Origin of the sequence: Nocardiopsis lambiniae, from assembly GCF_031845465.1 — a bacterium.
Taxonomy (GTDB): Bacteria; Actinomycetota; Actinomycetes; order Streptosporangiales; family Streptosporangiaceae; genus Nocardiopsis; species Nocardiopsis lambiniae.
The window spans coordinates 56,613-287,298 of sequence record NZ_JAVREP010000002.1 but is presented as its reverse complement, the minus strand read 5'-3'; the positions used below and the strand labels follow the sequence as shown (position 1 = coordinate 287,298).

Here is a 230,686-nt window from a genome sequence, read left to right as displayed (position 1 = left end):
ACTCCGCACTCCTCGAACAGGCCCGCGGACACCTCACCGAAGCCCTGCCCGAGCACATCGACCCGGACGCCCCACAGGTCCGCGCGCTCGCGGCCACCCTGCCCGAGTACGTCGACGCCGCCCTCGCCGAGCATGTCCACCGCCAACGCAGGCGCCCCTCCCGCACCGACTCCGAGCGCCTCACCCGCGCGTTCCGGGCCCTGGACGAGTCGGGGATCCTCGCCCGCGAGGAGTTCTCCTGCTGTAACTCCTGCGCCCGCGTCGAACTCGACGCGGCGGCCGGCGACACCGCCAGTCGCGGTTACGCCTACTACCACTGGCAGGACACGCTCCTGGCCGCCGACGGCGCCTCGCTCATGATCGGCTTCGAGTCCACCCACCCCGTCCGCCACGCCGCCGTCGGCACGGAGGTCACCGAGGCGCTGCGCACGCACGGCCTCACCGTCCACTGGGACGGTGACCCCGCCCGCAAGATCGAGGTGGACATGGACTGGAGTCGGCGCCGTCATGACCGTCTGGCCGCCTTCCCCGGACCCGAGGCGCCGGGCGAACCGCACGTGGAGGTCGGGTTCACCAAGGTCCACCCCCACCCCCTGCCCACGTGGATCACCCGCCATCAGGGCCGGGTGAGCGTGCGTGAACTCGCCCGTCTGGTGCTGCCCTGGCTGCCCGGCGGGGTACGGGCCACCGTCACCGGCGAGGGCGGACGTACCGCCGTCCTCGAACGCGACTTCGACCTGCTGCGCGTGGAGAACGGGCCCGCCCTCTCCCGGGAGCGCGTCGAGGAGACCCTCGCCCGCTGGGCGGTGGGCGCCGGCTGGCCCACCGAGGACGCCCGCTCCACCCACCTGGGCCTGCTCGACGTCACCTACGCCGACTCCACCGTCGGCGGCCTCGGCTTCGTCGACCACCCCGAACCCCTGAGCACGGCGGCAGCCCGCGACCTCGTCTACCGGCTCACCCCGGCCGACGGCGTGTTCGGGGTGTTCGCCTGCCGCTCCGGGGACGTCGTGCAGATGATGTGGCAGACCGGGCCCCGGCTGTGGCTGGAGAGCCCCTCACCCGGGGAACGCCTGGCCCGGGGACGCCACGTCACCCTTCCCGAGGCCGAGGAGATGGTCCGTGTCCTGGCCGACGAGGGCCGGATCGCCCTCGACGACCTCGGCGCGCTCCAGGTCTCCCACTGGTGAGGACGCGGGGCGCGTGACCGCGCCCCGGCTGCTCACTCGAAGGCCGCGCCCAATCGGAAGAACGCCCGCGCCTTGGGCGGGATCAGCAGGAAACCGCCCACCATCAGGTTGAACAGCAGCATCGCCAGGTAGAACGGCAGCATCTCGGGCGTGTAGATGAGCACGGTGAACATGCTGAGGATCAGCCCGACCGATGCCACGAGCTGCATCAACACCACGAGCCCGTACACCAGCCGTGACCGTAGCAACAGCCCGATCACCGCGAGCCCCGAGCACACCCCCCACACACCGAACACGGCGGTGACGCCCGATCCGGTGTCGCCGTCCCCGGCGGCCATCGCCGTGAGGACCAGCAGGACGAGGGCGTTGACCACGAGCATCGCGCACACCACGAGCACCGACGCCGGCGGAGACGGACGTCGGGCGGCGGGGGCGGTACCGAGATGCCCCGTCCCGGGCCCGAACCCGTGTGCCGCCGTGGTCCCGTCGATCCGGGCGTGCGGTCCCGTGCGCGAGGGCGTCGCGGGGGTGATCGGCGGCAGGGGGGCCTCGGCCCGCCGGCCGGGCGGCAGCGGCCCGGCCGGTCCGGGGCGGACGCCGAACGCGGTGTTCGCCGCGGTACGCGGGTCGTTCGGCCCCATGTACGCGGCGTTCCCGCCGGATCCCGTGCCCGGCCCGCCGAACCCCGTGTTCCCGCCGGGGTAGGGGCCGTTCGGTCCGGGGTGTCCCGGGCCACCCCCGACCCCCGGGCCGTGGACCGTCGGGTTCCCGCCCGTGTGCGGCCCGGTCGGGTGTCCGCGGGGGGCGGCGAACGCGGGGTTCCCGCCCGTCCCGGGTAGCGGCCGGGGGCCGGACACCGCGCCCGGACCCGGACCCGTGTTCCCTCCGGTCCCGGGGCCGGGGCCGGGGTTCCCACCGGTGCCGCCGGGTGGCCCGGCCGGTCCGGGTACGGGCCCGACGACCTCGGCGGTGCCGCCGTCGCGCCCCCGCTCCTCCTTCGCCCGGTCCAAGAGGGCGATGGCCTCCGCGGCCGAAGGCCGGGCCGACACGTCGCGGTTCAACAGGGCCTCGATCAGCGTCCGCAACGGCGCGCTCTCGGGGTCCGTCCCCAGGACCGGGCCGCCGCCGTTCACCACCGACGGACGTGGTGGCATCGGCGCTGTCAGGACCGCGCTGATGATCCCGGTGATGCTCTCCCGCTTGAACGGGGAGCGACCCTCCAGCAGCGCGTACAGGGTGACGCCCAGACTCCACAGGTCCGACGCGGGCAGCGCCCGCTCACCCTCGAACCGCTCGGGGGCCATGTACTCGGGCGAGCCGATGTACACCCCGGTCTGGGTGAGAGCGGTATTGCCGTCGACGTTGGCGATGCCGAAGTCGGTCAGCACCGTCCGATCGTCCTCGGTGAGCATGATGTTCGCGGGCTTGACGTCCCGGTGGGTGACCCCGACCGCGTGCGCCGCCTTCAGCCCGCTGAGCAGCGAGCGGGCCGCCTCCTCCACCCGTGCCACCGGCAGGGGGCCGCTCTGGTCCAGGTGGTGCTGGAGCGAGTCCCCGCTGAGCAGCTCCATGACGATCCACGGACTGCCCTCGTGTTCGAGGACGTCGTGGACGGTCACCACGGCGTTGTCCTTGATCCGCGCGGTCGCCCGGGCCTCCCGGAGGGTCCGGGTCCGGGCCTCGTCGCGGTCCTCAGGGCTCATGCCCTCGGGAAGGATGACCTCCTTGACCGCGACGTCGCGTTCGAGGGCGGGGTCCCAGGCGTGCCACACCGTGCCCATCCCGCCGGCGCCGAGCCGTTCGCGCAACTCGTAACGGCCGACGGAGGAGCGACCGGATGGGGACATGGGGGCGCATCCCTTCTGAACCGGGGGACGATGCGCAGGCCAATCTATCCGAGAAAAGCCCCATCACCGACGTTCGCGGTGGCCATCGATGTTTTCCGAAGCATTCTCACTGTAATCCGGACCATCGCGTCCGTATCCGGGGGCAACGGGAGGTGACCGATAACGGTCATCCCGGACCGGTGGCCCATGGAATCATCGCTCTACCTCATGAAGAGGCATCACCGCTGTTCACGAACCATTCATGACCGGGGTCGGACGGAACCGCGTCCCGCCTTTCCTGAACACCGTTCCCGGACCCCGTGGGCACGCCCCGGCCCCCTTTCCCCACGGGACGACACGTCCCCGGACCCTCGTCACCCCTCCCCGGGAAGCTCCGGGCACGCCGGACGGTCCGGGTCTGCCAGGACGTCGACGGCGATGCCCCGTCCCGCCGTCACCGTGAACCCCATGACGGCCAACGGCCGCCCGCCCGCGACGACCAGCACGCCCTCCGCACCGTTGACCAGTACCGGACGTACGAACGGCGCGAAGCGCCCGAACACGACCGCCTGCTCCGCCACGGTGCGCGCGCCCTCCCAACGCCTCGTGTGGCGCCCGCGCGCCGCCCCGCCGTCGGAGCGCGGCACCACATCCGGGTGCGGCACCGCCGCAGGGCGAGGCTCCCGCCCCGCCCCGAAGACCTGCGCCACGTGACCGCCGAGCTGCGCACCGGTCAGGGCATCGACTCCGCCGTCGAGGGTGTCGGGACGGTCCCGCCCCTGGCCGGTGGCCCGAAGGGCGACGACACCGCCATCCGGAACCCGGTGGCCGCAGCCGAGCGGGCGCGGGTGGAACATCCTCTCCTCATCTCGCTCATCGGCGCTGACCGGCTTCCGATCGGCTCCTTTCCGTGCGGAGGCGGAGTCGGAGCGGGCGCTGAGGGACGCCTCGGTGCCGTTGCGGATCCCCGGCGCGGTCGGAGCGGGGGATCGGACGAGGGGAGCGGGAAGGTGGGTCGCCGCCCACCGGGACGCGACCATTCGACGGGACGCGGGGTGTGGGCCCGCCCGTCCCGGCGATGCAGTCGGGGCCGGGGCGGGTGGTGCCGGTGGGAGCCGCCGGTGTGCCGAGACGGGAGGGGCGGGCGGGAAAACCGTTCCGAGGATCGTATGAGCCGAGACCGGGGAGTCAACGCGGACAGGCCCTGGGGCGGGGTGTGCCTCTTTTCGGTGGGATGTCCGGATGGGCGGATGTGTCGACCTGACCAGAGAAGTTCTTTTCGGTCCTACGACAAACCACACTGCGGTTTCCACCGAAGGTGCGTCCGGCACTCCGTACCAGTCCGGTTGGCCGTCGAGTGTCCACTTTTGGCCGGCGGTACGGATGTGACGCCGCTCATAGAAGGGGGCAGAAGGGGTAATTGCGGTTGGTCGCTTTTCGGTGCTTCTGGAAGTCCGTTGATGTCCACTACCTGCGAAAACGTTGATATGTGAACCTTTTGTCACCCCCAGTCTGGGTGTGGTCGGATCGAGAACCGGAAAACTCATCGCGTTGCGCCCGTACGAGAACTCTGTGATGGAGCACCATAGAGGATGGGGTAAAGACATCCGGGGGCCTTGTGGTCGCGCACGGCCTCGCGCGGGCGTGCGCATCCACACGCCCGGACGGGAGGATGGCGTGCGGCGGCCGGGTGAGAACCGGGCCTCACGGTGTCCGCCATCGACCCCTGGGCACCGAACGACGACGCAGGAGCCAGCAGATGACGGATCAGCACGTCCGACGGCGGGGATGGCGACGCCTCCTGATGACGTTCCTTCTGCTGGCCGGCTTCCTGGTGCTGCCGCTCAGCGGGGCCCAGGCCAACCCTTTGTGCCCTGGGGAACCCGCACCGCTGCCCGAATCCGCGGGGAGCGGATCGGACGGGCTGCTGGTGCCGCCCCAGTCCCAATCGGCCATCGAGGGCGCCCCCGACGGGCTGCCGCCCGACGCCAGCATGTACGGCCAGTACGGGACCGCCGGACAGCAGTGGCACATGATCACCGAATCGTGCGTCGACGGGATCAGCAACGGGCCGCAGGCCACCCTCGCCAATACCGCCTGGGACCTGTCCAAGACCATCAACCAGTCGACCATCACCGTCTACCAGGCGGCGACATCCGACGGGCTGCTCTCCAGTTTCAACGAACTGGTGGAGAGCGTCGTGGTGACGCTGCGGGAGGGGATCTGGCGGCCGCTCATCCCCACGGTCGTCATCCTGGGTGCCCTGTGGCTGGGGTGGTACGGGCTCATCCGGAAGCGGATGACGCTGACCATCGAGTCGACGGTGTGGATGGTCGGCGCGACGGCGCTGGGGCTGTGGATCATGGTCAACCCGGCACAGGTCATGGGGTTGGCGAGCAGCCTGGTCAACTCGGGCAGCCAGTTGGTGACCAGCACGGTGGGGCAGATTCCCTACGGCGGGGGATCGGGGACGTGCCCTTCCGGGGCTGAGCCTCCTGAAAAAGCCGATTGGGAATCCGAGTCAGACTTCCAGGTGCGGCGCAACGCGGACATGTTGTGGTCGAGTCTGGTGTGCCAGCCGTGGGTGGCGGGGCAGTTCGGCAATGGGGACATCGCCGAATCCGCATCCCATGTTCATGGGGTCGATCTCATCGAGGCGCAGGCCATCAGCCGCATCGAACAGCAGCAGATCTTGGACGACGAGGTGGACGCGAACGAACTCGTCACTGCGAAACAGGAGTCCTACGAGACCATCGCCGCCGATGTCCAGGAGTACTATCCCAGCGTCTACCCACTCTTCTCGGGTCAGGATCAGGGAAGCAGGTTGGGCGTCGCCACGCTCGCCCTGTTCGCGTCGATCTTCGCGGGTGGTCTGATCCTCGCCGGATCCGTGGCGCTCATCGTCCTCAAGATCGCGTTCCTGGTCCTGTTCCTGCTGTCCCCCGTCTTCCTGCTCATCGGTATCCACCCCGGATACGGGCGGATGGTGCTGTTGCGCTGGGTCGAGTTGATGGTGGGGTTCCTGCTCAAGCAGATCTTCGTGGTGCTCCTGATCTCGCTGTTGGTCATGTGCTACGGCATGGTCATGTCCACCAGCTTGGGCTGGGGTCTCCAGATGATCCTGCTCGCCCTGTTCACGGTGGCGCTCTTCGTCTACCGCAAGCCCTTCGCCTACCTGTTCTCCTCGGTCAACGCGAACTCCTTCAGCTCGCGGGTCGTCAGCGACGCCGCCAACAGCCAGGTCCTCGCGAAGAGCTCGATGGTCCTGCCGCCCGCGGCCTACCTCAAGGCCCAGAACTGGGGCCGCCGCAACGGTGCCGCGATCGCCGCGACGGCGGCCGGGATCCCGGCCGGGGGTGCCGGTGCTCCGGGCGGTGACGTCAACGTCAGGGGCCAGGAAGAGGCCGTGGGCGAGGCCACCGAAGCGCCTCGGGTACGAGGCGTCGGCGGCTACGGCCGGGTCCGGGGCAACGGGGCAGCGCCACCGCTCAACGTCAGCCGCCAAGACGGTGGGAGCCGTCCTGCCGGCGGCAGGCGCACGGCCGACGAGGCACCGAGTCTGAGTGGACGCACAGGCGCCATCCCCCCACGTCCCAGCGGCGGCTACACCGGCACCGGTGACACCGGTTGGGCATCGGTGTTCGGCACCGCCTCCGGTGGACGTTCCGAGCGGCGTGATGACGCCGGAGGCTCTTCCTCCGCCGCCGGGATCGGTCGTGCCGCGAGTGCGGAACGGCCCGATCCCAGCACAGGGCGGGGCATCTTCGGTGCCCGTGAGGACACTCCGCCGAGGGGGAACCCCGACGGCAGGGGCTCCCGATGGGGTGTGCCGCGCGAGAGGCGCGAACGTACCGCCCCGCAGCGGCCGGGCCGTCCGGCACCGGCTCCGGAGAGTCGGCGTGGAGACGGTGAGGGCGGCTGGTTGAGTGGATCCGGTAAGAGCAAGGACAATGCCCCCATCACCCCCTTCTGGGGAGAAGGTTCCAACAGCCCCCGCAGGGACCGGAAGCGCGATGTGCCCTTCTGGCTGAACGACGACTGACCCGCCCCCGAACGACGACAAAAGGCCCCGAGCTATGCCCAACCCTCTCCCCGAGCGTGCCCAGAGGTTCGTGTTCATCGGTCTCATCGTCGTGCTGGTCGGAGCCGGGGTGTACTTCAGCGTCGGCGGTTTCGGCGATGGGGCGACGGAGGAGGCTCCGGTCGACCCCGGCGTTTCCCAAGGGGGGAACGGGGGCAGCGCCGAGGCACCCGATGCGCTGTCCGGCGTCGAGCCCAGCCCGTTGCCGACCACCGCCGTCGATGACGTGGACGTGCTGGGATGGTTCCCCTTCCCCGAAGAGGAGCTTCGAGCGGCCGGGGCGACCGCTCTGACCTTCGCCGAGGCCTACGGGACGATCGACTACAGCGGATCCCCCGAGGCCTACTACGACTCGATGCGGACGTTGGCGACCGCCGAGTACGCCGAGGTGCTGACGGAGTCCTCGCGGGCCGGAGCCTTCTGGGAGGAGATGGCGGAGGCCGAAGCGGTCGCCCAGGGGCGGGCCGAGGTGGAGTTCATCCGAACCTTCGGGGACGACTCGATCACCTTCGTGGTGACGGCACAGTCCATCACCGAGACGGCGAACCGGGAATTCGACGAGGAACTCGGGGAGTTCGCGATCACCGTGGTCCAGGAAGGTCGGACGTGGCGGGTCTTCGACTTCCAGCCCGCCGACGCGGGACAGTTCGGGGAGGAGTGACCCGGTGTTCTCGTTTTTCGGTGCTCCAGATGATCGGGGTTCGACGAGGTTGTGGTTCGGCGGCCTGGTGGCCGCCGTAGTGGCGTTGACGATCATGGTGGCGATGTTCGTGATCCCCATCGTCACCAACACCGGGCAGCAGATCGCCGGCCTTATGGCGAACGGCCTGGTCTGTGCGCCCAACGCCGATGCCGAACAGCCGGGGGCGAGCGGTTATGCGATGGACTCGATCCCCGAGAACTATCTGAAGCTGTACCAGGAGGCGGGGGAGGACCGCGGGATCCCGTGGAACATCCTCGCCGGGGTCGGCCAGGTGGAGTCCCATCACGGGCGGTGGGAGGGGCCAGGGATCACGGAGGGCCACAACGACTGGGGCGCCGCCGGACCGATGCAGTTCGGTTCGCTCGACGGATCGGCGGCTGGCAACAGTTGGGGCGGCGAGCCGATTCAGCCGGTGGAGGACCGGCCGGAGAACGGATACGGGGTCGACGGTAACGGCGACGGCATCGTCAACGTCTACGACCCAGGCGACGCCATCCCCGCAGCCGCCGACTACCTCATCGCCCACGGCATCCAGGATGACGTGCGCAAGGCGATCTACGGCTACAACCACGCCTGGTGGTACGTGGACGACGTGCTGGAGTGGGCGGAGAGGTACGCGGACGGAGACTTCAACACCTCCGATCCGATCCGGACCGCGGTGCTGTGCGAGTTGGACGAGGACGGGGCTCCGATCGGTCGGGCCCCCGACGAGTTGACGCAGGCCGTGATCGACTGGGCGTTGGATCAGCGGGGGAAGCCCTACATCTGGGGCGGGACCGGGCCGCACGGATACGACTGCTCGGGGCTCACGATGAAGGCGTACGAGAGCATCGGGGTCACGATCCCACGGGTCTCACAGGATCAATGGAAATTCGGTCCCGAGATCCCCATTGGTGAGGAACAGCCTGGCGACCTGGTGTTCTTTGATGTGACGCGGGCGGGAGAACCTCCGGGGCCCGGTCATATGGCCATGGTGATCGGAGACGGCCTCATGGTGGAGGCCTGGTGCACCAACTGTGGACCGATCGCGGTGCGAGAGTACGATGACCCCAATCGGTCGGACATCGTGGGTTTCACCCGTCCGCTCGAACACCCCGATGTGAAGGCCCAGTTGGAGGCGCAGGATAACCGTGGTTGACGAGAAGGCACCACCCAGGAAACAGGGGTTGCACGGGTGGAAGGCCGCACTCGCGGTTTTCGGATGCGGGACGTTGGCGGCTTTCGGAGTCTTCGGCATCGTTCTTGTGATCTTCGGTTCATTTCTCTCTGCCCTTTCCTCTGGGGTGGGGGTTGGATCCCAAGATGTTGGCGGGCCAGGAGTTTTTGGTGCGCAACCTACGGCGCCTCGGGAAGATTTCAAGTCGGATGCCTTTGAGCTTTGTGGCATCATTGATTCGATCTCGTCTATTCAATTGAGTTTGGTGGGAGAGATCGAAGGGCCTTCGGATGAATCGATCTCCGGGGGCCCCCCTGAGGATGACGATCTGGTCAGATCTGGATCATGTCGAGCCCGGGTGACTCCGAATGGAGCACCCTATCCTAGTGGGTCGTGGAGTGCCGAAATCTCTTATTGGGCTGTCATCTATTCGCCGGAAGATGGCAGGGATGATTTGGCTGGTGGATACTTGGAGGAGGTCGCTTCCGAAGTCGGTGGCGGGGGGGTGTCGATCGAGGAGAGTGGATCTTACGATTTTCTCGACGAGGCGCAGTATTTTTATGGAACTCCGGAGTCCGGATCGGGAACCTTCTATTCTGTGGTCGCCAGAAAGCGTAGTGGGGTCATAGTCATTCGGTTGGATTCAGATGATCAAGTTGATGCTTCGGCGTTCTCCAGTGAGGTGCAAAAACTTCATAGGAGATTGGATAACGATATGAGAGATCTCATTCCGAGATAGCTCGTTAAGGTCGGGTATTTTGGAGCTGGGATTGAGTGCGGCGGAGGAGTTCGTGGGGAATGCGGGCTGTCCACAGGTTGAGATGACCGCATCGTGTATCCCTTGTCTGCTCCTTAAAGTAAGAACAAGGGGGTGCTGAGGTTCCGCCGACTTCACCCTGCCCAGCCACTCTCCGTCCGTTCAGTGGCCAGCTGGGCCGGGCACCGTGACGATCGGTATCCGTGGTGAACATGCTGCCTGCCGGCAGGAACGTGGAAGAGCAGGCCTCGGCCGTGAGGCTGATCGAAGCGGGCGCGCCTGCGACGTTCGGTTAAGCCTCAGCCGATCTCGTGGCCTCCCGTCGCCGGAACCGACAGGGTGTCCGCTCCGTTTCGGGCCGTGCGTCCGCCAAGGCACTGTGCCGTGGCCGCTGAAGGCGGCGCTGATAAGGCCGGGGCCGTATCCGTTCAGTCGGCCTTTCGCGTACCGCCCCCGACCGTTGACGTGTGCCACGCCGAGCCGGTCGCCGCGGGTGCGCTCATCCTTCGGGCGCCGATCGACCGGAAGGCGGGACGAGGCCGGTTCCGATCAGGCGATGCCCGCCATGAAGTGGTGCCGGCACAGGGTCGCATAGGACTCGTTGCCGCCGATGTGCACCTGTGCGCCCTCGTACACCATCACGCCGTCGACCACGCGCGCGTTGTGCGTGGCGCGACCGCCGCACCAGCAGCGCGCGGACACCGGCAGGACCTCGATCTTGTCGGCCAACTCCACCAGCCGTTGTGATCCCGGGAAGAGCCGCCCCTGGAAGTCGGTGAGGATCCCGTAGCAGTACACGTCGATCCCCATGCCGTCCACGACCCCCGCCAACTGCCCCACCTGCTTCGGGGACAGGAACTGGGACTCGTCGCAGATCACGTACGGCGCCTTGCGGTCGGCGACGTCGTCGTACAGGTCCAGCTCGTCGGTGACCTCGACGGCGGGGGACTCCAGCCCCAGCCGGGAAGAGATGATGCCCGCGCCGGCTCGGTCCTGGCGGGTGTACAGCACGCCTTCACGACCACGGGAGTGATGTTCCTGGAGGGCCATGGTGCTCTTGCCCGAGTTCATCGCTCCGGTGAAGTACTTCAGCTCCGCCATGGCCTTCTTTCCTCGGTCGTGGGCGGCCCGGTGCCGGCGGCGCCCATGACCCCTGTCCGGCGGGGCCCGGCGGCCAGCAGCGAAGATACCAGTGCGTCCCGCGCTTCCAGGAACCCCTGCGGGTGGCCCGGCATCCCACTCTCCGAAAGGTCCCCTTCCCCGTCGACTCCAGAGTTCCCATCCGAACGCGTGTTTCCGGTCTGGTTTGTGAGGGTTCGTGTTCCGGCCGGAAAGGCCGATGTGGTGTGTTGCACGTGGAAAACTCACCGCCCGTCACCCTTCCGTTATCGTTCGGACGGCGCCGAACGGCATCGGGGATCGGATGAGCGCTCCCGTCGAGGTGGGAGGCGGGTCGAGAGGTACGGGCGTGGAGGGTGACCTGCGTCATCACGAAGGCGGCGGGATTCTCGGCGTTGAGTGACGCGCCGAAGAGCGTTTCGAGTTGCTTTGATATATGTGGGGGGCCACTGTCCGAATCGGGAGTGGAATTCTGGAGGGGACAGGACATTGCGGAGAGACCGGGTCACCCGTCTGGTGGAGAGCGCGTGGTTCTCCAATGCGGTGCTGGGGATCATCATCGTCAACGCGGTGATTTTGGGATGGGCGACTTATGGTGATTCCGCCCTTCCTTATCTTCTCGTCGCCGAGCGGGTCTTCATCGGCGTCTTCGTCATCGAGATGACGCTCAAGCTCTACGCCTGGCGGGGGCGGTTCTTCCGTGATCCGTGGAACTGGTTCGACTTCCTCGTCGTGCTCATCTCACTGATCCCGGCGACGGGCCCCTTCGCGGTGTTGCGGATCCTGCGCGTGCTGCGCGTCTTCCGGGTCATCACGGCCGTCCCGCAGATGCGGCTGATCATCACCGCCCTCTTCAAGTCGGTGCCGGGCATGGGCACCGTCATCGGGCTGCTGCTGGTGGCCGTCTACGCCTCGGCGATCATCGCGCAGCAGCTCTTCGGTGAGGACGTGCCGGAGTTCTTCGGAGACCTCGGGGCGTCGCTGTACACGATGTTCCTGCTGCTCACCACGGAGAACTGGCCGGACGTGTCCGAGGCGGTCCTGGAGGACCACCCCATGGGCTGGGTGTTCTTCGTGACCTACATCGTGCTCACCGCGTTCATCATGCTGAACCTGGTCATCGGCGTCATCGTCACGACCATGGAGCGGGAGTTCAACGCGGAGCGCTGGGTGGAGGACCAGGCGCTGGAGGCAGTGCAGCATGAGGCGGTCATGGCGCGCCTGGAGCAGTTGGGGGCACAGGTGGAGCGGCTCGACCGGATGCTGCGCGAACAGCGCGGCGACGGCGGAACGGGGCCGCTCTCGACGGACACCGACCCGGGATCGGGCTCGGGGCCGGAAGCGGGTTCTGAGGCGGGTCCGGTGGGCGGTGCCCCGATCGAGGCGGGGTCCGAGGCGGTGGGGAACGGGCACCGGCCACAGGGGTAGCCGAAGTCCGGAAGACGGGTCTCGCGGGAGGGTCGCGGGGCCCGTCGCCGTGTCCGAGGACCGCCCGGGATTCGGTGGTGATGAACGGCCGGCGCGCAAGGGTGCCGTCCCTTCGTCTCCGAATGGAGATGTCGAGGTCTTTCGTAGAGAAAACCCTCCGAGGCGCCCCGGACTTTGGAAACGCCGCTCCGTGAAATTCCTTCGCGGTTACTCGGCCGTACGTTTCCCTTCAGGCCTCGCGACCGGTTCCCCGTTTCCGGTCCTCCCCGCGACGTCAACCGACCGCGGTGGCTCCGTCGGTCCCGGTCGACCGGTCGGGGAGGCCCGCCGCCGCCCGCAACCGGGAGTACTCCTCGGCCAGCATCGCGGGTGTCCAATGGGCGTTGCGCCCGCTCGGATTCGGCAGCAGCCACACCCGGGTCCCACCGAGCGTCTCCTCCTGCGGACCGACCCGCGCCCCGCGCGCTCCGAAAGCCGCCCGGTACGCCGTCACCCCCAGTATCGCCAGCCAGTCCGGCTCCCATTTCAGGGCCTTCTCGCGCAGCACCTCCACACCGCGCGCGTACTCCTCCGCGGTCAACTCCTCGATGCCGCGGGTCGGCCGCGCCACCAGGTTCGTCAGCCCCAGGCCCAGACCGGGCAGCTCGCCCTGTCGATCCGGCGGCAGCACCTCCGGGGTGAACCCGGACCGGGCCAACGCCGGCCAGAACCGGTTGCCGGGACCGGCGAAGTGGTGACCGCGCACGGCGGTGGTCAGTCCCGGGTTCACCCCGCAGAACACCACCCTCAGCCCGTCGGCGAGCACGTCCGGCAACAGCCGGTCGCGCGCCGCGTCCAGTTCCTCCCGGCTCAACCCGCCGACCCCGCGCAGCGGTCTTCCTCCGCGTCCCCTCTCGCCGCCGCCTTCGCCACCGCTCATCGTGCCCCCTCGCCAGGCCTTCGCCGGCTGGAAGCCTACCCACCGCTCCCGGTCCGTCCCTTCGGGAACACCGGTCCTTTCTCCTCCTCACCGCTCCGGTCTTCCCCGCCGGCCCTCGGTCCCCACCTCGACCACGTCCTTCCTGGGCCGTCCCCGGCTCCGAGCCTGCCCGTGCCCCGGTCTTCCCGCGCCTCGGCCGGGGGGAGCCGACCGCTCTGCGATGACGCGGACCGTGGCCGTGGAACGGTGGGACGGCGCGGGCGTCGTCACCGTCAGACGGAATATGAGAATTTCAAGCCTCGGATGCGGCTTTTGTCGCGGCGTTTACGATCGGGCGCATGGTCGATGGAGCCCTCCCCCGGTGGACCCGTGTCGCACTTCTGCTGACCGCGCTCGGTGTTTACGCGGTCTCGATCCTTTTCGTGCTGATCGGAGCCGATGGGCGGATCAGGACCAGCGCCGACTCACAGGAGACCGAGCACATCTGGCGGACCTGGCTGCCCGTCCTGGCCGGGACGTCGGTGGTGCTGCTCCTGCCGCGACGGGTGACCGGTGACGATGTCCGGCGGCCGGAGACCACGCCGAAGGCGGTGTGGGCCCTCGGTGCCCAGGCGTCGGTGCTCGTGGTGTGCGCCCTCGCCTTCGTGGTGCTGCTGCTCGCGTCGGGGCCCGCCGAACCCGTGTACACGGTCGGCAAACTCCTCCTGCTCCTGGTGCTGCCGTTGGCGCTGTGGAGGTTCACCGGGTTCGGGAGGGAGGCCGGTGCCCGGGCGGCGTTGCGGGCCCTGGAACGTCCCCGCGTACGGGTCGCGCCGCTGGTCGCGGTGGCGGTGTGGACGGTGGCGACGTTGGCCATCGCCTTCACGGACCACGGGTTCGGCTATCCGGCGGAGTTCGACCCGGTGACGCTCGTGGTCGTCATCGTCATCGGATTCCTCATCAACGCCGTCCTGGAGGAGGTCTTCTACCGGCGGTGGGCGCAGACCCGGTTCGAGCTGTTGGTGGGGCCGGTGGGGGCGATCCTGTGGGCTTCGATCCTGTGGGCCCTCTGGCATGTCGCGATCCAGGGGACCGGGGACCCGCTCACCGACATCGCCCGGGTGGTCGCGAACCAGGGTGTGACGGGGATCTTCCTGGGGCTCTTGTGGTGGAGGTACCGGGCGATGTGGCCGCTGCTCGTGGTGCACGGTCTCGTCAACGCGGTGCCGCTGTTCCATATCGGCTGAGTCCGGCGCGCGGGTGCCGGGCCGTGCGTCGCCCAGGCCCGGCCGGGTGTCCGTTCCGTCCGACCCGAGGCCGACATCGGGGAGTCGCGCTCCTCGCGGTCCTCGCCGCCCGGTCGTCCCGAGGCGAACACCCCGGTGAGGGAGCGGTGTGACACCACGGCGGTCGCCCCCGTCCGCGCCACCGGTACGCGCGGGAAGCGGGCGGGGCGCCCGAGGGGACCTCAGGGGCGGGTGGCCTTGCCGTCGAGCCAGAGGGTGGCGGACTCGTCCCGGTGCGACCCCGTGGTGCCGACGTGCCCGGCGTTGATCTCGGGGCCCTTCTTGATGACGTGCACCAGGGCCATGCCGTGGCCGCGCCCGAGGCCGTACTCCTCCTTGAGCCAGGCCAGGATGGCCCCGGCTTTGGTGTCGGGGGTGTCGAGGCCGCGCTCCCCTGCGAGCGAGACGAACTCACGGGGGGTCAGTCCGGTCTTGTCCTCGATGGTGTCGAGGTACGCCTGGAACGACATGTTCTCTCCTTCCGCCGGACGCGCTCCGCGTGCTCGCGGACGCGTCGCCGGGTCATGGGGGAAGCCTGTCGCGGTGCTCGGACATTTCGTGGGAACGGGTCGCCGGGTGGTCCGAGAACGGTGCGCACCGCGAAAGCGCAACCCGGGGGTTGCGCATTGGGGATCAAAGTGCAACCCTGGGGTTGCGCTCAAAGGAGAGGATCGCCATGATCGACGACATCGACCGCATCGAACGCGCCATCGACATCGACGCCTCCGTCACCCGGGTGTGGGCCCTGATCACCCGCCCGGGCTGGTTCATCAACGACGGGGCGATCATCGACCACGCCATCGAACGCGACGGCGACATCGACATCGTCCGGGATCCCGTGCACGGGGACTTCCGCATCCGCACGGAGAAGCTCGACCCGCACCGCTACGCCGCCTTCCGGTGGCTGGACGACGACACCGACGCCTCCACCCTGGTCGAGTTCCACCTGGACGAACTCCCCGCCGGCGGGGTCCGGCTGCGGGTCGTCGAGAGCGGCTTCGCCACCCTGGGCGGCACCGAGGCCTACCGGCGGCGCCGGTTCGAGCAGAACGCCCAGGGCTGGGAGATCGAACTGGCTGCCGCCCGCGACCACCTGGACCCGCTCGCCGTGCGCCGGGCCGTACACGTCGATGCCACGCCCGAACGCCTGTGGGAGACCATCACGGAACCCGCGCGCTTCGTCGGCTGGTACGCCTTCGACGGCGCCGACTTCGTCGCCGAACCCGGCGCGCCCATGGAACTGCGCTGGGACGAGCACGGCACCTTCCGGGGCCGGGTGGTCGAGGCCGTCGCGCCCCGCCGGTTCGCCTACCGCATCGCCGCCGAGACCGACACCGATCCCGGCGACGACTCCACCCTGGTCGTCCTGGAGGTGCGGGCCTCGGGGGAGGGTTCGCTGCTCACCGTCACCCAGACCGGGTTCACCGATCCCGAGGAGGCCGCCGCCGAGACCGACGGCTGGGAGGGCGGTTTCGCCGGCCTCGCGGAGCACCTGGCGGGAGCACGGGGATGAGCGGGACCGAGGTCGCCACCGCGTTCGCCGCCCTGGGCGACGAGACGCGGTGGAACATCCTGGTCCGCCTGGGCCGCGAACCCGCCTCGGCGTCCGCGCTCGCCGCGGACCTGCCCATCACCCGGCAGGCGGTGGGCAAGCACCTGGAGGTGCTGCGGGCCGTCGGCCTGGTGGAGTCGCGGCGGCAGGGGCGCGAGGTCGTGCACCGGGCGGTGGGCGGGCGACTCAGCGCGTTGGGCCGTGACCTGCAAAGGGTCGGCGAGACATGGGAACGCAGGCTCGCCTCGCTCAAGGAACTCGCCGAACGCGACGACCGACCGTGAGGACGCGCGGTGGCCTCTCCGACGGGTACGACCCGCCGACCGACACCGACGGGTCATCCTCGCCGGACCCGGCGGGCCGCTCGGGGAGGCCACCGCACGCCACCGGATCGACCTTCGCGGCTCCGCCGGTGGTGCCCGCCCCCGCGCCGACGCCTGCGTGCGGCCGTCCCGATCTCCGCCGACCCCGCGTCCCGCCCCGGCGCCCTCTGGCGTTCAACGCCAGGAACGGGAGCTGATCCCCCCGGCGAGGACCTCGCGCTCTCCCGGGGACTCCGGGCGCAGGTGGTGGATCGTGGAGGTCGGATCGGCCGGGGTGCCGGTGTCCGGCACCAGGCCCACGATCGAGCCGTCGTCCAGGTGGACGCGCAGCTCGCTGGGGTATCCGTCGGAGTGGTGGACGATGAGGGTGCCGTCGAGGTCGCGACACCACACCCCGGGGTACTCGCAGCCGGAGGCGATGCCCTCGGCGACCGCCGCGTCGTTCCAGGTGACGACGTATAACGGCGACCCGTCGGCGCCGTGGTAGGTCAACCGCAGCCCCTGGTGCGTCCGGTGGGCCGCGGCCAGGGTCCAGTCGGGGTGGTCCAGCACGGCGATCGGTCGCCCGTACTCCAGGAGCAGGTCGCGGGAGCCCTCGGCGGCGGTGTACCGGCGCAGTTCCTCGGAGAGGAGCGGCAGGATCGCCAACAGGGCGCAGATGAGCACCAGGGCGGGCAGCGCTCCGGGTCTGTGCCTTCCCGGTAGCCACGCGGTGACCATCGCGGCGCCCAGACCCAGGGTGGTGATCGCGCCCGTCAGGAAGGCGATGTTGACCGTGACGCCGCCGGACAGCGGTGTGGCCTCCGGGGCGAGGAAGGCCACCACGACGGGGACGGTCATCGCGGTGCCCGTCACCAGGACCGCGCAGGTCAGGGCGTGATCGACGCCGAACCCCTCCAGCCAGCGGGTGGCCAGCCACACCATGAGCAGGATGACCCCGGTGACCACGGGTGTGAGCAGGAACATCTCCAGACCCGCGTCGCTCATCGTCAGGGCGCGGGAGACGTCCCACACGCCCAACGGGAACAGCGACATGAGGGGGGCGCCGACCAGGCACAGGATGAGGATCGCACCGACCGCGGCGAGTCGTGGTCGGCCCGTGGGAGCACGGGGAAGCACACCGTCCATCAGGCCTGATCATCCTCCTGGCGGGGAGGCAACGTTACGCCTGTCGAGGCTTGAGCGCCAGATGTGCAACGTGGGATTCGGACTTGACCTCACGGCCGACCAGGGAGGGACCATGTCCGCGCCGGGTCGGTCGAGGGTCAACGGCAGGTGAAGGGGACGCGTCTCACCCCTGGAGGAAACGGCGGTACGGGCGCAGGGCGGCGGCGAACACCGCCCGGTCCGGGTCCAGCCTGCTGCTCAGTTTGAGATCCCCCTCGGACCAGCTCTTGAGCTCCTCCTCGAACGGGGCCAGCGCGTCCGACTCCGGGTCGAGGTAGTACATCAGGTCCCTGCGACCCGACAGCGTGCTCCGCAGGAACAGCGCGCCGTTGTCGTCGAGCAGCCGGGCCAGGCGGGACTCCAGTTCCTGGAGGGCGACCGCGGAGGCGCCGTCGGGCTGCCCGTCGGAACCCTTGTCGGTGTAGGGCACGAGCACCTGCACGGCGAGCGTGAACGCCGGGAAGTCACGCCGGGTCACCGGGTGCCGGGCGGAGAGCACCAGCTGGTCCTGGCGCAGGTTGGTGGCCTTGAGGGTCACCCAGCCGTCGTTGCCGCCGCCGAGCATGTCGATCATCTGCCGGACCGCCGCCGGGATCGAGGTGGGCGGCAGCGGGTCCAGGGGGGACTCCTCCAGCGGGACCACCGTGCCGACGCGGCGCACCGACTCGTCCTCTCCCAGGGCGAGCAGCACCACGTGGTCGGCCAGGGCGCGGCGCACGTCCTCGGACAGGAACATGTTGTCGGGGTGGTAGACGCCCACCTCGATCCGCCCGGTGGCGTGGTCGACCCGCATCGACACCGACACGTGGGTCAGGTCGAGCTCGTGGTCGTCCCAGCTCACGGTCCCGGTCAGGCTCTCGTGGTCGGCGGGGCGGGCCGGCAGGAACGCCCAGGCGTCGTCGTCCGGGGCCGAACGCGTCCAGCGCTCGGACTGGATGCGGGCGTCGTCGGAGGGGCCCGGTCGCAGGGTGAGGGCGTGCGCGGGGCCCTTGCCGAAGGCGGCGGGGTCGTCGAGCGCGGCCAACCGCTCCAGGAGTTCGTCGGGGTCGACGTCCATCGAGAGGTCGAGGTCCTCCAGGCCCGGTTCCGGGGTGCTCGGAGCGGGGCCGGCCTCCCAGTCCAGGTCCGGATGGACCGCCTTGACCAGGGCGGTGACCCGCTCGGCGACCTCGTCGGGTGCCGGGCGGTCCGCCGCGACGGCCTCGGCCAGCGGTGCGCGCAGGGTCGGCCAGGCATCCCAGAACGCGGAGATGGCGGCGGTCGAATCGGTGGTGTCGTTGGAGCGGCGACGACGGAACAGAGCCATGGGTCGATTTTCGCAGAAGCGGACGACCACACCCGCCCCGCACACCCCCGCGGGGCGCATAGGCTGGAACCACTATGACTTTGCGTGTACTGGCCGCCATGTCGGGCGGGGTCGATTCCGCGGTCGCCGCGGCCCGTGTGGCCGAGGCCGGCCACGACGTCACCGGTGTCCACCTGGCGCTCTCCAAGAATCCTCAGTCCTACCGCACGGGCGCCCGCGGGTGCTGCACGGTCGAGGACTCCCACGACGCCCGCCGGGCCGCCGACGTCATCGGCATCCCGTTCTACGTGTGGGACATGTCGGAGGAGTTCGACCGGGAGGTCGTGCAGGACTTCGTCGCCGAGTACGAGTCCGGCAACACCCCCAACCCGTGCCTGCGCTGCAACGAGAAGATCAAGTTCGAGGCGGTGCTGGACCGGGCGATCGCGCTGGGCTTCGACGCGGTGGCCACCGGGCACCACGTCCGCAAGGTCGACGGGCGCCTGGTGCGCAGCGTCGACGAGGCCAAGGACCAGTCGTACGTGCTGGGCGTGCTCGACGCCGAACAGGTGGCGCACGCCATGTTCCCGCTGGGCGACTGCACCAAGGACGAGGTGCGGGCCGAGGCCGAGCGCCGGGGGCTGGCGGTCGCCGACAAGCCCGACAGCCACGACATCTGTTTCATCGCCGACGGTGACACCGCCGGCTTCCTCAACCGCCGGTTGGGGGAGCGGCCGGGCGACATCCTCGACGAGGACGGCAACGTGCTGGGCACCCACAGGGGCTCGCACGCCTTCACGGTGGGCCAGCGCAAGGGGCTGGGGCTGGGCGGGGCTCCCGACCCCCGGTACGTGCTGTCCATCGAGCCGGTGAACAACACGGTGACGGTGGGGCCGCGCACGTCGCTGCGGGTCAACGAGATCACGGGCGTGCGGCCGGTGTGGAGCGGCTCGGAGCCGCTCACCGAGCCCACGGCCTGCCACGTGCAGTTGCGCGCCCACGGCGAGGTGTACGCGGCGACGGCGCACCAGCGCGAGGGGGAGTCCGGCCCGGAGCTGGTGGTCCGGCTCGCGGAGCCCGCCACCGGGGTGGCCACCGGTCAGGCCGTGGTGGTCTACGACGGTGGGAAGGGCGACACGGTGCTGGGTTCGGCGACCATCGCGGTCACCGCCCGCGTCTCCGCCTCCGCCTGACGGTGTCCCGGGATCCGGTGGAGGAGCCGCAGGACAAACCGGGCAAAGCAGGACAGGTTTTCGGTCACTTTCCGCCCTTTGCCTCTTGCCGGGGTTAGGTAAGGCAATGCAAAGTGATGGGGTCAAGGTTGGGAGACCCGTCCATGCCCCAGTTCGCTTTCCTCGAAGGTCAACCCTTCTGGGTCGTCTACTTCACGCTGCTCGTCGTCATCCTGTTGCGCGCGCCCGCGACGTACTGGATCGGCCGCGGGCTGGGCGCCGGGGTGAACCGCAGCCGTATGGGGACCCGGCTCGGTCCGCGCCTGGACCGGGCCAAGAACCTCGTCGACCGCTACGGGGCGCCCGTGGTCACCCTGAGCTTCTTCACCGTGGGCATGCAGACCGCCATCAACCTGGCCGCGGGCGTCGTGCGCATGCGCTTCCCGCGCTACTTCGCCGCCGTCTTCGTCGGCGGACTGGCCTGGGCGGGCCTGTGGGGCATGGTCATCGCCGGGATCGTCGGCACCTGGCTCACGCTGTTCCTGGACTCCCCGTGGACCGCGATCGGGGTCGTGGCCGTGGCCGCGGTCCTGGTCACCGTCATGGTGCTCCTCCGTCGCCGTGGAGCGTCCCGCGCGGCCGACGACCCGCGGGCCCCCGACCCCGGCGTCGAACCGGTCGTGGAGGCCGAGACGGCCGAGCCGAGCGGGACCGGGCGGGCCGACGAGGACTCCCCCTCCTCCTCCGAACGCGCCACCACCTGACCCGGCGCGGCCGTGCCGCGCCGTACCCCGGGTCATCCTTGCCCTAACCTTGGGCGATGTGAGCGAACAGCACCCCTACCCCTGGCCCACCGCCTCCTCCACCGGGGTCGGGTCGTGGCCTGGAGAGGACCCCGACGAGGCCGTCCGCACCGTCCTGGGCGAACTCCCCGACCTTCCCCACCTGCCCGAACTGCCCGGACGCGGTGTCGGCGCCGACATGATCGGCCGCACCGCCGGACTGCTCGTGGAGTTCCCCGTCGAGGTGCAGCCCACCGGGTGGCGCGTCGCCGACACCCCCGGCCGCGACCTGTACCGCGCCCACGGGTTCCTCTCCCGCGACCTGGACGTCCTCACCGAGCACGCCCACGCCTACGAGGGCGCGCTCAAGATCCAGGTGGCCGGTCCGTGGACGATGGCGGCCTCCACCGAACTGCGCAACGGCCAGCGCGTGATCGCCGACCCCGGCGCGTACCGCGATCTCTGCGCCTCCCACCTCGAAGGCGTACGCGCCCACCTCGCCGACGTCCGCACACGGGTGCCCGGCGCCCGCCTCCTCGTGCAGATCGACGAACCCTCCCTGCCGGCCGTCCTGCTCGGCGCCCTGCCCACCGCCAGCGGCTACGGCCGACTGCGCGCCGTGGACCGGATCCGTGTCGAGGAGACGCTGCGCACCCTGTTCACGACGATCACCGACGCCGGGGCCGTCCCCGTCGTCCACTGCTGCGCCGGCAACGCGCCCCTGGACCTGTTGCGCCGCAGCGGCGCGCGAGCGCTGAGCCTGGACGCCGGACTGCTCGACCGTCGTCACGACGACATGGTCGGCACCGCCGTCGAGGCCGGTGTCGGGCTGTTGCTCGGCGTCGTTCCGGCGGTCGATCCCACCCCCTCCGAGCAGGCCCGAATGTCCGACCCCGCCGCTAACGTCGATGTCGTACGCGAGTTGTGGAACCGGCTGGGCTTCAGCCCCGACCTGCTCTCACGGACGGTGGTCACGACCCCCGCCTGCGGGCTGGCCGGCGCCTCCCCCCACCACGCCCGGGCGGCCCTGCGGGCCGCGCGGGACGGGGCCCGGGTCCTGCGTGACGAGCCCCGCAGGTCGTAGACGAGCACGAGACGGAAAGGCGGCCACGTGGCGCCCGAGAACACCAGCGAGACCCCCGACGAGGCGCGCACCCGCCACGAGGAGTTGTCCAGGGACCTGGACGATCACAGCTACCGCTACTACCTGGGCAACCCGATCGTCTCCGACGCCGAGTACGACGCCCTCATGGGCGAGCTGCGCGCCATCGAGGAGAGGTACCCGCAGCTCATCTCCCAGGACTCGCCCACCCAGAAGGTCGGCGCCCCCATCAGCGTCGACTTCGCGGCGGTCGAGCACCTGGTGCGGATGGAGAGCCTGGGCAACGCCTTCGACTTCGACGAGCTGAACGCCTGGGCGGACCGCGCCTCGGCCGAGGTACCCGTCGACGCCTACCTGTGCGAGCTGAAGATCGACGGTCTGGCCGTGGACCTGGTCTACGAGAAGGGCCGCCTGGTGCGGGCCGCCACCCGCGGCGACGGCCGGGTGGGCGAGGACATCACCCTCAACATCCGCACCATCGACGTCGTACCCGAGCGGCTGGACGAGAGCGTGCGCCCCGCGCCGGAGCTGTTGGAGGTGCGCGGCGAGGTGTTCCTGCCGGTCGAGGCGTTCGAGGCGCTCAACCGGCGCATCACCGAGACCGGCGAGCACACCCCCTTCGCCAACCCGCGCAACGCCGCCGCCGGATCGCTGCGGCAGAAGGACCCGCGGGTCACCGCCACCCGGCCGTTGTCGATGATCGTGCACGGCGTGGGCGCCTACGTTCCCGCCGGAGGCGGCGAGAACGGTCGTCCGGGCTCGGAGGACGTCGCCTTCACGAGCCAGTCGCAGGCCTACGCCCTGCTCGGGGAGTGGGGACTGCCGCTCAGCGACCGCTACAGGGTCGTGTCCTCCATGGACGAGGTGCGCGCCTACGTCTCCCACTACCAGGAGCACCGGCACGAGCCCGACTACGAGATCGACGGCATCGTCATCAAGGTGGACGCCTTCTCGCTTCAGCGGCGGCTGGGATCCACCAGCCGCGCCCCGCGCTGGGCGATCGCCTACAAGTACCCGCCCGAAGAGGTCACCACCAGGTTGGTGGACATCAAGGTGGGTGTGGGCCGTACCGGTCGGGTCACCCCCTACGGCGTCATGGAGCCGGTCACGGTGGCCGGGTCCGAGGTCGAGTTCGCCACCCTGCACAACGCGCAGGAGGTCCAGCGCAAGGGTGTGCTCATCGGTGACACGGTGGTGCTGCGCAAGGCGGGCGACGTCATCCCCGAGATCGTCGGCCCGGTGCTGGAGAAACGCGACGGTACCGAGCGGCCCTTCGTGATGCCCGAGGTCTGCCCCGAGTGCGGCACCCCGCTGGGTCAGCAGAAGGAGGGCGACGTCGACCTGCGCTGCCCCAACGCCCGCTCCTGCCCCGGCCAGCTGCGCGAACGCCTGTTCTTCGTGGCCGGCCGCAAGGCGCTGGACATCGAGGCGCTCGGCTACGTGGCGGCCACCGCGTTGACGCAGCCGCTGGAGCCGACCGAGGCGCCGCTCGCGAACGAGGGCGACCTGTTCGACCTCACCGTCGAGCAGTTGTTGCCGATCCGCACCTACGTGCTCGACCCCGACACCTCCGAGCCCAAGACCGACCCCAAGACGGGCGAGGCCAAGGTCGTCTCCTTCTTCGTCAATCTCAAGGGCGAGCCCAAGAAGACCGTGGAGAAGCTGTTCGAGCAGTTGGAGATCGCCAAGACGCGGCCGTTGTGGCGGGTCCTGGTGTCGCTGTCCATCCGGCACGTGGGCCCGCGCGCCGCCGAGGACCTGGCCCGCCACTTCCGGTCGATGGACGCCATCCGGGCGGCCTCGGAGGAGGAACTGGCGGCCGTCGACGGCGTCGGCCCGACCATCGCCCGCTCCATCAAGGAGTGGTTCGAGGTCGACTGGCACCGGGAGATCGTCGCCAAGTGGGCGGCGGCCGGCGTGCGCATGGAGGACGAGGCGCCTGATTATGAGTCGGACATCCTCGACAACTCCACAGTTGTAGTGACCGGTGGTCTGCAAGAGTTCACACGCGATAGTGCGAAGGAAGCCATCACCGGGCGCGGGGGCCGTGCCACATCGTCGGTGTCTAAGAAAACCGGATTCGTGGTGGTGGGCGACAGCCCCGGCTCCAAGTACGACAAGGCCGTCAAGCTGGGTGTGCCGATCCTGGACGAGCAGGGCTTCAAAGTGCTGTTGGAGCGTGGCCCGCAAGAGGCATTGAAGATGGCTATCAACCTGCCAACGATGGCTGAGGCAATGACAGAACAGATGAAGTCAGATCCCGAATAGTGAGGCGTGAAGGTGGCCGCGCGGCGGTCCGGAAGCCATCCGACACGCACGTCCGTTCGATGGTCCGTGGGTCGGAATCCGTTCCGGACCGCCGTTTCTTTTCCCGGTTCGCGCCACAATCGACCCACGTCTTGGTTAACTGATAGTTCCTGGCGGACGACACTTGGTGACGAAGCGGCGTAAGGTGGACAGTGTGCTCCGCGAAGCGGACACCACCGAACCCGGGATTCGGTCATGGAGGGGTGACCGCGCCCGAGGGCCGAACCATCAGGAGCGGCGGCACGGCCGATGCCGTCGATCTCCGCGTCCCCCTCACGAGGACACAACGGATGAGAGACCCCATCAGTACCCGGGACATCGGCCCGCGGATCGGGACGCCGCTGTGGCTGTACATGGCCGGCACCGTCGCCGCCGGAACGCTCCTGCTCGCCGCCGCCCTGCTGTGGGCCGGGCCCGACCTGCTCCCGTACGCGGTCGAACCGCTCACGTGGGTCCTGCTCGGCATGGTCCTCTTCGGTGAACTGCGCCCCATCTCCATCCCCGGGCGGTCCCCCGGCAGCGGCGCGCCCACCTCGCTGCCGTTCTCCCTGGCCCTGATCCTCTTCCAAGGCCTGCCCCTGGCCGGACTCGTCCAGGTCGTCGCCACTGTCGTCGCCGGGTTCGCCCGCGGCCACGCCGCCCACCGCATCGCCTTCAACGCCGCCCAGTACACCCTGTCCCTCGGTGCCGCCGACGCCGTCCTGCGCCTGGTCCTGGCGCCCCTGCGCGGCACCGCCACGGGGGTGCCCGCCGGGCAGGCGCTCCTCGCCATCGGGCTGGCCGGAATCACCTACTTCCTGGTCAACCGGATCCTGGTGATCTGCGCCGTCGCCATGCACGAACGCGTTCCCCTGGGACAGGCCATGGCCAAGGGCCTCGGCCGCCAGATCCAGATCAACGCCGTCCTCGTCGGCATGGCCCCCCTCGTCGCCGTCGCCATGACCCACTCGGTGCTGTACGTGCCGCTCTTCGCCCTGCCCCTGGGCGCCCTCTACACCAGTGCCCTGTTGTCGGTGAAGCGCGATCACCAGGCCAACCACGACGAACTCACCGGCCTGGCCAACCGCAAACTCCTCACCCTGCGTGCCCACCAGGAGATCGACGCCGCCCGCCGCCGCGGCGGCCGGGTCGGCCTGCTCCTGCTCGACCTCGACCGGTTCAAAGAGGTCAACGACACCCTGGGGCACCCCACCGGGGACCGGCTCCTCCAGATCGTCGCCGGCCGACTCACCCACAGCGTCCGCCCCGGCGACCTCGTCGCCCGGCTCGGCGGCGACGAGTTCGCGGTGCTGCTGCCCCAGATCCGCGACATCGAGGCGGCCGCGGAGGTCGCCGCCCGCCTGCGCGGCGCCCTCACCGAACCCGTCCGCCTCGACGGCATGGACCTCGACCTGGAGGCCAGTATCGGCATCGCCCTCCACCCCGAGGACGCCGTCGACTTCGAACACCTCATGCAGCGCGCCGACGTGGCCATGTACGTCGCCAAGTCCGCCCGCTCCGGGGTGGAGTCCTACGACCCCGGCAAGGACCGCAACTCCACCGCACGGCTCAGCCTGTTCAGCGAACTCCGTCGAGGCCTCACCGAAGGCGCCCTCGAAATGCACTACCAGCCCAAGGTGCGCCTCGACGACGGACACCCCGTCGGGGTGGAGGCCCTCGCCCGCTGGCGTCACCCCACGCGCGGGCTGCTCGGACCCGAGGAGTTCATGCCGGTCGTGGAGGAGTCCCACCTGTTCCGTGCCTTCACCGGGCAGGTCCTCGACATCACCCTGGCCCACCTGGCGCGATGGCGGGAACAGGGGATGCGCCTGCCCGTCTCCGTCAACCTGGGCGTGCGCGAACTCCTCGACCCCTCCCTGCCCGAAACCGTCGCCTCCGCGCTGGCCGAGCACGGGATCCCGCCCGAACGCCTGGTGCTGGAGATCGGTGAACACGCCCTCATCACCGACGTCGAAGCGGCCACGGCGGCCGTCCACCGACTCCGCGAACTCGGCGTGGGCCTGGCATTGGACGACTTCGGCACCGGCCACTTCACCCTGGTCCAGCTCGCCGGGCTGCCGCTCGACGAGGTCAAGATCCACGAGTCGTTCACCGCCCGCCTCACCGACGGCACCGGCAACGGTCCGACGGTGGTCCACGCCGCCATCGCGCTGGTCAACGCGCTCGGCATGCGCGCCACCGCCGAAGGCGTGCAGACCCGGGAGTTCGCCGAGGCCGCCCGGGGCACCGGCTGCCACGCCGCCCAGGGGCACCACTTCGCCGCGCCGATGCCCGCCGACGAGGCCCTCACCTGGCTGACCGCCCACCGAGGGTTGTCCACAGGGGCCCCGACCTCGGGGTGATCCGGATCGCGGCCCCGGCCGACCGGCACCGGCAACGACGACGGAGCCATAGGATTGACGGGACAGTCCGTCCGCCGAAGAAACGGTTAAGTCACTCATGACCGCCATCACCCGCGATGAGGTCGCGCACCTCGCCCGGTTGTCGCGGCTGGCGCTCGACGAGAGCGAGCTCGACACGCTCGCCGCCCAGCTCGGTGACATCCTCACCGCCGTGGCCAAGGTGCAGGAGGTCGCCCAGGGCGACATCCCGCCGAGCTCGCACGCCCTGCCGCTGACCAACGTCTTCCGTCCCGACGAGGCCCGGCCCTGCCTCACTCCGGAGCAGGCCCTGTCCGGCGCCCCGGCCGTGGAGGACCAGCGGTTCCGGGTTCCGCGCATCCTCGGGGAGGAGGAGTAGACATGAGCGACATCGTGAGCCTGAGCGCCGCCGACCTCGGCACGGCGATCAAGACGGGCGAGGTCTCCGCGGAGGAGGCCGCCACCGCCTACCTGGACCGGATCGAGGCCGTGGACGGCGAGATCGACGCCTTCCTCCACGTGCGCCGTGAGACCGCCCTCGACCAGGCCCGCGCGGTGGACGCCCGCCGCGCCGCCGGTGAGGAACTGGGCCCGCTCGCCGGCGTCCCGGTCGCCCACAAGGACGTGTTCACCACCAAGGACATGCCCACCACCGCCGCCTCCAAGATCCTGGAGGGCTGGCACCCGCCCTACGACGCCACCGTCACCGCGCGTCTGCGCGAGGCCGGGCTGGTCATCCTGGGCAAGACCAACATGGACGAGTTCGCGATGGGCTCCTCCACCGAGAACTCCGCCTACCAGGTCACCCGCAACCCGTGGGACACCTCCCGCATCCCCGGCGGCTCCTCCGGCGGGTCGTCGGCGGCCGTCGCGGCGTTCCAGGCCCCGCTGGCCACCGGCACCGACACCGGTGGTTCCATCCGCCAGCCCGCCGCCGTGTGCGGCCTGGTCGGTGCCAAGCCCACCTACGGCGGTTCCTCCCGCTACGGCATGATCGCGTTCGCGTCCTCCCTGGACACCCCCGGCCCGTTCGCGCGCAACGTGCTCGACGCCGCCCTGCTCCAGGAGGCGTTCTCCGGGCACGACCCGCTCGACTCCACCTCCATCGACGCCCCCGTGCCGCCGATCGTCGAGGCCGCCCGCAACGGCGAGATCGACGGCCTGCGCATCGGCGTGGTGAGGGAACTCGACAGCGACGGCTTCCAGGCCGGTGTGCGTCAGCGCTTCCACGAGAGCCTGGAGCTGCTGGAGTCCCTGGGCGCCAAGATCGTCGAGGTGTCCTGCCCCAGCTTCGACGCCGCCCTGTCGGCGTACTACCTCATCGCGCCCAGCGAGTGCTCGTCGAACCTGGCCCGGTTCGACGCCATGCGCTACGGCCTGCGCGTCGGCGACGACGGCACCCGCAGCGCCGAAGAGGTCATGTCGCTGACCCGCGCCCAGGGCTTCGGCCCGGAGGTGAAGCGGCGCATCATGCTGGGGACGTACGCGCTGTCCAGCGGTTACTACGACGCCTACTACGGCAGCGCCCAACAGGTCCGCACGCTCATCAAGCGCGACTTCGACGCCGCCTTCGAGAACGTGGACGTGCTGGTCTCGCCGACCACGCCGACCACCGCGTTCCCGATCGGCGAGCGCGCCGAGGACCCGATGGCGATGTACCTGGCCGACCTGTGCACCATCCCGTCCAACCTGGCGGGCAACGCGGCGCTGTCGGTGCCGTGCGGCCTGGCGCCGGAGGACGGGCTGCCGGTGGGCCTCCAGATCATGGCCCCGCCGCTGGCCGACGACCGCGCCTACCGGGTGGCGGCGGCGGTCGAGCGCGCCCTGACCGATCGGGACGGCGCCCTGATCGCCCGCAGCCCGTACGCGGTCAACGCTTAGGCGTCCGCGCGAAGCGCCCGCCGGCCCTCGGGGCGGGCGGGCGCTTCCGTGTCCGCGGAAGGGGAACGGGGCCCGGGCCGTGGGGGGTACGGTCCGGACCCCGGGCTCAGGGGGTCGGGGTCCGACCGTCGGCGGCCCTCCTGCGGCGGCTCAGCACGACGAACGCGCCGCCGCCCAGGAGCAGTGCCAGGCCGCCGACGACGAGGGCGGCGATCGCCCCGCCGGTCAGCGCAAGGCGGCTCTCCTCGCCGGCCGCGGCCACCGGGCTCGCCGACGGGTCCGCGATCGGCGGCGGGGTGCCGCCCGCCTCGTCCCAGACCACCGACACCGTTCGGGAGACGGTGATCTCACCGTCGGCGGCGGCGATCAGTGTCTGGGTGGGTTCGTCCTCGTCCTCGCCCTTGAAGAGCCGGCCGGTGAGCACGGCGGCCTCCGCGGCGAGGGTGAGTTCGGCCTCGCCCGCCCCGGCGTCGGCGGGGACGGCGAACCCGATCCGGTCTCCGTCGGAGACGGACTCCACCGTCGCCCCGCCGTCGAGGTCGACGATCTCCACGCCGTCGGGCGCGTCCAGCTCCAGCGGCACCGCGTCGGCGCTGGTCTCCACGGTGAAGGCGCCGACCGTCCCGCCGGCCAGTCCCGATCCCAGGTCGGGGGAGACGGACAGGGCGGACGGGGGCTCGTCGGATGGTTCCTCGGCGTTCTCGACCAGGTGGTCGTAGAGCCGGATCACCTCCTCCTCGCTCACCGGTGCCGTGATGTCCGGGTTCTGCTCCACCTCGGCCAGGTCGAGGCCGTTGCTGAAGTGCCAGATCGCCGCCTGGGTGGCGGTGAGGGCCTCCGCCTTCGACAGGCCCGGGGTGTCGATCGCCTCGCGCAGATCGGGGATGTCCACCACCGGGTAGGAGTTCATGAGGATCCAGTGGACCTTGCCGGGTTCGCCGAAGTCGCCCTCACCGGGGTAGTTCGCCCACTCGTCCTCCCGGTACCAGGCGTCGCCGACGATGCCGGTCCGGAAGTCGATGCAGTAGGTGGTGAGCGTCCGATCCCCCAGGTCCACCCTGAACGTGCCCGTGGTGGTGAACTCCTCGCCCCGCATGATGATCCCGTGACCGTGTTCGTCGACACCGGTGTACCGACCGCGCACGGACTCCGCCATGGCGGGAAGGGCCAAGGGGCCCAGCACCAGGGCGGTGGCCGCGAACGCGGCGGGGATCACACGGGAGAGCGGCACGTTCACATATCACTTTCCGGTGGGGCGCGGAGTGGGGGAGCGGAGGACGGCGGGGAGGGCGGAACCTGTTCCGTTCGGGGATACGGGGCCGATGGTAGCGATTCATCTCTCGGCGGCCAACCCTCGGTAGTGACGCAAGTGCACTGTGTCCAAACTTGAGTCTTTTGTCCGTTCACTGAACGACAAAGGCCCCTTCCCGGAGGGGAAGGGGCCCGATGACGCAGGCGGTGCCTACTCCTGGGTGGAGGCGGCCTTGCGCTTGCGGCTCAGGTAGATCGCACCGCCACCGGCGCCGAGGGCGGCGATGCCGGCCGCGACGAGGCCGGCCAGGGCGCCACCGGTGACGGGCAGGCTCGGGCGGTCATCGGCCGGGGGGGTCGGCTTCGGGGACTCCGGGACGGAGGGGGACTCCGACGGGGCCGGGGACTCGGGGGCGCTGGGCTCCTCGGTCGGCTCGCTGGGCTCCTCGGTGGGCTCGCTGGGCTCGTCGGTCGGGGGGACCTCGGGCTTGGCGGTCCAGGAGGCGGACGCCGAAGCGGACACCGTGACCTTCTCGGTCTTGGCGGTGATCAGGGTCTGGGTCGGCTTGTCGCTCTCGCCCTTGAAGAGACGTCCGGCGGAGACGTCGGCGGTGGTCTCCAGGGAGAAGGAGGCGTTGCCGGCGGCGGCGTCGGCCGGGACGTCGAAGGCGACCTCGTCGCCGTTCTCGACGGCGGTGACCGGCTCGCCGGTCTCCAGGTCGACCAGGGTGACGCCCTCGGGGGCGTCGAGGACGACCGGAACGGAGGCGGCGCTGGTCTCGATGACGAACGCGCCGACCTTGGAGCCGGCCTCACCCTCGGCGGTACCCGGGGTGACGCTCAGCGCCGGTCCCGGCTCCTGGGGCAGTTCCACGGCGCTCTCGACCAGGTGGTCGTAGACCTTCCTGACGCCCGCCGGGTCGTTCGCGGTGACCTCGGCGCCGTTGGTGAAGTGCCAGATCGCGGCCTGGGTGGCGGCGATGGCGTGTTCCTCCTTGAAACGGGAGTTGGTCAGGCCGGCGTTCTCGGCCAACTGCGCGGCCGAGATCGTCGGGTAGCTGTTCTGGAGGATCCAGTGGACCTTGCCCGGTGAGGCGAACGCGCCCTCGCCCGGGTAGTTCGCCCAGTCGTCCTCGCGGTACCAGGCGTCACCGCGGATGCCGGTCTCCAGGTCGATGCAGTACGTGGTGAACGTGCCACCGTCCTCCAGCTTCAGGGTGAAGAGCGTGGTGCTCTCGTTGGCGCCATTGATGCGAACGTCGGCGCCCTTCTGAGCCGGACCCGTGTACTGGGCCCGAACGGCGCCCTCGTAGGTGTCGGGGTCCGCGGCGGCCGGGGCGGCCAGACCGAGGGCGAGAAGGGCTGCCGCGCCCGCGGCGACGGTCGTACGCCCGAGGGCAAGGGGGAGGGACACGTTCGTCACGTCTGTTCCTTGGGTTCTACGGCTCCGACCGCGGGCCGGGTCAAGGGCGCCCGTACGGCCTGGGAGCACGTGAGGAGTGTGAGCGGGGGAGACCGGTCGGGCATGACCGCCCGAGCGATGTCGGTGATGCGGGACGTCCCCACCGAACCGATGAGGCGTGGTCGCGCCGCGCCTCCTGTGCGCGGGCATGGGACCTCCGAGAAGAAGACGCGCGGCCGGGGCGGATGGTGTACACGAAAGGGCCCCCTCTTCCGTCGGAAGAGGGGGCCTCGCCTGGGACGCGGTGCCTACTCCTGGGTGGAGGCGGCCTTGCGCTTGCGGCTCAGGTAGATCGCACCGCCACCGGCGCCGAGGGCGGCGATGCCGGCCGCGACGAGGCCGGCCAGGGCGCCACCGGTGACGGGCAGGCTCGGGCGGTCATCGGCCGGGGGGGTCGGCTTCGGGGACTCCGGGACGGAGGGGGACTCCGACGGGGCCGGGGACTCGGGGGCGCTGGGCTCCTCGGTCGGCTCGCTGGGCTCCTCGGTGGGCTCGCTGGGCTCGTCGGTCGGGGGGACCTCGGGCTTGGCGGTCCAGGAGGCGGACGCCGAAGCGGAGACCTTGGTCTCGCCGCCCTTGGCGGTGATCAGGGTCTGGGTCGGCTTGTCCGGGTTCTCCCCCTTGAACAGGCGGCCCGTGGCGACCTCGGCGGTGGTCTCCAGGGAGAAGGAGGCGTTGCCGGCGGCGGCGTCGGCCGGGACGTCGAAGGCGACCTCGTCGCCGTTCTCGACGGCGGTGACCGGCTCGCCGGTCTCCAGGTCGACCAGGGTGACGCCCTCGGGGGCGTCGAGGACGACCGGAACGGAGGCGGCGCTGGTCTCGATGACGAACGCGCCGACCTTGGAACCGGCCTCACCCTCGGCGGTACCCGGGGTGATGCTCAGGGTCGCGTCGGGCTCGGAGGTCTGCGGCAGGTCCTCGGCGTTGCCGACCAGGTACTCGTAGACCTTCTTGACGGCGGCGCTGTTGCCGCTGTTCTTGAGGTTCATGCCGTTGCTGAAGTGCCAGATGGCGGCCTGGGTGCCGCCCAGGGCGTCCGCCTTGCTCAGACCCTCGACCCCGGCGGCAGCGCCCAGCTCCTCGGCGCTCACGTTCGGGTAGGAGTTCTGGAGGATCCAGTGCACCTTGGCGGGCTCGGCGAAGTCGCCCTTGCCCGGGTAGTTGTCCCACTTGTCCTCGACGTACTTCGCCTTGTTCACGATGTTCGTGCGGAAGTCGATGCAGTACGTCGTCAGGACCGTGCCGTCTTCCAGCTCCAGTTTGAAGAGGCTGGTCGGGGCGTTGCCACCGTCGAGGTGGACCTTCGGGCCGTTCTCGGCGTTGCCGATGTAGGTGCCGGTGACGGCGCCCTCGTACGGGGCCGGCTCGGCGGCCGCGGGAGCGGCCATGCCGAAGGCGAGGAAGGCCGCGGCGGTGGCCGCCAGGCCCGCGCGCCCGGCGGTGCGGGGGAGGGAGATCTGAGTCAAGTCGTGTCCCGGTGTCGTCTAGGGGTGACCGGTCTAGGGGTAACCGGATGATGTCGGACCATGCCGGAGCGGGGAGCCGCGGCGGTGTCCGGGTGCGAAAGGCCGTACGGAGGCGGTGCGAGGCCGCCACTCGTGCGTCCGGGTCGGGTGGACCACGTCTCGGGGTCAGGGGGCGTGGTGCCCTGGGAGCGAAGATTGGGCGCGGCGCGCCCGGGCCCGGATTCGCCGTCTCGCGGGGGCGGGCCGTCGGGATGCCGCACAAGGCCGATCGCCCGCCCGATACTAGCGATACGGTTCGCCACTTCCAACCCGGTTCGCGAAAAATGTGACCCGATACGGCCCAGAAAAAAATCCACCTGCGCAAAGCCGCATTATGGCCAAATGTTATGCAACGAAGTGGGGGTCACTCGCGTCGCTTACGCCCCAGAATAAGGATGATCAGGCCCGATACCACCAGGGCACCCGCGATGACCAGCAACCCGGACAACCAGGTGCCGGTCCTCGGGAGGTCGTCGCCCACGATTCGGTCATCCTCGGTGGCCACGGACTCTTCGCTCGGTTCGGCCTCGGCGAGCGGTTCCCGCGGGGTCGGCTCCTGGGTTTCGGTCGTGGGTTCCGGCGTCGGAGACGCCGGTTCGGTCGAAGGTGTCGGAGCGTGCCACGTCAGCGTGGCCGTCGCCGTGGTCGTCGCCGTACCGGCCTCGGCGGTGACCAGTGGAAGGGTGCGCACACCGTCGCGCCCGGTGAACAGCCCGCCCTCGGCGAGGGGGATGTCCTCGCCGTGCACGTGGAGCGACACCACTCCGGCGGGCATCGACGGTTCCACTCGCAGGTACAGCTCGTCGCCGTCCACGGCGTGGGTGACCTGTCGGCCCTCCGCGTCCACCAGCCACGAGGCGGGCGCCCCGCCCAACGACACCGGCATCGGCTCCTCACCGGTGCTCGACACGGTCAGGGGTCCCAGCGGTTCCTCGGGTGCCACCGCGTCCACGTGCTCGGGGGACACGCTGAGGGACGGTGCCACCGGACTCTCCGTCGGTGCGAGCGCGCCCACCATGAGGTGGTCGTACAGCGCCAGCACGGTCGGGTCGTTGGCCTCGCGGTCCGGTTCGGTGTCGGACAGCACCCGCCACAGGGCCGCCTGAGTGCCCGCGATCGCCTGGTCCTCGCGCACCGGGGGCAGCCCCGCGTCGATGCTCAGGGAGACCAGGTCCCGAGCGGGGTAGGAGTGGGTGACGATCCAGTGCGCCCGGTCGGCCGGGGCCGCCTCGGTCGCGCCGCCCGTCCATGCGGGAACGCCGGACCAGTCCGACTCCACGTAGGCGGCACGTCGACGGACCTCACCGTCGGGTGAGGTCGTGTAGGCGCGCACGGAGTCGTCGTTCCCGATGCGCAGGCTGTACAGCGCCGTGGCCACGGGTCCACCGCCGACCGGGGTCAGTTCGACCCCGGCCACCGGTTCGCGGTCCACACGGGAGAAATCGTCGGCGATCGCGGCCGGGGTACCGGCCAGGACCGTGACGAGGACGAGCGATGAGAGCAATGCGGCGCACCGACGCGGGATGTCCATGTGCAGCTCCTGTGCGGAGGGCGGACGGACCATCGGGTCGACCGGCGAAATCGTCTTCTCGGAGCACTCAGACTAACGGTCCGGCACCGTCGGTGACGGTCTGACACCTCTACAGTGGCCTGATCGTGCACATGACGTGACATGCGTCGTTCCCGCGCGGGGCCGAGGGCGGGCGCTCCACCCCCGCGCGCTCGGTAGGCTGACCTGGAAGGTACGTCCTCTACGGAAACGGGTTTGCGGCGATGGCCCACGCGGTAACTCCTGGCACTGCCACGAACGGTGACCCCTCTCCGGTGGCCTACGAGCAGGCGCTGACCAGGTACGAGCCCGTGCTCGGCCTGGAGACCCACATCGAACTGGGCACCGCCTCGAAGATGTTCTGCTCCTGCCCCACCGCGTTCGGGGCCGACCCCAACACCCAGGTGTGCCCGGTCTGCCTCGCGCTGCCCGGCTCCCTGCCGGTGGTCAACGAGAAGGCCGTCGAGGGGGCCATCCGACTGGGGCTCGCGCTGAACTGCTCCATCGCCCCGTGGGGCCGGTTCGCGCGGAAGAACTACTTCTACCCGGACATGCCGAAGAACTACCAGATCTCCCAGTACGACGAGCCGATCTGCGTCGACGGGTACCTGAACGTGACGGTGGACACCCCCGAGGGTCCCCGCGAGTTCCGTGTGGAGATCGAGCGGGTCCACATGGAGGAGGACACCGGCAAGACCTCCCACGTGGGCGGGGCCACCGGTCGTATCCACGGCGCCGAGTACTCCATCGTCGACTACAACCGCGCCGGCATCCCGCTGCTGGAGATCGTGACGAAGCCGATCACCGGCACCGGTGGCCTGGCCCCGCTGGTCGCCCGCGCCTACGCCGCCGAGCTGCGCGACCTGGTCCGTTCGCTGGGCATCTCCGACGTGCGCATGGAGGAGGGCTCCATGCGCTGCGACGTCAACGTCTCCATCAACGCGCGGGGCGCCTCCGAGTGGGGAACCCGCAGCGAGACCAAGAACGTCAACTCCCTGCGCTCGGTCGAGCGCGCCGTCCGCTCGGAGATCGAGCGGCAGGCCGGTGTCCTCGACGCCGGGCTGAGGGTCGTGCAGGAGACCCGCCACTTCCAGGAGCACACCGGGGCCAGCGTGTCCGGTCGCAGCAAGGAGGAGGCGCAGGACTACCGGTACTTCCCGGACCCCGACCTGGTCCCGGTCGCCCCGTCCGCGGAGTGGATCGAGGAGCTGCGCGCCACCCTGCCGGAGCTGCCCGCCGCCAAGCGGGCCCGGATCCGCGCCGAGTGGGACCTCACCGACACCGAGCTGCGCGACCTGGTCAACGCCGACGCGGTCGAACTCGTCGAGGCGACCGTCGCGGCCGGCGCCCCCTCCGCGGAGGCGCGCAAGCTGTGGCTCAACGAGCTGTCGCGCCGCGCCACCGAGCAGGAGGTGGAGCTGTCGGCCCTGCCGATCACCCCCGCCCAGGTGGCACGGATCATCGCCCTGGTCGCCGAGGGCGCACTCACCAACAAGCTGGCCCGTCAGGTCGTCGAGGGCGTCCTGGCCGGTGAGGGCGGGCCCGACACGGTCGTGGAGGCCCGAGGGCTGAAGGTCGTCAGTGACGACGGCGCGCTGGGCGCGGCCGTCGACGCCGCCATCGCCGCCGACCCCGACGCCGCCGACAAGGTGCGCGGCGGCAAGGTCGCCGCGGCCGGAGCGCTGGTGGGCGCGGTGATGAAGGCCACCCGCGGGCAGGCCGACGCCGGTCGCGCCCGGCAACTGATCCTGGAGAAGCTGGGCGTCGCGTGACGTTGTGCCCGGTGCCACGCCGTGGATCGACCGGGCCCCCTCACGGATCCCCTAGGGTGCTGGTGTGCCGCGACTTCGGAGGGAGATCGCGGCACACCGCGTGAGCATCGCGGCGTCCGCGTCACCGTAATGTCGATCACGGTCCGTGATGACTCCGTCGTCATCTCTCGTCCGACCCTCAATCGCCATGTGACCTTGGTTGCGTAGGGTTGCGACGCACGGTGGCGGTGGTCGACGGCGATCGCCCGCCACCGGTCGGTCCCGGTCCCGCGAGATCGGCGGTCCGCGCGCCGGACGCCCCGAGCGCGCCAGGAATCGTCACGACGCGAGGTGGGTGCTCCATGTCCGAGGAGAGAGCGTGTCCGCGGCGAGCCGCCGCGGACGGCGTCACGCGCCCGCTGGGAGGTCGGTAATGGGAACCCGGACACGTCGCCTGTCGGTGATCGGGCTCGTCGTCCTGTTCCTCGTCTATCTCGTCGCGACCCGGATCCCGATGGGAACGGACACGGTCGCGACGTTCCTCGGTGAGTGGCCCTCATCCCTGGTCGCGGGTATCGCAGGGGCCTCCCTGCTGTACGCGTCCCGCCGGTGGGCGACCACCGGCGCCGACCGCGAGGCCCACGTCGACGGCGCGGACGGGCCGGCGGCGTTGCGCAACCTCGGCTTCGCGGCCCTGGCCTGGTGCGCGGGCGGGGTCACCCACGGCATCACGGGGGCGCTCAGTTCCAATTCGGTGCTGTCCCTGACGCTGGGCGATCTGTTCGCGCTGGCGGCGCTGCCGCTGTTCGTGGTGGGCTTCACCCGGTTCGCCCCCTGGCCGGGGGGCGTGCGCACCGCGCTGCGGCACATCACCGACAGCTACGTGTGCGCCGCCGCCGTGTTCTCCGTCGTGTGGCTGCTCGTCTTCTCACCGTTGTACGGGGAGCTGGGCGAGGGCTCGGGGGTGCTGGGCTTCGCCCTGGTGTACCCGGTGGCCGACATCGCCGTCCTGTGCCTGCTCGTCCCGTTGGTGTTCATGTCGCCGCACAGCACCCGGCGCGCGGTGCTGCTCGCGATCGCCGCGCTCATCGTCATCGCCACCTCGGACATGATCGGGGCGATCACCCGTCTGTCCGGGCCGTCCGTGGCCGGCGGCATCGAGCACCCGGTCCGCTTCCTCGGGTTCGCCCTGATGGGGGCGCTGCCGTGGCTCGTGGAGCATCGACCGGGCGCCGAACCGCGCCGTATCACCGGTCGTGGCCTGTACCGGTTCGCGCCCGAGCTGGCCGCGATCGGCGCAGTCGCGATCGCGGCGGTGGTGCTCACCGTCGGCGGGCTGCGCCTGACGGGGGTGGCCCCGGTGCTGCCGGTGGCCGCCGGGACCGCCGTGGTGGTGCTGCTGGTGCGGATCCTGGGGATGCTGGAGGAGAACGCCACCCTCACCCGCATGGTGCGCAACCGTGAGGGGCACTTCCACGAGTTGGCGCGCAACAGCGGCGACGTCATCCTGGTGCTGGACCGCGACGGCGGGGTGTCCTATGTCAGCCCGGGAACGGCCGAGGCCTTCGGATATCGGCTCGAAGACGTGCTGGCCGCACCCGTGACCACGCTCATCCACCCCGAGGACATGGAGCGGACCGAGGCGGTCACCGCCCTGTTCGACGAGCGGGGAAGCCAGGGCGTGCACCTGCGGTTGCGGGTGCGCGCGGCGGACGGGACCTGGCGGCACACCGAGTCGACGGTGTCGTTGTACGAGCAGCCCGGCGAACCCGACCGGCTCCTGGTGACCACCCGCGACATCAGCGCCCAGGTGGCGTTGCAGGACGAGGTGGAGCACCTCACCTTCCACGACGGTGTCACGGGCCTGCCCAACCGCTCCTACCTGGAGGAGCGGGCCAGCGACGTGCTGGCCCACCGGGCGATCAGCGACGAGCCGATCGGGGACATCGCGGTGCTGTTCCTGGACCTGGACGGGTTCACGGCGGTCAACGACTCGGCCGGGCACGTGCGCGGCGATCACCTGCTGGCCCAGGCGGCCCGCAGGATGCGCGGCGAACTGGAGCCCGGAGCCACCCTGACGCGCTGGGGCGGAGACGAGTTCGCGGTGCTCATCGAGGGCGTACCCCGGGCACAGCGGGTGGTGGACCTGGCCGAACGTCTGGGACGGGTCATCGCCTCGGAGCCGTTCCAGGTGGCCGACCGGGAACTGGTGCTGACCGCCAGCATCGGTGTGGCCTTCGCCGAACCCGACACCGACAGCGGTGACCTGCTGCGCAACGCCGACGTGGCGCTGACCCGGGCCAAGGAGCGCGGGGCGGGCAACGTCGAGGTGTACGCCGCGCACATGCACGACACCGTGGTGTCCCGCCTGGAGTTGCAGATCCGGCTGCGTCGGGCGTTGGCCGAAGGGGAGTTCTTCCTGGAGTACCAGCCCATCGTGGACCTGGGCACGTCCCGGGTCACGTCGGTGGAGGCCCTGGTGCGGTGGGACCGCGACGGTGAGGTGGTGGGACCGGACGGTTTTCTCGGTGCCGCCGAGGAGTCGGGGCTGATCGTGCCCCTGGGGGAGTGGATCCTGCGCGAGGCCTGCGAGAAGGTCGCGGTGTGGCGGGTGTCGGACTGGGACATCGGCCTGTCGGTGAACCTGTCCATCAAGCAGGTGCTCTCGCCGCGCTTCGTGGAGACGGTGGAGGCCGTGCTGGCCGACTCGGGTCTGTCCGCGGAGGTGCTGACCCTGGAGGTCGACGAGGACGTCCTGCTCGACGGCGGCGGCGAGGCCGTACAGCGGCTCGCGGAACTGCGGGAGCTGGGTGTGCAGTTGGCCGTCGACGACTACGGGATGGGGTACGCCTCGCTGGCGCACCTGCGCAGGCTGAGCGTGGACGCGATCAAGATCGACCCGTCGTTCATCGCCGACCTGGGCCGCGACGACACGGTCACGCTGCTCACCCACACGATCATCCAGCTGGGTCGGGACCTGGGCGTACAGGTGGTCGCCGAGGGCATCGAACGCCCCGAGCAGTTGGAGCAGCTGCGGGCCATGGGCTGCGATCGCGGTCAGGGGTTCCTGGTGGCCCGTCCGATGGCCGCCCCCGGCGTGGAGTCGCTGGTCGGCGGCGAGGCCGGCGCCAACCTCTAGGACGAATCTGCGCTAATACGGATATAGCGGCGTTCACCTGCGAAGACGCCGACGTGACCGCTAATTTTCCGTCATGCCCTCTCATCAGCACGAGTTCCCCCTTGACCTGATCCGCTGCGATCCGGGTTCCGCGGTCGAACTCCTCCGAGAACTCACCGGCGAACCGCTGCCGGAGTTCACCCGCGTCCGCTGCGACGCGGCCGAGGCCACCAGCACGGCTCTGACCCATCTGACCTCGGACTCGGTGGTGGTCTGTGAACGGCCGCCCCACCCCCATGAGGAACGGGACGACCCGGTCCCGGTCCTGGCGGTCATCGTCGAGCCCCAGAACAGGCGTGACGACCGCAAGTCCTACCGCTGGCCGGCCTATGTGGCCAACACCCGCATGCGCCTGGAGTGCCCGGTGGCGCTCCTGGTGCTCACCCCCACGTCGTCACTGGCCCGTCGCTACGCCGAACCCATCGACCTGGGGTGCGGGGAGATCCGCCCCCTGGTCCTGGCCCTGGACACCCTCAGGCCGATCAGCGACCCGAAGGCCGCCGCGGCCCGACCGGTGCTCGCCGTGCTGGCCATGGCCAACAACCCGACCGAGGACGAAGCGGCGCTGGACGCGCTGCTCGCGGCGCTGAAAAGCCTCGATGGCTCGTCCTCCTCGCTGTACTCTGATTACGTGCTCGCGGCCCTGTCCGCCACGGCCCTCGGATCCCTGGAGAAGCTCATGAAGCTGAAGGACTACGAGTTCAAGACCGAGTTGATCGGGCGCCCCTTTCGCGAGGGCAAAGCCTTGGGGCAGATCAAGGGGATCTTCGCAGTCCTGAAGAGCAAGGGGATCGAGGTCTCCGAGGAGACGCGGAAGCGTATCGATGGCACGACCGACCTGGAACTCCTGGACGTGTGGCTGAACCGGGCCGTCGGCGCCGAGCGGGTCGAGGACCTCTTCGAGGAGCGTTCCGAGAAGGGCCGTTAAGACGGCCTAACGATCTGAACCCAGGTCCCCTGTTACGTGTTCTCCGTTACACGTAACAGGGTACTTTTCTGTGTCCGTCCTGTTCAGTGCGGTTCTCCGGATGATGGTCGTGCCGCATCGTGACATCTGTGTCTCATTATTTGAGACAATATGAAGTTCTGGTTGACGTGCGGACGCTTCTTCGGCCAAGGTTGGGAGCGTGAAGAGCAACTCCCTGATTCTCGTACTTGGTCGGCGCGCAGCCCACTGAGTCACTCGTGCTGCGCGCCACCCCTCGACCGCCACCGGGCGGTGGGGGTTTTTTTATTGCCGCACCAGGCCACGAAGAGTCAGACCCACCACAAGCCAGAGCCCCCGTGCCGTTCTGGACCCTCGCGAAGGATCTTGAGATGACCGAGCAGATGACCGGAGCACAATCGCTGATCAGGTCGTTGGAGCAGGTCGGTGTCGACACCGTCTTCGGGATTCCCGGGGGTGCCATCCTCCCCGCCTACGACCCCCTCTACGACTCCGCGAAGGTGCGCCACATCCTCATGCGGCACGAGCAGGGCGCCGGGCACGCCGCCGAGGGCTACGCCTACGCCACCGGCCGCCCCGGGGTCTGTATGGCCACCAGCGGACCCGGTGCCACGAACCTGGTCACCCCGCTGGCCGACGCCTACATGGACTCCGTGCCCATGGTCGCCATCACCGGCCAGGTCGCCGCACCGATGATCGGCACCGACGCCTTCCAGGAGGCGGACATCTGCGGCATCACGATGCCGATCACCAAGCACAACTTCTTGGTCAAGGACGTGCGCGACATCCCCCGCACGGTCGCCGAGGCCTTCCACATCGCCGCGACCGGCCGCCCCGGCCCGGTCCTGGTCGACATCTCCAAGGACGCCCTCCAGGCCGCCTCCGACTTCGTCTGGCCCGACCGACTGGACCTGCCCGGCTACCGCCCGGTCACCAAGCCGCACGGCAAGCAGGTCCGCGAGGCCGCCCGGATGATCCTCGACGCCAAGCGCCCCGTCCTGTACGTCGGCGGCGGCGTCCTGCGCGCCGGCGCCTCCGCCGAACTGCGGGTCCTGGCCGAGCTGACCGGTGTCCCCGTGGTCACCACCCTGATGGCCCGGGGTGTCTTCCCCGCGAGCCACCCCCAGTACGTCGGCATGCCGGGCATGCACGGTGACGTCTCCGCGGTCGGCGCCCTCCAGAAGGCCGACCTCATCGTCGCCCTGGGCGCCCGCTTCGACGACCGGGTCACCGGCAGGCTCGACAGCTTCGCCCCCGACGCCAAGATCGTCCACGCCGACATCGACCCGGCCGAGATCTCCAAGAACCGCCACGCGGACGTCCCCATCGTCGGCGACTGCCGCGAGGTGCTGGCCGATCTGGTCGTCGCGGTCCGCGCCGACCAGGAGAAGGGCCGCGCCGGCGACTACACGGCCTGGTGGCAGCAGTTGAACCGCCTCCGGGAGACCTACTCCAAGGGTTACGAGGTCCCCGACGACGGCAGCCTGGCACCCCAGATGGTCATCCAGCGGTTGGGCGAGATCGCCGGCCCCGAGGCCACCTACGTCGCGGGCGTCGGTCAGCACCAGATGTGGGCCGCCCAGTTCATCGACTACGAGCGCTCCGGCGCGTTCGTCAACTCCGGCGGGCTCGGCACGATGGGCTTCTCCGTGCCCGCCGCCCTGGGCGCCAAGGTCGGCGACCCCGGCCGGGTGATCTGGTCGATCGACGGCGACGGCTGCTTCCAGATGACCAACCAGGAACTGGCCACCTGCGCGATCGAGGGCATCCCCATCAAGGTCGCCGTGGTCAACAACGGCAACCTGGGCATGGTCCGGCAGTGGCAGACCCTGTTCTACGAGGGTCGCTACTCCAACACCGACCTCCAGACCTCGCCCCGGGACGAGAAGGTCCGCATTCCGGACTTCGTCAAGCTCTCGGAGGCGTACGGTTGTGTCGGCCTGCGGTGCGAGCGCGCCGAGGACATCGACGCCACCATCGAGAAGGCCATGGCCATCGACGACGCCCCCGTGGTCGTCGACTTCACGGTCAACCACGACGCGATGGTCTGGCCGATGGTCGGCCCCGGCGTCAGCAACGACAACATCCAGTACGCGCGCGACATGGCGCCGAGCTGGGACACCGAGGACTAAGAGGAGCAGGTCGACCACCATGAGCCGTCACACGCTTTCCGTTCTGGTGGAGGACACCCCGGGTATCCTGGCCCGCGCCTCCGCCCTCTTCTCCCGTCGTGGTTTCAACATCGACTCGCTCAGTGTCAGCACCACCGAGTATCCGGGCCTGTCCAGGATGACGATCGTGGTCAACTGCGACCTCCACCCCTTGGAGCAGGTGACCAAACAGCTCAACAAGCTGATCAACGTCGTCAAGATCGTGGAGATGGACACCACCGCGTCGGTCCAGCGCGAGCTGTTGCTCGTCAAGGTCAAGGCCGACGCGTCGAGCCGCACCCATGTGCTTCAGACGGCCGAGCTGTTCCGCGCGCACGTCGTGGACGTCAGCCCGGACGTCGTCGTCATCGAGGCCACCGGCGACCCCGAGAAGCTCGATGCCCTGGTCAAGAACCTGGAGCCGTTCGGTATCCGGGAACTGGTCAAGTCAGGGCTGGTCGCCCTGGGACGCGGGCCGCGCTCCATCACCGACCGTTCCCTCCGCGCGGTCGACCGCACCGCCTGAGGAACCCGGCACCCGGAGCGGTGCACCCGCGTACCCCAACGAATGTGAAGAACAAGGAGCAACCCCAAGTGGCAGCACAGATGTACTACGACGACTCCGCGGACCTCGGGCTCATCCAGAGCAAGAAGGTCGCCGTGATCGGTTACGGCAGCCAGGGCCACGCGCACGCGTTGTCGCTGCGGGACTCGGGCGTCGACGTGCGGATCGGCCTGGCCGAGGGCTCCAAGAGCCGCGCCAAGGCCGAGGAGGAGGGCCTGCGCGTCCTCACCCCGGCGGAGGCCACCCGCGAGGCCGACGTCATCATGATCCTGGTCCCGGACCACATCCACCGCGACCTGTACGCCGCGGAGATCGAGCCCAACCTGGAGCCGGGCAACGCCCTGTTCTTCGGCCACGGCTTCAGCATCCGCTACGGCTTCATCACCCCGCCCGAGGGCGTCGACGTCGCCATGGTCGCCCCCAAGGGTCCCGGGCACCTGGTCCGCCGCCAGTTCGAGGCCGGGCGCGGCGTGCCCTGCCTGGTCGCGGTCGAGAAGGACGCCAGCGGGCAGGCCTGGGACCTGGCGCTGTCGTGGGCCAAGGGCATCGGCGGCACCAAGGCCGGCGTCATCAAGACCACCTTCAAGGAGGAGACCGAGACCGACCTCTTCGGTGAGCAGGCCGTGCTGTGCGGCGGCGCCGAGGAACTGGTCAAGGCCGGTTTCGCCACCCTGGTCGAGGCGGGCTACCAGCCCGAGATCGCCTACTTCGAGTGCCTGCACGAGCTGAAGCTCATCGTCGACCTCATGTACGAGGGCGGCATCTCGAAGATGAACTGGTCGGTGTCGGACAACGCCGAGTACGGCGGCTACACCCGCGGCCCGCGCGTCGTCACCGAGCAGACCCGCGAGGAGATGCGCAAGATCCTGCGCGAGATCCAGGACGGCTCCTACGCCAAGGAGCTGATGGACGAGTTCGACGCCGGTCAGCCGACCTTCACCAAGCGCCGTGAGGCCGAGCAGGGCGAGCAGATCGAGAAGGTGGGCGCCGAACTGCGTCCGCTGATGAGCTGGCTCAAGGGCTGAGACGAGTCCTCGTGAGACGGGGGTGGGTGGCAACGACCACCCGCCCCCTTCGGGCTTCCCTACCCCCGCAGTAGACTTTGTTCCGGCCGTCCTCCCCGATCTCGGTAGGGCTTGACCTGCGTGGATCGGGACGCACCACCCGAAAAGGAACCCCTGTGTCGAAACCCGCCGTACTCGTAGCGGAAGAACTCTCGCCCGCCGGAATCGCGCTGCTCGAAGAGGACTTCGAGGTGCGCCGCGTCGACGGCTCCGACCGCTCCCTGCTCCTGCCGGCCCTGGCGGACGTGGACGCCATCATCGTGCGCAGCGCCACCAAGGTCGACGCCGAGGCGATCGCCGCGGCCCCCCGCCTCCAGGTGGTCGCCCGGGCCGGCGTCGGCCTGGACAACGTGGACGTGGAGGCCGCCACCAAGGCGGGCGTGCTGGTGGTCAACGCCCCCACCTCCAACATCGTCAGCGCCGCCGAGCAGGCCGTGAACCTGCTGCTGGCCAGCGCGCGCAACACCGCTCCCGCGCACAACGCCCTGGTCAACGGCGAGTGGAAGCGGTCCAAGTACACCGGTGTCGAGCTGTACGAGAAGACCGTCGGCATCGTGGGTCTGGGCCGTATCGGCGCCCTGGTCGCCCAGCGGCTGCTGGCCTTCGGCACCAAGGTCATCGCCTACGACCCCTTCGTGCAGCCGGCCCGCGCCGCCCAGATGGGCGTGGAGATGACCACGCTCGACGACCTGCTGGGGCGCGCCGACTTCATCACCATCCACCTGCCCAAGACCAAGGACACCCTGGGTCTGATCGGCGACGAGGCCCTGCACAAGGTCAAGCCGAGCGTGCGGATCATCAACGCCGCGCGCGGCGGCATCCTCGACGAGGACGCGCTGTACCGGGCGATCAAGGACGGTCGGGTCGCGGGGGCGGGCATCGACGTGTTCGCCAAGGAGCCGTGCACCGACAGCCCGCTGTTCGAGTTCGAGAACGTGGTCGTCGCCCCGCACCTGGGCGCCAGCACCCACGAGGCCCAGGAGAAGGCCGGCACGCAGGTCGCCCGTTCGGTCAAGCTCGCCCTCTCGGGCGAGTTCGTGCCCGACGCGGTCAACGTGCAGGGCACCGGCGTGGCCGAGGAGATCAAGCCGGGTCTGCCGCTCACCGAGAAGCTGGGCCGGGTCTTCACCGCCCTGGCCGGCACCATCGCCAGCCGCATCGACGTGGAGGTGCGCGGTGAGATCGCGGCACACGACGTCAAGGTGCTGGAGCTGGCCGCCCTCAAGGGCGTGTTCGCGGACGTGGTCGAGGACACGGTCACGTTCGTCAACGCCCCGCTGCTCGCCAAGGAGCGCGGTGTCGAGGTCAACCTCGTCACCAGCGACGAGAGCGGCGACTGGCGCAACCTCATCTCGGTGCGCGGTGTGCTGACCGACGGCACCCGGGTGTCGGTGTCGGGGACGCTCACCGGCCCCCGCCAGCTGGAGAAGCTGGTGGAGGTCAACAACTACGCCCTGGAGATCGGCCTGGCCGAGCACATGGTGTTCCTGTCCTACGAGGACCGTCCCGGCATCGTCGGCAAGGTGGGCGCCCTGCTGGGCGACGCCGACGTCAACATCGCCGGCATGCAGGTGATCCGGGACAAGGAGGGCGGTAAGGCGCTCATCGCGCTGACCGTCGACTCCGCGGTCCCGGACGCCATCCTGGCGTCGATCTCCGAGGAGATCGACGCCGAGGTCACCCGTCAGGTGGACCTGGAGGACTGATCGGGGTGCCCTGAGGGCGCGCCCCCCGGGGTCCGAAGACCTGCGGAGCGGACGTCGCCGATCGGTGGCCCTCGGCCGGGGCCGTCCCCGGAGGGTCTTCCGGGAGCGGGCGGGGAGGTTCGCGCGGTGGCCGCCGCGCCTCCTTCGGTCCGTTCCCGTTCCCCGGGTGCCCGAGAACGGTCCGGGGGGCCGAAGGGAGCACCGGGGCTCGGAGGGGGTCGCACCACGCGGTGCGACCCCCTCACCCGTGTGTCGGTCGTGTTCCACGGGTGTTCCGTGGCGGAATGGGCGGTTCGCGACCAGGGAAGACACGCGCCCGTCTCACATGGTGAGAATTTCTGGCCACATAGTTGGACATCCGATATTCTGGCGTCCTAGGGGTCAGCGGCGTCCGTCTCCACCGATCGACGCCGCCGTCCGCCGCCCCGCCCGCCCCAACCGGGCCCGCGGGGTGGATCCGGCGCGACCTCGCCGGGGCAGGTGCTCCTTCTCTTCCACATCTCTCTCGCGGTCACCGTCGATCGCCGCACCCGCGCAGCGCACGCCCATCCGGCCCACCGCACGCGGCCGTGATCACGCACCGCAATCGGAGTCCCACATGATGTACGACATGGTCGAGTACCCGTCCACCTCCGACGTCGACGAAGAGATCTCCCGCGCCCTCCAGGACGCCCTCGACCGGCGCGACTGAACGTTCGGGGCGGTGGGCGCCTCCGGTCTCGTGGGCCGGTATGGTTGTCTCATTCAGTGTTCATTCTGATCTCACCATGTGAGAAATCCCCGGTGGGATCGCGATCGGATCAGAGGCAGGCCGTATGGCAGCGCGCACGGTGAAACTGGCCGTCATCCCCGGCGACGGGATCGGCCCCGAGGTCATCGCCGAGGGTCTCAAGGTCCTGGAGGCCGCCACCGCCCCGCACGACCTGGCCATCGAGACCACCGAGTACGAACTCGGCGCCCGGCTCTGGCACCGCACCGGCGAGACCCTCCCGGACTCGGTCGCCGCCGAGCTGGCCGCGCACGAGGCCCTCTTCCTGGGCGCCGTCGGCGACCCGACGGTCCCCAGCGGGGTCCTCGAACGGGGTCTGCTGCTCCGCCTGCGCTTCGACTTCGATCACTACGTCAACCTGCGTCCCGTGCGCCTGTACCCCGGCGTGGAGAGCCCGCTGGCCGGCGTGACCCCCGAGGACATCGACATGCTCGTGGTCCGCGAGGGCACCGAGGGACCCTACGCCGGGGCCGGTGGAGTCCTGCGCAAGGGGACCCCGCACGAGATCGCCACGCAGGACAGCGTCAACACCCGCTTCGGTGTCGAGCGCGTCGTCCGCTACGCCTTCGGCAAGGCGGCCGGGCGCCCGCGCAAGAAGCTCACCCTGGTCCACAAGGACAACGTCCTGACCTTCGCCGGCGAACTGTGGCAGCGCGTGGTCCGCGAGGTCGGCGCCGAGTACCCGCAGGTCTCCGTCGACTACTGCCACGTCGACGCCGCGTCGATGTTCTTCGTCAACCAGCCGGCCCGGTTCGACGTGGTCGTCACCGACAACCTGTTCGGCGACATCATCACCGACATCGGCGCCGCCATCACCGGTGGCATCGGGTTGGCCGCCAGCGGCAACATCAACCCCGACAACACCTTCCCCAGCATGTTCGAACCGGTCCACGGCTCCGCGCCGGACATCGCCGGGCAGGGCAAGGCCGACCCCACCGCCACGGTGCTCTCGGCCGCCGCCATGCTGGACCACCTCGGCGTCCCCGAGGCGTCCCGCCGCATCGAGGCCGCCGTCGCCGCCGACCTCAAGACCCGTGCCCAGGGCGGCGAGCCCCGCTCCACCTCCCGCATCGGCGACGACCTCGCCGCGCGAGTAGCCGAGCAGGGCTGATCCCTCGCGTCGGCCCTGCCCCGGATGGATCAGGGCGCGGCCGACCGGCACGGTCACATCGCGAACACGCCGACAGGGCGCGCCCGGACATCCCCGGGCGCGCCCTGTCCGTGTTACGGGTGCATTGCTCCCGCTCTGGCACAGGGTGCGCTCTTCCGACAGACTAGATCCCAGGTCGGCGGCGCTGCCGACCTGATGCACCCGAGAGGACCGACGACGACATGACCAACGACAACACCACCACGAGCGGGTTGGCGTTCGACATCCAGATCTCCGACCGGCGGAAGACCCCGCAGGAGCGAGAGGCGCTGCTGGAGAGTCCCGGGTTCGGCCAGGTGTTCACCGACCACATGGTGAGCATCCGCTACACCGAGGGGAAGGGGTGGCACGACGCGAAGCTGGAGCCCTACGGCCCGCTGAGCCTGGACCCCGCCACCTCCGCCCTCCACTACGCCCAGGAGATCTTCGAAGGGCTCAAGGCCTACCGCCACCCGGACGGTTCGCTGGCGTCCTTCCGGCCCGACGCCAACGCGGCCCGGTTCAACCGGAGCGCCGCCCGCATGGCCATGCCGGCCCTGCCCGAGGAGCTCTTCCTCAAGTCCATCCGGCTCCTGCTGGAACACGACGGCGCCTGGGTTCCGAGCAAGCCCGACTTCAGCCTCTACCTGCGCCCGTTCATGATCTCCACGGACGTCGGCCTCGGGGTCAACCACCCGTCGCGCAGCTACGTCTACCTGCTGATCGCCTCCCCGGTCGGTTCCTACTTCTCCGGCGGCATCAAGCCGGTCACCGTGTGGCTGTCCAAGGACTACACCCGTGCCGCGCCCGGCGGCACCGGTGCGGCCAAGTTCGCCGGCAACTACGCGGCCAGCTTCCTGGCCCAGGCCCAGGCCGTCGAGAAGGGCTGCGACCAGGTGGTCTGGCTCGACGCCCGCGAGCACCGCTGGGTCGAGGAGATGGGCGGCATGAACCTGTGGTTCGTGTTCGGCTCGGGTGAGAACGCGCGCCTGCGCACGCCTCCGCTGACCGGCACGCTGCTGCCCGGCATCACCCGCGAGTCGCTGCTGACCCTCGCCCCCGACCTGGGCATCCCGGCGGAGGAGAAGCCGATCTCGATCGAGGAGTGGCGCGAGGCCGCCGAGTCGGGCGAGCTGACCGAGGTCTTCGCCTGCGGCACGGCGGCGGTCATCACCCCGGTCGGATTCGTCAAGAGCGACGATGGCGAGTTCACCGTGGGTGACGGCACCCCGGGTCCGGTGACCATGCGCCTGCGCGAGGAACTGGTGGGATTGCAGACCGGTCACCGCACCGACAAGTACGACTGGGTCACCCGCTTCTAGGGTTCCGGCCCAGGGCGAACGGCCCTGCCGACGAGGCCGTCCGGGGGAACCCCGGACGGCCTCTCTGTTGTCCGCTTTGTCCGGTGGGAGAAATCACTGTTCCACATACTGGGACAATCGGCCTCGGAGCACCGACAACACCGGCTCCGTGTGGCACACTGACGTCATGCCGTCTCAGGTGATCATTATCGTGAGGCGCGTCGGCTGACAACGGACCTTGCCGGCGCGCAGACCTCTCATGTCCATGGGGGGTCTTTTTTGTTGGCCTGGTCCGGGTCGGTCCACCACAGCATCCACCTTCGGGAGTTCCACCCATGAGGGACGACGGTTTCCACGTTTTCGACACCACGCTGCGCGACGGGGCCCAGCGCGAGGGGATCAACCTTCGGGTCTCCGACAAGCTGGCCATCGCGAAGCTGCTGGACGACTTCGGGGTGGGGTTCATCGAGGGAGGGTGGCCGGGGGCGAACCCCAAGGACACCGAGTTCTTTCAGCGGGCTTCACAAGAGCTGACGCTGAAGCACGCGCGACTCACCGCGTTCGGCGCGACCCGCCGGGCCGGTGTGAAGGCCGCCGACGATCCCATGGTGGCCGCGCTGCGCGACAGCGGCGCGTCGGTCGTCACCCTTGTCGCCAAGAGTGACGACCGGCACGTCGAGCGCGCACTGCGCACGACCCTCGACGAGAACCTCGCGATGATCGCCGACACGGTGTCCTACCTCCACGAACACGGGCAACGCGTGTTCGTGGACTGTGAGCACTTCTTCGACGGGTACCGTCACAACCCGTCCTACGCGCTCGACGTCGTGCGCACCGCGGCCGAGGCCGGCGCCGACGTCGTGGTCCTGTGCGACACCAACGGCGGCATGCTCCCCGACGACGTCTTCCGCACCGTCACCGAGGTGCGCGAGGCGACCGGGGCCCGGCTGGGCATGCACGCCCAGGACGATACGGGCTGCGCCGTCGCCAACACCCTGGCCGCCGTCGACGCCGGCGCCACCCACGTGCAGTGCACCGCCAACGGCTACGGCGAACGGGTGGGCAACGCCGACCTGTTCTCGGTGGTGGGCGCGCTCACCCTCAAACGCGGCATGGACGTGCTGCCCGAGGGCTGCCTGGAGGAGATGACCCGGGTCGCGCACGCCGTCGCCGAGATCGTCAACCTGGCCCCCGACACGCACCGGCCCTACGTGGGCGTGTCGGCGTTCGCCCACAAGGCCGGGCTGCACGCCTCGGCCATCAAGGTCGACCCCGACCTGTACCAGCACACCGACCCCGCCCTGGTCGGCAACACCATGCGCATGCTCGTCTCCGACATGGCCGGGCGCGCCTCGATCGAGCTCAAGGCCGTGGAACTCGGTCTGGACCTGGCCGGCGACCGTTCCCTGTCGGGTCGGGTCGTGGAGCGGGTCAAGGGACTGGAGCTGTCCGGGTACAGCTTCGAGGCCGCCGACGCCTCCTTGGAACTGCTGCTGCGCGAGGAGATGGGCGAGCCCGTCCGGTACTTCGAGACCGAGTCCTGGCGGGTCCTCACCGAGCGTCGCCCCCGTGACGGGGCCGCGCTGTTCGGCGAGTACGAGAGCCTGACCGAGGCCACCGTGAAGCTGCGGGTCAAGGGTGAGCGCGTCATCGCCACCGCTGAGGGCAACGGTCCGGTCAACGCCCTGGACCGGGCGCTGCGCTCCTCCATGGAGGGGGTGTACGCGGCACTGGCGGGCCTGGAGCTGGTGGACTACAAGGTCCGCATCCTGGAGGGCAGCTCCGGCACCAACGCCATCACCCGCACGCTCGTCACGTTCAGCGACGGCACGGCCGAATGGACGACGGTGGGCGTGGGTCCGAACGTGGTGGACGCCTCCTGGGTGGCCTTGGAGCAGGCGTTCAACTACGGGCTGCTCCGCCACGGGTATCCCCGGGACAGTGCTTTGTGACGGTCCGGTCATCTTCCGCCACGGCGGACGGTGACCACCGGGGCCCTTCGTGCGGTGGAAACCGGACGAGGGGCCCCTTCGTCGTCATGACCCGTGGTCACCCGGCTGCATATTACTTACGGGTAAGGGATGCCTGGCCCGTAGGTCATAGCCACTGTGTCCTGAGTCACTCGATACTGCGAACTTCTGATGAACCAGCACGTTACGAGTGGTGATCGATGTCGGACATAACCACCCAGCGTCCACCCGTTGGCGCGCCGTTCTCCCCACGGCGAAGCGCAGGTCACCCGCCCCGAGCAGACTGCGGGACGTGTCCTCACCAACAACCCTCACCGGAGGGGGAGGAGGCGTGACCACCACCGAGACGGCCGCCGCACCCCCATCCCCCGGAACCCGATCGCCCCGCCGCACCCAGGGCGGGGAGGCCGCACTGGCCTGGGCGTTCCTGACGCCCTCCATCGTGGTCTTCGCGCTCTTCCTCGCCTATCCCCTCGGCCGCACCGTCTACCTGTCGATGCACGGCAACGACATCATCGGCCGCCCCAACCGATTCGTCGGGTTCAGCCACTTCGCCGAGATGGCATCGCCCGAGTTCGTCAAGGTCCTCACCACCACGCTGCTGTTCACGATCGGCACGGTCGTCCCCGGCGTGGTCGGCGCGCTCGCCATCGTCCTGCTGCTGGAGGGCGTCATCCGCGGGCAGCGCTTCCTGCGCGGCGCCTTCGCCCTGCCGTTCGCCTTCTCCGTGGCCAGCGCCTCGGTGATCTTCGTGGTCTTCTACAGCCCGGGGAACAGCGTCCTCAACGGCATCCTCTACCGGCTCGGCCTCGACCAGGTCCCCTGGCTCACCTCACAGGACATGGCCCTGTGGTCGGTGTGCATCACCACCGTCTGGATGAACCTCGGCTACGGGGTGCTCGTCCTGGCCGCCGGCATCGGCTCCATCCCCAAGGAGATCAACGAGGCCGCCCGCATCGACGGGGCCACCGGTGTCCGACTGGCCCGTGACGTGACCGTCCCCATGCTCGGACCCCAGCTGTTCTTCCTCATCGTGATCTCCACGATCAACGCCCTCCAGAGCTTCGGCCAGATCCACATCCTCACCCGGGGCGGACCCAGCGGTTCCACGACCACCCTGGTCTACTCGATCTTCGAGGACGCCTTCGCCTACAGCACCAGCGACTTCGGCCGGGCCAGCGCCCAGGCGCTGGTGCTGCTCCTGGTGGTCCTGGTGTGCACCGCTGTCCAGTTCGGCGTCATCGAGCGGAAGGTGCACTACGCATGACCGCGACCCCTCTCACCGCACCCGAACGGACCGGCGGGAAGACGCCGGCCCCCGCGCCTCGCGGCCGACGCCGGCGCGACCCCCGACACCTGCTCGGGCGAGGTCTGCTCCACCTGCTGCTGGCCGTGTTCCTGATCCCCGTCCTGTTCCCCGTGTACTACGTGTTCGCCGGCGCGCTCATGGAGCCCCGCGAACTGGCGAGCTTCCCGCCGCGGTTGCTCCCCACCGGGGTACACCTCGACAGCGTCACGGCCGCCCTCGACGCCGTGCCGTTCCTGCGCATGTACGGGAACTCGCTGCTCATGGCCGGGGTCATCACGATCGCCCAGTTGGCGACCTCGGCGCTGGCCGCCTACGCCTTCGTGTTCCTGCGCTTCCGCGGCTCCGCGGTGGTCTTCGCGTTGTTCCTGGCGACGCTGATGGTCCCCGGCGAGGCCACCTTCATCCCCAACTACCTCACCATCGCCTCGTGGGGTCTCATCGACACCCACCTCGGCCTGGTCCTGCCGTTCCTGGCCTACGCCTTCGGCACGTTCCTCCTGCGCCAGAGCTTCAAACAGTTCCCCCGGGAGCTGTACGACGCGGCGCGCATGGACGGAATGGGACACCTGCGGTTCCTGTGGACGATCCTCGTCCCGCTCAGCCGCCCCGCCCTCAGCGCCGTCGGCGTCTACGTGTTCATCACCAGCTGGAACATGTACTTCTGGCCGCTGATCGTCACCCGCAGCACCGAGATGCAGACCCTCCAGATCGGCCTCAACAGCCTCAAGACCGGCGAGGCGTCCGACCCGGGCCTCCTCTTGGCCGGCGCCGCGCTCTCCGTCCTGCCCACACTCGCCCTCGTGCTCTTCGGACAGCGTTTCATCGTCCGCGGACTCACGGCCGGCGCGGTCAAGTAGCCGGACCCCGTTCGACCGTCCTCCGAGAACCCGGGGGCGGTTCCCCTCCCAACCAGAGGAAGCGACGCAGCATGACACTCTCCCCCCGGCCACGCACCCTGCGGGCCGCCGCCCTGATCACCGGCCTCGGTCTGGCCCTGAGCGCCTGCTCCGGCGGTGGTGACGGCGGCGACAGCACCCTCACCGCACCCGGCCCGGAGGTCCTGGAGGGCCTGGACGAGGCCGTCCAGGTGGAGTTCTGGCACAGCATGGACGCCACCAACGGGCAGGTCCTCGACGGACTCATCGAGGATTTCAACGCCCAGAACGAGGGGCGTATCGAGGTCACCGGTTCCTTCCAGGGCGACTACGACACCGCGCTGGCCAACCACCGCGCGGCCATCCAGCAGGGCGACACCGCCGAACTCATCATGATCTTCGACCTGGGCACCCAGTTCATGATCGACTCCGGGCAGACCGTGCCCGCGCAGTCCTTCGTCGACGCGGACGGCTACGACACCGGGTCCATCGAGGGCGCCCTGCTCAACTACTTCACGGTGGACGGCGAACTGCGCTCCTTCCCGTTCAACAACTCCACCCCGCTCATGTACATCAACCGGGACGCCTTCGAGGAGGCCGGTCTCGACCCCGACTCCCCGCCCACCGACCTGGCGGAGATCCGGGAGGCCGCCGAGGAGCTGACCGTCCGCGACGATGACGGCACCGTCGTGCAGTACGGGTTCGGCGCCGCCACCTACGGCTGGTTCGTCGAGCAGTTCATGGCCCGGGCCGGCGTCCCCTACTGCGACAACGCCAACGGGCGCAGCGGTCGGGCCACCGAGGTCCTCTTCGACGACCCCAAGGTCGTGGAGACGGTCGAGTGGTGGGAGGAGATGATCGACGACGAGCTCGCCGTCCAGATCGGCCGTAACACCGACGACGCCCAGGCCGCGTTCACCTCCGGACGGGCCGCGATGACCCTGGAGTCCACCGGCTCGCTGGGCGGCTTCATCGAGCGGTCCGACTTCGAGGTGGGCGCCGGTTACTTCCCCCTGGTCGCCGAGGGCGACCCCGGCGGCTCGATCATCGGCGGCGCCTCCCTGTGGATCAACGGTGAGGGCCACAGCGAGCAGGAGGTCCGCGCCTCCTGGGAGTTCGTCCAGTACCTGCTGACCCCCGAGTCCCAGTCGATCTGGCACGCCGGTACCGGCTACCTGTCCGTCAACACCGAGGGCTACGACGGCCCGGAGGCGCAGGCGCGGGCCGAGGAGTTCCCGCAGTTCTCCGTGGCTGCCGCGCAGCTCGCCGACTCCGAGATCAACGAGAACACCGCCGGTTGCATGATGGGCGTCATGTCGGAGGCGCGCGCCACCGCCGAGGAGGGCTGGGAGACCGCCCTGACCAGTGACACCCCGGCCGCGGACGCCATGTCCGACGCCGCGGACCGGTTGGACACCCCGATCGAGGAGTACAACGCCTCCGTGGAGGAGTGACCCCTCCTGAACGGGAGCGGATCGTGGGCCGGGGGCCGTCCCCCGGCCCACGGCCGTACCCGGGGCCGTCAGCCGGCGCGACGCACCCGTGCGCCGGGGCCGGCCTTCGCGGTGCGCGGGAGCACGTCACCGTCCTCGGCGCGCAGCGGCCAGTGGCCGCCGTCGGGTTCGCCGGACCGTCAGCCGACCACCAGTCCGCCGTCCTCGGTGACGGTGACCGGGTACTCCTCCAGCGGTTCGGTGGCGGGCCCCTCGGTCGGGGCGCCGTCGGCGATGGAGAAGAGGCTGCCGTGGCACGGGCACCGAATGCTCCCGTCCACGACGGAGTCCACGGGGCACCCCTCGTGGGTGCAGGTCGTGGAGAACGCCCGGAAGCCGCCCTCCTCGGGCTGGGTGAGGACCACGGCGGCGCCCGCCACGACGATCCCCCCTCCCACCGGGACCTCGTCCACGGTGGCCACCGCCTCCTCCGGCGTGGTCGTCGGCTCCGTGTCCGGAGCGGAGTACCCGGGGGACCCGGTGTCCTCCGGGGAACCCGCGCAGGCGGCGACGCTCCCGGCGACGACGCCGGCGGCGGCGACGCCCATGGCGGCCCGTCTGGTCACCGGGGCGGGAACGATAACGGGATCACGGCGGTCGCACACGGGCGGTCTCTCTCCTGGTCGTCGCGGTGTCAGTCGTCGGGATCGTTGTCCGGGTGCACCCACCCGTTGGGCTCGCACCCCTGGAGGTCCAGGGTCTGCTGCTGCATCACCGGGGCGGCCTCGCCCTCCCCCGGGCAGAACACGTGCCCGTGCCCCAGGGTGTGCCCGACCTCGTGGTTGATCAGGTAGATCCGGTAGGTCTCCAGGTCGCCCTCGAAGTGGGGGACGCCGGACACCCAGCGGTTCTGGTTGATGATGGCCCGGTTCCCGTTGGCGCACGAGACGTAGCCGTTGGTGCGCAGCGGGGCGCACATGCGGTCCACGGTGTCGGGGGCGGCCAGCATGACCCGGATGTCGGCGTCGTCGCCGTCCACCCGCTGCATGGACCGGTCGCCGTCGTCGCCCCAGCTGCGCGGGTCGCCCAGGATCAGCTCCACGGCCTCCGTGAAGTCCTCGGCCTCGCCGGGCAGGCCCTTCTCGACCTCCACGGCGAACGTCGTCAGCGGGCCGTCGCCCATGACGTCGCCCTCGCCCTTCATCACGGAGAACTCGCCGTCGGCGCTGTCGACCTCCTTCACGACCGAGCGCAGCAGCACCGGCTTCTCCCTCTCCCCCTCCTCTTCCCTCTCCGAGGGGGAGGCGGACGGGTCGGGCGAGGCCTCCTCGCTCCGCCCGCTCGCACTGGCCACCGGACCGTTCGCGTTCTCACGCCGATCGTCCGGGACCCCGTCGCCGACCGGCGCGGACGTGCCGGCCGGTGTGCCCGAATCGTCGATCGGCGGCGGCACGCTGACCATCAGCACGGTGGAGGCCCCGGCGACCAGGCACAGGCCGAGCGCGAGCCCCGCCGGGTATCGGCGTGTTCGACGCCGACCGCTGCGGCGGCCTCCCGAGGACGGAGCGGACGTGGACACGGGGCACCTCTCAGTGACGGATGACGGACCCAGCATGCCACGAGTCCGACCCTCCGGCGGGGCAGGACGGGCGGACCGGGTCCATCGCCGGGCGGGGGCCCGCCGATCACCGGGGGAACGGACCGGTCACCGTCGCACCGTCGGGGGCGGGCGCGGATAATCTGCAAGCGCAAACGTGTCGAGCTGGGAGGACAACAGGTGCGCATCGCACGGTTCGCGGTCGGTGACGAAGTCGGCTTCGGTCTTGTCGAGACCGATACCGACAGTGGCGAGGACCACATCGCCAGACTCAACGGGCATCCACTGCTCGGTGACATCAAGTTGACCGGTGAGCGGGCCAAACTCACCGACGTTCGCCTCCTGTCGCCGGTCCTGCCCACGAAGGTGGTCTGCATCGGCAAGAACTACGCCGACCACGTCGAGGAGATGAAGGACGTCACCGGGGAGACCACGGAGGAGCCCGTGGTCTTCCTCAAACCCTCCACGGCCGTCGCGGGCCCCACGGACCCGATCTTCCACCCGGCCGTCTCCGAGCGCGTCGACTTCGAGGGCGAACTGGCCATCGTCATCTCCCGGCCCTGCCGCGAGGTGCCCCGGGAGCGGGCCGCCGACGTCATCTTCGGTTACACCGTCGCCAACGACGTCACCGCCCGCGACCTTCAGAAGACGGACAAACAGTGGACCCGGGCCAAGGGGTTCGACTCCTTCTGCCCGATCGGTCCGTGGATCACCACCGGGCTCACCATCGAAGAGGCCCAGGACCTGGCGATCACCACGACCGTCGACGGCGAGATCCGGCAGGCCGGACGAACGTCACAGTTCATCCACGACATCCCGGGCATGATCTCCTATGTCACCTCTTTCATGACGCTGCTCCCCGGCGACGTCCTCCTCACCGGCACACCCGCCGGTGTCGGCCCGGTACGGGTCGGCCAGGAGGTCTCGGTGACGGTGGAGCGTCTGGGCACGATCGCCAACCGGGTCGTCTCCCGGGACTGAGTGCGCCACGGCCCGACCCCGCCGGGGTCGGGCCGGAACCCGTGACGGTGGCCCACCGTCCGACGCCCGAACTCGAAGGATCCTGATGTTCGTCTCCCCCTCCAGGCGCACCGGCACCCTGATCCTGTCCGGTCTCCTCGCCGTGACCCTGGTCATCGCGGGTGCCCATCTGTGGGTGACACATGACCACGACCGTGGAACCGACCCTAGAGCGGAGGCCGAAGCACCCGTGAACGGATCACTGCGCGTCATGCCCGCCGGAGACTCCATGACCCAGGGCGCCAACGGTGATCGCACCTGGCGCTATCACCTGTGGAACCACCTGGAACCCCTCGTGGAAGGGGTGGACTTCGTCGGCCCCTACACCGACCCGGCGACCACCGACATGATCGTTCCGGTGCCCACCGAGCAGGACGACCTCCCCGCCACCGAGGGGGACGGGGGGACCGAACCCGCCTCCACCGACGGCGGGGACGCCGAGGCCCTCGCCGAACTCGCGGAACACACCTGGCCCGGCGCCGGCGGAGAGCCGGGCACGGTCGAATACCGCGATCCCGACTTCGACCAGGACCACAACTCGGTGTGGGGCCGGACCCTGCGCGACGCCGCGGCCAGCATCGAGGAGGAGGTCCGTGTCCACGAACCGGACGTACTGTGCGTCCTCATCGGCGTCAACGACCTGCTGTGGCCGGTGGAGATGGAGGAGATGGAGGACCGGCTGCGCCGCTACGTCGAGGGAGCCCGCAAGGGCAACCCGGACGTGCGCATCGTCCTCTCCGAGGCGCTGCCCATCGCCTACGCCGACAACGACCCCGGGTTCGCGCTGCGCCTGTACGCCTACAACATGCTGGTGCGGGAGGTCGCCGACGACATGTCCACCGACCGCTCCCCGGTGATCAGCCTGGACATCGCCGACCGCGAGGACTGGGACGTGGAGGCCGACACCTACGACGGCACCCACCCCAACGCGCACGGGGAGATCAAGATCGCCGCCGCCTTCGCCGACGTCCTCGCCGAGGCCTACGGCGTGGGGGAGCCCTACACCCGTCCCCTTCCCGAGCCCTCCTGACCCGGGTCGGATGAGGGGACCCGTGGGATCGGGGCGAAGGGGGCGCGTCGACATCCCCGCCCGCCGGCCCACCGCCGTCCCCGTACCCCGCCTTCCCCGGCCTTCGGGACACCGCGGGCGTCCTCCGGGCGGCGGGTCGGGGCCGCCGGGGTCGGTTCGGCCATACCCTGGAAGGCGTGACCGAGACTTCGATTCGTACCCGCTTCGCCCCGTCCCCTACGGGCATGTTCCACGTCGGCGGCGCCCGATCCGCGCTCTTCAACTGGGCTCTGGCACAGCAGCGGCCCGAGGGGCGCATGGTGCTGCGCATCGAGGACACCGACGCCGCCCGGAACCGCCCGGAGTGGACCGAGGGCATCATCCGCGCCCTGGCCTGGCTGGGCATCGGCGAGGAGGACCCCCACTTCGAGGGTCCCTACTTCCAGTCCGCCTACGCCGACAAGCACCGCGAGACCGCGCAGGAGTTGTACAAGAACGGCCGCGCCTACCACTGCGACTGCACCCGCGAGCAGTTGGAGGCCCGCCGGGACAACCCCAACCTGGGTTATGACGGCTTCTGCCGGGACCGCGGTCTGGAGGCCGGGCCCGGTCGGGCGCTGCGTTTCCGCGTGCCCGACGGCGGCCCCACCGTCGTCGACGACAAGATCCGGGGCCGGGTGGAGTTCGACCACTCGGCCATCGAGGACTTCGTCATCGCCCGCGCCGACGGCTCCCCCCTGTTCGTCCTGGCCAACGTGGTCGACGACGTCGAGATGGGCATCACCGAGGTCGTCCGGGGCGAGGAGCACCTGTCCAACACCCCCAAGCAGCAGCTCCTGTGGGAGGCGCTGGGCCACACGCCGCCGGTGTGGGCGCACCTGCCCGTCATCGTCAACGAGCAGCGCAAGAAGCTGTCCAAGCGCCGTGACAAGGTCGCCCTGGAGTCCTACCAGGAGGAGGGCTACCTCGCGGAGGCGATGGTCAACTACCTGATGCTGCTGGGCTGGGCGCCGGGCGACGACCGCGAGATCATGCCGTGGTCGGAGATGACGCCGTTGTTCCGCGTCGAGAACGTCAACGCCTCCAGCGCCTTCTTCGACGAGAAGAAGCTGCGCGCCTTCAACGGCGAGTACATCCGGGCGCTGGGCGTCGAGGAGTTCATCGAGCGCTGCGCGCCGTGGATCACCGGTGAGAACACCCCCTGGGACACCGACGACTACGATCCCGAGGTGTTCCGGGCGGTCGCGCCGCTGGCCCAGAGCCGGGTGGCGGTGCTGTCGGAGATCGTGCCCAACGTCGACTTCCTGTTCCTGCGCGAGCCGGTGGAGGACGAGAAGAGCTGGGCCAAGGCCATGAAGCCCGGGGTTGGCGAGGAGATGCTCGCCGCCGCCTTGGAGCGCTACTCCGACCCCGGCCTGGAGTGGGCGGCCGAGTCGCTCAAGACCGCCACCGAGGAGACCGGCGCGACGCTGGGCCTCAAACTCGGCAAGGCCCAGGCCCCGGTCCGGGTCGCGGTCACCGGCCGCACGGTCGGTCTGCCGTTGTTCGAATCGCTGGAACTGCTGGGCCGCGAGCGCGTCCTGGAGCGGGTCTCGGCGGCCTTGGAGAAGCTGCGCTCCCAGGGGGAGTGAGGTCTCCGTAAAGGAGTGGAATCCCTGCTCACAGGGGTCGCGAAGCGGGGTGGTCGGGGTCACGGATCCCCCACCCCGTTTTCGGTTCGCGAGCACTCTGAAACTCCGCTAGAGTTATCCACGTCGCCGAGGGGGACAGGGAAGCGGAAAGCCGAACAGTCCTCCCAGAGCACTGGGGTATGGTGTAATCGGCAGCACGACTGATTCTGGTTCAGTTAGTCTAGGTTCGAGTCCTGGTACCCCAGCGCGGTCCGCGTGCAAGCGCGGGCTTTCGGGTCCGGAAGGACCCGGCACAGGCCCCCGTCGTCTAGTGGCCTAGGACGCCGCCCTCTCAAGGCGGTAACGGCGGTTCGAATCCGCTCGGGGGTACCACGGAAAGCCGCTCTCACATCGTGAGGGCCTTCTTTCTGGCCGATGCATGCCATCGGTGTCCGGTTAGACCGGATATGGTGGGAATCAGCGATCACGCCGATGAACACCGAGGATGTAGATAGGCCCCCGTCGTCTAGTGGCCTAGGACGCCGCCCTCTCAAGGCGGTAACGGCGGTTCGAATCCGCTCGGGGGTACCACCGCGAAAGGCCCCACCCGCCAGGGTGGGGCCTTTCGCCGTTCCGGAGGCGGGACCCCGCGGCCCTCGGGTCCGACCCGGTCCGCGCGGCCCCGGCCCCGGCCGTGGGCGTCCGGTTCAGACCGAGGGGTCCGCGTGCGCGACCAGGGCGCGCAACTCCTCCTCCGGAGCCCCGGAGGCGAGCAGCATCGCGACCAGCTGGCCCAACAGCCAGTCGGCCAGCTCCTCGGCGGTGCGGCCCCGTTCCTGCAACCACAGCATGACGGCGGTCTCCACCGCGGAGATCCAGCAGCGCAGGGCCAGAACGATGAGCGGGGACGGGGACCGCGCCCCGATGCGGTCCAGGATCAGCTCCAGCACCCCGGACCGGACCCGGTCGATCTCCGCCTCCGTCTCCTCGGTCGCGATGACCGAACCGCCGCGCAACAGCGCGACGTAGGCGGGGGAGTAGGAGTCGGCGAAGGCGACGAACCGGACCAGCGAGGACCGCAACTGCTCCAGCGGAGGCAGGTCCTTCGGCGGGACGAGTTCGCGCAGCAGCTCCGACGTGGCCTGCTCCAGCGCCTCCCGGCGCAGCTCGGCCATGTTGGGGAAGTAGCGGTAGACCAGGGCCCGGGACACGTCCGCCGCCTCGGCGATCTCCTCCGGGGTGACCTCGCCGGGAGGCCGTCGCGCGAACACGCGCAGCGCCGTCCTGATCAGGTCGTCGCGACGTTCGTGCGGCGCCATGCGGCGGGGCCGTCGCCCCTCCCCCGACGGTTGCGTCGAGGGCTCCGACGTCGCCACCCGCGCCCGGTGACGGTCGGTCCTGTGGGACACCACCGTGGTGACGACCTCCCGAGGAGTCTTCATGGGCGCCGTGCGCCCCTGGTCCTCTCCGAACCTACCGTCGGTCGCCGACGCGGCGACCGACGGGCGTTCTCACAGGTCGACCACGATGTGCGCGCCCTCGGCCGCCCGGGAGACGCACAGGGCGAACTCCTCGCCGCGCGGAGAGCCGCCGGTGGGCCGGTCCCGGTGTTCGGGGTCCCCCCGGAGCAGCCCCACCCGACAGGCCCCGCAGAACCCCTGACGACAGGAGTAGGGCGTCCGCGGGCGCACCCGTCGGATCACGTCCAGGGCGGTCTCGTCGGCGGGCACGGTCACGACCGGTCCGTCCTCGCCGAGCCGGATCTCGAACTCCCGGCCGTCCACGACGGGGGCCGGGGAGAAGCGTTCGGAGAACACCGGGTTCTCCGGGCCCACCCGGGCGCGCACCGCGGCGATGAGCGGCGGCGGGCCGCACACGTACACCGCCGTGCCCGGGGCCGGGTCCCGCACGATCACGTCGGCGTCGGGTGTTCCGTACTCGTCGTCCGGGTGGACGGTCACGTCGGCGCCCTCGGGAAGTTCGTCCAGGAAGGGCATGCTCGCTCGCGAACGGCCCGTGTAGACCACGCGGAACGGGACGCCCGCGCGGTGGGCGTGCGCCACCATCGGCAGGATCGGGGTGATGCCGATCCCGCCCGCCACGAACAGGTACCGCTTCGCGCGGGCGAACGGGAACGCGTTGCGCGGCCCCCGCAGCCCGATCACGTCACCGGGTTCCAGTGCGTGGAGGCGGGAGGAGCCGACGCCGTCCGGGATGCGCCGTACCGCGATCCGGTAGCGGGAGCGGTCCCCGGGATCGCCGCAGAGCGAGTACTGGCGGACGGTGTCGGGGTCCAGGACCACGTCCACGTGGTGCCCCGGCTGCCAGGCCGGCAACGGTCCCTCCGGGCGCTCGGGGACCAGGACGATCTCGGCGACGTCCGGCGCCGGGCGCGTCACCCGCTCCACCCGCACCCGGAGCCCGGGGGGCGGCGGCAGGGGCGGATGCCCAGGGCCCAGCCCGCCCAGTAGCGGGACGAGTCGGTTCGCGAGCGCGCCGAGACCGTACATGTAGCGGTCCGGCCCCTTTCCTCCGAACAGGGAGATCGGGGGACGCGGGCGCGCGTAGTACTCGGCGCTGTGCTTGACCCCGGACGGGAGGTCCGCGTCGTCGGGGCGGAGCGGATCCGTCACGGCGCCGCCTTCCGCGTCGCGGCCCGCTCCGCCGACTCGGCGGCCCGTGCGGCGGGGGAGAGCGCCAGGTAGGCCACCGCCTGGGCGGTGGAGCCGTGGTGGGACGGGTGGTAGCCGCGGCGCAGGTACTCGGGCACGGCCCGGGCCAGTCGGCCCACGCGCGGGATCAGCCCGCGACGGCCGTCGCGCAGTGCCCAGGACGCCTTGGGGCGGCGCCCGTCGATCCTCCCCTTGAGGTAGGGGTCGTTGGCGATGAGGAAGCGCACGCCCCGCACCCACAGGGTGGCCAGGGCGCCGGCGGCGACGGCCATGGCCACGGCCCGGCGCGTGCGGCCCCCGTCGACGTGCGTGTACAGGTCGTGGGCCACGGACCGGTGCTCCACCTCCTCGGCCCCGTGCCAGCGCAGCAGGTCCAGCATGGTCTCGTCGGCCCCCGCCGCGTCGAGCCCCTTCGCGTCCAGCACCCACTGCCCCAGGACGGCGGTGTAGTGCTCGATGCCCGCGATGATCGCCAGGCGCGTGGACAGCCACGACTCCGCGCGCCCCGGCGGCAGGTCGCGGTCGCCCAGCACGATCCGGAACAGCCAGGCGATCTGTTCCACGTACGGTGTCGGGTCCAGTCCGTGGGCGTCCATGTGGTCGAGCACCCCCGCGTGCGCCTCCGCGTGCACCGCCTCCTGGCCGATGAACCCGAGGACGTCCTCGCGCAGCCGGTCGTCGGTGATGTGGGGGACGGCCTGCTTGAAGACCTCCACGAACCAGCGTTCGCCCTCGGGCAGCAGCAGGTGCAGCACGTTGATGACGTGTGTGGCGAAGGGTTCGTTCGGGATCCAGTGCAGGTCCGACCGGCTCCAGTCGAAGTGCACGTCACGGGCGTGCAGGACGAGTCGGTCCGGTTCGTCCAAGGGGGAGTGGGTCGCGTCGGCTGTCAACTGCGCCTCCAGTACCGCGAGGTCTCGGAAAGGGATGGGGGAGGGGCCGGCGGAAGGCCGGGGCGCGGGCTCAGACGGGGAGACCGGCCTTGGCCAGGGCACGGACCGCGCCCGGGGCGAACCGGGACAGGTACAGGCCCAGGTGCGCCTCGGCGGCGACGGGGAGGATCTCGGGGGAGTCGGCGATGGCGTCCGCGATGCGCCGGGCGGCCCTCTCCGGGGTGTGACCGCGCCTCCGGTACAGCCGGGACAGCCGCTCCTTGGCGGCTTCCGGCGCGTCCGTCCCGGACAGGCGGGCGGAGCGGACGATCCCGGTGTCGATGAGGCCGGGACAGACGGCGGTGACGCGCCGATGCCGGCCGAGGCGAGTTCGCCGCGCAGGGAGCGGCTGAGGGCCAGCACGGCCGCCTTGGTCGTGGCGTAGGCGCCGTACACGCGCGAGGGCAGGTAGGCGGCGGCCGAGGCGGTGTTGACGATGCGGCCGCCGCCCCCGGCCTCGACCATCATCGGCGCGAAGGCGCGGCACCCGTGGATCACACCCCACAGGTTGACGTCCACGACCCGCTCCCAGTCCTCGATCGGGGTCTCCAGGAGGGGGCCGGCGACACCGATGCCGGCGTTGTTGACCACCAGGTCGGGTGCGCCGTACCCGTCGCGCACCCAGGAGGCCGCGCTCTCCACGGCGGCGGCGTCGGTGACGTCCACGCGTCGGCCCACGGCTCCGGGAGTGAGCACGGCGCACCGCTCGGCCGTGTGCTCGGCCGCCGCGCCGTCGATGTCCAGGGCGATGACGCGGGCCCCGCGTTCGGCCAGTTCCAGGGAGAGGGCGCGCCCGATGCCGTTGCCCGCGCCGGTGATCACGGCGACCTGGCCGGCGAAGGTGCCGTCGTGTCGCCGGGCGGTCCGACCGGCGAGGGCGCGGACGGGCCGGGGGACGCCCGACTCGATCTCCTCGACGAAGGCGCGCAGGCGCGCGGCGACGACCCGCGGACGCGACCGCAACGACCAGTGCCCGCCCTGGAAGCGGTGCAGGCGCAGATCCCGCGCCCAGCGGCCGGCGTTGGACTGGAGCCGCTCGATCATGAAGGCGTCATGGGTGGGGACGAGCACCTGCACGGGGACCGAGGTGGGGCGTTCGGCCGGCCGGGTGAGCCGGGGCACCATGTTCGCCCGGTACAGGGACAGGCCGTTGACGTAGTCGCGGGTGGCACGCCGGGCGGGGCGCACGGGGCCGCCGCCCGTCCGTTCCATCCCGGCCAGGGCCGACCCGCCCACCCCGGTCAGCCAGAGGAGTTCGGGAATCACCGGAAGGTGGAAGAAACCGATGTAGCCGGAGCGCACGGCCTGGCGCAGCACGTCGCGCGGGCCGTCGGGGGCCGACCGGAACCAGTGACCGGCGTGGTCCAGGTCCGGGCCGGAGATCGAGGTGTAGGACGCGAACCGGTGCGCGTGGCGCGGCTCGGTGACGGCGTGCCAGCTCTGGATGGACCCCCAGTCGTGGCCGACCAGGTGCACGGGCCGGTCGGGGCTGACGGCGTCGGCGACGGCGACGAGGTCCTCGGCGAGCCGGTCCAGCAGGTAACCGGAGCGCCGATCCGGGGCGGTGGACCGGCCGGCGCCCCGTACGTCGTAGGCGACGATCCGGTACTCGCCGGCCAGTTCCTCGGTGAGGGCGTCCCAGACGGTCGCGTTGTCCGGGTAACCGTGGACGAGCAGCAGGGTGGGACGCTCGGGGGAGCCGAGCACCTTGACGGCCAGGCGTTGGCCGTCGGAGGTGGCGACGTACCGGTGGTCGGTGTCCCCGGTCACATTCTTGTGAGACATGCCGTCATGTTAGACAACATGTCAATAAGCGTCCATGACCGGGGGTGGATCTCCGGAACGCGGCGACGCCCCGGGAACGCGGAGCGCCCCGACCGACCGGAGGGTCGAGCGGGGCGCCGCGTACCTGGGGACGTGAAGGGGGTCAGTGGGCCTCGACGCTGTGCAGGGACTCGCTGATCTTCTCCGCGGCCGACAGCACGGCCTGGGAGTGCATGCGACCCGGGGAGCGGGTCAGTCGCTCGATGGGGCCCGACACCGACACCGCGGCGATCACGCGCCCGCCGGGGCCGGAGACGGGGGCCGAGACCGAGGCCACGCCCTGCTCGCGTTCGGCCACGCTCTGGGCCCAGCGGCGTCGGCGGACCTGCGCCAGGCTGGCGGCGGTGAACCGCGCGCCCACCAGGGAGCGGCGGATGCGGTCGGGGTCCTCCCAGGCCAGCAGCACCTGCGCCGCCGACCCGGCGTTCATGGGCAGCTCGCTGCCGACCGGCACGGTGTCCCGCAGGCCGCTGGTGCGTTCGGAGGCGGCCACGCACACGCGCACGTCGCCCTGGCGGCGGTACAGCTGGGCGCTCTCCCCTGTGAGGTCGCGCAACTGGACCAGGACCGGCGCGGCCACGGCCAGCAGACGGTCCTCCCCGGTGGCGATCGACAGCTCACCCAGGCGCGGACCCAGCACGAAACGACCCTGGCTGTCCCGGGAGACCATCCGATGCCGCTCCAGGGCCACGGCCAGGCGGTGGGCGGTGGGTCGGGCCAGGCCGGTGATCTGGACCAGCTGGGCCAGTGAGGCCGGTCCGGATTCCAGGGCGTCGAGGACGGACATCGTCTTATCGAGTACGCCAACGCCGCTGGATGAGCTAGAGTTGTCCATGACTTGATATTGCCGTCTCGAAATGTGGAATGCAAGTCAGGTCGACAGTCCGCGCAACGGCCCCTGAACGAGAGAGGCGATCGCCCATGGCACGCACGATGGCCGAGAAGGTCTGGGAGGAGCACGTCGTCCGACGTGCCGACGGCGAGCCGGATCTGCTCTACATCGACCTCCACCTCGTGCACGAGGTCACCAGCCCCCAGGCCTTCGAGGGCCTGCGGTTGGCCGGTCGATCCGTGCGCCGTCCGGACCTCACCATCGCCACCGAGGACCACAACGTCCCCACCCAGAACCTGCTGGCCCCCATCGCCGACCCCGTCTCCCGCAAACAGGTCGAGACGCTGCGCAAGAACTGCTCCGACTTCGGCGTCCGCCTGCACCCCATGGGCGACATCGAACAGGGCGTCGTGCACGTGGTCGGCCCCCAGCTCGGTCTGACCCAGCCCGGCATGACCATCGTCTGCGGTGACAGCCACACCAGCACCCACGGCGCGTTCGGCGCGCTCGCCTTCGGCATCGGCACCAGCCAGGTCGAGCACGTGCTGGCCACCCAGACCCTGCCCATGGCCCCGTTCAAGACCATGGCCGTCACCGTCGACGGCACGCTCCGGCCGGGCGTCTCCGCCAAGGACATCATCCTGGCGGTCATCGCCAAGATCGGGACCGGCGGTGGTCAGGGCTACGTCATCGAGTACCGGGGCGAGGCCATCGAGTCCCTCTCGATGGAGGCCCGCATGACGGTGTGCAACATGTCCATCGAGGCGGGCGCCCGGGCCGGCATGATCGCCCCCGACCAGACCACCTTCGACTACATCGAGGGTCGCCCGCACGCCCCGCAGGGCGCCGGGTTCGAAGCGGCCGTCGAGCACTGGAAGAGCCTGCGCACCGACGAGGGCGCCGTCTTCGACGCCGAGGTCGTGCTGAACGCCGACGAGCTCAGCCCGTTCGTCACCTGGGGCACCAACCCCGGCCAGGGCGTGCCCCTGCACGCCGAGGTGCCCGACCCCGCCTCCTTCGAGGACCCCTCCGCGCGCGCCTCCGCCGAGAAGGCCCTGACCTACATGGGCCTGACGGCCGGCACCCCGATGCGCGAGGTGAAGGTGGACACCGTCTTCCTCGGCTCGTGCACCAACGGCCGCATCGAGGACCTGCGCACCGCCGCGGAGATCATCAAGGGCCGCAAGGTCGCCGACGGCGTCCGGATGCTCGTGGTCCCCGGCTCCATGCGGGTCAAGGAGCAGGCCAACGCCGAGGGGCTGGGGCGGATCTTCGAGGAGGCCGGCGCCGAGTGGCGCGAGGCCGGCTGCTCGATGTGCCTGGGCATGAACCCCGACCAGCTCAAGCCGGGCGAGCGCAGCGCCTCCACCTCCAACCGCAACTTCGAGGGACGCCAGGGCAAGGGCGGTCGCACCCACCTGGTGTCGCCGCAGGTCGCCGCCGCCACCGCGGTGCGCGGCACCCTGTCCTCGCCGGCCGACCTGGCCGCCCTGTAGTCGCGCCCGACCACGTCAGGAGGAGACCTGCCATGGAGAAGTTCACCGTTCACACCGGTCGGGCCGTGCCGCTGCGCGCGAGCAACGTCGACACCGACCAGATCATCCCCGCCGTCTACCTCAAGCGGGTCAGCCGCACCGGGTTCGAGGACGGCCTGTTCGCCGAGTGGCGCGAGGACCCGGAGTTCGTCCTCAACCGCCCCGAGTACGCGGACGCGTCCGTGTTGGTGGCCGGACCCGACTTCGGTACCGGCTCGTCCCGTGAGCACGCCGTGTGGGCCTTGCAGGACTACGGCTTCAAGACCGTGCTGTCCTCGCGCTTCGCCGACATCTTCCGCGGCAACTCCCTCAAGGGCGGGCTGCTGACGGTTCTGCTGCCGCAGGAGGTCGTCGAGCGGCTCTGGAAGGCCATCGAGGCGGACCCGGCCACCGAGATCACCGTCGACCTCGTCGAGCGGGAGGTGCGCGCGCCCGGGGCGGGTGTCCACGAGGCGTTCGAGTTGGACGACTACACCCGCTGGCGGCTGTTGGAGGGTCTCGACGACATCGGTCTGACTCTGCGTCACACCGACGCGATCACGGAGTTCGAGAAGACCCGCAAGCCGTGGTCCCCGGTGACCCTCTGAGGGATCGGAACCCCTTTGCGGACGGGGGTCGGCGGGGCTGTGTGACACAGCGCACCCGCCGGCCCCCAAATATTTTACCTTTACTTGGCGTGACCAAACGGACGCGGTCCTCGTATCCGTGAGGGTGGTCCACGGCCCGTCCGGAATCCGGTTATACATAGGCATTTGAGGATCACAGAGGGGGGCAAAAGGGACCCGGTGCGATGCCTCTCCCACTCCTGTGAACCCGTCCCGGAGAGTGACCGTGCAGGTCGGGCCGGCCCCGACACGCCCTAACCGCAGGCGTTTGTATTTGTGCAAGGGCCTCTGTGTCCCCTAATTTCGTGCGAGCAAGGGGGAACCGGAGGAACCTTATGAACAAGCGTGACCTGATCGACGCGATCTCCGACCGACTCGGAGACAAGAAGACCGCGACCGAAGCGGTCAACGCTGTGCTTGAGACCATTCAGGCCACCGTGGCGTCGGGCGACAAGGTCGCCATCACCGGCTTCGGTGTTTTCGAGAAGTCCGAGCGGGCCGCGCGCACCGCTCGCAACCCCGCCACCGGCGCCACCATCGACGTTCCGGCGAGCTTCGTTCCGAAGTTCCGCGCCGGTGCCGACTTCAAGGCGCTCGTCAACGGGGACAAGAAGTAGGCGCGGTCCAGAACCGACCGTGACCGGCCTCCGCCCGGGTCCCCCGATGGGACCCGGGCGGAGGTGTGTCCGGAAGGGGCGGGGCACCCGGAGGGTCACGGGGTCCGCTCCTCCAGGACCGCGACCGCCAGGCGCAGGGTGCGGGGACCCGCCCCCAGGGCCAGCGCGGCCGTCAGATCGTCGAGGGTGTCCACGTCCCGGCGCACCGACTCCACGTCCGCCAAGAGCAGTTCCCGTGCCCCCGAGGCCAGATGACGCTCGCGTGAGGCCCCCTCGAAGGCGGGCGCGAACCGACTTCCGGGGGTCGCCGCGTACAGCGTCGTTCCCACACCGGGCGAGTCCGCCAGGAACGACCGTCCGTGCCCGGCCGCGGCGGCCAGCACCCGGGCCAGTTCCGACGACCGCAGCGCCGGCAGATCCGCCGACAGCGCGCACACGCCGGCCTCCGGCGACACCCACCGAGCCGCCCGGGCCCCGTGCGCCAGCGCCGGGTTGAGCCCGGTCCCCGGTTCCCCGGTCACCACCACCGCGCCCAGCGCCGCCAACTCCGCGCCCGCCCGGGGGTCCTCGGTGACCGCGAACACCCCCGCCACGGCCGGGCAGGCCAGCGCCGCCGCCACCGTGTCGCAGGCGATCGCCAGGGCCAGCCCCTCCCGGTGCGGGCCCAGTGCCGGGGCCAGGCGCGACTTGGCGCGCCCGAGATGCTTCACTGGGACGACCAGGGACCAGCGCATCCCGAGGTCCACGGCCCCTTCCCGCTCTCCGACGCCGGTCACACTCTCCCCCCGGGACGTTCGTACGGCCACGACAGTGACGAGGGTAGGTCCTCGGGGTCGGCGCGGCGCGGGCGCCCTGGGATGTGTTCCGCGGGGGCGTCCGTCGCGAGCGGTGTCGGGGCCCGGTCGGCGCGAGGCCGGAGAAGGAGCCCGGAAGAGGGGTCCGCGGCCGTGGGCCGTCCGCCGGGAGCCGTGGCGGGCGTCCGTGCCCGTCGTGCCCCGGAGCAGGGCGAGCGCCTGTCGAACACGTCCTAAACTGAACCGATTGTGCTTCGTGGTCCGGTAGGGACCCGGGAGCGATGGAATGAGGAGTCCCGTGACCAAGCAACGAGAATCGCGATGGGTGAAGGCGGTCGTCTCCCGGATCGTCCGATTCGTGCTGTGGTTCATCACCAAGCCGGAGTGGAAGGGCACCGAGAACGTTCCGGCCCAGGGCGGCGTCATCATCGCCACCAACCACCTGTCGCTGACCGACCCGCTGACGGTGGCGCACTTCCTCTACATCGGGGCCCGCCGCTGGCCGACCTTCACCATGAAGGACGGGGTCATGAAGATCCCCGTGGTCCGGTCGGTCGCCAAGAGCACCGGTCAGATCCCGGTCAAGCGCGGCACCACCGACGCGGTCAAGGCTCTCCGGGAGGCCGAGCTGGCGCTCACCCGCGACGGCTGCTCGGTGATCTTCTACCCCGAGGGCACCTGCACCCGCGACCCGGAACTGTGGCCCATGAGCGCCAAGACCGGGGTCGCCCGGCTGGCCCTCACCACCGGCGTCCCGGTGGTCCCGGTGGCGCACTGGGGCGAGCAGCACCTCCTGCCCTACGGCGCGAAGAAGCCCAGCCTGTTCCCGCGCAAGCGCCTCCAGTTCCTGGCCGGTCCCCCGGTGGACCTGGACCGGTTCAAGGGCGAGCCGCTGACGGCGAGCGTCCTGAAGGAGGCCACCGACGTGATCATGGACGACATCACCGCCCTCCAGGCGAAGATCCGCGGAGAGGAGCCGCCCGCCGTGCGCTACGACCTCAAGCGCGCGCGGCTGGAGGCGGCCGAGGCCGAGAGGAAGCGGGCGGGGGCGGCCGACGAGGCCTCCGACGGCGACAACGCCACGAAGGGTGCGGGAGAGTGACGGTGGCGGGCAACGACAACGTACGGGTCGCCGTCCTGGGCGCCGGTTCGTGGGGCACCGTGTTCGCGAACGTCGTCGCGGACGCCGCCGTCCAGACCCTGGCGCAGAACCCCGACGGTCCCGACGTCGAGGTCGTCCTGTGGGGGCGGCGGGCCGCGGTGGTCGACGCCGTCAACCGGACCTCGGAGAACCCCGACTACCTGCCGGGGTTGACGCTCAACCCGCGACTGAGCGCCACCACCGACGCCGTCAAGGCGCTCACCGACGCCGACGTCGTGGTCCTGGCGGTGCCCACCCAGTCGCTGCGGGCCAACCTCGCCGAGTGGCGCGGGCACCTGCGTGAGGACGCCGTCGTCGTCAGCCTCATGAAGGGCGTCGAACTCGGCACCCACCTGACCGCCTCCCAGATCATCGCCGAGGCGCTGGAACTGCCCGCCGAGCGCATCGCCGTGGTGTCCGGCCCCAACCTGGCCCGGGAGATCGCCGAGCGCCAGCCCGCGACCGCCGTGGTGGCCTGTCCGCACGAGGAGACGGCCGTCCGCCTCCAGGGGTTGTTCAAGGCCCCCTACTTCCGCCCCTACACGAGCACCGACCTGGTGGGCGTGGAGATCGGCGGCGCCATGAAGAACGTCATCGCGCTGGCCGTCGGCGTGGCCGAGGGCATGGGCTTCGGCGACAACACCAAGGCGTCCCTCATCACCCGGGGTCTGGCCGAGACCACCCGCCTGGCGGTGACCCTGGGCGCCGACGAGCACACCCTGTCCGGCCTGGCCGGTATGGGAGACCTCGTCGCGACATGCTCCTCTCCGCTGTCGCGGAACCGGACCTTCGGTGAGAAACTGGGCAAGGGTAAGACCCTTGAGCAGGTCGTCGCCGAGACCCGGCAGACGGCCGAGGGGGTCAAGTCCTCCGAGTCGGTCCTCGAACTCGGCTGGGCCCACGGGGTCGACCTGCCGATCACCGAGGCCGTCGTCAAGATGATGCACCACGACCTGAGCCCCGCCGAGGCACTCATCGCGTTCATGTCGCGCAGTGCCAAACCCGAGCGGTACGGGGTCTGAGAGCGAGCAGCGATGTCGTACACACCCGCTGACGGGGGTGAGCACACCCGTGCGGTCTCCCTTCCGCATGCCGCCGTGCCCGCCGAACGTCCCCTGCGGATGCCGGTCCACCGGGCCACCACCTACGCCTTCGACACCTCCCAGGACTACGCGGACGTCCTGGCCGGCACCCTTCCCGGCTACTCCTACGCCCGCATCGACAGCCCCACCGTGGACGCCTTCGCCGAGGCCGTCGCGGCGCTGGAGGGCGTCGGGCTGCCCGATCGGGTGCGCGGCCAGGCGTTCTCCTCCGGCATGGGCGCGCTGAGCACAGTGTTCCTGGCGCTCACCGAGGCGGGCGCCCACGTGGTGGCGGCGCGCTCCATCTACGGCAACACCTACTCGCTGCTCGACCGCCTGCTGCGCCGGTTCGGGGTGCGGACCGACTTCGTGGACGTCACCGACCTGGAGGCGGTGCGCGCCGCCGTGCGCCCCGAAACCCGGGTGCTGTTCACCGAGACCCTGTCCAACCCCACCATGACCGTCTCCGACCTGCCCGGGCTCGCGCGGATCGCCCGGGAGGCCGGGGCCGCCCTCGTGGTGGACTCCACCTTCGCCTCCCCGGCGGTGTGCCGTCCTCTGGAGCACGGCGCCGACGTCGTCGTGCACTCGGCCACCAAGTACATCGGCGGACACAGCGACACCACCGGGGGCGTGGCCGTGGCCGCGCCCTCCCTCATCGACCGGATCCGTTCGGCGCGCGTGGACCTGGGGCCCTGCCTGGCCCCCGACGAGGCCTACCTGCTCCACCGGGGGCTGGAGACGCTCCCGCTGCGGGTCCAGCGCCAGTGCGAGACCGCGGCGACCTTCGCCGCCGCGCTGGAGGGGCACCCGCTCGTGGAGCGGGTCGACCACCCGTCCCTGGACTCGCACCCGCAGGCCCGGCTCGCCGCCAAGCTGTTCGACCCCGGACGCCACGGGGCGGTCGTCACGGTCCACCCGCGCGGCGGCTGGGAGGCGGGCATGGCCTTCGCCGACCGGTTGCGGGTCGCGACCATCGCCGCCTCCCTGGGCGGGACCCACACCCTGGCCGGTCACGTCGCCTCCACGTCGCACCGGAACATGAACGACGTCGAACTGGCGGCCGCCGGCATCTCACCGGGTGCGGTGCGGTTCTCCATCGGCCTGGAGGATCCCCGGGACCTCGTCGAGGACGCCCTGGCGGCCCTCGGCGGGGACAACTGACACACACGGCAGGGGAGAACCCCCGGCCGATCCGGTAACGAGCAAGAGGGTCACCACCATGTCGTCCGAGCAGCGAAGGATTCGGGTCGCCGTCGTCTTCGGCGGTCGCAGTTCCGAGCACGAGATCTCCTGCGTCACCGCGGGCAGCGTCCTGTCGGTGATCGACCACGACCGCTACGAGGTCGTGCCGGTCGGCATCACCAAGACCGGCAACTGGGTGCTGACCTCCGGTGACCCCGAACACCTGCGCATCGAGGAGGGCACCAAGGCCCTGCCCGAGGTGCCCGAGGACGGCAAGGGGTTGGCCCTGCCGTTCGACTCCGCCGGACAGCTGATGATCGTCGACCCGGGGGAGGGGCCCGCCCGCCTGTCCGAGGTCGACGTGGTGCTGCCCCTGCTGCACGGTCCGTTCGGTGAGGACGGCACCATCCAGGGGCTGTTCGAGATGATGGGCGTGCGTTACGCGGGCGCCGGCGTGTTCTCCAGCGCCGCCGCCATGGACAAGGTCTTCATGAAGGCCATCCTCACCGGCAACGGCATTCCGACCAGTGACTACGTCGCCGTCACCGATCGGGCCTGGCGCACCGAGCGCAAGAAGGTGCTGGACGACATCGCCGAACTCGGGGAGACGGTGTTCGTCAAGCCCGCCCGGGCCGGCAGCAGCGTGGGCATCAGCAAGGTGCGCGACTCCTCCGACACCGACGCGGTGATCGCCGCCGTCGAGGCGGCCCGCGAACACGACCCGAAGGTGCTGGTCGAGGCCCAGGTCATCGGCCGCGAGATCGAGTGCGGCGTGCTGGAGGCCGAGGACGGCGGGATCCCCGACGTGTCCTTCCCGGCCGAGGTGCACGTGGCGGAGGGTTTCGACTTCTACGACTTCGAGGCCAAGTACCTGTCCACCAGCGGCCTCACCATCCCCGCGGAGATCCCCGAGGAGGTCACGGCCCGTCTGCGCGCCCTGGCCGCCGAGGTGTTCGAGGCGATGGGCTGCGAAGGGCTGGCCCGGGTGGACTTCTTCTACACCGAGGACGGCGGGATCCTCGTCAACGAGCTCAACACCATGCCCGGGTTCACCCCGGCGTCGGCCTTCCCACAGATGTGGGCCGCCACGGATGTGGACTACGCGACGCTCGTGGAGCGGATGATCACCACGGCCCTGCGCCGCTCGCCCGGCCTGCGCTGACCCTCGCACGAGGGGCGGACGACCATGGTGTCGCCCGCCCCTCGCGCGTGTTCAGGCGCCCTGGGGCGGTGCCGGGGGCGGAGGGATCCGCGGGTTCTCGGGGGCCCCTCGGACGCCCTCGGGGGCCTCGGGTACCCCGAGCAGCTCACGGGCCAGGATGGTGCCGCCGGCCGCGGCAGCCGGGAACACCACCACGGCCACGAACGGGATCGCCAACAGCAGGTAGGTGGGCACGGTGAACCCCAGCACCCGCAGTCGCCTGGTGCCCATCCACCGGCGGCGCTCCTTGATGGTGATGAGGCGGCGGCGGTCGAACGCGCCCGCCACCAGCTCGATCCCCAGCAGCCAGCCGCCCAGCAGGGCGGCCAGCACCGGGCCGATGACCTGACCGGCCAGCGGGACGAGGCCGATGAAGAACACCAGGATCGTCACCAGCAGGGAGGCGATGATGATGACCAGCGACTGCCGGATCGACCGCCCCAGCGACGACCAGAACGACTCGTCGGACTCGGCGGGGGCGTTGCCGAGCTCCTCCTCGACCAGCTCGGTGATCTTGTCGTAGATCGGGGCGCCCAACGCCAGCGTGATCGTGGTGAAGGACACCACCATCACCAGGACCGTGCCCGCCAGGACGCCGACGGCCACCGCGCCGCGGATCAGGTTCCGCCAGATGGTGTCCCAGTCGGCGGCGAACGGGGTCGCCCACTCGGCCAGGTCGGTCAGGTTGATCACCAGGACCACGAACAACGCCAGGAACAGCAGTGACGTGATCAGCGCGGGGAGCGCGCCCAGGACGAACAGGCGCGGTCTGCGCAACAGCAGAACGAAGCCGCGCGCCAGCGCGCCGGCTCCGCCGAGGACTTCGCCGAACCCCTGGAGGACGCCCTGTCTCTCTCGTCGGGGAGGAACCTGGGACGGCCCACCCGCACTTCTCTGATTCGCCTTACTCACGCCTCTCCTCGGTGTGAATCCTTCGCATACGGACGGCGTACAAGGTCGCGGTGGCGCACCGCAGGCTTCCAGTGAGGTGGGGAAGTCGGGAACGGGATCGGCCACGCTGGAACATTAGGGCAACCCCCGCCCGCCCTGCCGGCCCGCCCCCGCTTTCCCCGAACCGCTCCCATCGGGACCGCCACCGCCGTGGTCCGGCACGCCGCGGGGACGGGGACCTGTGACCGTTCACCCTCGTGTGGCCGGTTTCTCCTCCGGGGCGCGCAACGGCTCGGTCGGCGACGATGCCGACGTGTCGTCCTCCCATTGTCCTCCCACCCCGACGGCCACGACCACGGCGAGGTGGCCGGGGCCGTGCGGGGCGGGAGCGTGCGGCTCCCGAGCCGCTCGCGGTGGACGTGGCGGCGGAGGGGCCGCTCAGCCGAGGTCGGGGTGGACGTCCCGGTACCAGCCCTCGCGGGCCAGCAGTTCGGTGTGCGTGCCCGACTGGATCACCCGTCCGTCACGGACCACGTGGATGCGGTCCACCCGGTCCAGGCCGGTGAGGTCGTGGGTGATGAGCAGCGTCGAGTACCCCTCGGTCGCCGACAGCAGGTCGTCCACCACCGCGTCCCGGGTGTCCGGGTCCAGGTGGGCGGTGGGCTCGTCCAGCACCAGCACCCGGGGCGCGGCCAGCAGGGCGCGGGCCAGCGCCAGCCGCTGCACCATCCCGCCGCTGAGTCCCAGCCCGTGGGTGCCCACCCGGGTGTCCAGCCCGTCGGGCGTCGCCGCCACCTCGTCGGCCAGGCGGGCCCGGCGCAGCGCCGCCCACAGGTCGTCCTCGGTGGAGTCCGGCCGGGCCAGCCTGAGGTTCTCGCGCAGGGTGGACGCGAACACGTGGGGGTCCTGGGGCACCCCCGACACGACCGCGCGCACCTCGTCGGCCGGGTACTCCGTGATGTCGGTCCCGCCGATCTCCACCCGGCCCCCGTCGGGGTCGCGGAAGCGCAACAGGACGGACGCGAGCGTGCTCTTGCCCGCCCCACTGGGTCCCACCACCGCGATCGTCTCCCCTGCGGGGATGTCCAGGTCGACACCGTCCAACGCCCACGGTTCGTCCGGCCCGTAGCGCACCCGCAGGTCGCGGACGCGGACGGTGGAGTCCCCCTCGGGGTCCAGCCCCGTGCGGGTGGCCGGGGCGACCGACTCCGGGGTGTCCAGCACCCCGAACAGCCGGATCCCGCTCTCGCGGATCGCCCCCAGCCTGGCGGCGACGGCGGGCAGCGGGGCGACGATCTCGAACGCCGCGAGGGTGACCAGCACCAGGACCGCCAGGGAGACCGCGTCCAGGTCGCCGCCCTCGACGGCCACCACTCCCAGGAAGAGCGCGCCCCACACGGTCGCCCCCGTGATCAGGGCGGTGGCGCCCGCACCCAGACCGAGGATCGCCGCGTCGCGCCGGGCCATCCGGGTGAGTTCGTCGTCGGCCTCGTACACGCGGGCGACCTGTCGGTCCATCGCCCCGTAGGCGATCAGGTCCGGCGCTCCGTGCAGGGTGTCGACCAGGGACGTCGACAGCCGCCCGCGCGCCACCGCCTGACGGCGCCCCGGCGCCCGGCCCAGAGCGGCGGACGCCACCGGCACCGCGAGCCCCGCCAGCAGGAGGCCCAGGGCGAGGAGGAGCCCGCCGGGCGCGTACACGGCCGTGATGATGAGGACGGTCGCGCCACCGGTGACCAGGGAGATCAGTGGTGGGGTCAGCCCGCGCACCAGCAGGTCGAGTGTCGCCTCGGTGTCGTTGACCACCCGGGAGAGCAGGTCGCCGGAGCGGAACCGGCCGAAGGGTTCGGTGGCGGCGAGCCTGCCGTACACCCGCACCCGCACCTCGGCCAGGGTACGGAACGCCGCGTCGTGGGTCACCAACCGTTCCAGGTACCGGCTCACCCCCTTGCCCACGCCCAGCGCCCGGGTGGCGACCACCGAGATCCCCAGGGCGGTCAACGGCGGGTGCGAGGCCGCGGTGGCCAGCATCCACGCGGCCACACCCAGGAGGGTCACCCCGGAGCCGGTGGCGAAGGCGCCGAGCAGCACCCCCAGAGCGAACCGTCCGGTCCTGGGCCTGGCCAGGGCGATCATCCGCAGGAGGGGACCGCGGCGGTGCTCGGTCTCGATCGTGTTCATCCGGTGATGACCCCTTCACGGCCGTGCAGCGGCAGTTCCACGACCCGGGCGCCGAGAACGGCCCGGGCCCAGCCCGTGTCATGGGCGACGATGATCGCGGTGCGCCCCTCCAGGAGGCGCCCGACGGCGGTGCGCACCGCCGCGGCGTTCTCCGGGTCCAGGTGGGCGGTGGGTTCGTCGAGCAGCACCAGGGGCGCGTCCCGGCAGAACGCCCGGGCCAGCGCGATCCGTTGGCGCTGTCCGGCGGAGAGCCGGGTGCCGCGTTCGCCGAGCCGGGTGTCGTACCCGTCGGGCAACGCGGACACGAACCCGTCGGCCTCGGCGAGCCGGGCCGCCTCCCGGACCCGTTCCAGGGGGGTGTCGGGGGCGCCCAACCGGATGTTGTCGGCCACCGAGACGTCGAACAGGTAGGGGTGCTGGGGCACCCAGGCGATGCCCAACCGCCAGTCGTCGGCGGGGACCGCCGCCAGATCCTCCCAGGCGCCGTCCGGGGCACGGACCTCGATCCGCCCCTCGGTGGGGGCGTTCATCCGCAGCAGCAACGACAACAGGGTGGTCTTGCCCGAACCGCTGGGCCCGGTGAGCAGCACCCGCTCCCCGGAGTCCACCCGCAGGTCGACTCCGGACAGGGCCGGCAGGTCCCGCCCCGGGTAGCGCATCCCCACACCGGTCAGGCGCAGATCACCGCCGCTCGCGGGGGCGCGCAGGCCGGTCGGCGCGGGGTCCTTCCCGCCCTCCCCTTCGCGGCGCTCCAGTTCGGTGAACACCTGGTCCGCGGCGGCCACGCCCTCCATGCTGGCGTGGAACCGGGCGCCGACCTCGCGCAGCGGCAGGTAGGCCTCCGGCGCCAGGATCAGCACCAGCAGCGCGGTCTGGTAGTCCATGTGCCCGCCCAGCAGCCGCAGACCGACCTCGACCGCGACCAGCGCCACCGCCAGCGTGGCCAGCAACTCCAGGGCGAACGCCGACAGGAACGCGATCCGCAGCGTCCCCATGGTCGCCTTGCGGTGCTCCTCGCCGACCCGGCGGATGAGCTCGGCCTGCGCCTTGGCCCGCCGGAACACCGCCAGGGTCGGCAGCCCCTCGACCACGTCGAGGAAGTGTCCGCCGAGCCGGCTCAGCAGCCGCCACTGCCGTTCGGTCCGGCTCTGGGTGTGCATGCCGATGAGCGCCATGAAGACCGGGATCAGCGGCACCGTCACCAGGATGACGATCCCGGAGATCCAGTCGGCCCAGAAGACCACGACCAGGACGGCCACCGGCACGATCGCCGACAGCACCAGTTGGGGCAGGTAGCGGGCGAAGTAGTCGTCGAGGGCGTCCAGTCCCCGGGTGGCGAGGGTGACCAGCTCCCCGGCCTTGGGGGAGTCGCCGCCGTCCGCGCCGCGTTCGGCCGTCCACACCGTTCCCCTGCCGGTGACGTGGGCGATCAGCCTCCGCCGCAGGATCGACTTGGTGCGCGCGGCGCTGTGCAGCGCCGACGTCTCGGCCAGGTACGCCAGCAGGGCGCGCGCGACGGCGATCCCGCCGACGGCGGTGATCGCCCAGGCCAGGGCGTCGAAGCCGGTGCCCGCGAAGGCCCCGGTGATGACGTGGGCGAGCAGCCATGCCTGGACCAGGATCAGGCCGGTGATCACCACCCCGCTGAGCACGGAGACGGCCAGGTGGACGCGGACCGCGCCGGCGGTGCGCACCAGGCGCGGATCGAGCGGTTTCATGGGACCTCGGGTCGTTGGGAGGGAGCGGGTGCGGGCGCACGCCCAGTCTGGCCGATGGGGCCCGGGAACGGCACGACCCCCGCCCCGGGCGGTGGGGGAGGGGGTCGTGCCCGTCGGTGTGCCCGGGATCAGGTGTCGACGGTGTCCTCGGTGGCGGTCCTCCTCGTGCCGGTGGTGCCCTCGGCGGTGGTCACCTCCGGGATGACGATGTCCCCCCTGGCGGCCGTCTCCGTGCCGACGGTGTCCCCGGTGACGGTCGCGCCCGTGACGGTGGCGCCGGTGACGCGCTTGCGGAACACCCAGTAGCTCCACCCCTGGTAGACGAGCACCAAGGGCAGGAACACCACCGCGACCCACGTCATGACGGTGAGCGTGTAGTCCGCGGAGGAGGCGTTCTCGACGGTGAGGCTGAACGCGGGGTCGGTGACGGAGGGCAGCACGTTCGGGAACAACGACCCGAACAGGGTCACGACCGCGGACACGATGGTCGCGACCATGAGCCCGAACGCGAGTCCCTCGCGCCGGGCATGGACCGCCGCGACCCCGCCCACCAGGGTCGCCGCGGCGATGAGGACGAGCGGCCAGGTCCACGCCTTGCCGTGGGCGAGCTGCGTCCACATCAGGAAGGCGGCACCGGCGGGCACCGCGACGTAGGCGGTGCGCAGCGCGGCCGTGCGGGCACGGACCCGGACCGGCCCGTCGGTCTTCAGGCTCAGGAACACCGCGCCGTGCAGCGTGAACAGGGACAGCGTGGTGAGACCGCCCAGCAGCGCGTACGGGTTGAGCAGGTCGACGAGCGAGGCGGTGACGATGTGGTCGGAGTCCATGGCCACGCCCTGGACGATGTTGGCGAACGCGACGCCCCACAGCAGGGCGGGGGCGGCGCTGCCGAAGAAGATGGCCCGGTCCCACCACAGTCGCCAGGTGGAGTCGTCGCGCTTGCCCCGGTACTCGAAGGCCACCCCGCGCAGGATCAGCGCGATGAGGATGAGGAACAGCGGGATGTAGAACCCGCTGAACAGCGACGCGTACCAGGCCGGGAAGGCGGCGAACATGGCGCCGCCCGCGGTGAGCAGCCACACCTCGTTGGCGTCCCACACCGGACCGATCGAGTTGATGGTCACGCGGCGGTCGACGGAGTCCCGCCTGCCCATGAACGGCAGCAGGGTGCCGACCCCGAAGTCGAATCCCTCCAGGACGAAGTACCCGATCCACAGGACCGAGATGGCGATGAACCAGATGACGGCCAGATCCATGGTCCTGGGCTCCTAGTAGCTGAAGTGGGGGATCTGCGCTTCGTCGCCGTCCTCTTCGAGGTCGGGGACGAGGTGGGACGGGCCGGCCTTGATGTACTTGACCAACAGCCCGACCTCGACGACGGCGAGGACGCCGTAGATGAGGGTGAACAGCGACAGGCTCATCGCGACCGTCCCCAGGCTCACCCCGGGTGAGACGCTGGCGGCGGTGAGCAGGTAGCCGTGCACGGTCCAGGGCTGGCGGCCCATCTCCGTGAGCACCCAGCCGAAGATGTTGGCGGCCAGCGCGGCGGGCAGGGCGAACATCGCGAGCGGGTAGAACCACCGGGTCAGCGGACCGTCGACCGAGGGTGTCCGGTCCCGGCCCCGCGTGAGCCACAGGCCGATGGCGGCGATGCCGACGCCGGCCAGGCCCAGACCCATCATGAGGCGGAACGACCAGTAGGTCACGAAGACGTTGGGGATGTAGTCCCCCTCGCCGTACTCCTCCTCGTAGGCCTCCTGGAGGTTGTTCATCCCGTGGACCTCGCCGTCGAACTCGCCGGTGGCGAGGAAGCTGAGGATGTTCGGAACGGTGATGTCGATGGGGTTGTAGCGGGCCTCGGTGTCGCCGACCGCGAAGGCGGAGAAGGCGGCGCCCTCCTCGGTCTCCCAGAGCGCCTCGGCGGCGGCGAGCTTCATGGGCTCGTACTGGGCGGCGAGTTTGGCCTGGTGATCGCCGGAGAACACGACGATGACCCCGGCCATGAGCGTGAAGACCAGGCCGACCTTGAGCGTGCCGCGGAACAGGGCGAAGTCCCGTGCGGGCGGCGCCTCCCCGCGAACGCCGGTGTCGTTGTGCTTCTGGTTGCGCCACAGCTTGTAGGCGCTGACGCAGACGACGAACAGTCCCGCGGTGATGAACGCCGCCGAGACGGTGTGCAGGTAGGTGGACCAGGCCTGGTCGTTGCCGAGGACGGCCCAGATGTCGGTGAGTTCGGCGCGCCCGTTCTCCGGGTTGACCTCGAAACCGACGGGGCGGCGCATCCAGGCGTTGGCGGCGAGGATGAAGTAGGCCGACAGGTTGGTGCCGATCGCCACCATCCAGATGCAGGCCAGGTGGACGCCGCGGGGCAGCCGGTGCCAGCCGAAGATCCACAGGCCGATGAAGGTGGACTCCAGGAAGAAGGCGAGCAGGGCCTCCATCGCCAGCGGGGCGCCGAAGACGTCGCCGACGAACCGGGAGTACTCGCTCCAGTTCATGCCGAACTGGAACTCCTGGACGATGCCGGTGACCACGCCCATGGCGAAGTTGATGAGGAAGAGCTTCCCGAAGAACTGGGTCGCCTGGAGGTACTCGTGTCTGCCGGTGCGGTACCAGACCGTCTGGAGGACGGCCACGATGAACGACAGGCCGATGGTCAACGGCACGAACAGGAAGTGGTAGATCGTGGTGACACCGAACTGCCACCGCGCGAGTTCAAGGGCTTCCATATACGCCTCTCAAGTACCGACCTCCGGTAGTACTACACATCGTAGTTCTACAGCCTGTCGTAGATGCCCCAGGGGGTGAGCGCGGGGGCCTTTCCGGCGTCTCCGGGGGGCGATTCCGAGGGTGCGGTCGGGTCCGGAGAGTGAGAGTCGAGTCACGAACACCGCTCTCACCTGCGAATACGTGAACAGTTCGGGAGGGGGTGGGGTGTGCTTGTGGACTCCGACACATGTGCGAGCGGGTGCCGGGAACGCCGACGGCGGCCCACCCCCGCCGGGTGCGCCGCCGTACGTCCTTCCCGGGCTCAGCCGGCCCGGTCCTCCAACATGCCCTCCATCAGCTCGACCTCGGTCGTCTGGGCGTTGATCATGCCCTGTGCGAAGCCGACGACCATCTCCTCGCGGCCCAGCTCCACCTCGACCTCGGCCATCTCGATCCCGCCCAGGTGGTGGGCGATCATCAACTCCAGGAAGAGGACCTCGGCCTCCACCCCCTCGGCCTCCTCCAGGTCGACGATCTGCTCGGAGGTCGCCAGCCCCGGCATCGTCTCGGGCGCCTCGCCCTCTCCACCGTGCTCGTGTCCCGAGCCCGCCATCCAGGACATCGGCGCCTCCGGCCCGCGTATGGGCAGATCCCAGGCGCGCAGCCACCCCTGCATCATCCCGACCTGGGCCTGCTGGGTGCGGGCCATGTCCGTGGCGATCACCCGCAACTCGGCGTCGTCGGTCTTGTCGAGGACGATCATCGACATGTCCACGGCCTGGTTGTGATGGACGCTCATGTCGCGCAGGAAGCCCGCGTCGGCGCCGGTGTCCAAGGGGTACGAAGGGCGTCCCAGCAGGTAGCCGAGCCCGAGCGCCACTGCGACCAGGATCACCGTCAACCAGATCGGTGTCGAGCGGAGGGACGCGACCCGCGGCTCCGCCTCCTCCGTGAACCCCGCGCGGAGGTCCTCTTCCCGTTCGGCGTCCGGGAGGTCGTCGACCCCGTCGACATCGTCGGCGGCCTCGTGGCCGGTGCCGCTCTTGTGTTCCATGGGGACCACCCTGGTCAAATCGCATGACTGTGATGTCAAAGTAGAGGATAGGTAAGTCTCAGGCCCCACCACCCACCTCAGGAGACCCAGTGGCCAAGAAGAAGACGGCGGAGGAGCGCCGCCAACGGGCGGCCGCCCTCAAGGCGGAGCGGCTGCGCAAGGAGAGACGGCGCAAGATCCTCGGCATCACCGGTGTCATCACCGCGATCGTTGTGGTCGTCGGCCTCATCGGGTTCCTGTTCTACATGGACTATCGCAGCCGCCAGATCCCGGGGCTGGCCGAGTACGAGGTCGCTTCCTACGTGCACGTCGACACGGGGGAGAAGGTCGACTACGAGCAGAGCCCGCCGGTCGGCGGCGACCACTGGAGCGCCTGGCAGAACTGCGGTGTCTATCCCGCCCCGGTGACCTCGGAGTTCGCGGTGCACTCGCTGGAACACGGTGCGGTGTGGATCGCCTACGACCCGGAACTGCCGGCCGAGCAGGTCGCTCAGCTCGACCAGCTGTACACCCAGGGGTCCTACCTGCTGGTCAGCCCGTACGAGGGTGAGATGGACACGCCCATCGTCGCCTCCGCGTGGGGACGCCAGCTCGCGGTCGAGAGCCCCGAGGACGAGAACCTCCAGCGCTTCGTCCGCGCCTTCGAGCAGAGCACGGACGTGCCCGAGCCGGGTGCCGCCTGCTCCCAGGGCGTCAGCGAGACCGCCGAGGAGGTCGAGGCCCTGGTCTCGTCGGGCGAGGAGGACATCGCCCAGGAGATGGACGGACCCGCCGAGGGCGACGAGGAGGGTGACGCTCCGGAGAGCGACGCCCCGCAGGACGAGGAGTCCCCGGAGGACACCGAGTAACGTCCCTCGGGACGCGTGACAGGAGAGGGGGCGGGGTGACCGACACGGTCGCCCCGCCCCCTCCGCCGTTGCGGAACGCCCCGGAAGCGGAGGCGCGAGGATCCGGCGGGGCGTCGCTCAGAGCGCTCCGTCGGGCAGGGGTGTCAGGTGCTCGGACACGAGGTCGCCGATGGTGGTGAGCGCCGGGGCGGGGGGACCGTAGGAGGGCGGGAGCAGCAGTTCGACGTAGGCCTCGTGGCCGACCGCGGTGAAGACCGTGGGGGCGTCGGCCGGCTCGGACAGCCAGGGGACCCCGTTGACCTCGGTGAGGTGGGAGTCCGGGGCCAGAGAGGTGGGGCGGGCCACACCACAGCGCAGGCCGATCGCCGGTTCGCCCCAGGCGGCGGTCAACTCCGACTCGGGCCGGACCCCGACGCGGTCGGCGTCCATGAGGGTCCGCGGCAGGTCGGCGACCAGGGCGGCGCACCGTTCCTCGACGGCGGCGTCCGGCAGCGGGGGCTCCATGCGCACGGTCTGCGCGCCGCATCCCGTCGCGGCGGCCAGGGCGAGGAGGACCGGGGCCCACCGTGCGGGTACGCGCACCACACTCTCCGAGGAATCGGGTCAGATGTTGACGATGGGACAGGTGAGGGTCCGGGCGATCCCCTCCAGACGCTGGATCCGGGCCACCACGAGGGTGCCCAGCGCATTCACGTCATCGGCCTCGGCCTGGACGATCACATCGTAGGGGCCGGTCACGTCGTGGGCCTCCGCGACCCCCTCGATCCCCCGGATGCGCTCGGCGACCTCGGCGGCACGGCCGACCTCGGTCTGGATCAGGATGTATGCCTGCACCATGTGTGCTCCTTCGTGCGAGTCGGGTACGGGCGCACCCGACGGTGAGGCCGATGACGAACGTGTGACGAACGTGGGTCTAGACCACCGAGCCGGAGCGTCACCGTACCCTGTTCCCTGTGCAGAAGACCATTGGGGGTCTGGGTGAGTTCGCTCTGATCAGACGCGTGACGAGCCAATTCCCCAGGACGGACGATGTAATCCTCGGTCCCGGCGACGATGCCGCGATCGTCGCCTCACCCGACGGGCGGACCGTGGCCACCACGGATCTCCTCGTGGAGGGGCGCCATTTCCGACGCGAGTGGTCGAGTGCCCGAGACGTCGGTCACCGGGCCGTGGCCCAGAACTTCGCCGACGTCGTCGCCATGGGGGCCCGCCCCACCGGCCTGCTCATCGGTTTCGCCGCCCCCGCCGACCTGCCCCTGGCCTGGGCGGAGGAGTTCACCCTCGGTGTGCGCGACGAGTGCGCCATCGCGGGCGGCGCCGTCGTGGGCGGGGACATGGCCGGCTCCGACACCCTCACCATCGCCATCACCGCCCTGGGCGACCTCCAGGGTCGGGCGCCGGTCCGCCGCGACGGTGCCCGGCCCGGCGATGTCGTCGCCTACACCGGTCACCTGGGACTGTCCGCCGCCGGACTGGCCCTGCTCACGGAGGGCGTCGACGGTCCGGCCGCCTGCCTCGACGAACACCGCCGGCCCTCACCGCCCTACGCGAGCGGACCCGAGGCGGCCCATCTGGGCGCCACCGCCATGCTCGACGTCAGCGACGGCCTGGCCCAGGACCTGGGGCACGTGTGCCGGGGGTCCGAGGTGGGCATCGACCTCGACCCCGCGCTCCTGGCGCCCGAGCCGGCGTTGACCGAGGCCGTGCGGATCCTCGGCGGGGGCGCACCTCGGGCCCTGGCCTTCATGGTCTCGGGCGGAGAGGACCACGCCCTGGCCGCTACCTTCCCCGCCGACACCGTTCTGCCCGACCACTGGCACCGGATCGGGGTCGTCCGGGCGGCCGACCCCGACGATCGGTACGTCACCGTCGCGGGGAAGGCCCCCGAGCAGACCGGATGGGATCATTTCCGCCAGGGATGAGCGCGTTTGGATTTGTCTGGTTTGGCTGTCGCGCTAGGCTTGCGGCCGAGAATCGCCCGGTCCCGTGGAGGCGCGCGTCGGTCACCGGGAACAAGGTGTCCGGGGCACCGGTGGAAGGCGATCGGTGATCCGGTCTCGGTGAAAGGCGGTCCATGGGGCGGCACGGCCAGCGGCAGGGCGGCATCCGTCGCGGTGCGCACCGCAGCGAGCCCGAGAACGTGGGCGCGCTGCGCCGTTTCGGCGGCCTCATCGAGAGCACCGTTCCCAAACGCGTCGAACCGCCCCGGCTGCTCAACGTGCTCGTCGTCTCCGGTGTGATCCTGGGCCTGCTCCTGTTCGGCTACAGCACCACCCAGATCTACCTCCAGTTCGGTGGCACGCCCGGCGGCACCACCCAGGGCCCCCAGGACGGGGCCGGCCCCAGCGGCGACATCAGTCCCAGCCCCGAGACCGCCTCCCAGGCGCCCCAGACCCAGGCCGGCGCCGAACCCACCACCGTCGCCTACCGCATCGTGGAGTCCACCGATGCGGGTTTCACCGGGCACGTCACCGTCACCAACACCTCCCGCAGCAGGCTCGACGCCTGGGAACTGGCGCTGGCCTTCGAGGACGCCGAGGTCACCGACGTCCGGGACGCCGACTGGGAGACCATCGAGGACGGCATCCTGGCCCGCCAGCCCGGCGGGGGCGACGGCCTCGAACCGGGGGAGTCGGCCACCCTGACCTTCCAGGCGCTGGGGGTGCCGCAGAGCCCCGTCCGATGCTCCCTCAACGGGCACATCTGCCGACTCTGAGAGGGGACGGCGCACGCGAAGAGGCCCCCCGATCGGAATCGGAGGGCCTCGAAGACCTATCAGGGGCGGTGCTCCCTAGCGGGTCACCTTGCCGGCCTTGATGCACGAGGTGCAGGCGTTCACGCGCTTGGGCGTGCCACCCACCCGGGTGCGAACGGTCTGGATGTTGGGGTTCCAGCGGCGGCGGGTGCGACGGTGCGAGTGGGAAACACTGTTACCGAACCCTGGTCCCTTGCCGCAGACGTCGCAGACGGAAGCCACGGTAACTCCATTCAAGCGTTCGGGATCGCGCGCGTCGCCGCACGCGAAGGTTCAACCGACCGAAGAGGCCGGGCGGACAGGCCGGCGCGGACGCCAACCGTGGAAGAGTACACGAGGGAAGGTGAAAACGCCCCCTGCGTGCGGCCGGCGGAATGTGGTGCCACCGGTAGGACCATCGAAAGGCCACCACGCGGGCATGGCGGAAACACGATGAACTCACACGAGTATAGCCCCGCCGGCGACGGCGACGGACAACCGTGCCCGGACCCGCCCCGGGAGAACGCCCACCCGGACACCGACACCGCCACCGAGCGTCGCAACGAAGGTCTAGCGTGGTCGACGACCGGCGATCCTGAAGAGGAAGACCATGAGCACCTGGGACGAACCGCTGGGCAAGGGACCGCTCCGAGGCAAGACGGCCAAAGCCCTGGAGGAGAGACTCGACCTCCACACCCTCGGCGACCTCCTGCGCTACTACCCGCGTCGCTACGACCGGCGCGGTGACCTCACCGACCTGGCCCTGCTGCGCGAGGGTGAGCAGGCCACCGTGCAGGCCCGCGTCCTGGACGCCAAGCGGCGCACGGTGCCGCCGCGCCAGGGCCGTCGCCGGATGGACCTGCTGGAGGTCGTCGTGACCGACGGCACCGGACGGCTGCACCTGACCTTCTTCAACCAGGGCGCCTACCACCAGACCCGGTTGACCTCCGGACGGCTGGCCATGTTCTCCGGTCGGGTCGGCACGTTCAAGGGCCGTCGCCAACTGGACCATCCCCAGTACGAACTCCTCGACGAGGACGGCTCCGAGGTCGACCGCGCCCGCGCCTACGCGGACGAGATCATCCCGATCTACCCGGCGGTCAAGGGCATGGACTCCGCCACCGTCGGCCGCGCCGTCGAGGTCGCCTTGGGCGTCGTCGACGACCTGCCCGACCCGCTTCCGCCCTCGGTGCGCGGCGGCCTCGGCATCGCCGAGGCCCTGCGCGGGATCCACCGCCCCGAGACGGACAAGGACATCGGGGCCGCCCGCCGCAGGCTCAAGTGGGACGAGGCCTTCGTCCTGCAACTGGCCCTGGCCCGTCGTCGCCGGGCCGCCGCCGAACTGCCCGCCGTGCCCCGGCCCGGCGCCGACGGCGGGATCCTCGACGCCTTCGACGAACGACTCCCGTTCACCCTGACCGACGGTCAGCGCGAGGTCGGCGACCTCCTCGCCCGACGCCTCGACTCCGCCCACCCCATGCACTGCCTGCTCCAAGGCGACGTGGGCGCGGGCAAGACCCTGGTGGCGTTGCGCGCCATGCTCCGCGTCGTGGACTCCGGCGGTCAGGCCGTCCTGCTGGCCCCCACCGAGGTGCTCGCCCAGCAGCACCACCGCTCCATCGGGGCCATGCTCGGTGCGCTGGGCCGCGCCGGTCAGATCGACGGAGCCGAGCACTCGACCCGGATCGCCCTGCTCACCGGCTCCATGGGCGCGCCCGCCCGCCGCGAGGCCCTGCTGGACGCCGCCTCCGGCGCGGCCGGGCTCGTCGTGGGCACCCACGCCCTGCTCCAGGAGCACGTGTCCTTCGCCGACCTGGGCCTGGTCGTGGTCGACGAGCAGCACCGCTTCGGCGTGGAACAGCGTGACGCCCTGCGCGCCAAGGCCGTCGACGGCCGCCCCCACGTCCTCGTCATGACCGCCACCCCCATCCCGCGCACCGTGGCCATGACCGTCTACGGCGACCTCGACGTGGTCGCCCTCACCCAGCTCCCGGCCGGGCGGGCGCCCGTCGCCACCCACGTGGTCCCCGCCAAGGACAAGCCCCACTTCCTCACCCGCGCCTGGGAACGCATCCGCGAGGAGGTGGGCGCGGGGCACCAGGCGTTCGTGGTCTGCCCGCGCATCGGCGACGGCGACTCCGCCGAGGACGTGGTGGAGGACGGAGAGGACGCCCCGTTGTCGGTGCTGGAGGTGGCCGCCCGCCTGTCGGAGGGGCCGCTGTCGGACCTGAGGGTGGAGGTCCTGCACGGGCGGATGACGCCCGACGACAAGGACGCGGTGATGCGCCGCTTCTCCGAGGGGACCACCCACGTGGTGGTGTCCACCACCGTCATCGAGGTCGGCGTCGACGTGCCCAACGCCACGGTGATGGTCATCATGGACGCCGACCGGTTCGGGGTGTCCCAGCTGCACCAGCTGCGCGGCCGGATCGGCCGGGGGAACCTGCCGGGACTGTGCCTCCTGGTCACCGAGGCCGAGGAGAACTCGCCGGCCCGGGAACGCCTCGACGTGGTCGCCTCCACGACCGACGGGTTCGCGCTCTCCCAGGAGGACCTGCGGATGCGCCGTGAGGGGGACGTGCTGGGCGACGCCCAGTCGGGCCGCTCCAGTCTGCGCCTGCTCACCCTGCTCAAGGACGAGAAGCTCATCGAGGAGGCGCGGGAACGGGCCGGCGCCCACCTGGAGGAGGACCCGGAGCTGACGGCGTACCCGCCGCTGGCCGCCGCACTGGAGGAACTCCTCCCCGAAGAGCGCGCCGAGTACCTCGATAAGGCGTGACCGGACCCGTTCCCCCGCGAGGGGCCACGGGGTCACCGGGTCCGGCGGAGCGGACGTCTTCGGAGAGGGCCCGCGGCCACGGGCCGCCCGAGAGACGGTGGGGAGGGGAGGGGCGGCGACCGCCGCCCCTCCCCTCCCCACCGGACGGTCGGTCGCGGGGACACCGCCGGCCGAAGCCGAACGGGCCCGAAACGGATCAGGGGGTGCGGTGGGCGTACCAGAGGGCGGCCTCGCCGTAGACGCGGCTGCGGTCGAGGACCAGCCCCGCGGGCCAGTCGGGTTCGGCGGCGCGTTTGGACCGCTCCACCACCACCAGCGCGTCGTCGGCGAGCCAGCCGTGGGCGACCAGGTCGGCGAGCACCGTCGCGACCTCGGTGTCGGTGACCGCGTACGGAGGATCCGCCACCACCAGCTCGTACGGTTCGCCGGGGTTGGCCCGGGCGACGATCCGCTCCACCCGGTCGGTGGCCAGACGGGCGCCCGCCAACCCCAGCACGTCGATGTTGTTCCGCGCGCTCCGTGCGGCCTTGCGGTCGGCCTCCACCAGGAGCGCGTGGGCGGCCCCCCGGGACAGGGCCTCCAGACCGATCGCCCCCGATCCCGCGTACAGGTCCATCACCCGCAGGCCGGTCAGCGACCCGAGGTCGGACTGGACGGAGGAGAACAGGGCCTCACGGGCCCTGTCGCTGGTCGGTCGGGTGGTGCGGCCGTCGGGCACGGAGAGGCGGCGCCCCCCGGCCGTCCCGGCGATGATGCGGGTCATGGCACCACCGTAGCCAAGCCCGGCGGACTCGGCGCGCCTCCCCGTCCGACGTGACCGATGGGGGAAAGTGGCCACTAAGTGGGAGTTGCCCTGATCCGTGCCCGGGGCGCCCCCTACGATCTCGGTACCCGAACGTCGTACTCGAAAGGGGCGATCCATCGTGCGTCGTGCCGTCTGCCCGGGTTCCTTCGACCCGGTGACCTACGGTCACATCGACATCATCGGCCGGGCGGCCAAGCAGTACGACGAGGTCGTCGCCGCGGTGCTCAACAACGTGAACAAGAGGGGCCTGTTCACCGTTCCGGAGAAACTCGACATGCTCCGGCACGGTTCCGAGGACCTCGCCAACGTGCGGGTCGCCGAGTTCGACGGCCTCCTCGTGGACTTCTGCCGCGCCAACGGCATCGACACCATCGTGCGCAGCCTCCGCTCGGTCAGCGACTTCGACTACGAGCTCCAGATCGCCCAGATGAACTACCGCCTGTCCGGGGTGGAGACCGTGTTCATGACGGCCAACCCGCAGTACTCGTTCCTCTCCTCCAGCCTGGTCCGCGAGATCGCCCAGTACCACGGCGACGTCTCCAACCTCGTCACCCCCTACGTCCGGGATCGGCTGCGCGAGAAGTACACCGCGGAGCGCTGATCCACGGGCTTTTCCGGGGCTGATTTGGGTGGTCGGGGGCACGATGGGTAGAATCGAGGTTCGACCATGTGCGCCGCCGTCTTCGGCGTGCGCTCAGGCCGACCCCGGCCGCTTCCCGGTGGGCGGGTGACCCGGCTCCCGGACTTCTCGTGAAAGCTCGATGACCCTGTCTCGTCTCAATCCTCGTGACCCGTTCGTGGTCGACACCCAGGCGCTCGGACGCCAACCGGGGTCGATGCGCACGGTCGATCGCATCGTGACCCTCCCCGAGGAGTTCGCGAACGCGATGGCCTCCGTGTCCGCGGGCCGTGAGCTGGAACTGGACCTGCGGTTGGAAGCGGTGATGGAGGGAGTCCTCGTCACCGGGGCCGCCCGCGGCCAGATCAGCGCGGAGTGCTCGCGTTGCCTCGACCCCCTCGCGGAGGACTTCGAGGCGGGTTTCCAGGAGATGTACCGGTACCCCGCCGACGAGGACGTCTTCCAGGAGGAGGACGGGGATACGGACGACGATGATGAGGACTACTATCTAGAGGGCGACATGCTCGACCTCGAACCGGTGGTCCGAGACGCCGTCGTGCTCGCTCTCCCGCTCTCGCCGTTGTGCGACCCGGACTGTCCGGGCCTGTGCGCCGAGTGCGGTGCCCGGCTCGCCGACGCGGAACCCGACCACGGTCACGACGACCGGGTCGATCCTCGTTGGGAGGCGCTCCGCGGAATCGTGGAGAAGTCCGGCGAGTGACACAGCCCTTCCCCGTGGAACACGGGGATGATCCCGGCCTCGCCGGGAGCCCCGTGGATACGGAGCACACCCCGCCGTGCGCGGGGCCGACCAGATAAGCGACCTCCCGCGACCCGCGCGGGGGTGACCCAGGAGGATTGAAGTGGCCGTCCCGAAGCGGAAGATGTCGCGGAGCAACACCCGGACCCGCCGTTCCCAGTGGAAGGCGTCGCGCCCGGTGCTGGTCAACTGCCCGCGTTGCCGTGACCCCAAGCAGCCCCACATCGCCTGCCCGACCTGCGGCACGTACAACAACCGCCAGGTCGTCAGCCCGGCCTAACGACGTATGACAGGCTTCGGGTCCGGATACCCGATCCCCGATGCGTACCGGGGCGGTCCCCTGTGATGGGACCGCCCCGATGTGCTGTCCGGCACGTCATCACGTTTCTGAGGGGGAGACGCGGACGGACGAGGATTTGTAGAGTGTCGTTAGGGCGGCCACGGGCCGCACCCGACGCACCTTCGCCCACGCGATGACCTCCGGACCGTACCCGGTTCCCGAGTTCGTGGTGGCCGCCGGGGGAGCGGGCGCACCGGAGGACCCCGGTGCCCGGCTCCCGCGACGTTCACCTCGTTTTCGAGCACCCTGGTCGGGCCGCGGATCCGCGTCCGTACCGCGCGCCGTTCCGGCGTGCCCGAGCAGGGAAGTGAACCGAGTGGCCACCCAACTCTCCGCCGCCGAGGCCAAGGCGTTCCACGAGGCCATCAAGGTCGAGGTCGACCCCAAGATCCTGGTCCGCGCGTTGACCCACCGTTCCTACGCCTACGAGAAGGGCGGTCTGCCCACCAACGAGCGGCTGGAGTTCCTCGGTGACTCCGTGCTCGGCCTGGTGGTCACCGACACCCTGTTCCGCAAGCACCCCGACCTGCCCGAGGGGCAGCTGGCGAAGCTGCGCGCCGCCGTGGTGAACATGCGCGCCCTGGCCGACGTGGCCCGAAGCCTGGGCATCGGGGCCTACATCCGGTTGGGTCGCGGCGAGGAGGGCACCGGCGGGCGGGACAAGTCCTCGATCCTCGCCGACACCCTGGAGGCCATCATCGGCGCGGTCTACCTGGACCGCGGCCTGGGCACCGCCTCGGAGTTCGTGCACCGGCTGTTCGACCCGCTCATCGCCACCGCCTCGGGGCTGGGCGCGGGCCTGGACTGGAAGACCTCCCTCCAAGAGCTCACCGCCGCCCAGATGCTGGGCGTGCCCGAGTACCACGTGGACGAGTCCGGCCCCGATCACCAGAAGACCTTCCGGGCCACGGTCCGGGTGGCGGGGCAGAGCTACGGCCTGGGCGAGGGGCGCAGCAAGAAGGAGGCCGAGCAGCAGGCCGCCGAATCCGCGTGGAAGGCCATCAAGGCCCGTGCCGAGGCCGCTGACGGCGCCTCAGGAAAGAAGTAGGTGTCCCATGCCCGAGTTGCCCGAGGTCGAGGTCGTCCGCCGGGGGTTGGCGGCCCACACCGTGGGCCGCGCCGTCTCCGGGGTGGAGGTCCTGCACCCCCGCGCGGTGCGCCGGCACGCGCCCGGAGCGGCCGACTTCGCGGCCCGACTGGAGGGACGCACGCCCACCGCCGTGCTGCGTCGTGGCAAGTACCTGTGGCTGGCGCTGGACGGCGGCGACATGCTCCTGGCCCACCTGGGGATGAGCGGTCAGATGCTGATCCAGCCCCAGGGCAAACCGGACGAGAAGCACCTGCGGGTGCGGTTGCCGCTGTCGGACGGCAACGAGCTCCGGTTCGTCGACCAGCGCACCTTCGGTCACCTGATGGTGGACGTGCCCGGGGTGCGGGCGGACGTGCCCGCGTCGGTGGACCACATCGCCCTGGACCCGTTGGACGCCGGGTTCGTCCCCGAGACGTTCGTGCGGGCGCTGCGCGCCAAGGACACCGAGGTCAAGCGGGCCCTGTTGGACCAGTCGCTGATCAGCGGGGTGGGCAACATCTACGCGGACGAGGCGCTGTGGCGGTCCCGGCTGCACGGCCGGCGCAACACCCGGACGTTGACCCGGGCCCAGGGGGAGGAGCTCCTGGGCCACGTGAGCGGGGTCATGACCGAGGCGCTGGAGGTGGGCGGGACCACCTTTGACGGGCTGTACGTCAACGTCAACGGGGAGAGCGGCTACTTCGCGCGGGGGCTCAACGCCTACGGGCGCGAGGACCGGCCGTGCCGCCGGTGCGACGCCCCGATCGTGCGGGAGGCGTTCATGAACCGTTCCTCGTACAGCTGCCCCACCTGCCAGAGGCCCCCGCGGCGGACCCGTACGGCCTGAGCCCGCGCGTTCGGAACGGAGCGTTGGGACGGGTGGGGCCGGTGGGATTTCACGTCCCCGAACGGACATGCGACCACTCAGTGAGGAAAGTGTCTCCCCAAGGTAAGGAAGAGGAACGGTCATGAGTGACGGCGTCGAGGTCGTCCGGTTGACCGCGTGGGTGCGCGGGAAGGTCCAGGGAGTGGGTTTCCGCTGGTGGACACGGGCTCGGGCGCTCGAATCGGAACTCGTGGGCGCAGCCACCAACCTTTCCGACGGTCGCGTCGAAGTCGTCGCGGAGGGCTCCAGAGCGGGCTGCGAGAGGCTTCTTGAACACCTCAAGGGCGGCGGAACACCCGGCCGTGTGGACTCTGTGGTCGAACGTTGGGGTCCGAGTAGGGGGACGTTCACCGGTTTCATCGAACGGTGAGTATCCTGAAGGGGTAACGCGATTCGAGCACACCCCGCGACCGCGGCGGTCTATCGAAGGCTCGTGGCAGGGTCTCGTGAGGTGTGTCGTGGCCATCGTCGTGCGTTTCAGCGCGTCACCGGCTCGGCCGGGGTGGTCCTTTTCGCATCGTGTTGTCACCGCCTGCCCGGGTGTTCTCGCTCCGGGTCGCGGTGGTTAACGACTGTTTGTAATCCAATCTTGACCAGTAGCGCGCCTAGTGAGACTCTGGAAGGCATACCGCGCACCTTCCACCCGCGTGGAAGAAACATCGATGACGTGAAGTACGCACGTCATACGAAAGGAAATCCCGCGGGGTGTCGCATGCGCGAAATCACAACTGGTCACTCAGTGTGGAGGACCCATATCATGGCGAAGGCTCTGTTCGGCCACGTCGGCGGCTCCGACCCTCGTATGGTCCAGGAGATGCGACGGCTTCAGAAGCGGGTACGCGACCTGGAGGACGAGATCAGCCGGCTCCAGGCGCGCAACGACCAGCTCAGCATGGCGGTCAGCGACGTCACCGGTGCCACCGACCGCGAGCCCGCGCTCGCCTGATCCGCACGTTCGCGCGCACGGTCCCGACCGACCCGCGCGCATATGACGAACAACATCCGACGGCGGGGGCGCCGAGCGCACCATCCAGGCGTCCCTAACGGAACCCGTCGACGGATATCACTGAGTCCGAATGTCCCTGAGCCGCATTCTTTCCTTTTCCATTGCGGCCTCTTTCCCTTTGTACCCGGCGGACCCCGTCGCAACCCTCCGTGTCCGCCGGTGATCCCCCCTCCTTTCCCCCTCCCTTCGTGAAGTGTCGGGAGGGACCCGCGAAGGAACCGCGCCCGGGGCGGACACGCCTCCGCCCGGCGGCGCGTTCCCGCCGGACATCACACCGATCCCCGCACCCTGGTCACCGCTTCGTGGCACCCTTGTACGGGGCGACCCGCCTCCTGTCGAGGGGACGCGGTGGGAACGCCCGGTGACCATCGCGGGAGGTGTGGGTGTATCTGAAGAATCTGACGCTGCGAGGCTTCAAGTCGTTCGCGTCGGCCACGACCCTGCGCTTCGAACCGGGCATCACCTGTGTGGTGGGCCCCAACGGCTCGGGCAAGTCCAACGTCGTCGACGCCCTGTCCTGGGTGATGGGCGAACAGGGCGCCAAGTCCCTGCGCGGCGGCAAGATGGAGGACGTCATCTTCGCGGGCACCTCCACCCGCCCCGCGCTGGGCCGCGCCGAGGTCAGCCTCACCATCGACAACTCCGACGGTGCCCTGCCCATCGACTACACCGAGGTCACCATCAAGCGGACCATGTTCCGCAACGGCGGCTCGGAGTACGCCATCAACGGGGACACCTGCCGGCTCCTCGACATCCAGGACCTGCTCAGCGACTCCGGCATCGGCCGTGAGATGCACGTCATCGTCGGCCAGGGCCAGCTCGACACCGTCCTGCACGCCGGCCCCGAGGAACGCCGCTCCCTGGTGGAGGAGGCCGCCGGCATCCTCAAGCACCGCAAGCGCAAAGAGAAGGCGATCCGCAAGCTCAACGCGATGCAGGGCAACCTGGACCGGGTCACCGACCTCACCGCCGAGCTGCGCCGTCAGCTCAAACCGCTCGGCCGCCAGGCGGAACTGGCGCGCAAGGCCGCCGTCATCCAGGCCGACCTGCGCGACGCCCGCCTGCGCCTGCTCGCCGACGACATCGTCATCCTCACCGAGCAGCTCGCCAAGGAGGAGGCCGACGAGAAGGAGGTCCTGCTCCGTCGGACCGCCGTGGAGGCCTCCCTCGCCCAGGCCCAGGAGCGCGAGGCCGTACTGGAGGCCCAGAGCGCCGAGGCCGCCCCCGTCCTGACCCGGACCACCGAGACCTACCACGCCCTGTCCCGGCTCACCGAACGCCTGGACGCGGTGCGCGGGCTGGCCGCCGAACGCTTCCGCAACCTCGCGTCCGTCGGTGACGAACCCGTCCACCGGCGCGACCCCGAGGAACTGGAGAGGGAGGCCGAGGAGGCCGCCGCCCAGGAGGAGGAGCTGCTCACCCGGCTGGACGAGGCCCGGGAGGTCCTGGAGACCGCCGTCGCCGAACGCACCTCCGTCGAGGACGCCCTCCACCGCGAGGAGAAGCGGCTGGAGGCCGCCGGTCGGGCCGCGGCCGAACGCCGCGAGCAGTTGGTGCGCCTGTCCGCGAACGTGGAGGGCCTGCGCGGCCGACTGTCCTCCGGCGAGGCCGAGATCACCCGGTTGGAGGAGGCCGCCGCCCAGGCCGCCGAACGCGCCGAACAGGCCCAGGCCGAGTACGAGATGGCGGCCGAGGAGGCCGCCGGTCTCGACGAGGGCGACGCCGAACTCGACGCGGCCCAGGAGGAGGCCGCCGCCGCGCTCGCCCGGGTCGAGACCGACCTCAACCGGCTGCGCGACGCCGAACGCACCGCCGAGGGCGAGCGGGCCGCCCTGGCCGCCCGCAAGGAGGCCCTCGAACCGGGTCTGGCCGGCAAGGACGGCGCTGCCGCTCTCCTCGGTTCGGACCTGACCGGTCTGCTCGGCGCGCTGGCCTCCCTGATCCAGGTGGAGCCCGGACGCGAGGCGGCCGTCGCCGCGGCCCTGGGTGCGGCCGCCGGCGCCGTCGCGGTCGACGACCCCGCCGCCGCCGTCGCCGCCCTCGAACTGCTGCGCGCCGAGGACGCGGGCCGGGCCGGGATCGTCATCGCCGGCGCGGTGCCCGCACCGCCCCGCGCGGACTGGCCGCGTCCGCCCGTCGGCATCCGCTACGCCGTGGACGCGGTCACCGCCCCCGAACACCTCGCCGGTCCCCTCACCACGTTGCTCGACCGCGTCGTGCTCGCCCCCGACCTGGCCACCGCTCGCGATCTGGCCGGCAAACTGCCGGGCGTGCGCGCCGTCACCCCTGACGGGGACGTCATCGGCGCCGCCCTGGCCCACGGCGGCTCCGCCGGCGCGCCCAGCCTGCTGGAGGTCCAGGCCGCCGTCGACGAGGCCGCCGCGAAACTGGAGGTCGCCACCGAGGCCGCGGCCACCGCCGCCGAGGAACTCGACGTCAAGAAGGCCGAGCGCACCGAACTCACCGAACGGGTGCGGGAACTCACCGTCCGCCGCCGTCAAGGCGACCGCAAGCGCAACGAGACCGCCCAGCGCCTGGGCAAGCTCGGCGGTCAGGCCCGCTCCGCCGAGGCCGAGTCCGGGCGGTACGCCACGGCCGCGTCCAAGGCCACCGCCGCCCGCGCCGAGGACGTCGGGAAACTCGCGCGCCTGGAGGAGCGGCTCGCCGAGGCCGAGGAGATGGCGGCCTCCCTGGAGGAGGAGGCGCCCGACCCCGAGGTGCGCGACGGACTCGCCGCCCAGGCCTCTCTGGCCCGCGCCGCCGAGATGGAACGCCGCCTGGCGGTGCGCACCGCCGAGGAGCGCGCCCGCGCCGTCGCCGGCCTGGCCGAACGGCTCTCGGCACAGGCCGCCGAGGAGCGCAGGGCCCTCGAACGGGCCGAACAGCGCCGTGCCCTGCGCGCCGCCCAGGCCACCATCGCCGAGGCGGTCGCCGAGAGCGCCCGCCTGGCCCTGGAGCGCATCGCCGCCTCGCTGACCGCCGCGGAGGCCGAACGGGTCACCGCCGAGACCGACAAGGAGGCCCGCGACGCCGAACTGCGCACGGTGCGCGCCCGGGTCCGCGAGCTGTCGGTGGACCTGGAGAAGCTCACCGGTTCGGCGCACAGCGGCGAGATGGCCCGCGCCGAACGCCGGCTGCGCCTGGAGCAGTTGGAGACCAAGGCGATGGAGGAGATGGGCGTGGACGTGCCCACGCTCATCGCCGAGTACGGTCCGCGCGTGCCCGTGCCGCCGCCCGCCGACGCCGACGAGGACGCCGTCCCCGTGCCCTACGTGCGCGAGGTGCAGCTCAAGCGGGCCAAGACGGCCGAACGCCAGCTCAACCAGCTCGGCAAGATCAACCCCTTGGCCCTGGAGGAGTTCGCGGCGCTGGAGGAACGGCACTCCTTCCTCAACGCCCAACTGGAGGACCTCAAGAAGACCCGGCGCGACCTGATGGACATCGTCCAGGAGGTGGACGCGCGGGTGCAGGAGGTGTTCGCCTCCGCCTACCTCGACGTGGAGCGGGAGTTCTCGGCGATCTTCGGCCGGCTCTTCCCGGGCGGCGAGGGCCGTCTGCTGCTCACGAACCCCGACGACATGCTCACCACCGGCATCGAGGTGGAGGCCCGCCCGCCCGGTAAGAAGGTCAAACGGTTGTCCCTGCTCTCGGGCGGTGAGCGCTCGTTGACGGCGGTGGCGTTCCTGGCCGCGATCTTCAAGGCCCGGCCGTCGCCGTTCTACGTGATGGACGAGGTCGAGGCGGCGCTGGACGACACCAACCTCCAGCGGCTCCTGGTGATCTTCGAGGAGCTGCGGTCCGCCTCGCAACTCATCGTCATCACCCACCAGAAGCGCACCATGGAGGCGGCCGACGCCCTGTACGGCGTCACCATGCAGGGCGACGGCATCTCCCAGGTCATCAGCCAGAAGCTCGAACGTCCCGCCTGACGTCCGCTTCCGGCGTCCCGGACAAGAGGGGGCCGCCCTCCCCGGGGGAGAGGGCGGCCCGTGACCGGGGCGGAGGGGTCGTCAGCCCCGGTCGATCGTGATGACCGGGGAGGTCCAGGTCTCCCAGTGGTCGGGGTTCGACTCGTCACCGAGCGCCTTCAGGGCGCGCAGTTCGAGTCGGTAGTCGCCGTTCTTGACGTCCTTCACCCTGCCGTGGGAGTCCACGTAGGTGCCGTCCCACACGTAGCTGTGGAACGCGGTGGGCGTGGCGTTGCGGCCGACGTGGTCCACCGAGGCGGCGATGTTGTTGCGCGGGTGGACCGGGCGGCCGGTGCGCGCGTTGATGATCACCAGGTCCAGTCGGGTGACGTGGTGGTCGAAGTGCGCGATGACGTAGGGCACGTCGGGCAGGCCGTCGACCCACTCCAGGCTGTAGGCGTGGCCCTCGGGACGGTTCTCGAACGAACCGCCCGCGGCGCACTCCAACCCGGCGAACGCGTCGCAGTCGGTGATCGAGGTCAGCCACGGCAGCCCGTACTCGGTGGGAGCGAGGGCCGGGATCTCCTGGTAGTCCCCGTTGTAGGCGGCGTAGGGGACCCGGTAGGTCTCGCCGTCCACCTGGGAGACCACCACGTAGCCGCCGTAGATCATCTGGCTGTGGTCACGGGCGGGCGGGGTCACGGTGAGCTGTACCTCGACCGAGGCGCCCGGGGCGACGGTGACCTCGTCGGTGCCGAACGCCACGTCCGCGAAGCCGTCGTTGAAGCTCGGCGCGAAGGTGTTGCCGTGGGTCCCGAGCGCGCCCTCGTGGGACAGCTCGTAGACGGCCTCGGTGTCACCGTCGTTGGTGATGGTGACGGTCTCCGTGGCCGGGCCCTCGGTGGCGCCCAGCGACAGCTTGCCCGGGGTGACCGTGGTGGTGGCCAGGACCGAGCCGGGGATGTCCATCATCCCGGCGCCCTGACGGTGGACGTTGTCCGAGAATCCGAGACCGGGGTTGCCCCACCAGGCCTTGGGGTCGGCGCTGTTCTGGAGAACGGTGCGGACCTCGTGCGCGCCCAGGTCGGGGCGGGCCTGGAGGAGCAGCGCCACACCGCCGGCCACGTGCGGCGACGACATCGAGGTTCCGCTGACGGTGGCGTAGCTCCCCTTGGCGACCGGGTAGGTGGAGTTGATCAGACCCCCGGGGGCGCCGATGTCCGGCTTGACCGTGAGGTCGGCGGCCAGACCGTAGGAGCTGAAGGAGCTGATCAGTCCGCCGGTCGGGTTGGGAACGGTGATGACCTCGTCGCTCCAGCCCAGCGTGACGGGCTCGTCGCCCTCCAGCAGTTCGAGCAGGTGCAGGCCGGACGAGTTGGCGATGCCGACGGAGAAGGCGCCGCGGTCCACGATGCCGCCGCCCGCGAAGAGGCCGGCCACGTTGTTGTAGACGACGACTCCGGTGGCTCCCGCGTCGACGGCCGCGTTGTACTTCTCGGCGAAGGTGCAGTCACCGCGGATGATGAGCGCGGTCTTGCCGGTCAGGTCGCCGACGGTGTCGCCCAAGGACGTGCAGGCCCGTCCGGCCGATGCGAGCGGGTCGGTCTCACCGGAGGTGGGGGGTTCGGCGGCGCCGCCCATGTTCATGTAGGCGACGGCCTCACCGCTGGGGTTGGCCACCGCCGAGACGCTCTCCACGTGGGTGTTGTCGAAGGAGGCCACGCCGATGACGTGCTCGCCGAGGCCGGGTGCGCCCGCGGAGTACAGGCCGCTGGCGCCCTCGTTGCCGATCGAGGCGACGACGACCATGCCCTCGTCGACCAGGTTGTCGGAGGCGACGGCGGTCGGGTACTGCGGCCAGGAGTGCGAGGAGCCGATGCTCATGTTGAGCACGTCCATGTCGTCGGCCAGCGCCTGCTCCATGGCCGCGATCATGATGTCTGAGGTGGTGGAACCGGCGCAGCCGAACACCTTGTAGGCGCCGAACACCACGTCGGGGGCCACACCGGTGACCTCGCCCTCGGCGCCGACGATGCCCGCCACGTGGGTCCCGTGACCGTTGCAGTCCTGGGGATCGTCATCGGGGGCCGGGACGGCGTTCGGGTCCTGGGCGTTGAAGTCGTCTCCGACGAAGTCGTGGCCGGCGACCACGCGGTCGTTGGGGAATCCGCCGCCGCCCAGGTCGGGGTGGGTGTAGTCGACGCCGGTGTCCATGATGGCGACCCGGACGCCCTCACCGCTCAGACCGAGTTCGTTCTGGGCGATGTCGGCGCCGGTCATCGGCAGCGCGGTGTCGAGGTCGGGAACGCTCTCCTCCGCCTCGGGGATCCCGTACGTCACGACGGGGTAGATGGCCCGGACCCCGGGGATCGACCGCGCGGTGCCCACCTGGGCGTCGTCCATCTCCACGGACAGACCGTTCCACAGGTCGCCGAAGGAGTGGCGCTCGTCGTACTCCAGGCCGTACTCCTCGGCCTCGGCGCGGAACTCCTTCTGCTCCTTGTCGACCTTCGAAGCGGAGGTGCCCTGGGTGGTGGGGGGACTCTCCAGCTCGATGAACCACAGGCCGTTGGCCTGATGGACCAGTTCTCCGTCCTCGGGGGTGGGAACGGGGTGCAGGGGGGCGAGTTCCGAGATCTCGTCGGCTCCCGCGGGTGTCGCGGAGACCAAACCCGCCAACAGGGTCAATCCGGCGAGTGACGCCAGACGTTTACGGTGGGGTGCCACCTTGTCAACACATCCCTTCTGTGTGCGCGCCTCGGGAGGCCGGGGGGATGGTGGCGGGACAGCCCGTGGGGGTACGGGAGTACACGGTTGGGGCTATACACCGCGTCAAGTCCTTACTCGGTTAAATGGCGCGCATAGCAACGAGATCATTGCTGTGTGCCACCTCCGTGTCAATGTTCGCGAAGACTCAATCTGGCCACACGGCGTAGGAAAACGCTCCCAAGTGACCCGTGTTTCGCCAGGGGAGAAACTAGACAAAAATCCCTTTTGGTATGAATACCTAGCGAACCGAATTCTGGTACCGGGTCCCTTTTTCGAGGGTCACGGCCGGGAAAACCCAGATGAGCGCGGTGTGCGCCCGACACGAGGGGCGCAAGGACCGGCCGGTACAGTGGTGAGGCCGACGCGGCCCGTACACGAGGCCGATCGGTCGGCGTCGACGAAGCGAAGTCCGGTACCGCGGCCGAAACCCGCCGCCCAACCCGGCGCTGTCCCGCAACTGTGGAGCCCCGCCCCGGCGGGGACGAGCCAGGTCGCCTTCCCGACGCCGCACGCCCCCGTCCTCGTGGGAAGGACAGGCCGTTCTCCGCCGAGGCCGCTCCCCTTCCCCCCGTTCCACCAAGGAGCACCGTGCGGATCGCACACCGACTTCCCGTGGCCCTGCTGGGCGCGACGCTCGCACTCACCGCCTGCGGCGACACGGGCGACGACCCCGAGCCCACCGGGACCCCGGAGCCGGGCACCGACACCGCCGCCGCGGTCTGCGCCCCGCCCGAGGCCGATCCGAACCGCCCCACCGTCGGTGACGGCACCTTCCCGGTCACCCTGACCGACGCCGTCGGCGAGGTCACCGTGGAGGGGGCGCCCGAGCGGATCGTCTCCCTGTCCCCGAGCCACACCGAGATGCTCTTCGCGATCGGGGCCGGCGAGCGGGTCGAGGCCGCCGACGAGTACTCGAACTTCCCGGCCGAGGCCCCCACCACCGACCTGAGCGGGTTCACGCCCAGCGTCGAGGCGATCGTCGAGTACGACCCCGACCTGGTCGTCATGTCCGACAGCGCCCAGGAGACCGCCGCGCAGTTGGCCGACGTGGACATCCCCACCCTGGTCATGCCCGCCGCCGCGGACCTGGAGGACACCTACGCCCAGATCCGCCTGCTCGGCGACGCCACCGGTCACACCGAGGACGCCGACGCCGAGGCCACCCGGATCGAGACCGAGTTCACCAAGGTCGTCGAGGAGGTGTGCGCCGAAGCGGGCGATGCCGGGCTGAGCTTCTACCAGGAACTCGACGAGACCCCCTTCTCCGCCACCTCCGAGACCTTCGTCGGTCAGATCTACTCCTCGTTCGGCCTGGTCAACATCGCCGACGCGGCCGACGACGGCACCGCCGGGGGCTACCCCCAGCTCTCGCAGGAGTACATCGTCGAGGAGAACCCCGACCTGATCTTCCTGTCCTACGGTGACGAGGCCGCCGTCGAGGCGGTCGCCGAGCGCCCCGCGTTCGACACCGTCACCGCCGTGCGGAACGACGCCGTGTACCTGCTCGACGCCGACGTCGCCTCCCGTTGGGGACCGCGCGTCGTCGACTTCGCACGCCTCGTCGGCGACACGGTCCTCGACAACACGGCGAACTAGTGACCAGGGGCGTTGTCGGTGTCCCCCTCGGATGGTCCGCAGGAAGTCTGGTCGCGCTCGCCGTGGCCGTCGTCTTCGGGATCTCCGCGGGCGCGGCCTCGCTCTCCGCGACCGACATCGTCCTGCACCTGCTGAGCCTCCTGCCGTTCGGAACGGAGACACCGCTCACCGAGCGGCAGGCGGCCCTGCTCGTCGAACTGCGGTTGCCCCGCGTGATCATGGGCGCCGTCGTCGGCGCCCTGCTGGCCACCGCGGGCGCGGCCTACCAGGGCGTCTTTCGCAATCCGTTGGCCGACCCCTACCTCCTCGGGGCCGCCTCGGGCGCGGGTCTGGGCGCGACGGCGATCATCGTCTTCGGCTCCGAGTTCAGCGACTCCCCACGGGCGCTGGTGCCGGTCGCGGCCTTCGCCGGCGCCCTGGTGGGGGTCGCCGCCGCCTACCTGCTCGGTACCACCGCCGGCGGGGGAGGGACGTCCTCGCTCGTGCTGGCCGGGGTGGCCGTCTCCTCGTTCCTGGCGGCGGCCCAGACCTTCGTCCAGCAGATGGGCACCGACCAGTTGCAGCGCATCTACGCCTGGCTGCTGGGCGGCCTGGGCCGGGGCGGATGGGACGACGTGCGCCTCATCGCCCCCTACACCGTGCTCGGTCTGCTGATCCTGCTCGTCTGCGGCTACCTGCTGGACATGCTCGCCCTGGGCGACGACAAGGCGGTCAGCCTCGGTCTGAACCCGGCGATCGTGCGGATCGTCGTGATCTCCGCCGCGTCGTTGGCCACCGCCGCCGCGGTGTCGGTGAGCGGGCTCATCGGATTCGTCGGCATCGTCGTTCCCCATATCGTGCGCCGCCTGGTGGGATCGAGCTATCGGGCGATCCTGCCGGTGACGATGATCGTCGGGGCCGCCTTCCTGGTCGTCGTCGACATCGTCGCGCGCACCGTGGTGTCCCCGGCCGAACTGCCCATCGGCGTGGTCACCGCCTTCCTGGGCGCGCCGTTCTTCGTGCTGATCCTGCGCACGACCCGCCACCACGCCACCTGAACCCGGGCGGGCCCCGCCGCCGACGGGTCACCGGTTCGTTCCCGGCACGCCACCCGGGCGTGATGCGAACGCGTCGGACACTCTGGGAGACTGGGCGGGCTATGGAAATCTACTTGCTCGCAGGTCTTGCCATCGTCGTCGTGCTCTTGGCCGTCGGCGGATTCTTCCTGGTCAGGACCCGGCGTCCGGTCGCGCCGGGTGAGGAGGAGACCGCACCCGAGGTCACCGGAGAGCCGAAGTCGGCCGCCCCGGAGGACCGAGAGCGGGACGGAGGGGTCGATCTCCTCCCGCCGGCCCAGGCGCCCCCGGTGGGCGCGTCCGTACCCGAGGCCCGGGTCGCCCCCGCCGAACCGGAGCCGGAGACGCCTCCTCCCTCCGCCGGGCGCATGGTCCGCTTGCGCGCCCGGTTGGCCCGGTCGCAGAGCTCCTTCGGCCAAGGGCTGCTCAACCTGCTCTCCTCCTCGTCGCTGGACGAGGACGCCTGGGAGGAGATCGAGGACACCCTCATCACCGCCGACATCGGGGTCACCTCCGCCGCGCAGATCGTGGAGAACCTCCGCACCAAGGTGAAGGTGCTGGGCACCCGCGACCACGACGAGGTCCGGACCCTGTTGCGGGACGAGCTGCTCGCACAGATCCGCACCGACGCCGACCGCGCGGTGCGCACCGGACCGCACGGCGACCGGCCCGGGGTGATCATGGTCGTCGGCGTCAACGGCACCGGTAAGACCACCACCACGGGCAAGCTGGCCCGGGTGCTGGTGGGCGACGGTCGCACGGTCGTCCTGGGCGCCGCCGACACCTTCCGCGCCGCCGCCAGCGAGCAGCTCCAGACCTGGGGCTCGCGGGTGGGCGCGCCGGTCGTGCGCAAGGAGGAGGGCGCCGATCCCGCGAGCGTCGCCTTCGACGCCGTGACCCGGGGCATCGAGGACGGTGCCGACACCGTCATCATCGACACGGCCGGCCGATTGCACACCAAGACGGGCCTCATGGACGAGCTCGGCAAGGTCAAGCGGGTGGTGGAGAAGAAGTCCCAGGTGGACGAGGTCCTGCTGGTCCTGGACGCCACGACCGGGCAGAACGGCCTGCGTCAGGCCCGGGTGTTCGCCGAGGTCGTCAACGTGACCGGGATCGCGCTGACCAAACTGGACGGCACCGCCAAGGGCGGCATCATCGTGCAGGTCCAGCGTGAACTGGGCGTTCCGGTCAAGCTGGTCGGTCTGGGCGAGGGGCCCGACGACCTGGCGCCGTTCGACCCCGAGGTCTTCGTGGACGCGATCCTCGGCTGAGGGCCGTCCCTCACGCCACGGCCGGGCATCCCAGCGGGGATGCCCGGCCGTGGCCGTTCACCGGGTCCGAACACGCCGTTCGTCGCACCCGGACGCCCACTGTGATCCACGTCATGCGATTGAAATGCCGGTGTTACACGCTGTGGTGACTTCCTGGCAATGACTCCGTTATCACTGTGAGATCTTACCCTCCGTGTCGGATGTATCGCTCATGGTCGAGGTGGGGGCGCGCTGTCTGCGTCGATGCACGTGCATTGGTCGTCATCGGGGGGTCGGTTCACCTGTCGTTAACACGACTGGCTGTCCTTTTACCCCCGCGCAACATGTCGGGCTCCACAGAGAAACACCCCGATCGGAGAGTTGCCCGTGTGGTGATCTGCATCGGGCCCGATGATGCGCTCGCTGACTGCCGCCCTCACAGACAATCCCCCGTCCGTCCTATGGAGGCGACGTAATGATTGACACCGGCACGACAGCGTGGCTGCTGACCAGCGCCGCGCTCGTGATGCTCATGACACCGGGCCTGGCCTTCTTCTACGGAGGCATGTCGCGAGCCAAGAGCGTGCTCAACATGATGCTGATGAGCTTCGCCAGCATCGCGGTCGTCAGTGTGCTCTGGGTCCTGGTCGGCCACTCCCTGTCCTACTCCGAGGGCTTCGGCGCCCTCGACATGTTCATCGGCGGATTCGACTACGTGGGGCTCACCTCACTGATCGGTGAGGTCGACGCCGAGGGCGGCTACCCGCTCCTGGTCGACGCCGGCTTCCAGATGATGTTCGCGGTCATCACCGTCGCCCTGATCAGCGGCGCCATCGCGGACCGCGCCAAGTTCGGCGCCTGGCTGCTGTTCGCCCCGATCTGGGCCCTGGTGGCCTACTTCCCCGTCGCCCACTGGGTCTGGGGCAGCGGCTGGATCGGCGCCCTGGAGATCGGCGGCTACGAGGTCATCGACTTCGCCGGCGGTACCGCGGTCCACATCAACGCCGGTGCCGCGGCGCTGGCCCTGACCTTCGTGCTGGGTCGCCGTAAGGGCTTCGGCTCCGAGTCGATGCGTCCGCACAACCTGCCGTTCGTCCTGCTGGGCGCCGCCCTGCTGTGGTTCGGCTGGTTCGGCTTCAACGCCGGCTCCGCCTACGCCGCCGACGCCACCGCCGCCCTGGCCCTGGTCAACACCCAGGTCGCCACCGCCGCCGCCACCGCCGCCTGGATGCTCGTCGAGCGCATCCGCTACGGCAAGGTCAGTGCCCTCGGCTTCGCCTCCGGCGCCATCGCCGGTCTGGTCGCGATCACCCCGGCCGCCGCGAACGTCACGCCGGTCGGCGCGATCATCCTCGGCCTCCTGTCCGGTGCCGTCTGCGCCTACGCCATCAGCTGGAAGTTCAAGTTCAAGTACGACGACGCCCTCGACGTGGTCGGCATCCACATGGTCGGCGGCATCATCGGCTGCCTCGCCCTGGGCTTCCTGGCCGCCGAGGCCACGGGCGGCTCCGCCGGTCTCTTCTACGGCGGTGGCATCGGCCTCCTCGCCGTCCAGGCCATCTCGGTCGTCGGCGTCATGATCTACTCCTTCGTCGTCACCTTCATCATCGGCAAGGTCATCGATCTCATCATCGGGTTCCGCATCCCCGAGGAGGTCGAGACCAACGGGCTCGACCACGAGCTCCACGCGGAGTCGGCCTACGCCTTCGACGAACTCGACGAGATGGAGGCCGAAGCGGTCTCCTCGCCGACGCCTCCGGGCGAGGGGACGGCCTCACCGCAGGTCAAGGCCTAGTCTTCAATGTCGAGGTCGAGGGTCTTGCGCCGCTGACGCGGTGAGGTGACCCAGGGGCCGGTGGGGAGTGATCCCCGCCGGCCCCGCTGTCGTGTCCGATCACGTATTTCGTGTCATATGTGGCCATTCATGGAGCGTTATTGGCCGTGTGCCGGGTCTCGGTTCGATACCCTTGCCACGCGGTGCGGGTGGTACGGCGGAGGAACCGAACGCCGTCACGGCCGATCGCGCGGCCGACCACGGAACCGCCGACGCGTCCGACCGGAACCCGGGGGCGCACGGGCGCATCCCAAGGGACGCGCGGGTCGGGGCGCTCACCCCGCCCGACTCCCGGAAGAACCCACGCTGATTCGTACGTGCCCCGTGGATACGGGGTCAGGAGGCAAGATGGCGCCGGTCAATCACAACGGACTTCGCAGAGGCGGGCACGTCGTGCTCGCCGCGGCGAGCGCCACGGTCGTGCTCGGCCTGGCCGGGTGCTCCATCGATCTGAGCAACCTGCGCCCCGGTGGCGGGGAGCCCGAGCCCAGCCCCGAAACGGCCGAGCCCGTCGCCGCCGCGCCCTTGGTGGATCAGGCCCTGAGCGACCTCTCCGATTACCAGGGCCTCGTCGCCACAGGCCAGATCGCCGAGAGCGTCGGCGCCGACGTGCGCGACACCTCGCTCACCGTCGCCGACGGCGGCACCGCCAGCGGCACCATCCGCTCCGGCAGCATCGAGGCCGACGTCATCAGCGCCGACGGGCGGATCTTCATCCGCGCCCTGGAGGACTTCTGGCTCGACCAGGGCGTCTTCGCCCCCGATTTCGACGAGTTCAACGACAACTGGGTGCGGGCCTCCAGCGCTCAGGCGGGCATCAACCCCAGCGCCGTGCTCGCTCCGCCGGTGCTGGCGGAGATCCTCGGCGGTCTGGAACTGGAGTCGGACGAGGCGGTCGAGGAGAACCTGGACGGCACCCTCACCCACCGCGTCGATCTGGCCGGCGAGCGCAACCAGATGTGGATCGACGCCGAGACCGGTCAGGTCAAGCGCATCGCCATCGAGGAACTCGTCCCGCCGGAGGGCGAGACCGGACCGCAGGTGCGCCTGGACCTGGCGGAGGCCGAGACCACCGCCGTCGAGGAGCTCTACGACGGTGTCATCGCCGCGACCACGGACGAACTCGGTTCCTCCCGCGACGCCCGCATCGAGGTCGGCTGGGAGGGCCAGGCGGACATGACCTGCGAGGACGGCCCCAACTGCACCTGGTCCGGGACCGTTCGCGACGCGGCCGGGACCGGTAGCGGCAAGGTCGCCGTGCGCATGGACGTGACGTTCAGCAACTCCGAGATCGGCGAGAAGACCTGTAGCGACAGCGGCACCCTGGAGGCCGGCGGCACGCTGGACCTGTCGTGCGGCGCCGACTACAACATCGTCAGCTCCACCCAGCAGACCTACACGATCGACGGCAGCGCCACCCTGAGCACCAGCGGCCTGACCGGCGGTCAGCAGGAGAGCATGCTGGAGGCGCTGGACGAGCAGCGCGAGGCCACCCTGTCCGGTGCCGAGGAGCCCTCCGAGGACGAGAGCGAAGAGGACGGCGGCAACTGACCGGACGATCGGTCGAACGCCTGACGCACGCGAGAGGAGGGACGGGACGCCCGTCCCTCCTCTCCTTCGCCCTCCCGTCTTCCCGACCTCCCGCCCCCACGGTGCCCCGACGGGTTTCCGACGGTGGGACGAGGTCCGGGTAGGCTGAGAGACCAATTCCGAGACGAAGGACTGGCCACACTCGTGTTCGAGACGCTTTCCGACCGGCTGACATCGGTCTTCTCCTCGCTGCGAGGCAAGGGGCGCCTGTCCGAGGAGGACATCAACGCGACCGCGCGGGAGATCCGTCTCGCCCTGCTGGAGGCGGACGTCGCGCTGCCCGTGGTCCGTGATTTCATCGCGCGGATCAAGGAGCGGTCCCGGGGCGAGGAGGTCTCCAAGGCCCTCAACCCGGCGCAGCAGGTCATCAAGATCGTCAACGAGGAACTCGTCGAGATCCTCGGTGGTGAGACCCGACAGGTCCGCTTCGCCAAGAATCCGCCCACCGTCATCATGCTGGCGGGTCTCCAGGGCGCCGGTAAGACCACTCTCGCGGGCAAGCTCGCCAAGTGGCTGGCCGCGCAGCGCAACACCCCCCTGCTGGTCGCCGCCGACCTCCAGCGGCCCAACGCGGTCACCCAGCTCCAAGTGGTCGGCGAGCGCGCCGGCGCTCCCGTCTTCGCGCCCGAACCCGGCAACGGCGTCGGCGACCCGGTCGAGGTCGCGCGGCTGTCGATCGAGTTCGCCGAGCGCAACAACCACAACGTGGTCGTCATCGACACCGCCGGTCGTCTCGGTGTGGACACCGAGATGATGAAGCAGGCGGCCGACATCCGGGACGCCGTCAGCCCCGACGAGATCATCTTCGTCGTGGACGCGATGATCGGTCAGGACGCCGTCAACACCGCTCAGGCCTTCCTCGACGGGGTCGGCTACGACGCGGTCGCCCTCACCAAGCTGGACGGCGACGCGCGCGGTGGTGCCGCGCTGTCCATCCGGCACATCACCGGCCGTCCCATCATGTTCGCCTCCACCGGCGAGAAGCTGGACGACTTCGACCTCTTCCACCCGGACCGGATGGCCTCGCGCATCCTGGACATGGGTGACGTGCTCACGCTCATCGAGCAGGCGCAGCGCACGTTCGACGAGGCCGAGGTCCAGAAGATGGCCTCGACGATGGCCTCGGACGAGGACTTCACGCTCGACGACTTCCTCCAGCAGATGCAGATGGTCCGCAAGCTCGGCCCCATCGGCAACCTGCTCGGCATGATGCCGGGCATGGGTCAGATGCGCGACCAGATCGACAACATCGACGACAAGGCCCTGGACCGCATCCAGGCGATCATCCAGTCGATGACCCCCGGTGAGCGGGCCAACCCGAAGATGATCAACGGCTCGCGTCGGCTGCGCATCGCCAACGGTTCGGGCACCCAGGTCGGCGACGTCAACGGGCTCGTCACCCGGTTCTTCGAAGCGCAGAAGATGATGCGCAAGATGAAGAACGGCGGCATGCCCGGGATCCCCGGCATGCCGGGGATGGGCGGAGGCCGCAAGAAGGCCAAGGTCCAGACCAAGAAGAAGAAGGGCAAACAGCGCAGCGGCAACCCCATGAAGGCGCGCCAGCAGGAGCTGGAGCGCGAGCGGCGCCGCCAGGAGCAGGCCGAGAACGCTCCGCCGCAGCTGCCGCCGGGGCTCGGCGGCGGAGGGCAGCCCTCGCTGCCTCCCGCTTTCGGGGGAAACCAGCCCAACATGCCCGACCTGTCGAACTTCAAGTTCCCTGAGAAGTAGGCCACGCCGTCGGGCCGGCCAAGGAACACGTCCGCGTCTGGCACAATGAGTAGTCGACTAACGGTGTCGGGCCGGCCCTCTAACTAGCCCGCACCCACGTCTGTTCCGGTGGGTACCACAACCCCACGTGGCCGCTCATCGGGCGCCTCAACCGTTAATCGGGAGAAGACCACTCCAGTGGCTGTCAAACTGAAGCTCAAGCGTATGGGCAAGATCCGTACGCCCCAGTACCGCATCGTCGTCGCCGACTCCCGCACCAAGCGTGACGGCAAGGCGATCGAGGAGATCGGCAAGTACCACCCCAAGGAGCACCCGAGCCTGATCCAGGTGGACTCCGAGCGGGTCCAGTACTGGCTCGGCGTGGGCGCCCAGCCCTCCGACGCGGTCAAGGTCCTCCTCCGCAAGACCGGCGACTGGCAGAAGTTCAAGGGTCTGGCCGCGCCGGCCCCGCTCCAGGTCGCCGAGCCGAAGGACCCGGAGGCCAAGGAGGCCGCCTTCCAGGCCGCTCTGAAGGAGCTCGTGCTCCCGGGCGCCGAGAAGAAGACCGCCGCTCCGAAGAAGAAGGCGGAGAAGCCCGCCGCCGAGACCGCTGAGGCCGAGAAGTCCGAGGGCGAGGCCTGACGTGCTGGAAGAGGCGCTTGAGCACCTCGTGAAGGGGATCGTTGCGAACGCCGACGATGTCCAGGTGCGGGTCAAGAGACTCCGCAAGGGCAAAGTCCTGGAGGTCCGGGTGCACCCCGACGACCTCGGCAAGGTGATCGGCCGTAACGGACGTACCGCCAAGGCCCTGCGCACCGTCATCGGTTCGCTGGCCGGCGGTCGCTACGTCCGCGTGGATCTGCTGGACCTGAACGAAGTACGCTGATGCGCCTCCGGGGGTGCCGACCGTAGCCGGTCGGCACCCCCGCAGTCGTGCCCGGGGCCATCACGGTCCCGGGCATGGTTTTTCCCCGCACCCCTGGGAAGAGGGCGGGAGGCAAGGACGGAGTTCCCATGCGTTTGGTGGTCGGCAGGATCGGCCGTGCCCACGGTATTCGCGGTGACGTCGCGGTCGACGTGCGCACCGACACCCCCGAGGAGAGATTCGTCGTCGGCTCCGCCCTGGAGACCGACCGTCCCGGTGGCGCGCCGTTGACCATCGCGGCCGTGCGCGTGCACAGCGGTCGTCTGCTGGTGCGGTTCAAGGGCGTCGGTGACCGCGACGCCGCCGAGGGGTTGCGCGGCGTCAGCCTTCTCGTCGACTCCGAGCACATCGCGCCCACCGACGACCCGGACGAGTTCCACGACCACGAGCTCATCGGCCTGACCGCCGTCACCACCGGCGGCGAGGAGATCGGCACCGTGGACGACGTGCTGCACCACGCGCAGGACCTGCTGGTGCTGTCCGGGCCCGGTGGCCGTGAGGTGCTCGTCCCGTTCGTCGCCGCGTTGGTCCCCGAGGTGGACGTGTCCGGCGGCCGGATCGTCCTGGACCCGCCCCCGGGGCTGCTCGACCTCGCCGACTGAAGGGCGCACCGTGCGCATCGACATCATCAGCATCTTCCCCGACTACTTCGCCCCCCTGGACCTGTCCCTCATCGGCAGGGCGCGCACCTCCGGACTGCTGGACGTGCACGTCCACGACCTGCGTTCGTGGACCCACGACCGGCACAACACCGTGGACGACACCCCCTACGGAGGGGGCCCCGGCATGGTGATGAAACCCGAACCGTGGGGTGAGGCACTGGACTCCGTGATCGGCGACGCATCCGCCCGGCTCATCCTGCCCACCCCCAGCGGTCGCCCCTTCCGGCAGGCCGACGCCGAACGGCTGGCGGGGGAGGGGCACCTGGTGTTCGGGTGCGGTCGCTACGAGGGCATCGACTCCCGGGTCGCACAGGACGCCGCCGCGCGGATGCCGGTCGAGGAGATCAGCATCGGCGACTACGTCCTCAACGGCGGTGAGTCGGCGACACTGGTCATGGTGGAGGCGATCACCCGCCTGCTCCCCGGCGTGCTCGGCAACAAGGAGTCGGCGGTGCAGGACTCCTTCGCCTCCGGTGGCATGGAGAACCTGGTGGAGGGGCCCGTGTACACCAAGCCCGCCACCTGGCGCGGCCACGAGGTGCCGCCGATCCTGCTGTCGGGCAACCACGGGGCGGTCGACCGGTGGCGGCGCGACCAGGCGCTGCGCAAGACCGCGCGTAACCGCCCCGACCTGGTGGCCGCCATGCCGGAGGAGGGCCTGGACCGACGGGACCGGGAGGTCCTGGCGGAGAAGGACCACGACGGGGCCGGCTGAGCGATGGTTCGGCCCGCCGCCGGGGATGTGGCAGACTGGGTGGGTTCCCCCTTGGTGACCCCTAGGCATCCGCATGCCGGCGGCACGACGTCGGCCTCTGTGTCGGTCACCCGGGCGGTTCGACAGTCAGACCCGTATCAGGGCCATCGCCCGCGCGTCCCCGCTCCTTTCGGTGCGGGGCCGGTCGCGGCGCGCTATTGATGAGGATTCGCGAGATGCACACCGCCATTCAGGAGCTGGAGAAGGCCCAGCTGCGTTCCGACGTCCCGGAGTTCCGCCCCGGTGACACCCTCAACGTTCACGTGCGCGTGACCGAGGGCACCCGTACCCGTGTCCAGGTCTTCAAGGGCGTTGTCATCCGCCGTCAGGGCTCCGGCAACCGGGAGACCTTCACCATCCGCAAGGTGAGCTACGGCGTCGGCGTGGAGCGGACCTTCCCGATCCACACCCCGGCGATCGACAAGTACGAGGTCGCCGCCCGTGGCCGCGTGCGTCGCGCCAAGCTGTACTACCTGCGCGATCTGCGCGGCAAGGCCGCCCGCATCCGCGAGCGCCGCGAGCCCATCTCCCGGTAGTCGTCCGCTTCCTCTCCGAAGTCATACCGGCGGTTTCCCGCGCGGTATAAGCTTCGGCACGATGAACAAAGACGACAGGGACCCCGGCGCGGACGGGGTTCAGGACGAGGATTCCGCCCGGCCCGGCCCGGAGGAGCACGGCTCCACCACTGGCTCCCGAGTCTCCGACGACTCGGGAGCCAGTGCTGTCTCCGAAGAAGCGGACGGCGAGGCGGAGGAGATGGCGGATCCGGAGATGAGCAAGGACAAGCAGGGGTCGTTCTGGAAGGAACTGCCCATCCTCATCGTGATCGCCGTGGTACTGGCGTTCGTGATCAGGACCTGGGTGATGCAGGCCTTCTACATCCCCTCCGGGTCGATGGAGAACACCCTGCTCGTCGGTGACCGCGTGCTCGTCAACAAGGTCGTCTACGAGATCAGGGACATCCGTCACGGTGAGGTCGTGGTCTTCAACGGGGACGGGTCGTGGGACGACCCGAACACCGTTGTGGTCCCCGAGCCGACCAACCCGCTCTCGCGCGGCTTCACCTGGGTGCAGCAGCAGATGGGCGCGGCCCCCACCGGCAAGGAGTACATCAAGCGGGTCATCGGGCTGCCGGGCGACGTCGTGGAGTGCTGTGACGAGCAGCGGGTCACGGTCAACGGTGTCCCCCTGGACGAGGAGGACTACCTCTATCCGGGCAGCCTGGCCACGCACGAGGAGTTCGGGCCGGTCACGGTCCCCGACGGGCACGTATGGGTGATGGGCGACCACCGGGCGATCTCGGCGGACTCCCGGCGCAACCAGGGCAACCCCGGGGGCGGCGCGGTACCGATCGACCACGTGGTGGGTCGGGCCTTCGTGATCATCTGGCCCTTCGACCAGGCCGGCGGACTCGGGGCTCCGGAGACGTTCGCACGCTTGAACGACGACGCCTGAGTCCCTCGCGGGCATCCGGATGAGGAAATCCTCTCGTCCGGGCACGAAAGTCCGTTCCGTGACGCATGATGGATCCCAGGTCTTCTGCGGAACGTCCCCGGGTCTCCCCCCGTTGGGAACGACAGTGGAGGCCGACGCCGTACAGATGACAGGAGGCACCGGACGACCCCGCCCGGAGAGTGCTGACGAAAGCGAGCGCGTGGATGAGTTCTGAGGACCTGGAGAAGTACGAGGCCGAGATGGAGCTACAGCTCTATCGCGAGTACCGGGACGTCGTGGGGCTGTTCGGCTACGTCGTGGAGACCGAGCGGCGGTTCTACCTGACCAACCACGTCGATCTGCAACCGCGTTCCACCGAGAACGGGGAGATGTACTTCGAGGTCGTGATGGAGGACGCCTGGGTGTGGGACATGTACCGCCCAGCCAGGTTCGTCCGTAATGTCCGGGTTGTGACGTTCAAGGACGTCAACGTCGAGGAGATAACCAAGGCCGACCTCGAACTGCCCCCTGCGGAGGGCCGGGACTGACCCCGGTTATCCACAGAGAAAGATCGCCCCTGGCGGGGGAGCGCCCGATCACCGACCGTGGTAACGGGAGGTGGTCGACATGGATGCGCACGCCGCGTATCGCAGGGAACTGGGCGGCCTCGGCGAAGAGCTGGCCGCCGTGTTCCTGGAACGCTCCGGGATACGCGTGGTGGACCGCAACTGGCGGTCCCCCGCCGGGGAGATCGACATCGTGGCCCGGGACGGACCGGTCCTGGTCGTCGCCGAGGTCAAGACCCGGACCCGGCTCGGCCACGGCCACCCGATAGAGGCCATCGGACGACGCAAACGCCAACGGCTGCGCGGCCTCGGCCGCGCCTGGGCCCGGGCCCGCCGCGTGCGGTGCCACCCTCTGCGCATCGACGGCCTGGGCGTGCTCATCACCGACGGACGTGTGTTCATCTCCCACGAGCGGGGGATGGCATGACCCCGCACCCCCCTGGCCGTCACACGGCCGCCACCCCACACCGGGACACCCCGTCCGCACCGGGCGCGGTATCGACGTCCGGGCGAACCCCCCGGCGCGACGGACCCCTCCGCGAACGGAGGACGCCGTGATCACGCTCTCCCGCACGCACTGCGTCGCGTTGCTCGGGGTCGAGGGGCACATCGTCGAGATCGAGGTGCACCTGGGCGGGGGCGATCCCGGCGTCACCCTGGTGGGCCTGCCCGACGCGGCGCTGCGCGAGGCCCGGGACCGCATCCGGGCCGCGCTGGCCAACAGCGGCGAGGCGTGGCCCAGCGGGCAGATCACCATCAGTCTGTCCCCGGCCAGCCTGCCCAAGTCGGGCAGCCTCTTCGACCTGGCCATCGCCGCCGCCGTTCTCGCCGCCGAGGGCTCCATCCCACCGGACCCCCTGGCGGGTTCCGTCCTCATCGCCGAACTCGGACTGGACGGGCGGGCCCGACCGGTGCGCGGGGTGCTGCCGGCGGTGATCGCCGCCCGCGAACGCGGCCACGACCGCTTCGTCGTCGCCCGGGGCAACGCCGCCGAGGCCTCACTGGTCCCCGACATCGAGGTCATCGCGGTGGACTCCCTGGAGGACCTCTGCCTCTGGGCGCGGGAGGGGATCCCGCCGCAGACCCGAGCCCCGGACCCGGTGGCGCCCCGGCCGTGCCGGCCCGCCGCCGTGGAACCCGACCTGGCCGATGTGCTGGGGCAGCCGGTGGCCCGCCGGGCGGTGGAGATCGCCGCCGCGGGCGGTCACAACCTCATGATGCTCGGACCTCCGGGGACAGGGAAGAGCCTGCTGGCCGAACGGCTCCCCACGGTCCTGCCCCGTCTGGAGCCCACGGCGGCGTTGGAGGCCACCGCCATCCACTCGGTGGCCGGCCTGCTGCCGGAAGGCGCGCCCCTGGTGACGATGCCGCCGTTCGCGGCGCCCCACCACACGTCCACCCGTTCGGCGATCATCGGCGGTGGCAGCGGGCACCCGGTACCGGGGTGGGTGTCCAAGGCACACCAGGGGGTGCTGTTCGTGGACGAGGCGCCCCAGTTCGGGCGGGGTGTCCTGGACTCCCTGCGCGAACCCCTCGAACGCGGCGAGGTGGTGCTGGCCCGCGCCTCCTCCACGGTCACCTTCCCGGCCCGATTCCAGCTGGTCCTGGCGGCCAACCCCTGTCCGTGCGCCAGGCCGGGCACGCTCTGCGAGTGTCCGGCGGGCGAACGGCGGCGCTACTTCTCACGGATCTCCGGTCCGCTGCTGGACCGGATCGACCTCAAGGTCGAACTGCCCCAGGTGGGCCGGGCGGAGCTGCTCGCCGACCGCGCCTTCGCCGAGTCCTCGGCGGTGGTGGCCGCCCGGGTGTCGGCGGCCAGGGAACGCGCCGCCCGTCGCCTCGCCGGGACACCGTGGAGCACCAACTCCCAGGTGCCCGGCGCCCACCTGCGCCGGGACTTCCCGGTGGAGCAGGGCGCGTTGCGGATCCTGGGCCTGGCCCTGGATCAGGGCCGGATCAGCGCACGAGGGGTCGACCGCACCCTGCGGGTCGCCTGGACCCTGGCCGACCTGGCCGACCGCGACCGCCCCGGAGAGGAGGAGGTGGCCTATGCCTTCGCCCTGTGGTCCGGTCGCGCCTGATGAACCGTGTGCCCGCCTTTGGTCGAGGACACCGTCCGTCGGTCCCCGAGGGTCGTGGCGGCCCGGCACCGCGCCCGTCGGACGCGCGGGCGGGCCGCTCGGTGGGGTGGTCGAACGGGCGGCCGGGCTCCGGTCGGTCATCGCGGGCGCCGTGCGGGCCGCGCCGTCGACGCGAACGGCCGGGCGGTCGGCCACCGGTGCGCACCGCCGAGTGGTGTCGAAGGGGCGGGGTGTTCCCACGCCACCGGACCGCGGGTGGTCGCCTCGATTCCGGTGGGGCCGGAGACGAACGGGTGACCGCCATGCCGGGGGCCACGCCCTCACCGGCCCGGTGCGCTTCGCGGGCAGGGCGTGTCGTCGGTGCGGTGTGCGGGTGGATGTCGGGTTGACGGAGGTCGACGATGGGTGAGGACCGGACGGACGTGCGGGCGTTGGCCGGGTTGACGACGGTGGTGCCGCCGGGGGACCCGTGGCTGGGGATGATGCTCGCCGAACACGGGGCGGCCCGGGTGTGGGCGGAACTGGTGGCGGGGGCTCCGCCGCCGACGGTCGACGAGGTCCCCGGCGACGGACCTCGGATGGTCGACCCGGAACGATCGGCGGCCCACTGGCGGCGCTGGCACACGGCGGCGGCACGGGTGGACGTCGACGCGTTGATGGCGGCGTCGGCCGCCGCCGGGATCAGGTTCGTGGCCCCCACGGACCCCGAATGGCCCGGGCGGCTGAACGAACTCCAGGCGCCCGGCGGACGCCGCTCCCACGGGCTGTGGGTGCGCGGCGGCGGGGATCTGCGCAACCTGTGCCTGCGCTCGGTGGCCATCGTCGGAGCCCGGTCGGCCACCGCCTACGGTGAGCACATCGCCGCCGAACTCGCCTACGACCTGGCCGAGCGCTCCGTCGTCGTGGTCTCCGGCGGCGCCTACGGCATCGACGGCGCCGCGCACCGGGCTGCCCACGCGGCGGGCTCCACCGTGGTCGTGCTCGCCTGCGGCCTGGACGTGGACTACCCCCGCGGGCACGCCGGGATGTTCGCCGACATCGCCCGCACCGGGGTCCTGGTGAGCGAACGCCCCGTCGGCGCGGTGCCCCGGGCCAAGGACTTCCTGATCCGCAACCGACTCATCGCCGCGCTCACCCCCGGCACGGTGGTGGTGGAGGCGGGGCGGCGCAGCGGGGCGCTCAACACGGCCTCGCACGCCGTCGACCTGCACCGGGTGCTCATGGCCGTCCCCGGCCCGGTCACCTCGGCGATGTCGGTGGGATGCCACCTGCTGCTGCGCGACCGGCAGGCGGGCTGTGTCACCAACGCCGACGACGTACTGGCCCAGATCGGCCCCCTCGGCGACGTCCCGCCCGGGCCGGTCAGGGTCGTCACCGAACTGACCCCCGAGAGCGCCCGGGTACTGGACGCGGTCTCCCGGAACGGCAGCGGTCCGGCGGTCATCGCCCAGGCCTGCGGGCAGGGCCTCGAACCCACGATGCGGTCACTGGGACTGTTGGCCGCCGCCGGACTGGTGGAGCGCTGCCCCACCGGATGGAGGCTGCCCCGTTGACGCACCCGGTCGTGAGCGACCGGGTACGGCAGGCTCTCGGGCGTCCACCGAGCCTGGGGTGTGCGCGGGTCGATCCGGGTGACCCGTGAACCTCGGGAGGCGGTCGCGCGCGGTGCCGGGATGGGCGAACGGGGTCCCGGCGCCCGCCTCACGTCGCGGTCGGACGCGAACCGGGGACGCACGGCCTCGGCGGCGGCCCAGGGGCCGCCGACCCCCGTCCAGGGACCGCGGGCCTCTGGACGGTCTCCCGAGACCCGCCGACCACGCGCGAGGGCACCATCGCGTTCCTGCCGGCCCGGTCCGTGGCGGCCTTCAGGGCGATCTCCCGTGCCCTTGTCGGTCGGGGCGTCTTCGGTGGGGCCGAACCCGCTCAAGGTGCGGTTCGGCTCACCCTCCCGAGGTGGGAGCGCTGATACCGTGCGGACATGGCCAAGCCCTACAGTGACGCCCTGATCGCCGACGGCCCGCTCCTGTTCATCTCGGGCCAGATCCCCCTGGGGCCGGACGGAGAGGTCGCCGGGGACATCGGCGGCCAGACCCGCCAGGTCCTGCGCAACATGGAGGAGATCCTGGCCCGGCACGGCGCGGACCTGGGCCACCTGGTGAAGGCGACCTACTACCTGCGGCACATCAGCGACCTGGAGGAGTTCCGGAGCGCGCTCGTGGACACCCTGCCCGCCGGCCACCTCCCGACCTCGACCCTGGTGGAGGTGAGCGGTCTCATCGACCCCACCTACATGGTGGAGGTCGACGGGGTCGCCTGCCTGCCCCAGGACCGATGAGCGACTCGTCGGAGGGTTTCGCCGTCCACCTGTCGGGCGAACTGGGCCGGTCCCAGCACACCGTGCGGGGCTACCTCGCCGACCTGCGCTCCCTCCTGGGGTACCTGGAGGAGCAGGGGCTGGAGGTCGCCGACCTGGACGTCCCGGTGGTGCGCGGGTGGCTGTCCCGCACCCGCGACGAGGGCGCCGAACGCTCCACCATCGCCCGCCGGGTGGCGGCCGTGCGCGCCTTCACCCGCTACCTGCACCGTGAGGGTGTGCTCGCCGCCGACCCGGGGCCCCGCCTGTCCGCCCCGACCCAACGGCGCACCCTGCCCACCGTCCTCGACGAAGGACAGGCCGAGGCGGCGCTGTCCCGACCGGTCGACGACACCCCGGTGGGCGTCCGACGGCGCGCGGTGGTGGAACTGCTCTACGCCACCGGTGTCCGGGTCGCCGAGCTGTGCGCCCTGGACCTGGCCGACGTCGACCGCGCCCGCAACACGATCCGGGTCCTGGGCAAGGGCGACAAGGAACGCACCGTTCCGGTCGGAGCCCCGGCCCTGGACGCCCTCGACGACTGGCTCGCCACCGGACGCCCCGCACTGGCCGTGCGGGCCAGTGGCACGGCCCTGCTCCTGGGTGCCCGTGGCGGCCGACTGAACGTGCGCCGCGCCCGCGAGGACGTGCATGCCCACCTGCGGGCCACAGGTCTGGACGCCGCTCCGCACGACCTGCGCCACAGCGCCGCCACCCACCTGCTCAACGGCGGCGCCGACCTGCGCAGCGTCCAGGAGTTCCTGGGACACGCCAGCCCCCGCAGCACCCAGATCTACACCCACGTCTCCGCCGACCGCCTGAGAGACGTCTACCGCCGTGCCCACCCCCGCGCCTGACCGCCGCCCCCCGAGCCGACCTCTGCGCTTGACCATGCCTTCCGCCCCGTCCTCCGCGCACCCCGGCACCGGCCCGCGTCCGGTGGCCGTCGACCCGCGGTGCCACATCCGCGTCGCCCAACGGAGGATCCGCGGTATGTTCCGGCGGCGGTCGCGGACATCCGTCGGCACCGCCACCAGCACGACCATGACTCCCACACGACAGGCGGATGTCCCACACCCGGCCGTGAACCACGGGTGGAGGGCCGGGTGGTCGATGAACGGGGCCTCCCGGGTTTCGGTGTTGTGATCTCAGTCATTTCCCATTCCCCTGGGGTGGTGGCGCCGGAGGCGTGTACTCAGCCGGTTCCCCCTGCTCGGCAGGCGTCGCGAGCATTGACGCCGACCTCGCATCCGGGCATGAAATCCCTTTCCTCCGATGTGTTTCGGTAGAAAATTCTGTGAAGAACGGCGAATCGGGCTTTTCTTCGGAAAGGGGATGTATCGGGTTCCCAGGTTCGCTCGGTCACCGGGAGCGGGGGAGGAGGCGGACGTCGATGGGCCCCAGGAGCGACAGGGGGTCGAGGTAGTCGGGGCCGCGGCGCAGCCCCCAGTGGAGGCACACGCGGTCCGGGCAGTGGCGGGGTTCGGCCGCGATCGTGCCGATGACCTGGCCGATCGTCACCGGGTCTCCGCGGACCAGGTCGCTCTCCACCGGAAGGTAGGTGGTGCGCAGTTCGCCGTGGGAGATCGACACCACGGGCGTGCCGGCCACCGTGCCCGCGAAGTGGACGCGACCGCTTCCGGCCGCCAGCACCTCCTGCGCGGGCCCGGCCGTCAGGTCCACCCCCCGGTGGCCGGGCGACCAGCGGAACTCGGGCGGTTCGAAGGGGCGCAGCACCTGCGGAGGCGGATCCAGCGGCCATCGCCACACGGTCTCCGCGGCCACCGCAACGGGGGAGAGGAAGAGAAGGCAGAGCAGGAGGAGCAGGAGAGAGCGCATGCTTCCAGGGTCGCTTTCGGAGGTCCGAGGCGCCGGCCCCTCCCCGAACCTGTGGACGACCGCGCTCCCGGTCTCCGACGCAGGTCCCGCCCGTTCCCCGCGGAGGATAGAATCATCGTTGGCCCGTCGGGCCGAACACACTACGCACGTCCACCGGCCTCCCTCGGGAGGGGGCGCACCCACGGTCCACACCGCTTCGGCGGGGTGGCGGTGCGTCCGGGGCGTCAGGAACAACCGAAGGCGGGGAGCCCTATCCCCGCCACCACGAGGAGGACCCGTCATGGCCACAGTCGTGACTACCCGCCAGCTCCTGGAGAGCGGCGTCCACTTCGGGCACCAGACCCGTCGCTGGAACCCGAAGATGAAGCGCTTCATCCTCACGGAGCGCAACGGCATCTACATCATCGACCTCCAGAAGTCGCTGGCGCACATCGACCGCGCCTACGAGTTCGTCAAGCAGACGGTGGCCCACGGTGGCACCGTCCTGTTCGTCGGCACCAAGAAGCAGGCGCAGGAGGCCATCGACGAGCAGGCCCGCCGCGTCGGCATGCCCTTCGTCAACCAGCGTTGGCTGGGCGGCATGCTCACCAACTTCTCCACCGTGCACAAGCGGCTCCAGCGCCTCAAGGAGCTGGAGGAGATCGACTTCGACGACGTCGCCGGCTCCTCGCTCACCAAGAAGGAGCTCCTCAACCTCCGTCGTGAGAAGGAGAAGCTGGAGCGCACCCTCGGTGGTATCCGCGACATGACCCGCGTGCCCAGCGCCGTGTGGATCGTGGACACCAAGAAGGAGCACATCGCGATCAGCGAGGCCCGGAAGCTCAACATTCCGGTCGTCGCGATCCTGGACACCAACTGCGACCCGGACGAGGTCGACTACCCGATCCCGGGTAACGACGACGCCATCCGCAGTGTCAGCCTGCTGACCCGCGTGATCGCCGACGCCGTCGCCGACGGTCTGCTGGCCCGCTCCGGCGCCGGTGAGCAGAAGTCCGCCGAGGAGCCCCTGGCCGAGTGGGAGCGCGAGCTCCTCGAAGGCAAGGCCGAGACCGCCGACTCCGCCGAGGTCGAGAAGGACCTCGTCGAGGCTCCGGTCGAGACCCCCGCGCCCGAGGTGCAGGCCGCCATCGACTCCGAGGCTCCCGCCGCGGACGAGGCCCCTGCCGCCGAGGCCCCCGTTGCGGACGAGACCCCCGCCGCGGACGAGGCTCCCGCCGCCGAAGAGACCCCGGCCGCCGAGTAGTAGACGGTCCTTCGGGACCACGACACCCCGGTGCCGCCCCACCCCGTCCGGGTGGGGCGGCTCGCGGGGTGTACGGACCACTCATCTTCCGTACAGACACTCCAAGGGAATCCAACAGTCATGGCGAACTTCACCGCCGCGGACGTCAAGAAGCTGCGCGACATGACCGGCGCGGGCATGATGGACTGCAAGAAGGCCCTGACCGAGGCCGACGGCGACTTCGACAAGGCCGTCGAGGCCCTGCGCATCAAGGGCGCCAAGTCCGTCGACAAGCGCGCGGGCCGCACCGCCGCCCAGGGCACGGTCGTCCTCCGCCAGCAGGGCGAGGGCAAGGCCACCCTCATCGAGCTCAACTGTGAGACCGACTTCGTCGCCAAGAACGCGCAGTTCATCGAGCTGGCCGACCAGGTCGCCGACTTCGTCGCCGCTCAGGACAGCGACGACCTGGCCACCGTCGCCGCCGCCGAGATCGAGCCCGGGAAGACCCTCCAGGGCTACATCGAGGAGAAGAGCGCGATCATCGGCGAGAAGCTGGAGTTCCGCCGCTTCGCCAAGTTCGACGGCGCCTACGTCTCCGCCTACCTGCACAAGTCCGACCCGGACCTGCCCCCGACCATGGGCGTCCTGGTCGAGCTGGACACGGTGAACGAGGAGGTCGGCAAGGACCTCGCGCAGCAGATCGCCGCGATGGCCCCGCAGTACGTCTCCAAGGACGAGGTGCCCGCCGAGGTCGTCGAGAACGAGCGCCGCATCGCCGAGCAGACCACCCGCGAGGAGGGGAAGCCCGAGCAGGCCATCCCCAAGATCGTCGAGGGTCGCCTCAACGGCTTCTTCAAGGACGTGACGCTGCTCGGCCAGCCGTTCGTCAAGGAGAACAAGAAGTCGGTCCAGCAGGTCGTCGACGCCGCCGGCGTCACGGTCAAGCGCTTCGCCCGCTTCAAGGTCGGCCAGGCCTAGGTTTTGACATGATGGAGGTGCCGGGGAGAACGACTTTCCCCGGCACCTTCGGTGGATATGGGCGATTTTGGGGCATGTGAGCCCCACCGCCCGCAGCAGGATCACTCGGGGGACCCTGTGCCACTCGGGGACGACAAGGGAGGCCACAGGCCGTGAACGCAGCGACGAACACCGCAACCGCCATGCACGACACCGGTTGGAAGCGCGTGATGCTCAAACTCTCAGGCGAGGCGTTCGCCGGCGGAGGCGGCCTGGGCATCGACCCGGAGGTCGTCCAGTACGTCGCCGAGTCCATCGCCGAGGCCGTGTCCGAGGGCATCCAGGTCGCCGTCGTCGTCGGGGGCGGCAACATGTTCCGCGGCGCCCAGCTCACCGAGGGCGGCATCGAGCGCGGTCGCGCCGACTACATGGGCATGCTCGGCACCGTCATCAACTGTCTCGCCCTCCAGGACTTCCTGGAGCGCCTCGGCGTGGACACCCGTGTCCAGACCGCCATCCACATGAGCCAGGTCGCCGAGGCCTACATCCCCCGCCGCGCCGTCCGCCATCTGGAGAAGGGCCGTGTGGTCATCTTCGGCGCCGGTCTGGGCGCCCCGTTCTTCTCCACGGACACGACCGCGGCCCAGCGCGCCCTGGAGATCGGCGCCCAGGCCGTCCTCAAGGGCACCCAGGTCGACGGGGTCTACGACTCCGACCCCCAGCGCAACCCGGACGCGGTCAAGTTCGACAAGCTCAACTACAACGAGGTCCTCACCCGCGGCCTCAAGGTCATGGACGCCACCGCCGTCAGCCTGTGCATGGACAACGGGCTGCCCATCGTCGTCTTCGACCTGATGAGCCAGGGCAACATCCTGCGCGCCGTCCGCGGTGAGAAGATCGGCACGATCGTCGGGCCGATCACCGCCTGAGACGGCCACGGCGACACCAGTAAGCCACGCACACCACAGCCGAGAACCCGGGAGCGCCCCAATGATCGAAGAGACCCTCCTCGAAGCCGAGGAGAAGATGGAGAAGGCCGTCACCGTCGCCAAGGAGGACTTCGCGGCGATCCGTACCGGGCGGCCCACCCCGGCGACGTTCAACAAGATCACCGTGGACTACTACGGTGCCCAGACGCCGATCAACCAGCTGGCCTCCTTCTCGGTCCCCGAACCGCGCATGGTGGTCATCTCGCCGTTCGACGTCAACTCCCGGACCTCGATCATCAACGCCATCCGCAACAGCGACCTCGGCGTGAACCCCTCTGACGACGGCCAGGTCATCCGGGTCGTCTTCCCGGACCTGTCCGAGGAGCGCCGCAAGGAGTACGTGAAGGTCGCGCGCACCAAGGGCGAGGACGCCAAGATCTCGATCCGCAACATCCGTCGCCGTGCCAAGGACGGCTTCGAGAAGGCCGTCAAGGCCGGTGAGGTCGGCGAGGACGACGCCCACCGTGCGCAGACCGAGCTGGACGAGCTGTCCCACAAGTACGTCGCGGCCGTCGACGAGCTCCTCAAGCACAAGGAATCGGAACTCCTTGAGGTCTAGCCGGTGACGACTCCTTCCAGCGGCTCCGGAGGCGATGACCACTCGCCGGAGCACAGACCCGACGACACTCAGCAGGTCGGTCCCGGTGACAACGGGACCGACAAGGCCGCCGGTCAGCGCTTCGTGCTGCACAAACCGGGGGGCGAGCCGGTCAAGACCGGCCGCAACCTCCCCGTGGCCATCGCCAGCGGATGCCTTCTGGGCGCGCTGGTCTTCTTCTCGGTCTTCCCCCTTCCCGCGCTGTTCACGTTCATCACCGCCGCGGCGGTGATGATCGGCATGCGCGAACTCAACCGCGCGTTCGCCCGCAAGGGCATGGACGTGGCCGTGCTCCCCTTGGTGATCGGCGGCGTCGCCATGCAGCCGGCCGCCTACTTCGGCGGAACGGAATGGCTGCTGGGGGCGACCGCGCTCACCGCGATCACCGCCCTGGTGTGGCGGTTGCGGGGCGGGGCGGACGGGTTCGTGGCCGACACCTCCGCGAGCATGTTCACCCTGCTCTACCTGCCCTTCCTGTTGGGCACGTGGATGCTGTTGATCGCCCACCCGGAGGACGGCCAGTACCGCCTGGTGACGTTCATCGTGGTGACGATCTCCAGCGACATCGGCGGCTACTTCGCCGGGATCCTCCTGGGCCGGCACAAGATGGCGCCGGTGATCAGCCCCAACAAGACCTGGGAGGGCTTCGGAGGCTCGGTCCTCGGTTGCGCCATCGCCGGCGCGCTGTGCGTGACGCTGATGCTCGACGGCCCCTGGTGGGTCGGTGTGGTCCTCGGCCTGGCCGTGGTCCTGGCCGCCACCGTCGGCGATCTCATCGAGTCGCTGTTCAAGCGCGACCTGGGGATCAAGGACATGGGCCGGTTCATGCCGGGCCACGGCGGTCTGATGGACCGGATGGACTCGCTGCTCATCGCCGGACCGGTGGTGTGGGTCGTGCTCACCCTGCTCCTGTGACACTCCGGTGCGCGTGTGGGGCGGGACCCTCGGGTCCCGCCCCACACGTATGCCCGGAGGGTCTCCCGAGGGCCTCTGCGGATGCGCTCGGCGGGTGGAGGAGCCGCTGGTCGAACGTTCCGGCCGGTCGACGCGGCAGGGGGCCGCGCGGAAGGACCGGCGGGGATGCGCCCGTCCCGTGCCGGGCTCGCACCCGGCGTACGGTGGTCGAAGACGCCCCGCGTCCTCCAGGGACACCCGACGGGGCCGCCCCGGACTGTCGAGGTAGAAGTTGCACCTGATCGAACGAATGCGCGCGTACGGCGAGACGATCTTCGCCGAGATGACACGGCTGGCCACGGAGACCGGATCGGTCAACCTGGGCCAGGGATTCCCCGACACCGACGGCCCGCGCTCCCTGCTGGAGGCGGCCTCCCGCAACATCCTGGAGGGGGTCAACCAGTACCCGCCGGGGCAGGGGCGCCCGGAGCTGCGTCAGGCCGTCTCCCGCTACCGGTCCCGCCACTACGGGATCGATCTGGACCCGGACACCGACGTGTACATCACGGTCGGGGCGACGGCGGGTATCGCCGCGTCCCTCCTGGCGCTGGTGGAACGCGGTGACGAGGTCATCGTGTTCGAGCCGATGTACGACTCCTACGCGGCGATGATCACCCTGGCCGGAGGGGTCCGCCGCTCGGTCACCCTGCGCCCGGACCCGGTGACGGGCCGGTTCACCTTCGACCCGGACGAGTTGCGCGCCGCCGTGGGCCCCAGGACCCGGATGGTGCTGGTCAACAGCCCGCACAACCCGACCGGGACGGTGTTCACCGCCGAGGAGCTGGAGCACATCGCCGCGGTCTGCCGCGAGCACGACCTCCTCGCGTTCACCGACGAGGTGTACGAGTTCCTGGCCTTCGACGGCAGGCCGCACATGCCGCTGGCGACCCTGCCGGGGATGCGCGAGCGCACGGTGTCGGTGTCCTCCGTCGGCAAGATGTTCGCGGTCACGGGGTGGAAGACCGGCTGGGTCATGGGACCCGAACCACTGGTCACGGCGGTGCGCACGGTCAACCAGTTCCTGACGTTCAGCGCCGGAGGCGCGCTCCAACTCGCGATCGCCGACGCCATCGACAACGAGTGGGAGTGGATCGCGGCCCAACGCGACGCCCTCCAGGGAAAGCGGGACCGGCTCGCGGCGGGACTGGCGGAGACCGGCTTCGACGTGGGCGTGTGCGAGGGCACCTACTTCGTCATGGCCGACATCCGCCCGCTGGGGTACGAGAGCGGTGTCGACATCGCCCGCGCGCTGCCCCGCGAGGCGGGGGTGGCGGCCGTCCCGGCGCAGGTGTTCTACGACCACCCGAAGGAGGGGGAGCACCTGCTCCGCTTCGCCTTCTGCAAACGCGACGAGGTCCTGGACGAGGCGGTCTCGCGCCTCACCGCCTGGCACCGGACCTGAGCGGATGACGGGCGCGGCCCCGGGCCTTTCGGTCCGGGGCCGCGTCGCTCCGCTAGGGCCGGTGCTCGAACCAGACCCCGCCCAGCGGCGGCAGCGTGATCTCCGCGGAGAACGGCTGCCCGTGCCAGGTCTGCACCTCGGCCTCCACGTGCGTGGGCGCCGGGTGGTCCGACCCCCCGAACCGGGCCTCGTCGGTGTTGAGGACCGACGCCCACCGCCCCTCCCACGGCAGGCCGATCCGCCACTCCGTGCGCGGTACCGGCGAGAAGTTCACCGCGCACACCAGCGCCGAACCGTCCTCACCGCGCCGCACGTACGACAGCGTGTTCCCCTCGCGGTCGCCGCCGTCCAACCACTGGAAGCCGCTCGGATCGGTGTCCAGGGACCACAGGGCGGGACGCGGCCGGTACAGGTCGTTGAGCGCCTTGACCAGCCGCTGCGCCCCCGCGTGGTGGTCGTAGCGCAACAGCCACCACGGCACCCCGTCATGGTGGGACCACTCATCGCCCTGGGCGATCTCCCCGCCCATGAACAGCAGCTGCTTGCCCGGGTGCGACCACATGAACGCCAGCAGCGCCCGCAGGCCGGCGGCCCGCTGCCACTCGTCGCCCGGCGACTTGTTGAACAGCGACCCCTTGCCGTGCACCACCTCGTCGTGCGACAGCGGCAGCACGTAGTTCTCGCTGTAGGCGTACACCATCGAGAACGTGACCTCGTCGTGGTGGTACTTGCGGTGGATCGGCTCCTTCTCGATGTACTTCAGGGTGTCGTGCATCCACCCCATGTTCCACTTGAGCCCGAACCCCAGTCCGCCGTGGTCCACCGGTCGGGTCACCCCCGGATAGGCGGTGGACTCCTCGGCGATCATCACCGCGTGCGGATTGCGCCGGTAGACGACCGTGTTGAGCTCCTTGATGAAGTCGATCGCCTCCAGGTTCTCCCGGCCGCCGAACACGTTGGGCTCCCACCCGCCGTCCTCGCGCGAGTAGTCCAGGTACAGCATCGAGGCCACCGCGTCCACGCGCAGCCCGTCGATGTGGAACTCCTCCAGCCAGTACAGCGCGTTGGCCACGAGGAAGTTGCGCACCTCGGTGCGCCCGTAGTTGAAGATGAGCGTCCCCCAGTCGGGGTGCTCGCCCCGACGCGGGTCGGGGTGCTCGTACAGCGCGGTCCCGTCGAAGCGGGCCAGCGCCCACTCGTCCCGGGGGAAGTGCGCGGGCACCCAGTCGAGGAGGACCCCGATCCCGGCCCGGTGCAGCGAGTCCACCAGGTGCCGGAACTCGTCCGGAGACCCGAACCGGGGCGTGGGCGCGTAGTAGGAGGTGACCTGGTAGCCCCACGAACCGTCATAGGGGTGCCCCGCCACCGGCAGGAGTTCCACGTGCGTGAACCCCATCTCGGTGACGTACTCGACGAGCTGTTCGGCCAGTTCGGCATAGCCCAGTCCGGGACGCCACGACCCCAGGTGCACCTCGTACACGCTCATCGGCGCCCGGTGCGGCTCCACGCCCTTGCGCTCGGTCATCCACTCCTGGTCGCCCCACACGTGCGCGGACGTCGTCACCACCGACGCCGTCTCGGGCGGCGTCTGGGTGGCCCGGGCCATCGGGTCGGCCTTGTCCCGCCAGTGCCCGTCGACCCCCAGCACCTGGAACTTGTACAGCGTCCCGTCGCCCACCCCGGGGACGAACAGCTCCCACACACCGGTGCCGCCCAGGCTGCGCATGGGGTGACCGGTGCCGTTCCACAGGTTGAAGTCGCCGCTCACGCGCACCCCGCGCGCGTTGGGCGCCCACACGGAGAAGGACGTTCCGGAGACCTCGCCCCCCGAGCCCTCCAGGGTCCGGGTGTGCGCGCCCAGGGCCCGCCACAGCTCCTCGTGCCTGCCCTCGCCGATGAGGTGCAGGTCCAGGTCGCCGATGGTGGGCGCGAAGCGGTACGGGTCGGCGGAGACGTGCTCGTCGCCGTTCTCGTAACGGGCGACGACCCGGTAGTCGACCGGATCCCCCGGCTTCTTCCCGGGGACCTTGGCGACGAACACCCCCCGGTGCAGGTGGTCGGCCTTCACGCGTTCGCCGCCGGCCACCTCGACGTGGACCTCGGTCGCCGAGGGGCGCAGGGCGCGCACCACCGTGCCCCGACCCTGGGTGTGCACGCCCAGCACCGCGTGCGGGTCGTGGTGGTGGCCGTCGACCAGGCGGTCCAGCTCGGCGACGAGCTCCGCCGTGAGGCCGGCGGGCCGGCGGGCCGGCGTCCTGCGCGCGGGCGCCTTCCCGGCCGAAGCGGTCGCCTTGGCGGGCGCCTTCTTCGCCGGCGCCGTGCCCGCGGTCGTCTTCTTGGTCGACGCGGTCGAGGTCGTCTTCTTGGCGGATGCGGTGACCGGGGTCGCCTTCTCGGCCGACGCCGTGCTCACCGGCTCCTTCTTGCGGCTTCCGGACCCGCGCTTCGGCTTCCGCTCCGGAACGGTCGCCGCGGTGGCCTTGCGCGTCGCCTTCTTCGCCGGTTTCGCGGCCTCGGCGGACGCGGCCTTGCTCTCGGTCTTCTTCGCGGTCTCCTCATCGGTGGTCGCGCGCGGACGCTGTTCGCTGCGTGGCGAGGACAATGCGGCTCCGTGGTGCTCGTGAACAGGGACGGTGGGTGAACGGGAAAAACGGCACGGCCCGTCGCCCGGATCGGACGGCGGGCCGTCGATCACCGGGCTACCGGCGGCTTCGAGGCCCCCGCGGCGATGGACTCCAACGGGACCCGCAGCCAGTCCGGCCGGTTACGGGCCTCGTACAGCACCTCGTACACGGCCTTGTCGAACTCGAAGGCCCGCAGGACGGTCAGGTGCTTGTCCGGGTCGGCTCCGCCGCCGTCGGCGTACCCCCGGCAGAACGCCTCGCGGTTGTTCCGGGCCCAGGCCCGGGCCGACCACTCCAACTCCTCGTCGCCGGGGTGCTTGACCAGCAGGTATCCGGCGGCGTAGTCGAAGGAGCGCAACATCCCGGCCACGTCCCGCAAGGGGCTGGACGGTCTCCTGCGCTCCCGGACCGAGACGGTCGGCTCGCCTTCGAAGTCGAGCAGGACCCAGCCCCCGGAACGGGTGCGGATGACCTGGCCCAGGTGGTAGTCGCCGTGGATGCGCTGTATCGGCAGCGGTTCGTCGACCCGGGCGAATTCGGAGTAGGCCTCCATCACCAGGGGCGCGTGCTCGGCGAGTTCGGGTACCTCGGCGCTGGCCATGGCCAATCGCTCCACCATGGCGTCGGCCAGCTCGGCCACGGCCGTCACCGACAGCACGTCCGTGGGCAGTGTCCGGGCGAGGGAGCGGTGCACCTCCGCCGTGGTGCGCCCGAGCAGGGCGGCGTCCTCGGCGAAGGACGTCTCCGTCGCCCGCCCGCTCCCGCCCATGAGCTTCTCGGCGGAGGCGGTGGCCAGCACCCACCCGTCCACCGCTCCGGGGATGTAGGTCTGGAGCATGGCCAGGGTGGTGGGCACCGCGTACCCGGGCAGATCGGCCTCGATCCACCCGCAGGGCCGGGCCACGTAGGGCGATCCCGACAACGCCCGGTTGAGTTCCAGATCCGGGTTGGGACCGGGCCACACCCGTCGGAACATCTTCAGGACGTAGTCCTCGCCGAACACCAACGACGTGTTGGACTGCTCGCCGGTGAGCATCCGCCCGGCCGAACCGGTGCGGACGCGTTCCCCCGGCAGGGTCCGGAACCGGACCCTGCCCGCCCCGGACGGGGCGGCGAACCGTTCCAGCAGCATCGCCGTCAGCTGGACGTCGTGCGCGGCGTCGTAGATGACCCGTGGCCGCCCACCCGGGGACTGACAGACACCGATGGCGGCGCCGGCCAGGTCCGCGGGCAGGGAACGCGAGGGGCGCGACCCCAGCAGCACCTGATAGCGGGAATCGTGGCCGCGCTGCCCGGTCTTGATGATGAGCAGGGTGAGGTCGGGACCTTCGAGCCCGGCGGACACCAGGGTGTGCCGGCTCTCGATCCGGATCTGTCGGATGGGGATGCCCTTGCCGGAGAACCAGCGTTGTCGGGGCAGCCAGACGGCCAGGAGCTCTTCGAGTTGGGACATGTCAGTCAGACCTGTTCCCCTTCTCGCCGACACCCGGGCCGGTGCCCTCCGCCATCGGGATGGTCGGTCCCGGTGCGGTCACCGCGGATCCCCGAGGAGGAGGGGATCCGCCGGGGCGGAGCGGTTCGCCGGTCGGGGCGGCGGGCGGCGTGGTGACCATGGTGTGGTGCGCGTCGCGGGTGTGGCCGACCCGCCCGCTCAGCGCGGTCCTGGCACTGACCCCGGCCGCGGGCAGGCCGTAGGAGGGTGCCGTGTCCTCCTCACGGGCGACCGCCGGCTCGGGGTCGGCGCCTGCGGTGGGCAGCTGGAACCAGTAGAAGCCGTGACCGGGCAGGGTGAGCAGGTACGGGAGTTCGCCGATCGCGGGGAAGCGCACCCCGCCCACGCACTCCACGGGGTTCACCCCGGCGTATCGGGACAGGTCCAGCTCCACCGGCTGCGGGTACTTGGACAGGTTGTTCACACAGAGCATGCGGTCGTCGCCGTGCTCGCGGATGAACGCCAGGACGCTCGGGTTGGTGGCGTTCAACTCGGTGAACGCGCCGGTGCCGAACACGGGGTGGCGCTTGCGGATCTGGATCATCCGGCGCGTCCAGTGGAGCAGCGAACCGGGGTTGGCCCGCTGGGCCTCCACGTTGACCGCCTGGTAGCCGTAGACCGGGTCGAGGATCAGCGGCAGGTACAGCCGTCCAGGGTCACCGGTGGAGAACCCGGCGTTGCGGTCGGAGCTCCACTGCATGGGCGTGCGCACGGCGTCGCGGTCGCCCAGCCAGATGTTGTCGCCCATGCCGATCTCGTCGCCGTAGTACAGCACCGGGGAGCCGGGCAGGGACAGCAACAGGGCGGTGAACAGTTCGATCTGGTCGCGGTCGTTGTCCAACAGGGGGGCGAGCCGCCGGCGGATCCCCACGTTGGCGCGCATGCGTGGATCCTTGGCGTACTCGGAGTACATGTAGTCGCGCTCCTCGTCGGTGACCATCTCCAGGGTCAGCTCGTCGTGGTTGCGCAGGAAGATCGCCCACTGGCAGTTCCGCGGGATCTCCGGGGTCTGGGCGAGGATCTCCGAGATCGGGAACCGCTGCTCCTGCCGGACCGCCATGAACATGCGCGGCATCAGCGGGAAGTGGAAGTTCATGTGGCACTCGTCGCCACCGGACTCGTGGTCGCCGAAGTAGTCGACGACGTCGGAGGGCCACTGGTTGGCCTCGCTCAGCAGGACCCGACCGGGGTAGAGCCGGTCCACCTCGGCGCGCACCCGCTTGAGGAACTCGTGGGTCTCCTTGAGGTTCTCGCAGTTGGTGCCCTCGCGCTCGTACAGGTAGGGCACCGCGTCCAACCGGAACCCGTCGATGCCCAGGTCCAGCCAGTAGCGCAGGACCTCCAGAATGGCCTCCTGGACGGCGGGGTTCTCGAAGTTGAGGTCGGGCTGGTGGGAGAAGAAGCGGTGCCAGTAGTACTGGCCGCGGACCTCGTCGTAGGTCCAGTTGGACGTCTCGGTGTCGACGAAGATGATCCGGGCGTCCTCGTAGCGCTCATCGGTGTCGGACCACACGTAGAAGTCGCCGTAGGGGCCGTCGGGGTCCTCCCTGGAGGCCTTGAACCACGGGTGCTGATCGCTGGTGTGGTTCATCACCAGGTCGGTGATCACGCGGATGCCGCGCCGGTGAGCCTCGTCGAGCAGCTCCACGAAGTCGGCCGTGGTGCCGAACTCGGGGAGGACCTTGAAGTAGTCCGAGATGTCGTACCCGCCGTCGCGCAGGGGCGACTCGTACATCGGCAACAGCCAGACGCAGTCGACACCGAGCCACTGGAGGTAATCGAGTTTGCGCACCAGACCGGTGAGGTCACCGGTGCCGTCGCCGTTGGAGTCGAAGAAACCCCGGGCGAGTACCTCGTAGAAGACGGCGTGCTTGTACCAGTGGGGATCACCGGTACCGCCGGAGGACATGAGCGGGCCTGTGGCGGCCCCGGTGGCCGGCGCGAGCGGACCGTGCGCGAGGTGTTCGTTGCGTCCCGGCCCGGACTCGTCGTTGCTCATCTACTGCTCCCCACCCTGAATGTTCGACATCGGATCAACGGCTCATCGGGGCATGGGAGGGGCACCCGCGGATGTCCTCCGCCGTGCCCCGCCCCGCTCCGCGGGCCGTTATCTGCCGCTGACGGTGAACACGTGCGCGGGCCCCTGCGCGGGGTCGAGCCGGACGTAGTCGACCGCTCCCCAGGTGTAGGCGGCACCGGTCAACTGGTCGGTCACCTTGAGTTCCTCCTCCCACGCACGGCCGATGGACGGCAGATCCAGGTGCACCGTCGCCTCGTGGGCGTGGTGCGGGTCGAGGTTGACGACGGCGATGACCACGTCGTCGGGGTCACCGGGCCGGTCGCCGGGGCGGTGCTTGGAGAAACAGATCAGCTCGGGCCGGTCCACGTGGTGGAAGCGCAGGTTGCGCAGCTCCCGCAGGGCCGGGTGCTCCCGACGCAGTTCGTTGAGACGGGTGATGAGGCCGGTGATGCTCTGCCCCTCGGCCTCGGCTCCCGCCCAGTCGCGCGGCCGGTACTGGTACTTCTCCGAGTTCAGGTACTCCTCGCTGCCGGGCCGTACCGGGGTGTTCTCGCACAGCTCGAAGCCCGAGTAGATCCCCCAGGTGGGGGAGAGCAGCGCGGCCAGGACGGCGCGGATCTCGAAGGCGGCACGGCCGCCCTCCTGGAGATAGGCGTGGAGGATGTCCGGGGTGTTGGCGAAGAAGTTGGGGCGCAGGTAGTGGGCGGTCTCGCGGCTGAGCTCGGTGAGGTAGTCGGTGAGCTCGCCCTTGTCGTTGCGCCAGGTGAAGTAGGTGTACGACTGGTGGAAGCCGACCTTGGCCAGGGTCCGCATCATGGCGGGGCGCGTGAACGCCTCGGCCAGGAACAGCACGTCGGGGTGCTTCTTCGCCACGTCGGCGAGCAGCTTCTCCCAGAACGCCACCGGCTTGGTGTGGGGGTTGTCCACCCGGAAGATGCGCACACCGTGGTCGATCCAGTGCTGGACGACCCGGCGGATCTCCTTGTACAGGCCCGCGAAGTCGTTGTCGAAGTTCAGCGGGTAGATGTCCTGGTACTTCTTGGGCGGGTTCTCGGCGTAGGCGATGGACCCGTCGACCCGGGTGGTGAACCACTCCGGATGCTCGGTGACCCAGGGGTGGTCGGGAGAGCACTGGAGGGCCAGGTCGAGGGCGATCTCCAGGCCGTGCTCGTGCGCCTCGGCGACGAAGGCGTCAAAGTCGGCGAGAGTGCCCAGGTCCGGGTGGACGGCGTCGTGGCCGCCCTCGGCCGATCCGATGGCCCACACCGATCCGGGTTCGCCCGGGCCGGCGGTGAGGGAGTTGTTCGCGCCCTTGCGGTGGTCGTGCCCCACGGGGTGGACGGGCGGCAGGTACACCACGTCGAAGCCCATGTCGGCGATGGCGGGCAGCCGCTTGGCCGCGGTGGTGAAGGTCCCGGAGACCTCCTGGCCGGGCGCGGTGTCCACCTGGGCCCCCTCGGAGCGGGGGAAGAACTCGTACCAGGAGCCGAACAGGGCGCGTTCGCGGTGCACGACGACGCGGGTGCGCGGTGACCGGGTGACGAGTTCGCGCAGCGGTACGTCGTGCATGAAGGCGAGCACCTCGGGGGTGATCGCCGCGGCGTAACGGTCGGCCGGGGACAGGGAGGTGTCGCGCAGGACGGCCGCGGCGCGGGCCGGCAGGGGCCTGCGGGGAACGCGGCGGGCGGCCCGGGAGAGCAGCCGGGCGCCTTCCTCCAGCACGAGTTCGGTGTCCTGGTCGAGCGGGAGCTTGACCTCCGCGATGTGGTGCCAGGTGGCGAAGGGGTCGCTCCAGGCCTCGATCGCGAAGGACCACTTCCCCTCCGCGGGGAGGCTGATCTCCGCTTCGTGGCGGTCGGTCCCGGGTGCGCGCTCGCTCATGCGAACGAGTCGTTCCCGGCGGCCCTTCGGGTTGTACACGACGACACCCGCTGCGAGGGAATCGTGTCCTTCGCGGATGACCGTCGCCCCGACGGTGAAGCGTTCACCGGGAACGGCTTTCACGGGGCCCAGGTCGTTGTCCGGAGAGATGTCGAGGATGGGCAGGCGTCCGATCACTGGCTACACCGTAATTGTCGTGGTTCGGGCGTTTTAGGGAGACGCCTTGGTTCTCGTCGGGCGGAAATAACCCAGAGTTAATCCAAGGCAAGACGGAGTTAACGAAGTTTCCGGATCGAGATCTGTCCGGATTGCCGCTTCGGTGCCCTCCGCTCTCTATCGTCTGCCCTCTCGTGTGGTTTGGCGGAGTACCATGGCCGGATAATTTATGTGATCCTCATCACACTGGGCGGGAGGGCTTCTGGCTGGTATTTGCCTGGTTTCACCTGGGTAAACTGCTCAAATCGGTCATAAGGCAACACCAGATTCGGGTGTCTCTCTGGTTGATACGGCATTCTCTGTGGTGAAAAGTCGGAAAACTGATCGGTCATGTTGGAGGCCGCAGGCGGGTGGGTAGGGATGACCAAATGCCCCGGGTGGGGGTCTGACCTTATTGCGGACATGCCCATGTGTCGGAATCATCTCCAGAGATCTTCTTGTCCGGGATTCACGGCTTCGTCGCTCGGGCGTGCTCTGCCGGTCCCGTGGCGTCTTGATGTCGAGGGATTGAAATGTCCGTTTCGTCAATCCGTGCAACCGTAGTGAGCGATGACCGATCTGAGGGCTTTGCTATATATTGATGAAGCTTTTCTGTGACACGCCCGTTCCGATGCCCAACGAGGCGGTCCGTCCCTGCGAGGGTGGTCGGCGCAGTGCCCTGCCCGTGTCTCACGGGCGGGGCGGCACTCGGCAGTAGGGGGCGACGTGACGGAGCCGAACCGGAAGGTCCGATCCCAGGAGGGGCGGGGCCGGACGATCCTGGGCCTGACGGGGGCGGGCGCGCTGGCGGGAGTGCTGTCCGCGGCGTTGGTCATGCCGTGGGCGGGCGGACTGGGACTGACCGCCAGGGACGCGGCGTCGGGGTTCATGGCGATGCCGGCCGACCTGGAGATCCCCCGTCTGGTCGAACGGGTGCTCATCACCGACGTCGACCACCGGCCCATCGCCGAGGTCGCCCAGCGCGAACGCGAGGTCGTGCGCCTGTCGGAGATCAGCCCGTGGGTGCCGGCCGCACTGATGGCGATCGAGGACGACCGTTTCCACGAACACTCCGGGCTCGACCTCAAGGGCCTCCTGCGCGCCGCCACCCGTACCGCGCAGGGCGACACCCAGGGCGGATCGACCATCACCCAGCAGTACGTCAAGAACCTGCTCATCGAGCAGGCCGCCAGCGAGGAGGAGCTGGAGCGCGCCAGCGAACGCACCATCAGCCGCAAACTCGTCGAGCTGCGCTACGCCATCGAGGTGGAGGACCGCCTCACCAAGGACGAGATCATGGAGGGCTACCTCAACCTCGCCTACTTCGGCGCGGGCGCCCACGGCATCGAGATCGCGGCCCGCCGCTACTTCTCGATCGCCGCGCAGGACCTCGACCCCGGCCAGGCGGCGACCATCGTCGGCCTGGTGCGCGCCCCCTCCTACTACGACCCGTTGACCAACCCCGACGCCGCCCGGCAACGACGCGACCTGGTGCTCGACCGGATGGAGTCCACCGGACACCTGGACGCCGCCGAGGCCGCGGAGTACAAGGGCGCCGACCTGGGGCTGGACCCCACGCCGCGCGGCGGTAGCTGCTACCACAGCGAGCAGCCGTTCTTCTGCGACTACGTCATGCGCTGGCTCCAGGAGTCCGAGGAGTTCGCCGAGGACCCCGAGGAGCGCCGGCGCCTGCTCGAACGCGGCGGCATCACCGTGCGCACCACCCTGGACTCCGCCATGCAGGAGGCCGCGCAGGAGGCCATCGACGAGCGGGTGCCGCCGGGGGACACCACCAAGTTCGCCGCGCAGGTCCTCGTGGAACCCGGCACCGGCAAGGTGCGGGCCATGGCCCAGAACATGCGGTACGGGTTCGATCCGGAGGAGGTCGGGACCACCTCCATCAACCTGGCGGTCGACCACGCCGACGGCGGATCGCACGGGTACCAGGCGGGGTCGACGTTCAAGACGTTCACGCTGGCCGCCGCCCTGGACAAGGGGCTGAAGTACAAGACCAGCTTCTCCTCGCCCAAGAACGTGTCGGTGAGCGGGTTGAGCAACTGCGACGGCGGTGTGATGTCCAAGTGGGAGGTCCGCAACGCCGGTGAGAGCGACGAGGGCTCGCACAACATGATCAGCGCCACCAAGGGCTCGGTGAACACCTACTTCGCCCAGCTCCAGCGGCGGGTGGGCCTGTGCGAGACGGCGGAGATGGCCGAACGGGTGGGGATCCACCGCGCGGACGGGGAACCGCTGGGCGTGTGGAGTTCCTTCACCCTGGGCGACCAGGAGGTCTCCCCGCTCACCGTGGCCAACGCCTACGCCACCTTCGCGTCCCGGGGGACCTTCTGCGAGCCCTACCCGGTGGCCGCGGTCACCGTGGGACGCGAGGGCGACGCCGACTTCCGTGAGATCCGCATGCGCTCGCACTGCGACGAGGACGCGGTGCCGACACACGTCGCCGACGGTGTCAACCATCTGCTCCAGCAGACCTTCAAGGGCGGTACCGCCAACGGCCTGGGCATCGACCGTCCGGCCGCCGGCAAGACCGGTACCACCGACAACGCGGCCTACGCCTGGTTCGCCGGGCACACGCCCAACCTGGCCTCGGCCGTGGTGGTCGGCGACATCCGGGGCGGCGAGAAGAACCCGCTCCAGGGGGTGTCGATCGGCGGCCGGTACTACGGGATCGTCTACGGCGGCACGCTGCCCGGGCCGATCTGGCAGGCCACGATGCGTCGGGCCGCGGCCGATCTGCCGGCGGAGTCCTTCGCCCCGTCGCCGTCCCGCTTCGGGAACCCATCGGCGACCCCGCCCAAGAAGAAGGAAGAAGAGGACGACAGCGCCTGACCCGCGAGGTCGGTCACGGGCCCGCCGGTGGGACGAAGACCGGGACCCGTGGCCGAAGGCCATCCGTCGGGGGCCTTGCGGGACCGGGGCGGGCACGGTGGACGGCCGAAGCGGTACGGGCCTCCCCGGGCCGGGGGCCGACCACCACGCGGCGGTCGGCCCCCTCGGTGTCGCGCGACCCGGCCCGAAGCGGGGCCGCGGGCCCGGACCAAGCGGGACCCGAGTCCTGGTGTTCTGCGACGTATGGCGCATAATGGGTGCGAACCGACAGGGGAGCGCGTGAGCGCTGAGAGTGCGGACCGACCGCAGACCCTTACACACCTGATCCGGGTAATGCCGGCGAAGGAAGTCGTGGGAATCGCCACCGACGGTCACGTCGCGCGGCGGAGGAGGACTCCGACGCGCCGTTCGACGGTGTCGCTCTTGGCCGTATCCGCCCCTCGTCACACCGACGAAGGGACACATCAATGGGCACCGACACCACCTCGGGTGGAACCTGGGACGACATCAGGGCACGGGCGCGCAGTTGGCGCACCGTCGACATCGTCGTCGCCGCCGTCCTGGGCGTCGCCATCGGCGTCGTCTTCTGGCTCTGGAACATCATCTGGTCGATCACCGCGCCGCTGTTCGTCGCCTTCCCGCCCGGGCAGGCCGTCGTCTACGGCATGTGGCTGATCTCCGGCGTCCTGGGCGGGCTCATCATCCGCAAGCCGGGAGCCGCCCTGCTCACCTCGATCGCCGCCGCCTCGGTGTCGGCGGTGCTGGGCACCCAGTGGGGGATCATGGTCATCCTCGACGGGACCCTCCAGGGCATCCTGCCCGAGTTGGTCTTCCTCGCCTTCGGCTACCGCCGCTGGGGCATGGGCGTGGCGGTCCTGGCCGCCGCCGTCGCCGGGATCTCCCCGGCCATCCGGGACAACATCACCTACAACGTCACCTGGCCGCTCCACTACCAGGTGATCTACGGGGTCATCGTCGTGATCAGCGCGGCCGTCATCGCCGGCGTCGGCGCCCGCCTGCTCACCACCGCCCTGGCCCGCTCCGGCGCCCTGGCCCCCTTCGCCTCGGCCAAGGGCTGATCCGTGGCGGAGGACGGACGCCCCGGCGCGCGCGTCGAACTCTCCGGATGGGGATGGCGGCACGCGGGCCGGGACACGCACACCCTGCGCGGGGTCGATCTCACCATCGACCCCGGCGAACGGGTGCTGCTGCTCGGCGCCTCCGGCACCGGCAAGTCGACCCTGCTGCACGCCCTCGCCGGGCTCACCGGCGACGACGGCGCGATCGGGGGCGATCAGGAGGGCCTGCTCCTGGTGGACGGGGAGCAGGCCCGCCGGGGTCGCGCCGGGGTCGCGCTGGTCGCCCAGGACCCCGAGTCGCAGATCGTCATGGCCCGTGCCGGGGACGACGTCGCCTTCGGTCCGGAGAACCTGGGGACGCCCCCGCACGAGATCCACGTGCGGGTGCGCGAGGCGCTCGACGACGTCGGGTTCCCCTACGGCCCGCGCCACCCCACCGGCGCGCTGTCGGGCGGGGAGAAACAGCGCCTGGTCATCGCCGGCGCGATGGCCATGCGTCCGCGCCTGCTGCTGCTCGACGAACCCACCGCCAACCTCGACCCGGTCGGGGCCGACCTGGTGCGCGGGGTGCTGGCCCGCCTGCTGGAACGGACCTCCGCGACGATGGTGCTGGTCGAGCACCGGGTCGCCGAGGTCGTCGACCTGGTGGACCGGGTGGTCGTCCTGACGGCCGGCGGCGGGGTGATCGCCGACGGCACCCCGCAGGCCGTGTTCGCCGAGCACGGCGCCGCGCTGGCCGCCCGCGGCGTATGGGTGCCCGGACACGGTCCCGCCCCCTCCCTGGAGGCCGCCCCCGGCGGAGGGACGCTGCTGACGGCCGCCGGTGTGACCGCCCGCACCCCGCCCGGGCTGGGCGTGCGGGTCCCGCCCCGGCGCGTGGTGCTGGAGGACGTGGACGTCGCGGTGCGGGCCGGTACCGCCACCGCGCTGACCGGGCCCAACGGGTCCGGCAAGTCGACCCTGCTCACCCTGTTGGCCGGATTGTCCCGCCCGTACCGGGGCGCGGTGCTGCCCCACGGTCCGCTGGCGCGGGTCGACCGGCGGCCGTTGGCGCGCTGGCCGGCCCGGAGACTGGCCCGGCACGTCGGCACCGTGTTCCAGCACGCCGAGGACCAGTTCGTCACCGGCACGGTCCGCGACGAACTGCGGTTCGCCCCGCTGCGCGCGGGCAGGGACAGGGCGGAGACCGAGGCGTGGGTGGACGAACTGCTCGAACGACTGCGCCTGACCGATCTCGCCGGTGTGCACCCGTACACGCTGTCCGGGGGCGAGAAACGACGGCTTTCGGTCGCGACCGCGTTGAGTTCCGGGCCCTCGCACGCCCCTGACGTGGTGCTCCTGGACGAACCGACCTTCGGCCAGGACACCCGCACGTGGACCGAGCTGGTGGAACTGCTCGGCGAACTGCGCACCGAGGGCCGCGCCATCGTCATGGCGACCCACGACGACCTCCTGCTGCGTCGACTGACCGACGTACGGATCCGGGTCGCCGAGGGCCGGGCCCGGGAGGACACCCGCACGGGGACGGCGGAGAGGGGGACCCGTGGCCGATCGTGAACACCACGGGGCGGTCGGGGACGCGCTCACCTTCGAGGCGCCCGAGGACGGCGGCGCCCGCCACTGGCTGACCCGGTTCAACCCGGCGGCCAAGCTCGTGGCCGCGCTGATCCTGGGCCTGGGCCTGGTTCCGGCGGTGGACGCCGTCACCGGTGGCGTGGTGCTGCTGGGCGTACTGGCGCTGGTGCCGTTCAGCGGACTGGACCGGCGCACCCTGCTGGTCCTGGGCGGCCCCTTCCTTCTCATGGGCCTTTCCAGCGGACTGGTCAACCACCTCTACGGCGTGGAGGGCTGGGAGGGCGCCCTGGGCGCGGCGGTGCGCCTGCTGGCGATCGCCCTGCCCGGTCTGCTCGTCGCCGCCGGCAGCGATCCCACCGACCTGGCCGACGGCCTCGTCCAGCGACTCCGGGTGCCCGAACGCCCCGCCATGGGCGTGCTGGCCGCACTGCGGCTCATCCCGCTGCTCGCCGACCAGTGGCGCACCATCACCCTGGCGCGCCGGGCCCGCGGACTGGAGGCGGGCCGCAACCCGGTCCGGATGGTGACGTTGTTCTTCGGGCGGATGTTCGCGCTCCTGGTCCGGGCCATCCGCACCGGCACGCTCATGGCCACCGCCATGGACGCGCGCGCGTTCGGCACCGGCCCGCGCAGCCGCTCACGGCACAGCCGCTGGCGCACCGCCGACACGCTGCTGCCGATCTGCGCGCTCCTGCTGTTGGTGTCCGCCTACGCCCTGTCCGCGCGGCTGGGCACCCTGGTACTGCTGTTCTCGTAGGCCGGGTGATAGGAATCCGGGGACAGTGACGTCGATGAACGAAGAGGTGGAGCACGTGGCCGAGTTCGTGCGCGTGGAGACCGACCCCGAACACCCGGCGGTCGCCGTGATCCGGCTGGACCGACCCAAGGTGAACGCGCTCAACGCGGTGCTGACCGCCGAGATCGCCGAGGCCGCCGCGCGGGTCGCCGCCGACCCGGCGACCCGCGCGGTCGTGGTCTACGGCGGCGAGCGGTTCTTCGTGGCGGGGGCCGACATCAAGGAGATGGCCGAGCGCACCCACGCCGAGATGCTGGAGTACGCCCGTGACCTCCAGGGCGCGCTGACCGCCGTGGCACGCATCCCCAAGCCGGTCGTGGCGGCCGTCACCGGGTACGCCCTGGGCGGCGGCCTGGAACTGGCGCTGGCCGCCGACTTCCGGGTGGTGGGGAGCAAGGCCGAGCTGGGCGTGCCCGAGATCCGGCTCGGAGTGATCCCCGGTGCCGGCGGCACCCAGCGGCTGCCCCGTCTCATCGGCCCGGCCCGCGCCAAGGAGATGATCTTCAGCGGTCGCCACGTCGGCGCCGACGAGGCGAAGGAGATCGGCCTGGTGGACGCCGTCGTCGCGGACGAGGACGTCTACGCCGAGGCGGTGGCCTACGTCGCCCGCTTCGCCGACGGTCCCGCGATCGCGCTGGCCGCCGCCAAGGAGACGGTGGACCGTGGTCTGGAGACCGACCTGGACACCGGCCTGGAGATCGAACGGCTGCACTTCGCGGGCCTGTTCGCCACCGAGGACCAGAAGATCGGCATGCGCAGCTTCGTCGAGCAGGGTCCGGGCAAGGCCGTCTTCACCGGCCGATGACACCGACCGGTCGCTGAGCCGGCATGGAGGGCGGGGTGGGTGTCACGGGCACGGTGTGACCGAAACACCCATCCCGGAGTCCGAAACCGGCCAGTTCGGGCACGGTGGGGGGAACCGCTCGCACGGTTTTTCCGTCATACTCGGTGATGGTCGTCCGACGAGGGGCCGGCCGCCGGAGCCCCCAGCCTTCCGGCGGCGCCGAGCGGACCACAGGGCCCCGTCGGAGGTCCGTACAAGCCAATGGTGACCCATCCCCCCGGCCGATAAGCTGGACGTGGCGGTATGCGGTCTTTTGAGGGGATGAGTTCTCGATGGCAATGTCGGCAGGTTTCCCCATGGGTGAGGAGCTGCCGGAGCGCATCGGCCACTACGTGATCCGCCGCCGCATCGGATCGGGCGGCATGGGCGTGGTGTACCAGGCCGAGGACCCCCGGACCCAGCAGTTCGTCGCGGTGAAGGTCCTCAAGCCGGAGGTCGCCGGTGACCGCATCGCGCGGGCCCGGCTCGCCCGTGAGGTCGAGACGATGCGCCGGGTGCAGAGTCCCAATGTGGCGGCGGTCGTCGACGCCAACACCGACGCCGAACTCCCCTGGGTGGTCACCGAGTACATCCCCGGCCCGACCCTGGACGCCACCGTCACCGACCACGGGCCGTTGCGCGGGCGCGCCCTCACCCGGTTCATCACCGGTCTGGCCCGGGCGATCAAGGACATCCACGCGGTGGAGGTCATCCACCGCGACCTCAAGCCCGGCAACGTCATCATCTCCAACGGCGAGCCGATCGTCATCGACTTCGGCATCGCCCACGCCGTCGACGGAGCCAAGCTGACCCAGACCGGCACCTTCGTCGGCACCCCCAGTTACCTCTCTCCCGAGGTGATCGAGGGCACCGCGCTGGGCCCGGCCACCGACATCCACGCCTGGGGCGGCACCGTCGCCTTCGCCTCCACCGGCCGCCCGCCCTACGGCGCGGGCGCCTTCGAGGTGATCTTCTTCCGCATCCTCAACGGCGAGATCGACATGGACGGGATGCACGAGGCGCTGCGGCCGTTGGTCGCGCGCGCCGTCTCCCGGGACATGCACCGCCGTCCCACCGCCACCGAACTGGTGGCGGAGGCCGGCCGGCTCAACCTGGACCTGCCCTGGACCGAGGACCCCGGTAACAAGTCCACCGGGCTGACCGGGAGCCACACCGTCCACCACCCGGTCGTTCCCGGGGCCGACCACTCCGGTGGCCGACCGGCCGCCGGCCTCGGCGGTGGTGCCGGCGCGGCCGGAGCCGGCGGCGCCACCGGGGGATCGGGTGGTTCCGGTGCCGCGGGCGCGGCCCTGGGCGGTGCCGCGCTGGGCGGCGCGGCCGGGTACCTGGCCAGCCGGATGACCCAGGGCGGCAACGAGGGGTGGGGCCCCTCGGGGAGCGGCCCGAACCCCACGGCCGGCGCCTGGTCGGCGCCCGCCGATCAGGTCTCCGAGGCGCGCAGCGAGTCGGGCCGGGGCGGATGGCGCACCGACGACGACGCCACCGACGACCTGTCCGGCGGACGCGATGCCCAGGCCTGGGACGGCGAGGCCACCGATGACCTGTCGGGGGCGCGCGACAGAGGCTGGGCCGTCGACGAGGACGCCACCGACGACCTGAGCGGTCGGGGCACCGATCGGATCGCGCCCCCCGGGGCGGGCGAGCCTAACGACCCCCGGGGCACCATGCGGATCAACCCGCTCGCCGATCCCGACGACGCGGGCACCCGGCGCATCGCACCGGTGCGCGACGAGGATGACCAGGGCACCATGCGCATCGACGCCGTGGACTCCGGTGACGGCGACCCGCAGGGCACGATGATGCTCGACCCGCGCGAGGTCGCGCGGGGCGGCGGCCGATCCCCCCTCGACTTCGAGGAGCCGGAGTACGATCCCCGTCAGGCCCCGCAGACCCAGTTCTTCAACACGCCCCTGCACAAGGGCGACTTCTCCGACATCCTCCCCCCTGTCGACGACGGCCGCGGCAACCGCACGCAGCAGTTCGACGAGGACGACTACGAGGAGAGCGGCGGATGGCTCGACCGCTTCCGCCGGGGCGGCAACGACCGGATGGGCGGCTACCTCCGGGGCGACAGCGAGACCGGTGAGTACAGCGAGTACGACTCCCTCTACGAGGAGGGGGAAGAGGGCGACGAGTACGAGGACCGGGTCTACCGGATGCACCCGTTGGTGCTCATCCCCGTGGTCCTTGCCCTGGCCGGTCTGGGGTTGGTCTTCCCGTGGATCGGCATCTTCCTGGGCATCCTCGTCATCGCGGGCCTGAGCGCCCTGGACGTGGTCAAGGCCGAGCACGCCAAGAGGTTGCAGACGCGCGGGGCGCGCAACTCCGACAGCGTGGTGGTGGCGCTCAGTTTCCCGTGGGCGTTCGGGCGGATGTTCCTGCGCACCGTCGGGTTCGGCCTGATCTACCTGGTGGCGGGCATCCTCGTCGGCCTGGTCTACGCCCAGATCGTGGACACGGGCGATGCCGGGGCCAACTACATCGGCGGATTCGCCGTGTTCGTGACGATGCTGCTCAGCTACCTGATGCCCAGCGGACGCCAGGCCCGGCACCAGGCCGTGTGGCTGGTGGAGCGGATCCGGTTCCGCAACCTGTACGTGTACATCGGTGTGATCGTCGCGGTCGTGCTGTTCGCGATGCTCGTCCTGTCCTTCGGGTTCAGTTCGGCCCCGGACTGGCGGCTCGGCCCGCTCCAGGGCCCCTCGGACTGGGTCGACGGCTGAGGCCGGCGCCGCACACCGCGCCGGGCGCCTCCGTTCCCTCGGGAGCCGGGGCGCCCGAGCCGTTCGCGGGGAGGGCGGTGCGCGCCGCGGTGCCCGTCCGGAGCGGCGCGGTCATGCCCGCCGGGGTGGCCCGGGGTCGGGAGCGACCGTCTCCGGGGTGGGGAACGCGGGTTCCGGCGGGGGTGTTCCCCGTTACAGAGGCGATGCGGCGCCGGCGCGCGGCGACGCGGTGACTAAGGTGGGAGAAGGGGCGTCGCATCCGTGCCGGCCTGGTCCGACGAACCGGTGGATCACCCTATTGCGGAGGTCGGGGAGTCGGCGCTACCAGTAGTGGTTAGGGTTTCCTAAGTAAAAACGGGGGGCTGTGGGTTGGCCTTCATGCTACTAGCCAGTAACATCTGGACTATGAGCACACCGCGGGACCGATCGACCGGAAAGACCGGCCCCGCCGTCGGGTGACCGAACGTCATTCGGCATTGTTGGCAGTACGGGGCGCGCCAGCGTCCGACCGCCGCACGGCGGATATGGAGTGCAGGGAGGTCGGCCACCGGCCATGAATATTGTCGTTTTGGTCAAGCAGGTCCCGGACACGGCGACCGAACGGAAGCTCAACCCCGATGACAAGACGCTGGACCGCGCAGCGTCCGACGGCGTCATCAACGAGCTCTGCGAGTACGCGATCGAAGAGGCCCTCCTGCTCAAGGAGAAGCACGGCGGCGAGGTCACCGTCCTGACGATGGGTCCCGACCAGGCCACGGACTCGATCCGCAAGGCCCTGTCGATGGGCGCCGACAAGGCCGTCTTCGTCAACGACGACGCGATCCACGGCTCGGACTCCCTCCAGACCGCCTACGCTCTCGCGCAGGCCCTGGGCACCCTGGAGTTCGACCTCGTCGTCCTGGGCTCGGAGTCCACCGACGCCCGCACCGGCGTCGTCGGCGCCGCGCTCGCCGAGTACCTCGGCCTGCCCCAGCTCACGCTGGCCGGCAAGGTCGACGTGGACGGCGGCGCCATCAGGATCCAGCGCCAGACCGACTACGGCTACGACGTCGTCGAGGCGCAGCTCCCGGCGGTCGTCTCCGTCGTGGAGAAGATCAACGAGCCGCGCTACCCGTCCTTCAAGCTCATCATGCAGGCGAAGAAGAAGCCGGTGGACAAGAAGTCCGCCGCCGACGCCGGCATCGACACCGCCAAGGTCGGGCTGGCCAACGCCACCACCGAGACCGTCGACTTCGCCGCCGCGCCGCCGCGCGCCGCGGGCACGATCGTCAAGGACGAGGGTGACGGCGGCGCCAAGATCGCCGACTTCCTCGCCGAGAAGAAGTTCGTGTAGGTCAGGCGAGAGACTCAGGAAGGTTCAAGGATTATGGCTGAGGTCCTCGTCCTCGTCGACCACGTCGACGGACAGGTCAAGAAGGTCACCACCGAGCTGCTGACCGCCGCGCGCCGCATCGGCGAGCCCGCGGCGGTCTGGGTCGGCGAAGGTGTGGAGTCGGGCAAGGCCGCGCTGGCCGAGTTCGGCGCCGAGAAGGTCTACGTGGCTCCGGCCGAGCTCAACGACTACGTCGTGGCTCCCAAGGCCGAGCTGCTCGCCAAGCTCGCCCAGGACAAGGGCGCCGTCGCCATCCTCGTCTCGGCCACCGCCGAGAACAAGGAGATCGCCGGCCGCACCGCCGTCAAGCTGGGCTCGGGCGTGCTCACCGACGTGGTCGACGTCACCGCCGACCTCGTCGCCGAGCACAGCATCTTCGGTGGCTCCACCGTCACCCACGCCCGCGTCAAGACCGGCGTGCCGGTCATCGCGGTCCGTCCGAACTCCTTCCCCGCGGAGGCCGCCACCGGCGCCGCCGCCGAGGAGGCCGTTTCCGTCGAGCCGTCCGACGCCGCCAAGACCGCCAAGGTCGTCGAGCGCGTCGTGCAGGAGCAGGGCGCGCGTCCCGAGCTCACCGAGGCCGCCATCGTGGTCTCCGGTGGTCGCGGCGTCGGCTCCGACGACTTCTCCGTGGTCGAGTCCCTCGCGGACTCGCTCGGTGCCGCCGTCGGCGCCTCCCGCGCCGCCGTCGACTCCGGCTGGTACCCGAACCAGTTCCAGGTCGGCCAGACCGGTAAGACGGTCAGCCCGAACCTGTACGTGGCCCTGGGCATCTCCGGTGCGATCCAGCACCGGGCCGGCATGCAGACCGCGAAGAACATCGTCGCGGTCAACAAGGACCCCGAGGCGCCGATCTTCGAGCTGGCGGACTTCGGTGTCGTGGGCGACCTGCACACCGTCGCCCCGCAGCTGACCGAGGAGATCGAGAAGCGCAGGTAGCACCGTGCTCGCGAACTCCGAACGCCCGGCCAGGGTTCCGCCCGGCCGGGCGTTCGCGCGTCCGGGGCGGGGACGGGGGCCCTGGCGGGGTCGCGGCCGTGAACGGCGTCGGTGTCGCTCTCCCGCCAGGGATTCCGGACAGCCCCGAGGTCACCGTCCGTACCGCACCGGAAACGGAACGCAGGGGCGGCCCCGGTCCGTGTCCGAGGGGGCGGTGACCGGTTCCGGGCTTTGTGGGACCGGGGTGTCGTGGGATCAGTAGGCTGGTCCGATACCCGGTTCGCAGGGCGATGGAGAGGGGTCCGTATGGGAGCTCCCGATGTGGATGTGACGGCCTCCACCGAGTGGTGGCGCGGGCTCAACCAGGCCAAGGCCACCACCCGTCCGGCCGGCGAGGCCGAGGCGCTGATCGCCGAGCACCTGCGCTGGTACCCCAAGGCCGACGTCGCCCTGCTGGCGCGCGCCTACGCCGTCGCCGACCACCTGCACCGGGAGCAGAAGCGCAAGAGCGGCGAGCCGTTCATCATCCACCCGCTGGCGGTGGCCACCATCCTCGCCGAACTCGGCCTGGACACCGCCACGCTGGTCGCCGCCCTCCTCCACGACACGGTGGAGGACACCCCGTTCAGCCTGGGCCACCTGGCCGCCGAGTTCGGCACCGAGGTCGGCGTCATGGTCGACGGGGTCACCAAGGTCGACCGGTCCATGTACGGCAGCGCCGCCGCGGGGGAGACCTTCCGCAAGATGGTCGTGGCCGCGCGCGACGACCTTCGGGTCCTGCTGATCAAACTCGCCGACCGTGTCCACAACCTGCGGACCCTCCAGTTCCAGCCGCCGCACAAACGGGTGAAGATCGCCAAGGGCACCCGCGAACTCCTCGTCCCGCTCGCCGAACGACTGGGCGTCTACAAGCTCAAGCGGGAACTCGAAGACCTGTGTTTCGAGTACCTGGAGACCGAGGAGTTCGAGCACACCCGGGAGCGGGTCGCCCGGGTACGGGACGAGACGCGGTACGAGACCGACTCGGTGGCGACGGCGCTGCGCGACAGCCTGGCGTCCTTCCGGGTCAAGGCGGACGTGGACGTGCGGCCGCGACATCTGTCGTCGGTGTTCCACTCGGGTTCCCCACTGGTCGACCTGGGCCCGTCGGCCACGGTGCGGTACCTGGTGGTGGTGCGCGGGGGAGAGCAGAACGCCTACCTGGCGCTGGGCGCGGTGCACGGGCGCTGGCAGCCGATCCCCGCGAAGTTCCGCGACTTCATCGCCTCGCCCAAGTACAACCTGTACAAGGCCCTGCACACGACCGTGGTCACGGAGTCGGGGCGGCGGGTGCAGATCATCATCTGCGACGGGCGGGCGCAGCAGGTGTCGGAGTACGGGATCATCGCCGAGATCCACGAGCGCACCGGACGCGACGGGCGATTGGTGTCGGGGCGGACCACCGACCCGGAGTGGTTGACCCGGCTGCTGCGCTGGCAGGAGGGGGCCTCGGCGGAGGAACTCCTCGAAGGGGTGCGCACCGACCTTGCGGACAGCATCACGGTGTTGACGGTGAACGGGCAGATCCTCACCCTTCCGGAGGGGTCGACCCCGGTGGACGTGGCCTACGCCCTGGACAACGAGATCGGTGACCGGTTCTCGGCGGCGACGGTGAACGGGCGGCTGGCGCTGCCCAGCGCGCAGGTCCGCGAGGGGGACACGGTCCAGATCATCACCAAGGCCGAACCGGGGCCGGACCGGGCGTGGCTGGAGTCGGCCCGGACGGGCAAGGCCCGCGTGGCGATCGGTGCCTGGTACCGCACCCGGGCGCGGGAGAAGGCGGAGGGCGACGGGCGTCGCGCGGTGGCGGAGTACATGGGGGGCGACCGTCGGTTGATCGAGGCGGAGACCTCGGGGGACCTCATCGGCGCGGCCCGGCGGGCGGGGTACGTGACGCTGGAGGACTTCTACGTGGCCATGGGGTACGGGCAGGTCACCCCGGAGGATGTCCTCGTCCCGTCCCCGGAGGAGAAGCCGGAGGAGGAGTAGGCGGGCCCGTGCTCCCTCAGGACGCGGCCTCGGCCTTCCTCCGACACTCGACTCCTTCCTCGTGCCGCTGTCGCCCTCCGTCGAACCGGTGGTCCCCGCGACCGTCCACGAACCGTCCACGAACCGTCCGGGAGGGCCACGTACACGGTCCTTCCCCCGCCCACTCCGGATGGTCTCACGCTGCTTCGTGCATCGCGTACCGCAGCTCCGGAACCAGGTGGCCGAGGGCGAGTCGCCATCCCTGATGCCGGTAGGCGACGACCCGGGGGTTCACGGCAGTGCACCCCGTTCGTCTGTCCGGCACGTTCTCGTCCACGGGTTCCCGGAGCGGTCGTCGGTCCGGGCGTCGCGACCGGAGCACCATGAACGGGGCCTGCTCGACGAAGTGGCCGGTCGGGTTACCCGTCATGGACCCGGGTGACGAGCGTGTGGTCGCCCTCCACTCGCCGCGCCCATCGCGGGTCCGTGCGGGGTACGGGGCATTTCCACCCCGGGTGCGCCGGGTCGGTCCCATGCAGGGTGTCGGGCACGAACCCGGTGCGGTCCACGGTGAGGACGGCCCGGTGCCACATGGCCATCGGATCGGCGGGATGCGCACACGCGAGCCCCTATCGGGGGCGCCAAGGGGTCGAAGGTGCCCGGTCCATTTCCGCGTGCGCGGGGCTCACCACCTCTGCCACGGGCAGGGACACAGGCCCCCTTCGGCAGACCGGTCACCACAATCCGCGATCCGCCCACCTCGACAAGTCGCCTGTGAGATTATGCAGGCACCCCCCGCATTAGGAGAGTTGGACGAGATTTCCGTGCACTGCGCTTTCCCGGATCGCCGTCGCCGCATCCCGATGGGCCTGCATGTACTGCAACTTCCCGAACCGGACCGCCGTCAACATCTGCGAAAACCCTTTCCACTGCAAGGGCCGCGACGGAAACAAAAAGAAGTCACCATTTCGGTTCACACGAAAAAGGAGTTCCAGTGAGCCCCCACCCCCCCACCCCTGACCAACCACACCACCCGGCACACGCCAACGCCCCGGACGGCCCGATCCGCGTCATGGTCGTCGACGACCACGCCCTGTTCCGGCGCGGCCTGGTGTCCGTCCTGGACGAGGAGGCGGACATCAACGTGGTCGGCGAGGCGGGGGACGGCGAAGAGGCGATCCGGCTCGCCGCCCGGTCCCGTCCCGACGTGGTCCTCATGGACGTGTGGATGCCGCACGCCCGCGGCATCGAGGCCTGTCCGCGCATCCGCGAGTCGGTCCCGGGCACCAGGTTCGTCATGCTGACCATGAGCGACGAGGAGTCCGACCTGTTCGACGCGCTCAAGGTCGGCGCGTCGGGTTACCTGCTCAAGGAGATCGCGGTCACCGATATCGCGGAGACCATCAGGACGATCGCTGCCGGGCGTCCCTCGATCAATCAGGCCATGGCGACAAAACTCATCGGGGAGTTCGCCGAGTTGGCCAAACAGGACAGCAGTCCGCCGGAGCGGCCGGTGATACCGCAGTTGACCCCTCGGGAGGCGGAGGTGCTCGCGTTGGTCGCCCGGTCTTTGAACAACCGGGTGATCGGGGAACGGCTGTTCATCACGGAGAACACGGTGAAGAACCACGTGCGCAACATCCTGGAGAAACTCCAGGTCCACTCCCGTACCGAGGCGGCTATTTACGCTGTGCGGGCCGGGTACGTGTCCCCCTGACCTCGGCCCGGTTCCGGGTCACGGTTCCGGGGGAGTGGTGGTGCAGGGCGAAGGCCGCCGCCCTCCCCCGCACGGCGGAGGGTTCGCCCGCGGGTGACGCACCCCACCCGCCCTGTCACCACCGTCGATGCGTACCGGTCCGCCCCCGGAGAGGCCGCCCTCTCGGGGCCGCACCGCGTTCCGTCTCGTCTCGAACCGTTCGGCTTCGGGTAGGGACACCGGCCCTGGCAGGCGCTTCCGAGTTCGACTGCCAGGGCTGTTCTGGCTGGGCGGCGTGCATCCACCGGGCCGGCCCCATGAACCGACCGGTTCGTCGGACCTGCCGGGCCGAGGTGAGTCAGCCTTCACCTGGATGCCGGGAGCCCGACCGAACCGCGCGTCGGGTGTCCACCGGTGTGCCGGTTCCAGAGCGGGATCGCGGCGACCACCGATATCTCTCAAGAACGTGTGGTCATACGTGGTCGTGGTGAGAAGAAAGCCGGTCGACGAAGCGGCTGTCGCACTCTTCGCGTGAGAGTTCCCTGCTTTCCGCTCAGAATCCGGTATGTCACGAAGAGAGTCGGGTGACCTCTTCGCGACGGCTGTCCCCGACACCCGGCACCGGGAACCCGGCCACCTGGAGTTCACCGCGCCCGAGTGGACCGTTCTCCTCGGCACCCTCACCACGCGGTAACGCCTCTGTAAGGCCGGCCGGCCCCGCCGAGAAGGATGTGGCGGGGCCACTCCTTTTTCCGGCCCCGATTCCCGCCCCGAGTGCGTCGATCGGGTGACGTGGAGTACGCCTTCAGGTGACATGAAGTGATCGCGACGTGAGGAGAAAACCTCATTACGGACGGTCCGCTTCCCTCGTACGCGGCTGGGCGAAGCGGGAGGAAACCGTGTCGCCCGTCAGCCTCTCGTGACCTTCCCGTTTCTCATCGCCCCGTCTCCGGGAAGCCTCTGACTTGCGCGTTCACCCGGCCTTCATCCGGCCCCCCCGGACCCCCGGCCCGGCCGTGGACGCGCGTCGGATCGGCGCCTTCGCGCCCCTCGTGAGAGCAGAGCCATGAGCGACACGCAGCAGCCGCCCGTCGAACCCCTCGGTCTCCTCTTCCCGTCACCGGGTCGCCTTGAGCCCGCGCCCGCACCCAACGAGGTGTGGCGTCTGCCCGACGGCATCGCCTGGATCCACCTGGCGAAAGGACACCGCGGCCTCACCCGACCCGTCCTCCTCTCCGACGGCTTCGAGACCGGACCCAGCGAACTGGAAGAACTCTGGCAGGGCCTGGAACGGGGCGATCACCCCTTCCTCTCCGAACTCCGCCGCCGCGGCCACGACCTCGTGCTCGTCGGCTACGACGAACGCAGCGCCTCGCTCCTCGACAACGCGCGAACCGTGCGGGAGGCCGTCCTCCGTACCATCGCGCAGCGCTCCGGTTCCGAACCCCTCGTCGTCGGCGGCCTCAGCATGGGTGGCCTGATCACCCGTTACGCCCTCGCGAAGCTGGAACACGAGGGCATCGACCACCAGACCGCGACCTACCTCTCCATCGACACCCCCCACCGGGGTGCCTGGGTGCCCATCGGCCTCCAGAAGCTCGCGCACCTCCTCACCGCGACCCCCGCCCTCTCGGCGCAGATCAACAGCCCCGCCGCCCGGGAACTGCTGTGGCGGCACGTGGCCACCGTCGACGCCGAACCGGCGGAGGACGCCCGCCGCACCGAGTTCCTCACGTCCCTGCGCCAGGTGGGGGACTGGCCCCGCGTCCCACGTCTGCTGGGTGTGGCCAACGGCCGGGGCGACGGTGCGCGATCGGGCGTGGCACCCGGAACGGAGGCACTGCGGGTGACCGGCGGCTGGTTCGCCGGCACCACCCTCTACACCCAGGCCGAGGGCGACAAACAGCTCGTGGCCCAACTCAAGGGGCGGCTCACGGAACACGAGTCGCGCACCACCGGCCTGTCCGCCCTGGACGGCGCACCCGGTGGAACCCTGGAGTCCTACGGCCTCGCCGCAGATCGGCTCAAGGCGACCGGACCCATCGAGGTGTCCGTCCGGAAGGTGTGCTTCGTGCCCACGGTGAGCGCGGTCTCGATCGGTGAACTCGACGACCCCTACGCGAACGTCGGCGCCCTGGGAGCGGAGAGGAGCGACCTGGACGAGTTCCTCGTGGCGGACACCGACGAACCGCACACCCACATGAGCGAGGCCGCCGGAACCTGGATCCTGGACCGTTTGCCGAACTGACGATCGGGCGCCCCGGGCCCCGGCCACGGGGCCACCTCCGGCGGGCGTTCCCGCCGCCTCCCGGTATCGCGGGGGTGGCCCCCTGAGCGATCGGCCCGAAAGGGAGTCTGGAGACCGGCCGCCGCGAGGGTTATCGTTCTCGTCCGTGACCGAATCGACTCACCTGGACAGGACCCGGGCGGCCTATGACACCGTGGCCGCCGACTACGCCGAGATCGCGCGCGACGATCTGGACGACAAGCCCTTGGACCGGGCCCTGCTCGCGGCGTTCGCCGAACGCGTGCGGGCGGGCACCGGTGAGGTCGCCGACCTCGGCTGCGGGCCGGGCCGCATCACGGCCTTCCTGCGCTCCCTCGGGGTGGAGGCGTTCGGCGTCGACCTGTCGCCGGGGATGATCTCCGTCGCGCGCCGTGAGCACCCGGACCTGCGGTTCGAGGTCGGATCGATGACCGCGCTGGACCTCGTCGACGGATCGCTCGCGGGTGCCGTGGCCTGGTACTCGACCGTGCACACACCGCCGGACCTGCTGCCGACGGTGTTCGCCGAGATCCATCGGGTACTGGCCCCGGGAGGCCATCTGGTGATCGCGTTCAAGGCGGGTGACGAACTGCGGCACCTGACCCACGCCTACGGGCACGATCTGTCGCTGGACGTCCACTGGACGCCGCCCGAACGCATCGCCGATCTGCTGACCGGGGTCGGGCTCGTCGTGAACGCCCGGCTGATCCGCGACCCGGAGGAGAGCGAGAGGTCCTACGCGGGCCGGCAGGCGTTCCTCCTGGCCCACAGACCCGGTGAGTCGTAGCCGGGAAACCGGGGGCGGGCCGTCGGGGAACGGCCGTCGCGTTCTCGTGGGCGCGGGGTCCACTCCGTCGCCTCGCCATGACCGGCCGACCGCACCGGGGTGACCGGGTGGCGGACCGGCACTCCGGGGGACCGCGCCCCTCAACGGGAGTGACGGGCGCCGGCGCGTATACGGGCGGCCGAGACGGGGTCGTGCACCGACAGCGCGTTGATGGGCGGCTGTGGCATGCGCTCGGGCCCGTCGTCATCGGCGAGGAGGAGCAGCGGGAGCGTGCCGCCGTCGACCCCGACCGGGGTGGAGGCCCGGACGCGGTTGGGGGAGAACACGTCGACGCGGTCGCCGGAGGCCATGGGCTCGTCCGCTCGTGGAAGCACTGAGAGGCAGGGGTTCTCGACGTTGGTACCCCGGTCCGTCCCCTGTCCCGCGTTTTCGCGACGTTCCTTCCGAGTTCGGGTCTGGTGTGACACCAGAGGTTTCGGGGAACATCCTCATCTCCAACAGAACCGACTCACAGGAGCACCTCATGGAGGGCTACGGGGCCCAGATCGGCCTCGTGCTGGTCTTGGTCGTGGTGAACGCCTTGTTCGCCGGTAGTGAGATCGCCCTGGTCACCCTGCGGGAGGGCCAGATCCGTCGCCTGGAAGGGCGCGGACCCGGGGGGCGCGCCGTGGCGCGACTGGCCCGGGACCCCAACCGGTTCCTCGCCACCATCCAGATCGGCATCACGCTCGCCGGCTTCCTGGCCTCCGCGACCGCCGCCGTCTCGCTGGCCCGCCCCCTCGTCGAACCGCTCGAATTCTTCGGTTCCTACGCCGGCCCCGTCTCGATCGTGCTGGTCACCGTCCTGCTGACCTTCGTCACGCTGGTCCTGGGCGAGCTGGCCCCCAAACGCATCGCCATGCAGCGGTCGGAGGCCTGGGCCTTGATGGTGGCGCGTCCGCTGGACCTGCTGGCCACCATGTCCCGCCCGGTGGTGTGGCTGCTCGGCGTCTCCACGAATCTGATGGTGCGGATCCTCGGTGGTGACCCCAACGCCGAGCGGGAGGACGTCACCGAGGAGGAGTTGCGGGACATGATCGTCTCGCGCGGCGACATCACCCCCGAGCAGCGGCACATCCTGTCGGGCGCGTTCGAGATCCGTGAGCGCAAGGTCCGCCAGGTCCTGGTCCCGCGACCCGACGTCGACGTCGTCCCCTCCGGGACCGGCGCACGGGAGGCGTTGCGCCTTCTCGTCGACCACGGCCACTCGCGGGCCCCCGTGGTGGCCGCCGGGGACATGGACGACGTCCTCGGGGTGGTCCACTGGACGGACCTCATCGACAAGGGCGACACCGACGTCGCCGCACTGGTCCGCGAACCGTTGCTGCTCCCCGACTCCCTGTCGGTCTCCGAAGCGCTGCGCCGGATGACCGCCGACCGCCGTCAGATGGCCGTGGTCATCGGCGAGAACGGTGAGCTCGGCGGCATCGTCTCGCTGGAGGACCTGCTGGAGGAGATCGTCGGCGACATCGCCGACGAGACCGACGAGGACCCCGAGGTCACCCACCTGGACGGTGGCTCCCTGCGCGTGCCCGGCACCTATCCCGTGCACGACCTGCCGCTGCTGGGGGTGGAGATCGAGAACCCCCCCGAGGGCGCCTACGTGACGGTCGCCGGGATGGTGCTGGTCATCCTCGGGCACATCCCCGTCGGGCCGGGCGAGCGGGTGGACCTGGGCGGGTGGACGGCCACGGTCGCGGCGGCGAACGGACGGGTGATCAGCGCGCTGGTCCTCGCGCCCGAACCGTCAGCGCTTGCGCAGCACCAGTAGCAGGTTCCAGGTGACGATCTCGCGCAGTCCCGGGACGTGGACGACCGGTCGCATCCAGGTCGGCAGGTAGCGGGGCCGGATGTCCACCACGTCGACGTCGGTTCGGCCGCGCGCCCAGCGCAGCATCTCGTGCGCGTGCGCCGCGTACATGGTGCGACCGAAGTCGTTCTTGGGCCGGCGCCCGTTGCGGCGGGTGAACCGCTCGGCGGCGTACCGGCCGCCGAGGTAGTGCCACGGCGAGGTCTCGTGCCCGCCCCAGGGCGAGAGCCAGAGCGTGTACGACAGGTAGACGAGTCCGTCCGGGCGGGTCACCCGGACCATCTCGTCTGCCATGCGCGTCCTGTCCGGTACGTGCTCCAGCACGTTGGAGGAGAAGCACACGTCCACCGAGCCGGTGCGCAGCGGCAGGTCCAGGGCGCTGCCCTGGAGGGCGAACGCGTCGGCGGCCCGGCCGTGCAGGGTCATCTCGTGGGCGTCGGAGTCGACGCACAGGCAGCGGGCGCCCGCCTCGCGGAGCGCGTCGGCGAAGTATCCCGGGCCGCCGCCCACGTCCACCACGAGCCTTCCGTCCAGCGGCGTGTACGAACGCAACTGGGCGACGGTGTCGCGGGCGAGCGTCCCGTAGAAGAACGCCGGGTCGGTCTGCTCCTTGCGGAACGCCGAGAACAGGGCGACGGAACGGCCGAGGGTGGCGCGGAACGGCACGGTGCCGTCCGGGCGGGTGGCGACGCTCATCCGTCCACCGCCACGTAGTGGCGCAGGTGACGCCAGTGGTCGCCGCCCCAGTACTCGTCGGAGGCGACGACGCGGGCCTGGGGGAGGAGTCCGGCGAGTCGTTCGGTGCGCAGGGTGTGCATCCGCATCGGCGCCGGGTAGCGCAGGAGCGTCCGCTGCGCCCAGGCCACGAGGGGCCAGGGGGCGTACCGGAAGACCAGGCCCTTGAAGGTGCGGCGTTCGGACTCGGGCACGCCCAGGACCAGGGCCCCGCCCGGACGCACCACCCGGGCGAACTCGCGCACGTACCCCTCGGCCAGGTCCGGGGGCAGGTGCTGAAGGACGAGGTCGGTGTAGACGAGGTCGAAGGAGTCGTCGTCGAAGAGCGAGAGGTCGGGACGTTCGTTGAGGACGAACTCGATGCGCCCGCCGGAGCGGTCCAGGCGCCGGGCCTCCTCCAGCATGGGGGCGGAGATGTCCACGCCCACCACCCGGTCGAAGTGCGCGGCCAGCGCGTTGGACAGCCGGCCGGCGCCGCAGCCGAAGTCGAGCACCCGGCCTCCCTCGGGGCGCAGCCCGAGTTCGGTCAGGCGGGCCACCGCCGGGTCGACGTCGGTCCGGCCGGAGGCGAGGAACTCGTCGTCGTCCCATCCGCCGTCGCGTTTGGCGGGGTCGACGCACACCGCCCACAACGGCTCCGTGGCCCCCAGTCGGGTCCAGTCACGGCGGACCTGTTCGAGTCCCACCGACATCACCTCCAGGGTGCGCGCGTCCTCCGGGTGGAACGTGTTGGATCACGTTCCCATCCCGGACCTCCGGTGTGGAAAGGCCAGTGTCAACGGTACGGGTCAAAACTGGAACCTGTTGTATTCTGGCATCCGTTTTCCGGCTTGGCCAACCAGCGGCGGGGAGAGTATCGATGCCGTCAGCAACCCCCACGACCGGCCCGGAGGGAAGGTCGGGGCCCGAGGTCAGGGTACGTCGCCCGGTCGCCGAGCCCGAGGCCGAGGGTCCGGACATCGGAGCCCTCGTCACCGAGACGCTCCGGTCGCTGCGCGAGATCTCCGGGGACAACGTGTTCCGGGCGGCGATGGCGATCCTGGTGGTGGCCGTGGCCGCCAAGGTGTACGTGCTGAACGCGTCGTACTTCGTCGAGGACGACTTCCTGTTCTTCGGCGCGGCCTACGCCGCCGACCTCACCCCCGACTACCTGTTCTCCCTGCACAAGGGCCACTTCATGCCCGGGGCGATGTTCCTGGTCTACCTCCAGACGGCCTTCTGGCCCTACAACTGGTGGGTCGGCGCCGGGTTCATGCTGGGTCTGCAGACGCTCGCGCTGTTGGTCTTCCTGCGGTTGACGTGGGAGCTGTTCGGGCGGCGGTGGGCACTGCTCGTCCCGTTCACCGTCTACGCCCTGGCCCCGTTGACGATCCCGGTCCTGGGCTGGTGGGCGGCAGCCCTCAACGCGGTGCCGTTCCAGCTCGCGATCCTGCTCGCCCTGCTGTGGACGGTCCGCCACGTGCGCACCTCCGACCCCCGCCACGCCTGGTGGGCGGCCGGGGCCATCGCGTTCGGCATGCTCTTCTCGGTGAAGGCGCTGTTCCTGCCCGCGCTGGTGTTCGTGTTCGCCATCGCCTTCCTCTACCCCGGCCACCCGGTGGCCGCGACCCTGCGGGCGTTCCGGGCGCACCGCGTGTTCTGGTCGGTGCTGGTCGCCATGACCGTCGGTTACCTGGCCCTGTACCTGTTCAGCCAGAACGCCGGGAGCGGCGGCGAGGGCGCCGGGGTGCCCGAGTGGGAGGCGGCCTCGGAACTGCTGCGTCGCATGTTCGGGCAGGTCTTCCCGGTGGGCGCCCTGGGCGGCCCCTTCGAGTGGTCGATCATCACCCCCGCCGGCGGCCTCGTCGAGCCCCGGGACTTCGTGGTCCTGGGCGCCGTCGCGATGTGGCTCCTCATCGTCCTGAGCAGTCTGTGGCTGCGCGGTCGGGCCTGGCGGGCGTGGGCCCTGCTGCTCGGGTACCTGCTCTTCGTGGACGCCATCCCGACGGTGATCGCGCGCGGCCGAGGTCACGGGCTGGCGGGCGCCGATCCCCGCTACGTCGCCGACGCCGCGCTGATCTTCGCCCTGTGCCTGGCGCTGGCCTTCCTGGTGGTGCGCGAACAGCGGGCCCGGGAATCGGTGGGCACCGCGGGGGTGGCGCCGTCGGTCCGGGCCGCTCCGGGGCGGCGGGCGCGCCGCAACCGGGCCATCGCGGCCGGCGTCCTCACGGTCGGGTACGCGGCCGGGGCCCTGTACTCCACCCACACCTACGCGGACACCCTCAACGGGGAACGGTTGCGCGAGTACCTGGGCAACGTGCGCGCGTCCATGGCGGACCTGCCGGAGGAGGGCGCCCTCTATCCGCGCCCGGTCCCGGAGGAGGTGGTCCTCGAATGGAACGGGGACCGCCGGCTGACCTCCTACGTGTTGCCGCCCTTGGCCCCCGGCGACGACGGCGAACGCCTCGCCCACCCCGAACAGGGGTCGGCCGCCTACGTGTTCGACGATGACGGGAACCTCGTGCCCGGTGAGCACACCCTGTTCAGCAACATGTTCGCGCCCGGACCCGAGCACGACTGCCTGGGCACGCTGGACGGCGCGGTCTCCTGGCCCGCGCTGGCGCCGGGCGGCCTCGAACAGGTCGTGACGTTCGCCTACACCTCGGACCGCGACGCGCCGTTGGTGGTGTCGGTGGGCGGCGGCTGGATCGAGACGGTCCTGCCCGCCGCGCCCGACGGCGGGTTCTGGCACGTTCCGGCGCCGCAGCAGGGTGACCGGCTCTCCCTGCTCACCGAGGGTGAGGAGGACCTCTGCATGACGACGGTGGCCTTCGGCAAGCTCGCGCCCAACGAGCGGAGCACGCACCCGATCCCGCTCTCCCAGGAGGGCACCGACGAGGGGGACGCCGACGACACGGAGACCTCGGAGGACCCCGGGTCCTCCGAGGACACGGGGGCCGACCTGGAGGCGTCCGACTGACCCGGGCCGTCAGACCCGGCGGGGTTCCCGGAAGAAGCGGCGCGACCAGCGGCGGGAGGGCTCCTCCACCCACCGGTGGGTGGCCGTGGCCAGCAGGACCGTCGCGATCGTCACGGGGATCATGTCCAGCCAGAACGTGCCGGTGAAGATCTCCTGTCCCGTGAAGTCGCGCCACAGGTACAGCACCAGGAACTGCCACAGGAACACGCCGTAGGAGACCTTCGCCAGGAACTGGCACACCCGGTGCCGTAGCAGCGCCTCCATCCAGCGGCCGTCGCGCCAGGCGGTGGGGGAGCGCAGTGGTTCGGGAGGGCCGACGGGGCGGGGCGCCAGGGCGGCCGGGGCGATGATGAAGAAGGCGAAGCCGATGTCGGCCACCGACGACGCGAGGGAGGTCCACAGCTCGCCGGAGCCGATGAAGCGGCCACCGGTGGCATCGGTGGCCGCCAGGGCGAGGAAACCGCCCGCCGTCAGCCAGCACACCCCCGGCGCGGAGGCGATGGTGCGGCAGAACCGCCGCACCGGCCCGTCCGGACCGGATTCGCGCCAGGCCCACTCCGACAACACGGCCAGTGCCATCCCGGCGGCGAACATGCCGAGCGTGCGCGGCAGCCAGGCGTGCATGTAGTGGCGCGGCTCGGGGAAGAACTGCGGCCACAGCGCCGCGAACCCCAGCGCGGCCATGACGCCCAGCCCCCACAGCAGTCGGCGGCCCCGCGCGTCCACGGTCCGGCCCCGGCGCGCCCACAGCGACAGCAGCAGGGCGAACAGCGGCAACAGCAGGTAGAAGCTCACCTCGACGGACAGACTCCACATCTGTCCGAGCCCGTAGGGGCCGGTGCCCACCCACGCGGGGTCGGTGTTGAACGGGAAGGTCAGGGTCATGACCTCCAGCCAGTACCGCGGCGAGTCGAGGTGTTCGCGTGAGTAGATCAGCAGCGCGGCCAGGGCCACCACCCAGTAGGCGGGGAACACGCGCACCATCCGCCGCCACAGGTAGGTGCGGTTGGAGGGGCCGCGCCGTCCCTCCAGGGCGGCCCGCGCCCAGGGGCGGTAGAGCAGGACCCCGGACAGGGTGAAGAACAGCGGCACCGCCAGGTCGAACGCGGAGAGCACACCGCCCAGCACACCGGGGGCCAGTGAGTCGCCGGTCTCGGTGGCGACGTGGAAGACCAGGACCATGAGGGCGGCCACGGCGCGGATGCCGTCGAGGCTCTCGTGGCGGCCGTCGACCTGCGGCAGGATCCGGGCGGGATCGGGGCCGTGAGAGGTGGTGCGCGCGCCGCCGGAGGGGGTGCCGGTGGGGTCCTCGGGCGCGGAGGGAATGGGCGCCATGGGGCCTTCCAGGACGGGTGGGAGTCGAAACACGTCTCACTAGAACGTGTTATAAAAATTCAGACACGCCCTGGTGACGTCGTTCACTACTGGGCAGTACTCTACCCGGAACTGAAGCTAGTTCCACTGAAGCCCGTTCCAGATCCGGACCCACATCGCCCAGGAGGGCACATGCGCCGTACCGTTGCGGTCGTTCTCATCGGGTTCGGGGTCTTCTTCCTCGCCGTAGCACCCCTCATGCGCACATGGGTGTCGAGCTCCCTGATGAAGACCCCCCTGACCTACTACAGCGAGACCGTCAACGTCGCCGAGGGAGCGACCTACTTCAACATCGAGGAGGTCGAACTCGTCGAGAACGCCACCCTGGAGGCGCACTCCACGATCCGGGCCGACGTGGCCTCCAGCACCGACGAGGTCGTGGTCTGGGACCAGTTCACCTGGTTGAAGGACGCCGACACCGACTTCGGCATCACCTCCACCAGCCGCCGCGCCGGCCACGACCGGGTCACCGGCCAGGCCGTCGACTGCTGCGACTCGATGGTCAACGAGGAGTCCACCGTCCAGAGCGGTCAACTCTGGAAGTTCCCCTTCTTCACCGAGCAGCGCGACTACGACTTCTTCGAGACGACGGTCAAGGAGATCGTCCCGATGGAGTTCAAGGGCGTCGAGGACGTCGAGGGCGTCGAGGCCTACCGCTTCGAGCAGGTCGTGGACGGCGAGGTCGTCGGCGAGCGCACCCTCCCGCGCTCGGTCGCCGGTCTGGAGGGCGACGGCGACGTCACCGGTGACGAGGTCTTCTCCATCACCCGCACCTACTGGATCGAGCCCACCACCGGTTCCCCCCTCAAGGTCAGCGAGGACCAGAACCGCGTCGTCGTCGTGGACGGCGAGGAGGTCCTCACCATCCTCGACGCCGAACTGGTCTTCGACGACACGTCCGTCCAGAACGCCCTGGCCAACTCCGAGCAGGGCCGTACCGTGCTGCCGCTGATCCACACCACGATCCCGCTCGCCGCCCTCATCATCGGCGCCGGGTTCACCGCGATCGGCGTCATCCTGTTCCTCACCGGCCGGAGCCGTGATCACCACAACTGAAGGCCCCGAGCGACCCCGACCTCACCGGAACGGGTGGGGCGGGGCCGTCCGGACGGCCGGAAGGGCGAACCGATGACATCGGTGGTGCCGGGGACCGGGCGCGGGGGGACCCCGCCCGGTGCCCGCCGTGGCCCGGCCTCCCTCCCGCTCGCCCTGGTGCGGGCCTGCCGGCCACGTCAGTGGCTCAAGAACCTCCTGGTCCTGGCCGCCCCCGCCGCGGCCGGGGTGCTGTCCGACCCCGGGCCGCTGCTGACCTGCGCGGCGGTGTTCGTCCTGTTCTGCGCGGCGGCGAGCGGCACCTACCTGCTCAACGACGTTCGCGACATCGAACGCGACCGCGCCCACGAGCGCAAACGCCACCGGCCGATCGCCGCCGGGCTGGTCCCCGTCCCCCTCGCGGTGGCCGTCGGGATCACCCTGTGCGTCCTGGCCCCGGCGGCCTCCCTCGCCCTGGGCGAGCCCCTGCTCACCGGGATCATCGGTGGGTACGTGCTGCTCACCCTCGCCTACACCCGCTACCTCAAGGACGTCGCGGTCTGCGACCTGGTCGTGGTCGCCGCCTGCCACGTGCTGCGCGCCGTCGCCGGCGGCGTCGCCGTGGGCGTCCCGCTGACCTCGTGGTTCGTCATCGTCGTGTCCCTGGCCGCGCTGCTGGTCGTGGTCGGCAAACGCGAGGCCGAGCTGCGCACCCTGGGCGAGGGCCCCGCGAACGGCCCGGTCCGGGCCACCCTGCGCGCCTACACCCCCACCTACCTGTCCCAGACCCGCACCATGGCGTCGGCGGCGATGGTCGTCACCTACTGCCTGTGGGCGCTGGAGCAGGACGGCGGCGCGCAGAACCTCTTCCACGTGGGCAGTATCGTTCCCTTCATCATGTTCGTCCTGCGCTACAACCTGCTCGTGGACCGGGGCGTGGGTGAGGAGCCCGAGGAGATCGCGCTGCGCGACCGCCCCCTCCAACTGATCCTCGTCGCCCTCACCGCCCTGGTGGGGCTGGGCATCCATCTCTGAAGGGGGAACCCTCCGTGCCATCGCAGCCGGAACGCCCCGTACTCCTCACCGGGTGGGGTCGCACCGCGCCCACCGCGGCACGCGTCGTCCGTCCGCGCACGGCGGCGCAGGTCGCCGAGGCCCTGGCCGGTGCCGGGCCGCGCGGCGTCCTCGCCCGTGGTCTGGGCCGCTCCTACGGTGACGCCGCGCAGGCGGCCGGCGGCACGGTCCTGGACTGCACCGGGCTCACCGGGCCGATCCGCCTGGACACCGAACGCGGCGAGGTCACCGTCCCGGCCGGGGTGTCCTTCGACCGGCTCATCGCCCACCTGCTCCCGCGCGGATACTTCGTTCCGGTGACCCCCGGCACCCGCCAGGTCACCGTGGGCGGGGCGATCGCCGCCGACGTCCACGGCAAGAACCACCACGTCGACTCGTCCCTGGGCGCGCACGTGCGCGCCCTGACCCTGGCCGTGCCCACCGGGGAGGCGTTGCGGCTCACCCCCGACGGCGACGACCCGGAGCTGTTCCGGGCCACCCTGGGCGGGATGGGCCTGACCGGCGTCATCACCGAGGCCACCCTGGCGGTGCTGCCGGTGGAGACCTCCTACATGCGCGTCGACACCGACCGCACCGACTCCCTGGACGCCACCCTGGACCTGATGTCGCGCACCGACGCCGACCACCGGTACACGGTGTGCTGGGTGGACCTGCCGGCCCAGGGGGGCGCGATGGGGCGCGGGGTGGTCACCCGGGCCGACCACGCGCGTCTGCGCGACCTGCCGCCGCCGCTGCGCCGCGATCCGCTGCGCCATCGCTCCGGGGCCCGGCTGGCCGCACCGCCGTGGGTGCCCTCCGGGCTCCTCAACTCCTGGACCGTGGGCGCGTTCAACACCGTCTACCGGGGCGCCGCGCCCCGGCGCCGACGCGGACAGGCCCAGCCGATCGGCGGGTTCTTCCACCCGCTGGACGCCGTTCGCGACTGGAACCGGCTGTACGGCCCGCGCGGACTCACGCAGTACCAGTTCGTGGTCCCGTTCGGGGCGGAGGAGACCCTCGTCGGCGTCATGGAGGGGTTGTCCCGGGCGGGCGCGCCGTCGTTCCTGACCGTCCTCAAACGGATGGGCGCGGCCACCGAGGGCCACCTGTCGTTCCCCCGCCCCGGGTGGACGCTCGCCGTGGACCTGCCCGCGGACCTGCCCGGTCTGGGGAGGCTCCTGCGGGGCTTCGACGAACGGTTGCTCGCCGCGGGTGGCCGCCTCTACCTGGCCAAGGACGGCCGGGCCGACGCCGAGACGATCCACGCCATGTACCCCGACCTGCCCGCCTGGCGCAAGATCCGGGAGCGGGCCGACCCCGACGGGGTGCTCGTCTCCGACCTGGCCCGCCGACTGCGGCTCCTGTGACGCCTCACCCGGAAGGACACCTGAGAACCATGCGCGACTCGGTGGGAACCGTGCGGACCGTGCTGTTGCTCGGCGGCCGTAGCGAGATCGGTCTGGCCATCGTCGAACGGCTGGTCCGCGAGGGCGCCCGCGAGGTGGTGCTGGCAGCCCGGGGCGGCGTGGAGGCGTCTTCGAGCGCGCCGGCCGCGCTGGGCGCCACCGTCCACTCCCTGGAGTTCGACGCGACCGCGCCCGACACCCACACCGCCACGGTCAAGGAGGCGGTGGCCCTGGTGGGCGACCTGGACGTGGTGGTGGACGCCTTCGGGGTGTTGGGGGACCAGGCCGGGTACGAGGCCGATCCGGCGTCCGCGGCCCGTGCGGCGGCGGTCAACTACACCGGCCACGTCTCGGCGGGTCTGGCCGTGGCCGCCCGCCTGCGCGAACAGGGTCACGGGGCCCTGGTGGTGCTGTCGTCGGTGGCGGGCGTGCGGGTGCGCAGGTTCAACTTCGTGTACGGCTCGGCCAAGGCCGGTTTGGACGGGTTCGCCCAGGGCCTGGCCGACTCCCTGCACGGCAGCGGGGCGCGTGTGCTGGTGGTCCGCCCCGGCTACGTGCCCACCCGGATGTCGGCGCACGTGGACCCCGCCCCGTTCCCGGCCACTCCGGGTCAGGTCGCCGACGCGGTGTCGGCGGGGCTGCGCTCGGGTGCGACCACGGTGTGGGCGCCCCGAGTGCTCCAGCCGCTCTTCGCGGGGATGCGCCTGATGCCGCGCCCGCTCTGGCGCCGTCTGGGCCGCTGAGCGAGGTCTCCCGCGCCCACGGGACCCGCGCGGTCACGGAGCCCTCGGCCTCGCCGTCCGAGAACGACCGTGGGGCCCGCCGTCCGGCGGGCCCCACGCGTCACTTCCTCACTGCTCGGCGTCTTCGGCGGTGAGCCGGTAGAACGCCAACGGGACCAGGCACAGGAGCATGACCGCGGCCGGGACCAGGGTGCTGCCGATCAGCATGCCCCGCAGTGCCTCGTCGGACTGTACGACGACCTCGCCCGCGCCCGACTCCACGTAGCCGCTCACCGCCAGCGACAGCGACAGCAGGCCGGTGCCCACCGACTGGGCCAGCGCCTCGCCCGCCGTCCACACGCCCGAGAGCACACCGCCCTGCCGGCGGCCGTCCTCGCTCGCGGCCAGGCAGTCGGCCAGCATCGACCACGGCAGCAGCATCGACCCCGACAGGCCGATGCCCACCAGCACCGAGGAGACGACCGCGATCGGCACGCCCCCCAGCGGGATGCACAGCAGCCCCAGGCCGCCCAGGGAGAACACCAGGGCCGAGTAGGCGGCTGCCCGGCGCTTGTCCACCCGCACGGAGATCCGCCGCCACAGCGGCGCCGTGGCCATCAACGGGACCAGCACGCACACCATGAGGATGCTGGTGTAGGCCGGCTCGCCCATGACGTTCGCCGTCACGTACGGAACACCCGCCACCATCGTGCCGCTCGCCACCGCCATCAGCAGGTTGGCGGGGAACAGCACCCGGAAGTACCGGTGCGTCAACGCCGTCCGCAACTGGACGACCATGCCCTCGGTACGGTGCGGGAACACGGTGCGCGGCGCGCCGCGCGTGCCGATCACCGAACCCAGCATCGACGCCAGCACGACGACGCCCATGACCAGGCCCATCAACCGGTAGCCGGTCACCTCGTCCGCGGGGACGTCCCTGAGCACTGGGGCCAGCGCCCCGCCCAGCATCAGGGCCAGGCCCACGAACACGGTCCGCCACGCGGTGAACGTGGACCGCTCGTGGTAGTCCGAGGTGATCTCCCCGGGCATGGCCGCGTGCGGCACCTGGAACACCGACGACGCCAGCGCCGCCAGGACGAACACGCCCGCGACGTACGCCGCCGCTCCGTTCCCCTGGAGCGGCGGGCCGGCGAACATCGCCGCGAACAGCAACGGCAGGGTCAGCGCACCGGCCAGCATCCACGGCCGGCGCGGTCCCCACGAGGACCGGGTCCGGTCCGACCAGACCCCGATGTAGGGGCTGATCGCGAGGTCGACCAGCTTGGGCAGGAGCACCACCGCGCCGGCGACCAGGGGGCTCACCGCGAGGGTGTCGGTGAGGTAGATGAGCAGCAGCAGACCGGGCACCGTGTTGAAGATGCCGGTGGCCACCGCGCCGCTGCCGTACCAGGCGTGCACCGACCGGGGAAGGGGGCCGCTCCGGGGCCGGGGCCCCTCGGGGGTCTCCACCGGGCTCTCCGGAGCGGGTTCGGAGGTGGCGGTCACACGCGCCCGTCCGCGGCGGCCTCGGTGGTCCCGGCGGCTTCGGCCGTGCCGCCGTCCTTCTTCCCGTACAGCTCCTCGTGCGCGACCGGGTCCACGTCGTGCGCGACCGGGCAGCCGGCCGGGAACGTGCCGATCCTGTTGACGTCGTAGCCGTCCGGGTAGCTGCGGATGTTCGGGTTCTGGTCGGCCCAGAACGGCTCCTCGCGCGGCTTCATCCGACGCACGACCTTGGCGCGGATCTTCAGCGCGATGTCGGCGCTCCTGCGCCAGGCCTTGGACGGCGGCTCGTAGCGGAAGGTCTCGATGAGGGACTCGTCCAGGATCGCCATCGAGAACTTGCGGGCCAGCCCGGCCACCCGCGGCGGGTAGAAGGTCACCATGAGGTCGAGGGTGGAGTCGGAGACCTTGCGCCCGCCCTCGGTGTAGGCGAAGTGCTCCTTCTCGTAGGCGTCGAGCAGGTCCCGGAACCCCTCGTAGCTCTCGGGGATCTCCTTGATGCCCATGTACCTGCCGAGTCTGCGGTAGTAGTGGACGATCGCCGAGATCTCGTGGTCGGACAGCCTGCGCCAGCCGTACCCGTACTCGTTGAGCCAGCGCACCGGCATGACGACGAAGGTGCTGAGCACGTAGCGGTAGTCGTCGTTGGAGATGTCGTAGGAGCGGTGCATCTGGTTCATCCGGCGCAGGGAGTCGCGCCCCTGACCGGGCTCGAAGCCGTACCGCATCATGCTGTTGAGGATGAGCGCCGTGTCGTCGTAGCGCTTCTGCGTCTGACCGGTGAACTGGTCGGTGCTGCCGAGCAGTTCACCGATGCTCGGCACCGCGTAGGTCCGGTACAGGGCGATGCCCAGCGCGCGGCCCATGTCCCAGGGGAACTCGTGGGCGTTGAGGATCTGCATGATCCGCACGCAGTCGGCCTCGGGGTCCAGGCGATGGATCTCGTCGCGGAAATCGAAACGCTTCATGGGCGATTCCTTCGGGGTTAGGGGAGGTCAGGGGTCGCTGGGGGAGGTTTCGGGGCGCTCGCGGGCGTCACTCGGCGTCGGCGGCCTCCGTGGTGGAGGAGGGGGCGGACGCGCCCTCGGAGGTGACGGTCCGCTCCGGGGCGGGGACCCGGGCGCCGGTGGCGGGCACCTCGACGGTGGCCATGCCGTGGGGGACCGGGCAACCCTGGGGGAAGGTGCCGATGCGCGACGGGTCGTAGCCCTCGGGGTAGCTGCGGATGTTGGGGCTCTGCCGGGCCCAGCGCGGCTCGACGCGCGGCGGCATGAACCGCACGACCTTCGCCCGTAGCCGCAGCGCGCCGGCGGCCAGGGCGCGCCAGACGGCGGACGGCTCGGGGTAGTCGAAGGCCTTGATGAGGCGCTCGTCGAGCAGTGCCTTGGTGAAGGGACGCACCAGCGGGCGCTGCCAGGCCGGGTAGAAGTCGACCATCAACTCCAGCGTGGCGTCGGAGACGGCCCGCCCGCCCTCGGTGAAGGCGAAGTGCTCGCGCTCGTAGGAGTCGAAGAGCGCGTGGAAGTCGGCGTAGGTCTCGGGGATGTCCTTGATCCCCATGTGCCTGCCGAGCCTGCGGTAGTAGTTGGTGCTCGCGGCGATCTCGTGGTCGGACAGCCTGCGCCAGCCGTACCCGAGATCGTTGAGCCAGCGCACCGGCATGACGACGAAGGTGCTGAGCACGTAGCGGTAGTCGTCGTTGGAGATGTCGTAGGAGCGGTGCATCTGGTTCATCCGCCGTAGGGCGTCCCTGCCCCGCCCCTGCCCGAAACCGTGCTCCAGGATGTCGTTGAGGATGAGCGCCGTGTCGTCGTAGCGGTGCTGCGTGCGCTCGGTGAACTCGCGGGTGTGCGCCAGCAGTTCACCGATGCTCGGTACCGCGTACGTCCGGTACAGGGCCAGCCCGAGCGCCTGCTCGATGTCCCACGGGAACTCGTGGGTGCCCAGGACGCGCACGATCTCTTCGCAGTCGGCCTCGGCGTCCAGCGCGTGGATCCGGTCGCGCCACTCGAACCGCTTCATGTGGGGGAACTCCAGTCACCTCGGGCGGGCCCGCCCGGACGGGGCCTCCGGCCTGCGGGCGTGGCACGTCGTCGACGTCCCACGGGCCGCACTTTACCCGGAATGTCCCCGCGTACAGGGGATCCGGTCCCGACGACCGTTTCCCCGGCTCCCGGCCGCGCCCGGATCGTGTCCCGAAAACGGGCGGAGGCGGGTGGGATCCCCCTCCCCACCCGCCCCCGATCAGGCGGCCATGCGCTCGGCCACCCGGTTGACCAGCGTGAGCAGGACCTCCTTCGCGGAGGATCGCACCCGCGCGTCGCACAGGACCACCGGGATCGCCGGGTCCAGGGTCAGCGCGGCCCGCACCTCATCGGCCTCGTAGAGGTGGGCGCCGTCGAAGCAGTTCACCGCCACCACGAACGGCACCCCGCGCCGCTCGAAGAAATCGACGGCCGCGAAGCAGGTCTCCAGGCGACGGGTGTCGGCGATGACGATCGCGCCCAGGGCGCCCTCCGACAACTCCTCCCACATGAACCAGAACCGCTCCTGCCCCGGCGTGCCGAACAGGTACAGCACCAGGCTGGAACTGATGGTGATGCGCCCGAAGTCCAGGGCGACGGTCGTGGTCGTCTTGGACTCCACGCCGGACAGGTCGTCCACGCCGTAACTGGCCTCGGTCATCACCTCCTCGGTGCTGAGCGGGGCGATCTCGCTCACCGCGCCCACCAGGGTGGTCTTACCGGCGCCGAAGCCGCCCGCGACGAGGATCTTCAACGCGGACGGAACGGTGTCATGTGGGTGGTCAGAGTCGCTGGATGCCATCGAGAACCGCCTGGAGTACGTCCCGGCTGACCGGGCTCTTCGCTGTGTAGGGGGCGCGGGCCAAGGCGAGGCCGCGGTTGAGGAGGTCGCTGAGCAGGACCTTGACGACGGCCACCGGGATGTCCAGGTGAGCGGACAGTTCGGCGACCGACAGGGGACGGCGGCACAGTTCCAGGATCCGGATCTGCTCGGGTTCCAGAGCCATCTCGTCGACCTCGGCGCGCTTGGCCGCGATGACCACGCTGATCATGTCCAGCCGGACCGTGTCGGCGTGGTCGCGTCCCTGCGCGATCACGTAGGGACGGACCAGCGGGCCGGCGTCCGGCCCGTCCGCCTCGGCCCCGTATCCGCCGGTCACATCGCGACGTGACGGGCTCCGGGACATCCCGCCCGGATCGAACTCGTTGTGCGCTTGCATGACCGTCCCCTATCGCGTGGCTTCCCCGGTGGCTCCCTCATGGCGCGGTGCCGCGTCGAGGTAGCGGCCCACCTGCTCGACCAGTACGTTCATCTCGTAGGCGATGAGGCCCACGTCGGCGCTCTCCTCGGCCAGGACCGCCAGACAGGCGCCCCGACCGGCGCCCGTCACGAACAGGTACGCGCGCTCCATCTCGACCACGGTCTGGAGGACGTCGCCGCCCTTGAAGTGACGACCGGTGCCCCGTGCCAGGCTCTGGAACGCAGAGGCCACCGCGGACAGGTGCTCGGCGTCCTCCTTGGCCAGGGTGCGCGATCGTCCGATCAGCAGTCCGTCGGCGGACAGGACGATGGCGTGCTTGGAGCCCACCGCGCGGTCGAGCAACTCGTCCAGCAGCCAGTCGATGTCCTTCTTGCCCGAGCCTTCGCGCTCGACACCTTGGGGAGTACTCGTCACGGTCAGTCCTTGTCGGTCTCGTTGGTCTGCTGCTTGCCTTCGCGCCGACCGCGGTCGGTCCCCTTCTGGAACGCGGTCATGTTCCGGCGCAGGCGCGCCAGCCGCTCGGTGCCGTCGATACCGTTCCCGTCCGAGGCCGGGGCCTCTCCTTCGGCGGTCCCGCCCGGAGCGGGAGAGTCGGGTTCGGTCGCCAGTTGCGGGGCCAGGTTCTCCTGGGGACGGCGTTTGGGGAGCGGGGGTCGCCCGCCGCCCGCGTCGACGGTCTCCGGCGCGGTGTCCCCGGAACCGGGGGCGGACACCGCGCTGATGGTGGGTCGGCGGGTCGGCAGGGGAGGACGTGCGGAGTCCCCGTCGAGGAGGTCGGTGCCGCCGTGTCCGTCGGCGGTCGAGCCGTTGGCGGCCGAGGGGGCCTCGGTGCCGCGGGGCGCCGCGTCGGGGTTCTCCTCGGTGGCGGGGGCGTTCGCGGGCGTCGGGGGGACCGGGGTCAGGACCGGGGCGGCCCCGGACTCCAACGCCCCGCCGGGGGCGTGCTCGATGATCTCGCGCACCTCCCAGATGTCGCCGTCCTGTTCCTCGGCGACGGGCAGGGAGGTCCGCTCACCGCTGATGAGGTCGTGCGGCAGCAGCACGATCGCCTGCACACCGCCGTAGGGCGAGGGACGCAGATGCACCTTGATGCCGTGCCGGTGCGCCAGGTGGGAGACCACGAACAGGCCCAGACGCATCTTCTCGTTGAGGCGCATCACGTCGAACTCGGGCGGATCGGCCAACAGGCGGTTGGCGGAGGCGAGTTCCTCCTCGGTCATGCCCAGACCGCGGTCCTCGATCTCGATCGTCACACCGTTGGGCACGTCGTCGCTGCTCAGGCGCACGTGGGTGTGCGGCGGAGAGAACATGGCGGCGTTGTCGACCAGTTCGGCGACCAGGTGGATGACGTCGGCGACGGCCGGGCCGTTGAGGTGCACGCGGGCGATGCGCTCGCGCTTGACCCGGGTGTAGTCGCCGGACTCGGAGATGGCACCGCGCAGCACGTCGATGAGCGGCATCGGCCGGTGCCAGGTCCGTCCGGGGGCCTCGCCGCCGAGGATGAGCAGGTTCTCGGCGTTGCGGCGGGAGCGGGTGGCCAGGTGGTCGAGCTTGAACAACTGGGCGAGCTGCTCCGGGTCCTCCTGCTCGCGCTCCATCTTGTCGAGGAGGCGCAGCTGGCGGTGGATCAGCGTCTGGCTGCGGTGGGCGATGTTGAGGAAGACCCGGTTGATGCCCTGGCGCAGTTCCGTCTGCTGGACGGCCTCGTTGACGGCGGCCCGCTGTGCGGTGTTGAACGCGTGGGCCACATCGCCGATCTCGTCGTCACTGGTGGCCATGAGCGGCAGGGCGGCCTCGGTCTCCACGCGCTCGCCCCGGTGCAGTCGCTCCATGAGTTCGGGCAGGCGCTTCTCGGCGAGGTCGTTGGCGTCGTCGCGCAGGCGCAGGAGGCGGCCGGTCAACGAACGCGACGAGCGGCGGGCCAACAGGAACACCACGATGATCACGGCCGCGACGCCGAGGCTGCCGGTGACGGCGACGAGGACGGACCGCTGGGCCTCGGCGCGGGTGAGCGCCGCGGCGTTCAGGGCCTCGTCGGCTCCGATGTCGGTGAACTCGGCGAGGACGTACTCGTAGTCGGCCTGCCAGGCGGCGCCGTCGACCGGTACGGACAGGTTCTCGACCTCGACCGCGACGAAGGTGTTCGGGTCGGTGACGGTCTCGACCTCGATGCGCCGGTCGATGATCTCGTCCTGCATCGTCGTGAGCCGCTGGTATTCGGGGCTCTCCAGGACCGCGCTGAGCCGCTCCTGCTGGCCGGGGCCGGAGAGGTAGGGGCCGTTGGCTTCGAGCATGTTCTGGTAGGAACCGACGAGCTCGGCGAAGGCGCGCTGGTCCTCCCAGCTCAGCTCGTCCATGGCGAAGGCGCGGGCGAGCTGGGCGTCCGAGCGCGCGAACAGGTCGACGGTGCGGAACATGTAGGTGGCGCTGATGGAGGAGTTGAACGCGTCGATCACGTTGCCGGAGCGGGCCTGGCTGTCGAAGCTGTCCGCGCCGTGCAGGATCAGCTCGTTGTAGTACTCAAGGACCTCGCCGCGTGTGGCGGAGCCGTCGTCGACCGCCGCGCGCATGTCGCCGATCTCCCCGTAACGCTCGTGCAGCAGCTCGATGTGACGGCCGGCCTGGCCGGGCGCCAGGTCGGCGAACCCGATGAGCTCGTTGATGACGACGCCGAGGGAGGCGTCGGTCTCCTGCCGGGCCTCGGCCAGCTCGGCGATCAACGTCTCGTCGTCGGGGTTCTCGATGTGGGAGATGGTCCGGGCGCGTTCCTGCATGGCGCTCACCAGGCCGACGGCGGCGGGGGTCACCATGTCGTTGGTCGCCGCGGCGCGGATCAGCTGGAGCCCGGCGTTCACGGCCAGGGCCCCGGTGAGGATCAGCCACAGCGCGATCAGGGCCGCGGTGGGGATCGTGACCATTGCGCGGATGCGGGACGCGATCGTCCGCCCGCGTCGTTCGGGTACTGCCTGCACGGTTCTCCTGTCGATCCGCGTCGAACGTCTTCTCGGGGTGCGGTATCAGGGGCGCTGTCCCGCCCGATGCCCGGGTGACGGCATCGTCGGCCTGTGGGAGGCCTCCTGATCCCCGCGGGCCACGTCCATTTCGGGGGTGCTCGACGCGGGACGTACCGCAGGGTAACCACAAACGCGGCATTTCGGCGTTGAGGATCGTATCTCGACAGAGAAACGACCAAATATCCGGGTGGTCAAGGCAGTCTGCCATGAAGAGGCGGAATGTCCACATGGTGGGTGGGGGCTTCGACTGCCTCGTTGCTCTCTGAGTCTTATGGGACGAATGTCACATATTGCGGAGCGGAGTGCGAAGAGTGCTCCGTGTGACGACTTCCGGTGGTGACGATACCGGTTCAAAACGGCGTTCGGCACCCGGGCACCCGCTCCCCGTATTAGCGTTGCGCCCTGGACCTGGTGAGACAGGGGGTGCGTTCGTGATCCGACCGTTCGGCACGGGACAGGAGGCCATCGAGGTGGCCGTCGCCGTCGTGCCCCTGCTCGTGACCGTCTGCGCCGCCCTCTACCTGCGCGGACAGCATCGACGTTACGGACGGCTGTACGGCCGCCCCGGGCGGTCCACCCTGGCGGCGCTGGCGTGCGGTCTGGCCCTGGCGGCCTACGCCGTCTGGCCACTGCCCCTGTCGGTGGACGGACTGTGCCGGCCCGGACCCGGCGCCGACGGCCTCGACCGGTACGGACCGGTCTTGGCCTTCGCCCTCTTCCTGCCCGTCGGCTGGCTCGCCCGCGACCGCTTCCGTCGCGGGCCGCTGGTCACCCTGGCCGCGGGGACCGCCCTGGCCTTCGCCGTCGACGCGATCCGGGGCACCGGTCTCCTGGGCGTGTACCCGTGCGCCTACGCCGACTCCTCCCCGCTGCTCGTCGCGCTCGGCGTGGCCGGTACCGCGGTCGGCTGGCCGCTCGCCCGTCTCCTGGTGCCGCTACGGCCGTGGGGCTCCACCCGGGGCTGGCCCGGCGCGGTCCCCGACCGGGTCTCCCCCGATCCGACCCGGCGCACCCTGGCCGTCCTCATCGACCTGTGCCTGTGGTGGTACGGCGGCACCGCGCTCGTCGCCGTCATGGGCGTCGTCGGTGTGATCGGCGCCGACCCCTACGGCCACGTCCGCACCGCCGTGCTCCTGGGGTTGGCCGCCGTCTTCGGGGTGTTCGTGCCGCAGCTGCGCCGCGACCGCTGCACCCCCGGCCACGCCGCCGTCCGGTTGGCGCTGACCGAGCCCACCCGGCCCGCCCCGGCGTCCCGCCCGCGCGTGCTGGCGCGCACGGCCCTGCTCACGGTGCCGATGGCGCTCCTCATCGCCTTCGGACACCCCTGGATCGCGCTCGCCCTCATGGTCGTCCACGGCAGCGCCGCCGTCGTCCGACCTGACCGGGTCGGCGTGGTCGACCTCCTGTGCGGCACCCGGGTGCGCACCCGGGCGCTCATCGACGGCTCGTTGCCCACCCGCCTGGTCCGCTATACCGAACCCCGCGAACCCGTCACCGCCGCCTGAGGAGGGCGCGGGAACACCGTCGGCCGGAGAGCACCCGTCGGGGGCGGCGCGGGACGGCGGAGGGTCCGGATCACCTCCAGTCCCAGGCCAGGTAGCCCAGGAGCAGACCGGCGGCGACCAGGATCGCGCCCAGGGTGGCGAACATGCCGCGCACCCAGTGCGACAGCCAGGGCGCCGATACGATCCGGGCCAGCTCGGGGGTGTCCGGGTCGTAGGAGACCGTGACGATCTCGCCCGCGCGGGAGGCCGTCCACCCCGTGTTCTCGTGCTCGGCGTGGACCTCCCGACCGTCCTCGGTGCGGAACTGCACGATCATCCGGGAGGCGGTCGAGGTCTCGTTGTAGCCGATGACCCGGCCCTTGGCGCGCACCCCGTAGCGGATCAGACGCAGTTCGATCCGGGTGTCGCGGGTGACCACGCCCAGGATGGCCAGGCCGGACAGGAGGGGCAGGAGCGGATACAGCCAGGCCATCATCGGGCGTCCTCTCAGGGGTCCATGGGGGAGACCGTCGTCCCCAGGAAGCCGTCGACCATGTGGGTCAGGGTCGCGTGGATCTCCTCCACCGGTCGATCCGGTTGGAGGGTGCGCCAGTCGAGGGCCACCGTCACCACCATGCCGAACAGGGCCGATCCAGCGAGCCCCGTGTCCAGGTCCGGTCTGAGGCGGCCGGCCTCGGCCAGCGCGTCCAACAGTTCGATGACGACACCGATGGCCTTGGTTCGGATGTGCCGGATGGTGGTGTACCAGACCTGGTGGGTGCGCCAGGTCTCGGCCATGAGCAGACGGGCCAGGGCCTCGTGCTCGCCGATGAACTCCACGCCCGCCCGCAGGACCGCGACCAGGGCCCGTCCCGGGTCCGTCTCGGCGGAGGGGACGGCGTCCCTGAGGGTGTCGGCCAGCCGGGTGACGCCCCACTCCATCAGCGCCGTGTACAGCTCGCTCTTGCCGCCGAAGTTGTAGTAGACGGTGCCCTTGGCGACCCCGGCGCGTTCGGCGATCTCATCGACGCTGGTGGCACCGTAACCCTGTTCCGAGATCAGGGTCACGGCGGCTTCGAACAGCCGTTTGCGAGTGGCCTCGCGTCGGCTGCTCATCGGTCGATTCGGGGTGCTCACGCTCATCCGGTCCATTCTGCCCCTGGTCGGCGCCGGAACACCCGCGTCCCGGCGCCGACCCCCGGGCGTCGTACTCAGAGTCTCAAGGCGGGGTAGAGGGCGCTCATCGTCCACATGCGCTTGCGCTCCACGGTCAGCCAGGTCAGCGACAGGGGCACGACGAACCACAGCGACATGACCCCGAACGCCTGCCACACCAGGACCATGTCACCACCGCCGATCAGTTGGCGCATGGCGGTCACCCCCCAGTGCAGCGGCAGGTAGGGGCCGATGGCCTGGAAGAACGTCGGACTCGTCTCGATCGGGTAGGTGCCGCCCGCCGACGTCAACTGGAGCACCAGCAGCGCCAGCGCGACCACCCGGCCGGCCGCGCCGAAGCGCACGTTGAGGTACTGCACCGTGGCGGCGAAGGCCGCGGCGGTCAACAGCAGGAAACCGATGAGCAGCGGCCAGTTCCGCGATTCCAGTCCGAGCAGCAGGTGCAGCGCGGACATCATCACGAGGACCTGCCCGAAGCCGAGCAGCATCGGCACCGTCCGCCCGGCCAGGGCCACCCGCCACGACGGGGCGGAGGAGGCCAGGGCCCGTGAGGACAGGGCGGGCACCACCATGAACACCACCATCGCGCCCACCCACAGGGACAGGGGGACGAAGAACGGCGCGAATCCGGTGCCGTAGTCGGGTGCCTCGTTGTCGATCTCGCTGCTCAGCCGGACCGGAGAGCTCATCATGTCGCCGGCGTTCTCCCGCCCCCGCTCGTCGTAGGTGGGGATCCGGTCGACCCCCTCCGTCAGCCCGCCGGCCAGTTCGTCCGAGCCGGTGGACAGTTCGCCCAGGCCGTCGTGGAGTTCGTCGGAGCCCTCGCTGAGCCGGCCGAGCCCCTCGTCGAGTTCGCCGGAGGCCGTCGACGCCGTCTCCAGCCCGTCGCGCAGCGCGGACGCGCCCTCGGACAGGTCCTCCAGACCCTCGGCGAGTTCGTCCACCCGATCGCGCGCGTCCTCGGCGCTTTCGACGTGATCGGGCAGGTCCTCGGCCAGTTCGGCGGCCTTCTCGCTCAGGTCGGCGGCCTCATCGGCGGTGGACACGATGTCGTCGCGGTTGTCCTCGACGAACCGCGCGGTGGACAGCGCCACGTCCATCCCCTCCTGGAGGTCGGACAGGAGCAGGTACAGGTCGGGCTGCTCGGTCTCCAGCTCCGGGTGGGCCTCCAGGTACTCGCCGAGCCGCCGGTCCACCTCGGACAGGCCCTCGGTGTCGATGTCCTCCGGCAGCCCGTTCAGGACCTCGGCCAGGTCCCCGGAGAGCTCGGCGACCAGCTCGGCCCGCTCCTGGACGTCGGGGGCGTCCTCCTCCAGCCGGGGCAGCCACTCGTCGGCGAGGTCGCCGATCTTCTCGGCCTGCGCCGACACCTCGGTGGAGGCGGTCTCGGCACCCGTGGCCAGGTCCTTGGACCCCGTGTACAGCTCGTCCAGGCCGCCCGACAGCTCGCCTGCGCCCTCGTGGGCGGTACCCAGGCCGCCCGACAGCTCCCCGGACCCCTCCTCGGCCTCCCCGGCGCCCTCCGACAGCAGGTCCGCTCCCTCCGCGGCCTCCTCCGTGCTGCCGTGGATCTCGTTGAAGCCGAGGAAGATCTCGTCGAGGTAGCCGCGGATCGCCGTCTGCTCCGCGGCGTCGCGGATCTCCTTGAAGGCCGCGCCCGCCAGTTGGCGCACGACGAAGCTGTTGGAGTCGTTGTAGTGGGCGATCAGCAGGGCCTGCACCGGGGCCTCGCGGTCGCGGGAGGGGGAGGTCAGGTCGGCGCTGAAGTCCTCGGGCACGGTCAGTGAGACGTAGTAGTCGCCCTCGGCGAGACCGCGGGCGGCCTCCCGCGCGTCGACCGGGTGCCAGTCCAGGTCACCGCGTTCCAGCAGGGTCTCGGTCAACTCCCCGCCCGCGTCCACCCGCTCCCCGTCCACCTCGACGGGGCGGTCCTCGTTGACGAGGGCGACGGGCAGGTGCTCCATCCGCCCGAACGGGTCCCAGAACGACCACAGGTACATGCCGGAGTAGAGCAGGGGGATGAGCAACAGGGCGGCCAGCGCCGCGGTGGGCAGGGGGGAGCGCAGGAAGGACCGCACGGTGAGCAGCCCCAGGCGAGGGACGGCGAAGGGGCGGAACCGGGGGCGGTCCGCGGCGGTCTCGTCATCGGTCACGGTGATCGCCTCCCTTCTCCTTCTCGTTCTCGGTGTGCCTCTCCCCGGGGCCCTCGGCCCTCGCGAGGTCGTCGAAGGGTGCGGACGGGCGCATCTCTTCGGGGTCCTCCGGGGGGTCGTCGGGTTCCTCCCCCTGCCCGATGGGCAGGGGCCCCTGGACGTCGGCGTCGGCGACGTCGACCAGGGCGTCGGCGTCGGCGCAGGTGGCGATCACGGTCAGGCCGGCGTCGGAGAGGCCCTTGAGGGTGCGCCACATCAGCACCTGGTGCTCGTCGGACAGCCCGCCGTCGACGTCGTCCACGGCCAACAGACGGGGCTCGGCCATCAGGGCCAGTGCCACGCCCAACCTGCGGCGCTCCAACGCGGGCAGCTCCTTGACCATCGTGTCGCGGTCCAGGTCGGCCAGTTCGGCGGCCTCCACCGCGGCGTCGGCCAGTCCCCGGGCGGCCGGTCGGAAGCGCAGCAGCGCGGCCTCGGACAGGTGCTCGCGGACCCGGAGGCGTTCGTCGAGGGCGTTGACCTCGGTCATGAGTCCGAGCGAGCTGATCCGGCGCACCCGGCGGGCCCGCCCCGGCAGCTCGTGACCGTCCACGTACACGGTCCCGGAGGTGGGGCGCATGCGTCCGGTCAGGGTCAGCAGCAGCGCGCTGCGGCCGCCGCCGGAGTCGGCCTGGAACACGGTGAGGGTCCCGGGCCGGGCGGTGAAGTCGACGCCCGTGTACACGGGCCCCTCCCGGGTGACGAGCGCGACGTCCTCCGCCATGACCCGGGCCCCGGTGGCCAGACGCATCCCCTGCCTCCTTTTTAAACTGACCGGTCAGTGCAAAACCAGCGGGTTCACCGTATCGTTCCGGCCGGCCGCTCCGGGCACCGGAGCCGGTGACGTCGGGCACAACGCGACGTGCGCACGGCCGGCCGGGGGAGTCGTGCGACACGACGGCCGGGGCGCCCCGTGCTCCTCGGCCGGGCCGGGACACCCGTGCGGTTGGATGGGGTGGAACGGGTCCCGTCGTCGATGGGATGAGTCGGAGGGAAGGGGAGGCGTCGGGTGTCGGACATCGCCGAACGGGTCGGTCGGATCCTGGACGACCCGGAGAACTGGCCGAGCGACCCCAGGGAGGCCGTGGCCCTGCAACGGCGCAAGGCGGCCCTGGTGCGCGAGGAACGCCTCGACGCCGCGTCGGTGCGCACGATCGCCGGCCTCGACGTCAGCTACGCCAAGGACGACACGGCGCTGGCGGCAGCGGCCGTCGTCGTGGACGTGGCCACCCTGGAGGTCGTCGAGTCGGTCGCCATCGACTCCGAGGTGTCCTTCCCCTATATCTCCGGGCTCTTCTCCTTCCGGGAACTGCCGCCGGTGCTGAAGGCCCTCGGGAGGTTGCGGACCACGCCCGACGTGTACCTGTGCGACGGGTTCGGCCTGGCCCACCCGCGCCGCTTCGGGGTCGCCTCCCACCTGGGCGTCCTCCTCGACCTCCCGGTCGTGGGCTCCGCCAAGTCGGTGCTCTACGGCAGGCACTCCGTGCCCGGCGACGAACGCGGCTCGTGGACGCCCATGGTCGCCGGCCGCTCCGAGATCGTTCCCGACTCCGCGGCCCTGGCCGCCGACGGGGCGGAGGTGATCGGACGCGTCCTGCGCACCCGCACCGGCGTCAAACCCGTCTATGTCTCCGTCGGTCACCGGGTCGACCTCGAAGGCGCCGCCGACCTGGTGCTGCGTCTGTCACCGCGTTATCGGGTGCCCGAGCCCGTGCGGCACGCCGACCGTCTCTGCGGTGAGCACCGCAAGGAGACCCTGGCGGCCCGGCGGGCGCACGGGGAGTGAGGGCCGCGGGAACGCGGAGAGGGGAGGCGCCCGGCGCCTCCCCTCGCACGACAGGTCCGGGTCACCAGCTGGTGTGCACCGGACGTCCTTCGGCGTAACCCGCCGAACTCTGCACGCCCACGACGGCCCGCTCGTGGAACTCCTCCAGCGAGTTCGCGCCCGCGTAGGTCATCGAGCTGCGCACACCCGCGATGATCTGGTCGATCAGGTCCTCCACCCCGGGGCTTTCCGGGTCCAGGTACATGCGGCCGGTGGAGATGCCCTCTTCGAACAGGGCCTTACGGGCCCGGTCGAAGGGCGAGTCGTCGGCCGTGCGCAGGCGCACCGCGCGCGCCGACGCCATGCCGAAACTCTCCTTGTACTGGCGTCCCTCGGCGTCGCGCATGACATCGCCGGGCGACTCGTAGGTGCCCGCGAACCAGGATCCGATCATCACGTTGGACGCGCCGGCGGCCAGCGCCAGGGCGACGTCGCGCGGGTGGCGCACGCCGCCGTCCGCCCACACGTGCCCGCCGAGTTCGCGCGCGGCGGCCGAGCACTCCAGCACGGCGGAGAACTGGGGCCGGCCCACCGCGGTCATCATGCGGGTGGTGCACATCGCACCCGGGCCCACACCGACCTTGACGATGTCGGCGCCCGCCTCGATGAGATCACGGGTGCCCCGGGCGGTGACGATGTTGCCCGCCGCGATCGGCACGGAGGGCGACAGGGCGCGCACCTTGGCGATCGCGGAGAGCATCTTCTCCTGGTGACCGTGGGCGGTGTCGATGACCAGGGTGTCCACCCCGGCCTCCAACAGCTCCGAGGCCTTGCCCGCGACGTCCCCGTTGATGCCGACGGCGGCGGCCACCCGGAGCCGGTTCAGGTCGTCCACGGCCGGTTTGTACAGGGTGGAGCGCAGCGCCCCGGTACGGGTGACCACGCCCACCAGCGCGCCCTCGCCGTCCACGACGGGCGCCAACCGGTGCCGGGAGTCGTGCAGGATCCCGAACGCCGCCTCGGGGTCGGTGTCGGCCGGAATGGTCACCAGCTCCCTCGACATGACGTCGCGCAGCTGGGAGAACCGGTCGACGCCCGCGCAGTCGGCGTCGGTGACCACACCGATGGGACGGCGGTCCTCGTCGATGACGATCACGGCGTTGTGCGCCCGCTTGGGCAGCAGGTTGAGGGCGTCACCGACGGTGCTGCCCGGGTTCAGGGTGATGGCGGTGTCGTGCACCAGGTGCCGTCGCTTGGTCCAGGCGATGACGTCGGAGACCACGTCGATGGGGATGTCCTGCGGGATCACCGTGATGCCGCCGCGCCGGGCGACGGTCTCGGCCATCCGGCGGCCGGCCACCGCCGTCATGTTCGCCACCACGAGTGGAATGGTCGTGCCGGTACCGTCCGGAGAGGACAGGTCCACACTGAGCCGGGATCCGACGGCGCTCCGGTTCGGGACCATGAACACGTCGCTGTAGGTCAGGTCCTGCTGGGGCGCCTGGTCATTGAGAAAACGCAATGTCTCATACCTCGGTCGAGACCGAAGGGGGTGGACCCTCCTGTGCCAGTGCACACGGCCGCCTGTTGATCCCCCTCTTACCAGTCAAGTATGCCGTCATCGATTGGCCCGCACGACACCCCATCTGGCATGATGACTCGATTCCCGCCGAAACAGCCCTTCCCCGGTCTTGGCAGCGTGTTGTCGAAAACCGGCAGGTCGGGGCGTCCCTCCATGGAGACACACGCATGCCGCGTTTCACGTTCGCGCAGGTGAAGGAAGAGACCTACAAGGCCAAGGACGCCTGGTGGACGGTCTTCCTGGTCGACCCGCTCGCCGGTCGACTGGTCGTCTGGACCGCGAACCGCACCGACATCACCCCCAATCAGCTGACCGCCGGGGCGGGAATCCTCGGCCTGCTCTCGGCCGTGGGCTTCGCGATGCCCGCCTCCGGGATCGGGGCGGAGTGGGTCTGGTTGGTGGCCGGCGCGCTGTTGTTCCACCTCAGCTTCGTACTCGACTGCATGGACGGCAAGATCGCCCGGCTGAAGGGCACCGGATCGGTCTTCGGCACCTGGGTCGACTTCGTGTTCGACCGCATCCGGTTCTTCATGTGCGTGATGGCGCTGCTCGTCGGCCAGTGGATCGTCACCGGTCAGGCGGCCTACCTGATCGCGGCCCCGGTCATCGTCTTCTTCGACCTGCTGCGCTACCTCAACGGCTCCCAGGTCGCCAAGACCCGCCGGGGGATGAACCGCTCCCTGGCCGAGCTGGTCGGCGACACCGACCGGCTGCGCGCCGACGCCGCCGCCGGTCCGGGCGACGCCAGCCCCGAGGACGACGCGATGTCGGACGCCCCCGGCCGGGTCGACGCGCCGGCGCCGCGCGGGATCTACGGTCGCGCCCGCGCCTTCCTGCTGCGCCACCGGGTGCGCCCGCACCTGTTCAGCGGCATCGAGTACGAGATGTTCCTGTGCGTGGTCGCGCCGATCACGATCCTGCTCTCCCTCTTCACCCCGGTGCACAGCCTGATCCTCCCGATCGCCGTGTTCTCGATCCTGGCCCTGGGGTTCTTCGAGGTCGTGCTCGTGTACAGGCTGTGGAAGGACACCCGGCGCTTCGAGGAGCGCCGCCGTGAACTGATCGCGGCCGGCGCGGTCGGGGCCGGGGCGACGCTCGGCGGGAGCTGACCCCCGGACACGACGAAGGGGCGGTGCGCACGACGCGCGCCGCCCTTTTCGTGTGTCGGGAGCCGGAGAACCGGGATCAGACCCCCGAGGTCCGCTCGTTCCTCTTCTCGTCCCTCGCCTCCGGTGCCGACGCGGTCTTGTCGGCGTCCGCGCCCCGGTCGTCCTGCTTGAGGAACCAGGTGAGCCGGGGTTCCACGGCCCAGCGCATGCCCGCGCGCACCCACGGGGCGCACAGCGCGAGGGTGAGCCCCACGGCGACGAGGACGGTGACCACGGCCCCGACCGGGTTGTTCATGACGTCGTACCAGGGGGACGCCTTGAAGAGGATGAGCACCACGGAGTGCCCCAGGTAGATGTACAGGGTGTAGGCGCCCAGCGCCGTGAACCAGGTCCGCCGCTTGGGGGTCAGCGCCAGGAAGGCGATGGTCATCGCCAGGGCCAGGCCCATGAACGCCAGCCGGATGCCGATGCTGGGGATCAGCGGGTCGATGTCACGGTCGGTCAGGCTGTCCCGCCAGAACAGCCAGTCGCGGCTGAGCCGGTCGGAGATGGGCACCGCCAGCGCGGCGGTGGCGCCCAGGACCACCAGGGAGGTCAGCCGTACCCACAGCGCGTCCAGCAGGGCGAAGTGCTCCCGGCGCAGGCTCAGTCCCAGGACGAAGAACGGCAGGAAGCTCACGACCCGGCCCAGGGACAGGGTGTCGCTGAGGCTGGTGGTGGCGGCGAACAGGGAGATCAGCACCGCGACCAGCACAGGCCAGCGCAGCCGCTTCCACACCGGGACGCTGAGCCGCCAGAGGAAGAGGGCGATCAGGAACCACAGGGTCCAGGTGGGCTTGAGCACCGACAGGGAGTCGGGCAGCCCACCGCGTTCGACGGTGTAGATCGACTGGTGGATCGTCCAGAAGATCAGGTACGGGACCGCGACGGTCAGGACCAGCTTCTCCACACGGTTGGACGAACCGTCGAAGGACCTCGACAGGTACCCGCTGATCAGGATGAACGCGGGCATGTGGAAGAAGTAGATCCAGTAGTACAGGGCGCTGACGGCCCCGACGTCGCGGAGCGGCTCGATCGCGTGGCCGACGACGACCAGCCCGATCAGGAGGAATTTGGCGTTGTCCAGGCGGGCGTCGCGTCGCGGGGCCCGGCCGGCCCCCGCCGCGGTGTCGTTCTCGGCCGGGGCCTTGGCGCCGAGCCCGGGCTCCGTACGGTCGGTTTCCGGTCTGGTCATGGATGAGGCCACGAGTGGACTCCGGGGTCGGTGGACTTCTCAGGGACTGTGGGTGTTCCCCTCCTTGCTCCATGTGAGCGGAGAACGGGCTCCGCCGTCAGGGGCGGGGGGAGGGGGTCGGTGCCGCGTGGCGCGCGAGGGGGGCACCGGGTGAATCGACTGTGCTGCGTTACCTTACTGTGATGTAAGGATGTGTGCCAGCGGTTCTCACGGATCGGCGGGAAGTTCTCTCGATTTCTCCCGGGCCGGTGGTGAGGGCGGGAGGCGTGAGCGCTCGTGTGACATGTGAGCGCATTTGGGCCGGGAAGGTGCCGTTCCGTGTGCAGACACTAACCCATCCGATACACCGCTCCGCACCCCAGGGTCCTCGGCAGTGGTGCGGACCGGCACGAACGTGTCAGTGTGGGGTCGTGACGGTCACGTCGATAAGCTGTGCCGTCAGTGGCGCCCACCGGGCGCGACAGTCCCGGTCGAGAATCAAGAAGGCGGTGGAATACCGTGCCGCACGCGGTGGACCCCAACCGTGCAGCCCAGCACGGGGGTGTGGTGATGCGACTCCTCGACGAGCTCTTCCCGCTCGTGGAGGGGTTCTACGTCGATCTCCACAAGAACCCGGAACTCTCCCACGCGGAGTACCGCACCGCCAGCGGCGTCGCCGAATGGCTGACCCGCACCGGCTACGAGGTCCACAAGGGCGTCGGCGGCACCGGCGTGGTCGGCCTCCTGCGCAACGGACCCGGACCCACGGTGATGCTCCGCGCCGACATGGACGCGCTCCCCGTCGAGGAGAAGACCGGGCTGCCCTACGCCAGCACCACGCGCACCACCGACGAGGACGGCCACGAGGTCCCCGTCATGCACGCCTGCGGCCATGACGCGCACACCGCCTGCCTGGTCGGCGCGGCCGACCTCCTCTCGGAGACCCGGGAGGAATGGTCGGGCACGGTGATGATCGTCGCCCAACCGGGTGAGGAGTCCCTCGACGGCGCCCAGCGGATGCTCGACGACGGACTGTACGAGCGCTTCGGCCGCCCCGACGTCATCCTCGGCCAGCACCTGGGCCCCCAGCCCGCGGGCCTCATCTCCCACCGCGCCGGGGTCATCCTCGGATCCTCCGCCTCCTACCGGATCCGGGTCCACGGCGAGGGCGGTCACGCCTCCCAGCCCCACACCACCGTCGACCCGGTCCTCATCGCGGCCAACATCGTCACCCGTCTCCAGGGCGTGGTCTCCCGCGAGATCAGCCCCAGCGAGATGGCCGTGCTCACCGTCGGTCGCATCCAGGCCGGCACCAAGGCCAACATCATCCCCGAAGAGGCCTACCTGGAGATCAACACCCGGGCCCTCAACGAGGTCGTCGCCGCACGGCTCGAAACGGCCATCGAACGGATCGTGCGCGCCGAGGCCGCCGCCTCCGGCGCCGTCCGCGAGCCCGAGGTCGAGCGCTTCCAGGGGGCCGGGGTCACCCGCAACGACCCCGACACCGTCAACGCCGTGGCCGCCGCCCACCGCGCCTACTTCGGCGACACCTACGTCATCCACCTGCCCGACCCGTCCCCGGCCACCGAGGACTTCGGGTATCTCGGGCTGCCCGACGACCCGCGGCCCATCCCGTACGTCTACTGGTTCGTGGGCGCCACCCCTCACGACGTGTGGGAGGCCGCCCCCGGCGGCACCCCGTACGAGAAGATGGGCAACGTCCCCAGCAACCACTCGCCGTTCTTCGCGCCCGCCAGGGAACCGGCCCTGCGCGCCGGACTGGCCGCGCTCACCGTCGCCGCCCTGTCCTACCTGGGTCGGGACCGCCAGGAAGCACTCGAACCCGCGCCGTCGGGCGCGATGTTCCCCGGCCCCGTCCCGGACGACGTGCCCATCCCGATCCCCTCCACCGACCTGGGCGGCGCCCACGAGGCACCCGCACCGCCCGCCGACCCGCTCGGACCGCCCTCGGGGGACCGCCGGCAGCCGACCGAGCACAACGAGGCCTACGACAGCGCCTTCCTGGCCTCCTCCTGGGACGAACCCGAACCGGCCGACTCCACCCACGACGCCGACATGGGCGTCCTGTTCCAGTCCCAGGACGAGGAACTGCGCGAGGAGTGGCGCAACGAGAAGGTCGAGGAGTCGACGCTGTCGGCGGACATGGCCGCGTTCCTTGAGGACGACGAACCGCGCAGGCCCCCGGCGGGACCGGCGTTCGGCGGGCCGCCGCCCCAGGGCAGCGCCCACCACGCGCCCCCGCCCGGACCGGACGACGACCGTCCCGGTTCCGACTACCGTCACTGACCGCCGGTGGGGGTCCTCCCACGGCGATGGGGCGACCCCCGAACCGTCCGCCGACTGCGGCATCCGCGGGAGATCCCCCTGCTGGTGATGTGCGTGGGGGTGACCCTCTTCGCGGTGCTGGGCGCGCTCAGCCGCGCCTACTCGGGCGACCCCAACGAGCCGTTGCTGCTGCTCAGCATCCCGGCCCTGGTCTACTTCGTGCGCGGCCAGCTGTACGCGCGCCAACGGGTCAACGGGGTGCGCGTCACCGCCCACCAGTTCCCCGAGGCGCACCGGATGGTGGTCGAGGCGGCGCGGGCCTTCGGGATGCGGCGGGTCCCGGAGGCGTACGTCGTCCTGGGCAACGGCGTGATCAACGCCTTCGCCTCCGGGCACGGTTCGCGTCGCTACGTCGCGCTCAACAGCGACCTGTTCGAGGTGGGCGGGCGCCTGTCGGACCCCGACGCGCTGCGGTTCTTCATCGGGCACGAGGTCGGCCACATCGCCGCCGGGCACACGTCGTTCTGGCGGCAGTTCGGGATCTCCGTGGCCAACGTCATCCCGGGGGTGGGCAGCACCCTCGGGCGCGCCCAGGAGTACACCGCCGACAACCACGCCTACGCCTTCCACCCCGAGGGCGTGCAGGGGATGCGGGTGCTGGCCGCCGGCAAGTACCTGTACCCCGAGGTCGACTTCGACGACATCGTCGAGCGGGCCCGCACGGACACCGGGTTCTTCGTGACGCTGGTCAACCTCCTCTCCAGCCACCCGGTGAACACGTTCCGGTTCGCGGCCCTGGCCGACCGCGGCCGACCCGGCCGCGTCCTGTGATTCAGGCGCCCTCGCGCGGACCGGGCAGCGCCGCCGCGATCTGCGGGGGCAGCGGCTCGTGGCGCAGGTAGCGACGGGTGAACACGCCCGTGCCGTGGGAGAGGGAACGCAGCTCCACCGCGTAGCGGGTGATCTCCAGCTCCGGGACCTCCGCCCGGATGATCGCCCGCCCGCCCGGGGCGGGCTCGGAGCCCACCACCCGCCCGCGTCGCGCGGACAGGTCGCTCATGACCGTGCCCAACAGCTCGTCGTCGACCTCGACCTCGATCACGTCCACCGGTTCCAGCATCGCCAACCGCGCCGTGGCTGCCGCGTCCTTCAGCGCCGACCGGGCCGCCTTCTGGAAGGCCATGTCGGAGGAGTCCACCGAGTGGGCCTTGCCGTCGTAGAGGGTCACCCGGATGTCCACCAGCGGATACCCGCTGTCGACCCCGTCCGCCATCTGGGCGCGCACGCCCTTCTCGACGGAGGGGATGAACTGACGCGGCACCACGCCGCCGACGATCCGGTCGACGAACTCCAGACCCGCCCCGGACTCCAGGGGCTCCACCCTGATGCGGCAGACGCCGAACTCGCCGTGCCCGCCGCTCTGCTTGACGTTGCGGCCCATGCCCTCGGCCGGGCCGGAGAAGGTGGCGCGCAACGGGACGCGCACCTCGCCGGTCTCCACGCGCACCCCGCAACGGTGCTCCAACCGGTCCAGGGCGGCGTCCAGGTGTGCCTCGCCCAAGGTCCACAACACCATCTGGTGCGTCTCCGGGTTGACCTCCACCCGCAGCGACGGGTCCTCGGCCACCAGCCGGGCCACGGCGTGCGACAGCTTGTCCTCGTCGGCGGAGGAGGCCGCGGTGATCGCCACCGGCAACAGGGGCTCGGGGAACCGCCACGGCGCCACGCGCAGGGGACGGTCCGGTGAGGACAGGGTGTCACCGGTGCGCGCGTCGGGAAGCTTCGTCACCAGACAGACATCGCCGGCGCCGATCGAGCCCACCGGCTGGTTCTCCCTGCCCACCGGCACCGACAGGGCGCCCACCCGCTCGTCACGGCCGCTGCGGTCCAGTTCGTCCGAACCGGTCAGCCCCGAGGGGACTCCGTGGCCGTGCAGGTGGACCACCGAGTCCGGGTCCAGGGTCCCGGAGAACACCCGGATCAGGCTGGTGCGACCCACGTAGGGATCGCTCGCCGTCGCCAGGACCTCGGCGACCAGCGGGCCGTTCGGATCGCAGGACAGACCCCGGACCGGGACACCGGTGGGGGACGTCACCTGGGGGAAGGGGCGCCGGGTGGGGTCGGGACAGGACAGCGGCAGCTCGCGCAGGAGTTCGGGCACGCCCACGCCGGTGGTGGTGCTGATCGCCAGTACCGGGTGGAAGCCCCCCGAGGCCACGGCCTTCTGGAGGTCGGCGATGAGCAGGTCCGGGTCGAGCGCGTCGCCCTCCATGTAGCGCTCCATGAGGACCTCGTCCTCGCTCTCGGTGATGACCTCCTCCACGAGGATCTCCCGCAGCGCGGTGGCGGTGTCGCCCAAGCCCTCGGGGGGAACGTGGCCCTCCGTGGAGTCGTGGTCGTGGTAGCGCTCGGAGACCAGGCCCCAGAGGCCGACGAGCCTGCGGTCCTCCCGGGGGCCCTCGAAGGCGGGCACGTAGGCGGGGTGGACGCCGCCGCCGAACGCGGCCTGGCACTGGGCGACGACGTCGTCGAAGTCCGCGCGAGGGTGATCGATCTTGGTGACCGCGACCGCCCGGGGCATGCCGACGGCGGCGCACTCCTCCCACAGGACCCGGGTGCGCCCGTCGACGCCCTCCAGGGCGGAGATGACGAACAGCGCGGCGTCGGCGCCCCGCAGACCGGCGCGCATCGCGCCGATGAAGTCGGCGTAACCGGGTGTGTCCAGCAGGTTGACCTTGACGTCGCCGACCATGACGGGGTTGGCCGTCAGGTGCACCGAACGCCTCTGACGGATCTCGACCTCGTCACGATCGCTGACGGTCGTGCCCTCCTCCACGCTGCCGGGGCGGTGGATCGCGCCGGCGGCGGAGAGGAGCGCCTCGACCAGGCTCGTCTTTCCGGCGCCGGTCGGGCCGACCAGCGCGATGTTGCGGATGGCGGTGGGCCCATCGGCCCTCGGTACGACTACGGTTCGATCTACCATCCCTGCTGCCCAACCCTCCGAGGTTCCGTGCGAGGGTCACCTCGGGGCGGCGGCCACCGTCCTCGATGTGACCTGTGACACTCTCTACGGTCGCCCTTCGCCGGGATTACCACAAGAGGTCATCCGGGCGCGGGAAACGACATGTGCCCTATGACTCGTTTCGGACCCCTACTATTGCCCCGTGCCATGGTCCGAGACACTTCCTCAGTTCAGCCTCGCGGGGACCCTGCTGACGGTCCTGCTGCTCTTCTTCGCGGCGTTCGGCGAGCCCTATCTGGGCAGGCGCGCCTTCGCGTGGCTGTCCCGACGCCGGGACACCGACGCCAGGGCGCTGGTCCGGGTGCACTCGGTGACCATGGGCGTGCACGCGCTGTGGGGCGTGCTGGTGATGGTCGTGCTGTTCACCTCGCCGCAGGTGACCGCCGCCGACCTCGGCCTCCGGCTTCCGCACGCGGTGGGGCCGGTGGTGGGCGGCGCGTTGGGCGGCCTGATCGCCCTCGGCGCGCTGTGGGTGATGGTCAACGGCCTGCCCGCGCAGATCAAGGACCGGTTGCCGAAACGGGCGCTCGATCGGCCGAAGAAGGGCAAACGCGCCGGTGGCCGCCGCGCGGCCACGGACCGACCGGTGTCGCTGCCCGAACCGGAACGCGACCGGTGGCTGTTGATCCCCTACACCCGCAACGAGCGCTCGGCCGCGATCGGTGTGGCGGTGACCGGCGGGTTGTGCGCGGAACTGCTCTACCGGGGACTGTTCATCGTCCTGGTGACGAGCATGGGCGTGCCGCTGTGGATCGGCGCGGTGCTGTCGGTGCTGCTCTTCGCCGTGGCCTACCTGTACCAGGGCTGGTGGGGGCTGGTCAGCGCGAGCGCCTCGGGCACCCTGTTCGTGGTGCTGTACCTGGGCACGGGGAGTCTGTGGGTTCCGGTCCTGGTGCACATCGCGTTGAACCTGCGCTCGCTCGCCTTCCCCCCGGCGGCCCTGCGGGAGGAGTCGTACGCCTACGACGAGCCCTACGAGGACGAGCCCTACGACGACCCGGATTCCGGGTCGGACGAGACCCCCGACGGCGCCGGTCACCCGATCGTCCCCGCCCTCGGCGCGCCCCCGCCCTTCGCACCCGCCCGGGACACCCTCGCCCTCGGCGGCGCCGGGTACCCGGGTGGAGCCGGTGCGCCCGTTCCCGGTGGCCCTTCGCCCTCTCTGGGCGATGCTCGACCGGCTCCGCCCGCCGGGGAGGCCGGTCCGTATCCCGCCGCGCCGACATGGGACGCCCCCGCTCAGGGCGCTCCCGCGCTCGGCGGCGCGGAGCCGCCGCCGACGGAGGGGAACCCCTCGGTTCGCGGCCCGGGTGCGCAGCCCGCCGGGTCGTGGAACACTCCCGCGCCGGGAGCCCCCGGGTTCGGCGGTGGTGAGTACCGCCCCGGTGCGCATGGTGCGCATGGGTCGTCGGGGAGTGCGCCTCTCCCCGGGTGGGGAACACCGGGGCAGGGCACGCCTTCCCACGGCGGGGGTTCGTCCTCGGGTGCGGGGCCCTCGGCCGGGGGTGCGGGCGCGCACCCTTCCGCCGGAACGTGGAACACTCCCGCGCCGGGAGCCCCCGGGCTCGGCGGCGGTGACTACCGCCCTGGTGCGCACGGGGCGGACGCCTCCTCTTGGAACTCCGGTGCGCAGAGCGGTCCGCACCCTTCCGCCGGAACGTGGAACACCCCTGCGCGAGGAGCCCCCGGGCTCGGCGGTGATGAGTACCGCCCCGGTGCGCACAGGGCGGACGGGTCTTCGGGGAGTGCGCCTCTCCCCGGACGGGGGACCCCGGGCCAGGGCACGCCCTCCTTCGGCGGCACCGGATATCCGGACGGTCCCGGGTACGGGACGCGACCGCCCGCCCACGGCGACCCTTCGGGGCGGCCCCTCGGCGCTCAGGCCGACCCCGCTCCTGGGGGGGACGCCTCCCGGGCGTCCGGTCCGTACCCCGCCGCGCCCGCGTGGGGCACGCCCGCGCAGGGCGCCCCTTCCTTCGACGGCTCGTCACCCACCGACGCCGCCACCTGGGGCACCGGTACGTGGAACGGCCCGCGACCGGACGCCGGGTCCCGGAACACTCCCGCGCGGGGCGGCCCCGTTCCCGGCGGGGCCGAGGACCGGGCCGGTACGCCCCCGTGGGACGAGGCCGGCACCGGCTCGCACGGCGGGCCCCGGCACGCCGAGCCCCGGTGGGGGACACCCGGGCACGGCGGGCCCGTGCCCGGCGGCGAGGGCGCACAGGGCGGGGACCTCGGGGACTTCCTCGGTGGCGACGCGCCGGCCGAGGAAGAGGGCCGACGCCTCTACCCCGATGAGCGGATCGACCGCCGCTACGGCGACCGCTGACCCCGTCGATCCCCGCTCCGTGAGTCGTGTCCGACACACCCCCGTGAGTGTTCCGCGGGGGACGCATCGGGCACGATGGTGGTGTGTCCGACACCATCGACCATCCGCAGCCGACACCCCGCCGCTACCGGCTCACCACCGCCGACGGGGTCGACATCGACGCCGTCCTGTTGCGCGGCACCGAGCCGCGCACCACGGCCGTCGTGCTCGCCAACGGTTTCACCGGTACCTACCGCAGCCCCCACACCCGGGCGGTCGCCGAGTCGCTCGTCTCCATCGCGGACGTCATGACCTTCGACTTCCGCGGCCATCACGGCTCCGGCGGGTACAGCACCGTCGGCAACGCCGAGATCCACGACCTGGAGGCCGTCGTCGCCCACCTGCGCGGGCTCGGGTACACCTCCATCGCGACGGTCGGCTTCTCCATGGGCGCCGCCGTCGTCGTCCGCCACGCCGCCGTTCACGGAGGGGTCTGCGCCGTGGTCTCCATCAGCTGCCCCAGCCGCTGGTACTACCGGGGCACCCGCCGGATGCGCCTGATCCACCTGGGCGTCGGTCGCGCTGTCGGCCGGTTCTTCCTGCGCAGCTTCCGCAAGGTCCGGGTCACCGATCGCCGCTGGGAGGTCCGGCCCGCCGAACCCCGGGAGATCGCCGGCGAGATCGCGCCCACCCCGCTACTGGTGATCCACGGCGAGGCCGACACCTACTTCCCCGTCTCCCACGCCACCGCCATCCACGACGCGGCGAGGGAACCCAAGGAACTGTGGCTCGTCCCCGGGATGGGCCACGCCGAACGCGCCGTCTCGCCCGAGCTGAGGGCCCGGCTGCGGTCCTGGCTGCGAGAGCGGATTCCCGCCTGACGGGTACGCCCCTTGTGCGCTACAAAGAGAGGATGATCCCTTCTCTGCCGGTCGAAGCGGGACCCGGCCTCAAAGGCCGGGGGTTCGCCCTGCTCATCGCCGCCACCGCCATCGGACTGTGCGGTTTCGCAGCGGTCCTTCCCCTGGTCCCCCTGTGGGCGATCCGGGGCGGCGCGGGCGAGTTCGGCGCCGGGAGCACCACCGCCGCGTTCATGCTCACGACGGTTCTCACCCAGCTCGCCATGCCCCGGCTGCTGGAACGCGGTGGCTACCGGTGGGCGTTCCCCGTGGGATCCCTCGTCATGGGTCTGCCCGCGCCCCTGTTCGCCCTCACGACCGACCTGGGCGTCCTCATCGCGATCTCCGCGGTCCGCGGGGTGGGCTTCGGCATGGTCAGTGTCGCTGGGACCGCCCTTGCCGCCCGGTTGGTCCCACCCGGCCAGGTGGGCCGTGCCACCGGCTACTACGGGCTCGCGGTCGGCCTGCCCCAGGTCCTCATCCTGCCCGGCGGCGTCGCCCTGGCCCTGAACATCGGTTTCACCGCCGTCTTCTGGATCACCGGCCTGTGCTCCCTGGTGGGCGCCGTCCTCGCGGTGGGCATCTGGTTCGCCGACGGGGGTCGCAACCGCCCACTGCTGCGTGCGGCCCGCAGTATCGGGACGGCTCCGACGGAGCGGGTCTCCCTGGCCGCCCCGCTGATCCTGATGCTGCTGACCGCCTCTTCGGCGGGCGCCATCGTCACCTTCGTCGCGGTGCCCCTGGAGGGCACTCCATGGCTGGTGGGCGCCGCCTTGGCCGCCTACGCGGCGATGGTCGTGATCGGCCGGTGGAGCGCCGGCCTGCTGTACGACCGCCACCGCCGAACGCTGTTGCTCCTGCCCGGCATGATCGCCGCGGTCTGCGGTACCGCCCTGGTCACCGCCGGTCTGTGGGGCGACGGTACGCCCGTTCTCGTTCTGGTGGGAGCCGGGCTGTTCGGGCTCGGGTTCGGCGCGGTCCAGAACGAGGCCGTCACCCTCATGCTGAACCGCGCCGGCCCGACCGGTCAGGGTCGGGCCAGCGCGGTGTGGAACATCGGCTACGACGCCGGGGCCGGAGCCGGGGCGATGGCCGTGGGCCTGCTCATCCAGCTCTGGGGCTACGGTCCCGCCTTCGCGGTCACCGTCATCGCCCTGGCGGCGGTCCTGCCGTTGGCCCGGGCCCGGGTCAGTACGCCGTGACGTGCACGTGGTCGTAGTGGTTCTGGGTGAGGTCGCCCCGGTCGTTCATGAACCGCCACTGCCGGTTGGCCGAGTGCCAGATCCGCTGCTCCCAGATCACGTACTCCACGCCGAGCCGGTCGGCGTTGTTGATCGCGTAATCGGCGATCCGCTGTCCCCACGCCTTGTTGTCCGCCGTGGGGTGGGTGCCGTAGCTCACCATGAAGTCGCAGGCCCGACCCTCGCCGTGGTCGTCGGCGCTGCTGCGCCAGCAGCCCACGGGGAGCGGGACACCGACGTTGCGGATGATCTCGTCGCGGACCGCGGCCATGCGCGGGGTGGTCTGCTCCCAACCGCTGCCGACGGCGCTCTGCGGGATGCCGCCGGTGCCGCCGCCCCCGCCGGTCCCGGTCTCGGGTTCGGGGACCTGCTCCTCTTCGTACTTCTTGATCTTCGCCGCGACCTCGTCCTTCTTCTCTTCGAGCTCGTCGATGAGGTCGTCGGCGTCCTTGAGCTCCGTTTCGAGCTCGTCGCGGATCTCCTGGGCCTCGTCGCGGGTGTCCAGGAGACCGGAGATCTGCTCGGCCTGGCTCTGCCCGAGGTAGTTGAGGGTGGCGGCGTCGCCGTACAGGTCCTCGGGAGAACTGGAGAAGATCACCGAGAAGGAGGGGTCGAACCCGTTGCTGCTGTTCTTGTACTGGGTGGCCACGATGGTGGACACCCCGGAGCGTGAGGCGTCCAGACGTTCTTCGACGTCCTTCAGGTCCTCCTCGGCCTTTTCGACCCGATCCTTGATCTCCGTGAACTGCAACAGTTCGCCCTGGTAGGTCTCCTCCAGTTCTTCGGCGCGCCGCTCCAGTTCTTCGATGTCCACCTCGTCGTCATCGGGTTCGGCCAGGGCGGTGCCGGGCAGCGCGACGAGGAGGGCGACGACGGCGGTGGAGAGGGACAGCGCGGCTCGCCTACCGCGCCGGAAACGGGGCGTGGATGTCATGTCTGCTCCGAGAAGGGTCTGGGGGCATCCGGCGGCGCGGCCTCTCGCAGGGGGCGCCGTGACGGAGGATGCTCAGCAGACCTTATGAGATCTTGGCGTTACATGCCTAGTGCGTTGACTCACGTGACTGTGGGGGAGTGCGCGGGGATGTGTCCGAAGATACCCGTACCGGAGGACCGGAGCGACCGGATTCGTCCGATTCAGCCCGCGCCACCGAACGCGCTCGGCAGTCGGGCATCGCCGGACGACACCGGATCGGTGGGCATGAACCAGTCCGAACGCCTGATGTCGCGGAGCGCCCGCCTGCGCAGTTCGGGGGTGAGCCGGTCGATGTAGAGCACCCCGTCCAGATGCTGGGTCTCGTGCTGGAGGGCCCGCGCCATGAGGCCCTCGCCCGACACGGTGACGGGTTCGTTGCGCAGGTCGACCCCGGTGACGGTGGCGTGCATGGCCCGCCGTGTCGGGTACCAGAGCCCGGGGATGGACAGGCAGCCCTCCTCGCCCTCCTGGGTCTCCTCCGAGAGTTCGGTGAGCTCGGGGTTGATGACGTAGCCGATGCGCCCTTCGACGTTGTAGGAGAACACGCGCAGGCCCACCCCGATCTGCGTGGCGGCGACACCGGCCCGGCCGGGGGCCTCCACGGTGTCCAGCAGATCCTCGACCAGGGCTTCGGTGCGCCGATCGAACTTGGTGACGGGCGTGGTCGGGGTGACGAGAACGGGATCGCCGAAGCGGACGATGGGGCGCATGGTCATGCCCACAGGGTAGTCGCTGCGCCACACGGGTGTTCCGGGCCGGTCAGGCGGTCGTCAGGCCCGGGCGCAGGGCGTCGTCCAGGACCATCTCGATGTAGTCCAGGGCGGCCCGGCGGCGGGCCAGGGCGTTCTCGTACAGCGAGGGGGCATGGGGGCCGCGGCGGACCCGCAGGCACTCGTTGACGATGCGCTGCCATCGCTCGGGGAAGGCGTGCAGGGCGTAGGCGCCGGCGCCGGACTTGGAGGTGATCTCCCCGGTCTTGAGGGTGAAGTGCAGGCGGCTGACGCTCAGCACGCTCCAGGACGGCGCGAGTGAGCCGAGGGCGGCGAGGCCGCGCGGGGTGACCAGTCGACCGGCCTTCTCGCGCCAGCGGCTCCAGTGTTCGTCGAGGGAGCCGAGCGACCAGGTGCGCAGGACCTCGCGCTCGTCCCAGACGTCGAGTTCGAGCGGGTGCGGGCCGCGCACGGTGACCCCGTGCCGGGCGAGGGTGTGCCAGGTCACCGGGTTGACGTCGGCGGTGGCGCGGGTGCGGAACCGGCCGCCGGTGACCGAGGCGACGGGGCCGCAGAAGGCCGGGTCGTGGATGAGGTCGTCCCAGGTGACGTGGATGCCGTTGAACTGGGGGCGGGGGACGTCGACGCGGGTCCGAGCGTGGGCGTGCCGGAGCAGCTCGGTCTCCTCCGGTCCGGGGCGCGCGGCGGTGACGACGACGAAGTCGACGTCACTGGTGTGCGGACGGAAGTCGCCCAGGGCGACCGAACCCGTCAGGTAGAGGCCCTCGACCAGGCCGGGAGCGGCCCGGTCGGTGTGGTCGAGGAAGGTCTGCGCGAGTGTCCGTACCCGAGGGTGGACGGCCATGCTCACTCCAGTCTGACGAATACGGTGCTTCCGTGGAACACGACTCGCGAAGCGCGGGGGAGGGCTCCGCGATCGGTGTGCCGGAAGTGGCGTGTGCGACCCCCGGGCCTGTGGTGACACCCGTGTTCCACTTCTCAGTGTGAGTGCCCCTTCGGGCCGATTGCAAGTGATCGCGCCGCACTCGCACCCTGTCCCTACACGGTGGTGGTGCGCGGTCCAGGTTCGAAAAAGGGAGCACACACCCTTGACATGTGACCATGTGATGTGAGAAACGGCTTCTGTGTGCTCCGTGTCACGGACAAGCCTGGACGTTACGTGACGAATCGGTACCCGGTGCCATTGGTGCTTTCATATCGGGCAGTGTCGTGGCGCACATTCTGCGGCACGTGCATCCGCACGAGGCGAATGCATGAGAATTTCTTTGCCTCGGATTTCTCCAGAGAACTATCCGGTACATTTCAGGATGCCCTCCGATGGTCTGATCGGGGGTGTCGTTCGTCATGTCCTACCGGCCGGTAGTGCCGTGTGTCCCCCGGTTTCCGGGGCATCTGCGCAGGCCCGCCGGGAAGTGGGGTCCCGGGGTGCGCGAAACCCCGTCCCCATAACGGATTCGGTGAGGTGTAGACCACGGTTCGGGGAAGTGGACACGCCCCGGTTTTTCGGCGATTGTTATGGTTCACCAAGAGATCCTCTGGCGATAACCATCACAGCCATTGTCCGCTGTTTTCCTGCGCGTAACACGGGGCCACTCCCCTGAAACTGTGCCCCTTTACTCTCGCCGGAGAACGGCAGTGATCCGAAAGACGACGAAGGAGCCTCGCATGGTCCCGACGATGGTCCTCGTAGCCGATGACTCGCGTGACGCCCAGCGAAGGGAGGCCCTGTGCGGCCTGGCCGAAGCGGTGGCTAACCGGGGGGAGGCGCCCGTCAAGGCCGCCTTCGGCAGCCCCACCGAGGTCGCCGCCGCCCTGCGCTCGGTGCGCGGTCCCAAGGTGGTCGTCCCGGCCTTCGTCGCCGGAGGCGACGTGGCCAGTGCCCACCTCCTCTCCCGTCTCGACCTCGGTCGACTGGAGAACTCCTGTCACACCCCGCCCCTGGGCGCGGTGCCCTCGATCGTCGCCGACCTGGCCACCCGACTCTCCGACTCCGGGTGGAGCGTCAAGGACGGCGTGGTCCTGGCCGCCGACGGCACCACCGGCACCGAGGAACGCCAGGTCGTGATGGACGTGGCGCGGATGCTCAGCCGCCGGTTGAACTCCCCGGTCCAGGTCGGCTACCTGCGGACCTGGGCGCCCTCGGTGTTCGACGCCGTCGACCGTCTGCGTCGCGACGGACAGGACAAGGTGGCCGTGGCCGCCTGGAGACTCGTGGACGGCCCCGACTTCGACCTGTTGCGGGGACTCGACGCCACCGCGATCACCGCGCCGCTGTGGCCGTCGGATCTGGTGGTCGACACGCTCCTGGCCCAGCACCGGGCCGCCAAGGGGAGGTTGGCCTGAGACACGCCGAACGAGCGCGCCGGCCCCACCCGGAGCGACATCACGGATCCGCGGGGCGGCGATGGGGTCATCGGACGGGCCGAACCGGACCCGGTGCGGCCCGAGACCGTTACCCCTTCGACGGGATGGGTATGTGCTCCTAGGGCGGGAACTCCCCGCACCCACGGCACGCGGCCTCGCCCCGTGCCGGTGCCGGCGGAGCACCGAACGCCTGGACGCGGCCCCTTCACGACCGCGCGGCCGATGTCGACGGCACACACGAACCGGTATCGGCCCGGGCCCCGAACACGCTCGCGCGGATCGGGGGCTCGACCTCGACAGGCATCGACGTGAGCTGACCGAAGGTGGATGTATGAACGACGTCACGAAGCAGTTCGTCGATGACCGGCAGCGCCGGCGTCTGGAACGGCGCTTCGGCGTCCACGTCGGCGAATGGCTGACAGAACTGCCCGCCATCATCGAGAAACTCGCCGCCGAGTGGCGCCTGACCGTCGAGGGACCCGCGCCCCACGGCCGGACCTCCGTGGTCCTCCACGTCCTGGACGTCGACGGCCGCAAGGGCGTGGTCAAGCTCTCCCCGGACAGCGGACTGATCGTCGCCGAGGCCGGCCTCCTGCGCCTGTGGGCCCCCTCCGGTCGGGTCCCCGAGGTCCGGGGTCTGGATCCCCGGTGCGGCGCGGTCTTCATGGAGCGCATCGAGGGTGACACCGTCGCGGCCGGGGGTACGGTCCCCGACATGGAGACGGTCGGATCGCTCATCGCGGCCCTGCACTCCGTCGAGGCGCCACCCGCCCGGATCCGCGAACTGCCGCCGCTGACCTCCCGCGTCCAGTTCGTCTTCGACCAGTGGGAGCGCGAACGCAACGAGGGCCCCGCCGCCGACGTCGTGCCCGCCTCGGTGATGCACCGCGGGTTCGCGCGCGCCCGGGACCTCGCCAACGGCCGGGAGAACGTCGTCCCCGTCCACGGGGACCTGCACCCCGGCAACGTCATCGACGGGGGACCCCGCGGCCTGGTCGCCGTGGACCCGCGCGGCTGCCTGGGCGACGGGGCCGTGGACGCGGTGGACTGGGCGGTGTGGAAGGTCACCGACCTCGACGAGGTGGAGCGCCGGGTGACCGCCCTCGCCGCCGTCATGGGGGTGGACGCCGACCGGGTGATGGCGTGGGTGCGCGCCTTCGCCCCCTGCCAGGCCGTCGCCAAGGTCAACCGTGGCCACGCCGGCACGGACGAGTTCGACGTCCTCATGGAACTCGCCGAGGGCAGGCCCTACGCCATCCGCTGACCCGGCCGGGTCAGGACGCGTTCTCGAACCGGTACCCCCGGCCCGCCTCGGTGATGAGATACCGGGGCCGCCCGGGGTCGGGTTCGAGCTTGCGCCGCAACTGCGCCATGTACACCCGCAGGTAGTTGGTCTCGCTCTGGTAGGCGGGACCCCACACGTCGTGCAGCAACCGGCGTTGGCTCACCAACTGCCCGGCGTTGCGGGCGAGGATCTCCAGGATGTGCCACTCGGTGGGGGTGAGCCGCACCTCCTCGTCGTCGCGCAGCACCCGCTTGGCGCCCAGGTCGATGCTGAAGGAGGCGGTGCGCACCACCGGCGCCTCCTCACCCCGCACCGACCGCCGTTCCGCCGCCCGCATCCGGGCCAACAGTTCGTCCATCCCGAACGGCTTGGTGACGTAGTCGTCGGCGCCGGAGTCCAGACAGCGCACCTTCTCACCCGCCGAATGCCGTGCGGACAGCACGATGATCGGGACCTGGGACCAGCCGCGCAGCCGACGGATGACGTCCAGACCCTCCATGTCGGGCAGCCCCAGATCGAGCAGGACCACGTCGGGGTGCCGCTCGGCGGCCAACCGCAGGGCCTCGGCGCCCTCTCCCGCGGTGTCCACGTCGTGCCCGCGCGCCCGCAGGTTGATCTTCATCGCCCGGATGATCTGGATGTCGTCGTCAACGACCAGGACCCGCATCGGCCCCCCTCACGCTCTCGTCGTCCGTGTCTCCGCCGGAACCGTCGACCCCCGGCTCCACCGCCCGCAGTGTGAACACCATCGTCAAACCGCCGCCCGGGGTGTCCTCCGGGGCGAGGGTGCCGTGCATCGCCTCCACGAAACCACGGGCGACCGCCAACCCCAGACCCACCCCCGTCCCCTGGGGCGCGTCCCCGAGCCGTTGGAACGCCTCGAACATCCGCTGTTTGCCCTCGTCGGAAACGCCCGGCCCGCGATCGACCACGCGCAACTGCACGTTGTCACCGTGCGCGCTCGCCGCCACCAGCACCGGCACGCGCGGGTCCGGGTTGTACCGGACCGCGTTGGCGACGACGTTGGCGACCGCCCGTTCCAGCAGACCGGCGTCGGCCAGTACCCGGGGCAGGCCGTCGGGGACGTCCACCGTCACCGCGTCGGCCGGCAACCCCAACAGGGTGATCGGCACGACCTCCTCCAGGCCCACCGGGCACAGTTTGGGGCGCACGCTGTCGGTGTGCACCCTGCTCATGTCGAGCAGGTTGTCGATGAGTCGGTTGAGCCGATCCGTGGACTCCTCCACGGTCTCCAGCAGTTCCTCCCGGTCCTCCTCCGTCAGCGCCAGGTCGGTCGCCCGCAGGCTCGACAGGCTCGCCTTGATGGAGGTGAGCGGGGTCCGCAGATCGTGGGAGACCGCGGCCAACAGGGCGGTGCGGATCCGGTTGCCCGCCGCCTGCCGCCGCGCCTCCGCCGCGTCCCACTCCAGCCGCTGGTGCTCCAGAGCGATCCCGATGTGCGCCGCGAACGCGCGCAGCACCCCCCGGTCGGCGGCCGGCAGCACCCGCCCGCGCAGCGCCAGTGCCAACGTGTCCGAGATCGACACCAGCACGTCCGCCTCCTCGGGGGAGTCGGCGGCCGGGCTTCCGACGCCGTGCACCGGACGCCAGCGTTCGCCGTCCAACGGTTCGCCCTCGTCGTCGCCGGAGTCGCCCTCGGGGGAGGGGGAGACCCGCTCCAAGAGCGTCGCCGAGCGCTGTCCGAAGGTCTCCCGGATACGCCGCAACAGCGCGTGCAGGGGTTCGTTGCCCGCCAGGACGCTGCCCGCCAGCAGGGTCACGGCGTCGGCCTCGGCCCGGGCCCGGGCCGCCTGTGCCGCACTCCGGGCGGCCATCTCCACGACCATCGCCACCAACGTCCCCACCAGCGTGAACGCGATGAGCGCCAGCACGTTGTCGACCGATACCGGCGGTCGCCCGTGCAACGGGGACAGCAGGGCGGTGAGCAGGATCGCACTCCACAGCGCCGACACCAACGCGGGGCGCAGACCCCCCACCGCCGCCGTGGACACCGTGATGAGCAGGAGCAGCGTCGCGTCGGCGGCGCCGTCGGAGAACAACGGCAGCGCCAGGACCAGGGACATCAGGGCGGGTGCCAGCAGCGCCAGCGACCACCCCGCGATCCTGCGGTGTTCGCCCAGCCCCCGCCCCGGCGGCGGCAGCGGCCAGCGACCGCTGCCCACCTCCTCGTGGGTGACGATGTGCACGTCGATGTCCCCGGACTCGCGGGCGACGATGGCGCCCACGCCCGGACCGAGCACGTACTGCCAGGCGCGCCGCCGGGAAGAACCCAGCACGATCTGTGTGGCGTGCACCCCCCGCGCGAATTCGAGCAGCCCCGTCGGCACGTCGTTGGCGACCACCTGGTGGTAGGTACCGCCGAGTTCGGCGAGCAGCCGGCGCTGGCGCAGCAGGTCGTCGCCCGGGGCCCGCGCCATTCCGTTCGGGGGCATCACGTGCACGGCCAACAGGTGGCTGGGCTGGGGATGCCCGCCGCGCGAGCGCGCCGCGACCCGGGCCGCGCGTCGGATCAGCGTCTCCCCCTCGGGGCCGCCGGTCAGCGCGACGACGACCCGCTCGCGGGCCTCCCAGGTGCGACGGATCTCGTGTTCGCCCCGGTACCGGGCCAACCCCGCCTCGACCTGGTCGGCGGTCCACAGCAGCGCCAGTTCGCGCAGCGCGGCCAGGTTGCCCTCGCGGTAGTAGTCGGACAGGGCGGCGTCGACCCGTTCGGCGGGGTGGATGTCGCCGTGCGCCATGCGTCGGCGCAGTTCTTGGGGGGTGATGTCGACGAGTTCGATCTCGGCGGCCCGGCGCACCACGTGATCGGGGACGGTCCGGTCGGGGCGGACCCCGGTGATCTGGTGAACGACGTCGTTGAGCGATTCCAGGTGGTGGATGCCCACGGTGGACAGGACGTCGATGCCCGCCTCCAGGAGCTCCTCCACGTCCTGCCAGCGGACCGGGTTGGGCGAACCGGCCGGGTTGGGCCGGGCGAGGTCGTCCACGACCGCGAGCTTCGGTGTGCGAGATATCACAGCCGCGGTGTCGACCGATCCCGAAGGGTGGAGGGGGACCGTCTCCAACGCGTCGAGCAGCGCCGATGTGCGCTCCCGGCGTTGGGTGTCGACCGCCGCGACCACCACGGACGCACCGTCCGCGGCCCGCCTCCCGGCCTCGGCCAGGGCACTGTGCGTGGTGCCCGCCCCGGGGGCCGATCCCAGGTAGACACGGAGTTTTCCTCGTCCCACGGGTCCATTGTCGCCCTCGGCGGGTGTGCGCGTGGCCGCTACCGGCCGCACGCGGAGGCCCTTCCGGCCCGGGACGCGCGGGGAATCCGTGAAAGCCTGTGGTCGCGCTTCGTGGATCGCACGGAGCGCCGTGTCATGAAGAGGGCGGTTCCCCGCCCGTTCCCCCGATCGATCCGTTCTGGAGCCCCACCGATGTCGGTCCAGCCGCCCCACGGTCCTGCGGACCCGAACCAGGGCGGGTACCCCCCGCCGGGCACACCGCGCCCCCCAGGCCCCTACGGTGCCGGAGCCCGTCCCCCGCAGGGCGGATATCCGCGGCAACCCCCGCAGGGGTGGGCCCCGCCCCCCGCGCCGGGCGGCCCCGGATTCCCCGGCGGACCGGGTGGCATGCCGCCGCAGGGTCCCTTCCCACCGGGCGGCCCCTTCCCCCAGGGCGGGTATCCGGGCGCGCCGGCGTCCAGGCCCGGGCGCACGGGGCTCATCGTCGGCGGTGCGATCGCCGGCGCGGTGGTGCTGATCGTCGGCATCGGCCTGACCCTGGCGCTGACCGGTTCCAAGGAGTACGTCTCCTTCCCCGACTGTGACGAGATCTTCGACGTCGAGCGGTACGAGACCGTGGTGGGGAGCACGGGGCTCACGGTCAGCGGGGGATTCGACCCCGACGACGACGAACACGGCGACCTCTCCTGCGAGATCACCCCGGACCCGGAGGAGGCCTTCATGGGCTTCATGGTCTCCGTCGAGGTGTTCGATCCCGCGGGCGACACCTGGCGGGACCGCGCCGAGGAGATGGACGACCACCTGGCGGGGTTGCGGGACGATCTGGCCCCGGGCGAACCGGGCACGCTCACCTTCGATGACGAGGAACTCCCCAACGCCATGTGGGGCCCGAGTTCCGCCGGTGAGAACGGTGTCGTGGTCGGCTTCTCCGACGAGTCCGAGTACCTCTCCCTGGGCATGGCCGTGAACGTCTACCTGGTGGACAACCTGGCGGTGACCGTCGGCTACATGTTCGACCCCGATGCCCTGGACACGGAGGAGGCCATGCGGGCGGTCCGCTCGCTCGGCGGCGAGGTGGAGAGGAGCCTCGGCCGCGCCGGCACGGTCGCCTGAGCCGGACAGGCCCCTCGCGTGATCCGTCCCCGCGGCCGGTGGGTATCCATCCGTGAGAACGTCCCCTTGACCCGTCCCCCGAGACGACGAACCCCCGGTGAGGAGGTGCGGCGTCCGTCCGCCCCGGACGGACGCCGCGGAACCGATGACGTATCCCCCTGACGACCCTTCCTTTCCCGGCCGACCCGGCGGCCCGGGCTTTCCCGGCGCGCCCGGCGGCGTTCCCGCCCCGCCCGGGTTCGGCCCGCCTCCGGGCGCCGGCGGGTTCCCGCCGCCCGGACCGCCGCCACCCCCGCCCGGCGGCGGGTATCCCGGCGGCCCCTACCCGCCGGTGGGCCCGCCCGGGCCGCCGCGCCGTTCCCGCAGGGGATGGGCGATCGGCGCCGGCGTGCTCGCGGGTGTGCTCGTGGCGGGCCTGCTGGGGTTCGTCGCCTGGGACGCCCTGGGCGGACGCCCCTACGGCGAGCTGCCCTCCTGTCGTGAGCTGCTGCCCTCCCAGGTGGTCGACACCGTTCCGGACGCCGACCGGCCCCGGGCGGAGGGGGAGTTCCTCTCGGCCGAGGACTCCGACTGGTACTCCGACACGGCCGAGGAGGGCTACCTCGGCAGGATCTCCTGCGCCGTCACCGACCGTGATGACTCACGGCTGCTCAGCGTCGACGTCGCCCTGTACGACCACGAGGTCTACCTCGATGGGTTCGAGGAGGTGCGGGAGCAGATGGAGGACACGGTGGAGGACTGGGAACGCGGTCGCAACGACGAGGCCGTCCTCGCGTGGGAGCCCAACGGCGCCGGCGAGTCCGGAATGACGGTCCTCTACTCGTTCGACTTCGACGAGGGGGAGCGGACGGGCAGTTCCTACTTCCTCGACGTCAACACCCAGATCGCGATCGACTACCCCGTCCCCGAGAGCATGGACGACGCCGAGGCCATCGACTTCCTGAACGGTTTCGCCCGCCAGGTCGAACGACGGCTCTCCCGTACCGCCGAACGGGTGTGAGCGCTCGGATCCACCGGCTCCGGGGACCTGACCGGGGCGGGGTGCGCGGGCGCCGCCCCCGGCACCCGCACCCCTCCCTCAGGGGATGAGCTTGCCCGGGTTGAGCACGCCCTCCGGGTCCAGCGCCGCCTTCACCGACCGCAGCACCTCCACGCCCAGCGGGCCGATCTCCTCGGCCATCCACGGCCGGTGATCGGTGCCCACCGCGTGGTGGTGGGTGATGGTGCCGCCGTGCGCCACGATCGCGTCGGAGGCGGCGCGCTTGGCGCCCTCCCACCGGGCCAACGGGTCCGCGCCCGCCGCCGTCGCCACGGTGAAGTACAGGGACGCCCCCGTCGGGTAGGTGTGCGACACGTGGCACATCACCACGACACCGCCCTCGTCCCCCTCCAAGGCCCCGGTCAGGGCGCGCGTGACGGCCGCGTACAGCGGCAGCAGATCGGTCCAGGTCGCCGCCGTCTCCAGGGTCTCGGCGAGGATGCCCGCCGACAACAGGGTGTCGCGCAGGTAGGGGGAGGAGAAGCGGTTCTCCCGCCAGTGGGCCACCGGTTCGGGACCCGACGGGGTTCCGCCCGCCCGGACGAGCACCTCGCGGACCACCGCGGACCGGGTCGCGACCTCGGCCTCGGAACCCTCGAAGCCGAGGACGGCCTGGCAGCCGGACTGCGCCGCCCGACCGCCCATCGCGGCGCCCACGAACGTCTCGGACTCGTCCAGGATCCGCGCCATCGTGGGCCGGGTGTCGGACTGGGCCAAGGCGCGCAGGGCGTCCACCCCCGTGGCGAAGTCGGGGAACGACCAGGCCTCGTCCAGGACGGTCTCCGGTACGGGCCGCACCCGCAGACCGACCTCGGTGATCACACCGAGGGTCCCCTCCGAGCCGATCAGCAAGCGGCGCAGGTCCGGGCCGGCCGCCGACGCCGGGACCCCGCCCGCCTCCAAGGTCCCGCGCGGAGTGGCCGCGCGCAACGACACCACCATGTCCTCGAACCGGCCGTACCCGGAGGAGGCCTGACCGCTGGAACGCGTCGCCGCGTAGCCGCCGATGGTCGCGTACTCGTGACTCTGCGGCAGGTGCCCCAGCATCAGGCCGTGCTCGGCCAGCAGCCGCTCGGCGTGCGGACCGCGCACACCCGCGCCCAGGACGGCGATCATCGAGGTGGCGTCCAGGGAGACCAGCCGGTCCAGTCGGCGCAGGTCCAGCGCGACGACCGCGTCGAAGCGGCCCCGCGACGGGGTCAGTCCGCCCACGACGCTGGTGCCGCCACCGAAGGGCACCACCGCGATCCGTCGTGCCGAGCACACCTCCAGCAGACGTTGGACCTCGCCGTGGTCGGCCGGGTACAGGACCGCGTCGGGCGCGGGGTCGGCCCGGCCGGCCCGGCGCAGCAGCAGGTCGGGGGTGCTCTTGCCACCGGAATGACGCAGCCGGGCGGCGTCGTCGTCGACGACGTGCTCCTCGCCGACCACGGCGGCCAGGGCGGCGAGGTCCGTGCCGGTCAGGGCGGCGGGCGGCAGTTCCACCCGCTCCTCGGCGACAGGGGGGCGTTCGGTGAACCGGGCGCGGAGCACCTGGGCGATGAGATCGCGCAGGCCGGGGTCGAGTTCCCGGGCCTTGGCCGGGTCGCCCCAGGCGAACCAGCTCATCTCGGGGGAGGTGCGGGGTGTGGTGTCGTCAGCCATGCTCTACAGTTTTACACATGGCGTCAAAACGTAACGTTGAAGATCAGATCCTCGACGCGGCCCGGGCCTGCGTCGTGGACTTCGGGGTGCGTCGCACCACGCTGACCGACGTCGCCCGTCGCGCCGGGGTCAGCCGACCGACCGTCTACCGGCGCTGGCCCGACGTCACCGCGCTCGTCGCCGACCTGCTCACCCGGGAACTGCGGCGGATCCTCCTCGACGAGGAGATGGCCGACGAGCACGACCTCGCCGACGAGAGCGCGCGGGTCCGCCTCGTCCTGCACGTGGCCGGTGTGGCCAGGGCGATGCTGCGCCATCCGCTCTTCACCCGGATCGTCGACACCGAACCCGAACTCATGACCACCTACACGTTCCAGCGGCTGGGCGCGAGTCACCACTCCGCCCTGGAGATCCTCGAACCCGTGGTCTCCCAAGGTCAGGCGGACGGTTCGATCCGTTCGGGGGACCCGCGCGTCCTGGCCCGCCTGGTCCTGGTCACCGCGCAGAACACCGTCACCTCACGCCACCTGTTCGCCGACCTCCTGGACGAGGAGGCGATCGTGGACGAACTCGCGACCCTCGTCGACGGATACCTGGCCCCCTGACCGGCCCCCGCCCTTCGCACATCCCCAGGAAAGGACCGCTCGCATGAGCACCAGCACCTCCCTGAACGCAGCCCGTCGGAGCGCCGATCTGGCCGCGCTGGAGGCCGGCCCCCGAGTCGACGTCCTGGTCGTCGGAGGGGGCGTGACCGGTGCCGGCGTGGCCCTGGACGCCGTCTCCCGCGGGTTGTCCACCGTGCTCGTCGAACGCCACGACCTGGCCTTCGGCACCAGCCGGTGGAGTTCGAAACTGGTGCACGGCGGTCTGCGCTACCTCGCCAGGGGACAGATCGGCATCGCCTACGAGAGCGCCCGCGAACGCGACGTCCTCATGCGGGTCACCGCCCCCCACCTGGTGCGGGCCCTGCCGATGGTCGTCCCCGTCCACCGCGACCTCGGCGGGCCGAGGGGCGGACTGCTCGCCCGCGCCGGCATGGGCCTGGGCGACGTGCTCCGCCGCCTCGCCGGCACCCCCGACTCCGTGCTGCCCCGACCTCGCCTGCTCGACGCCCGCCGCACCCGGCGACTGCTGCCCGGGGTGGACCCCGAAGGACTGCTCGGCGGCGTCCTGTCCTTCGACGGCCAGCTCATCGACGACGCCCGCCTCGTCCTGGCGCTGGCACGCACCGCCGCGGGCCTGGGCGCCCGCGTCATCACCCGCTGCTCGGCCGAGAACGTCACCGCCGACGGCGTCGTCCTGCGCGACGAGATCACCGGCCGTCTGGTGCCCCTGCGGCCACGCGCCGTCGTCAACGCCACCGGCGTCCACGCCGACCACCTCGACCCCGGCATCCGGCTCAGCCCCAGCAGGGGAAGCCACCTGGTGCTCGACGGCGCTGTCCTGGGGCACCCCAAGGTGGCGCTCACCGTCCCGGTGGAGGGCGGCACCGCCCGGTTCGTGTTCGCCCTGCCCCAACCGGACGGGCGGATCTTCCTCGGACTGACCGACGAACCCGTGGAGGGGCCCGCGCCCCGGGTCCCCGAGGTCCCGGTGCGGGACGTCGACTTCCTGCTGGAACAGGTCAACCGGGCCCTGCGGGTCCCGCTCCGCCGCGAGGACGTCATCGGCGCGTTCGCGGGACTGCGCCCCCTCCTGCACGGCGACGGCGTCAGCTCCGACCTGTCCCGCGAGCACTCCGTGACGGTCGCCCCCAACGGCATGGTCACCGTCGTCGGCGGCAAACTCACCACCTACCGGGCGATGGCGGAGAAGGCCGTGGACACCGTGGTCGACCGGCACCGGATGCCCGCGGGTCCCTGCCGGACCCGCTCCCTGCCCCTGGTCGGCGCCGCGTCCAGGGAGGGGCTCGACGCCCTGGCGGCACCGCGACGGCTGGTCGCCCGCTACGGGACCGAGGCGCTCGCCGTCCTGGCCGAGGCCGACGACGACCCGACCCTGTCGGAGCCGATCGCCGCCGGCGTCACCGGGGCGGAACTCCGGTTCGGGGTCCGTCACGAGGGAGCCCTGGACGTGGACGACCTACTGGCCCGGCGCACCCGTATCGCCTTGGTGGACGAAGACAGGGCGAAGGCGGAGAAGGCGGCCGAGGCGGCGCTGGCGGCGTCGGTCTGACGGGCGCGGACCGGAGGGGGCGGCGGCCTCCGGAGGGGTTCCCGGTGACGCCGGAGGAACGCGCCACACCGACATCCCCTGTCCCAGGGAGGTCGGATCGCGTATGGTCATACCGGTCCCGCGCCGCCCCGTCCCCCGCGGCGATCCGGACACTCCCGCAGCCGCCCCCTCCCACGGTTCGCCTGCCCACTGAGCCGCCCCGCCGAAGGAGTCATCCATGCCCTCACTCGTTGCCGTGCCCGCCCTGGCCGAGGCCGAGGACAGCGTCCTCACGGGTGTTCCGGACGAGTACCGGCACTACTTCAACGGGCGCCCGCCGGTGCCCTTCACCAAACGCCACTGGGAGTTCTCCGGCGAGCCCGCGAGCATCCCCCTGGCCCGCGCCTTCCTGGACACCTGCGCGGCCACCCGCGACAGCGACTTCCGCTACGTGTTCGCGCTGCTGGGCACGGAGCTGGCGACCAACGCGATCCGGCACAGCAGGTCGGGGGAGGAGGGGCAGACCTTCGTCCTGCGGGTGGCGCGCAACGTCACCGGGCTGACCCTGGTCTGCCGCGACAACGGGACACCCGCCCGGTCCCTGGGCGGCGGGGACGGGCCGCTGGTCCCGGTGCCGCCCACGGGAGACCGGCTCACCGCGGAGAACGGCCGCGGCCTGGCCCTCGTCGACAGCTTCGCCACCACCTGGGGCGACAACGGCCATCCCAGCATCCGCAAGGTGTGGTTCCACCTGGCCTACGACATGACCGGCAGTTCCTGGCCCGCCGCCTGAACCGGTACCGGTCGTCCCACGGCTCCCGTTCGTCCCTCCGAGCCCGTCCACCGCGCCCGTCCCACCCGACCCCGGTCCCCCACCGGGGTCTTGTCATGTCCGTCCACGACATGGGAACATACCGGCCAGTAGGTCGGGTGTGACGCATATCACCGCAAGGCGCGATCGGGTCGCGTCCACCCGCCGCGCCCCCGCATCCGCCGTCGAAAGCGATCCCCCGACCACGAGCCGCGTCCCCCGCGGCCCGACCACGAGGAGCCGACACCCTTGGACTCCACCATCGCCACGATCGCGCTGCCCGCCGCGCTGGCCATCATCATGCTGGGCCTGGGCCTCAGCCTGACCGTCGCGGACTTCACCCGACTGATCCGGGTCCCGGGCACCGTGGCGCTCATCCTCGGTTGCCAGATCATCCTGCTGCCGCTGATCTGCTTCGGTCTGGTCCTGCTCTTCCAGCCGCCGCCCGCCCTCGCGGTCGGCATGATGCTGCTGGCCGCCTCGCCCGGCGGCACCACCGCGAGCCTGTACAGCCACCTGTTCCGCGGCAACGTCGCCCTCAACATCTCGCTGACGGCGCTCAACTCCCTCACTGCGATGGTGACCCTGCCGCTCATCACCAACCTGTCGCTGGCCTACTTCATGAGCGACGGCGACACCCTCGGCCTTCAGGCGGACAAGGTCCTCCAGGTCTTCGCGATCATCCTCATCCCCGTCGCCATCGGCATGCTCATCAGGGCGAAGGCGGAGCCCTTCGCCCTGCGCATGGAGAAGCCCGTCAAGATCGCCTCGGTGTTCGTGCTGTTCGGCGTCATCGCCGTCGCCGTCTACCAGGAGCTGGACAACATCGGCGATTACATCGTGTCGGTGGGCCTCATGGTGTTGCTGTTCAACATCGCCGGCCTCGTCATCGGCTACTGGGCGCCGCGCCTGATCGGCACCGGCCGCCCCGAGTCCATCGCGTCCTGCATGGAGATCGGGCTGCACAACACCACGCTGTCCCTGGCCATCGCCCTCAGCCCGGCGCTGCTCAACAGCACGGAGATCGCCATCCCCTCCGCGGTCTACGGCGTGCTCATGTTCTTCACCGCCGCCGCCACGGGGGCCCTCCTGGCCCGCCGCTCCGCCCGGGAGGACCTCGTGCGGGAGGGCGCGAACTGACCGGACCGCACCCTCACCGGTCCGCGTGAGGGGGGTCCGCGCCGTCGGCCCGGGAGCGACCCGCCCCGCCCTCCCGGGCCGCGAGCGTCCCCGCCCGGGAGGGGAGGAGCCGGGTCAGGCTGAGTCGGGCGTGCACACGCGCCGCGGGGATCACCGCCCAACGCGGCGGCAACAGCCCGAGGGCGATCTCCACCGAGGTCGCGAGCACGGCCGTGGCCGGGTCGGCCACCCGCATCCATCAGGAACCGCGTGTCCCCCGGCGACGCCCACCAGAACGGATACCGGAGGGCGCTCACCGGCACCAGCGCGACGCACGGGCCGAGCAGACCGAAGGAGGCGCCGAGCGGGGCGGGCACGGGGAGCCGACGGGCGAGGCGCGGGGTCGAGGGCCACCGACGACCCCGACCAGGACTTCGAGGACCTGTCCGGGGACCCGGTCGAGGCGCTCGCCCGATGGCGCGCCGAGGTCGAGCGCTCACGGGAGATCACGGCGGCCTCCTCGCTCGACGACCTCGGGGCCGACGCCGTTCACGGCGGACCCGCGCAACCGCGGGTCGTCCTGGTGAAGCCGATCGGCGAGTACGCCCGCCACGACGGCCACGCGGGCCTGTTGCGCGAACGCATCGACGGCGCGACCGGGTGCTGACACGACCGGGTGTCGGCCGATTCCGGCCCGGGTGTGACCGGCTTCGGTCCCGCTGCGGACGACGAGGGGACGAAAAAGGTATCTTCGGTGCCTTGATCGGGAAAGACGACCTCATCGGAATCGTCGGAGTCAGCCCGCCGGAAGGAGGGGCCACGTGCCCTCCCAGAGCCGCACACCCCTGATACGTCCGGTCCCGGGCGTCTACGTCCGCAACGTCCTCCAGAGTTGCGGCGGGCACTTCGCCGTGGCCTGGGCCGAAGCCGAGCCCTTGCCCGCCGGGGCCCCGGACGGGTTCGTCTTCGTCGCCGCCGTCCCCCCTCACGGGCCCCGCGGTGAACGGATGCCCGGCGAGCTCGTCGCGGCCTTCGCCGACGGCGTCCGGTCGGCCTGGTCGGAGGGGACCGCGACGCCACCGTTGGAAGCCCTCGTGCGACTGGTCGACGCCCGCTGGCACGGTGAGGACTCCACTCCGCGGGCCTTCCGCTCGACGGGGGAGATGGCCGCACTGGAACTCTCCCGCTGCGTCGCCGAGGACCGGCCCCCGCGGCCGGTCCTGTACAGCCGCCGAGAACCCTTCCTACCCTGGGAACGAGGCCTGATCGTGCGGGCCGGGTGACCGGTCGGCACCGGACCGGACTCCGGGCCGGGGGCGGGGCCACACCCCGCCGTTACGCGCTGGACGGTGCGGTCGCCCTGGGCCACCTGTTCCCGCCCGGGTCGTTCCCCGTCGGGTCCGTCTCCGCCCCGCGTTCTGGGTGCCGTACCCCTGGCGCTGGCCGCCGACCGGGTGAGGACACGACCCCGGCACGGGGTGTACCTGCTGGTCGCGGTGCTGATCCTGGTCTCCGTCGGCGGCCGGAGCCGTGCGGTGGCTTCCCCGAGCAGGCCGACGAATCCTCTCAAGGACAACCTGTCGGTGTCGGTCGGTCGGTGGGTCGGACCTGCCGGAGAAGCCACCGCACATCCTCACAGTCAGTCGTCGTCCTTCTCGTCCTTGTCGTCGCGGGTGAGGGTGTCCACCGCGACGGCGACGCTGATCGCCAGGGCCGGGTCGCCGCCGATGTCGGACCGGTGGGTGTTGACGTCCACCGCGTAGGTGTCGCGGACGCGGAACCACGTGCGGGAGATGTGCGCGACGGTGCCGTGCTCGTCGGAGATCACGTACTCCTTGCCGAAGAAGTCGCCGGTGACCTCCCAGTCGGGGGCGTCCTCCATCTCCACGATGAGCTTCTCCTTGAGGGGGTCGAAGAAGCGCTCGCGCACGGTGGCCACGGTCCTGCCGTCGCGCTCGATGCGCATCTGGTCGCGCACCTTGAACAGCTTGCGGCGGATGGTGGTGAGGACGTTGCCCTCGATGTCCTGTAGTTCGAAGGTCGTGCGGATGCGCAGGGCCTTGCCGTCGACGAGGTAGACCTTGCGGTCGTTCTCGTCGGTGACCCAGTAGTCGTCACCGATGTCGAAGACGCGTTCGCGTACCAGGAATTTCATGTGTCCAAACTAGGTCGCGCGGACCGGGCGCACCAGAGGGACCGGGTCCCCTGTGGACAACGGGTCTCAGCGGCTCGGACGGGGTTCCAGAGCACGCGGGGCGCCCACCAGGGGGCCGCTTCCGGCGTGGCCCCGGCCTCGTCCGGCGGGCGCGCGGAACGGGGCGTCCTCCCCCAGGGGCACTTCCACGCCGCTCGCGCTCCACGCCCCCGCCTCCGGGGCTTCGACACCGGCCTCGGCGGACTCGTCGTGGGGTCCGCCCGCGCTCGCCTCGTGCGCCGACATCGCCGCGTCCGACACCGGGACGGCCGGGCCCGGGCGCGCCTCACCGCCGTGGACCGGAGCGGCCATCACCGTCCTCGGCCTCGCCGCCATGGTCGCCGTCACCCGGTCACCCGGTCACCCGGCGGGATCGGGCACCGAACGTCATCGAGAGGGGGCACGATAGGACTGCACCGCGAACGGAAGGGCATACATGAGCTGGCACACCCGCCCCATGGCCGCACTGGACTTCGAGTCCACCGGGCTGGACGTCTCCACCGACCGGATCGTCACCGCCGCACTGTGGCTGATCGATCCGACCGCCCGGACCAAGGAGGCCCGGACCTGGTTGGCCGACCCGGGTGTGGAGATCCCCGAGGAGGCGACCGCCATCCACGGCATCACCACGGCCCAGGCCCGGGAACACGGTCGGCCGGCGGTGCAGGTCGTCACCGAGATCGCCGCCGCCCTGGAGAAGCTCGGCGCCGACGGGGTCCCGGTGGTGGTCTACAACGCCCCCTACGACCTGGGTCTGCTCTCCGCCGAACTGGACCGCCACGGACTGTCCACCGGCTTCCTGGCGGACCTGCGGGTCATCGACCCCCTGGTGCTCGACAAGCACACCGACCCCTACCGGCGGGGCGGCCGAAGGCTCATCGACGTGTGCGCCCACCACGGCGTGTCCCTGGACGAACGGCAGGCGCACGGGGCCGCGGCCGACGCGCTGGCCGCCGCCCGGCTGGCCTGGCGGATCGGAACGGCCCACGAGGAGCTCACCGCCCTGGACCTGGACGCGCTGCACACCGCCCAGGTCGGCTGGAAGGCCGAACAGGCCGCGTCCTTCCAGGCCTACCTGCGCCGTGGCCGCGACCCGGAGGCGGTCATCGACGGGAGCTGGCCCATCGCCGCGGGCTGAACCGGCCACCGCCCCTCGGGGGTGTCACCGGTCGCCGGCCCGCAGCCCCGGTAGCCGCGCGTACGCGTAGCGGATGTGCTCCTCCACCAGGTCCGCCGCGCGTTCGCCTCGGCCCGCCTCGATGGCCTCCAGGAGATCCCGGTGGTGTCCGCGCAGCACCTCTGCCAGGTCCGCCCAGTCCTCGGCGCCGCGGAAACCGGAGAGGACCTGCTGTTTCATCGACTCGCGGATGGCGATGGTCATGTCCGAGACCAGCCGGTTCCCGGCGGCCTCGGCGATCGCCACGTGGAAACGGGTGTCGAACTCGTTGAACTCCTCGCGGGTGAGGGTCACGTCGTCCATGGCGTCCAACGGGGCGCGCATCCGCGCCAGGTGCCCGGCGTCGGCCTCGCGTGCGGCCAGGGCCGCGCTGGTGCGTTCGAGCATCACCCGCGCCTCGATGACGTCCACCAGCGGGAAGCTGGTCAGCGCCACGTGCAGGCGCAGCATCCGGGTGAGCGCGCCGCTGGGCATCGCGGTGACCACGGTGCCGGCGCCCTTTCCGGAACCGACCGAGGACCGGACCACCCCGTGCGCCTCCAGGGTCCGTACGGCCTCGCGCACGGCGGCGCGGCTGACCTCCAGCCAGGCGGCGAGTTCGCGTTCCGGGGGCAGGTGGTCGCCCACCTTGAGCGCCCCGCCGATGATCTGCTCCTCGACGCGGTCGACCACGAGCTCGTAGGCACGGCTTCGGGAGACCGGCCGCCAGGAAGGTTCCGCGGGGAGCGGATCACCCGTACTCGACTCGTTCACGGCGCAGGCCCTCCGCTTTCCCCTCGTCGCCTCACGGTGCCGTCATCCTACGGTCCGCTTCCCGTGGCGCCCCATCGGCGACTCCCGCGCACCTGCCCGCCCCCTCGGGTGCGGGGCCGCAGGGCCCCGGTGCGCCCCGTCCGCCGCGTGTCCGGGGGAGGAACGGGCCCGGAAACACGAAAGGCGCCCCGAAGGACGCCGTCTCGCCTGGTCAGCGAGGTGAATTCGCTGGTCCGTCTTGTGTGCCCCCTGCAGGATTCGAACCTGCGCACACGGCTCCGGAGGCCGTTGCTCTATCCCCTGAGCTAAGGGGGCTGGCTTGCGTGAACAACTGTAGCAGGGGCTCTGCGCGCTTCGTCCACTCGTTTGCGGGGTGCCGCGGATCGGCGGATTCCGGTGGTGCCCCCTCCCCCGCAGCGGTAGTGTCGCGCCGTGAACGCCTCGCCAGCACGGGTTCTCGTCGTCGAGGACGACGACGTGATCCGGGAACTGATCCGCCTCAACCTCGAACTGGAGGGGTTCGAGGTGTTCACAGCCGTGGACGGCCAGGACTGCCTCGACCGGATCGGCTACATCGATCCGCACGTCATCACCCTCGACGTGATGATGCCCCGGCTGGACGGCTGGACCACCGCCGAGCGACTGCGCTCCGAGGAGCACACGCGGACCCTGCCCATCGTGCTGGTCACCGCCCGCACCCAGGAGGAGGACGTGCGACGCGGCGAGCGGATCGGTGTGGACGCCTACGTCACCAAGCCGTTCGACCCGGACGCGCTCATCGACGTCATCCGCGATCTGCTCGACCGCGGGGGGCGTGTGTGACCCCCGCCGATCTGGAGGTGGTCCTCCGGGAGACGGCGGCCCGTGTCTTCGACCTGCCCGTCGAGCGGGTCCCCTTCGTGTGGCCGCGCGGAGACCAGGCCGCCGAGGGCGCCGACGCGGCGAGCGCGCTGGCCCCCCGCATGGTGGGGCTGCTGGGCGACCGCATGCCCGAAGGGACGGACCGACCGCCCCGGCGGGTGGCCGAACGGCTCGTCGACGGACTGGCGGAGCTGCGCGACCGGGGACGGTTCCCCTGCGCCGGGCTGCGCGCCGACGACCGGGGCTTCGTGAATCTCACGCTGGGCGCCCACCAGCGTGAGGAACTGCTGCGGGCCGCCGCCGACGGACCGCGCTTCCTCACCGGGCGGGCGTGGGACGGGGCGGGGGAGTGGCCGCGCACCGGACTGCACGAGGCCGGGCCGGTGGCCCAGGCCCGCCGGTGGGCGCGGGCCGACGCGCGCGCCCGCGTCGCCCTGGCCGTGGGCGGCCAGGCCCCGCCCCCCGGCCCTCACGGTGAGGTCTCCTGGCGCGACCCCTATCTGGACGGGGGACGCGACGGGCTGTTCACCCCGGCGGCGAAGGCGTTGGGCGCGATCGGTGAGGACGGCGCCCGTATCGCGTTCTGCCGGTCCGTCCCCGAACGCCCGCGTGAGACCGAGACCACCGGCCGGGATCTGCCGGTGCTGCCGTCGGCCGAGTACCCCGGTGCCTGGGCCCGTCTCACCGACGCCAACCCCGCCTTCCGGTTGCGCTACGCCCACGCGCACGCGCTGTCCCGGGTGCGGTGGGTCGGAGAGGGCGGGCCCCGGCACGAGGCGTGCGAACGGCACACCGCGCCCGTGCGCCGGTCCCTGGTCGACGGCCCCAGCGCGCTGGACGGGGCCGCCCGCCGAGAGGAACCCCATATCCTGGTCCGATACCTGGAAACGCTGGCCGGTGCCTACGATGAGTGGCGGACATGTCCCTCCGCGGCCACCGCGCCGGCGGAGCACACCACCGCCGACCCGACGTTGCCGTCCGCGGTGGCCGGGATCCTCCGCACCGGGCTGTTCCTGCTCGGGGTGTCCGCGCCCACAAGGTTGTGACACCACCATTCCGGGCTCTCGCCGTGACCCACGCCCGGACATCGCGCCGCCCGGTGGGACGAACCCGCCCCCTGCGTTCCGATCGGACGAGTGGACAATGGGGAGGGGTGCCGTCCCTCCAGCCACGCCCTTCCAGCCGAAAGCCCGTTATGAGCCGCTACGCCCACCCTGCCGGATCCCGTCACGCGGAGATCCTTCCCGAGGACAACCCGCCGCTGCCGCCCGAGGACCTCAACTCCCTCGACCCGCGGGTGTGGCCCGCCACCGCACGCCGCCAGGACGGCGAACTGATGGTGGGCGGCATCGGTGTGCGCGAACTCGTCACCACGTACGAGACGCCCCTGTTCGTCATGGACGAGGAGGACTTCCGGGCGCGGGCCCGCGACTACGCGACCGCCTTCGCCGGCTCCGACGTCTACTACGCGGGCAAGGCCCTGCTGACCAAGGCGGTCGCCCGCTGGGTGATCGAGGAGGGGCTCAAGCTGGACGTCTGCTCGGGCGGCGAACTGGCCGTGGCGCTGGCCGCGGGGGTGCCCCCCGAGAGCATCGGCATGCACGGCAACAACAAGTCCGAGCGCGAGCTCCACCGCGCGGTCGAGGTCGGGGTCGGCCGGATCATCATCGACTCCTTCGACGAGATCGAGCGCCTGGAGCGCATCGCCGCCTCCCTGGACCGGACCCCCTCGGTGCTGATCCGCGTCACCACCGGTGTGGAGGCCCACACCCACGAGTTCGTCGCCACCGCCCACGACGACCAGAAGTTCGGGTTCGCGCTGAGCACCGGCGCCGCCGCCGAGGCGGTCCGCCGCGTGCTGGAGGCGTCCCACCTGGAACTGGTCGGTCTGCACTCGCACATCGGCTCCCAGATCTTCGACACCTCCGGTTTCGAGGTGGCCGCCCGCCGGGTGACCCGCTTCCTCACGGGGATCCACCACGACCTGGGCATCACCCTCGCGGAGCTGGACCTGGGCGGCGGCCTGGGCATCGCCTACGTTTCCGGCGACACCCCGCTGGACCCCAAGACCATCGCCGACGGCCTCACCTCGATCGTGCGACGCGAGTGCGAGGAGGCCGGCCTGCCGGTGCCGCGCATCGCCGTCGAGCCGGGCCGCGCCATCGCCGGTCCGCCCGGGATCACCGTCTACGAGGTCGGTACGGTCAAGGACGTCGAGGGCATCCGCACCTACGTCAGCGTCGACGGCGGGATGAGCGACAACATCCGCACCGCCCTGTACGGCTCGGAGTACACCGGCCGCCTGGTGTCGCGGGAGAGCGACGCCGAACCGATGCTGTCCCGGCTGGTGGGCAAGCACTGCGAGAGCGGCGACATCATCGTGCACGACCTGTACCTGCCCGCCGACCTGCGTCCCGGCGACCTGGTCGCGGTCGCGGCCACCGGCGCCTACTGCCTTTCCATGGCGAGTAACTACAACCATCTGCCGCGACCGGCCATGGTCGCGGTCCGGGACGGTGCCGCCCGCGTGATCGTGCGTCGGGAGACGGAGGAGGACCTCCTCCGCCTGGACGTCGGCTGACCGGTCCGCGAGTACGACGAAAGACGTCAAGAGGACACGAGAGAACTGGGAGTCACGCCCAAATGGCGATGAAGGTGGCGCTGCTCGGATGCGGCGTTGTGGGTTCGCAAGTCGTTCACCTGGTCGACGAGCAGTCCGAGGAGCTGGCCGCACGGATCGGCACGCCGATCGAGATCGGCGGAATCGCGGTGCGGCGCATCGACCGCGCCCGCGGTGTCGATCCGTCGCTGCTGACCACCGACGCCATGGCCCTGGTCACCCGGCCCGACATCGACGTCGTCGTCGAGGTCATCGGGGGGATCGAACCGGCCCGTTCGCTGATCCTGGCGGCGATCGGCGCGGGCAAGTCCGTGGTCACGGCGAACAAGGCGCTGCTGGCCGAGGACGGACAGACACTGCACGCCGCCGCCCGCGAGGCCGGCGTCGACCTGTACTACGAGGCGTCCGTCGCGGGCGCCATCCCGTTGCTGCGCCCGTTGCGCGACTCGCTCGCCGGCGACCGCGTCAACCGGGTGCTGGGCATCGTCAACGGCACCACGAACTACATCCTCGACCGGATGGACTCCCAGGGGGCCGGGTTCACCGAGTCCCTGGAGGAGGCCCAGGCCCTGGGGTACGCCGAGGCCGACCCGACCGCCGACGTCGAGGGCTTCGACGCCGCCGCCAAGGCCGCGATCCTGGCCCGGTTGGCCTTCCACACCCAGCGTGTGACGGCGGCCGACGTGCACCGCGAGGGCATCACGGGGGTGACCGCCGCCGACATCGCCAGCGCGAAGGCGATGGGCTGCGTGGTCAAACTCCTGGCGATCTGCCAGCGTTCGGAGGACGACAAGTCGGTGGGCGTGCGCGTCCACCCGGTGATGCTGCCGGTCGAGCACCCGCTGGCGAGCGTCAAGGAGGCCTACAACGCGGTGTTCGTCGAGGCCGCGTCGGCGGGTCGGCTGATGTTCTACGGCGCCGGTGCCGGCGGCACCCCGACCGCGAGCGCGGTCCTGGGCGACATGGTGGCGGTGGCGCGCAACCGCCTGGCCGGCACCTCGGTGGCCGAAGGAGGACACGACACCGGTCTGGCGGTCCACGACATGGGCGAGACCATCACCAGCTACCACGTGGCGCTGGACGTGGCCGACCGGCCGGGTGTGCTCTCCAAGGTCGCCGAGATCTTCGCCCGGCACCAGGTGTCCATCAAGAACGTCCGCCAGGAGGGACGCGGTGAGGACGCCCAGCTCGTGTTGGTCAGCCACCCCGCGCCGGACGCCGCGCTCAGCCGTACGGTCGACGACCTGAGGGGCCACGACATGGTCCGTGAGGTCGCCAGCGTCATGCGCGTGGAGACCTTCTCGGACTGACCCGGCCCGGGGCCCGGGGCGGGACGCGATGCCCGCCCCGGGCCCCGGCACACCGAGTTCATCTCGAAATATGAGACGCAAGGATCGCGATTCGAGATAACTTCGGGCGGGTCATAGACTCGTACCAGGTGAGGACGCCGACCCCGGTGTCGGAAGGTCCCACCTTTCCATCGCGCGTCAAGCGGAATCGCATCCACCCGAAAGGGACACAGTCGTGAGCATGGCACGGGCGTGGCGAGGCATCGTCGAGGAGTACCGCGACCGCCTCCCCGTCAACGAGAGCACCCCCGTCGTCACCCTTCAGGAGGGCGGCACGCCCCTGCTGCCCGCCACGCGCGTATCCGAGCTCACCGGATGCGAGGTCTTCCTCAAGGTCGAGGGCCTCAACCCCACCGGTTCCTTCAAGGACCGGGGTATGACGATGGCCATCACCAAGGCCGCCGAGGACGGCGCCAAGGCCGTCATCTGCGCCTCCACCGGCAACACCAGCGCCAGCGCCGCCGCCTACGCCATCCGCGCCGGCATGACCTGCGCGGTCCTGGTGCCCCAGGGCAAGATCGCCATGGGCAAGCTCGCCCAGGCCCTCGTGCACGGCGCCCGCCTGCTCCAGGTCGACGGCAACTTCGACGACTGCCTCGAACTCGCCCGCAAGCTCAGCGTCGATTACCCGGTCGCCCTGGTCAACTCGGTCAACCCCTACCGCCTCCAGGGACAGAAGACCGCCGCCTTCGAGATCGTCGACGCCCTCGGGGACGCCCCGGACGTGCACTGCATCCCCGTCGGCAACGCCGGCAACATCTCCGCCTACTGGATGGGCTACACCGAGTACCACCGGGACGGGATCTCCACCCGCAACCCCCGTATGCTCGGCTTCCAGGCCAGCGGATCCGCCCCGATCGTCAACGGCGCCCCGGTCACCCACCCGAGCACCATCGCCACGGCCATCCGCATCGGCAACCCGGCCTCCTGGAAGCTCGCCGAACAGGCGCGCGACGAGTCCGGTGGGATCATCGACAAGGTCACCGACCGCCAGATCATGGCCGCCTACCGGCTCCTGGCCGCCGAGGAGGGCGTGTTCGTCGAACTGGCCTCCGCCGCCTCCGTCGCCGGCCTGCTCCAGGCCGTCGAGGCCGGACAGGTCGAGCGCGGCAGCCGGATCGTGTGCACCGTCACCGGCAACGGCCTCAAGGACCCCGACTGGGCTCTGGCGGGCGCCTCCTCGGCCACCACCGTCCCGGTGGACGCCTCGGCCGCGGCCCGCGCCCTCGACCTGGCCTGAGGGCCCTCCCGCGGGGGCGCCCGCACGCCCCGGGAGAGCCCCGGCCCACCGTGAACACGGAAGAAGATCCCCACCATGACCCCACCGCGCCCCGACCGGGTGTCCGTCCGGGCACCCGCCACCAGCGCCAACCTGGGCCCGGGCTTCGACGCGCTCGGACTCGCGCTGTCCCTGTACAACGACTTCGACGTCGTCCTGCGCGACGACGACGAACTCCGGGTGGAGGTGAGCGGTGAGGGCGCCGGCGACGTTCCCACCGACCACCGCCACCTCGTCGTCCGGTCCATGGCCACGGCCTTCGAGCGGGCCGGGGAGGAACTCCCCGGTCTCACGCTCACCTGCGCCAACGGCATCCCGCACGCGCGGGGTCTCGGTTCGTCCTCGTCGGCGATCGTCGGCGGCGTCACCGCGGCGGCCGTCCTGCTCGGGCGCGCCGCGCCCGACGGCGACCTCGACCGCGACTGGATCTACCAGGTCGCCGCCGACATCGAGGGGCACCCCGACAACGTCGCCCCGTGCGTCTTCGGCGGATACACCATCGCCTACCGCGACGGTGAGCGCTGGGGCGCCGCGGCCCTCGACCCGGACGCCCGCCTGATGCCGGTGCTCTGCGTCCCCGAGTGGCGGCTGTCCACCGAACGGGCCCGCGGGCTGTTGCCCGAGACGGTCTCCCACGCCGACGCCGCCTTCAACGCCGGCCGCGCCGCCCTCATGACCGCGGCCGTTTGTGGCCATCCCGAAACCCTGTACGCGGCCACCCGGGATCGGCTACACGAGGCCTATCGCGCCCCCGCCATGCCGAGGACCCTTGAGCTCATCCGTGACCTGCGTGACCAGCGGGGATTGCCCGCCGTGGTCTCCGGGGCGGGCCCCACGGTCCTCGTGCTGTGCTCTGTGGCCGAAGGGAGGGCCGAGGTCGATTCGCCGGAAATCGTCGGGGCGATTGATTCAATCCGTCGGAGTACGGGTAATGATTGGGACATACGCCCCCTGCCCGTCGAGCAGGTGGGGGTGCGGTCCCCATCTCCCCATCCGTAGCACCATGTGTCGAGGAATAGCCGTGGCCTCCGGTGATGTTAGGCTAGGTGAAGCACCAGATGCCCCGTTGCGGGGTGCGTGCTCATCCGCCACAGCGGCCTTCGCATCCCATACTCCGGTGGTCCGGTCCCACGACCGTCCGGAAGCGGTGGCCGATGTGTCGATTCCGCGGTCTGCCCGCGACTGTGCCGAAGTCTCCGTTGTCCGCTCCTCCACCCCGGATGAGCGTGCCGCCACGGTCGACCGGTATCACCACCGAGCCATCCGCCCCGACGTCTGGCTGTACCCAGAGCCCGCCGCGATCGGGTAGGGGACCGTCTTCTCGCCGGTTTCCGACATCCACGTGGGGCACGCCCTACCCGGCCCAGCCGGTTCGCACCACCGGGCCGGCCGCTCCAGCACCCGCTGACGGCCGAAGCCCGCTCCTTGGGAAGGACCCTTAGTGAGCGACACCACCGAACTCCACACGGACGCGGCGGTCGACAGCAAGAACAGCACCGGCGCATCCGGAGCGGAGGTCGGCGACACCTCGGCCACGGGCACGTCGCCGGCCCGGTCCCGCGCTGCGGCGCGCGGCACCGGTCTCGCCGCCTTGAAGCTCCCCGAGCTGCAAAAGCTCGCGTCGAGCCTGGGTATCACCGGCACGGGGCGTATGCGCAAGAGCGACGTCATCGCCGCCATCGAGACCAAGCAGGGCGGACCCGTCGGCGGCCCCGCCAAGACCAAATCCGTGAAGAAGGCCGACACCGTGCCCGAGGCCGGTAAGGTCGAGGCAACCGACAGCCGGTCCCAGGAGCCGTCGGGCTCGGACGAGGCGCGTTCACGCGCCGCCGACCGGTCGTCGGACCAGGCCGTGACCGACTCTCAGGGGCGGGGCGAGAAGGCGTCCCGTGGCCGGCGTTCCTCCCGCAGGCGCGGAGAAGAGGCCGGCGACCAGCCCCGATCGGTGGACGGCGCCGAATCCTCTACCTCCGCGAGCAGCGTGACCAAGACATCCAGCACCCCCCAGAAGACCGGCTCCGACACCTCCGAGGACCGCGAAGGCCGGTCCGGGCAGGGTCGCGAGCGTCAGCGCAACCGTCGTAACCGCAACCGCGACGACCAGGGCACCGGCTCCGCCCCGCAGCAGCAGGGCGGTGGCCAGCAGCAGGGTCGTGGTGGAGGCAACCCCGACGACGACGAGTTCGGCGGACGCCGCCGTGGTCGCCGTCGGGACCGTCGGGACCGGCGCGGTGGACGCGGTGGCCAGGAACCCGAACCGGTGATCGGCGAGGACGACGTCCTGCTGCCGGTCGCGGGCATCCTCGACATCCTGGACAACTACGCCTTCGTCCGCACCACCGGCTACCTGCCCGGCTCCAGCGACGTCTACGTCTCCCTGGCCCAGGTGCGCAAGCACGGTCTGCGCAAGGGCGACCACATCATCGGCGCGGTCCGCCAGCCCCGTGACAACGAGCGCAAGGAGAAGTTCAACGCCCTGGTCCGCCTGGACTCGGTCAACGGCATGTCGCCCGACCAGGCCCGGGGCCGTCAGGAGTTCTCCAAGCTCGTCCCGCTGTACCCGCAGGAGCGTCTGCGCCTGGAGACCGAATCGAGTGTGCTGACCACGCGCATCATCGACCTGGTCGCCCCGATCGGCAAGGGCCAGCGCGGCCTGATCGTCTCGCCGCCCAAGGCCGGTAAGACGATGGTGATGCAGGCGATCGCCAACGCCATCACCGAGAACAACCCCGAGTGCTACCTGATGGTGATCCTCGTGGACGAACGTCCCGAAGAGGTCACCGACATGCAGCGCACGGTCAAGGGCGAGGTCATCCACTCGACCTTCGACCGCCCGGCCGAGGACCACACGGTCGTCGCCGACCTGGCCATCGAGCGGGCCAAGCGCCTCGTCGAGATGGGCATGGACGTCGTCGTCCTGCTGGACTCCATCACCCGTCTGGGCCGCGCCTACAACCTGGCCGCCCCGGCCAGCGGGCGCATCATGTCCGGTGGTGTGGACTCCACGGCGCTGTACCCGCCCAAGCGCTTCTTCGGCGCCGCCCGCAACATCGAGGGCGGCGGCTCCCTCACCATCCTGGCGACCGCGCTGGTGGAGACCGGCTCGCGCGCCGACGAGGTGATCTTCGAGGAGTTCAAGGGCACCGGCAACATGGAGCTCAAGCTCAGCCGCTCCCTCGCCGACAAGCGCATCTTCCCGGCCGTCGACGTGGACGCCTCCAGCACCCGCAAGGAGGAGATCCTCATGTCGCAGGAGGAACTCAGCGTGGTCTGGAAGCTGCGTCGGGTCCTGCACGCGCTCGACACCCAGCAGGCCATCGAGCTGCTCCTGGACAAGATGAAGCAGTCCAAGAGCAACGCCGAGTTCCTGCTCCAGGTGCAGAAGACCACCTGATCGGGTGACCGTGACACGGCGGCCCCTTCCCCACGCGGGGGAGGGGCCGCCGTTCGTCGTCGGGGGTCGGTGCCGTTCCGTCCCGTCCCGCTGCGGCGGGTGCCGCGCCACCTCCGACAGGGGGCCGCCCGTCTCTTCGCCGAACGGGCGGAAGCGGACGTGCGGGTGCGCGATCGCGCACGACCGCGATGTGAACGCGGTCGGGACGCCGGGAACCGTCGGTCCGACGCCGTACCCGCGCGGATCCGACCCGCGCCGCACCGCGAGGGGGCCGAAACGGGGGGAGGGAATAGACACCGGTCACGGCACGGTTGTGGTTCTGGCAAACTGGTACCGGGGATACGGCCCGCCCTCCTCCATGAGGACCCGCCGCCCCTTACCTGGATCGCCGCGACACCGGTTCGCGCATGCCCGTGACGACGCCCCACCAGCGCGGTGGTGCGTCCGGCGTGCGTCCGGCGGTCGCGCCTCAACAAGGAGACACACCATGAAGGCCGACATCCACCCCGAGTACGTCGCCACCGAGGTGACCTGCACCTGCGGTGCCCACTTCGTCACCCACAGCACGGTGGCCGACGGCAAGATCCGCGCCGAGGTGTGCTCCGAGTGCCACCCGTTCTACACCGGCAAGCAGAAGATCCTCGACACCGGTGGCCGGGTCGCCCGCTTCGAGAAGCGCTTCGGCAAGCGCACCAAGTAGCGGCGCCCGCTCCTTCCCGTGGCGCCGGAGCACCGGCGCCACGGGACCCACGGCCCCCTCGGGGGGCGACAGGCAGGCGAGGCACGCGAATCAAGACGGGGTGGCACAAGTGAAGCTGGACGACCTCCTGGGGGAGTACTACGAGCTGGAACAGCAGCTCGCCGACCCGGAGGTGCACGCCGACCAGAGCCGGGCGCGCACACTGGGCAAGCGCTACGCGCAGCTCACCCCCATCATCGAGACCTACCGCGCGCTCAAGGAGACCGAGAGCGACATCGAGGCCGCTCACGAACTCGCCGCCGAGGACTCCTCCTTCGCGGAGGAGGCCGAACGCCTCACCCGGGACGCCGAACGCCTCACCGACCGGCTGCGCTTCCTGCTCGTCCCGCGCGACCCCGCCGACGACAAGAACCTCATCATGGAGGTCAAGGCCGGTGAGGGCGGCGAGGAGTCGGCCCTGTTCGCCGCCGACCTGGTCCGCATGTACCTGCGTTACGCCGAACGCCAGGGCTGGAAGACCGAGGTCATCGACACCACGCTCTCCGACCTGGGCGGCTACAAGGACATCACCATCGCCTTCAAGAACAAGGGCACCCCCGGGCCGGGGGCCGGCGTCTGGCCGATGCTCAAGTTCGAAGGCGGTGTGCACCGGGTGCAGCGCGTCCCCGTGACCGAGTCGCAGGGCCGCATCCACACTTCCGCCGCCGGCGTGCTGGTGGTCCCCGAGGCCGAGGACATCGAGGTCGAGATCCACGAGAAGGATCTGCGCATCGACGTCTACCGCTCCTCCGGGCCCGGCGGCCAGAGCGTCAACACCACCGACTCGGCCGTGCGCATCACCCACCTGCCCACCGGCATCGTGGCCTCCTGCCAGAACGAGAAGAGCCAGCTCCAGAACAAGGAGCAGGCCATGCGCATCCTGCGGTCCCGCATCTACGCCGAGGCCCAGGCCAGCGCGGACGCCGAGGCCGCGGCCGAGCGCAAGAGCCAGGTCCGCACCGTGGACCGCTCCGAGCGCGTGCGCACCTACAATTTCCCGGAGAACCGCATCTCCGACCACCGGGTCGGCTACAAGGCCTACAACCTCGACCATGTCCTCGACGGGGAACTGGACGGCGTCATCAAGGCCCTCGTGGACGCGGACACCAAGGAGAGGCTCGAAGCGGCCCAGGGATCATGAACCTTCTTCTCGACGAGGTCGCCCGCGCGACACTGAGACTCGCGGAGGCGGGCGTCGCATCGCCTCGCACGGACGCCGAAGAACTCGCGGCGTTCGTGCACGGTGTCCGTCGAGGGGAATTGCACACGGTCGCCGACACCGACTTCGACGCCCGGTACTGGGAGTGCGTCTCCCGGCGTGAGGCCCGCGAACCGCTCCAGCACATCACCGGTCGCGCCTACTTCCGCTACCTGGAACTCCAGGTCGGGCCGGGCGTGTTCGTCCCCCGGCCGGAGACCGAGATCATGGTCGACTGGGCGATCGAGACCCTGCGCGCCATGGACGTCGCCGACCCGCTGGTCGTCGACCTGGGCGCCGGCTCCGGCGCCATCGCCATCTCCATCGCCCAGGAGGTGCCGCGTTCGCGCGTGCACACCGTGGAGATCGACCCGGTGGCCCTGGAGTGGACCCGGCGCAACATCGACGCCAGCGGCCACGCCGACCGGGTCACCCCGCACCGGGGCGACATGCGCACCGCGCTGCCCGAGCTCAACGGCCGGGTCGACCTGCTCATCAGCAACCCCCCCTACGTGCCCATCCGGGAGGCCGACGCCATCCCCCCCGAGGTGCGCAACTACGACCCCGCCCCCGCCCTCTGGTCGGGCGAGGACGGTCTGGACATGATCCGTGACCTGGAGGCGGTCGGCCGCAGGCTGCTGCGTCCCGGCGGTGCCATGGCCGTCGAACACCACGACGGCCAGGGCATCGACATCCCCTGGCTCTTCCCCGAGGACAAGGGATGGCGCGACGTCCTCAACCGCAAGGACCTGGCCCGCCGCGACCGCTTCGTGGTCATGCGTCGGGCCGACCACGAGGACTGACGGCCCCGGTGGTCACGACCCGCCCCGGACCGGCGCAGCCCGGTCGACTTGTTCGAGAACGAGGTGAACGCACGTGAGCCGCATCTACGACTGCGCGGACGAGACCGCCCGCAAGGACGGCATCGCCGACGCCGCGTCCGCGGTGCGCCGAGGTGAACTGGTGGTGCTGCCCACCGACACCGTGTACGGCATCGGCGCCGACGCCTTCAGCCCCAAGTCGGTGGCGAACCTGCTGGCCACCAAGGGCCGGGGCCGAGAGATGCCCCCGCCCGTGCTGGTCGGCTCGACCCGCGCGGCGATGGCGCTCATCGACGAACTGGGCGACCACGGCCGCGACCTGATGGACGAGTTCTGGCCCGGCCCGCTCACCCTGGTCTGCGCCGCCACCCCGAGCCTCTCCTGGGACCTGGGCGACACCAAGGGCACCGTCGCGGTGCGCATGCCGATGGACCCGGTCGCCCTGGACCTGCTCAAGGAGACCGGCCCGATGGCGGTCAGCAGCGCCAACAAGTCAGGGAGCCCCGCCGCCACCAAGGTGGCCGAGGCCATCGAACAGCTCGGCGAGGAGGACATCGCCGTCTACCTCGACGGCGGTGCCACCGAGTCCTCGGTGCCCTCCACCATCGTCGACCTCACCTACGCGGTGCCGCGCGTACTGCGCAGCGGTGCCATCCCCATCGAGCGGTTGCGCGAGGTGTGCGGCACCGTCATCGGCGAACTGCGCAAGGGGCCGGGGCGCCCGGTCGGCCCGCGGACCGATTCCGCCGCGACCGCGGCGCCGACCGACCCCGGCGCGACCGCCCCGGATCCGGCCGAGGCCGCGGAGCCGACCGCCGAGACCCCCCACAACGACCGCGACTAGGTCCTGTCCCGCGGGTGCCCCCGTCGCGAGGGGAACGCCGTCGGCCGCAGGCCGTTCGCCGAGGGCCGTGGAGGGCGACGGGCGTGCCGGGGCGTCGCGCGGCAGGGCGGGCGTCCACGGGACACGATCTAGCCGACCAGAGGACAGAAGGGCCAGGCAGTGCGGGAGTACGCGCTCACCTTCGTCATCGCCGCGGCGGTGACCTACCTGCTCGTTCCGCTGGTGCGCAAGTTCGCCATCGCCTTCGGCGCCACGCCGCCGGTGCGCGATCGCGACGTGCACACCGAACCCATTCCCCGGTTGGGCGGGCTGGCCATCTACGGCGGGTTCGCCGTCGCGTTGCTGCTCTCGGCCCAGTTGCCGCATCTGCAGAACGTGTTCGTCGCCGACACCTGGATCGGCCTGCTCCTGGCCGGCGGCCTCATCACCGTCATCGGTGTCATCGACGACCGGTGGGGAATGGGGCCCGTCAGCAAGCTCGCCGGACAGGTCGCGGCAGCCGGGATCCTCGTCGCCAAGGGCGTGCAGTTGCTGTGGCTGCCGCTGCCCGGCACCCAGCTCTCGCTCGGCCCCTGGCTGGGCGCGCTGGTGTCGGTACTGCTCATCGTGGTGACCATCAACGCGGTGAACTTCGCCGACGGGCTGGACGGGCTGGCCGCCGGCATCGTGGGCATCTCGGCCTTCGCCTTCTTCGCCTACTACTACGTGGTCGCCGTGGAGCAGGGGTTCGTCCGCCAGTCGTACCCGGCGATGATCGCGATCATCCTCGCCGGGACCTGTGTCGGATTCCTCTGCCACAACTTCCACCCGGCCAAGGTGTTCATGGGCGACACCGGGTCCATGCTGCTCGGCCTGCTGCTCACCTCCATCACCATCACGGTCACCGGCCAGTTCGACGCCAACACCGCCCGCGAGGAGTTCAACTCGGGCCTGGTGGTGTTCCTCCCCATCGCGCTGCCGCTGCTGGTCATCGCGTTGCCGCTGGCCGACCTGGTGCTGGCGGTGCTGCGCCGCACCCTGGCGGGCAAGTCCCCGTTCGCCCCGGACCGGGGACACCTGCACCACCGCCTCCTCGACATGGGGCACAGCCACGTGCGCGCGGTGCTGCTGATGTACCTGTGGGCGGGGATCGTGGCGTTCGCCGCGGTGGCGCTGTCGGTGTTCGACTCCGCCGTGGTGGTGCTGACGGTGACCGCCCTGGTGGCGGTCTGCGCGGTCGGGCTCATCGCCCTGCCCCGGTTGCGGCGGCGTGGCCTGCTGCCCTGGGGTCGCGCCCGCGCGGTCCGTGCGAACGATGGTGTGAAACCGTGAGAAGCCTGTGACCGGCCTCGGGGTCCGGGTCCCTTTCGGTCGGTGTCACGAGAGGACCGGAAGGGGCCTCAGTGGCGGCCGAGGCGGGTGTGGCCAAGGTGACACAAGGCCCGAAGATCCCCCGGAGCGGGCGTTTCTCAAGGCGTTAAGGTCGCGTTAAGGAACCCCCGGATCCAGCACCGAAATCCTTGTGATAGCTTTCACGAGCAGGCAACCACTGAACCTCACGGAGCTTTTCTGATGCAGGAACACGACGCCCGGACCCTCCGCGGCGCCGCGATTCCAACGGCGCTCGTCGGCGTGGTCGCGTTGATCGCGGGTTTCGCCGTAGCCGGGATCCAGGGACTCCTCGGCGCCCTCTTCGGGGTCGCCTTGGTGATCGGCGCGTTCGCCAGTTCGGCGTTCGTCATCTCCTGGACCGGCGGCCGACGTCCGGATCTCCTCCTCCCGGTCGCCCTCCTCGTCTACACGACCAAGTTCGGCATCCTGCTGGCCGTCCTCATGGTCTTCCGGGGCACCGAGGCCCTGGACACCAGGGTCTTCGGCTGGACGGCGCTGGCCTGCGTCATCGCGTGGTTGGCGGCTCAGTCCGTGGCGGTCAAGCGGAGCAGGCAGCCGACCATCGTCCCCGCGAGCGAGGGCGGATCCGAGTCCGAGGACAGTGAGGCGCACCGGTGAACCCGTTGACGCGGGGCGGTGTGCCGAGTCTGATCACCTACTGCTATCTTCCGGAGCGAGAGCATGAGTCGGACGAGTGCGAAGAACGACGAACGGTCGTCCAACGCCAACGCCACCGCTCTCATCTCGTACCTGCTGGGAGGGCTCGCCTTCTGGGGCGCCGTGGGTTGGGCCGTGGATCGGGCGCTGGGCTTCTCCGGCCTCTTCCTCCCCATCGGTCTCGGCGTGGGTCTGGTGGGCTCGATCTACCTCATCTACGCCCAGTACGTCCGTTCCTGACCGAACACTCGGGTGCGTCCGCCCCCGCCGTGGGCAGGGGCGTCCCGACCAGAGAACCAAGGATTGAGTTGCGTCACGACGAAAGGGATCGCCGTGGGTGCTGACGTGAGCGTCGTCGCGGCGTCCGAATCAGGCTGCCACCTCTTCGGGGATGGCTGTGGTTTCGAGGCTCCTACTGTCGGGAGCCTCTTCTTCCCGACGCCGTGGGTCGACTTCGGCCTGGCCGGTACCTCCGGGTTGACCAAGTACTACCTGGTGGCGGTGGTCGCACTGATCGTCGCCGCCTCCTTCTGGTACTTCACCACCCGTAGGGCCAAGGTCGTTCCGGGCCGCGGTCAGAGCATGGCCGAACTGCTGGTCGGCTTCCTGCGCGACCAGGTCACCCGGACCACCATGGGCAAGGAGGGGGACAAGTACCTCCCCCTGATGGTGACCCTGTTCCTGTTCATCTTCTGCATGAACGTCATGGGCATCATCCCCGGCCTCCAACTGCCGGTGACCTCCAACCTGGCCTTCCCCGCGGTACTGGCCCTGTTCATCTTCATCCTGTGGAACGTGGTCGGCATCCGCCGCCACGGAGTCGGCGCCCACTTCAAGGCCCGCCTCGTCCCCGGCGGTGTCCCCGGGTGGATCCTGCCGGTCGTGGTGCCCATCGAGGCACTGTCGAACTTCGTCATCCGTCCGGCCACGCACATGATCCGTCTGTTCGCGACCATGTTCGCCGGGCACCTGCTGCTCGCACTGTTCGCGGCTGCCGGTTTCTACATGTTCAACCCGACCTCCCCGATGGGTCCGCTGTTCGGAGCCATCTCGGTCGGTTACTCCGGTATCGCCCTGCTCGGCTTCCTGGTCTTCACGGCCTTCGAGCTGTTCATCATGGCGGTGCAGGCCTACGTCTTCGTTCTCCTCTCCTCCATCTACCTCGGTGAGGCCATGGAGGGCGCGCACTAGGAGAGGCCCCCGTGGTCCCTCCCGGTACGTACCGCAAGACCTATTCGGTTCATCACGTTCGTCCGACGACGTCCATGATCGTCGGCCTGTAGTAAAGGGAATATCAATGGATCTCGCCGCCATCGAAGGTAACCTCAACAGCATCGGTTACGGCCTCGCCGCCATCGGCCCCGGCATCGGTGTGGGTCTCGTCTTCGGTCTCGGTGTCCAGGCCATCGCCCGCCAGCCTGAGGCCCGTGGCGTCCTCCAGGGCCAGATGATCTTCGGCTTCGCCGTCATCGAGGCCCTGGCCATCCTCGGCTTCGTGCTCGCGTTCGCCGTCTAGTAGCACCTGGTCATAGAGAACGCGAAGGGGATGCCAACCGTGTATTTGGCAGCTGAAGAAAACGTCCTGCGGATTCACTGGGACGAGTTCACCTTCGGCCTCATCGCCTTCCTCATCATCCTCGGCGTCGTCTACAAGATGTGGCCGCGGTTGACGAAGGCGCTGGACGAGCGTGCCGACCAGATCGAGGGTGGCATCGCTCGCGCTCAGAAGGCCGAGGCCGAGGCGGACGAGATCCGCCAGCAGTACCGCGAGAAGCTCGAAGAGGCCCACCGCGAGTACGCCCAG

193 protein-coding genes, 4 tRNA genes, 1 pseudogene and 1 riboswitch (2 of these 199 only partly in view) are annotated in these 230,686 nt (G+C 70.8%); of the genes and pseudogenes, 133 read left to right on the top strand and 65 right to left on the bottom strand.

Annotation, left to right across the window (positions count from 1 at the left end; genetic code table 11):
• On the top strand, window positions 1-1,190 hold the 3' portion of the coding sequence (locus RM479_RS05635) for a DUF6891 domain-containing protein (RefSeq protein WP_311510639.1). The gene continues 85 nt to the left of window position 1, outside the view; only the last 1,190 of its 1,275 coding nucleotides appear in the window; its start codon lies beyond the left edge, outside the window; the stop codon is at window positions 1,188-1,190.
• Window positions 1,191-1,222: 32 nt separating this feature from the next.
• On the opposite strand, the gene RM479_RS05630 is transcribed toward RM479_RS05635, so the two are convergent.
• Together RM479_RS05630 and RM479_RS05625 are read right to left on the bottom strand one after the other, a co-directional pair.
• Window positions 1,223-3,037 (bottom strand): serine/threonine-protein kinase, encoded by a 1,815-nt coding sequence (locus RM479_RS05630; protein WP_311510638.1) that lies wholly within the window; start codon window positions 3,035-3,037, stop codon window positions 1,223-1,225.
• A gap of 353 nt (window positions 3,038-3,390) precedes the next feature.
• Complete coding sequence (locus RM479_RS05625; protein WP_311510637.1) at window positions 3,391-3,873, bottom strand: sigma-70 family RNA polymerase sigma factor family protein; 483 nt, start codon at window positions 3,871-3,873, stop codon at window positions 3,391-3,393.
• 902 nt (window positions 3,874-4,775) lie between these two features.
• Here RM479_RS05625 and RM479_RS05620 point away from each other — a divergent pair.
• From RM479_RS05620 to RM479_RS05605, 4 genes are all read left to right on the top strand, one after another.
• Complete coding sequence (locus RM479_RS05620) at window positions 4,776-7,058, top strand: conjugal transfer protein TrbL (protein WP_311510636.1); 2,283 nt, start codon at window positions 4,776-4,778, stop codon at window positions 7,056-7,058.
• A gap of 34 nt (window positions 7,059-7,092) precedes the next feature.
• Entirely contained in the window at window positions 7,093-7,758 is a 666-nt protein-coding gene (locus RM479_RS05615) for a hypothetical protein (protein WP_311510635.1), read from the top strand.
• Window positions 7,759-7,861: 103 nt separating this feature from the next.
• Window positions 7,862-8,938, top strand: a complete 1,077-nt coding sequence (locus tag RM479_RS05610) for a C40 family peptidase (RefSeq protein WP_397221459.1) — start codon at window positions 7,862-7,864, stop codon at window positions 8,936-8,938.
• Complete coding sequence (locus RM479_RS05605) at window positions 8,931-9,695, top strand: hypothetical protein (RefSeq protein WP_311510634.1); 765 nt, start codon at window positions 8,931-8,933, stop codon at window positions 9,693-9,695. The genes RM479_RS05610 and RM479_RS05605 overlap by 8 nt, the downstream gene beginning before the upstream one ends.
• A 567-nt stretch (window positions 9,696-10,262) precedes the next feature.
• On the opposite strand, the gene RM479_RS05600 is transcribed toward RM479_RS05605, so the two are convergent.
• Complete coding sequence (locus tag RM479_RS05600) at window positions 10,263-10,814, bottom strand: thymidine kinase (protein ID WP_274809273.1); 552 nt, start codon at window positions 10,812-10,814, stop codon at window positions 10,263-10,265.
• A 507-nt stretch (window positions 10,815-11,321) separates the two neighbouring features.
• Here RM479_RS05600 and RM479_RS05595 point away from each other — a divergent pair.
• A complete protein-coding gene (locus RM479_RS05595) occupies window positions 11,322-12,260 on the top strand; it encodes an ion transporter (protein ID WP_311510633.1) in 939 nt (312 codons plus the stop codon).
• 274 nt (window positions 12,261-12,534) lie between these two features.
• Here RM479_RS05595 and mug read toward each other — a convergent pair whose 3' ends face one another.
• The gene (mug, locus tag RM479_RS05590; RefSeq protein ID WP_311510632.1) at window positions 12,535-13,179 is read right to left on the bottom strand and encodes a G/U mismatch-specific DNA glycosylase; all 645 of its coding nucleotides are present in this window, start codon (window positions 13,177-13,179) and stop codon (window positions 12,535-12,537) included.
• 338 nt (window positions 13,180-13,517) lie between these two features.
• Between mug and RM479_RS05585 the strand changes: the two genes are divergently transcribed.
• The gene (locus RM479_RS05585) at window positions 13,518-14,405 is read left to right on the top strand and encodes a CPBP family intramembrane glutamic endopeptidase (protein ID WP_311510631.1); all 888 of its coding nucleotides are present in this window, start codon (window positions 13,518-13,520) and stop codon (window positions 14,403-14,405) included.
• Window positions 14,406-14,626: 221 nt separating this feature from the next.
• On the opposite strand, the gene RM479_RS05580 is transcribed toward RM479_RS05585, so the two are convergent.
• Complete coding sequence (locus RM479_RS05580) at window positions 14,627-14,914, bottom strand: DUF4287 domain-containing protein (RefSeq protein ID WP_311510630.1); 288 nt, start codon at window positions 14,912-14,914, stop codon at window positions 14,627-14,629.
• 206 nt (window positions 14,915-15,120) lie between these two features.
• Here RM479_RS05580 and RM479_RS05575 point away from each other — a divergent pair, with 206 nt between their 5' ends.
• Entirely contained in the window at window positions 15,121-15,957 is an 837-nt protein-coding gene (locus RM479_RS05575; protein ID WP_311510629.1) for an SRPBCC domain-containing protein, read from the top strand.
• Window positions 15,954-16,280 (top strand): ArsR/SmtB family transcription factor, encoded by a 327-nt coding sequence (locus RM479_RS05570; protein WP_311510628.1) that lies wholly within the window; start codon window positions 15,954-15,956, stop codon window positions 16,278-16,280. Before RM479_RS05575 ends, RM479_RS05570 begins: the two co-directional genes overlap by 4 nt.
• Before the next feature lie 213 nt (window positions 16,281-16,493).
• Here the strand turns inward: RM479_RS05570 and RM479_RS05565 are convergent, their stop codons facing one another.
• Together RM479_RS05565 and RM479_RS05560 are read right to left on the bottom strand one after the other, a co-directional pair.
• Window positions 16,494-17,447 (bottom strand): hypothetical protein, encoded by a 954-nt coding sequence (locus tag RM479_RS05565; protein ID WP_311510627.1) that lies wholly within the window; start codon window positions 17,445-17,447, stop codon window positions 16,494-16,496.
• A 163-nt stretch (window positions 17,448-17,610) separates the two neighbouring features.
• Window positions 17,611-18,792, bottom strand: a complete 1,182-nt coding sequence (locus RM479_RS05560; RefSeq protein ID WP_311510626.1) for a DUF695 domain-containing protein — start codon at window positions 18,790-18,792, stop codon at window positions 17,611-17,613.
• Window positions 18,793-18,866: 74 nt separating this feature from the next.
• Here RM479_RS05560 and mnmA point away from each other — a divergent pair, with 74 nt between their 5' ends.
• The 7 genes from mnmA (at window position 18,867) to gatA (ending at window position 28,375) form a co-directional block, all read left to right on the top strand.
• Window positions 18,867-19,964, top strand: coding sequence for a tRNA 2-thiouridine(34) synthase MnmA (gene mnmA / locus RM479_RS05555; RefSeq protein ID WP_311510625.1), 1,098 nt, complete (start codon window positions 18,867-18,869; stop codon window positions 19,962-19,964).
• A 143-nt stretch (window positions 19,965-20,107) separates the two neighbouring features.
• Window positions 20,108-20,707 (top strand): DedA family protein, encoded by a 600-nt coding sequence (locus tag RM479_RS05550; protein ID WP_311510624.1) that lies wholly within the window; start codon window positions 20,108-20,110, stop codon window positions 20,705-20,707.
• Between the two features lie 58 nt (window positions 20,708-20,765).
• Window positions 20,766-21,809: a methionine synthase gene (locus RM479_RS05545; protein WP_311510623.1), complete on the top strand. Its 1,044-nt coding sequence runs from the start codon at window positions 20,766-20,768 to the stop codon at window positions 21,807-21,809.
• 27 nt (window positions 21,810-21,836) lie between these two features.
• Window positions 21,837-24,095: an NAD-dependent DNA ligase LigA gene (gene ligA, locus RM479_RS05540; RefSeq protein WP_311510622.1), complete on the top strand. Its 2,259-nt coding sequence runs from the start codon at window positions 21,837-21,839 to the stop codon at window positions 24,093-24,095.
• A gap of 329 nt (window positions 24,096-24,424) precedes the next feature.
• Entirely contained in the window at window positions 24,425-26,476 is a 2,052-nt protein-coding gene (locus tag RM479_RS05535; protein ID WP_311510621.1) for a putative bifunctional diguanylate cyclase/phosphodiesterase, read from the top strand.
• Window positions 26,477-26,573: 97 nt separating this feature from the next.
• The gene (gene gatC / locus RM479_RS05530) at window positions 26,574-26,873 is read left to right on the top strand and encodes an Asp-tRNA(Asn)/Glu-tRNA(Gln) amidotransferase subunit GatC (RefSeq protein WP_274809257.1); all 300 of its coding nucleotides are present in this window, start codon (window positions 26,574-26,576) and stop codon (window positions 26,871-26,873) included.
• Between the two features lie 2 nt (window positions 26,874-26,875).
• Entirely contained in the window at window positions 26,876-28,375 is a 1,500-nt protein-coding gene (gatA, locus tag RM479_RS05525) for an Asp-tRNA(Asn)/Glu-tRNA(Gln) amidotransferase subunit GatA (RefSeq protein ID WP_311510620.1), read from the top strand.
• A 106-nt stretch (window positions 28,376-28,481) separates the two neighbouring features.
• Here gatA and RM479_RS05520 read toward each other — a convergent pair whose 3' ends face one another.
• The 4 genes from RM479_RS05520 to RM479_RS05505 all read right to left on the bottom strand — a co-directional run bounded on the left by RM479_RS05520 (window position 28,482) and on the right by RM479_RS05505 (window position 34,124).
• Window positions 28,482-29,606: a thioester domain-containing protein gene (locus RM479_RS05520; protein ID WP_311510619.1), complete on the bottom strand. Its 1,125-nt coding sequence runs from the start codon at window positions 29,604-29,606 to the stop codon at window positions 28,482-28,484.
• A 231-nt stretch (window positions 29,607-29,837) separates the two neighbouring features.
• Entirely contained in the window at window positions 29,838-31,049 is a 1,212-nt protein-coding gene (locus RM479_RS05515; RefSeq protein WP_311510618.1) for a thioester domain-containing protein, read from the bottom strand.
• A 287-nt stretch (window positions 31,050-31,336) separates the two neighbouring features.
• On the bottom strand, window positions 31,337-32,554 hold the full coding sequence (locus RM479_RS05510; protein ID WP_311510617.1) for a thioester domain-containing protein: 1,218 nt from the start codon (window positions 32,552-32,554) through the stop codon (window positions 31,337-31,339).
• 403 nt (window positions 32,555-32,957) lie between these two features.
• Window positions 32,958-34,124, bottom strand: coding sequence for a thioester domain-containing protein (locus tag RM479_RS05505; protein WP_311510616.1), 1,167 nt, complete (start codon window positions 34,122-34,124; stop codon window positions 32,958-32,960).
• 293 nt (window positions 34,125-34,417) lie between these two features.
• Between RM479_RS05505 and gatB the strand changes: the two genes are divergently transcribed.
• From gatB to RM479_RS05440, 13 genes are all read left to right on the top strand, one after another.
• Window positions 34,418-35,914, top strand: a complete 1,497-nt coding sequence (gatB, locus tag RM479_RS05500; RefSeq protein WP_311510615.1) for an Asp-tRNA(Asn)/Glu-tRNA(Gln) amidotransferase subunit GatB — start codon at window positions 34,418-34,420, stop codon at window positions 35,912-35,914.
• Between the two features lie 412 nt (window positions 35,915-36,326).
• Window positions 36,327-39,032, top strand: a complete 2,706-nt coding sequence (locus tag RM479_RS05495; protein ID WP_311510614.1) for a putative bifunctional diguanylate cyclase/phosphodiesterase — start codon at window positions 36,327-36,329, stop codon at window positions 39,030-39,032.
• A 73-nt stretch (window positions 39,033-39,105) separates the two neighbouring features.
• The gene (locus tag RM479_RS05490) at window positions 39,106-39,999 is read left to right on the top strand and encodes a hypothetical protein (protein WP_311510613.1); all 894 of its coding nucleotides are present in this window, start codon (window positions 39,106-39,108) and stop codon (window positions 39,997-39,999) included.
• Window positions 40,000-40,388: 389 nt separating this feature from the next.
• On the top strand, window positions 40,389-42,149 hold the full coding sequence (locus RM479_RS05485; RefSeq protein WP_311510612.1) for an acetolactate synthase large subunit: 1,761 nt from the start codon (window positions 40,389-40,391) through the stop codon (window positions 42,147-42,149).
• Window positions 42,150-42,168: 19 nt separating this feature from the next.
• Window positions 42,169-42,693, top strand: coding sequence for an acetolactate synthase small subunit (ilvN, locus tag RM479_RS05480; protein ID WP_274809247.1), 525 nt, complete (start codon window positions 42,169-42,171; stop codon window positions 42,691-42,693).
• A gap of 68 nt (window positions 42,694-42,761) precedes the next feature.
• The gene (gene ilvC / locus RM479_RS05475) at window positions 42,762-43,757 is read left to right on the top strand and encodes a ketol-acid reductoisomerase (protein WP_311510611.1); all 996 of its coding nucleotides are present in this window, start codon (window positions 42,762-42,764) and stop codon (window positions 43,755-43,757) included.
• Window positions 43,758-43,912: 155 nt separating this feature from the next.
• On the top strand, window positions 43,913-45,502 hold the full coding sequence (serA, locus tag RM479_RS05470) for a phosphoglycerate dehydrogenase (RefSeq protein ID WP_311510610.1): 1,590 nt from the start codon (window positions 43,913-43,915) through the stop codon (window positions 45,500-45,502).
• A gap of 815 nt (window positions 45,503-46,317) precedes the next feature.
• Window positions 46,318-47,382, top strand: a complete 1,065-nt coding sequence (locus tag RM479_RS05465; protein WP_311510609.1) for a 3-isopropylmalate dehydrogenase — start codon at window positions 46,318-46,320, stop codon at window positions 47,380-47,382.
• A gap of 221 nt (window positions 47,383-47,603) precedes the next feature.
• The gene (locus tag RM479_RS05460; RefSeq protein WP_311510608.1) at window positions 47,604-48,722 is read left to right on the top strand and encodes a branched-chain amino acid aminotransferase; all 1,119 of its coding nucleotides are present in this window, start codon (window positions 47,604-47,606) and stop codon (window positions 48,720-48,722) included.
• Between the two features lie 314 nt (window positions 48,723-49,036).
• On the top strand, window positions 49,037-50,653 hold the full coding sequence (gene cimA, locus RM479_RS05455; RefSeq protein WP_311510607.1) for a citramalate synthase: 1,617 nt from the start codon (window positions 49,037-49,039) through the stop codon (window positions 50,651-50,653).
• 349 nt (window positions 50,654-51,002) lie between these two features.
• The gene (locus RM479_RS05450) at window positions 51,003-51,938 is read left to right on the top strand and encodes a carbohydrate ABC transporter permease (protein WP_311510606.1); all 936 of its coding nucleotides are present in this window, start codon (window positions 51,003-51,005) and stop codon (window positions 51,936-51,938) included.
• Complete coding sequence (locus RM479_RS05445; protein ID WP_311510605.1) at window positions 51,935-52,837, top strand: carbohydrate ABC transporter permease; 903 nt, start codon at window positions 51,935-51,937, stop codon at window positions 52,835-52,837. Before RM479_RS05450 ends, RM479_RS05445 begins: the two co-directional genes overlap by 4 nt.
• Before the next feature lie 71 nt (window positions 52,838-52,908).
• Entirely contained in the window at window positions 52,909-54,309 is a 1,401-nt protein-coding gene (locus tag RM479_RS05440; protein ID WP_311510604.1) for an ABC transporter substrate-binding protein, read from the top strand.
• A 179-nt stretch (window positions 54,310-54,488) separates the two neighbouring features.
• On the opposite strand, the gene RM479_RS05435 is transcribed toward RM479_RS05440, so the two are convergent.
• On the bottom strand, window positions 54,489-54,914 hold the full coding sequence (locus tag RM479_RS05435; RefSeq protein WP_311510603.1) for a Rieske (2Fe-2S) protein: 426 nt from the start codon (window positions 54,912-54,914) through the stop codon (window positions 54,489-54,491).
• 68 nt (window positions 54,915-54,982) lie between these two features.
• Window positions 54,983-55,750: a DUF3152 domain-containing protein gene (locus RM479_RS05430; RefSeq protein WP_311510731.1), complete on the bottom strand. Its 768-nt coding sequence runs from the start codon at window positions 55,748-55,750 to the stop codon at window positions 54,983-54,985.
• Between the two features lie 315 nt (window positions 55,751-56,065).
• Between RM479_RS05430 and RM479_RS05425 the strand changes: the two genes are divergently transcribed.
• The 6 genes from RM479_RS05425 (at window position 56,066) to RM479_RS05400 (ending at window position 60,115) form a co-directional block, all read left to right on the top strand.
• The gene (locus RM479_RS05425; protein ID WP_311510602.1) at window positions 56,066-56,866 is read left to right on the top strand and encodes a fumarylacetoacetate hydrolase family protein; all 801 of its coding nucleotides are present in this window, start codon (window positions 56,066-56,068) and stop codon (window positions 56,864-56,866) included.
• Between the two features lie 85 nt (window positions 56,867-56,951).
• Window positions 56,952-57,935 carry a GDSL-type esterase/lipase family protein gene (locus RM479_RS05420; protein WP_311510601.1) on the top strand — a complete coding sequence of 328 codons (984 nt, stop codon included), beginning with the start codon at window positions 56,952-56,954 and terminating at the stop codon, window positions 57,933-57,935.
• 176 nt (window positions 57,936-58,111) lie between these two features.
• On the top strand, window positions 58,112-59,545 hold the full coding sequence (gene gltX, locus RM479_RS05415; protein ID WP_311510600.1) for a glutamate--tRNA ligase: 1,434 nt from the start codon (window positions 58,112-58,114) through the stop codon (window positions 59,543-59,545).
• A gap of 173 nt (window positions 59,546-59,718) precedes the next feature.
• Window positions 59,719-59,790 (top strand) — tRNA-Gln (locus RM479_RS05410).
• A gap of 51 nt (window positions 59,791-59,841) precedes the next feature.
• Window positions 59,842-59,917: transfer RNA gene (locus RM479_RS05405), tRNA-Glu, on the top strand.
• A gap of 122 nt (window positions 59,918-60,039) precedes the next feature.
• Window positions 60,040-60,115: transfer RNA gene (locus RM479_RS05400), tRNA-Glu, on the top strand.
• 116 nt (window positions 60,116-60,231) lie between these two features.
• Here RM479_RS05400 and RM479_RS05395 read toward each other — a convergent pair.
• From RM479_RS05395 to RM479_RS05375, 5 genes and pseudogenes are all read right to left on the bottom strand, one after another.
• Window positions 60,232-60,843: a TetR/AcrR family transcriptional regulator gene (locus RM479_RS05395; RefSeq protein WP_311510730.1), complete on the bottom strand. Its 612-nt coding sequence runs from the start codon at window positions 60,841-60,843 to the stop codon at window positions 60,232-60,234.
• A gap of 192 nt (window positions 60,844-61,035) precedes the next feature.
• A complete protein-coding gene (locus RM479_RS05390; protein WP_311510729.1) occupies window positions 61,036-62,034 on the bottom strand; it encodes a PDR/VanB family oxidoreductase in 999 nt (332 codons plus the stop codon).
• Window positions 62,035-62,153: 119 nt separating this feature from the next.
• A complete protein-coding gene (locus RM479_RS05385; RefSeq protein ID WP_311510599.1) occupies window positions 62,154-63,089 on the bottom strand; it encodes a metal-dependent hydrolase in 936 nt (311 codons plus the stop codon).
• 70 nt (window positions 63,090-63,159) lie between these two features.
• Window positions 63,160-64,913 (bottom strand): annotated as a pseudogene (locus tag RM479_RS05380) (SDR family oxidoreductase).
• Window positions 64,914-65,055: 142 nt separating this feature from the next.
• Complete coding sequence (locus RM479_RS05375; RefSeq protein ID WP_274809382.1) at window positions 65,056-65,739, bottom strand: IclR family transcriptional regulator; 684 nt, start codon at window positions 65,737-65,739, stop codon at window positions 65,056-65,058.
• 134 nt (window positions 65,740-65,873) lie between these two features.
• Here RM479_RS05375 and leuC point away from each other — a divergent pair, with 134 nt between their 5' ends.
• The 3 genes from leuC (at window position 65,874) to RM479_RS05360 (ending at window position 68,541) form a co-directional block, all read left to right on the top strand.
• The gene (leuC, locus tag RM479_RS05370; protein WP_311510598.1) at window positions 65,874-67,280 is read left to right on the top strand and encodes a 3-isopropylmalate dehydratase large subunit; all 1,407 of its coding nucleotides are present in this window, start codon (window positions 65,874-65,876) and stop codon (window positions 67,278-67,280) included.
• Window positions 67,281-67,312: 32 nt separating this feature from the next.
• The gene (gene leuD / locus RM479_RS05365; RefSeq protein WP_311510597.1) at window positions 67,313-67,906 is read left to right on the top strand and encodes a 3-isopropylmalate dehydratase small subunit; all 594 of its coding nucleotides are present in this window, start codon (window positions 67,313-67,315) and stop codon (window positions 67,904-67,906) included.
• A 353-nt stretch (window positions 67,907-68,259) separates the two neighbouring features.
• Window positions 68,260-68,541, top strand: a complete 282-nt coding sequence (locus RM479_RS05360) for an HU family DNA-binding protein (protein ID WP_087096568.1) — start codon at window positions 68,260-68,262, stop codon at window positions 68,539-68,541.
• Between the two features lie 95 nt (window positions 68,542-68,636).
• Here the strand turns inward: RM479_RS05360 and cofC are convergent, their stop codons facing one another.
• A complete protein-coding gene (gene cofC / locus RM479_RS05355; RefSeq protein ID WP_311510728.1) occupies window positions 68,637-69,275 on the bottom strand; it encodes a 2-phospho-L-lactate guanylyltransferase in 639 nt (212 codons plus the stop codon).
• A 358-nt stretch (window positions 69,276-69,633) separates the two neighbouring features.
• On the opposite strand from cofC, the gene RM479_RS05350 reads away from it, so the two are divergent.
• From RM479_RS05350 to RM479_RS05335, 4 genes are read left to right on the top strand one after another with little or no spacing between them, the layout of a single operon-like run.
• The gene (locus RM479_RS05350) at window positions 69,634-70,437 is read left to right on the top strand and encodes a lysophospholipid acyltransferase family protein (protein ID WP_311510596.1); all 804 of its coding nucleotides are present in this window, start codon (window positions 69,634-69,636) and stop codon (window positions 70,435-70,437) included.
• A gap of 2 nt (window positions 70,438-70,439) precedes the next feature.
• Window positions 70,440-71,498, top strand: coding sequence for an NAD(P)H-dependent glycerol-3-phosphate dehydrogenase (locus tag RM479_RS05345; RefSeq protein WP_311510595.1), 1,059 nt, complete (start codon window positions 70,440-70,442; stop codon window positions 71,496-71,498).
• A 12-nt stretch (window positions 71,499-71,510) separates the two neighbouring features.
• Window positions 71,511-72,722: a trans-sulfuration enzyme family protein gene (locus RM479_RS05340; RefSeq protein ID WP_311510594.1), complete on the top strand. Its 1,212-nt coding sequence runs from the start codon at window positions 71,511-71,513 to the stop codon at window positions 72,720-72,722.
• A gap of 58 nt (window positions 72,723-72,780) precedes the next feature.
• Window positions 72,781-73,905: a D-alanine--D-alanine ligase family protein gene (locus RM479_RS05335; protein ID WP_311510593.1), complete on the top strand. Its 1,125-nt coding sequence runs from the start codon at window positions 72,781-72,783 to the stop codon at window positions 73,903-73,905.
• A 51-nt stretch (window positions 73,906-73,956) separates the two neighbouring features.
• Here the strand turns inward: RM479_RS05335 and RM479_RS05330 are convergent, their stop codons facing one another.
• The 6 genes from RM479_RS05330 to RM479_RS05305 all read right to left on the bottom strand — a co-directional run bounded on the left by RM479_RS05330 (window position 73,957) and on the right by RM479_RS05305 (window position 82,497).
• Complete coding sequence (locus RM479_RS05330; RefSeq protein ID WP_311510727.1) at window positions 73,957-74,745, bottom strand: EI24 domain-containing protein; 789 nt, start codon at window positions 74,743-74,745, stop codon at window positions 73,957-73,959.
• A gap of 528 nt (window positions 74,746-75,273) precedes the next feature.
• The gene (gene cydC / locus RM479_RS05325; RefSeq protein WP_311510592.1) at window positions 75,274-77,016 is read right to left on the bottom strand and encodes a thiol reductant ABC exporter subunit CydC; all 1,743 of its coding nucleotides are present in this window, start codon (window positions 77,014-77,016) and stop codon (window positions 75,274-75,276) included.
• Window positions 77,013-78,734, bottom strand: coding sequence for a thiol reductant ABC exporter subunit CydD (gene cydD / locus RM479_RS05320; protein ID WP_311510591.1), 1,722 nt, complete (start codon window positions 78,732-78,734; stop codon window positions 77,013-77,015). Before cydD ends, cydC begins: the two co-directional genes overlap by 4 nt.
• A 128-nt stretch (window positions 78,735-78,862) precedes the next feature.
• Window positions 78,863-79,990: a cytochrome d ubiquinol oxidase subunit II gene (cydB, locus tag RM479_RS05315; RefSeq protein WP_311510590.1), complete on the bottom strand. Its 1,128-nt coding sequence runs from the start codon at window positions 79,988-79,990 to the stop codon at window positions 78,863-78,865.
• 12 nt (window positions 79,991-80,002) lie between these two features.
• Window positions 80,003-81,463, bottom strand: coding sequence for a cytochrome ubiquinol oxidase subunit I (locus tag RM479_RS05310; protein WP_311510589.1), 1,461 nt, complete (start codon window positions 81,461-81,463; stop codon window positions 80,003-80,005).
• A 302-nt stretch (window positions 81,464-81,765) separates the two neighbouring features.
• Entirely contained in the window at window positions 81,766-82,497 is a 732-nt protein-coding gene (locus RM479_RS05305) for a DUF305 domain-containing protein (protein WP_311510588.1), read from the bottom strand.
• 89 nt (window positions 82,498-82,586) lie between these two features.
• Between RM479_RS05305 and RM479_RS05300 the strand changes: the two genes are divergently transcribed.
• Entirely contained in the window at window positions 82,587-83,345 is a 759-nt protein-coding gene (locus tag RM479_RS05300) for a DUF3105 domain-containing protein (protein WP_311510587.1), read from the top strand.
• Between the two features lie 117 nt (window positions 83,346-83,462).
• Here RM479_RS05300 and RM479_RS05295 read toward each other — a convergent pair whose 3' ends face one another.
• Together RM479_RS05295 and RM479_RS05290 are read right to left on the bottom strand one after the other, a co-directional pair.
• The gene (locus RM479_RS05295) at window positions 83,463-83,927 is read right to left on the bottom strand and encodes a DUF3515 domain-containing protein (RefSeq protein ID WP_311510586.1); all 465 of its coding nucleotides are present in this window, start codon (window positions 83,925-83,927) and stop codon (window positions 83,463-83,465) included.
• Window positions 83,928-83,948: 21 nt separating this feature from the next.
• On the bottom strand, window positions 83,949-84,182 hold the full coding sequence (locus RM479_RS05290) for an Lrp/AsnC family transcriptional regulator (protein WP_274809216.1): 234 nt from the start codon (window positions 84,180-84,182) through the stop codon (window positions 83,949-83,951).
• A 116-nt stretch (window positions 84,183-84,298) separates the two neighbouring features.
• Here RM479_RS05290 and RM479_RS05285 point away from each other — a divergent pair, with 116 nt between their 5' ends.
• Window positions 84,299-85,267: a thiamine-phosphate kinase gene (locus tag RM479_RS05285; RefSeq protein WP_311510585.1), complete on the top strand. Its 969-nt coding sequence runs from the start codon at window positions 84,299-84,301 to the stop codon at window positions 85,265-85,267.
• A 152-nt stretch (window positions 85,268-85,419) separates the two neighbouring features.
• Window positions 85,420-86,061 carry a cellulose binding domain-containing protein gene (locus RM479_RS05280; RefSeq protein WP_311510584.1) on the top strand — a complete coding sequence of 214 codons (642 nt, stop codon included), beginning with the start codon at window positions 85,420-85,422 and terminating at the stop codon, window positions 86,059-86,061.
• 75 nt (window positions 86,062-86,136) lie between these two features.
• Here the strand turns inward: RM479_RS05280 and rpmB are convergent, their stop codons facing one another.
• On the bottom strand, window positions 86,137-86,322 hold the full coding sequence (gene rpmB, locus RM479_RS05275; protein WP_013151263.1) for a 50S ribosomal protein L28: 186 nt from the start codon (window positions 86,320-86,322) through the stop codon (window positions 86,137-86,139).
• Between the two features lie 367 nt (window positions 86,323-86,689).
• Between rpmB and recG the strand changes: the two genes are divergently transcribed.
• The gene (recG, locus tag RM479_RS05270; RefSeq protein ID WP_311510583.1) at window positions 86,690-88,858 is read left to right on the top strand and encodes an ATP-dependent DNA helicase RecG; all 2,169 of its coding nucleotides are present in this window, start codon (window positions 86,690-86,692) and stop codon (window positions 88,856-88,858) included.
• A gap of 196 nt (window positions 88,859-89,054) precedes the next feature.
• Here recG and rsmD read toward each other — a convergent pair whose 3' ends face one another.
• On the bottom strand, window positions 89,055-89,621 hold the full coding sequence (rsmD, locus tag RM479_RS05265) for a 16S rRNA (guanine(966)-N(2))-methyltransferase RsmD (protein WP_311510582.1): 567 nt from the start codon (window positions 89,619-89,621) through the stop codon (window positions 89,055-89,057).
• A 160-nt stretch (window positions 89,622-89,781) separates the two neighbouring features.
• On the opposite strand from rsmD, the gene coaD reads away from it, so the two are divergent.
• The 8 genes from coaD to smc all read left to right on the top strand — a co-directional run bounded on the left by coaD (window position 89,782) and on the right by smc (window position 98,272).
• A complete protein-coding gene (gene coaD / locus RM479_RS05260; protein WP_311510581.1) occupies window positions 89,782-90,264 on the top strand; it encodes a pantetheine-phosphate adenylyltransferase in 483 nt (160 codons plus the stop codon).
• 160 nt (window positions 90,265-90,424) lie between these two features.
• Window positions 90,425-91,003: a YceD family protein gene (locus RM479_RS05255; protein WP_274809211.1), complete on the top strand. Its 579-nt coding sequence runs from the start codon at window positions 90,425-90,427 to the stop codon at window positions 91,001-91,003.
• 142 nt (window positions 91,004-91,145) lie between these two features.
• Window positions 91,146-91,322 (top strand): 50S ribosomal protein L32, encoded by a 177-nt coding sequence (rpmF, locus tag RM479_RS05250; RefSeq protein ID WP_311510580.1) that lies wholly within the window; start codon window positions 91,146-91,148, stop codon window positions 91,320-91,322.
• Window positions 91,323-91,698: 376 nt separating this feature from the next.
• The gene (gene rnc / locus RM479_RS05245; RefSeq protein ID WP_274809209.1) at window positions 91,699-92,430 is read left to right on the top strand and encodes a ribonuclease III; all 732 of its coding nucleotides are present in this window, start codon (window positions 91,699-91,701) and stop codon (window positions 92,428-92,430) included.
• Between the two features lie 7 nt (window positions 92,431-92,437).
• Complete coding sequence (gene mutM, locus RM479_RS05240; RefSeq protein WP_311510579.1) at window positions 92,438-93,298, top strand: bifunctional DNA-formamidopyrimidine glycosylase/DNA-(apurinic or apyrimidinic site) lyase; 861 nt, start codon at window positions 92,438-92,440, stop codon at window positions 93,296-93,298.
• Window positions 93,299-93,419: 121 nt separating this feature from the next.
• Entirely contained in the window at window positions 93,420-93,707 is a 288-nt protein-coding gene (locus RM479_RS05235) for an acylphosphatase (RefSeq protein ID WP_311510578.1), read from the top strand.
• Between the two features lie 387 nt (window positions 93,708-94,094).
• Window positions 94,095-94,283: a hypothetical protein gene (locus tag RM479_RS05230; protein WP_274809206.1), complete on the top strand. Its 189-nt coding sequence runs from the start codon at window positions 94,095-94,097 to the stop codon at window positions 94,281-94,283.
• 443 nt (window positions 94,284-94,726) lie between these two features.
• Window positions 94,727-98,272 carry a chromosome segregation protein SMC gene (gene smc / locus RM479_RS05225; RefSeq protein WP_311510577.1) on the top strand — a complete coding sequence of 1,182 codons (3,546 nt, stop codon included), beginning with the start codon at window positions 94,727-94,729 and terminating at the stop codon, window positions 98,270-98,272.
• A gap of 81 nt (window positions 98,273-98,353) precedes the next feature.
• Here the strand turns inward: smc and RM479_RS05220 are convergent, their stop codons facing one another.
• Window positions 98,354-100,978, bottom strand: a complete 2,625-nt coding sequence (locus tag RM479_RS05220; RefSeq protein WP_311510576.1) for a S8 family serine peptidase — start codon at window positions 100,976-100,978, stop codon at window positions 98,354-98,356.
• Between the two features lie 630 nt (window positions 100,979-101,608).
• Here RM479_RS05220 and RM479_RS05215 point away from each other — a divergent pair.
• From RM479_RS05215 to RM479_RS05130, 18 genes are all read left to right on the top strand, one after another.
• Complete coding sequence (locus RM479_RS05215; RefSeq protein ID WP_311510575.1) at window positions 101,609-102,616, top strand: ABC transporter substrate-binding protein; 1,008 nt, start codon at window positions 101,609-101,611, stop codon at window positions 102,614-102,616.
• Window positions 102,616-103,653 carry a FecCD family ABC transporter permease gene (locus RM479_RS05210; protein ID WP_311510574.1) on the top strand — a complete coding sequence of 346 codons (1,038 nt, stop codon included), beginning with the start codon at window positions 102,616-102,618 and terminating at the stop codon, window positions 103,651-103,653. The genes RM479_RS05215 and RM479_RS05210 overlap by 1 nt, the downstream gene beginning before the upstream one ends.
• A 101-nt stretch (window positions 103,654-103,754) precedes the next feature.
• Window positions 103,755-104,942 carry a signal recognition particle-docking protein FtsY gene (ftsY, locus tag RM479_RS05205; RefSeq protein WP_311510573.1) on the top strand — a complete coding sequence of 396 codons (1,188 nt, stop codon included), beginning with the start codon at window positions 103,755-103,757 and terminating at the stop codon, window positions 104,940-104,942.
• 454 nt (window positions 104,943-105,396) lie between these two features.
• Window positions 105,397-106,716 carry an ammonium transporter gene (locus RM479_RS05200; RefSeq protein ID WP_311510572.1) on the top strand — a complete coding sequence of 440 codons (1,320 nt, stop codon included), beginning with the start codon at window positions 105,397-105,399 and terminating at the stop codon, window positions 106,714-106,716.
• Between the two features lie 387 nt (window positions 106,717-107,103).
• Complete coding sequence (locus tag RM479_RS05195) at window positions 107,104-108,306, top strand: LolA-like protein (RefSeq protein WP_311510571.1); 1,203 nt, start codon at window positions 107,104-107,106, stop codon at window positions 108,304-108,306.
• A gap of 183 nt (window positions 108,307-108,489) precedes the next feature.
• Window positions 108,490-110,073 carry a signal recognition particle protein gene (ffh, locus tag RM479_RS05190; RefSeq protein ID WP_311510570.1) on the top strand — a complete coding sequence of 528 codons (1,584 nt, stop codon included), beginning with the start codon at window positions 108,490-108,492 and terminating at the stop codon, window positions 110,071-110,073.
• A gap of 177 nt (window positions 110,074-110,250) precedes the next feature.
• The gene (gene rpsP, locus RM479_RS05185) at window positions 110,251-110,694 is read left to right on the top strand and encodes a 30S ribosomal protein S16 (protein ID WP_274809197.1); all 444 of its coding nucleotides are present in this window, start codon (window positions 110,251-110,253) and stop codon (window positions 110,692-110,694) included.
• A gap of 1 nt (window position 110,695) precedes the next feature.
• Window positions 110,696-110,938, top strand: coding sequence for an RNA-binding protein (locus RM479_RS05180; protein ID WP_274809196.1), 243 nt, complete (start codon window positions 110,696-110,698; stop codon window positions 110,936-110,938).
• 128 nt (window positions 110,939-111,066) lie between these two features.
• Entirely contained in the window at window positions 111,067-111,579 is a 513-nt protein-coding gene (rimM, locus tag RM479_RS05175; protein WP_311510569.1) for a ribosome maturation factor RimM, read from the top strand.
• A gap of 10 nt (window positions 111,580-111,589) precedes the next feature.
• Window positions 111,590-112,354, top strand: a complete 765-nt coding sequence (trmD, locus tag RM479_RS05170; RefSeq protein WP_311510568.1) for a tRNA (guanosine(37)-N1)-methyltransferase TrmD — start codon at window positions 111,590-111,592, stop codon at window positions 112,352-112,354.
• A 215-nt stretch (window positions 112,355-112,569) separates the two neighbouring features.
• Window positions 112,570-112,929: a 50S ribosomal protein L19 gene (rplS, locus tag RM479_RS05165; protein WP_274809193.1), complete on the top strand. Its 360-nt coding sequence runs from the start codon at window positions 112,570-112,572 to the stop codon at window positions 112,927-112,929.
• A gap of 61 nt (window positions 112,930-112,990) precedes the next feature.
• The gene (gene lepB, locus RM479_RS05160) at window positions 112,991-113,848 is read left to right on the top strand and encodes a signal peptidase I (RefSeq protein WP_311510567.1); all 858 of its coding nucleotides are present in this window, start codon (window positions 112,991-112,993) and stop codon (window positions 113,846-113,848) included.
• Window positions 113,849-114,051: 203 nt separating this feature from the next.
• Window positions 114,052-114,375, top strand: coding sequence for a DUF2469 domain-containing protein (locus tag RM479_RS05155; protein ID WP_274809191.1), 324 nt, complete (start codon window positions 114,052-114,054; stop codon window positions 114,373-114,375).
• 79 nt (window positions 114,376-114,454) lie between these two features.
• On the top strand, window positions 114,455-114,820 hold the full coding sequence (locus tag RM479_RS05150) for a YraN family protein (RefSeq protein ID WP_311510566.1): 366 nt from the start codon (window positions 114,455-114,457) through the stop codon (window positions 114,818-114,820).
• 130 nt (window positions 114,821-114,950) lie between these two features.
• Window positions 114,951-116,474, top strand: a complete 1,524-nt coding sequence (locus RM479_RS05145) for a YifB family Mg chelatase-like AAA ATPase (protein WP_311510726.1) — start codon at window positions 114,951-114,953, stop codon at window positions 116,472-116,474.
• A gap of 401 nt (window positions 116,475-116,875) precedes the next feature.
• Window positions 116,876-118,027 carry a DNA-processing protein DprA gene (locus RM479_RS05140; RefSeq protein ID WP_311510565.1) on the top strand — a complete coding sequence of 384 codons (1,152 nt, stop codon included), beginning with the start codon at window positions 116,876-116,878 and terminating at the stop codon, window positions 118,025-118,027.
• 425 nt (window positions 118,028-118,452) lie between these two features.
• Window positions 118,453-118,809: a RidA family protein gene (locus RM479_RS05135; RefSeq protein ID WP_311510564.1), complete on the top strand. Its 357-nt coding sequence runs from the start codon at window positions 118,453-118,455 to the stop codon at window positions 118,807-118,809.
• Window positions 118,806-119,684, top strand: a complete 879-nt coding sequence (locus RM479_RS05130) for a tyrosine recombinase XerC (protein WP_311510563.1) — start codon at window positions 118,806-118,808, stop codon at window positions 119,682-119,684. The genes RM479_RS05135 and RM479_RS05130 overlap by 4 nt, the downstream gene beginning before the upstream one ends.
• Before the next feature lie 505 nt (window positions 119,685-120,189).
• Here the strand turns inward: RM479_RS05130 and RM479_RS05125 are convergent.
• Window positions 120,190-120,666, bottom strand: a complete 477-nt coding sequence (locus tag RM479_RS05125; RefSeq protein ID WP_311510562.1) for a M23 family metallopeptidase — start codon at window positions 120,664-120,666, stop codon at window positions 120,190-120,192.
• A 280-nt stretch (window positions 120,667-120,946) separates the two neighbouring features.
• Here RM479_RS05125 and rpsB point away from each other — a divergent pair, with 280 nt between their 5' ends.
• The 6 genes from rpsB to RM479_RS05095 all read left to right on the top strand — a co-directional run bounded on the left by rpsB (window position 120,947) and on the right by RM479_RS05095 (window position 126,788).
• Complete coding sequence (gene rpsB, locus RM479_RS05120; RefSeq protein WP_311510561.1) at window positions 120,947-121,909, top strand: 30S ribosomal protein S2; 963 nt, start codon at window positions 120,947-120,949, stop codon at window positions 121,907-121,909.
• Window positions 121,910-122,029: 120 nt separating this feature from the next.
• Window positions 122,030-122,866 carry a translation elongation factor Ts gene (gene tsf, locus RM479_RS05115; RefSeq protein ID WP_311510560.1) on the top strand — a complete coding sequence of 279 codons (837 nt, stop codon included), beginning with the start codon at window positions 122,030-122,032 and terminating at the stop codon, window positions 122,864-122,866.
• Window positions 122,867-123,048: 182 nt separating this feature from the next.
• A complete protein-coding gene (gene pyrH, locus RM479_RS05110; protein ID WP_274809376.1) occupies window positions 123,049-123,774 on the top strand; it encodes a UMP kinase in 726 nt (241 codons plus the stop codon).
• Window positions 123,775-123,835: 61 nt separating this feature from the next.
• Window positions 123,836-124,393 carry a ribosome recycling factor gene (gene frr, locus RM479_RS05105; RefSeq protein ID WP_311510559.1) on the top strand — a complete coding sequence of 186 codons (558 nt, stop codon included), beginning with the start codon at window positions 123,836-123,838 and terminating at the stop codon, window positions 124,391-124,393.
• 3 nt (window positions 124,394-124,396) lie between these two features.
• The gene (locus RM479_RS05100; protein ID WP_311510558.1) at window positions 124,397-125,347 is read left to right on the top strand and encodes a phosphatidate cytidylyltransferase; all 951 of its coding nucleotides are present in this window, start codon (window positions 124,397-124,399) and stop codon (window positions 125,345-125,347) included.
• A 289-nt stretch (window positions 125,348-125,636) separates the two neighbouring features.
• On the top strand, window positions 125,637-126,788 hold the full coding sequence (locus tag RM479_RS05095; RefSeq protein WP_311510557.1) for a pyridoxal phosphate-dependent aminotransferase: 1,152 nt from the start codon (window positions 125,637-125,639) through the stop codon (window positions 126,786-126,788).
• 52 nt (window positions 126,789-126,840) lie between these two features.
• Here RM479_RS05095 and glgB read toward each other — a convergent pair whose 3' ends face one another.
• The 4 genes from glgB to RM479_RS05075 all read right to left on the bottom strand — a co-directional run bounded on the left by glgB (window position 126,841) and on the right by RM479_RS05075 (window position 134,982).
• Entirely contained in the window at window positions 126,841-128,994 is a 2,154-nt protein-coding gene (gene glgB, locus RM479_RS05090) for a 1,4-alpha-glucan branching protein GlgB (RefSeq protein WP_311510725.1), read from the bottom strand.
• Window positions 128,995-129,479: 485 nt separating this feature from the next.
• Complete coding sequence (locus RM479_RS05085) at window positions 129,480-130,865, bottom strand: maltokinase N-terminal cap-like domain-containing protein (protein ID WP_311510556.1); 1,386 nt, start codon at window positions 130,863-130,865, stop codon at window positions 129,480-129,482.
• Window position 130,866: 1 nt separating this feature from the next.
• Window positions 130,867-132,903 carry a maltose alpha-D-glucosyltransferase gene (gene treS, locus RM479_RS05080; protein ID WP_311510555.1) on the bottom strand — a complete coding sequence of 679 codons (2,037 nt, stop codon included), beginning with the start codon at window positions 132,901-132,903 and terminating at the stop codon, window positions 130,867-130,869.
• Window positions 132,904-133,011: 108 nt separating this feature from the next.
• The gene (locus RM479_RS05075) at window positions 133,012-134,982 is read right to left on the bottom strand and encodes an alpha-1,4-glucan--maltose-1-phosphate maltosyltransferase (protein WP_311510554.1); all 1,971 of its coding nucleotides are present in this window, start codon (window positions 134,980-134,982) and stop codon (window positions 133,012-133,014) included.
• A gap of 744 nt (window positions 134,983-135,726) precedes the next feature.
• Here RM479_RS05075 and RM479_RS05070 point away from each other — a divergent pair.
• The 9 genes from RM479_RS05070 to RM479_RS05030 all read left to right on the top strand — a co-directional run bounded on the left by RM479_RS05070 (window position 135,727) and on the right by RM479_RS05030 (window position 149,203).
• Window positions 135,727-137,847, top strand: coding sequence for a transglycosylase domain-containing protein (locus RM479_RS05070; protein ID WP_311510553.1), 2,121 nt, complete (start codon window positions 135,727-135,729; stop codon window positions 137,845-137,847).
• 259 nt (window positions 137,848-138,106) lie between these two features.
• Window positions 138,107-138,212: riboswitch (TPP riboswitch) on the top strand.
• A 102-nt stretch (window positions 138,213-138,314) separates the two neighbouring features.
• Window positions 138,315-138,926, top strand: a complete 612-nt coding sequence (locus tag RM479_RS05065) for an ECF transporter S component (RefSeq protein ID WP_274809176.1) — start codon at window positions 138,315-138,317, stop codon at window positions 138,924-138,926.
• 3 nt (window positions 138,927-138,929) lie between these two features.
• Window positions 138,930-140,483, top strand: coding sequence for an ABC transporter ATP-binding protein (locus RM479_RS05060; protein WP_311510552.1), 1,554 nt, complete (start codon window positions 138,930-138,932; stop codon window positions 140,481-140,483).
• Window positions 140,470-141,258 carry an energy-coupling factor transporter transmembrane component T family protein gene (locus RM479_RS05055; protein ID WP_311510551.1) on the top strand — a complete coding sequence of 263 codons (789 nt, stop codon included), beginning with the start codon at window positions 140,470-140,472 and terminating at the stop codon, window positions 141,256-141,258. Before RM479_RS05060 ends, RM479_RS05055 begins: the two co-directional genes overlap by 14 nt.
• Window positions 141,259-141,292: 34 nt before the next feature.
• On the top strand, window positions 141,293-142,102 hold the full coding sequence (locus RM479_RS05050; RefSeq protein WP_311510550.1) for an enoyl-CoA hydratase/isomerase family protein: 810 nt from the start codon (window positions 141,293-141,295) through the stop codon (window positions 142,100-142,102).
• A 335-nt stretch (window positions 142,103-142,437) separates the two neighbouring features.
• Window positions 142,438-144,864, top strand: coding sequence for a bifunctional serine/threonine protein kinase/MFS transporter (locus tag RM479_RS05045; RefSeq protein ID WP_311510549.1), 2,427 nt, complete (start codon window positions 142,438-142,440; stop codon window positions 144,862-144,864).
• Between the two features lie 553 nt (window positions 144,865-145,417).
• Window positions 145,418-146,197, top strand: coding sequence for an electron transfer flavoprotein subunit beta/FixA family protein (locus RM479_RS05040; RefSeq protein ID WP_274809171.1), 780 nt, complete (start codon window positions 145,418-145,420; stop codon window positions 146,195-146,197).
• A gap of 33 nt (window positions 146,198-146,230) precedes the next feature.
• On the top strand, window positions 146,231-147,175 hold the full coding sequence (locus tag RM479_RS05035) for an electron transfer flavoprotein subunit alpha/FixB family protein (protein WP_311510548.1): 945 nt from the start codon (window positions 146,231-146,233) through the stop codon (window positions 147,173-147,175).
• 306 nt (window positions 147,176-147,481) lie between these two features.
• Window positions 147,482-149,203, top strand: coding sequence for a RelA/SpoT family protein (locus RM479_RS05030; protein WP_311510547.1), 1,722 nt, complete (start codon window positions 147,482-147,484; stop codon window positions 149,201-149,203).
• Window positions 149,204-149,378: 175 nt separating this feature from the next.
• Here the strand turns inward: RM479_RS05030 and RM479_RS05025 are convergent, their stop codons facing one another.
• Window positions 149,379-149,612 carry a hypothetical protein gene (locus tag RM479_RS05025; protein ID WP_311510546.1) on the bottom strand — a complete coding sequence of 78 codons (234 nt, stop codon included), beginning with the start codon at window positions 149,610-149,612 and terminating at the stop codon, window positions 149,379-149,381.
• A 564-nt stretch (window positions 149,613-150,176) separates the two neighbouring features.
• On the opposite strand from RM479_RS05025, the gene RM479_RS05020 reads away from it, so the two are divergent.
• The 4 genes from RM479_RS05020 (at window position 150,177) to RM479_RS05005 (ending at window position 153,931) form a co-directional block, all read left to right on the top strand.
• A complete protein-coding gene (locus tag RM479_RS05020) occupies window positions 150,177-150,899 on the top strand; it encodes a response regulator transcription factor (protein ID WP_311510545.1) in 723 nt (240 codons plus the stop codon).
• A gap of 544 nt (window positions 150,900-151,443) precedes the next feature.
• Window positions 151,444-151,572, top strand: a complete 129-nt coding sequence (locus RM479_RS05015; RefSeq protein ID WP_311510544.1) for a hypothetical protein — start codon at window positions 151,444-151,446, stop codon at window positions 151,570-151,572.
• Window positions 151,573-151,944: 372 nt separating this feature from the next.
• Window positions 151,945-153,126: a hypothetical protein gene (locus RM479_RS05010; RefSeq protein WP_311510543.1), complete on the top strand. Its 1,182-nt coding sequence runs from the start codon at window positions 151,945-151,947 to the stop codon at window positions 153,124-153,126.
• 145 nt (window positions 153,127-153,271) lie between these two features.
• Window positions 153,272-153,931 carry a class I SAM-dependent DNA methyltransferase gene (locus tag RM479_RS05005; RefSeq protein ID WP_311510542.1) on the top strand — a complete coding sequence of 220 codons (660 nt, stop codon included), beginning with the start codon at window positions 153,272-153,274 and terminating at the stop codon, window positions 153,929-153,931.
• A gap of 140 nt (window positions 153,932-154,071) precedes the next feature.
• Here the strand turns inward: RM479_RS05005 and RM479_RS05000 are convergent, their stop codons facing one another.
• Window positions 154,072-154,281 carry a hypothetical protein gene (locus tag RM479_RS05000; protein ID WP_311510541.1) on the bottom strand — a complete coding sequence of 70 codons (210 nt, stop codon included), beginning with the start codon at window positions 154,279-154,281 and terminating at the stop codon, window positions 154,072-154,074.
• 173 nt (window positions 154,282-154,454) lie between these two features.
• Between RM479_RS05000 and RM479_RS04995 the strand changes: the two genes are divergently transcribed.
• Entirely contained in the window at window positions 154,455-155,741 is a 1,287-nt protein-coding gene (locus RM479_RS04995) for a hemolysin family protein (RefSeq protein WP_311510540.1), read from the top strand.
• Here RM479_RS04995 and RM479_RS04990 read toward each other — a convergent pair.
• Both RM479_RS04990 and RM479_RS04985 read right to left on the bottom strand, forming a co-directional pair.
• A complete protein-coding gene (locus tag RM479_RS04990; protein ID WP_274809162.1) occupies window positions 155,718-156,476 on the bottom strand; it encodes a class I SAM-dependent methyltransferase in 759 nt (252 codons plus the stop codon). The two genes, RM479_RS04995 and RM479_RS04990, sit on opposite strands and share 24 nt — an antisense overlap.
• Window positions 156,473-157,201 carry a class I SAM-dependent methyltransferase gene (locus RM479_RS04985; RefSeq protein WP_397221365.1) on the bottom strand — a complete coding sequence of 243 codons (729 nt, stop codon included), beginning with the start codon at window positions 157,199-157,201 and terminating at the stop codon, window positions 156,473-156,475. Before RM479_RS04985 ends, RM479_RS04990 begins: the two co-directional genes overlap by 4 nt.
• Before the next feature lie 173 nt (window positions 157,202-157,374).
• On the opposite strand from RM479_RS04985, the gene RM479_RS04980 reads away from it, so the two are divergent.
• Window positions 157,375-159,474 (top strand): hypothetical protein, encoded by a 2,100-nt coding sequence (locus tag RM479_RS04980; RefSeq protein WP_311510538.1) that lies wholly within the window; start codon window positions 157,375-157,377, stop codon window positions 159,472-159,474.
• A 9-nt stretch (window positions 159,475-159,483) separates the two neighbouring features.
• On the opposite strand, the gene RM479_RS04975 is transcribed toward RM479_RS04980, so the two are convergent.
• Window positions 159,484-160,809 (bottom strand): acyltransferase family protein, encoded by a 1,326-nt coding sequence (locus RM479_RS04975; protein ID WP_311510537.1) that lies wholly within the window; start codon window positions 160,807-160,809, stop codon window positions 159,484-159,486.
• A gap of 171 nt (window positions 160,810-160,980) precedes the next feature.
• Between RM479_RS04975 and RM479_RS04970 the strand changes: the two genes are divergently transcribed.
• The 4 genes from RM479_RS04970 to RM479_RS04955 all read left to right on the top strand — a co-directional run bounded on the left by RM479_RS04970 (window position 160,981) and on the right by RM479_RS04955 (window position 165,082).
• Window positions 160,981-161,904, top strand: coding sequence for a DUF3068 domain-containing protein (locus RM479_RS04970; RefSeq protein ID WP_274809157.1), 924 nt, complete (start codon window positions 160,981-160,983; stop codon window positions 161,902-161,904).
• A 72-nt stretch (window positions 161,905-161,976) separates the two neighbouring features.
• A complete protein-coding gene (locus RM479_RS04965; RefSeq protein ID WP_311510536.1) occupies window positions 161,977-162,915 on the top strand; it encodes a decaprenyl-phosphate phosphoribosyltransferase in 939 nt (312 codons plus the stop codon).
• A gap of 14 nt (window positions 162,916-162,929) precedes the next feature.
• Window positions 162,930-164,300, top strand: a complete 1,371-nt coding sequence (locus RM479_RS04960; RefSeq protein WP_311510535.1) for an FAD-binding oxidoreductase — start codon at window positions 162,930-162,932, stop codon at window positions 164,298-164,300.
• Window positions 164,301-164,329: 29 nt separating this feature from the next.
• A complete protein-coding gene (locus RM479_RS04955; protein ID WP_311510534.1) occupies window positions 164,330-165,082 on the top strand; it encodes an SDR family NAD(P)-dependent oxidoreductase in 753 nt (250 codons plus the stop codon).
• Between the two features lie 108 nt (window positions 165,083-165,190).
• On the opposite strand, the gene RM479_RS04950 is transcribed toward RM479_RS04955, so the two are convergent.
• The 7 genes from RM479_RS04950 to RM479_RS04920 all read right to left on the bottom strand — a co-directional run bounded on the left by RM479_RS04950 (window position 165,191) and on the right by RM479_RS04920 (window position 172,768).
• Window positions 165,191-166,531 carry an MFS transporter gene (locus tag RM479_RS04950; RefSeq protein WP_311510724.1) on the bottom strand — a complete coding sequence of 447 codons (1,341 nt, stop codon included), beginning with the start codon at window positions 166,529-166,531 and terminating at the stop codon, window positions 165,191-165,193.
• A gap of 32 nt (window positions 166,532-166,563) precedes the next feature.
• The gene (locus tag RM479_RS04945) at window positions 166,564-167,532 is read right to left on the bottom strand and encodes an oxygenase MpaB family protein (protein ID WP_311510533.1); all 969 of its coding nucleotides are present in this window, start codon (window positions 167,530-167,532) and stop codon (window positions 166,564-166,566) included.
• A 67-nt stretch (window positions 167,533-167,599) separates the two neighbouring features.
• A complete protein-coding gene (locus RM479_RS04940) occupies window positions 167,600-168,586 on the bottom strand; it encodes an oxygenase MpaB family protein (protein ID WP_311510532.1) in 987 nt (328 codons plus the stop codon).
• A 222-nt stretch (window positions 168,587-168,808) separates the two neighbouring features.
• Window positions 168,809-169,390, bottom strand: a complete 582-nt coding sequence (locus tag RM479_RS04935) for a GTP-binding protein (protein ID WP_274809151.1) — start codon at window positions 169,388-169,390, stop codon at window positions 168,809-168,811.
• On the bottom strand, window positions 169,371-169,808 hold the full coding sequence (locus RM479_RS04930) for a DUF742 domain-containing protein (RefSeq protein WP_311510531.1): 438 nt from the start codon (window positions 169,806-169,808) through the stop codon (window positions 169,371-169,373). The genes RM479_RS04935 and RM479_RS04930 overlap by 20 nt, the downstream gene beginning before the upstream one ends.
• Before the next feature lie 9 nt (window positions 169,809-169,817).
• Window positions 169,818-170,264, bottom strand: coding sequence for a roadblock/LC7 domain-containing protein (locus RM479_RS04925; protein WP_274809149.1), 447 nt, complete (start codon window positions 170,262-170,264; stop codon window positions 169,818-169,820).
• 2 nt (window positions 170,265-170,266) lie between these two features.
• Window positions 170,267-172,768 carry a sensor histidine kinase gene (locus RM479_RS04920; RefSeq protein WP_311510530.1) on the bottom strand — a complete coding sequence of 834 codons (2,502 nt, stop codon included), beginning with the start codon at window positions 172,766-172,768 and terminating at the stop codon, window positions 170,267-170,269.
• Between the two features lie 527 nt (window positions 172,769-173,295).
• Here RM479_RS04920 and RM479_RS04915 point away from each other — a divergent pair.
• Complete coding sequence (locus RM479_RS04915; RefSeq protein WP_311510529.1) at window positions 173,296-174,369, top strand: RDD family protein; 1,074 nt, start codon at window positions 173,296-173,298, stop codon at window positions 174,367-174,369.
• Window positions 174,370-174,439: 70 nt separating this feature from the next.
• Here the strand turns inward: RM479_RS04915 and RM479_RS04910 are convergent, their stop codons facing one another.
• The 4 genes from RM479_RS04910 to RM479_RS04895 all read right to left on the bottom strand — a co-directional run bounded on the left by RM479_RS04910 (window position 174,440) and on the right by RM479_RS04895 (window position 178,467).
• Entirely contained in the window at window positions 174,440-174,841 is a 402-nt protein-coding gene (locus RM479_RS04910; protein WP_311510723.1) for a DUF3592 domain-containing protein, read from the bottom strand.
• Between the two features lie 14 nt (window positions 174,842-174,855).
• Window positions 174,856-175,491 (bottom strand): TetR/AcrR family transcriptional regulator, encoded by a 636-nt coding sequence (locus tag RM479_RS04905; protein ID WP_397221359.1) that lies wholly within the window; start codon window positions 175,489-175,491, stop codon window positions 174,856-174,858.
• A 68-nt stretch (window positions 175,492-175,559) separates the two neighbouring features.
• Window positions 175,560-177,677, bottom strand: a complete 2,118-nt coding sequence (locus RM479_RS04900; protein ID WP_311510527.1) for a YhgE/Pip domain-containing protein — start codon at window positions 177,675-177,677, stop codon at window positions 175,560-175,562.
• Window positions 177,667-178,467, bottom strand: a complete 801-nt coding sequence (locus tag RM479_RS04895; protein ID WP_311510526.1) for an ATP-binding cassette domain-containing protein — start codon at window positions 178,465-178,467, stop codon at window positions 177,667-177,669. The genes RM479_RS04900 and RM479_RS04895 overlap by 11 nt, the downstream gene beginning before the upstream one ends.
• A gap of 258 nt (window positions 178,468-178,725) precedes the next feature.
• Between RM479_RS04895 and RM479_RS04890 the strand changes: the two genes are divergently transcribed.
• A complete protein-coding gene (locus tag RM479_RS04890; RefSeq protein WP_311510525.1) occupies window positions 178,726-179,502 on the top strand; it encodes an endonuclease V in 777 nt (258 codons plus the stop codon).
• A gap of 61 nt (window positions 179,503-179,563) precedes the next feature.
• Here RM479_RS04890 and RM479_RS04885 read toward each other — a convergent pair whose 3' ends face one another.
• A complete protein-coding gene (locus RM479_RS04885; RefSeq protein ID WP_311510524.1) occupies window positions 179,564-181,003 on the bottom strand; it encodes a GuaB1 family IMP dehydrogenase-related protein in 1,440 nt (479 codons plus the stop codon).
• A 227-nt stretch (window positions 181,004-181,230) separates the two neighbouring features.
• Between RM479_RS04885 and RM479_RS04880 the strand changes: the two genes are divergently transcribed.
• Entirely contained in the window at window positions 181,231-182,172 is a 942-nt protein-coding gene (locus RM479_RS04880) for a CDP-alcohol phosphatidyltransferase family protein (protein ID WP_311510523.1), read from the top strand.
• Window positions 182,173-182,248: 76 nt separating this feature from the next.
• On the opposite strand, the gene RM479_RS04875 is transcribed toward RM479_RS04880, so the two are convergent.
• On the bottom strand, window positions 182,249-183,406 hold the full coding sequence (locus RM479_RS04875) for an acyltransferase family protein (RefSeq protein ID WP_311510522.1): 1,158 nt from the start codon (window positions 183,404-183,406) through the stop codon (window positions 182,249-182,251).
• Window positions 183,407-183,955: 549 nt separating this feature from the next.
• Here RM479_RS04875 and RM479_RS04870 point away from each other — a divergent pair.
• Window positions 183,956-185,692: an amidohydrolase gene (locus RM479_RS04870; RefSeq protein WP_311510722.1), complete on the top strand. Its 1,737-nt coding sequence runs from the start codon at window positions 183,956-183,958 to the stop codon at window positions 185,690-185,692.
• 87 nt (window positions 185,693-185,779) lie between these two features.
• The gene (locus RM479_RS04865) at window positions 185,780-186,502 is read left to right on the top strand and encodes a M48 family metallopeptidase (RefSeq protein WP_311510721.1); all 723 of its coding nucleotides are present in this window, start codon (window positions 185,780-185,782) and stop codon (window positions 186,500-186,502) included.
• A 1-nt stretch (window position 186,503) separates the two neighbouring features.
• Here RM479_RS04865 and RM479_RS04860 read toward each other — a convergent pair whose 3' ends face one another.
• Window positions 186,504-188,654: an elongation factor G-like protein EF-G2 gene (locus RM479_RS04860; protein WP_311510521.1), complete on the bottom strand. Its 2,151-nt coding sequence runs from the start codon at window positions 188,652-188,654 to the stop codon at window positions 186,504-186,506.
• 181 nt (window positions 188,655-188,835) lie between these two features.
• On the opposite strand from RM479_RS04860, the gene RM479_RS04855 reads away from it, so the two are divergent.
• The 3 genes from RM479_RS04855 (at window position 188,836) to RM479_RS04845 (ending at window position 193,102) form a co-directional block, all read left to right on the top strand.
• The gene (locus RM479_RS04855) at window positions 188,836-191,022 is read left to right on the top strand and encodes a CPBP family glutamic-type intramembrane protease (RefSeq protein ID WP_311510520.1); all 2,187 of its coding nucleotides are present in this window, start codon (window positions 188,836-188,838) and stop codon (window positions 191,020-191,022) included.
• A gap of 83 nt (window positions 191,023-191,105) precedes the next feature.
• Window positions 191,106-191,882 carry an alpha/beta hydrolase family protein gene (locus RM479_RS04850; protein WP_311510519.1) on the top strand — a complete coding sequence of 259 codons (777 nt, stop codon included), beginning with the start codon at window positions 191,106-191,108 and terminating at the stop codon, window positions 191,880-191,882.
• A 32-nt stretch (window positions 191,883-191,914) separates the two neighbouring features.
• Window positions 191,915-193,102, top strand: coding sequence for an MFS transporter (locus tag RM479_RS04845; protein ID WP_311510518.1), 1,188 nt, complete (start codon window positions 191,915-191,917; stop codon window positions 193,100-193,102).
• On the opposite strand, the gene RM479_RS04840 is transcribed toward RM479_RS04845, so the two are convergent.
• The 3 genes from RM479_RS04840 to RM479_RS04830 all read right to left on the bottom strand — a co-directional run bounded on the left by RM479_RS04840 (window position 193,089) and on the right by RM479_RS04830 (window position 195,689).
• Window positions 193,089-194,075 (bottom strand): coiled-coil domain-containing protein, encoded by a 987-nt coding sequence (locus tag RM479_RS04840; RefSeq protein ID WP_311510517.1) that lies wholly within the window; start codon window positions 194,073-194,075, stop codon window positions 193,089-193,091. The two genes, RM479_RS04845 and RM479_RS04840, sit on opposite strands and share 14 nt — an antisense overlap.
• A 200-nt stretch (window positions 194,076-194,275) precedes the next feature.
• Window positions 194,276-194,830, bottom strand: coding sequence for a peptide deformylase (gene def, locus RM479_RS04835; protein WP_311510516.1), 555 nt, complete (start codon window positions 194,828-194,830; stop codon window positions 194,276-194,278).
• Between the two features lie 43 nt (window positions 194,831-194,873).
• Window positions 194,874-195,689 (bottom strand): nucleotidyltransferase domain-containing protein, encoded by an 816-nt coding sequence (locus tag RM479_RS04830; RefSeq protein ID WP_311510515.1) that lies wholly within the window; start codon window positions 195,687-195,689, stop codon window positions 194,874-194,876.
• A gap of 821 nt (window positions 195,690-196,510) precedes the next feature.
• Between RM479_RS04830 and RM479_RS04825 the strand changes: the two genes are divergently transcribed.
• Complete coding sequence (locus RM479_RS04825; RefSeq protein ID WP_274809131.1) at window positions 196,511-197,188, top strand: sirohydrochlorin chelatase; 678 nt, start codon at window positions 196,511-196,513, stop codon at window positions 197,186-197,188.
• Between the two features lie 352 nt (window positions 197,189-197,540).
• Window positions 197,541-198,473, top strand: coding sequence for an aminoglycoside phosphotransferase family protein (locus tag RM479_RS04820; protein ID WP_311510514.1), 933 nt, complete (start codon window positions 197,541-197,543; stop codon window positions 198,471-198,473).
• 10 nt (window positions 198,474-198,483) lie between these two features.
• Here RM479_RS04820 and RM479_RS04815 read toward each other — a convergent pair whose 3' ends face one another.
• The gene (locus RM479_RS04815; RefSeq protein WP_311510513.1) at window positions 198,484-199,161 is read right to left on the bottom strand and encodes a response regulator; all 678 of its coding nucleotides are present in this window, start codon (window positions 199,159-199,161) and stop codon (window positions 198,484-198,486) included.
• Window positions 199,142-201,745 carry an ATP-binding protein gene (locus tag RM479_RS04810; RefSeq protein ID WP_311510512.1) on the bottom strand — a complete coding sequence of 868 codons (2,604 nt, stop codon included), beginning with the start codon at window positions 201,743-201,745 and terminating at the stop codon, window positions 199,142-199,144. Before RM479_RS04810 ends, RM479_RS04815 begins: the two co-directional genes overlap by 20 nt.
• Before the next feature lie 387 nt (window positions 201,746-202,132).
• Here RM479_RS04810 and RM479_RS04805 point away from each other — a divergent pair, with 387 nt between their 5' ends.
• Together RM479_RS04805 and RM479_RS04800 are read left to right on the top strand one after the other, a co-directional pair.
• The gene (locus RM479_RS04805) at window positions 202,133-202,858 is read left to right on the top strand and encodes a phage tail family protein (protein ID WP_311510511.1); all 726 of its coding nucleotides are present in this window, start codon (window positions 202,133-202,135) and stop codon (window positions 202,856-202,858) included.
• 145 nt (window positions 202,859-203,003) lie between these two features.
• Window positions 203,004-203,858 carry a hypothetical protein gene (locus RM479_RS04800; RefSeq protein ID WP_311510510.1) on the top strand — a complete coding sequence of 285 codons (855 nt, stop codon included), beginning with the start codon at window positions 203,004-203,006 and terminating at the stop codon, window positions 203,856-203,858.
• 78 nt (window positions 203,859-203,936) lie between these two features.
• On the opposite strand, the gene RM479_RS04795 is transcribed toward RM479_RS04800, so the two are convergent.
• Window positions 203,937-205,541, bottom strand: a complete 1,605-nt coding sequence (locus RM479_RS04795; protein ID WP_311510509.1) for an FAD-binding oxidoreductase — start codon at window positions 205,539-205,541, stop codon at window positions 203,937-203,939.
• A 17-nt stretch (window positions 205,542-205,558) separates the two neighbouring features.
• On the opposite strand from RM479_RS04795, the gene RM479_RS04790 reads away from it, so the two are divergent.
• The 4 genes from RM479_RS04790 to RM479_RS04775 all read left to right on the top strand — a co-directional run bounded on the left by RM479_RS04790 (window position 205,559) and on the right by RM479_RS04775 (window position 209,646).
• Window positions 205,559-206,146 carry a TetR/AcrR family transcriptional regulator gene (locus RM479_RS04790; RefSeq protein ID WP_311510508.1) on the top strand — a complete coding sequence of 196 codons (588 nt, stop codon included), beginning with the start codon at window positions 205,559-205,561 and terminating at the stop codon, window positions 206,144-206,146.
• A gap of 43 nt (window positions 206,147-206,189) precedes the next feature.
• Window positions 206,190-207,716, top strand: a complete 1,527-nt coding sequence (locus RM479_RS04785; protein ID WP_311510507.1) for a glycerol-3-phosphate dehydrogenase/oxidase — start codon at window positions 206,190-206,192, stop codon at window positions 207,714-207,716.
• A gap of 217 nt (window positions 207,717-207,933) precedes the next feature.
• Window positions 207,934-208,488, top strand: a complete 555-nt coding sequence (locus RM479_RS04780) for an ATP-binding protein (protein WP_274809122.1) — start codon at window positions 207,934-207,936, stop codon at window positions 208,486-208,488.
• 267 nt (window positions 208,489-208,755) lie between these two features.
• Window positions 208,756-209,646: a bile acid:sodium symporter family protein gene (locus RM479_RS04775; protein WP_311510506.1), complete on the top strand. Its 891-nt coding sequence runs from the start codon at window positions 208,756-208,758 to the stop codon at window positions 209,644-209,646.
• 13 nt (window positions 209,647-209,659) lie between these two features.
• Here RM479_RS04775 and RM479_RS04770 read toward each other — a convergent pair whose 3' ends face one another.
• A complete protein-coding gene (locus tag RM479_RS04770; protein ID WP_311510736.1) occupies window positions 209,660-209,875 on the bottom strand; it encodes a hypothetical protein in 216 nt (71 codons plus the stop codon).
• On the opposite strand from RM479_RS04770, the gene RM479_RS04765 reads away from it, so the two are divergent.
• Both RM479_RS04765 and RM479_RS04760 read left to right on the top strand, forming a co-directional pair.
• Window positions 209,777-210,292 (top strand): mycothiol transferase, encoded by a 516-nt coding sequence (locus RM479_RS04765; RefSeq protein WP_311510505.1) that lies wholly within the window; start codon window positions 209,777-209,779, stop codon window positions 210,290-210,292. The two genes, RM479_RS04770 and RM479_RS04765, sit on opposite strands and share 99 nt — an antisense overlap.
• A 154-nt stretch (window positions 210,293-210,446) precedes the next feature.
• Window positions 210,447-210,908 (top strand): hypothetical protein, encoded by a 462-nt coding sequence (locus RM479_RS04760; protein ID WP_311510504.1) that lies wholly within the window; start codon window positions 210,447-210,449, stop codon window positions 210,906-210,908.
• Between the two features lie 356 nt (window positions 210,909-211,264).
• On the opposite strand, the gene RM479_RS04755 is transcribed toward RM479_RS04760, so the two are convergent.
• The gene (locus RM479_RS04755) at window positions 211,265-211,780 is read right to left on the bottom strand and encodes an LURP-one-related/scramblase family protein (RefSeq protein WP_311510503.1); all 516 of its coding nucleotides are present in this window, start codon (window positions 211,778-211,780) and stop codon (window positions 211,265-211,267) included.
• Between the two features lie 66 nt (window positions 211,781-211,846).
• Entirely contained in the window at window positions 211,847-212,131 is a 285-nt protein-coding gene (locus tag RM479_RS04750) for a hypothetical protein (protein WP_311510502.1), read from the bottom strand.
• Window positions 212,132-212,255: 124 nt separating this feature from the next.
• Here RM479_RS04750 and RM479_RS04745 point away from each other — a divergent pair, with 124 nt between their 5' ends.
• Window positions 212,256-212,957 carry an exonuclease domain-containing protein gene (locus RM479_RS04745; protein WP_274809111.1) on the top strand — a complete coding sequence of 234 codons (702 nt, stop codon included), beginning with the start codon at window positions 212,256-212,258 and terminating at the stop codon, window positions 212,955-212,957.
• 24 nt (window positions 212,958-212,981) lie between these two features.
• Here RM479_RS04745 and RM479_RS04740 read toward each other — a convergent pair whose 3' ends face one another.
• Window positions 212,982-213,749: a FadR/GntR family transcriptional regulator gene (locus RM479_RS04740; RefSeq protein ID WP_311510501.1), complete on the bottom strand. Its 768-nt coding sequence runs from the start codon at window positions 213,747-213,749 to the stop codon at window positions 212,982-212,984.
• Window positions 213,750-213,992: 243 nt separating this feature from the next.
• Window positions 213,993-214,064 (bottom strand) — tRNA-Arg (locus RM479_RS04735).
• 117 nt (window positions 214,065-214,181) lie between these two features.
• Here RM479_RS04735 and RM479_RS04730 point away from each other — a divergent pair.
• The 17 genes from RM479_RS04730 to RM479_RS04650 form a co-directional block, all read left to right on the top strand.
• The gene (locus RM479_RS04730) at window positions 214,182-214,571 is read left to right on the top strand and encodes a response regulator (RefSeq protein WP_311510500.1); all 390 of its coding nucleotides are present in this window, start codon (window positions 214,182-214,184) and stop codon (window positions 214,569-214,571) included.
• Window positions 214,568-215,656, top strand: coding sequence for a DALR anticodon-binding domain-containing protein (locus tag RM479_RS04725; protein ID WP_311510499.1), 1,089 nt, complete (start codon window positions 214,568-214,570; stop codon window positions 215,654-215,656). Before RM479_RS04730 ends, RM479_RS04725 begins: the two co-directional genes overlap by 4 nt.
• Window positions 215,657-215,805: 149 nt before the next feature.
• Complete coding sequence (gene lysA, locus RM479_RS04720; protein WP_311510498.1) at window positions 215,806-217,191, top strand: diaminopimelate decarboxylase; 1,386 nt, start codon at window positions 215,806-215,808, stop codon at window positions 217,189-217,191.
• A 62-nt stretch (window positions 217,192-217,253) separates the two neighbouring features.
• Window positions 217,254-218,540 (top strand): homoserine dehydrogenase, encoded by a 1,287-nt coding sequence (locus tag RM479_RS04715; RefSeq protein WP_274812570.1) that lies wholly within the window; start codon window positions 217,254-217,256, stop codon window positions 218,538-218,540.
• Window positions 218,541-218,760: 220 nt separating this feature from the next.
• On the top strand, window positions 218,761-219,819 hold the full coding sequence (gene thrC, locus RM479_RS04710) for a threonine synthase (protein ID WP_311510497.1): 1,059 nt from the start codon (window positions 218,761-218,763) through the stop codon (window positions 219,817-219,819).
• Between the two features lie 75 nt (window positions 219,820-219,894).
• Window positions 219,895-220,857: a homoserine kinase gene (gene thrB, locus RM479_RS04705; RefSeq protein WP_311510496.1), complete on the top strand. Its 963-nt coding sequence runs from the start codon at window positions 219,895-219,897 to the stop codon at window positions 220,855-220,857.
• A gap of 442 nt (window positions 220,858-221,299) precedes the next feature.
• Entirely contained in the window at window positions 221,300-223,252 is a 1,953-nt protein-coding gene (gene rho, locus RM479_RS04700) for a transcription termination factor Rho (protein ID WP_274812574.1), read from the top strand.
• A 487-nt stretch (window positions 223,253-223,739) separates the two neighbouring features.
• A complete protein-coding gene (rpmE, locus tag RM479_RS04695; RefSeq protein ID WP_311510495.1) occupies window positions 223,740-223,952 on the top strand; it encodes a 50S ribosomal protein L31 in 213 nt (70 codons plus the stop codon).
• 109 nt (window positions 223,953-224,061) lie between these two features.
• Window positions 224,062-225,132: a peptide chain release factor 1 gene (gene prfA / locus RM479_RS04690; RefSeq protein ID WP_274812633.1), complete on the top strand. Its 1,071-nt coding sequence runs from the start codon at window positions 224,062-224,064 to the stop codon at window positions 225,130-225,132.
• Window positions 225,129-225,992: a peptide chain release factor N(5)-glutamine methyltransferase gene (gene prmC, locus RM479_RS04685; RefSeq protein WP_311510494.1), complete on the top strand. Its 864-nt coding sequence runs from the start codon at window positions 225,129-225,131 to the stop codon at window positions 225,990-225,992. The genes prfA and prmC overlap by 4 nt, the downstream gene beginning before the upstream one ends.
• 73 nt (window positions 225,993-226,065) lie before the next feature.
• Entirely contained in the window at window positions 226,066-226,854 is a 789-nt protein-coding gene (locus RM479_RS04680) for an L-threonylcarbamoyladenylate synthase (protein WP_311510493.1), read from the top strand.
• 159 nt (window positions 226,855-227,013) lie between these two features.
• Window positions 227,014-228,165 carry an MraY family glycosyltransferase gene (locus RM479_RS04675; RefSeq protein ID WP_274812578.1) on the top strand — a complete coding sequence of 384 codons (1,152 nt, stop codon included), beginning with the start codon at window positions 227,014-227,016 and terminating at the stop codon, window positions 228,163-228,165.
• 240 nt (window positions 228,166-228,405) lie between these two features.
• Entirely contained in the window at window positions 228,406-228,843 is a 438-nt protein-coding gene (locus RM479_RS04670; protein ID WP_274812579.1) for a hypothetical protein, read from the top strand.
• A gap of 63 nt (window positions 228,844-228,906) precedes the next feature.
• The gene (locus tag RM479_RS04665) at window positions 228,907-229,122 is read left to right on the top strand and encodes a hypothetical protein (RefSeq protein ID WP_274812580.1); all 216 of its coding nucleotides are present in this window, start codon (window positions 228,907-228,909) and stop codon (window positions 229,120-229,122) included.
• A 93-nt stretch (window positions 229,123-229,215) separates the two neighbouring features.
• On the top strand, window positions 229,216-230,073 hold the full coding sequence (gene atpB / locus RM479_RS04660) for a F0F1 ATP synthase subunit A (RefSeq protein ID WP_311510492.1): 858 nt from the start codon (window positions 229,216-229,218) through the stop codon (window positions 230,071-230,073).
• Window positions 230,074-230,179: 106 nt separating this feature from the next.
• The gene (atpE, locus tag RM479_RS04655; protein ID WP_220562989.1) at window positions 230,180-230,398 is read left to right on the top strand and encodes an ATP synthase F0 subunit C; all 219 of its coding nucleotides are present in this window, start codon (window positions 230,180-230,182) and stop codon (window positions 230,396-230,398) included.
• Window positions 230,399-230,428: 30 nt separating this feature from the next.
• Window positions 230,429-230,686: the 5' end (the start) of a F0F1 ATP synthase subunit B gene (locus RM479_RS04650; RefSeq protein WP_311510491.1), read on the top strand. The gene runs 288 nt beyond the window's last position; the window shows 258 of its 546 coding nt (coding positions 1-258); the start codon lies at window positions 230,429-230,431; its stop codon lies off the right edge, out of view.

Coding starts and splice junctions, on each gene's coding strand:
- RM479_RS05630 (WP_311510638.1), bottom strand. CDS start 3,037: ATGTCCCCATCCGGTCGCTCCTCCGTCGGCCGTTACGAGTTGCGCGAA.
- RM479_RS05625 (WP_311510637.1), bottom strand. CDS start 3,873: ATGTTCCACCCGCGCCCGCTCGGCTGCGGCCACCGGGTTCCGGATGGC.
- RM479_RS05620 (WP_311510636.1), top strand. CDS start 4,776: ATGACGGATCAGCACGTCCGACGGCGGGGATGGCGACGCCTCCTGATG.
- RM479_RS05615 (WP_311510635.1), top strand. CDS start 7,093: ATGCCCAACCCTCTCCCCGAGCGTGCCCAGAGGTTCGTGTTCATCGGT.
- RM479_RS05610 (WP_397221459.1), top strand. CDS start 7,862: ATGTTCGTGATCCCCATCGTCACCAACACCGGGCAGCAGATCGCCGGC.
- RM479_RS05600 (WP_274809273.1), bottom strand. CDS start 10,814: ATGGCGGAGCTGAAGTACTTCACCGGAGCGATGAACTCGGGCAAGAGC.
- mug (WP_311510632.1), bottom strand. CDS start 13,179: ATGAGCGGTGGCGAAGGCGGCGGCGAGAGGGGACGCGGAGGAAGACCG.
- RM479_RS05585 (WP_311510631.1), top strand. CDS start 13,518: ATGGTCGATGGAGCCCTCCCCCGGTGGACCCGTGTCGCACTTCTGCTG.
- RM479_RS05580 (WP_311510630.1), bottom strand. CDS start 14,914: ATGTCGTTCCAGGCGTACCTCGACACCATCGAGGACAAGACCGGACTG.
- RM479_RS05575 (WP_311510629.1), top strand. CDS start 15,121: ATGATCGACGACATCGACCGCATCGAACGCGCCATCGACATCGACGCC.
- RM479_RS05570 (WP_311510628.1), top strand. CDS start 15,954: ATGAGCGGGACCGAGGTCGCCACCGCGTTCGCCGCCCTGGGCGACGAG.
- RM479_RS05565 (WP_311510627.1), bottom strand. CDS start 17,447: ATGGACGGTGTGCTTCCCCGTGCTCCCACGGGCCGACCACGACTCGCC.
- RM479_RS05560 (WP_311510626.1), bottom strand. CDS start 18,792: ATGGCTCTGTTCCGTCGTCGCCGCTCCAACGACACCACCGATTCGACC.
- mnmA (WP_311510625.1), top strand. CDS start 18,867: ATGACTTTGCGTGTACTGGCCGCCATGTCGGGCGGGGTCGATTCCGCG.
- RM479_RS05550 (WP_311510624.1), top strand. CDS start 20,108: ATGCCCCAGTTCGCTTTCCTCGAAGGTCAACCCTTCTGGGTCGTCTAC.
- RM479_RS05535 (WP_311510621.1), top strand. CDS start 24,425: ATGAGAGACCCCATCAGTACCCGGGACATCGGCCCGCGGATCGGGACG.
- gatC (WP_274809257.1), top strand. CDS start 26,574: ATGACCGCCATCACCCGCGATGAGGTCGCGCACCTCGCCCGGTTGTCG.
- gatA (WP_311510620.1), top strand. CDS start 26,876: ATGAGCGACATCGTGAGCCTGAGCGCCGCCGACCTCGGCACGGCGATC.
- RM479_RS05505 (WP_311510616.1), bottom strand. CDS start 34,124: ATGGACATCCCGCGTCGGTGCGCCGCATTGCTCTCATCGCTCGTCCTC.
- RM479_RS05495 (WP_311510614.1), top strand. CDS start 36,327: ATGGGAACCCGGACACGTCGCCTGTCGGTGATCGGGCTCGTCGTCCTG.
- RM479_RS05490 (WP_311510613.1), top strand. CDS start 39,106: ATGCCCTCTCATCAGCACGAGTTCCCCCTTGACCTGATCCGCTGCGAT.
- RM479_RS05485 (WP_311510612.1), top strand. CDS start 40,389: ATGACCGAGCAGATGACCGGAGCACAATCGCTGATCAGGTCGTTGGAG.
- ilvN (WP_274809247.1), top strand. CDS start 42,169: ATGAGCCGTCACACGCTTTCCGTTCTGGTGGAGGACACCCCGGGTATC.
- RM479_RS05465 (WP_311510609.1), top strand. CDS start 46,318: ATGGCAGCGCGCACGGTGAAACTGGCCGTCATCCCCGGCGACGGGATC.
- RM479_RS05460 (WP_311510608.1), top strand. CDS start 47,604: ATGACCAACGACAACACCACCACGAGCGGGTTGGCGTTCGACATCCAG.
- cimA (WP_311510607.1), top strand. CDS start 49,037: ATGAGGGACGACGGTTTCCACGTTTTCGACACCACGCTGCGCGACGGG.
- RM479_RS05445 (WP_311510605.1), top strand. CDS start 51,935: ATGACCGCGACCCCTCTCACCGCACCCGAACGGACCGGCGGGAAGACG.
- RM479_RS05440 (WP_311510604.1), top strand. CDS start 52,909: ATGACACTCTCCCCCCGGCCACGCACCCTGCGGGCCGCCGCCCTGATC.
- RM479_RS05430 (WP_311510731.1), bottom strand. CDS start 55,750: ATGGTCAGCGTGCCGCCGCCGATCGACGATTCGGGCACACCGGCCGGC.
- RM479_RS05420 (WP_311510601.1), top strand. CDS start 56,952: ATGTTCGTCTCCCCCTCCAGGCGCACCGGCACCCTGATCCTGTCCGGT.
- RM479_RS05395 (WP_311510730.1), bottom strand. CDS start 60,843: ATGGCGCCGCACGAACGTCGCGACGACCTGATCAGGACGGCGCTGCGC.
- RM479_RS05390 (WP_311510729.1), bottom strand. CDS start 62,034: ATGTACGGTCTCGGCGCGCTCGCGAACCGACTCGTCCCGCTACTGGGC.
- RM479_RS05375 (WP_274809382.1), bottom strand. CDS start 65,739: ATGTCCGTCCTCGACGCCCTGGAATCCGGACCGGCCTCACTGGCCCAG.
- leuC (WP_311510598.1), top strand. CDS start 65,874: ATGGCACGCACGATGGCCGAGAAGGTCTGGGAGGAGCACGTCGTCCGA.
- leuD (WP_311510597.1), top strand. CDS start 67,313: ATGGAGAAGTTCACCGTTCACACCGGTCGGGCCGTGCCGCTGCGCGCG.
- RM479_RS05360 (WP_087096568.1), top strand. CDS start 68,260: ATGAACAAGCGTGACCTGATCGACGCGATCTCCGACCGACTCGGAGAC.
- cofC (WP_311510728.1), bottom strand. CDS start 69,275: ATGCGCTGGTCCCTGGTCGTCCCAGTGAAGCATCTCGGGCGCGCCAAG.
- RM479_RS05340 (WP_311510594.1), top strand. CDS start 71,511: ATGTCGTACACACCCGCTGACGGGGGTGAGCACACCCGTGCGGTCTCC.
- RM479_RS05335 (WP_311510593.1), top strand. CDS start 72,781: ATGTCGTCCGAGCAGCGAAGGATTCGGGTCGCCGTCGTCTTCGGCGGT.
- cydC (WP_311510592.1), bottom strand. CDS start 77,016: ATGAACACGATCGAGACCGAGCACCGCCGCGGTCCCCTCCTGCGGATG.
- cydD (WP_311510591.1), bottom strand. CDS start 78,734: ATGAAACCGCTCGATCCGCGCCTGGTGCGCACCGCCGGCGCGGTCCGC.
- cydB (WP_311510590.1), bottom strand. CDS start 79,990: ATGGATCTGGCCGTCATCTGGTTCATCGCCATCTCGGTCCTGTGGATC.
- RM479_RS05310 (WP_311510589.1), bottom strand. CDS start 81,463: ATGGAAGCCCTTGAACTCGCGCGGTGGCAGTTCGGTGTCACCACGATC.
- RM479_RS05305 (WP_311510588.1), bottom strand. CDS start 82,497: ATGGAACACAAGAGCGGCACCGGCCACGAGGCCGCCGACGATGTCGAC.
- RM479_RS05290 (WP_274809216.1), bottom strand. CDS start 84,182: ATGGTGCAGGCATACATCCTGATCCAGACCGAGGTCGGCCGTGCCGCC.
- RM479_RS05280 (WP_311510584.1), top strand. CDS start 85,420: ATGGGGCGGCACGGCCAGCGGCAGGGCGGCATCCGTCGCGGTGCGCAC.
- recG (WP_311510583.1), top strand. CDS start 86,690: ATGAGCACCTGGGACGAACCGCTGGGCAAGGGACCGCTCCGAGGCAAG.
- rsmD (WP_311510582.1), bottom strand. CDS start 89,621: ATGACCCGCATCATCGCCGGGACGGCCGGGGGGCGCCGCCTCTCCGTG.
- RM479_RS05255 (WP_274809211.1), top strand. CDS start 90,425: ATGACCCTGTCTCGTCTCAATCCTCGTGACCCGTTCGTGGTCGACACC.
- mutM (WP_311510579.1), top strand. CDS start 92,438: ATGCCCGAGTTGCCCGAGGTCGAGGTCGTCCGCCGGGGGTTGGCGGCC.
- RM479_RS05235 (WP_311510578.1), top strand. CDS start 93,420: ATGAGTGACGGCGTCGAGGTCGTCCGGTTGACCGCGTGGGTGCGCGGG.
- RM479_RS05230 (WP_274809206.1), top strand. CDS start 94,095: ATGGCGAAGGCTCTGTTCGGCCACGTCGGCGGCTCCGACCCTCGTATG.
- ftsY (WP_311510573.1), top strand. CDS start 103,755: ATGGAAATCTACTTGCTCGCAGGTCTTGCCATCGTCGTCGTGCTCTTG.
- RM479_RS05200 (WP_311510572.1), top strand. CDS start 105,397: ATGATTGACACCGGCACGACAGCGTGGCTGCTGACCAGCGCCGCGCTC.
- RM479_RS05195 (WP_311510571.1), top strand. CDS start 107,104: ATGGCGCCGGTCAATCACAACGGACTTCGCAGAGGCGGGCACGTCGTG.
- rimM (WP_311510569.1), top strand. CDS start 111,067: ATGCGTTTGGTGGTCGGCAGGATCGGCCGTGCCCACGGTATTCGCGGT.
- rplS (WP_274809193.1), top strand. CDS start 112,570: ATGCACACCGCCATTCAGGAGCTGGAGAAGGCCCAGCTGCGTTCCGAC.
- lepB (WP_311510567.1), top strand. CDS start 112,991: ATGAACAAAGACGACAGGGACCCCGGCGCGGACGGGGTTCAGGACGAG.
- RM479_RS05155 (WP_274809191.1), top strand. CDS start 114,052: ATGAGTTCTGAGGACCTGGAGAAGTACGAGGCCGAGATGGAGCTACAG.
- RM479_RS05150 (WP_311510566.1), top strand. CDS start 114,455: ATGGATGCGCACGCCGCGTATCGCAGGGAACTGGGCGGCCTCGGCGAA.
- RM479_RS05140 (WP_311510565.1), top strand. CDS start 116,876: ATGGGTGAGGACCGGACGGACGTGCGGGCGTTGGCCGGGTTGACGACG.
- RM479_RS05135 (WP_311510564.1), top strand. CDS start 118,453: ATGGCCAAGCCCTACAGTGACGCCCTGATCGCCGACGGCCCGCTCCTG.
- RM479_RS05130 (WP_311510563.1), top strand. CDS start 118,806: ATGAGCGACTCGTCGGAGGGTTTCGCCGTCCACCTGTCGGGCGAACTG.
- RM479_RS05125 (WP_311510562.1), bottom strand. CDS start 120,666: ATGCGCTCTCTCCTGCTCCTCCTGCTCTGCCTTCTCTTCCTCTCCCCC.
- rpsB (WP_311510561.1), top strand. CDS start 120,947: ATGGCCACAGTCGTGACTACCCGCCAGCTCCTGGAGAGCGGCGTCCAC.
- tsf (WP_311510560.1), top strand. CDS start 122,030: ATGGCGAACTTCACCGCCGCGGACGTCAAGAAGCTGCGCGACATGACC.
- pyrH (WP_274809376.1), top strand. CDS start 123,049: ATGCACGACACCGGTTGGAAGCGCGTGATGCTCAAACTCTCAGGCGAG.
- frr (WP_311510559.1), top strand. CDS start 123,836: ATGATCGAAGAGACCCTCCTCGAAGCCGAGGAGAAGATGGAGAAGGCC.
- RM479_RS05095 (WP_311510557.1), top strand. CDS start 125,637: ATGCGCGCGTACGGCGAGACGATCTTCGCCGAGATGACACGGCTGGCC.
- RM479_RS05085 (WP_311510556.1), bottom strand. CDS start 130,865: ATGTCCCAACTCGAAGAGCTCCTGGCCGTCTGGCTGCCCCGACAACGC.
- treS (WP_311510555.1), bottom strand. CDS start 132,903: ATGAGCAACGACGAGTCCGGGCCGGGACGCAACGAACACCTCGCGCAC.
- RM479_RS05065 (WP_274809176.1), top strand. CDS start 138,315: ATGGGCACCGACACCACCTCGGGTGGAACCTGGGACGACATCAGGGCA.
- RM479_RS05050 (WP_311510550.1), top strand. CDS start 141,293: ATGAACGAAGAGGTGGAGCACGTGGCCGAGTTCGTGCGCGTGGAGACC.
- RM479_RS05045 (WP_311510549.1), top strand. CDS start 142,438: ATGGGTGAGGAGCTGCCGGAGCGCATCGGCCACTACGTGATCCGCCGC.
- RM479_RS05040 (WP_274809171.1), top strand. CDS start 145,418: ATGAATATTGTCGTTTTGGTCAAGCAGGTCCCGGACACGGCGACCGAA.
- RM479_RS05035 (WP_311510548.1), top strand. CDS start 146,231: ATGGCTGAGGTCCTCGTCCTCGTCGACCACGTCGACGGACAGGTCAAG.
- RM479_RS05030 (WP_311510547.1), top strand. CDS start 147,482: ATGGGAGCTCCCGATGTGGATGTGACGGCCTCCACCGAGTGGTGGCGC.
- RM479_RS05025 (WP_311510546.1), bottom strand. CDS start 149,612: ATGACGGGTAACCCGACCGGCCACTTCGTCGAGCAGGCCCCGTTCATG.
- RM479_RS05015 (WP_311510544.1), top strand. CDS start 151,444: ATGTCACGAAGAGAGTCGGGTGACCTCTTCGCGACGGCTGTCCCCGAC.
- RM479_RS05010 (WP_311510543.1), top strand. CDS start 151,945: ATGAGCGACACGCAGCAGCCGCCCGTCGAACCCCTCGGTCTCCTCTTC.
- RM479_RS05000 (WP_311510541.1), bottom strand. CDS start 154,281: ATGGCCTCCGGCGACCGCGTCGACGTGTTCTCCCCCAACCGCGTCCGG.
- RM479_RS04995 (WP_311510540.1), top strand. CDS start 154,455: ATGGAGGGCTACGGGGCCCAGATCGGCCTCGTGCTGGTCTTGGTCGTG.
- RM479_RS04990 (WP_274809162.1), bottom strand. CDS start 156,476: ATGAGCGTCGCCACCCGCCCGGACGGCACCGTGCCGTTCCGCGCCACC.
- RM479_RS04980 (WP_311510538.1), top strand. CDS start 157,375: ATGCCGTCAGCAACCCCCACGACCGGCCCGGAGGGAAGGTCGGGGCCC.
- RM479_RS04975 (WP_311510537.1), bottom strand. CDS start 160,809: ATGGCGCCCATTCCCTCCGCGCCCGAGGACCCCACCGGCACCCCCTCC.
- RM479_RS04970 (WP_274809157.1), top strand. CDS start 160,981: ATGCGCCGTACCGTTGCGGTCGTTCTCATCGGGTTCGGGGTCTTCTTC.
- RM479_RS04965 (WP_311510536.1), top strand. CDS start 161,977: ATGACATCGGTGGTGCCGGGGACCGGGCGCGGGGGGACCCCGCCCGGT.
- RM479_RS04955 (WP_311510534.1), top strand. CDS start 164,330: ATGCGCGACTCGGTGGGAACCGTGCGGACCGTGCTGTTGCTCGGCGGC.
- RM479_RS04945 (WP_311510533.1), bottom strand. CDS start 167,532: ATGAAGCGTTTCGATTTCCGCGACGAGATCCATCGCCTGGACCCCGAG.
- RM479_RS04940 (WP_311510532.1), bottom strand. CDS start 168,586: ATGAAGCGGTTCGAGTGGCGCGACCGGATCCACGCGCTGGACGCCGAG.
- RM479_RS04935 (WP_274809151.1), bottom strand. CDS start 169,390: ATGGCATCCAGCGACTCTGACCACCCACATGACACCGTTCCGTCCGCG.
- RM479_RS04930 (WP_311510531.1), bottom strand. CDS start 169,808: ATGCAAGCGCACAACGAGTTCGATCCGGGCGGGATGTCCCGGAGCCCG.
- RM479_RS04920 (WP_311510530.1), bottom strand. CDS start 172,768: ATGGTCACGATCCCCACCGCGGCCCTGATCGCGCTGTGGCTGATCCTC.
- RM479_RS04910 (WP_311510723.1), bottom strand. CDS start 174,841: ATGGCCTGGCTGTATCCGCTCCTGCCCCTCCTGTCCGGCCTGGCCATC.
- RM479_RS04905 (WP_397221359.1), bottom strand. CDS start 175,491: ATGAGCGTGAGCACCCCGAATCGACCGATGAGCAGCCGACGCGAGGCC.
- RM479_RS04895 (WP_311510526.1), bottom strand. CDS start 178,467: ATGCGTCTGGCCACCGGGGCCCGGGTCATGGCGGAGGACGTCGCGCTC.
- RM479_RS04880 (WP_311510523.1), top strand. CDS start 181,231: ATGCCGCGTTTCACGTTCGCGCAGGTGAAGGAAGAGACCTACAAGGCC.
- RM479_RS04875 (WP_311510522.1), bottom strand. CDS start 183,406: ATGACCAGACCGGAAACCGACCGTACGGAGCCCGGGCTCGGCGCCAAG.
- RM479_RS04870 (WP_311510722.1), top strand. CDS start 183,956: ATGCGACTCCTCGACGAGCTCTTCCCGCTCGTGGAGGGGTTCTACGTC.
- RM479_RS04865 (WP_311510721.1), top strand. CDS start 185,780: ATGTGCGTGGGGGTGACCCTCTTCGCGGTGCTGGGCGCGCTCAGCCGC.
- RM479_RS04860 (WP_311510521.1), bottom strand. CDS start 188,654: ATGGTAGATCGAACCGTAGTCGTACCGAGGGCCGATGGGCCCACCGCC.
- RM479_RS04845 (WP_311510518.1), top strand. CDS start 191,915: ATGATCCCTTCTCTGCCGGTCGAAGCGGGACCCGGCCTCAAAGGCCGG.
- RM479_RS04840 (WP_311510517.1), bottom strand. CDS start 194,075: ATGACATCCACGCCCCGTTTCCGGCGCGGTAGGCGAGCCGCGCTGTCC.
- def (WP_311510516.1), bottom strand. CDS start 194,830: ATGACCATGCGCCCCATCGTCCGCTTCGGCGATCCCGTTCTCGTCACC.
- RM479_RS04830 (WP_311510515.1), bottom strand. CDS start 195,689: ATGGCCGTCCACCCTCGGGTACGGACACTCGCGCAGACCTTCCTCGAC.
- RM479_RS04825 (WP_274809131.1), top strand. CDS start 196,511: ATGGTCCCGACGATGGTCCTCGTAGCCGATGACTCGCGTGACGCCCAG.
- RM479_RS04820 (WP_311510514.1), top strand. CDS start 197,541: ATGAACGACGTCACGAAGCAGTTCGTCGATGACCGGCAGCGCCGGCGT.
- RM479_RS04815 (WP_311510513.1), bottom strand. CDS start 199,161: ATGCGGGTCCTGGTCGTTGACGACGACATCCAGATCATCCGGGCGATG.
- RM479_RS04805 (WP_311510511.1), top strand. CDS start 202,133: ATGCCGCCGCAGGGTCCCTTCCCACCGGGCGGCCCCTTCCCCCAGGGC.
- RM479_RS04800 (WP_311510510.1), top strand. CDS start 203,004: ATGACGTATCCCCCTGACGACCCTTCCTTTCCCGGCCGACCCGGCGGC.
- RM479_RS04795 (WP_311510509.1), bottom strand. CDS start 205,541: ATGGCTGACGACACCACACCCCGCACCTCCCCCGAGATGAGCTGGTTC.
- RM479_RS04790 (WP_311510508.1), top strand. CDS start 205,559: ATGGCGTCAAAACGTAACGTTGAAGATCAGATCCTCGACGCGGCCCGG.
- RM479_RS04785 (WP_311510507.1), top strand. CDS start 206,190: ATGAGCACCAGCACCTCCCTGAACGCAGCCCGTCGGAGCGCCGATCTG.
- RM479_RS04780 (WP_274809122.1), top strand. CDS start 207,934: ATGCCCTCACTCGTTGCCGTGCCCGCCCTGGCCGAGGCCGAGGACAGC.
- RM479_RS04755 (WP_311510503.1), bottom strand. CDS start 211,780: ATGAAATTCCTGGTACGCGAACGCGTCTTCGACATCGGTGACGACTAC.
- RM479_RS04750 (WP_311510502.1), bottom strand. CDS start 212,131: ATGGCCGCTCCGGTCCACGGCGGTGAGGCGCGCCCGGGCCCGGCCGTC.
- RM479_RS04745 (WP_274809111.1), top strand. CDS start 212,256: ATGAGCTGGCACACCCGCCCCATGGCCGCACTGGACTTCGAGTCCACC.
- lysA (WP_311510498.1), top strand. CDS start 215,806: ATGAGCCGCTACGCCCACCCTGCCGGATCCCGTCACGCGGAGATCCTT.
- RM479_RS04715 (WP_274812570.1), top strand. CDS start 217,254: ATGGCGATGAAGGTGGCGCTGCTCGGATGCGGCGTTGTGGGTTCGCAA.
- thrC (WP_311510497.1), top strand. CDS start 218,761: ATGGCACGGGCGTGGCGAGGCATCGTCGAGGAGTACCGCGACCGCCTC.
- thrB (WP_311510496.1), top strand. CDS start 219,895: ATGACCCCACCGCGCCCCGACCGGGTGTCCGTCCGGGCACCCGCCACC.
- rpmE (WP_311510495.1), top strand. CDS start 223,740: ATGAAGGCCGACATCCACCCCGAGTACGTCGCCACCGAGGTGACCTGC.
- prmC (WP_311510494.1), top strand. CDS start 225,129: ATGAACCTTCTTCTCGACGAGGTCGCCCGCGCGACACTGAGACTCGCG.
- RM479_RS04670 (WP_274812579.1), top strand. CDS start 228,406: ATGCAGGAACACGACGCCCGGACCCTCCGCGGCGCCGCGATTCCAACG.
- RM479_RS04665 (WP_274812580.1), top strand. CDS start 228,907: ATGAGTCGGACGAGTGCGAAGAACGACGAACGGTCGTCCAACGCCAAC.
- atpE (WP_220562989.1), top strand. CDS start 230,180: ATGGATCTCGCCGCCATCGAAGGTAACCTCAACAGCATCGGTTACGGC.